At 38.5% G+C, this 230,686-nt stretch carries 215 protein-coding genes, 3 tRNA genes and 5 pseudogenes (2 of these 223 running past the window's edge); 104 read left to right on the forward strand and 119 right to left on the reverse strand.

Features of this window, described 5'->3' with window-relative positions; all coding sequences use genetic code 11:
• From prmA to ACN19N_RS10115, 8 genes are all read left to right on the forward strand, one after another.
• On the forward strand, positions 1–159 hold the end of the coding sequence (prmA, locus tag ACN19N_RS10080; protein ID WP_269230005.1) for a 50S ribosomal protein L11 methyltransferase. The gene continues 747 nt to the left of window position 1, outside the view; 159 of the gene's 906 nt are visible here — the last part of the coding sequence; its start codon lies off the left edge, out of view; it ends in the stop codon at positions 157–159.
• A 14-nt stretch (positions 160–173) separates the two neighbouring features.
• Positions 174–1,037: a DUF3426 domain-containing protein gene (locus ACN19N_RS10085; RefSeq protein ID WP_420001257.1), complete on the forward strand. Its 864-nt coding sequence runs from the start codon at positions 174–176 to the stop codon at positions 1,035–1,037.
• A gap of 375 nt (positions 1,038–1,412) precedes the next feature.
• Positions 1,413–1,682: a DNA-binding transcriptional regulator Fis gene (fis, locus tag ACN19N_RS10090; RefSeq protein ID WP_001086304.1), complete on the forward strand. Its 270-nt coding sequence runs from the start codon at positions 1,413–1,415 to the stop codon at positions 1,680–1,682.
• A gap of 81 nt (positions 1,683–1,763) precedes the next feature.
• Entirely contained in the window at positions 1,764–3,338 is a 1,575-nt protein-coding gene (gene purH / locus ACN19N_RS10095; RefSeq protein ID WP_420001258.1) for a bifunctional phosphoribosylaminoimidazolecarboxamide formyltransferase/IMP cyclohydrolase, read from the forward strand.
• 184 nt (positions 3,339–3,522) lie between these two features.
• Entirely contained in the window at positions 3,523–4,809 is a 1,287-nt protein-coding gene (gene purD, locus ACN19N_RS10100) for a phosphoribosylamine--glycine ligase (protein ID WP_269238202.1), read from the forward strand.
• A gap of 601 nt (positions 4,810–5,410) precedes the next feature.
• The gene (locus tag ACN19N_RS10105; protein WP_420001259.1) at positions 5,411–6,286 is read left to right on the forward strand and encodes a MetQ/NlpA family ABC transporter substrate-binding protein; all 876 of its coding nucleotides are present in this window, start codon (positions 5,411–5,413) and stop codon (positions 6,284–6,286) included.
• A gap of 69 nt (positions 6,287–6,355) precedes the next feature.
• The gene (locus ACN19N_RS10110) at positions 6,356–7,381 is read left to right on the forward strand and encodes a methionine ABC transporter ATP-binding protein (RefSeq protein WP_420001260.1); all 1,026 of its coding nucleotides are present in this window, start codon (positions 6,356–6,358) and stop codon (positions 7,379–7,381) included.
• Complete coding sequence (locus ACN19N_RS10115; protein WP_004661291.1) at positions 7,378–8,073, forward strand: methionine ABC transporter permease; 696 nt, start codon at positions 7,378–7,380, stop codon at positions 8,071–8,073. Before ACN19N_RS10110 ends, ACN19N_RS10115 begins: the two co-directional genes overlap by 4 nt.
• 57 nt (positions 8,074–8,130) lie before the next feature.
• Here the strand turns inward: ACN19N_RS10115 and ACN19N_RS10120 are convergent, their stop codons facing one another.
• On the reverse strand, positions 8,131–8,997 hold the full coding sequence (locus tag ACN19N_RS10120; RefSeq protein ID WP_420001261.1) for a histone deacetylase: 867 nt from the start codon (positions 8,995–8,997) through the stop codon (positions 8,131–8,133).
• Positions 8,991–9,977 (reverse strand): hypothetical protein, encoded by a 987-nt coding sequence (locus ACN19N_RS10125; protein ID WP_420001262.1) that lies wholly within the window; start codon positions 9,975–9,977, stop codon positions 8,991–8,993. Before ACN19N_RS10125 ends, ACN19N_RS10120 begins: the two co-directional genes overlap by 7 nt.
• Positions 9,978–10,348: 371 nt before the next feature.
• On the opposite strand from ACN19N_RS10125, the gene gloB reads away from it, so the two are divergent.
• From gloB to ACN19N_RS10165, 8 genes are all read left to right on the forward strand, one after another.
• A complete protein-coding gene (gene gloB, locus ACN19N_RS10130) occupies positions 10,349–11,080 on the forward strand; it encodes a hydroxyacylglutathione hydrolase (RefSeq protein WP_420001263.1) in 732 nt (243 codons plus the stop codon).
• A gap of 286 nt (positions 11,081–11,366) precedes the next feature.
• Complete coding sequence (locus tag ACN19N_RS10135) at positions 11,367–11,573, forward strand: hypothetical protein (protein ID WP_004661287.1); 207 nt, start codon at positions 11,367–11,369, stop codon at positions 11,571–11,573.
• 299 nt (positions 11,574–11,872) lie between these two features.
• Positions 11,873–13,255, forward strand: coding sequence for an adenosylhomocysteinase (gene ahcY / locus ACN19N_RS10140; RefSeq protein WP_005161071.1), 1,383 nt, complete (start codon positions 11,873–11,875; stop codon positions 13,253–13,255).
• 74 nt (positions 13,256–13,329) lie between these two features.
• Complete coding sequence (metF, locus tag ACN19N_RS10145; RefSeq protein ID WP_005161073.1) at positions 13,330–14,166, forward strand: methylenetetrahydrofolate reductase [NAD(P)H]; 837 nt, start codon at positions 13,330–13,332, stop codon at positions 14,164–14,166.
• A gap of 21 nt (positions 14,167–14,187) precedes the next feature.
• Complete coding sequence (locus ACN19N_RS10150) at positions 14,188–14,910, forward strand: 16S rRNA (uracil(1498)-N(3))-methyltransferase (RefSeq protein WP_420001264.1); 723 nt, start codon at positions 14,188–14,190, stop codon at positions 14,908–14,910.
• Positions 14,911–15,026: 116 nt separating this feature from the next.
• Positions 15,027–17,903 (forward strand): EAL domain-containing protein, encoded by a 2,877-nt coding sequence (locus ACN19N_RS10155; RefSeq protein WP_420002376.1) that lies wholly within the window; start codon positions 15,027–15,029, stop codon positions 17,901–17,903.
• 192 nt (positions 17,904–18,095) lie between these two features.
• A complete protein-coding gene (locus ACN19N_RS10160) occupies positions 18,096–20,366 on the forward strand; it encodes an NADP-dependent malic enzyme (RefSeq protein WP_420001265.1) in 2,271 nt (756 codons plus the stop codon).
• A gap of 97 nt (positions 20,367–20,463) precedes the next feature.
• Positions 20,464–21,690, forward strand: a complete 1,227-nt coding sequence (locus tag ACN19N_RS10165; protein WP_420001266.1) for a multifunctional CCA addition/repair protein — start codon at positions 20,464–20,466, stop codon at positions 21,688–21,690.
• A gap of 74 nt (positions 21,691–21,764) precedes the next feature.
• Here the strand turns inward: ACN19N_RS10165 and tsf are convergent, their stop codons facing one another.
• A complete protein-coding gene (gene tsf, locus ACN19N_RS10170) occupies positions 21,765–22,643 on the reverse strand; it encodes a translation elongation factor Ts (RefSeq protein ID WP_004661274.1) in 879 nt (292 codons plus the stop codon).
• 137 nt (positions 22,644–22,780) lie between these two features.
• Positions 22,781–23,533, reverse strand: a complete 753-nt coding sequence (gene rpsB, locus ACN19N_RS10175; RefSeq protein WP_004661273.1) for a 30S ribosomal protein S2 — start codon at positions 23,531–23,533, stop codon at positions 22,781–22,783.
• Between the two features lie 222 nt (positions 23,534–23,755).
• Between rpsB and map the strand changes: the two genes are divergently transcribed.
• From map to ACN19N_RS10195, 4 genes are all read left to right on the forward strand, one after another.
• A complete protein-coding gene (map, locus tag ACN19N_RS10180; RefSeq protein ID WP_004661270.1) occupies positions 23,756–24,580 on the forward strand; it encodes a type I methionyl aminopeptidase in 825 nt (274 codons plus the stop codon).
• Positions 24,581–24,775: 195 nt separating this feature from the next.
• Complete coding sequence (locus ACN19N_RS10185) at positions 24,776–25,831, forward strand: OmpW/AlkL family protein (RefSeq protein ID WP_269229989.1); 1,056 nt, start codon at positions 24,776–24,778, stop codon at positions 25,829–25,831.
• Positions 25,832–26,220: 389 nt separating this feature from the next.
• Positions 26,221–27,570, forward strand: a complete 1,350-nt coding sequence (locus tag ACN19N_RS10190; protein ID WP_241307293.1) for an MFS transporter — start codon at positions 26,221–26,223, stop codon at positions 27,568–27,570.
• Between the two features lie 90 nt (positions 27,571–27,660).
• Positions 27,661–28,875 carry an alginate export family protein gene (locus ACN19N_RS10195; RefSeq protein WP_420001267.1) on the forward strand — a complete coding sequence of 405 codons (1,215 nt, stop codon included), beginning with the start codon at positions 27,661–27,663 and terminating at the stop codon, positions 28,873–28,875.
• Positions 28,876–29,070: 195 nt separating this feature from the next.
• On the opposite strand, the gene ACN19N_RS10200 is transcribed toward ACN19N_RS10195, so the two are convergent.
• The gene (locus ACN19N_RS10200) at positions 29,071–30,255 is read right to left on the reverse strand and encodes a S1C family serine protease (protein WP_269229987.1); all 1,185 of its coding nucleotides are present in this window, start codon (positions 30,253–30,255) and stop codon (positions 29,071–29,073) included.
• A 195-nt stretch (positions 30,256–30,450) separates the two neighbouring features.
• Between ACN19N_RS10200 and ACN19N_RS10205 the strand changes: the two genes are divergently transcribed.
• The 5 genes from ACN19N_RS10205 (at position 30,451) to ACN19N_RS10225 (ending at position 32,927) form a co-directional block, all read left to right on the forward strand.
• Positions 30,451–31,209 (forward strand): Nif3-like dinuclear metal center hexameric protein, encoded by a 759-nt coding sequence (locus tag ACN19N_RS10205; RefSeq protein ID WP_420001268.1) that lies wholly within the window; start codon positions 30,451–30,453, stop codon positions 31,207–31,209.
• Positions 31,210–31,353: 144 nt separating this feature from the next.
• Complete coding sequence (locus ACN19N_RS10210) at positions 31,354–31,980, forward strand: superoxide dismutase (RefSeq protein ID WP_005202479.1); 627 nt, start codon at positions 31,354–31,356, stop codon at positions 31,978–31,980.
• Between the two features lie 146 nt (positions 31,981–32,126).
• A tRNA-Asn gene (locus ACN19N_RS10215) sits at positions 32,127–32,202 on the forward strand.
• A 9-nt stretch (positions 32,203–32,211) separates the two neighbouring features.
• Positions 32,212–32,287, forward strand: a tRNA-Asn gene (locus tag ACN19N_RS10220).
• Positions 32,288–32,372: 85 nt separating this feature from the next.
• Entirely contained in the window at positions 32,373–32,927 is a 555-nt protein-coding gene (locus tag ACN19N_RS10225) for a peroxiredoxin family protein (RefSeq protein ID WP_269229985.1), read from the forward strand.
• 45 nt (positions 32,928–32,972) lie between these two features.
• On the opposite strand, the gene ACN19N_RS10230 is transcribed toward ACN19N_RS10225, so the two are convergent.
• From ACN19N_RS10230 to ACN19N_RS10280, 11 genes are all read right to left on the reverse strand, one after another.
• Complete coding sequence (locus ACN19N_RS10230; RefSeq protein WP_269238214.1) at positions 32,973–33,620, reverse strand: tRNA-(ms[2]io[6]A)-hydroxylase; 648 nt, start codon at positions 33,618–33,620, stop codon at positions 32,973–32,975.
• Positions 33,621–33,624: 4 nt separating this feature from the next.
• A complete protein-coding gene (gene pdxJ / locus ACN19N_RS10235; RefSeq protein WP_269238215.1) occupies positions 33,625–34,353 on the reverse strand; it encodes a pyridoxine 5'-phosphate synthase in 729 nt (242 codons plus the stop codon).
• A 55-nt stretch (positions 34,354–34,408) separates the two neighbouring features.
• Positions 34,409–35,116 carry a DNA repair protein RecO gene (recO, locus tag ACN19N_RS10240; protein WP_269229982.1) on the reverse strand — a complete coding sequence of 236 codons (708 nt, stop codon included), beginning with the start codon at positions 35,114–35,116 and terminating at the stop codon, positions 34,409–34,411.
• 9 nt (positions 35,117–35,125) lie between these two features.
• The gene (locus ACN19N_RS10245; protein ID WP_269229981.1) at positions 35,126–35,323 is read right to left on the reverse strand and encodes an NF038104 family lipoprotein; all 198 of its coding nucleotides are present in this window, start codon (positions 35,321–35,323) and stop codon (positions 35,126–35,128) included.
• Between the two features lie 26 nt (positions 35,324–35,349).
• Positions 35,350–36,375, reverse strand: coding sequence for a GTPase Era (gene era, locus ACN19N_RS10250; RefSeq protein ID WP_269238216.1), 1,026 nt, complete (start codon positions 36,373–36,375; stop codon positions 35,350–35,352).
• 4 nt (positions 36,376–36,379) lie between these two features.
• Positions 36,380–37,075, reverse strand: coding sequence for a ribonuclease III (gene rnc, locus ACN19N_RS10255; RefSeq protein WP_249569875.1), 696 nt, complete (start codon positions 37,073–37,075; stop codon positions 36,380–36,382).
• Positions 37,044–37,421 carry a DUF4845 domain-containing protein gene (locus tag ACN19N_RS10260; protein WP_269238217.1) on the reverse strand — a complete coding sequence of 126 codons (378 nt, stop codon included), beginning with the start codon at positions 37,419–37,421 and terminating at the stop codon, positions 37,044–37,046. The genes rnc and ACN19N_RS10260 overlap by 32 nt, the downstream gene beginning before the upstream one ends.
• 25 nt (positions 37,422–37,446) lie before the next feature.
• A complete protein-coding gene (gene lepB, locus ACN19N_RS10265) occupies positions 37,447–38,310 on the reverse strand; it encodes a signal peptidase I (RefSeq protein ID WP_004661246.1) in 864 nt (287 codons plus the stop codon).
• Between the two features lie 69 nt (positions 38,311–38,379).
• Positions 38,380–40,197: a translation elongation factor 4 gene (gene lepA / locus ACN19N_RS10270; RefSeq protein WP_269229977.1), complete on the reverse strand. Its 1,818-nt coding sequence runs from the start codon at positions 40,195–40,197 to the stop codon at positions 38,380–38,382.
• A 157-nt stretch (positions 40,198–40,354) separates the two neighbouring features.
• Positions 40,355–40,804 carry an acyl-CoA thioesterase gene (locus tag ACN19N_RS10275; RefSeq protein ID WP_269238218.1) on the reverse strand — a complete coding sequence of 150 codons (450 nt, stop codon included), beginning with the start codon at positions 40,802–40,804 and terminating at the stop codon, positions 40,355–40,357.
• Between the two features lie 115 nt (positions 40,805–40,919).
• On the reverse strand, positions 40,920–42,296 hold the full coding sequence (locus ACN19N_RS10280) for a Do family serine endopeptidase (RefSeq protein ID WP_005215282.1): 1,377 nt from the start codon (positions 42,294–42,296) through the stop codon (positions 40,920–40,922).
• 372 nt (positions 42,297–42,668) lie between these two features.
• Between ACN19N_RS10280 and nadB the strand changes: the two genes are divergently transcribed.
• Positions 42,669–44,306: an L-aspartate oxidase gene (nadB, locus tag ACN19N_RS10285; RefSeq protein ID WP_269239694.1), complete on the forward strand. Its 1,638-nt coding sequence runs from the start codon at positions 42,669–42,671 to the stop codon at positions 44,304–44,306.
• Positions 44,307–44,354: 48 nt separating this feature from the next.
• On the opposite strand, the gene ACN19N_RS10290 is transcribed toward nadB, so the two are convergent.
• The 4 genes from ACN19N_RS10290 to pabC are packed head-to-tail and all read right to left on the reverse strand — an operon-like array spanning position 44,355 to position 47,136.
• On the reverse strand, positions 44,355–44,633 hold the full coding sequence (locus ACN19N_RS10290; protein WP_269229975.1) for a DUF7660 family protein: 279 nt from the start codon (positions 44,631–44,633) through the stop codon (positions 44,355–44,357).
• Between the two features lie 10 nt (positions 44,634–44,643).
• Positions 44,644–45,243 carry a dTMP kinase gene (gene tmk / locus ACN19N_RS10295; protein ID WP_269229974.1) on the reverse strand — a complete coding sequence of 200 codons (600 nt, stop codon included), beginning with the start codon at positions 45,241–45,243 and terminating at the stop codon, positions 44,644–44,646.
• Between the two features lie 8 nt (positions 45,244–45,251).
• Entirely contained in the window at positions 45,252–46,322 is a 1,071-nt protein-coding gene (gene mltG / locus ACN19N_RS10300) for an endolytic transglycosylase MltG (protein WP_420001269.1), read from the reverse strand.
• Between the two features lies 1 nt (position 46,323).
• The gene (gene pabC / locus ACN19N_RS10305) at positions 46,324–47,136 is read right to left on the reverse strand and encodes an aminodeoxychorismate lyase (protein WP_420002377.1); all 813 of its coding nucleotides are present in this window, start codon (positions 47,134–47,136) and stop codon (positions 46,324–46,326) included.
• Between the two features lie 404 nt (positions 47,137–47,540).
• Here pabC and ACN19N_RS10310 point away from each other — a divergent pair, with 404 nt between their 5' ends.
• From ACN19N_RS10310 to ACN19N_RS10335, 6 genes are all read left to right on the forward strand, one after another.
• Positions 47,541–48,548, forward strand: coding sequence for a sulfate ABC transporter substrate-binding protein (locus ACN19N_RS10310; RefSeq protein WP_420001270.1), 1,008 nt, complete (start codon positions 47,541–47,543; stop codon positions 48,546–48,548).
• A gap of 115 nt (positions 48,549–48,663) precedes the next feature.
• On the forward strand, positions 48,664–49,266 hold the full coding sequence (locus ACN19N_RS10315) for an RBBP9/YdeN family alpha/beta hydrolase (RefSeq protein ID WP_420001271.1): 603 nt from the start codon (positions 48,664–48,666) through the stop codon (positions 49,264–49,266).
• Positions 49,267–49,356: 90 nt separating this feature from the next.
• Positions 49,357–50,190: a sulfate ABC transporter permease subunit CysT gene (gene cysT, locus ACN19N_RS10320; RefSeq protein ID WP_005215272.1), complete on the forward strand. Its 834-nt coding sequence runs from the start codon at positions 49,357–49,359 to the stop codon at positions 50,188–50,190.
• Positions 50,187–51,071, forward strand: a complete 885-nt coding sequence (gene cysW / locus ACN19N_RS10325; RefSeq protein WP_420001272.1) for a sulfate ABC transporter permease subunit CysW — start codon at positions 50,187–50,189, stop codon at positions 51,069–51,071. The genes cysT and cysW overlap by 4 nt, the downstream gene beginning before the upstream one ends.
• Before the next feature lie 11 nt (positions 51,072–51,082).
• The gene (locus tag ACN19N_RS10330) at positions 51,083–52,153 is read left to right on the forward strand and encodes a sulfate/molybdate ABC transporter ATP-binding protein (protein WP_269238224.1); all 1,071 of its coding nucleotides are present in this window, start codon (positions 51,083–51,085) and stop codon (positions 52,151–52,153) included.
• A 65-nt stretch (positions 52,154–52,218) separates the two neighbouring features.
• Positions 52,219–53,142, forward strand: a complete 924-nt coding sequence (locus ACN19N_RS10335; RefSeq protein WP_293745508.1) for a CysB family HTH-type transcriptional regulator — start codon at positions 52,219–52,221, stop codon at positions 53,140–53,142.
• A 104-nt stretch (positions 53,143–53,246) separates the two neighbouring features.
• Here the strand turns inward: ACN19N_RS10335 and carO are convergent, their stop codons facing one another.
• A complete protein-coding gene (gene carO, locus ACN19N_RS10340) occupies positions 53,247–53,999 on the reverse strand; it encodes an ornithine uptake porin CarO (RefSeq protein ID WP_269229968.1) in 753 nt (250 codons plus the stop codon).
• Positions 54,000–54,288: 289 nt separating this feature from the next.
• Between carO and dapD the strand changes: the two genes are divergently transcribed.
• The 8 genes from dapD (at position 54,289) to ACN19N_RS10380 (ending at position 59,455) form a co-directional block, all read left to right on the forward strand.
• Complete coding sequence (gene dapD, locus ACN19N_RS10345; RefSeq protein ID WP_269229967.1) at positions 54,289–55,110, forward strand: 2,3,4,5-tetrahydropyridine-2,6-dicarboxylate N-succinyltransferase; 822 nt, start codon at positions 54,289–54,291, stop codon at positions 55,108–55,110.
• Between the two features lie 116 nt (positions 55,111–55,226).
• Entirely contained in the window at positions 55,227–55,937 is a 711-nt protein-coding gene (queE, locus tag ACN19N_RS10350) for a 7-carboxy-7-deazaguanine synthase QueE (protein ID WP_004661217.1), read from the forward strand.
• Positions 55,938–56,014: 77 nt separating this feature from the next.
• Positions 56,015–56,683, forward strand: coding sequence for a 7-cyano-7-deazaguanine synthase QueC (gene queC, locus ACN19N_RS10355; RefSeq protein ID WP_420002378.1), 669 nt, complete (start codon positions 56,015–56,017; stop codon positions 56,681–56,683).
• A gap of 29 nt (positions 56,684–56,712) precedes the next feature.
• Positions 56,713–57,129 carry a hypothetical protein gene (locus ACN19N_RS10360; RefSeq protein ID WP_420001273.1) on the forward strand — a complete coding sequence of 139 codons (417 nt, stop codon included), beginning with the start codon at positions 56,713–56,715 and terminating at the stop codon, positions 57,127–57,129.
• Between the two features lie 91 nt (positions 57,130–57,220).
• Positions 57,221–57,907 (forward strand): diphthine--ammonia ligase, encoded by a 687-nt coding sequence (locus tag ACN19N_RS10365; protein ID WP_269239697.1) that lies wholly within the window; start codon positions 57,221–57,223, stop codon positions 57,905–57,907.
• A gap of 19 nt (positions 57,908–57,926) precedes the next feature.
• On the forward strand, positions 57,927–58,391 hold the full coding sequence (locus ACN19N_RS10370) for a peroxiredoxin (RefSeq protein WP_269238227.1): 465 nt from the start codon (positions 57,927–57,929) through the stop codon (positions 58,389–58,391).
• 113 nt (positions 58,392–58,504) lie between these two features.
• The gene (locus ACN19N_RS10375) at positions 58,505–59,080 is read left to right on the forward strand and encodes a CAP domain-containing protein (protein ID WP_269238228.1); all 576 of its coding nucleotides are present in this window, start codon (positions 58,505–58,507) and stop codon (positions 59,078–59,080) included.
• Between the two features lie 12 nt (positions 59,081–59,092).
• Positions 59,093–59,455: a glyoxalase superfamily protein gene (locus tag ACN19N_RS10380; protein ID WP_269238229.1), complete on the forward strand. Its 363-nt coding sequence runs from the start codon at positions 59,093–59,095 to the stop codon at positions 59,453–59,455.
• Here the strand turns inward: ACN19N_RS10380 and ACN19N_RS10385 are convergent, their stop codons facing one another.
• The gene (locus tag ACN19N_RS10385; protein WP_420001274.1) at positions 59,456–59,836 is read right to left on the reverse strand and encodes a nuclear transport factor 2 family protein; all 381 of its coding nucleotides are present in this window, start codon (positions 59,834–59,836) and stop codon (positions 59,456–59,458) included.
• 20 nt (positions 59,837–59,856) lie between these two features.
• On the opposite strand from ACN19N_RS10385, the pseudogene ACN19N_RS10390 reads away from it, so the two are divergent.
• A pseudogene (locus tag ACN19N_RS10390) lies at positions 59,857–60,036 on the forward strand (LysR family transcriptional regulator); the annotation flags it as partial.
• Here ACN19N_RS10390 and ACN19N_RS10395 read toward each other — a convergent pair.
• A complete protein-coding gene (locus tag ACN19N_RS10395; protein ID WP_420002379.1) occupies positions 60,033–60,608 on the reverse strand; it encodes a nicotinate-nicotinamide nucleotide adenylyltransferase in 576 nt (191 codons plus the stop codon). The pseudogene ACN19N_RS10390 and the gene ACN19N_RS10395 sit on opposite strands and share 4 nt — an antisense overlap.
• Positions 60,609–60,715: 107 nt before the next feature.
• On the opposite strand from ACN19N_RS10395, the gene ACN19N_RS10400 reads away from it, so the two are divergent.
• Both ACN19N_RS10400 and ACN19N_RS10405 read left to right on the forward strand, forming a co-directional pair.
• A complete protein-coding gene (locus ACN19N_RS10400; RefSeq protein ID WP_241335303.1) occupies positions 60,716–61,516 on the forward strand; it encodes an enoyl-CoA hydratase-related protein in 801 nt (266 codons plus the stop codon).
• A 106-nt stretch (positions 61,517–61,622) separates the two neighbouring features.
• Positions 61,623–62,383: pseudogene (locus ACN19N_RS10405) on the forward strand (nitroreductase family protein).
• On the opposite strand, the gene ACN19N_RS10410 reads toward ACN19N_RS10405, so the two are convergent.
• Positions 62,384–62,698: an NGG1p interacting factor NIF3 gene (locus ACN19N_RS10410; RefSeq protein WP_269238231.1), complete on the reverse strand. Its 315-nt coding sequence runs from the start codon at positions 62,696–62,698 to the stop codon at positions 62,384–62,386.
• Between the two features lie 96 nt (positions 62,699–62,794).
• On the opposite strand from ACN19N_RS10410, the pseudogene ACN19N_RS10415 reads away from it, so the two are divergent.
• Positions 62,795–63,616, forward strand: a pseudogene (locus tag ACN19N_RS10415) (transposase); the annotation flags it as partial.
• Positions 63,617–63,662: 46 nt separating this feature from the next.
• On the opposite strand, the gene ACN19N_RS10420 reads toward ACN19N_RS10415, so the two are convergent.
• On the reverse strand, positions 63,663–64,223 hold the full coding sequence (locus tag ACN19N_RS10420; protein WP_269238232.1) for an SMI1/KNR4 family protein: 561 nt from the start codon (positions 64,221–64,223) through the stop codon (positions 63,663–63,665).
• 326 nt (positions 64,224–64,549) lie between these two features.
• Between ACN19N_RS10420 and ACN19N_RS10425 the strand changes: the two genes are divergently transcribed.
• The 3 genes from ACN19N_RS10425 to ACN19N_RS10435 all read left to right on the forward strand — a co-directional run bounded on the left by ACN19N_RS10425 (position 64,550) and on the right by ACN19N_RS10435 (position 66,265).
• A protein-coding gene (locus tag ACN19N_RS10425) for an IS3 family transposase (protein WP_420001275.1) occupies positions 64,550–65,709 on the forward strand; the annotation gives its coding sequence in 2 pieces (ribosomal slippage) (positions 64,550–64,784 and positions 64,784–65,709; 1,161 coding nt in all).
• Between the two features lie 105 nt (positions 65,710–65,814).
• On the forward strand, positions 65,815–66,087 hold the full coding sequence (locus tag ACN19N_RS10430; protein WP_420002380.1) for a transposase: 273 nt from the start codon (positions 65,815–65,817) through the stop codon (positions 66,085–66,087).
• Complete coding sequence (locus tag ACN19N_RS10435) at positions 66,056–66,265, forward strand: transposase (protein ID WP_420001276.1); 210 nt, start codon at positions 66,056–66,058, stop codon at positions 66,263–66,265. The genes ACN19N_RS10430 and ACN19N_RS10435 overlap by 32 nt, the downstream gene beginning before the upstream one ends.
• Positions 66,266–66,283: 18 nt before the next feature.
• Here ACN19N_RS10435 and ACN19N_RS10440 read toward each other — a convergent pair.
• The 3 genes and pseudogenes from ACN19N_RS10440 to ACN19N_RS10450 all read right to left on the reverse strand — a co-directional run.
• Positions 66,284–66,465 (reverse strand): annotated as a pseudogene (locus ACN19N_RS10440) (Bcr/CflA family drug resistance efflux transporter); the annotation flags it as partial.
• A 78-nt stretch (positions 66,466–66,543) separates the two neighbouring features.
• On the reverse strand, positions 66,544–70,374 hold the full coding sequence (gene purL, locus ACN19N_RS10445) for a phosphoribosylformylglycinamidine synthase (protein ID WP_420001277.1): 3,831 nt from the start codon (positions 70,372–70,374) through the stop codon (positions 66,544–66,546).
• Positions 70,375–70,776: 402 nt separating this feature from the next.
• Complete coding sequence (locus ACN19N_RS10450; RefSeq protein WP_269238235.1) at positions 70,777–70,998, reverse strand: hypothetical protein; 222 nt, start codon at positions 70,996–70,998, stop codon at positions 70,777–70,779.
• A gap of 362 nt (positions 70,999–71,360) precedes the next feature.
• Here ACN19N_RS10450 and ACN19N_RS10455 point away from each other — a divergent pair, with 362 nt between their 5' ends.
• The 12 genes from ACN19N_RS10455 (at position 71,361) to pal (ending at position 81,438) form a co-directional block, all read left to right on the forward strand.
• Positions 71,361–72,701 carry a deoxyguanosinetriphosphate triphosphohydrolase gene (locus ACN19N_RS10455; RefSeq protein ID WP_420001278.1) on the forward strand — a complete coding sequence of 447 codons (1,341 nt, stop codon included), beginning with the start codon at positions 71,361–71,363 and terminating at the stop codon, positions 72,699–72,701.
• A gap of 61 nt (positions 72,702–72,762) precedes the next feature.
• Positions 72,763–73,035, forward strand: coding sequence for a DUF1778 domain-containing protein (locus tag ACN19N_RS10460; RefSeq protein WP_269238237.1), 273 nt, complete (start codon positions 72,763–72,765; stop codon positions 73,033–73,035).
• A complete protein-coding gene (locus ACN19N_RS10465) occupies positions 73,032–73,529 on the forward strand; it encodes a GNAT family N-acetyltransferase (RefSeq protein WP_420001279.1) in 498 nt (165 codons plus the stop codon). The genes ACN19N_RS10460 and ACN19N_RS10465 overlap by 4 nt, the downstream gene beginning before the upstream one ends.
• 34 nt (positions 73,530–73,563) lie before the next feature.
• Positions 73,564–74,166: a Holliday junction branch migration protein RuvA gene (gene ruvA, locus ACN19N_RS10470; protein WP_420001280.1), complete on the forward strand. Its 603-nt coding sequence runs from the start codon at positions 73,564–73,566 to the stop codon at positions 74,164–74,166.
• An 18-nt stretch (positions 74,167–74,184) separates the two neighbouring features.
• Positions 74,185–75,180: a Holliday junction branch migration DNA helicase RuvB gene (gene ruvB / locus ACN19N_RS10475; RefSeq protein ID WP_420001281.1), complete on the forward strand. Its 996-nt coding sequence runs from the start codon at positions 74,185–74,187 to the stop codon at positions 75,178–75,180.
• Between the two features lie 152 nt (positions 75,181–75,332).
• On the forward strand, positions 75,333–76,229 hold the full coding sequence (locus tag ACN19N_RS10480; RefSeq protein ID WP_420001282.1) for a hypothetical protein: 897 nt from the start codon (positions 75,333–75,335) through the stop codon (positions 76,227–76,229).
• A gap of 164 nt (positions 76,230–76,393) precedes the next feature.
• Positions 76,394–76,801: a tol-pal system-associated acyl-CoA thioesterase gene (gene ybgC, locus ACN19N_RS10485; RefSeq protein ID WP_004661168.1), complete on the forward strand. Its 408-nt coding sequence runs from the start codon at positions 76,394–76,396 to the stop codon at positions 76,799–76,801.
• Between the two features lie 26 nt (positions 76,802–76,827).
• Entirely contained in the window at positions 76,828–77,526 is a 699-nt protein-coding gene (gene tolQ / locus ACN19N_RS10490; RefSeq protein WP_420001283.1) for a protein TolQ, read from the forward strand.
• Entirely contained in the window at positions 77,526–77,978 is a 453-nt protein-coding gene (gene tolR / locus ACN19N_RS10495) for a protein TolR (protein WP_420001284.1), read from the forward strand. Before tolQ ends, tolR begins: the two co-directional genes overlap by 1 nt.
• Before the next feature lie 3 nt (positions 77,979–77,981).
• On the forward strand, positions 77,982–79,466 hold the full coding sequence (tolA, locus tag ACN19N_RS10500) for a cell envelope integrity protein TolA (RefSeq protein ID WP_420001285.1): 1,485 nt from the start codon (positions 77,982–77,984) through the stop codon (positions 79,464–79,466).
• Between the two features lie 96 nt (positions 79,467–79,562).
• Complete coding sequence (gene tolB / locus ACN19N_RS10505; RefSeq protein WP_420001286.1) at positions 79,563–80,846, forward strand: Tol-Pal system beta propeller repeat protein TolB; 1,284 nt, start codon at positions 79,563–79,565, stop codon at positions 80,844–80,846.
• 22 nt (positions 80,847–80,868) lie between these two features.
• Positions 80,869–81,438, forward strand: a complete 570-nt coding sequence (pal, locus tag ACN19N_RS10510; protein ID WP_018677182.1) for a peptidoglycan-associated lipoprotein Pal — start codon at positions 80,869–80,871, stop codon at positions 81,436–81,438.
• A 66-nt stretch (positions 81,439–81,504) separates the two neighbouring features.
• Here the strand turns inward: pal and ACN19N_RS10515 are convergent, their stop codons facing one another.
• Positions 81,505–81,690: an NF038105 family protein gene (locus ACN19N_RS10515; RefSeq protein ID WP_018677181.1), complete on the reverse strand. Its 186-nt coding sequence runs from the start codon at positions 81,688–81,690 to the stop codon at positions 81,505–81,507.
• A gap of 177 nt (positions 81,691–81,867) precedes the next feature.
• Here ACN19N_RS10515 and ACN19N_RS10520 point away from each other — a divergent pair, with 177 nt between their 5' ends.
• The 5 genes from ACN19N_RS10520 to ACN19N_RS10540 all read left to right on the forward strand — a co-directional run bounded on the left by ACN19N_RS10520 (position 81,868) and on the right by ACN19N_RS10540 (position 85,386).
• Entirely contained in the window at positions 81,868–82,839 is a 972-nt protein-coding gene (locus tag ACN19N_RS10520; RefSeq protein ID WP_293745331.1) for a class 1 fructose-bisphosphatase, read from the forward strand.
• A 306-nt stretch (positions 82,840–83,145) separates the two neighbouring features.
• Entirely contained in the window at positions 83,146–83,922 is a 777-nt protein-coding gene (locus ACN19N_RS10525) for a TrmH family RNA methyltransferase (protein WP_241335284.1), read from the forward strand.
• Between the two features lie 157 nt (positions 83,923–84,079).
• Positions 84,080–84,691, forward strand: a complete 612-nt coding sequence (locus tag ACN19N_RS10530; protein WP_420002381.1) for an RNA polymerase sigma factor — start codon at positions 84,080–84,082, stop codon at positions 84,689–84,691.
• Positions 84,684–85,007 carry a hypothetical protein gene (locus ACN19N_RS10535; protein ID WP_420001287.1) on the forward strand — a complete coding sequence of 108 codons (324 nt, stop codon included), beginning with the start codon at positions 84,684–84,686 and terminating at the stop codon, positions 85,005–85,007. Before ACN19N_RS10530 ends, ACN19N_RS10535 begins: the two co-directional genes overlap by 8 nt.
• Positions 84,997–85,386 (forward strand): DUF3106 domain-containing protein, encoded by a 390-nt coding sequence (locus ACN19N_RS10540; protein WP_269229944.1) that lies wholly within the window; start codon positions 84,997–84,999, stop codon positions 85,384–85,386. The genes ACN19N_RS10535 and ACN19N_RS10540 overlap by 11 nt, the downstream gene beginning before the upstream one ends.
• Positions 85,387–85,481: 95 nt before the next feature.
• Here ACN19N_RS10540 and ACN19N_RS10545 read toward each other — a convergent pair whose 3' ends face one another.
• From ACN19N_RS10545 to cxpE, 4 genes are all read right to left on the reverse strand, one after another.
• A complete protein-coding gene (locus ACN19N_RS10545) occupies positions 85,482–87,968 on the reverse strand; it encodes a CSLREA domain-containing protein (RefSeq protein WP_269238245.1) in 2,487 nt (828 codons plus the stop codon).
• Between the two features lie 18 nt (positions 87,969–87,986).
• The gene (gene rbtA, locus ACN19N_RS10550) at positions 87,987–89,834 is read right to left on the reverse strand and encodes a rhombotarget A (protein ID WP_269238246.1); all 1,848 of its coding nucleotides are present in this window, start codon (positions 89,832–89,834) and stop codon (positions 87,987–87,989) included.
• A 116-nt stretch (positions 89,835–89,950) separates the two neighbouring features.
• Positions 89,951–90,646 (reverse strand): DnaA regulatory inactivator Hda, encoded by a 696-nt coding sequence (gene hda / locus ACN19N_RS10555; protein ID WP_004661138.1) that lies wholly within the window; start codon positions 90,644–90,646, stop codon positions 89,951–89,953.
• Positions 90,647–90,666: 20 nt separating this feature from the next.
• Entirely contained in the window at positions 90,667–91,860 is a 1,194-nt protein-coding gene (gene cxpE / locus ACN19N_RS10560; RefSeq protein ID WP_420001288.1) for a chloramphenicol efflux transporter CxpE, read from the reverse strand.
• Positions 91,861–91,994: 134 nt separating this feature from the next.
• Here cxpE and purM point away from each other — a divergent pair, with 134 nt between their 5' ends.
• The 3 genes from purM (at position 91,995) to ACN19N_RS10575 (ending at position 94,295) form a co-directional block, all read left to right on the forward strand.
• The gene (gene purM / locus ACN19N_RS10565; RefSeq protein ID WP_269238247.1) at positions 91,995–93,065 is read left to right on the forward strand and encodes a phosphoribosylformylglycinamidine cyclo-ligase; all 1,071 of its coding nucleotides are present in this window, start codon (positions 91,995–91,997) and stop codon (positions 93,063–93,065) included.
• Complete coding sequence (purN, locus tag ACN19N_RS10570) at positions 93,062–93,691, forward strand: phosphoribosylglycinamide formyltransferase (RefSeq protein WP_269230421.1); 630 nt, start codon at positions 93,062–93,064, stop codon at positions 93,689–93,691. Before purM ends, purN begins: the two co-directional genes overlap by 4 nt.
• 76 nt (positions 93,692–93,767) lie before the next feature.
• On the forward strand, positions 93,768–94,295 hold the full coding sequence (locus ACN19N_RS10575; protein WP_420001289.1) for a hypothetical protein: 528 nt from the start codon (positions 93,768–93,770) through the stop codon (positions 94,293–94,295).
• Positions 94,296–94,356: 61 nt separating this feature from the next.
• Here the strand turns inward: ACN19N_RS10575 and ACN19N_RS10580 are convergent, their stop codons facing one another.
• The gene (locus tag ACN19N_RS10580) at positions 94,357–95,151 is read right to left on the reverse strand and encodes an alpha/beta fold hydrolase (protein WP_420001290.1); all 795 of its coding nucleotides are present in this window, start codon (positions 95,149–95,151) and stop codon (positions 94,357–94,359) included.
• A gap of 188 nt (positions 95,152–95,339) precedes the next feature.
• Positions 95,340–96,362: a signal peptide peptidase SppA gene (gene sppA, locus ACN19N_RS10585; protein WP_293741571.1), complete on the reverse strand. Its 1,023-nt coding sequence runs from the start codon at positions 96,360–96,362 to the stop codon at positions 95,340–95,342.
• A gap of 138 nt (positions 96,363–96,500) precedes the next feature.
• Here sppA and ACN19N_RS10590 point away from each other — a divergent pair, with 138 nt between their 5' ends.
• Complete coding sequence (locus ACN19N_RS10590) at positions 96,501–97,451, forward strand: lysophospholipid acyltransferase family protein (protein WP_420001291.1); 951 nt, start codon at positions 96,501–96,503, stop codon at positions 97,449–97,451.
• A gap of 41 nt (positions 97,452–97,492) precedes the next feature.
• Here the strand turns inward: ACN19N_RS10590 and ACN19N_RS10595 are convergent, their stop codons facing one another.
• The 3 genes from ACN19N_RS10595 to ACN19N_RS10605 all read right to left on the reverse strand — a co-directional run bounded on the left by ACN19N_RS10595 (position 97,493) and on the right by ACN19N_RS10605 (position 101,921).
• Positions 97,493–99,919 carry a DNA internalization-related competence protein ComEC/Rec2 gene (locus ACN19N_RS10595; protein WP_420001292.1) on the reverse strand — a complete coding sequence of 809 codons (2,427 nt, stop codon included), beginning with the start codon at positions 99,917–99,919 and terminating at the stop codon, positions 97,493–97,495.
• A gap of 87 nt (positions 99,920–100,006) precedes the next feature.
• Positions 100,007–100,693: a lipoprotein-releasing ABC transporter ATP-binding protein LolD gene (gene lolD / locus ACN19N_RS10600; protein ID WP_269229935.1), complete on the reverse strand. Its 687-nt coding sequence runs from the start codon at positions 100,691–100,693 to the stop codon at positions 100,007–100,009.
• Positions 100,686–101,921 (reverse strand): lipoprotein-releasing ABC transporter permease subunit, encoded by a 1,236-nt coding sequence (locus tag ACN19N_RS10605; RefSeq protein WP_004661120.1) that lies wholly within the window; start codon positions 101,919–101,921, stop codon positions 100,686–100,688. The genes lolD and ACN19N_RS10605 overlap by 8 nt, the downstream gene beginning before the upstream one ends.
• 25 nt (positions 101,922–101,946) lie before the next feature.
• Between ACN19N_RS10605 and ACN19N_RS10610 the strand changes: the two genes are divergently transcribed.
• Positions 101,947–102,534, forward strand: a complete 588-nt coding sequence (locus tag ACN19N_RS10610) for a PilZ domain-containing protein (protein ID WP_293741579.1) — start codon at positions 101,947–101,949, stop codon at positions 102,532–102,534.
• A 17-nt stretch (positions 102,535–102,551) separates the two neighbouring features.
• Here the strand turns inward: ACN19N_RS10610 and ACN19N_RS10615 are convergent, their stop codons facing one another.
• Positions 102,552–103,445, reverse strand: a complete 894-nt coding sequence (locus ACN19N_RS10615; RefSeq protein ID WP_269229933.1) for a DMT family transporter — start codon at positions 103,443–103,445, stop codon at positions 102,552–102,554.
• Positions 103,446–103,452: 7 nt separating this feature from the next.
• On the reverse strand, positions 103,453–103,923 hold the full coding sequence (locus tag ACN19N_RS10620) for a YaiI/YqxD family protein (RefSeq protein WP_420001293.1): 471 nt from the start codon (positions 103,921–103,923) through the stop codon (positions 103,453–103,455).
• Between the two features lie 221 nt (positions 103,924–104,144).
• On the opposite strand from ACN19N_RS10620, the gene ACN19N_RS10625 reads away from it, so the two are divergent.
• Both ACN19N_RS10625 and ACN19N_RS10630 read left to right on the forward strand, forming a co-directional pair.
• Positions 104,145–105,083: a hypothetical protein gene (locus ACN19N_RS10625; RefSeq protein WP_420001294.1), complete on the forward strand. Its 939-nt coding sequence runs from the start codon at positions 104,145–104,147 to the stop codon at positions 105,081–105,083.
• A gap of 36 nt (positions 105,084–105,119) precedes the next feature.
• Entirely contained in the window at positions 105,120–105,263 is a 144-nt protein-coding gene (locus ACN19N_RS10630; RefSeq protein ID WP_018677158.1) for a hypothetical protein, read from the forward strand.
• A gap of 67 nt (positions 105,264–105,330) precedes the next feature.
• Here the strand turns inward: ACN19N_RS10630 and serC are convergent, their stop codons facing one another.
• Positions 105,331–106,410, reverse strand: a complete 1,080-nt coding sequence (serC, locus tag ACN19N_RS10635; RefSeq protein WP_420001295.1) for a 3-phosphoserine/phosphohydroxythreonine transaminase — start codon at positions 106,408–106,410, stop codon at positions 105,331–105,333.
• A gap of 325 nt (positions 106,411–106,735) precedes the next feature.
• Between serC and ACN19N_RS10640 the strand changes: the two genes are divergently transcribed.
• The 4 genes from ACN19N_RS10640 to ACN19N_RS10655 are packed head-to-tail and all read left to right on the forward strand — an operon-like array spanning position 106,736 to position 111,651.
• Positions 106,736–108,232: a TolC family protein gene (locus ACN19N_RS10640; protein WP_269229930.1), complete on the forward strand. Its 1,497-nt coding sequence runs from the start codon at positions 106,736–106,738 to the stop codon at positions 108,230–108,232.
• Positions 108,233–108,244: 12 nt separating this feature from the next.
• On the forward strand, positions 108,245–109,408 hold the full coding sequence (locus ACN19N_RS10645) for an HlyD family secretion protein (protein ID WP_269229929.1): 1,164 nt from the start codon (positions 108,245–108,247) through the stop codon (positions 109,406–109,408).
• Between the two features lie 3 nt (positions 109,409–109,411).
• Positions 109,412–110,542 carry an ABC transporter permease gene (locus tag ACN19N_RS10650; protein WP_269229928.1) on the forward strand — a complete coding sequence of 377 codons (1,131 nt, stop codon included), beginning with the start codon at positions 109,412–109,414 and terminating at the stop codon, positions 110,540–110,542.
• On the forward strand, positions 110,539–111,651 hold the full coding sequence (locus tag ACN19N_RS10655) for an ABC transporter permease (RefSeq protein WP_420001296.1): 1,113 nt from the start codon (positions 110,539–110,541) through the stop codon (positions 111,649–111,651). Before ACN19N_RS10650 ends, ACN19N_RS10655 begins: the two co-directional genes overlap by 4 nt.
• Positions 111,652–111,920: 269 nt before the next feature.
• Here the strand turns inward: ACN19N_RS10655 and ACN19N_RS10660 are convergent, their stop codons facing one another.
• The 8 genes from ACN19N_RS10660 to xerA all read right to left on the reverse strand — a co-directional run bounded on the left by ACN19N_RS10660 (position 111,921) and on the right by xerA (position 121,011).
• Positions 111,921–113,000 (reverse strand): putative phage abortive infection protein, encoded by a 1,080-nt coding sequence (locus ACN19N_RS10660; RefSeq protein WP_420001297.1) that lies wholly within the window; start codon positions 112,998–113,000, stop codon positions 111,921–111,923.
• 79 nt (positions 113,001–113,079) lie between these two features.
• Positions 113,080–115,809, reverse strand: a complete 2,730-nt coding sequence (gene gyrA / locus ACN19N_RS10665; protein WP_420001298.1) for a DNA gyrase subunit A — start codon at positions 115,807–115,809, stop codon at positions 113,080–113,082.
• 296 nt (positions 115,810–116,105) lie between these two features.
• Complete coding sequence (locus tag ACN19N_RS10670) at positions 116,106–116,621, reverse strand: DinB family protein (RefSeq protein WP_420002382.1); 516 nt, start codon at positions 116,619–116,621, stop codon at positions 116,106–116,108.
• A 76-nt stretch (positions 116,622–116,697) separates the two neighbouring features.
• A complete protein-coding gene (locus ACN19N_RS10675; protein WP_420001299.1) occupies positions 116,698–117,195 on the reverse strand; it encodes a DUF2147 domain-containing protein in 498 nt (165 codons plus the stop codon).
• 176 nt (positions 117,196–117,371) lie between these two features.
• Positions 117,372–118,307: an electron transfer flavoprotein subunit alpha/FixB family protein gene (locus ACN19N_RS10680; RefSeq protein ID WP_241335262.1), complete on the reverse strand. Its 936-nt coding sequence runs from the start codon at positions 118,305–118,307 to the stop codon at positions 117,372–117,374.
• A gap of 17 nt (positions 118,308–118,324) precedes the next feature.
• Positions 118,325–119,074, reverse strand: a complete 750-nt coding sequence (locus ACN19N_RS10685) for an electron transfer flavoprotein subunit beta/FixA family protein (protein ID WP_004661090.1) — start codon at positions 119,072–119,074, stop codon at positions 118,325–118,327.
• A gap of 472 nt (positions 119,075–119,546) precedes the next feature.
• The gene (locus ACN19N_RS10690) at positions 119,547–120,128 is read right to left on the reverse strand and encodes a phosphohydrolase (protein ID WP_269238257.1); all 582 of its coding nucleotides are present in this window, start codon (positions 120,126–120,128) and stop codon (positions 119,547–119,549) included.
• Positions 120,121–121,011, reverse strand: coding sequence for a site-specific tyrosine recombinase/integron integrase (gene xerA / locus ACN19N_RS10695; protein ID WP_269239703.1), 891 nt, complete (start codon positions 121,009–121,011; stop codon positions 120,121–120,123). The genes ACN19N_RS10690 and xerA overlap by 8 nt, the downstream gene beginning before the upstream one ends.
• 160 nt (positions 121,012–121,171) lie before the next feature.
• Between xerA and ACN19N_RS10700 the strand changes: the two genes are divergently transcribed.
• The gene (locus ACN19N_RS10700; protein ID WP_269238258.1) at positions 121,172–121,786 is read left to right on the forward strand and encodes a LysE family translocator; all 615 of its coding nucleotides are present in this window, start codon (positions 121,172–121,174) and stop codon (positions 121,784–121,786) included.
• Positions 121,787–121,839: 53 nt separating this feature from the next.
• On the opposite strand, the gene dapF is transcribed toward ACN19N_RS10700, so the two are convergent.
• The 5 genes from dapF to ACN19N_RS10725 all read right to left on the reverse strand — a co-directional run bounded on the left by dapF (position 121,840) and on the right by ACN19N_RS10725 (position 127,513).
• Positions 121,840–122,694, reverse strand: a complete 855-nt coding sequence (dapF, locus tag ACN19N_RS10705; protein WP_046739412.1) for a diaminopimelate epimerase — start codon at positions 122,692–122,694, stop codon at positions 121,840–121,842.
• Between the two features lie 6 nt (positions 122,695–122,700).
• On the reverse strand, positions 122,701–123,951 hold the full coding sequence (gene lysA / locus ACN19N_RS10710; protein ID WP_269238259.1) for a diaminopimelate decarboxylase: 1,251 nt from the start codon (positions 123,949–123,951) through the stop codon (positions 122,701–122,703).
• 22 nt (positions 123,952–123,973) lie between these two features.
• Positions 123,974–124,186 carry an LPS translocon maturation chaperone LptM gene (lptM, locus tag ACN19N_RS10715; protein WP_269238260.1) on the reverse strand — a complete coding sequence of 71 codons (213 nt, stop codon included), beginning with the start codon at positions 124,184–124,186 and terminating at the stop codon, positions 123,974–123,976.
• 118 nt (positions 124,187–124,304) lie between these two features.
• On the reverse strand, positions 124,305–125,717 hold the full coding sequence (locus ACN19N_RS10720; protein ID WP_269238261.1) for an amino acid permease: 1,413 nt from the start codon (positions 125,715–125,717) through the stop codon (positions 124,305–124,307).
• A 302-nt stretch (positions 125,718–126,019) separates the two neighbouring features.
• Positions 126,020–127,513 (reverse strand): alanine/glycine:cation symporter family protein, encoded by a 1,494-nt coding sequence (locus ACN19N_RS10725; protein ID WP_269229918.1) that lies wholly within the window; start codon positions 127,511–127,513, stop codon positions 126,020–126,022.
• Between the two features lie 350 nt (positions 127,514–127,863).
• Here ACN19N_RS10725 and radA point away from each other — a divergent pair, with 350 nt between their 5' ends.
• Positions 127,864–129,255: a DNA repair protein RadA gene (gene radA / locus ACN19N_RS10730; protein WP_269229917.1), complete on the forward strand. Its 1,392-nt coding sequence runs from the start codon at positions 127,864–127,866 to the stop codon at positions 129,253–129,255.
• 82 nt (positions 129,256–129,337) lie between these two features.
• Positions 129,338–130,318, forward strand: a complete 981-nt coding sequence (locus ACN19N_RS10735; protein WP_420001300.1) for a Tim44 domain-containing protein — start codon at positions 129,338–129,340, stop codon at positions 130,316–130,318.
• 508 nt (positions 130,319–130,826) lie between these two features.
• Here the strand turns inward: ACN19N_RS10735 and ACN19N_RS10740 are convergent.
• On the reverse strand, positions 130,827–132,455 hold the full coding sequence (locus ACN19N_RS10740) for an inorganic phosphate transporter (RefSeq protein ID WP_269229915.1): 1,629 nt from the start codon (positions 132,453–132,455) through the stop codon (positions 130,827–130,829).
• A gap of 438 nt (positions 132,456–132,893) precedes the next feature.
• On the opposite strand from ACN19N_RS10740, the gene metH reads away from it, so the two are divergent.
• Complete coding sequence (gene metH / locus ACN19N_RS10745) at positions 132,894–136,580, forward strand: methionine synthase (RefSeq protein WP_420001301.1); 3,687 nt, start codon at positions 132,894–132,896, stop codon at positions 136,578–136,580.
• Positions 136,581–136,796: 216 nt separating this feature from the next.
• Here metH and ACN19N_RS10750 read toward each other — a convergent pair whose 3' ends face one another.
• A complete protein-coding gene (locus tag ACN19N_RS10750; protein WP_420001302.1) occupies positions 136,797–137,843 on the reverse strand; it encodes a RelA/SpoT domain-containing protein in 1,047 nt (348 codons plus the stop codon).
• A 308-nt stretch (positions 137,844–138,151) separates the two neighbouring features.
• Positions 138,152–139,372, reverse strand: a complete 1,221-nt coding sequence (locus tag ACN19N_RS10755; protein ID WP_420001303.1) for an MFS transporter — start codon at positions 139,370–139,372, stop codon at positions 138,152–138,154.
• A 106-nt stretch (positions 139,373–139,478) separates the two neighbouring features.
• Here ACN19N_RS10755 and ACN19N_RS10760 point away from each other — a divergent pair, with 106 nt between their 5' ends.
• Positions 139,479–140,267: an AraC family transcriptional regulator gene (locus tag ACN19N_RS10760; protein WP_420001304.1), complete on the forward strand. Its 789-nt coding sequence runs from the start codon at positions 139,479–139,481 to the stop codon at positions 140,265–140,267.
• Here the strand turns inward: ACN19N_RS10760 and ACN19N_RS10765 are convergent.
• Positions 140,237–141,554: pseudogene (locus ACN19N_RS10765) on the reverse strand (glutaminase); the annotation flags it as partial. The gene ACN19N_RS10760 and the pseudogene ACN19N_RS10765 overlap by 31 nt on opposite strands.
• Positions 141,555–141,708: 154 nt before the next feature.
• Entirely contained in the window at positions 141,709–142,191 is a 483-nt protein-coding gene (gene def, locus ACN19N_RS10770; RefSeq protein WP_269229910.1) for a peptide deformylase, read from the reverse strand.
• Between the two features lie 131 nt (positions 142,192–142,322).
• On the opposite strand from def, the gene ACN19N_RS10775 reads away from it, so the two are divergent.
• Complete coding sequence (locus ACN19N_RS10775; RefSeq protein ID WP_269229909.1) at positions 142,323–142,526, forward strand: amino acid transport protein; 204 nt, start codon at positions 142,323–142,325, stop codon at positions 142,524–142,526.
• 43 nt (positions 142,527–142,569) lie between these two features.
• Here ACN19N_RS10775 and ACN19N_RS10780 read toward each other — a convergent pair whose 3' ends face one another.
• Positions 142,570–143,061 carry a DUF2505 family protein gene (locus tag ACN19N_RS10780; RefSeq protein WP_269229908.1) on the reverse strand — a complete coding sequence of 164 codons (492 nt, stop codon included), beginning with the start codon at positions 143,059–143,061 and terminating at the stop codon, positions 142,570–142,572.
• A gap of 109 nt (positions 143,062–143,170) precedes the next feature.
• Positions 143,171–143,461: a hypothetical protein gene (locus ACN19N_RS10785; protein WP_420001305.1), complete on the reverse strand. Its 291-nt coding sequence runs from the start codon at positions 143,459–143,461 to the stop codon at positions 143,171–143,173.
• Between the two features lie 213 nt (positions 143,462–143,674).
• Here ACN19N_RS10785 and ACN19N_RS10790 point away from each other — a divergent pair, with 213 nt between their 5' ends.
• The 3 genes from ACN19N_RS10790 (at position 143,675) to ACN19N_RS10800 (ending at position 146,108) form a co-directional block, all read left to right on the forward strand.
• Positions 143,675–144,115 (forward strand): universal stress protein, encoded by a 441-nt coding sequence (locus tag ACN19N_RS10790; protein WP_420001306.1) that lies wholly within the window; start codon positions 143,675–143,677, stop codon positions 144,113–144,115.
• A gap of 238 nt (positions 144,116–144,353) precedes the next feature.
• The gene (locus tag ACN19N_RS10795) at positions 144,354–145,595 is read left to right on the forward strand and encodes a transporter (RefSeq protein ID WP_420001307.1); all 1,242 of its coding nucleotides are present in this window, start codon (positions 144,354–144,356) and stop codon (positions 145,593–145,595) included.
• Between the two features lie 144 nt (positions 145,596–145,739).
• Positions 145,740–146,108 (forward strand): hypothetical protein, encoded by a 369-nt coding sequence (locus ACN19N_RS10800; RefSeq protein ID WP_269238271.1) that lies wholly within the window; start codon positions 145,740–145,742, stop codon positions 146,106–146,108.
• A gap of 22 nt (positions 146,109–146,130) precedes the next feature.
• On the opposite strand, the gene ACN19N_RS10805 is transcribed toward ACN19N_RS10800, so the two are convergent.
• From ACN19N_RS10805 to ACN19N_RS10815, 3 genes are all read right to left on the reverse strand, one after another.
• Positions 146,131–147,294, reverse strand: a complete 1,164-nt coding sequence (locus tag ACN19N_RS10805; RefSeq protein ID WP_420001308.1) for an alanine racemase — start codon at positions 147,292–147,294, stop codon at positions 146,131–146,133.
• Between the two features lie 244 nt (positions 147,295–147,538).
• A complete protein-coding gene (locus tag ACN19N_RS10810) occupies positions 147,539–148,825 on the reverse strand; it encodes a D-arabinono-1,4-lactone oxidase (RefSeq protein ID WP_420001309.1) in 1,287 nt (428 codons plus the stop codon).
• Positions 148,822–150,570 (reverse strand): neutral/alkaline non-lysosomal ceramidase N-terminal domain-containing protein, encoded by a 1,749-nt coding sequence (locus ACN19N_RS10815; protein ID WP_269238274.1) that lies wholly within the window; start codon positions 150,568–150,570, stop codon positions 148,822–148,824. The genes ACN19N_RS10810 and ACN19N_RS10815 overlap by 4 nt, the downstream gene beginning before the upstream one ends.
• Before the next feature lie 65 nt (positions 150,571–150,635).
• On the opposite strand from ACN19N_RS10815, the gene ACN19N_RS10820 reads away from it, so the two are divergent.
• Positions 150,636–151,727 (forward strand): AraC family transcriptional regulator, encoded by a 1,092-nt coding sequence (locus ACN19N_RS10820; protein WP_420001310.1) that lies wholly within the window; start codon positions 150,636–150,638, stop codon positions 151,725–151,727.
• 329 nt (positions 151,728–152,056) lie between these two features.
• Here the strand turns inward: ACN19N_RS10820 and tauD are convergent, their stop codons facing one another.
• The 4 genes from tauD to tauA are packed head-to-tail and all read right to left on the reverse strand — an operon-like array spanning position 152,057 to position 155,638.
• A complete protein-coding gene (gene tauD, locus ACN19N_RS10825; RefSeq protein ID WP_420001311.1) occupies positions 152,057–152,902 on the reverse strand; it encodes a taurine dioxygenase in 846 nt (281 codons plus the stop codon).
• Between the two features lie 16 nt (positions 152,903–152,918).
• A complete protein-coding gene (tauC, locus tag ACN19N_RS10830; RefSeq protein ID WP_269229898.1) occupies positions 152,919–153,800 on the reverse strand; it encodes a taurine ABC transporter permease TauC in 882 nt (293 codons plus the stop codon).
• On the reverse strand, positions 153,797–154,588 hold the full coding sequence (locus ACN19N_RS10835; protein ID WP_269229897.1) for a taurine ABC transporter ATP-binding protein: 792 nt from the start codon (positions 154,586–154,588) through the stop codon (positions 153,797–153,799). The genes tauC and ACN19N_RS10835 overlap by 4 nt, the downstream gene beginning before the upstream one ends.
• A 9-nt stretch (positions 154,589–154,597) precedes the next feature.
• On the reverse strand, positions 154,598–155,638 hold the full coding sequence (gene tauA, locus ACN19N_RS10840) for a taurine ABC transporter substrate-binding protein (protein ID WP_420001312.1): 1,041 nt from the start codon (positions 155,636–155,638) through the stop codon (positions 154,598–154,600).
• Between the two features lie 259 nt (positions 155,639–155,897).
• On the opposite strand from tauA, the gene chrA reads away from it, so the two are divergent.
• A complete protein-coding gene (gene chrA, locus ACN19N_RS10845) occupies positions 155,898–157,238 on the forward strand; it encodes a chromate efflux transporter (RefSeq protein WP_420001313.1) in 1,341 nt (446 codons plus the stop codon).
• Positions 157,239–157,285: 47 nt separating this feature from the next.
• On the opposite strand, the gene dmeF is transcribed toward chrA, so the two are convergent.
• Entirely contained in the window at positions 157,286–158,236 is a 951-nt protein-coding gene (gene dmeF, locus ACN19N_RS10850; protein WP_420001314.1) for a CDF family Co(II)/Ni(II) efflux transporter DmeF, read from the reverse strand.
• Between the two features lie 56 nt (positions 158,237–158,292).
• On the opposite strand from dmeF, the gene ACN19N_RS10855 reads away from it, so the two are divergent.
• A complete protein-coding gene (locus ACN19N_RS10855; RefSeq protein ID WP_420001315.1) occupies positions 158,293–158,559 on the forward strand; it encodes a metal/formaldehyde-sensitive transcriptional repressor in 267 nt (88 codons plus the stop codon).
• Here the strand turns inward: ACN19N_RS10855 and ACN19N_RS10860 are convergent.
• The 11 genes from ACN19N_RS10860 to ACN19N_RS10910 all read right to left on the reverse strand — a co-directional run bounded on the left by ACN19N_RS10860 (position 158,554) and on the right by ACN19N_RS10910 (position 167,066).
• Positions 158,554–159,171, reverse strand: a complete 618-nt coding sequence (locus ACN19N_RS10860; RefSeq protein ID WP_420001316.1) for an ATP-binding cassette domain-containing protein — start codon at positions 159,169–159,171, stop codon at positions 158,554–158,556. The two genes, ACN19N_RS10855 and ACN19N_RS10860, sit on opposite strands and share 6 nt — an antisense overlap.
• A 2-nt stretch (positions 159,172–159,173) precedes the next feature.
• The gene (gene modB, locus ACN19N_RS10865) at positions 159,174–159,857 is read right to left on the reverse strand and encodes a molybdate ABC transporter permease subunit (RefSeq protein WP_420001317.1); all 684 of its coding nucleotides are present in this window, start codon (positions 159,855–159,857) and stop codon (positions 159,174–159,176) included.
• A gap of 10 nt (positions 159,858–159,867) precedes the next feature.
• A complete protein-coding gene (gene modA, locus ACN19N_RS10870) occupies positions 159,868–160,626 on the reverse strand; it encodes a molybdate ABC transporter substrate-binding protein (RefSeq protein WP_420002383.1) in 759 nt (252 codons plus the stop codon).
• A 554-nt stretch (positions 160,627–161,180) separates the two neighbouring features.
• Positions 161,181–161,870, reverse strand: coding sequence for an SDR family NAD(P)-dependent oxidoreductase (locus ACN19N_RS10875; protein WP_420001318.1), 690 nt, complete (start codon positions 161,868–161,870; stop codon positions 161,181–161,183).
• 1 nt (position 161,871) lies between these two features.
• Positions 161,872–162,645 carry an SDR family NAD(P)-dependent oxidoreductase gene (locus tag ACN19N_RS10880; RefSeq protein WP_420001319.1) on the reverse strand — a complete coding sequence of 258 codons (774 nt, stop codon included), beginning with the start codon at positions 162,643–162,645 and terminating at the stop codon, positions 161,872–161,874.
• A complete protein-coding gene (locus ACN19N_RS10885; protein ID WP_420001320.1) occupies positions 162,642–163,325 on the reverse strand; it encodes a glutathione S-transferase family protein in 684 nt (227 codons plus the stop codon). The genes ACN19N_RS10880 and ACN19N_RS10885 overlap by 4 nt, the downstream gene beginning before the upstream one ends.
• A gap of 16 nt (positions 163,326–163,341) precedes the next feature.
• Positions 163,342–163,800, reverse strand: coding sequence for a DUF6632 domain-containing protein (locus ACN19N_RS10890; RefSeq protein ID WP_241335226.1), 459 nt, complete (start codon positions 163,798–163,800; stop codon positions 163,342–163,344).
• Positions 163,801–163,863: 63 nt separating this feature from the next.
• Positions 163,864–164,304, reverse strand: coding sequence for a PaaI family thioesterase (locus ACN19N_RS10895; RefSeq protein WP_269229890.1), 441 nt, complete (start codon positions 164,302–164,304; stop codon positions 163,864–163,866).
• 35 nt (positions 164,305–164,339) lie between these two features.
• Positions 164,340–165,251 carry an alpha/beta fold hydrolase gene (locus ACN19N_RS10900; protein ID WP_420001321.1) on the reverse strand — a complete coding sequence of 304 codons (912 nt, stop codon included), beginning with the start codon at positions 165,249–165,251 and terminating at the stop codon, positions 164,340–164,342.
• Positions 165,248–166,183, reverse strand: a complete 936-nt coding sequence (locus ACN19N_RS10905; protein WP_269238287.1) for a metal-dependent hydrolase — start codon at positions 166,181–166,183, stop codon at positions 165,248–165,250. Before ACN19N_RS10905 ends, ACN19N_RS10900 begins: the two co-directional genes overlap by 4 nt.
• A gap of 16 nt (positions 166,184–166,199) precedes the next feature.
• On the reverse strand, positions 166,200–167,066 hold the full coding sequence (locus ACN19N_RS10910; protein ID WP_269238288.1) for a metal-dependent hydrolase: 867 nt from the start codon (positions 167,064–167,066) through the stop codon (positions 166,200–166,202).
• A 166-nt stretch (positions 167,067–167,232) separates the two neighbouring features.
• Here ACN19N_RS10910 and ACN19N_RS10915 point away from each other — a divergent pair, with 166 nt between their 5' ends.
• From ACN19N_RS10915 to ACN19N_RS10925, 3 genes are all read left to right on the forward strand, one after another.
• Positions 167,233–167,691: a winged helix-turn-helix transcriptional regulator gene (locus ACN19N_RS10915; RefSeq protein WP_004661001.1), complete on the forward strand. Its 459-nt coding sequence runs from the start codon at positions 167,233–167,235 to the stop codon at positions 167,689–167,691.
• A gap of 145 nt (positions 167,692–167,836) precedes the next feature.
• Complete coding sequence (locus ACN19N_RS10920) at positions 167,837–169,366, forward strand: cryptochrome/photolyase family protein (protein WP_420001322.1); 1,530 nt, start codon at positions 167,837–167,839, stop codon at positions 169,364–169,366.
• A 2-nt stretch (positions 169,367–169,368) separates the two neighbouring features.
• Positions 169,369–169,530, forward strand: a complete 162-nt coding sequence (locus ACN19N_RS10925; RefSeq protein ID WP_293737967.1) for a DUF2256 domain-containing protein — start codon at positions 169,369–169,371, stop codon at positions 169,528–169,530.
• A gap of 24 nt (positions 169,531–169,554) precedes the next feature.
• On the opposite strand, the gene ACN19N_RS10930 is transcribed toward ACN19N_RS10925, so the two are convergent.
• The gene (locus ACN19N_RS10930) at positions 169,555–170,088 is read right to left on the reverse strand and encodes a lipocalin family protein (protein ID WP_420002384.1); all 534 of its coding nucleotides are present in this window, start codon (positions 170,086–170,088) and stop codon (positions 169,555–169,557) included.
• Positions 170,089–170,432: 344 nt separating this feature from the next.
• On the opposite strand from ACN19N_RS10930, the gene mdh reads away from it, so the two are divergent.
• Both mdh and ACN19N_RS10940 read left to right on the forward strand, forming a co-directional pair.
• Positions 170,433–171,605, forward strand: coding sequence for an iron-dependent methanol dehydrogenase (mdh, locus tag ACN19N_RS10935; protein WP_241335222.1), 1,173 nt, complete (start codon positions 170,433–170,435; stop codon positions 171,603–171,605).
• A gap of 518 nt (positions 171,606–172,123) precedes the next feature.
• Positions 172,124–173,500, forward strand: coding sequence for an amidohydrolase family protein (locus tag ACN19N_RS10940; protein WP_420001323.1), 1,377 nt, complete (start codon positions 172,124–172,126; stop codon positions 173,498–173,500).
• A 269-nt stretch (positions 173,501–173,769) separates the two neighbouring features.
• Here the strand turns inward: ACN19N_RS10940 and ACN19N_RS10945 are convergent, their stop codons facing one another.
• Positions 173,770–174,951: a transcriptional regulator gene (locus ACN19N_RS10945; protein ID WP_269238293.1), complete on the reverse strand. Its 1,182-nt coding sequence runs from the start codon at positions 174,949–174,951 to the stop codon at positions 173,770–173,772.
• Between the two features lie 142 nt (positions 174,952–175,093).
• Between ACN19N_RS10945 and ACN19N_RS10950 the strand changes: the two genes are divergently transcribed.
• Positions 175,094–176,605 (forward strand): aldehyde dehydrogenase family protein, encoded by a 1,512-nt coding sequence (locus ACN19N_RS10950; protein WP_420001324.1) that lies wholly within the window; start codon positions 175,094–175,096, stop codon positions 176,603–176,605.
• Between the two features lie 212 nt (positions 176,606–176,817).
• Here the strand turns inward: ACN19N_RS10950 and ACN19N_RS10955 are convergent, their stop codons facing one another.
• The 7 genes from ACN19N_RS10955 to ACN19N_RS10985 all read right to left on the reverse strand — a co-directional run bounded on the left by ACN19N_RS10955 (position 176,818) and on the right by ACN19N_RS10985 (position 185,862).
• Positions 176,818–178,212 (reverse strand): amino acid permease, encoded by a 1,395-nt coding sequence (locus tag ACN19N_RS10955; protein ID WP_420001325.1) that lies wholly within the window; start codon positions 178,210–178,212, stop codon positions 176,818–176,820.
• 172 nt (positions 178,213–178,384) lie between these two features.
• Positions 178,385–179,359, reverse strand: coding sequence for a succinylglutamate desuccinylase (gene astE, locus ACN19N_RS10960; protein WP_420001326.1), 975 nt, complete (start codon positions 179,357–179,359; stop codon positions 178,385–178,387).
• 34 nt (positions 179,360–179,393) lie between these two features.
• The gene (astB, locus tag ACN19N_RS10965) at positions 179,394–180,734 is read right to left on the reverse strand and encodes an N-succinylarginine dihydrolase (protein ID WP_004660985.1); all 1,341 of its coding nucleotides are present in this window, start codon (positions 180,732–180,734) and stop codon (positions 179,394–179,396) included.
• Between the two features lie 32 nt (positions 180,735–180,766).
• The gene (astD, locus tag ACN19N_RS10970; RefSeq protein WP_269229879.1) at positions 180,767–182,236 is read right to left on the reverse strand and encodes a succinylglutamate-semialdehyde dehydrogenase; all 1,470 of its coding nucleotides are present in this window, start codon (positions 182,234–182,236) and stop codon (positions 180,767–180,769) included.
• On the reverse strand, positions 182,236–183,279 hold the full coding sequence (astA, locus tag ACN19N_RS10975; protein WP_269229878.1) for an arginine N-succinyltransferase: 1,044 nt from the start codon (positions 183,277–183,279) through the stop codon (positions 182,236–182,238). Before astA ends, astD begins: the two co-directional genes overlap by 1 nt.
• A 22-nt stretch (positions 183,280–183,301) precedes the next feature.
• Positions 183,302–184,507, reverse strand: a complete 1,206-nt coding sequence (locus ACN19N_RS10980; RefSeq protein WP_420001327.1) for an aspartate aminotransferase family protein — start codon at positions 184,505–184,507, stop codon at positions 183,302–183,304.
• A gap of 80 nt (positions 184,508–184,587) precedes the next feature.
• Positions 184,588–185,862 (reverse strand): Glu/Leu/Phe/Val family dehydrogenase, encoded by a 1,275-nt coding sequence (locus ACN19N_RS10985; RefSeq protein ID WP_293737978.1) that lies wholly within the window; start codon positions 185,860–185,862, stop codon positions 184,588–184,590.
• Positions 185,863–186,088: 226 nt separating this feature from the next.
• On the opposite strand from ACN19N_RS10985, the gene ACN19N_RS10990 reads away from it, so the two are divergent.
• The gene (locus tag ACN19N_RS10990; RefSeq protein ID WP_269229875.1) at positions 186,089–186,511 is read left to right on the forward strand and encodes an Lrp/AsnC family transcriptional regulator; all 423 of its coding nucleotides are present in this window, start codon (positions 186,089–186,091) and stop codon (positions 186,509–186,511) included.
• An 82-nt stretch (positions 186,512–186,593) separates the two neighbouring features.
• Here ACN19N_RS10990 and ACN19N_RS10995 read toward each other — a convergent pair whose 3' ends face one another.
• The 13 genes from ACN19N_RS10995 to ACN19N_RS11055 all read right to left on the reverse strand — a co-directional run bounded on the left by ACN19N_RS10995 (position 186,594) and on the right by ACN19N_RS11055 (position 200,866).
• Positions 186,594–187,433 carry an SDR family NAD(P)-dependent oxidoreductase gene (locus ACN19N_RS10995; RefSeq protein ID WP_293737979.1) on the reverse strand — a complete coding sequence of 280 codons (840 nt, stop codon included), beginning with the start codon at positions 187,431–187,433 and terminating at the stop codon, positions 186,594–186,596.
• Between the two features lie 9 nt (positions 187,434–187,442).
• Positions 187,443–188,510 (reverse strand): amidohydrolase family protein, encoded by a 1,068-nt coding sequence (locus tag ACN19N_RS11000; protein ID WP_420001328.1) that lies wholly within the window; start codon positions 188,508–188,510, stop codon positions 187,443–187,445.
• Positions 188,511–188,809: 299 nt separating this feature from the next.
• On the reverse strand, positions 188,810–188,920 hold the full coding sequence (locus ACN19N_RS11005; RefSeq protein WP_087543379.1) for a hypothetical protein: 111 nt from the start codon (positions 188,918–188,920) through the stop codon (positions 188,810–188,812).
• 208 nt (positions 188,921–189,128) lie between these two features.
• Positions 189,129–190,829, reverse strand: coding sequence for an NAD-dependent malic enzyme (locus ACN19N_RS11010; protein ID WP_420001329.1), 1,701 nt, complete (start codon positions 190,827–190,829; stop codon positions 189,129–189,131).
• A gap of 292 nt (positions 190,830–191,121) precedes the next feature.
• Positions 191,122–191,508 (reverse strand): carboxymuconolactone decarboxylase family protein, encoded by a 387-nt coding sequence (locus tag ACN19N_RS11015; protein ID WP_420001330.1) that lies wholly within the window; start codon positions 191,506–191,508, stop codon positions 191,122–191,124.
• Complete coding sequence (locus tag ACN19N_RS11020) at positions 191,505–192,962, reverse strand: NAD-dependent succinate-semialdehyde dehydrogenase (RefSeq protein ID WP_269238303.1); 1,458 nt, start codon at positions 192,960–192,962, stop codon at positions 191,505–191,507. Before ACN19N_RS11020 ends, ACN19N_RS11015 begins: the two co-directional genes overlap by 4 nt.
• Before the next feature lie 147 nt (positions 192,963–193,109).
• Positions 193,110–194,279, reverse strand: coding sequence for a hypothetical protein (locus tag ACN19N_RS11025; RefSeq protein WP_269238304.1), 1,170 nt, complete (start codon positions 194,277–194,279; stop codon positions 193,110–193,112).
• A gap of 25 nt (positions 194,280–194,304) precedes the next feature.
• Positions 194,305–195,705 (reverse strand): purine-cytosine permease family protein, encoded by a 1,401-nt coding sequence (locus ACN19N_RS11030; protein WP_420001331.1) that lies wholly within the window; start codon positions 195,703–195,705, stop codon positions 194,305–194,307.
• Between the two features lie 315 nt (positions 195,706–196,020).
• Complete coding sequence (tgnC, locus tag ACN19N_RS11035; protein WP_420001332.1) at positions 196,021–197,490, reverse strand: (Z)-2-((N-methylformamido)methylene)-5-hydroxybutyrolactone dehydrogenase; 1,470 nt, start codon at positions 197,488–197,490, stop codon at positions 196,021–196,023.
• A 10-nt stretch (positions 197,491–197,500) separates the two neighbouring features.
• Complete coding sequence (gene tgnB, locus ACN19N_RS11040) at positions 197,501–198,538, reverse strand: flavin-dependent trigonelline monooxygenase oxygenase component (protein ID WP_269238307.1); 1,038 nt, start codon at positions 198,536–198,538, stop codon at positions 197,501–197,503.
• Between the two features lie 2 nt (positions 198,539–198,540).
• A complete protein-coding gene (gene tgnA / locus ACN19N_RS11045; protein ID WP_269238308.1) occupies positions 198,541–199,473 on the reverse strand; it encodes a flavin-dependent trigonelline monooxygenase reductase component in 933 nt (310 codons plus the stop codon).
• A 30-nt stretch (positions 199,474–199,503) separates the two neighbouring features.
• Positions 199,504–200,295, reverse strand: coding sequence for an alpha/beta fold hydrolase (locus ACN19N_RS11050; protein ID WP_420001333.1), 792 nt, complete (start codon positions 200,293–200,295; stop codon positions 199,504–199,506).
• Entirely contained in the window at positions 200,264–200,866 is a 603-nt protein-coding gene (locus tag ACN19N_RS11055) for an amino acid synthesis family protein (protein ID WP_004660959.1), read from the reverse strand. Before ACN19N_RS11055 ends, ACN19N_RS11050 begins: the two co-directional genes overlap by 32 nt.
• 153 nt (positions 200,867–201,019) lie before the next feature.
• Here ACN19N_RS11055 and ACN19N_RS11060 point away from each other — a divergent pair, with 153 nt between their 5' ends.
• Both ACN19N_RS11060 and ACN19N_RS11065 read left to right on the forward strand, forming a co-directional pair.
• Positions 201,020–201,682: a GntR family transcriptional regulator gene (locus tag ACN19N_RS11060; protein WP_004660958.1), complete on the forward strand. Its 663-nt coding sequence runs from the start codon at positions 201,020–201,022 to the stop codon at positions 201,680–201,682.
• 57 nt (positions 201,683–201,739) lie between these two features.
• On the forward strand, positions 201,740–202,027 hold the full coding sequence (locus ACN19N_RS11065; protein WP_050041607.1) for a DUF1330 domain-containing protein: 288 nt from the start codon (positions 201,740–201,742) through the stop codon (positions 202,025–202,027).
• Positions 202,028–202,102: 75 nt separating this feature from the next.
• Here ACN19N_RS11065 and nudC read toward each other — a convergent pair whose 3' ends face one another.
• The 3 genes from nudC to ACN19N_RS11080 form a co-directional block, all read right to left on the reverse strand.
• Positions 202,103–202,891, reverse strand: coding sequence for an NAD(+) diphosphatase (nudC, locus tag ACN19N_RS11070; protein ID WP_420001334.1), 789 nt, complete (start codon positions 202,889–202,891; stop codon positions 202,103–202,105).
• A gap of 97 nt (positions 202,892–202,988) precedes the next feature.
• Positions 202,989–203,201 (reverse strand): TIGR03643 family protein, encoded by a 213-nt coding sequence (locus ACN19N_RS11075; RefSeq protein WP_269230416.1) that lies wholly within the window; start codon positions 203,199–203,201, stop codon positions 202,989–202,991.
• Between the two features lie 860 nt (positions 203,202–204,061).
• Positions 204,062–204,757, reverse strand: a complete 696-nt coding sequence (locus tag ACN19N_RS11080) for an IS1 family transposase (RefSeq protein ID WP_269228301.1) — start codon at positions 204,755–204,757, stop codon at positions 204,062–204,064.
• A gap of 127 nt (positions 204,758–204,884) precedes the next feature.
• Between ACN19N_RS11080 and ACN19N_RS11085 the strand changes: the two genes are divergently transcribed.
• Positions 204,885–205,686, forward strand: a protein-coding gene (locus ACN19N_RS11085; protein WP_269228195.1) for an IS5 family transposase whose coding sequence is annotated in 2 segments (ribosomal slippage) — positions 204,885–205,148 and positions 205,150–205,686 — 801 coding nt in all. Because the reading frame shifts where the segments join, the coding sequence is not laid out codon by codon here.
• A 501-nt stretch (positions 205,687–206,187) separates the two neighbouring features.
• On the opposite strand, the gene ACN19N_RS11090 is transcribed toward ACN19N_RS11085, so the two are convergent.
• Positions 206,188–206,277, reverse strand: a tRNA-Ser gene (locus ACN19N_RS11090).
• Between the two features lie 96 nt (positions 206,278–206,373).
• The gene (greB, locus tag ACN19N_RS11095) at positions 206,374–206,862 is read right to left on the reverse strand and encodes a transcription elongation factor GreB (RefSeq protein ID WP_250748100.1); all 489 of its coding nucleotides are present in this window, start codon (positions 206,860–206,862) and stop codon (positions 206,374–206,376) included.
• Between the two features lie 371 nt (positions 206,863–207,233).
• Here greB and ACN19N_RS11100 point away from each other — a divergent pair, with 371 nt between their 5' ends.
• Entirely contained in the window at positions 207,234–208,343 is a 1,110-nt protein-coding gene (locus tag ACN19N_RS11100) for a transglycosylase SLT domain-containing protein (protein WP_050041577.1), read from the forward strand.
• 53 nt (positions 208,344–208,396) lie between these two features.
• Here the strand turns inward: ACN19N_RS11100 and ACN19N_RS11105 are convergent, their stop codons facing one another.
• Together ACN19N_RS11105 and ttcA are read right to left on the reverse strand one after the other, a co-directional pair.
• Complete coding sequence (locus tag ACN19N_RS11105; RefSeq protein WP_269229868.1) at positions 208,397–208,780, reverse strand: SCP2 sterol-binding domain-containing protein; 384 nt, start codon at positions 208,778–208,780, stop codon at positions 208,397–208,399.
• Positions 208,781–208,980: 200 nt separating this feature from the next.
• Positions 208,981–209,886: a tRNA 2-thiocytidine(32) synthetase TtcA gene (ttcA, locus tag ACN19N_RS11110; protein WP_004660841.1), complete on the reverse strand. Its 906-nt coding sequence runs from the start codon at positions 209,884–209,886 to the stop codon at positions 208,981–208,983.
• A 492-nt stretch (positions 209,887–210,378) separates the two neighbouring features.
• Between ttcA and ACN19N_RS11115 the strand changes: the two genes are divergently transcribed.
• Together ACN19N_RS11115 and htpX are read left to right on the forward strand one after the other, a co-directional pair.
• Positions 210,379–211,239 carry a lytic transglycosylase domain-containing protein gene (locus ACN19N_RS11115; protein ID WP_269229867.1) on the forward strand — a complete coding sequence of 287 codons (861 nt, stop codon included), beginning with the start codon at positions 210,379–210,381 and terminating at the stop codon, positions 211,237–211,239.
• Between the two features lie 214 nt (positions 211,240–211,453).
• Positions 211,454–212,359, forward strand: coding sequence for a protease HtpX (gene htpX / locus ACN19N_RS11120; protein WP_004660837.1), 906 nt, complete (start codon positions 211,454–211,456; stop codon positions 212,357–212,359).
• Positions 212,360–212,416: 57 nt separating this feature from the next.
• On the opposite strand, the gene ACN19N_RS11125 is transcribed toward htpX, so the two are convergent.
• From ACN19N_RS11125 to ACN19N_RS11135, 3 genes are all read right to left on the reverse strand, one after another.
• Entirely contained in the window at positions 212,417–213,010 is a 594-nt protein-coding gene (locus tag ACN19N_RS11125; RefSeq protein WP_269229865.1) for a DUF4112 domain-containing protein, read from the reverse strand.
• Between the two features lie 78 nt (positions 213,011–213,088).
• Positions 213,089–214,426 (reverse strand): magnesium transporter, encoded by a 1,338-nt coding sequence (gene mgtE / locus ACN19N_RS11130; RefSeq protein ID WP_269238315.1) that lies wholly within the window; start codon positions 214,424–214,426, stop codon positions 213,089–213,091.
• A gap of 292 nt (positions 214,427–214,718) precedes the next feature.
• The gene (locus tag ACN19N_RS11135; protein ID WP_420001335.1) at positions 214,719–217,826 is read right to left on the reverse strand and encodes a multidrug efflux RND transporter permease subunit; all 3,108 of its coding nucleotides are present in this window, start codon (positions 217,824–217,826) and stop codon (positions 214,719–214,721) included.
• A gap of 311 nt (positions 217,827–218,137) precedes the next feature.
• On the opposite strand from ACN19N_RS11135, the gene ACN19N_RS11140 reads away from it, so the two are divergent.
• Positions 218,138–219,751 carry a phosphoethanolamine transferase gene (locus tag ACN19N_RS11140; protein ID WP_293738008.1) on the forward strand — a complete coding sequence of 538 codons (1,614 nt, stop codon included), beginning with the start codon at positions 218,138–218,140 and terminating at the stop codon, positions 219,749–219,751.
• A gap of 165 nt (positions 219,752–219,916) precedes the next feature.
• Complete coding sequence (locus ACN19N_RS11145; RefSeq protein ID WP_269229861.1) at positions 219,917–221,059, forward strand: glycerophosphodiester phosphodiesterase; 1,143 nt, start codon at positions 219,917–219,919, stop codon at positions 221,057–221,059.
• A gap of 39 nt (positions 221,060–221,098) precedes the next feature.
• On the opposite strand, the gene pnuC is transcribed toward ACN19N_RS11145, so the two are convergent.
• The gene (gene pnuC, locus ACN19N_RS11150) at positions 221,099–221,674 is read right to left on the reverse strand and encodes a nicotinamide riboside transporter PnuC (protein WP_269238318.1); all 576 of its coding nucleotides are present in this window, start codon (positions 221,672–221,674) and stop codon (positions 221,099–221,101) included.
• A 430-nt stretch (positions 221,675–222,104) separates the two neighbouring features.
• Here pnuC and ACN19N_RS11155 point away from each other — a divergent pair, with 430 nt between their 5' ends.
• Together ACN19N_RS11155 and ACN19N_RS11160 are read left to right on the forward strand one after the other, a co-directional pair.
• Entirely contained in the window at positions 222,105–223,058 is a 954-nt protein-coding gene (locus tag ACN19N_RS11155; RefSeq protein ID WP_420001336.1) for a DMT family transporter, read from the forward strand.
• 121 nt (positions 223,059–223,179) lie between these two features.
• On the forward strand, positions 223,180–224,784 hold the full coding sequence (locus ACN19N_RS11160) for a CocE/NonD family hydrolase (RefSeq protein ID WP_420001337.1): 1,605 nt from the start codon (positions 223,180–223,182) through the stop codon (positions 224,782–224,784).
• A gap of 29 nt (positions 224,785–224,813) precedes the next feature.
• On the opposite strand, the gene ACN19N_RS11165 is transcribed toward ACN19N_RS11160, so the two are convergent.
• From ACN19N_RS11165 to rlmE, 6 genes are all read right to left on the reverse strand, one after another.
• Complete coding sequence (locus ACN19N_RS11165; RefSeq protein ID WP_420002385.1) at positions 224,814–225,128, reverse strand: DUF5713 family protein; 315 nt, start codon at positions 225,126–225,128, stop codon at positions 224,814–224,816.
• Positions 225,129–225,239: 111 nt separating this feature from the next.
• The gene (locus ACN19N_RS11170) at positions 225,240–226,859 is read right to left on the reverse strand and encodes a vWA domain-containing protein (RefSeq protein WP_420001338.1); all 1,620 of its coding nucleotides are present in this window, start codon (positions 226,857–226,859) and stop codon (positions 225,240–225,242) included.
• 119 nt (positions 226,860–226,978) lie between these two features.
• A complete protein-coding gene (folP, locus tag ACN19N_RS11175) occupies positions 226,979–227,833 on the reverse strand; it encodes a dihydropteroate synthase (protein WP_269229856.1) in 855 nt (284 codons plus the stop codon).
• 95 nt (positions 227,834–227,928) lie between these two features.
• Positions 227,929–228,234: a hypothetical protein gene (locus ACN19N_RS11180; RefSeq protein ID WP_420001339.1), complete on the reverse strand. Its 306-nt coding sequence runs from the start codon at positions 228,232–228,234 to the stop codon at positions 227,929–227,931.
• A 69-nt stretch (positions 228,235–228,303) separates the two neighbouring features.
• Positions 228,304–230,199 (reverse strand): ATP-dependent zinc metalloprotease FtsH, encoded by a 1,896-nt coding sequence (gene ftsH / locus ACN19N_RS11185; protein ID WP_269228462.1) that lies wholly within the window; start codon positions 230,197–230,199, stop codon positions 228,304–228,306.
• A gap of 136 nt (positions 230,200–230,335) precedes the next feature.
• A protein-coding gene (gene rlmE, locus ACN19N_RS11190; protein ID WP_269228463.1) for a 23S rRNA (uridine(2552)-2'-O)-methyltransferase RlmE crosses the window boundary here: on the reverse strand, positions 230,336–230,686 show its 3' portion. The gene runs 300 nt beyond the window's last position; 351 of the gene's 651 nt are visible here — the last part of the coding sequence; the start codon falls outside the window, past its right edge — the gene reads right to left on this strand; it ends in the stop codon at positions 230,336–230,338.

Consider the following 230,686-nt stretch of genomic DNA (forward strand, 5'->3'; position numbering starts at 1 on the left):
TTATTGAAAAATGAGGGTGAATTCGCACTTGCTGGTGTAATCGAAGAGCAAGTTGCTGATGTTTCTAGTGTTTACTCTGAATTTTTTGATGTATTACAGATCGAAAAACGTGAAGAGAACTGGTGTCGCATCTCAGGAAAACGTAAAACAACAATTTGAGAAATTTGTTCCTTATGAGTGAAAAACAAACCCGCTGCCCTAAATGCTCAACCGTGTATAAAGTAACCCTTTCACAACTTAGCGTTGCACAGGGCATGGTTTGTTGCCCAAAATGTATCATTAATTTTAATGCATTAACGAATCTAATCGATTCTGAAACGGCTGACACAAGCCCAACACCACCAAATCGTTCATTATTTTCTTCGATTCAACCCGATAGTTCTTTTGCTGAGAAGCAAATGCAAATTTTGAGTATTTTTGATCAGAAAATTGAGAACTCAAATATTGATTTATTGACTTATTTAAATAATTTAAATTACTTTAATACTGAACCCGTTACGGCATTGCCTAATTTGAACTTATCAGAAGATAACTTATTAATTGACCATGAACAAAATCATAAACAACATGGCTGGCTTTATTACACATTGTGGGGATTAGGCAATATTGCATTAATTCTAGTTTTTGCTTTTCAGATTTTATGGTTCAATCCAAAACTCATGCATGATAGTCCAGCATTGAATCGCATCTTTAACTATGCCTGCAATGTAGTAACGTGCAAAATAAAAAATGAACAATATAAGTTTCTTAGTTTTGAAAAAGTAAAAATTAAACGTGTAGGCAAAGATGAAACAAGCTTCACGGGTGTATTAGTAAACCGTCACAAAGATAGTCTTGTGATCCCCTCTATTAAAGTGATTCTAAAAGAAAATGGAGAAGTCATCACCGATATCACGCTAAAGCCACAAGATTATTTAGTGGATAGTTTAAAAAGCATCCAAAGAATCCCAACGAATAGCCCTTTTCGATTCGAATTTACAGTACCAAAGAGTAAAAAAAGCTTCGATGATTATAGTTTAGAAATTGTACAACCTTAAAAGCGTAAAAAAATGACAAAAAAATAAAAAAAAGTGCAGTTAATTTGCTCACTTTTTCGCAGACAGTGGTATGATACGCGCCACGAATGCTTAACCCACTTACTCCTCGTTATTTATAGACAATAAAATCGTTAAACGAACTGTGCTTCTAACACATAAGCGCATTGTTGGTTTTTTTGTTTTTGAAAGTAGGCTGTAACAAATATTTAACTATTGTTACGCTTATTTTTTACACAAATCGAGGATTTGTGGCAAGCTAATAGTCCCTTTGTTTTAGAGTCACTGTTTTAGGATCTAAAACAGGACTCAGTAATTTAGACCACATTTACATATCACTTTATCCAAGTGATATTTTGATTTTTCGGATTAACACGCATGAATAGCAAATCTCCTATTTTTACGGCTCAATCTGATGTCGCTCTTCGCATCCATGTAGATCGCGCAGTTCGTCATTATTTTGCACAATTGCAAGGTGAGCAACCATCTCAAGTTTATGACATGGTTTTAGCAGAAATGGAGAAACCTCTTTTATCTGTGGTCTTAGAATACACTCGTGGCAATCAAACGCGCGCTGCTGAGATTTTAGGCCTTAACCGCGGAACTTTACGTAAAAAGTTAAAAGCTCACGGTTTAATGAGTGAATAATTGATAAAGTGCTCACGTTCTCGTGGGCATTTTTTTTGCCTTTGTTTTTAATCTGTAGACTTCAAACTGTTGACTAGAATCATGACTATCAAACGTGCTTTAATCTCTGTTTCCGACAAAACTGGAATCGTTGAATTTGCTCAAAACCTTACTGGATTAGGGGTAGAAATCTTATCTACGGGCGGTACATACAAGTTGCTTAAAGACAACAATATCGCTGTAGTAGAAGTTTCTGAACATACAGGTTTTCCTGAAATGATGGATGGTCGTGTTAAGACACTACATCCAAAAATTCATGGTGGTATCTTGGCGCGTCGCGGTCTAGACGAAGCTGTGATGCAAGAACACAATATCGATGCAATTGATCTTGTCGTAGTAAACCTTTATCCATTTGCTGCAACAGTTGCTAAACCAAACTGCTCACTCGCTGATGCGATTGAAAACATCGACATTGGTGGTCCAACAATGGTGCGTGCAGCAGCGAAGAACCATGCTTCTGTGGGTATCATTGTAAATGCTTCTGACTATGATTTAGTCGTTGCTGAATTAAAAGATAATGGTGCACTTTCTTACGAGACTCGTTTCGACTTAGCGGTAAAAGCGTTTGAGCACACAGCACAATATGATGGCATGATTGCATCTTATCTTGGTGCTCGTGTTGGCAAAGCTGAGGGTGAAGCAGATTTATTCCCTCGTACGTTCAATACCCAACTGAATAAAGCTCAAGATTTGCGTTATGGTGAGAACCCTCATCAAAATGCAGCATTCTATGTTGAAGCAAATGCTAAAGAAGCATCAGTTTCAACTGCGAAACAATTACAAGGCAAAGAATTGTCTTATAACAATATTGCAGATACAGATGCGGCACTTGAGTGTGTTAAATCATTTGCAAAACCTGCTTGTGTCATCGTTAAACATGCAAACCCATGTGGTGTTGCAGTTTCATTAGATGGTATCCAAGCGGCTTATGATCTTGCTTATGCAACTGATCCTGAATCTGCGTTTGGTGGCATCATTGCATTCAACCGTGAATTAGATGTTGCAACTGCACAGGCCATTGTGGATCGACAATTTGTTGAAGTGATTATTGCACCAAGTATTGCTGAAGGCGTACTTGAAGTTACTGGCGCGAAAAAGAATGTACGCGTGTTAGTGTGTGGTGAACTTCCTGAAATCAATGCACGTACCGCTCAACTTGACTATAAACGCGTGAATGGTGGTTTGTTAGTTCAAGATCAAGACTTAGGTATGATCACCAAAGATGATCTTAAAGTAGTAACTAAACGCGCACCAACTGAACAAGAAATTGATGATCTTATCTTTGCTTGGAAAGTAGCAAAATATGTGAAATCAAATGCGATTGTTTATGCTAAAAATCGTCAAACGATTGGTGTAGGCGCAGGTCAAATGAGCCGCGTAAATTCTGCTCGTATTGCTGCAATCAAAGCTGAACATGCTGGCTTAGTGGTTGAAGGTGCGGTCATGGCATCTGATGCATTCTTCCCATTCCGTGATGGTATTGATAATGCGGCTAAAGCTGGCATTAAATGTATTATTCAACCGGGTGGTTCTATGCGCGATGAAGAAACAATTGCAGCCGCTGATGAAGCTGGTATTGCAATGGTGTTCACGGGTATGCGTCACTTCCGTCACTAAATAATTTGAGTCTCTAGCACAAATCCCCCTAAATCCCCCTTTATAAAAGGGGGACTTACTTTTTATCTAAACTAAAAAGCATGTTCCCCTCCTTCTCAAAGAGGGGTTTGAGGGAGATTCAAAGGGGACTTTTTTATTCTGAACAGGTATATTCTTAAATACGGAAAAAGGAAATAACTTAATAATGAATATTTTAGTTTTGGGTAGCGGTGGCCGTGAACATGCACTTGCATGGAAAATCGCACAAGATTCAAAGGTTACACAAGTTTTTGTTGCGCCAGGTAATGCAGGCACAGCAACCGAAGATAAGTGTCAAAACATTGACATCGATATTTTAAATAATCCTGCCATTATCGAATTTGCAAAAGCAAATGATGTGGCATTGGTGATTGTTGGTCCTGAAGCTCCTTTAGTGAATGGCGTAGTTGATGCAGCACGTGAAGCAGGTTTAAAAATCTGGGGACCGACTCAGTACGCTGCACAGCTTGAAGGTTCTAAAGCATTTGCTAAACATTTCTTAAAACGTCATAACATCCCAACAGCATTTTATGATGTATTTACTGAAGTTGATGCTGCAAAAGCTTATATCGAACAGCATGGCGCACCAATCGTGATCAAAGCGGATGGCTTAGCGGCAGGTAAAGGTGTAATCGTAGCAATGACCAACGAAGAAGCTTTTGCTGCGATAGACGATATGCTTGCAGGCAACAAGTTTGGTGACGCTGGTTCACGTGTTGTAATTGAACAATTTCTTGCAGGTGAAGAAGCAAGTTTCATTTGTATGATCGATGGCAACAACATCTTACCTATGGCAACTTCACAAGACCATAAACGTATTTTTGAAGGTGACCAAGGCCCAAATACTGGTGGTATGGGTGCTTACTCTCCTGCTCCAGTTGTTACACCAGAAGTATTTGAACGTGTAATGAATGAAGTCATGCGCCCTACAGTTGATGGTATGGCAGCTGATGGTCATGTTTACACAGGTTTCTTATATGCTGGTTTAATGATTGATGAACAAGGTCAACCACGCGTTATTGAATTTAACTGTCGTTTCGGTGATCCAGAAACACAACCGATTATGATGCGCTTAAAATCATCTTTAGTAGATTTGGTTGAAGCGGGTATTGCGGGCAATCTTCCAAAAGAAGCTGAGTGGGATGAACGTAAATCAATCGGTATTGTACTTGCAGCTGGAGGATACCCTGATACTGTACGTAAAGGTGATGTGATTTCTGGTATTGGACAATCTCCTGAAGATACTAAGATCTTCCATGCAGGTACGGCAACGACAGAAGATGGCCATATCATCACAGCTGGTGGTCGCGTTCTTTGTGTAACAGCATTAGGTGATACTGTACTTGAAGCACAGATCAATGCTTTAGAAGTATGTGGTCAAGTAACATTTACAGGTATGCAATATCGTAGCGATATTGGTTACCGTGCGATTGCACGTGAACAAGCTGAATAAGCCTTATCACGATGAAAGAAAGCCTTCTCTGGAAGGCTTTTTTATTCACAAATAGTGCATAAATCAAGCATCTATATTCATTATATAAATAACAAATTCAGAAAAATATATATCCAATTTAAAGTAAACCATTTGCTATCTGTATTCAGAAAAATTTATAAAACTATCATTCATTTATATTTACTTAGAACATAATTTTCCTTAAATAATCATACCGTTAGATTGTGAAGTATCTAGCACAACTACTATAACAAGATCTAAATTATTGGTATGATTGGTAAATTAATAGATGAATTGTTAACTATAGTTAAGATTCTTTTTAATCACTATCATATATTTAGAATATTAATTTTAAATTGTGACATTTCATCTACTTCAAGATTTAGCGTAAGAATAATTTGGTTGGCTCTTCTTCTTAATCTATTAGCACTAGAGTAGAACAGGAACAATCATCTATTTTTCAATGTTGTAAAACGTCTTAGATTCAAAATCTAAAATAATTTTGAATGATGATGCCAATTTACAACATACAAAACCATTGCGATTCCTGATGCTAGAGGAATGAAAATTTTCTCGGCATTGTTCCGACTAGGATTTATACATGAAAAAGCTGATTAGCCTTTTTTTAAGTGTATCGGTGTTATTACTTGCAGCATGCAGTAAACAGCCTGATACAGCATCTACTGAGCAAAAAGCGAATGCTGGTGGATTACAAACTGTTGTTATGGCATCTACTGGCTCAGATGCTGATATTTGGCGTTATATTGCAACTTTACCTGAAACCAAAGCCGCAGGTATTAAACTTGAAGTCAAAAACTTCACTGACTATGTTGCCATGAATACAGCTGTTGCTAATAAAGAAGTTGATATTAATGCCTTCCAATCTTACGCTTACCTTGTTGCTTTTAATGCGGCAAATAAAGATAAGATTGCACCTGTTTCAACGACTTATTTAGAACCGATGGGCATTTACTCAAGTAAAGTCAAAAAAGTTGAAGAATTTACTCAAGGTGCAACCATTGCAATCCCAAATGACGGTGCAAATGAATCACGTGCATTGTTACTTTTACAAAGCGCAGGTTTAATCAAATTAAAAGCTGACTTCGATCCTGTGAAAGGCACACCTGCTGACATTATCGAAAATAGTAAAAAAATCGTAATCAAGCCAATTCAAATGGCGACAGCTGTACGTGTAAAAGACGAAGTTGATGCGATTTTATTAGGTAATACCTTGGCTTTAGAAGGTGGTTTGAACGTTCTTAAAGATGCAATCTATTACGAACCAATTGATCAAAGTACTAAATTAAATGTCAATGTTTTAGCAACTGCTGAATCTCGTAAAGACGATGCAGTACTACAAAAAGTTGGTGCGCTTTATCATACAGAAGCTGTGAAAAAGTATGTGCAAGAACATTTTGCAGGTACAAAAGTTGATGTAAACAAACCGACAAGCTATCTCACTGAAGCAAAATCGTAATATAATATTTTCAATGAAACAGGCAAAGATATTTGCCTGTTTTTTCTTTTTTGCTTAGTACTGACGAACATGATCCAATTTAAAAACATTTCGAAACACTATCAATTGAAAGGTCAAACGATCAACGCACTGGATCAAATTAATTTAGAGATCCCAGAAGGCAGCATCTTCGGCATTATTGGTTATAGTGGTGCAGGTAAAAGTACGTTGATTCGTTTGATTAATTTGCTTGAACGCCCAACGCAGGGACAGGTAATTATCAATCAGAAAGACTTTACTGCAATGGATGCGCGTACGCTTCGTCAAGAACGTGCAAATATCGGCATGATCTTTCAACATTTCAATTTACTGCAAACTAAAACAGTATCTGAAAATATTGAAATGCCACTCAAATTATTGGGGCATGACAAAGCTGATCGTGAAAAGCGCCTAGCAGAGCTATTAGATTTCATCGATCTCAAGCATAAGAAAGATGCCTATCCTGATGAACTTTCAGGAGGACAAAAACAACGTGTAGGTATCGCCCGCGCGCTTGCAAACCACCCCAAAATTTTACTATGTGATGAAGCAACCTCTGCACTTGACCCTCAGACCACTCAATCCGTTTTAGCGCTATTAAAAAAGATTAATAAAGAACAGAAGATTACCATTGTGATGGTCACCCATGAAATGGATGTAATTGAGTCAGTCTGTGACTATGTTGCAGTCATGGAAGCAGGTCATGTGATTGAAACAGGCCCTACCCTCAATATTTTTAGTCAACCCCAGCATTCGACTACAAAGACTTTCATTCAAACTGTTTTACAACAACAGTTACCAATTAATATCCTCAATAACCTTGAACATAAGCATCACAATAGTATTTATAGTCTGCAATTCTTGGGGACGTCTGCTCAAGAAACAGTAATTCAAGCTGTGATTAAGCAATTTGATTTGAGCTTAAATATTCTTTTTGCCAACATGACTGAAATCAATGGTACGGTGATTGGACAGATGTTTATTCAACTTTTGGGTGATTCAGCGACTATTCAAGACGCTATTAAGTTTCTTGAGCAACAAGGCGTGAAAGTTGAACAATCAGGAGTGAGCCAATGAGAGATTTAATTGTACAATGGCTTACTGAAGCTTCCGCGCCGTTCTGGCACAGTTCCCTTTCAATTGATCAATTTGTCACGGCATTACAAGAAACCTTTCAAATGGTTTTTTTCTCATTGCTTTTTGGTTGTATTTGGGGATTGATTCAAGGTGTAACTTTAGTTGTCACTCGCACAGGTGGTATCTTACAAAACCGTGCAATCTATTATTTTCTCAACCCAATTGTAAATGCACTACGTTCTTTACCATTTATCATCTTACTTATTGCAGTCATTCCATTAACTAAACTATTAGTTGGAACTTCGATTGGTACTTGGGCTGCGATTGTTCCACTCACCATTTACGTAGGTCCGTATTTAGGGCGATTGATTGAAACTTCATTACTTGAAGTGAATGAGGGTATTATTGAATCAGCTCAAGCTATGGGTGCCTCACCTTGGCAGATCATTTTTAAATTTATTATCCCCGAAGCACGTAGCTCATTAATTTTGAATCTGACCACAGGAACGATTTCCTTAATTGGTGCAACTGCAATGGCTGGTGCAGTTGGTGCAGGAGGTATCGGTGATTTAGCTATTTCCTATGGTTATCAACGCTTTGATACTAGTGTTGTTATTTTAACCGTGATTGTGCTGCTAATTTTAGTTCAACTGGTTCAATCATTTGGTGATTGGTTAGCAAAATTACGCTAATCACAGCATAAGAGGAAGCTCTCATTTTGAGGGCTTTTTTTGTATCTTTCTACTATTTCAAGGAAAGTAAATTTCATTTGCAGCTTTGAATGTATTGACGTGCAAAGGCACTAAATCATCCAGTTCTTGATACCCACCCGCCAATACAAACAGTAATGGAATTTTCATTTTTTTTGCCATTTCAAAAACTAAGCGATCTCGCTCATATAACAACTCAGTGGTAAACCATTTTGAGCCATATTTATCTAGTTGGTGGCAGTCCATACCAGCTTGATAGATGATTAGATCTGCTTCCCAATGTGAAGCATATTGAAATGCTTCAAAAATTGCTTCGCGATACAAATCAAAATTACCCTGTTTAGGATGAATATAGCGAGTCAAACTACGTTCACCAGCCTTACAACCAAAACGAATTCCAAAAATACTAAAATTAATCAAATTGGTCATCCGATTGGTAAAGATTGCTGTACCATCGCCTCCATGTTGATCACAATCTAAAATAAAAATTCGCTTCTCAGGATTTTGTTTTGCGATCAATGCCAAACCATTAAAAGTACAATATGCTGCACCAGACTCATAACTCGCATGATGAAAACCTTGTGCAATATTTGCAGCAATCCCTTCTTTCAATGCGATCTCAGCTCCTAAAAGCTGCCCCGCTTGCACCGATAGAATGGCATCCCGTAATTGCTCATTCCAAGGTTTAAAACCCTGAATAGTAGCAAATGCAGATTCTCCCGATAAAAAGGCTTCCACATATTCTGGGTTATGTAGTTTTTTTAATATCTCAGTATCAATTAAACCTGGATCAATTAAATCAACCATTTGATGAGTTCGCAGCACATCAGCGACGGCTGTCAGTTTTTCCATACTGTTGGTATGTGTTCTTGCAAAATAGCGTGGTGAGTAACAAGCTTTTAGCATGGATGCCCTACATAAATTTGATCTTTTGCAATCTCAATCAGTTGACTTAGTTCCGTGGTATCAGGTCTAAATAATCCATTATCAACCTGTTGTTTAAAATGATACCCAAACGCACGCGCACGGTTTTTTGGCGAAACAACCAGTGTCGTTAATCGTAAAAACCAAAAACCATTCATTTGAGCAATTGGAATCACATAACCTTTATATTGTTTATTTTTATGTTTTTCCATTTGCTCAATGTCATAGTTTGCAGAAAACAGGCTACCTGCGGGTAAACGCACCCCATTCATCATCAATGGAACCAGACTGATACAAGAGTGATTATCCCCCATATTCAGTTTCTCCATCATGATGGGTAAACCTTTATCATCCACAAAAATATTAATTTCACCTTGTCGCAATAAACGATGATGTGCAATTCGCAAGAAAAATTTTTCTGCCATCGGACATGAGCCAACTTTGGGCTTTTCCTCGAGAGAATGACACTCAATCATTTCAATTTGATCAATTGTTTGTGGAAGAATAATATCTGCAAGTAATTGGCAAATTAAAATGCTTTCTTCAAGTTCTGCATATTGATGGATTTTTCTAAGTTTCGCTTGAAAATCAACTTCTTGTTGCAAATTCTGAGTGAATGTATCTTGTGAATTAGAACGTTCTAAATATTGTTGCACATCAATATTAATATCCAAATTACGCCAAGTTTCCAACACTAAACCATATGAAGAACTTTGATTTAAAATGTTTTTCAATACTTTAACCTCGTAGTCTTCAAAAATACGAAAATCTTGGAATCCCAACATATCACGTGGCTGTGAAACAAATTCAGCAATCACACGAGTGGCTTGAGTATAACCACAACCGCGACGTTCTGTTTGATGACTAAAATGCTCATTCAACATTTCTGTAAGTTTGGAAGACAAAGGATATAAATATTTTTTGAAGATAACAACAATTTCATGATCTACCAAATCAGTCATAATACTCTCACTGTATTCTTATGATTTATTTTTCATTTCATCTTTAAATGTGTTACTTCGTTAAATATTGTTAAATCTAATTTTTAAACTATGTTAGCTTTAATTAAGTATTTTCACAACACCAAAGATGAATATAAACCATTAATTTATCAAAATATTTATAATATTTATAGAAAAAGTATAACTTGTCAACCTGAAAAATACCTGATGATTGAAGCTGTCATAATATGCCCTAAAAAGTCAGCATTCTGTATCAATTCTTAGGTAATCTTTTGCACTCTTATACATTTACACTTAAACTAACTGTGATTTGATTATTCAAATACTCTATTCATCAATAACCACATAAATCAGAGATTTAGGATTCGGCCATGCATTATAAAATTCATGCAATTGACGTAAAAAATGCCTTAAAAAACTATATTTGGTTATTAGAAGATACTCGTACGCAAGAAGTCGTAGCAGTTGACCCTACAGAAGCAGCACTTGTTACCGATTTTTGCGAACAGCATCAACTTGAGTTGAAACAAATCTGGTTAACACATTGGCATCGAGATCATACTGATGGTGTACAAGGTCTATTGGCTGAGCAAAATTCACCCGTTTTCGGTCCACGTGATGAACTCAGTAAAATTTCGTTTATATCCAATCCACTGCAACATAATGACCATTTTCACTTTAATGATTTAAAAGTTGAAATTATTGCAACACCAGGGCATACACTAGGTCATATTGTTTATTTTATTGAAGAAATAGACACGCTTTTCTCTGGTGACACATTATTTGCAATGGGCTGTGGGCGCCTATTTGAGGGTTCTGCTGAACAAATGTACCACTCATTAAATCGCTTAGCTGCGTTGCCAATACAAACCAAAGTTTATTGTACACATGAATATACGCTTGCAAATGCAGAGTTTGCATTAACAATTGAACCTCAGAATGTTGCATTACAAGAACGCATAAAGGAAGTCAAAGCATTGAGAGATGCTGAACAAATTACTCTGCCAAGTACAATTGAATTAGAGCTTGAAACAAATCCGTTCTTGCGCATAGAAAGTGTCGAAGATTTCGCAAGGATCAGAGCGCTTAAAGATCAGTTCTAATTTTAAAGTTCTACTTTTTAAAGGCTAAACTTTAGTTTTTAAAAAGTAGAAAGTGAAATGATTTTTTACATTTATTTTAGATCAAAACCCAATGCGAGAAAAAACAATACAAGTAAATTAAATCAATTATTTAAATAATTTTATCAGATAAAATTTAAGTTTAATTTCAGTTTCAATCAATCTAACTTTACATGAGTTACATGAAGAAAAATAAATATATGCAATCCCCCTTTAAAAATTTTTAGGTCACCCTTATTAATAAATACAGGTTAAAAGGAGTTCTGGAATGAAAAACAGAGTTGTGAAAGCAAAAAATTTATTGGCTTTTCGTATTTGGTTAGAAAAATTAGGATATTCAGTAAAAAGTTTAGCCGACAATAAAGGTTTTACCTTTAGTTTTAAAAAAGAATACGGTTTGGTCACGTGTGACTTATCTGGAAATGCCTTAGCCATGCAGCTTGGCGAAGAGTTTGAAGATCATTTAAAAGCTTAATGCGATTCTTTTGTGCATACATAAGGATTTCAAAGGGATTTGGAATCCTTGTTCATTCATTCAAAAAATTTAATCACTTATCCCAATTTAATTCTTCATTTTATAGCCATCTCAAACAAAATAGCATTGGAACTAATGTCATTTCCAAGTATTATAATGCCCAGTCGAGGGATGCTGCGACGATTGATTAGCACTAAAAATCAATTTGCCAGGCTCGACGATCGGTTAGACGCTCGTGCTAACCAACAACGGCATCCGCGAACAGAATGATCCATACTATTTTTTTCTAGGAGATCCTGATGAACGCGGTTACTGCTTCATTTACAGATTATAAAGTCGCTGATATTTCTCTTGCTGACTACGGCCGTAAAGAAATCAAACTTGCTGAAGCAGAAATGCCAGCTTTAATTGGTTTACGTAAGCGTTATTCAGCAACTAAACCACTTGCTGGCGCAAAAATTTTGGGTTGTATTCATATGACAATCCAAACTGCAGTTTTAATCGAAACATTGGTTGAACTCGGTGCAGAAGTTCGTTGGACCTCTTGCAATATCTTCTCTACTCAAGATCACGCTGCTGCTGCTATCGCTGCTGCGGGTATTCCTGTGTTTGCTTGGAAAGGCGAAACTGAAGAAGAATACATGTGGTGTCTTGAACAACAAATCAATGTAAATGGCACACCTTGGGATGCCAACATGATTCTTGATGATGGTGGTGATTTAACGCTACTTGTTCACGAAAAATATCCTGAAGTGATTGCAAAAATCCATGGTGTAACAGAAGAAACAACAACAGGTGTTCAACGTCTGTATGAAATGTTACGTGATGGTACGTTAAAAGTTCCTGCAATCAACGTAAATGATTCCGTAACGAAATCTAAAAACGACAACAAATATGGTTGCCGCCATTCTCTAAATGATGCGATCAAACGTGGTACAGATATGTTGTTATCTGGTCGTCGTGCACTTGTAATCGGTTACGGTGACGTAGGTAAAGGTTCTGCACAATCACTTCGTCAAGAAGGTATGATTGTACGTGTCACTGAAATTGACCCAATCTGTGCAATGCAAGCATGTATGGACGGTTACGAAGTTGTATCTCCATACAAAAATGGTGTTCAAACAGGCAAGAAAGAAGACATCAACCTTGACCTTCTTCAAAACACTGACCTTATCGTAACGACAACAGGTAACTACCACGTTTGTGACGCTGCAATGCTTGATACATTAAAAGCAGGTGCTGTAGTGTGTAACATCGGTCACTTTGATACAGAGATCGACACTGCATATTTACGTGGTTACAAGTGGGTTGAAGTTAAACCTCAAGTTCACCAAGTGTATCGTTCAGAAAATGAAAATGATTACTTAATCCTTCTTTCTGAAGGGCGTTTAGTGAATCTTGGTAATGCAACAGGTCACCCATCACGTATTATGGATGGTTCTTTTGCTAATCAGGTATTGGGTCAAATGCACTTGTTCGCTGAGAAATTTGCTGATCTTCCTGAAGATCAAAAAGCTGCGAAAATCCGTGTAGAACTGATTCCTAAGAAATTAGATGAAGAAGTTGCTGCTGCAATGGTGCTTGGCTTTGGTGGTGTACTCACCCAGTTAACGCAAGTACAAGCAGATTACCTCGGTGTTCCTGTAGAAGGTCCATTCAAATCTGACGCTTATAAATACTAAGAAAATCAGGGCAGACGTTTACGGACTGCCCTTTTTTCTAAAATAATGTCTAAGCGATTAAAAAAGGATTTGAAATGACGAAACGTGTTCCTATTTCTTTTGAATTTTTCCCGCCAAAAACTGATGCTGGCGCTGAAAAGTTACGTATCGTTCACCAAGAACTACAGCGATTAAACCCAGAGTTTTTCTCCATTACTTATGGTGCTGGTGGTTCTACTCGTGAACGCACTTTAGCAGCCATTAATGATTTTAATGGCAAAGGTACGCCCGTCGCCCCTCACCTTTCTTGTATTGGCGATGATAAAGCGCGTATTGCTGAGCTCTTAGATTTATATAAATCACAAGGGATTGACCGCATCGTAGCATTGCGTGGTGATTTACCTTCAGGTCAAGTTGGTCTTGGCGAATTACCTTATGCTCAAGATCTTGTTCGCTTTATCCGTGAACATTCAGGTGATCATTTCCATATTGAAGTTGCTGCGTACCCTGAAATGCATCCGCAAGCTGATAGCTTTGATGGTGACATTCAACGTTTTGTTGAAAAAGTGAATGCAGGCGCGAATGCAGGTATTACCCAATTTTTCTTCAATCCAGATGCTTATTTCTATTTCATCGAACGTATTGCTAAAGCTGGTGTGGATATTCCCGTTGCGCCTGGCATCATGCCAATTACCAATGCAAGTAATTTGATTCGCTTTGCGGATGGAACTGGTGCAGAAATTCCGCGTTGGATTCGCAAACAACTTGCTGCTTATGGTGATGATAGCGAAAGTATTAAAGCCTTCGGCCATGAAGTGATTGTTAAACTTTGCGAACGTTTAATTGCTGGCGGAGCACCGACCTTACACTTTTATTCAATGAACCAAACAGAGCCAACTCGACAACTCGTTGTTGATCTTGGTTTAAACTAATTTGTACGAGCCTTACCCAGCATGAATCGTTTTTATATCGAAACAGAATTAAATACTGGCAATTCGATTGAATTAACAGAATCGGTATTTCATCACTGGGTACGGGTGCTTCGTGCAAAAGAGCTAGATCAAGCCATCTTTTTCAATGGAAAAGGTGGTGAATATATCGTAACACTTACTGAAATTAATAAGAAAAATGCTTTTGTTTCTATTGATCAATTCAACCCTATAGATCGAACAGCGCCTGCTAAAGTAATTTTAGGCCAAGTCATGAGCAAAGGCGATCGTATGGATTATGCGATTCAAAAAGCCACTGAACTTGGTGTCACAACTATTCAATTATTGACTAGTGAACGTTGCGAAATGCGGTTAAGATATGAACGTGATCAAAAGAAATTAGATCATTGGCAGTCAATTGCGATTGCTGCGTGTGAACAATGTGGAATGAACAAAGTTCCAAATGTACTAGCACCAATTAGTTTAACCGATTGGGTAAAATCGGCACAGCTACCACAATCACGTTTTGTGTTAGCGCCAAACAAAGGCCAAGAAAACGTAGTACTAAATAGCCAGCCTGATTTAGCCCTATTGATTGGTCCAGAAGGTGGTTTAAGTGAAGCAGAAATTGATGCTGCTAACCAAAATCATTTTCAAAACTGGTGTATTGGAGATCGTGTTTTAAGGACTGAAACCGCTCCAGTTGTAGCTTTATCAATTTTAAATTATCACTTTTCAACCAAATAAAGTATTTGCATTGCTTTCCATCTGGTTTAACGGTAATTTAAAATAAAATTATATCGTGCTTACAAAAAAATAATGATTGTACGCGTAGATAAATAATGAAAAGGACTATTCTTTGTATGCTCGGGGTTCATGAAAAAAATTTGCCACCATTTGTTGATACGGATCAAATTAACTATACGAATCATGTACGTCTATTTATATTGAGTGTGTTTTTCATTTCTCTCTTAGATTATGTTTTATTTGGATTTTTTTATTCTTTTAGTACAAATATTTTTACGACTTGGATGAGTATTTGCCTGAGCATTTTATTTTGCTTTTATTGTATTTGTCATTTTTCGATAAAACATTATTCATCTGTTAGGTTTGCACATAAGACACGTATCGCTTTTCAAATTATTTGCTTTTTCACAGGATCACTACTGGGTATCAGTACGATTATCATCAATTATTTTTTGATCAAAGATGTACCAAGTTCATCTGTTTCCCATATTTTAACTTTAACAGCACTACTACTCACCTCCTCACATATTATTGCCCTGACCTTTCTTACCCAGCATGTTAAATATTTCTTTTTATTTTTTATTCCAAGTATTACCCCATTAGTTTTTTCTCAAATTTTACATCGTGACCAAGAACATACGCTTTTTTATCTTGCTTGTTATTCATCTTTCTTTGCGACATTTTTATCTGCGCAAGCAACTTTTAAAATTCACCAACGCTTATACCAAGTTTTAGAAAAAAATAAACAATTGGTCGATGTAGCTGAACAACACAATCAATGGACCGAAGAACTTTGCCAACAATTACAACGTGAAGTGAATAAATCGAAAGATATTGAAGCTCAATTACAATTTAACAATCATTTATTAGAACAAAAAGTTCGCGAGCGTACTTTTGATTTAACAGAAATAAATAATAGTTTACAGGAACATCGTCAAAATTTGGCTTTTGCACATGAAACTGCGGGTATTCGACCTTGGGAATGGAATTTAGAAAATAACACTGTTGGGATTACCGATTCTCATCGTAAAGAAGTTACGCGTGATTCTGAGAATCACTATTCGTTGCTGCATAAAATTGTACATCCTGATGATCTTGAACGTGTTAAAAATACACTTTATAAACATCTATGTGGCCAAACTAAACGTTACGAAGAAACTTTCCGCATTAAACGACCGAGTGGTGAATGGGTTTGGATTCATGATGTTGGCCAAGTCATTTTAAGAAATCCTAAAGATGAGACCCCTCTACGCATGGTCGGTATTCATCGTGATATTAACCAAGAAAAGAAAGACCAAGAACGGCTAAAATTAGCAGCGAGTGTATTCGAACAGGCTTCAGAAGGTATCTTTGTTCTGGATGATAGCTTCCACTATCTTGAAGTTAATCCTAAATATGAACAATTAACGGGTTTAGATAAACAGTTCATATTAGAAAAACAACTTTTTGAGATTACTAAACAAAATAAACAGCATCATCATAATTTTCATCTTTCTATCCTTGCTACTTTGCAAGAAGAACATGAGTACGAAGGTGAGTTTCAGGAAACTTATCTTTCTGAAAAATCATGTTTCCTTTGGATCCATATGAACGCTGTAAAAGATGAATCAGATCGTGTGATTAATTATATCGGGATTGTCTCTGACCAAACTGAGCGTAAACATCAAGAGCAACGTTTATCATATTTAACCAATTATGACACCCTGACCGATCTACCTAATCGCTTCTATTATCACCAGCAACTGCATCAATATTTGGTTAATGAGGCTTCGATACAAAATTTAGCAGTTATCCGACTCAATATTGACCGTTTCCGTGCCTTGAATGAATTACTCAGCAATCAAGCGGGTAATGAACTTTTGAAGCAAGTGGCACAACGTTTGCGTATCAGTAATATTGATGCACTTTTAGTCTCACATTTAAGTGCAGACGATTTTGTAATCATTTATGAAATGTCACCGTTACATCCGCCAATTAATCAGTTATGCAGTAATATTGTTGAAGCTTTTAGCAAACCCTTTTATATCGCTAATCAAGAGTATGTGGTCAGTATTTCGATTGGAGTTGCGATTTACCCTGAACACGGTCGTCAAGTTGACAACTTAAATACCCATGCAGAGCAAGCCTTAACAGAAGCCAAACGCTTAGGTGGAAATACAATCCGCTATTATTCTAGTGAGCGAACTAACTTCGTCGTTAAACATACTGATTTAGAGCTTGATTTGAGAAAGGCGATTCAAAACAATGAACTCGTTGTATATTATCAGCCAAAGATCACTGCTCAGAATTGTCAAATTAATGGATTTGAAGCACTCATTCGTTGGAAACATCCAACGAAAGGTCTAATCATGCCCGATATTTTCATTCCTTTAGCAGAAAGTACCAGTCTAATTTCTGATATTGGACGATTTGTCTTGTATGAGGCAGCGAAACAGTTACAAGAATGGCAAAAACTAGGTTTTACGAACATCCACATTGCTGTAAACATTGTTGCTCAACAAATTTTGCGTGGTCAGTTATTGCATGATATTGATGCCGTACTCGATCAATACTCTATTACAGGTGAAAATTTAGAGTTAGAAATTACCGAGTCAGCATTTTTAGAAAATACTGAGAGTGTTAAAACAATTTTATGCGCATTGAAAGAACGTAATATTTCAATTGCACTGGATGACTTTGGCACAGGCTATTCTTCTCTTGCTTATTTAACTGAATATCCAATTGATATTTTAAAGATTGATCGTGCATTTATTTCGAAAATTGGTAATCCAAAACAAGATGCGATTGTTAATGCCATGATTGCCATGGGTAAAACAATTGGCTTAAAAGTTGTCGCTGAAGGCGTTGAAACAGAACAGCAATGTGAATATTTGAAACGACAAAACTGTGACATATTACAGGGTTACTTATTTGCCAAACCCTTAACTGCCGTACATGCAACTGAATACTTACAGCAACATATGCGTCTAGCAATTGCAAGATATTCCAGTTAAAACCATATTTTGAGCTTTTTGGCAGTTTAATTTACACCCAATATAAATTGTCAATAAGCCTATACGTTCAGTGAAAATAAGCTTTTTTGACTGGGCGAAAACATGAACTAGTGCTATATTCTTGTGCACTTATCTTAATATAATCATCAGCCATGTATATGCCTGATTATTATCGGAACAATCGAGACTCAGATGGACGATCAATCTTTAAAAGAAGCCGCTTTGTATTACCATGAATTTCCTACACCTGGAAAAATCAGCGTGACACCGAGTAAGCAACTCGTAAACCAACGAGACTTAGCGCTTGCGTATTCTCCTGGTGTTGCTGCTCCGTGTCTAGAAATTGAACGTGACCCTTCTGCTGCTGCAAAATATACAGCACGTGGAAATTTGGTTGCCGTCGTGAGTAATGGTACAGCCGTGCTTGGTTTAGGAAACATTGGTCCTCTTGCTTCTAAGCCTGTTATGGAAGGTAAAGGTGTTCTATTCAAGAAGTTTGCTGGTGTTGACGTATTTGATATTGAAATTGCGGAAAATGATCCAGACAAAATCGTTGATATTGTTGCTTCATTAGAACCAACTTTTGGTGGTATCAATCTAGAAGATATCAAAGCACCAGAATGTTTCTATATCGAGAAGAAACTTCGTGAACGCATGAAAATTCCTGTGTTCCATGATGACCAACATGGTACAAGTATTATCGTAGGTTCAGCGTTATTGAATGCTTTACAACTCGTTAATAAAAAAATTGATGAAATTAAAATCGTTGCATCAGGTGCTGGTGCTGCTGCATTGTCATGTTTAGATTTACTTTGTGCATTAGGCGTAAATAAATCGAATATTATTGTAGCTGATTCTCGTGGGCTTTTAACAACTTCACGTGAAGGACTTGATGAATCGAAAAAACGTTACATTCAAGATATTTCTGCGACTCAATTACATGAAGTAATGGCTGGCGCAGATATGTTCTTGGGTCTTTCTGCAGCGGGAATTTTAACCAAAGAAATGGTTAAAGAAATGGCTGAAAACCCAATTATTTTTGCACTTGCAAACCCAGACCCAGAAATCTTACCTGAACATGCGCACGAAGTTCGCCCAGATGTGATTATGGCAACTGGTCGTTCAGACTATCCAAACCAAGTAAACAATGCACTTTGTTTCCCATATATTTTCCGTGGTGCACTCGATGTCGGTGCTACAACGATCAACGAAGATATGAAAATTGCTTGTGTACATGCGATTGCACGTATGGCACATATTGAAGCAGATGCTGCGACTTACGGTGAAAAATCTGCATCATTTGGTCGTGAGTACTTGATTCCTCGTCCTTTAGATCAACGCTTGATTTTAGAAATCGCACCTGCGGTTGCTAAAGCTGCAATGGATTCTGGTGTTGCGACACGTCCAATTGAAGATTTCTCTGTATATCGTCAAAGACTTTCTGAGTTTGTATATAACTCAGCATTCTTAATGAAACCAATTTTCTCGCAAGCAAAAACTGACCCTAAACGTATTGCATATGCCGAAGGTGAAGATCAACGTGTATTACGTGCAGTTCAAATCGTAGTTGATGAAGGTTTAGCTAAGCCAGTCTTGATTGGTCGTACTGCTGTGATCGAAGACAACATCAAAAAGCTTGGTTTACGTTTACAACATGGCGTGAACATCGAGATTGTCGATCAAGAAAACAATCCTTTATATGATGATTTCTGGAAAGATTATCACCAGATTATGCAACGCAAAGGTGTAACTGTTGAATACGCACAACGTGAGGCACGTCGTCGTTCAACCTTAATCGCCGCATTGCTAGTTAAGTTTGGCAAAGCTGATGGTATGCTATGTGGTACTTATGCGAGCTACGATATCCATTTAGATTTCGTTAAAAACGTGATCGGTTTAAAAGATGGTCGTAGTACATTCTTTACACTCAATGCATTAATGCTTGAAGATCGCAACTTGTTTATTGCCGACACTTATGTAAATACCAATCCAACTGCTGAACAACTTGCAGAGATGACTATTTTAGCAGCCGAAGAAGTGCGTCGTTTTGGTATGACTCCTCGTGTCGCTTTACTGTCTCACTCAAGTTTTGGAAGCGATCAAGTTGATCCAAGTGCTCAGAAAATGCGTGAAGTTTATCGTTTACTTTCTGAACAAGTTCCAGAACTTGAAGTTGAAGGTGAAATGCATGGTGATGCTGCATTAGATGATAATATTCGTCATTTTGCATTCCCAAACTCACGCTTTAAAGGTTCAGCAAACTTGTTGATTATGCCGAATTTGGATTCTGCAAATATTTCATTCAACTTATTAAAAGCAACATCTGGTAATAATGTAACAATCGGCCCTATTCTTTTAGGTGCTGCAAAACCAGTACATATTTTAACACCGACTGCGACAACTCGCCGTTTAGTGAATATGACAGCTTTAACTGTTGCTGAAATTCAGCAAAGCCAAAACTGATACAATTTAAGCATAGCTTTTAACATTAAAAGCTATGCTTAGTGCTTGAGAAAACCTCTATTCTGTAGCATGATTGTGTGAAGAATAGAGGTTTTTTATGCAAGTTTATTTAGTAGGCGGTGCTGTTCGAGATCATTTACTCGGTCGCCCCTATCATGAAAAAGATTATGTTGTGGTTGGAGCAACACCTGAACAATTATTATCTGAAGGCTACCAACCCGTTGGAAAGGATTTTCCTGTATTTCTTCATCCAAAAACAAAAGAAGAATATGCACTAGCACGTACTGAAAGAAAATCAGGCATTGGCTATCACGGATTCCAATTTTTTACTGATACCACTGTTAAATTAGAAGAAGATTTAATTCGCCGTGACTTAACGATTAATGCAATGGCAATGGATGAAACTGGACAAGTTTATGATCCATATGGTGGTCAAAAAGATCTTGATCAGAAAATCCTACGCCATGTTTCAGATGCATTTACAGAAGATCCCTTACGTGTGCTACGTGTTGCTCGCTTCGCTGCTCGTTATGCCAGTTATGGATTTGAAATTGCAGAAGAAACTTTGCAATTAATGAAAAGGATTGCCAATTCAGGGGAACTGAATGCTTTAACACCTGAACGTGTATGGAAAGAGACTTCTCGTGCATTGATGGAAGATCATGCCGATATCTATTTTCAAACGTTAAGAGATTGTGATGCGCTAAAAGTACTGTTTCCTGAGATAGATGCGTTATTCGGTATTCCACAACGCCCAGAGTACCACCCTGAAATAGACTGCGGTATTCATACATTAATGTCGGTAAAACAAGCTTGTCAAGCCAACTATGGACTAGATGTACGTTTTGCTGTCTTGGTGCATGATTTAGGGAAAGCACTTACCCCAACTGAGGAATTACCACGGCATATCATGCATGAGGAACGTGGATTAGAACCCGTTACAAACGTTTGTGAACGCTTGAAAGTTCCCACATATCTTAAAAATTTAGCTTTGATTGTTTGCAAAGAACATCTGAAATGCCATCAAATCAAAAATTTGAAACCTGGTACTGTATGGCGTTTACTACAGCGCTTGGATGTTTTACGAAAACCAGAAAAAGTCATTGCTTTTGTGCAAGCTTGTGAATGTGATGCTAAAGGTCGATTAGGTTTAGAAGATCGCCCTTACCCACAAGCACAGTATATTTTGGATGCCATGGAGATTGTTCGGAATATTAGAGCACAGGATTTACCTGAACATATTCAAGGTGCAGAAATTGGTGAAATGCTGATTCAGTATCGAATTGAAGCCTTAGCAAAATTTAAAGCACAGTATGGCGAATAGTTTTAAAAAATTAACATAAATAAAAACCCAGTCGTAATGACTGGGTTTTTTAACTTTTACTGATTCAATATAAATTATTGAGCAGCAGCAGCTTGAGCAGCAGCAACTTCGTCAGCAAAGCTCATTTCAGCTTTCTTCTCAATACCTTCACCTACTTCGAAGCGAACGAATTGAGCTACAACAGTACCCGTTGCTTTTAATACGTCAGCAACTTTCTTGTCGTTGTCGATAACATACATTTGACGATCAAGCGCAACTTCGTTCAAGTATTTTTCAACTGAACCAGTCACCATTTTCTCAACGATGTTTGCAGGCTTACCAGATTCTAATGCTTTCGCTTCAGCAATTTCTTTCTCTTTAGCGATCAAGTCAGCAGAAACTGATTCAGCATTTACAGCAACTGGGTTGAACGCAGCAACGTGCATTGCAATACCTTTACCAGTGTCAGCATCACCTGTGTAAGAAACAACAACACCGATTTTTAAACCGTGCTTATAAACAGCCAAGTTTTCGCCTTCAACGATTTGAGCACGACGAACTTGAATGTTTTCACCAATTTTTTGAACAAGTGCAACACGAGCTTCTTCTACAGTTGCGCCATCTTCAAGCTTAAGTTCAGCAATTTTTGCAGCATCAGTTTCATTTGCAGCAAGTGCAGCAGCAGCAACTTTATCAGAGAAGTTTTTGAAGTTTTCGTCTTTAGCAACGAAGTCAGTTTGACAGTTAACTTCAACAAGAATTGCTTTATTACCGTTTTGGATGATAGTGATCGCACCATCAGCAGCAATGTTACCTGCTTTTTTAGCAGCTTTTGCTTGACCTGATTTACGAAGGTTATCAATCGCAAGTTCAATGTCACCGCCTGCTTCTGTTAATGCTTTTTTGCATTCCATCATTGCAAGACCAGTACGGTCACGTAATTCTTTTACCATGCTTGCAGTAATTGCAGTCATGTTGATCTCCTAAAATCGGTAGAAAATAAATCTGTTCAACAAAAACGGCCCAAAGAAACTCTGGACCGTTTGCAATCTCGACGCTTAATTTGCCACCATTACATGTCGCAAAAATGACAAGCTTGCGTCAAACCGCATTAAGCCTCAGAAGCGTCTTTTGCAGCGTCATCGCCTTTAGCTTGTGCATTCGCTTGTGATTGAGCATATTCTTTACCAGCAAGAATTGCATTTGCCATAGCTGATGCATATAAAGTTACTGCACGGATCGCATCGTCATTACCAGGAATAACATAATCAACGTTATCTGGGTTAGAGTTTGTATCAACGATACCGATTACAGGAATACCTAAGTTTTTCGCTTCTTTGATTGCAATCGCTTCGTGATCAACGTCGATTACAAATAATGCGTCAGGTAAACCACCCATGTTTTTAACGCCGCCTAAAGCACGTTCAAGTTTTTCCATCTCACGAGTACGCTCTAAAGCTTCACGTTTAGTAAGCTTAGCAAAAGTACCATCTTGAGATTGAGTTTGAAGATCTTTTAAACGGTTGATAGATTGGCGAAGTGTTTTCCAGTTCGTCAACATACCACCTAACCAACGGTGATCTACATAAGGTTGACCAGCACGTTGAGCTTGTTCACGGATGATGTTAGAAGCAGCACGTTTAGTACCAACGAACAATACTTTGTTCTTTTTGCTTGCAAGATTGTTAACAAAGTTCAAAGCATCATTTAACGCAGGAACAGTGTGCTCAAGGTTGATGATGTGAATTTTGTTACGCGCGCCGAAAATATATTGACGCATTTTTGGGTTCCAAAAACGAGTTTGGTGACCAAAGTGTGCGCCTGCTTGAAGAAGGTCGCGCATGCTTACGTTGTAATCTGCCATTTTCTTTACCTTAAAGTTTGGGTTAGGCCTCCATATATCCGCATTCTCCACCTATTGCTAGGCACCCAGAGTAATGTGTCGATATATGTGCGGATTTTTGATAACTATTCATCAATTTTTCGCACAACTTTTATAAGCAAAATTGTCACGAAAAGCATTTGATAAAATAGGCGGCTATTTATACCATAGACGCTTGTAAATTACCAAAAGTTTTTAGAGATCATGAACACGACTTATACAGCTCCTCGTCGATTAATCAAAACGCCCGAAGAAATTGAAAAGATGCGTGTTGCAGGAAAACTGGCGGCTGAAATTTTAGACATGATTAAGCCGTATATTAAAGCAGGCGTAAATACCCTAGAACTTGATACAATTTGTCGTAATCACATTGAAAATGTACAACAAGCAATTCCAGCATGTGTTGGCTATGGCGCTGCACCTGGTCGCCCAGCATTTCAACATTCGATTTGTACTTCGGTTAACCATGTCGTTTGTCATGGTATTCCCTCTGAAAGTAAAGTTTTAAAAAATGGTGATATTCTCAATATTGATGTAACAGTCATTAAAGATGGTTATCACGGCGATACCAACATGATGTATATCGTTGGTGGAGAGACTTCTATTCTTGCGAATCGTCTCTGCCAAGTTGCACAAGAAGCCATGTATCGTGGTATGGCTACGGTTAAACACGGCTCTTATCTTGGCGATATTGGACATGCAATCCAACAATATGTTGAGTCTGAACGTTTTAGTGTTGTCCGTGAATATTGTGGTCATGGTATTGGCAATGTCTTCCATGATGAACCACAAGTTTTACACTATGGTCAGAAAGGTACGGGTATGCGCTTAGAAGCAGGCATGACCTTTACCATTGAGCCAATGGTCAATGCAGGGGTTTGGCAAACAAAACTTTTAGGTGACAAATGGACTGTCGTTACTAAAGACCACAAGCTTTCAGCTCAGTATGAACATACCATTTTGGTAACAGAAACAGGCATCGAAGTACTTACTGCTCGCCCTGAAGAAGATTTATCTCGTTTTATGTAATTTATTTCGTTAAATAAAAGCTACTTCGGTAGCTTTTTTTCATATTCATAATTTCTTCATCAATTCATCTAAATCAAACAAAAGTCTTCATAAGCATAACAATTATAAATTTTAACTAAACAAACCATTTAGTAAAAATGGTTTATTTTAAGTGGAATAAAAAGTTCCTTATAAATCGGACATGGAGTCCTCACTATGAAAAAACACATCCTTTGTGTTGCTATAGGTATTGCTGCAACCCTACCCACTATGAGCTTTGCGGAGTCACCTTATTTTAGTTTAAAAGATGGTGATGGTTTCAAACGTTTCTCTCTTTCGGCTGGTTGGTTACATGCCATGCCACAAGGTTCTGCAAATCCTATTAATATCAATACGACTGTAGCTGAGGGAACACAATCTAAAGTAGGTGATGTGTCTAAACAAGCCGTACTAGATGCAGCAGTCAAAGATTCCAATCCAATCGTTTACGACGCGATTAATTTATGGCCAACCGATACTGTATCGGGTCTTGCAACAGGTACAGCTACCATTAAAGGATTATCCAACTGGCAAAGCCAAGGTACAGGTTTAGAAGCGGACAATGTAGATACCGTCGGTATTATGGCGAATTATCACTTTACTGATAATTTATCTCTAGAAATTAAGGCAGGAATTCCTCCAAAAGTTGATATTAAAGGAAAAGGTGACATATATGCACCATTGAGTGGATCAGCAAGTACTATTTTAGGTGATATTGACTTAAAACAGGATCTTCACATCACAGATCTGACCCAAGGAGGCAAAGCAGCAACTGCACGTGCTTGGCTACCTGCGGTAGAACTCCATTACCAGTTTGGTAAATCAGGCGTGAATAAATTCCGACCTTACGTTGGCGCAGGTGTGATGTATGCTTATTTTAATGATCTTAAAATGAACTCAGGCATAGAATCTGATTTAGTAAAAGCTGGCCACATGATCCAAAATATCCATGACGGCAAAGCAGGAGCTGCCTTAGATGGTAAGACATCATCAGCAGATCCTATTGTCAAATTGGAAGCGACTGATACTTTTGCTCCGATTGTCACAGTAGGCGCAACTTATGATTTCAATCCGAATTGGTTTGCCGTTGGATCAGTTTCTTATTCAAAAATGAATAATGAAGCAAAAATCTATGTGACTGACCGCAATACAGGTAAAGAGTTGATCCAAGCAAATACTAAAATTGATATAGATCCACTCATTACTTATTTAGGCGTTGGCTATCGTTTTTAGACAAAACTTTAAAAAAAACAGCTTCGGCTGTTTTTTTTATTTATCGCCACCTTTTAAATCATCATGCATAAAAAACATGCACCAATTGCAATCATTTTCGAAATAATGAAGAAACATGAATATCAATAAAGCATATGAGATTCATTGATAAATAGCATCCATCAATACAAATAATATTGTAAATATAATTATATATTAATAATTATAGAGTTAATTTTAAATTTTGATCAAATTTACTCCTTGGCACACTCCTTGCTAGTAGAAATCATCATGAATCAACGACGATTCATAAAAATTTGCTGGCGGCCAATGAAGTCCGTTCTGTTCGGTTTGTGTATGCAGAAATATTGCATAACAAAAATATATTTCGTTCAGTTCAGGGGAAGGTTATGTCTTCAAAAATGAATCTAAATGCGAAGAAAGCAACTGAAATAAAATTATTTAGCTTTTCAACGCCTGCCATGCGTGCTTTTCATATGACTTGGCTCGCATTCTTTGTATGTTTCTTCGCTTGGTTTGCTTGTGCACCATTAATGCCAGTCATCAAAGGTGAATTTAATCTAACCAAAGACCAAATCGCAAACATCAATATCGCTGCGGTTGCAATCACAATTCTGATCCGACTCATTGTTGGTCCATTATGTGATAAATATGGCCCTCGTAAAACGTATACTGCACTTTTAATTCTAGGTAGTATCCCTGTTTTCGGTGTTGCTGCTGCAAATACCTACGAATCTTTCCTATTCTTCCGTCTCTTAATCGGTGCAATTGGTGCGAGCTTTGTCATCACCCAATATCACACCAGTGTCATGTTTGCACCGAATGTCGTCGGCACAGCCAATGCTGCTTCTGCAGGTTGGGGAAATGCGGGGGGAGGTGCAACACAAGCAATCATGCCATTAATTCTCGGTGCAATTGTGATGTTTGGCGTTGAACAAGCAATGGGTTGGAGAATTGCGCTGCTTGTACCAGGCATTATGATGGTAATTGTTGGTGTACTTTATTGGAAACTTACACAAGACTGTCCTCAAGGTGATTTTAAAGAATTACGTGCGAATGGCGTAGAAGTTGGTAGTGGTAAGAAAGGTGGTGTTGCTATCTTGATGCAAGCTGCTCGTAACTATCGTGTTTGGATTCTATTTGTTTCTTACGCAGCATGTTTCGGTATTGAAATCTTCATTCATAACATTGCGGCAATGTACTATGTCGACCACTTCAACATGGGTTTAAAAGAAGCAGGTTTAACTGCGGGTATCTTTGGTCTACTTGCCTTATTCGCTCGTGCTTTAGGTGGAATTGTTTCAGATAAAGTTGCGATTTCAAAAGGTTTAGATGGTCGTACAAAAGTATTATTTATTCTTATCTTATGTGAAGGCTTGTTCCTCATTCTCTTCTCACAAATGAATACTGTAGCTCTTGCTATTATCAGTATGACTGTCTTCGCGCTATTCACGCATATGTCTTGCGGAGCAACTTATGCTTTAGTTCCTTTCATTGACCGTAATGCACTTGGTGGTGTGGCGGGCATTATTGGTGCTGGTGGTAATGTTGGTGCGGTTGCAGCAGGCTTCCTACTTAAAGGCTTACTAGATGTTCAAACTTGCCTCATGATTTTAGGTGGTCTTGTAACTGTGGCCGCTTTCGGTGTCATTCTCATCCGCTTCTCTGTAGAACATAAAACGAAAGAACAACAACTGTTTGACCAAGCTGTGCTTGAACGCAACTCTGTCACCTCTTAATCATCATTCACTTAGTGCGGGGAAACTTACCTTTCCCCTGCACAATATCTAAATTAAATCCAGAAATTATAATCTCTCAGGGGTCTCAATATGAAATTGAATCTTCTTAGCTTTGCTATGCTCAGCATTTTATCAACAGCTACATTTGCCGCAGATAACTTTCTAAGCCAAACTAAATTTTCTCTCGATAGTCGCCTGCGTTACGAATTGGTTGACCAAGATAACCAACTAAAAAATGCTGATGCTTGGACTTTGAGACTACGCCCTTCACTTGAAACTGGCTCTTGGAATGGCTTAAGTGCATTTGTACAAGGAGAAGGCACTGTCGAAATTAATGATCATTTCAATAGTACACGTAATGCTGAAACAAACTACAGTACAGTCCCTGATCCTCAAAACCTACAATTGAATCAAGCTTATTTAAAATATGCTTATAGTCCAAAGTTTGATTTAAGTATTGGTCGTCAAGCTATTAATTTAGATAATCAGCGCTTTGTAGGCTCCGTAGCTTGGCGTCAAAATGATCAAACCTTTGATGCGATTAGTTTAAATATTAAACCTTGCAAAGAGTTTGGTTTGTATTATGCCTATATTGATCAGGTCAATACTATTTTTGGTAGTGAAGATGCAAAACCTAAATTTGTAGCAGCCCAAGATGGTAAACAAAACAGTCAAATTCATTTAATTCAAACTAAAATGAATTACAACCCATTGTTAAACGCAACAATATATGGGTATTTGATGGATTTCGAGGATTTAAGTGCTTGGTCAAATCAAACCTATGGCTTACGCTTAACAGGTAAGAAAAACAATTTTAGATACGTTGCTGAATATGCCAAACAAAGTGAATATGCTGAGCAACCTATAAATTATGATGCAGATTATTATGCATTAGAATTAGGTTATAGCATCACGGATAAAGGCTCAGCACTGGGTGAAATCGCACTTGGCTATGAAGTGCTTGGTAGTGATGATGGAAAAATTGCATTTCAAACCCCATTGGCGACTAAACATAAGTTTAACGGATGGGCTGACTTATTCTTGACAACGCCTGTGAATGGTTTGACTGATTTGTACATTTCATCAAGTTTTAATGTATTTGGTAAAGGTAAATTAGGCACTGAACTACATCAATATCGTAGTGATGAAAAAAATATGGATTATGGTCAAGAATTCTCTATTTCTTATTCTCATGCTTTGCCTATTAAAGGTTTGTCTGCCCTAGCAAAATTCTCAGATTATCAAGCGGAAGAGTTTTCTGTAGATACTCAAAAGTTATGGCTGCAAATGGATTATAAATACTGATATTGAGTCGTTGTAATTTAATTATAAAAAAACTGTCATCAAATCATCAAATTTCGATGATGTAATGAAAAATAAAAAACTCCAAAATTTGCAAAAAGCTTGCTGATCGACCTTTATCAGCAAGCTTTTTTCTTTTCATAAATAAAAAGGCTACCTGTGTAGCCTTTCATATTCACATTAAATCATAAGATCATATTAGTCTTGAGGCTTAGGCAATGGGATATATTGCGACTGCGCATTTAGTTGGGTTTTTCTCTCTCCAACTTTTACTTGCATGCTCTGTTGCTTACCATCTCGTTCAATCACCAGATCAATTACACTTTGTGGTGCTTGCAGTGCAACATAGTTGATTAAATGTGAGGCTGAAGTAATTTGCTCATTATTGACTTGAATAATTTTATCGCCGCGTTTTACACCTGCCGCATCTGCTGGACCATCACGCAAGACATCAGCAACAACGACTCCAACAGGTTTCGCAGTCAATACGTCCTCATCCATCGTATTAGGAATTAAGCTAATACCTAACCAACCACGAACAACACGACCATCTTTCAAAATTGAATTTAATACTTGCTGACAAATTTTCGCTGGAATTGCAAAACCAATCCCTAATGAACCGCCTGATTGAGAGAAAATCGCAGTGTTTACGCCGATTAAATTCCCCGCAACATCAATTAATGCACCGCCTGAATTACCAGGATTAATCGCCGCATCAGTTTGAATAAAGTCTTCATAGGTATTGATACCTAAATCTGAACGACCTGTCGCCGAAATAATCCCTTGCGTAACTGTTTGTCCCACGCCAAATGGATTACCAATTGCAAGTACAACATCGCCAACTTCATTACCACTGAGTTTAAACGGTAGAACAGGAAGCTTGTCTAACTCAATTTTAATCACAGCTAAATCAGTATCAGGATCTGTACCAATGACTTTCGCTTCAGCACGACGACCATCATGCAATGCCACCACAATATGCTCTGCCTGAGCAATCACATGGTTATTCGTTAGAATATAACCATCTGCACGAACGATAACACCTGAACCTAAACTATTTTCATTTTGAGGCTGTTGAGGGGCTTGATTACCAAAAAATTCACGAAATACAGGATCACTCAACAAAGGATGATTCATCTGTTTCACTTTCTGAGTGGTAAAGATATTCACCACAGCAGGCGCAGCAACTTTTACGGCAGCACTATACGAAACAACACCACCTGTTCGAGTTGTATCAATCAGAGGTTCAACCTTTTCAGCAGGCATTTTGACGCCATCAGCAGCGACTGTTGGTTTCGGCTGATGTGATTTCTGCCAAGCCAGAAAACTAAATATAACAACAACGAGTAAAACCCAAGGTAACCATGTAAATGCACGGCGCACGTTTATTATCCTCTAGGCAAAATTATGTTATGGACAAGTTTATTTATTGAAGAAGAACAACAACTTTCAGTTATTGTAAAGTAAATTGATTTAAAGCAATGTAAAAGTTAAAAAAGTTTTGTCTAGCTTTAGTTACATTTAAAAATATGCTTTTATTAATCTGAATCTATAAATGTCATTCAGTTGAGGAATCGCATGGCAAATTTGCATGATATTGTGCAATGGTGTAATCAAACCCTAAAAGTTAGTGAGTTTAAAGATTACGCACCCAATGGCTTACAAATTGAAGGCACGCCTGAGGTAAATAAAATAGTCTGTGCTGTTACAGCCTCAGAAGATGCAATTAATGCAGCTATTGCGCAGCAAGCAGATGCCTTACTTGTCCATCATGGTTACTTTTGGAAAGGTGAAGCCTACCCTATTACAGGTATGCGTGGTAATCGAATCAAAAAATTAATTCAGAACAATATCTCTTTGATCGCCTACCATTTACCTTTAGATGCACACCCAGTACTCGGAAATAATGCAGCGATTGCTGATTTAATCGGTTTAAAAAACTTAGAAGCATTAGATTCATCTGAAAAATATCCGATTGGAAACATTGCTTATTTAGAGCATGCACTTAGACCTGAACAATTCAAAGCAAAGTTACAGGCTATTTTTGATTTTAATGTGATTCATTTGCCGAGTGAGAAAACTCAAATCCAAAAAGTAGGATTTTGCACAGGCGGCGCTCAAGATTTTATCAATAAAGCAGCAGAAAAAGATTGTGATGCTTATATTTCTGGCGAAGTCAGTGAGCGTACTTTTTATGAAGCCAAAGAATTAGGGGTTCATTATTTTGCCTGTGGTCATCATGCAACTGAACGATATGGCGTACAACGCCTTGCTCAAGCAATTACAAATCAGTTTGCTGTAGAAACTATCTATTTCGAACTAAATAATCCGATTTAATAGAATTGACGAATCCGATTTTATTTATCGTTTTTAATTGAACCTTTATTGTATATCGTTCTTTAAAAGACTGCCCTATTATCTTTGGAATCATTTACAATAGAGCCACTTAACGTAAAACCCAGCAATTGCAAGGATTGGAACATGACAACCATTACTTTACCTGCACTTCCGTATGGCTATGATGACTTAGCTCCGCATATTACTCGCGAAACTTTAGAATACCATCACGATAAACATCACAATACTTATGTTGTTAACTTAAACAACCTAATCAAAGGCACTGACCTTGAAGGTAAATCTTTAGAAGAAATCATCAAAGCTTCTGCTGGTGATGCTTCTAAAGCAGGTATCTTTAACAATGCTGCACAAGTATGGAACCACACATTCTACTGGAACAGCATGAAGCCAAATGGTGGTGGTAAACCAACTGGCGCAATCGCAGCTAAAATCGAAGAAGCTTTTGGTAGCTATGAAAAATTTGCTGAAGAATTTACTGCTGCTGCAACAACTCAATTTGGCTCAGGTTGGGCTTGGTTAGTTGCTGATGAAGTAAATGGTAAATTATCAATTACTAAAACTGCAAACGCAGATACTCCGCTTGCTCATGGTCAAGTTGCAGTATTAACAATCGACGTTTGGGAACATGCTTACTACATTGACTTCCGTAACTTACGTCCAAAGTACATCGCAACTTTCCTAGAAAGCCTAGTGAACTGGGACTATGCAAATGCAAAACTTGCTGGTCAACCAGCAGGTGTTGAGAAATAATTTTTATTTCTTGAATAAAAACTGCCCACTTCGGGCAGTTTTTTTATAATTAAAAATTAAAAAGCATATTTATCAAGCAAACGATTCATTTTATTTATTATTCTTATTGACGCATCTGAAATTCACCCCTAAAATGCGCATCAGATTCTCCAATAGCTCAGTCGGTAGAGCGACGGACTGTTAATCCGCAGGTCCCTGGTTCGAGCCCAGGTTGGAGAGCCAATCTACTATTCTTCCATAGCTCAGTCGGTAGAGCGACGGACTGTTAATCCGCAGGTCCCTGGTTCGAGCCCAGGTGGAAGAGCCAAGATTCTAAAAACCCATATCATTGATATGGGTTTTTTTTATATTAAACACAATGCATACCTTTAAAAATATATGGTCTTATCATAATGCGTCTTATATCGCCAGAAACTGCACCAAAATTTCAACTTATAGATAGCTATGGCAGAGTAGTTCGACTAGACTCAGGTAAACGCACTTTACTTGCATTTTTTCGTGATACAAACTGTCCTTTTTGTAATTTTAGAATTTTCCAATTAACACAACATTATAAAAAACTTTCGGATGAAGGCTTAGAAATCATTGCATTTTTTTCATCAACACATGAAGAAGTCAATGAATTTGTAAGAAAACGCCCTCGCCCTTTTACGATCGTCGCCGATCCTGAAAATATCGCCTATCAAGCTTATGGTATTGAACGATCAATGGCACGCTCTGCTTATAGCGTTTTTCGACATTTCGTCTCATGGGTTTTAGGCATCAAAATAATTGGGGCTGAGGGTTTAAAAAAGAATCTACAAAATCCAAGTGATATTATGCCAGCAGATTTTTTAATTGATGAGCAAGGTTATATTATTGAAACATATTACGGTTCTGATGCTAGCGACCACATTCCATTTGAAAATATTTATAAATTTTTAAATGCTGATCAGAACCCTAAGTAGTCTACAACACATCGTGTTTAATTGATTTATGCAAAAATGGCGTGTTTAGCGACTAGGCACACCGCTATGAAAACGGAAAGTATCATCTGGCGTTAAAATTAGATTCTTTTCCACTGCACGAATATGCTCAATCCGTTGCTGGATCGTCTCTTCTGGATCTTTAAGTTTCGCCGTTTTTGCAACATCTAAAGCTAAAGCCAAATAGTCCTCAAAATGACGAGATTCAGACTTAAGTAAGTAGCGGTAGTAACGCCCCAGCTCATCGTCTACAACAGGTGCCAGCGCATAGAAGCGTTCACACGAGCGTGCTTCGACAAATGCGCCAATAATCATAACATCAATCAATGCTTCAGGCTCATAGGTCCGGATTTCTTTACGCAATCCACCTGCATAGCGCCCTGCACTCAAACCCTTCCACTCTTGGCCACGTTTGTTCATGAATTCCAAAACCTGCTCATAATGCAGCATTTCTTCACGCACCAATTGCGCCAATTTCACTTGCAGATCTGTAAAAAAGCTATAGCGGAACATCAAATTCATGGCAGTACTTGCCGCTTTTTTCTCACAGTTAGCATGATCTTGCATTAATACATCAAGATTATTAACAGCTTCATCCAACCATGCTTGTGGAGTACTACAACCCAAAAACTCGATTACAGGCTGCATCAACTCATCATAATTTACACTACTCATCAACTTATCTCGCAGCAGCCTGAATCGCTGCTTTCATATCTGTTACTGCTTGAGCCAGACCAACGAATACACTATCAGCAATAATCGAATGACCAATGTTGAGTTCATAAATTTCTGGAATTGCTGCAATTGCTGCCACATTATCCAAATTCAAACCATGCCCAGCATTGACAACCAAACCTTTAGCTGCTGCATATTCAGCACCTTTGATAATACGAGCCAATTCAGCTTGTTGCTGCTCATCTGTCTCGGCATCAGCATAAGCACCCGTATGGATTTCAATGGTGGGTGCACCACATGCGACAGCTGCGTCAATTTGTGCCAAATCTGCATCGATAAACAAAGACACATCACTGCCAATCGCTTTCAGTGCTTCAGTTGCCGCCTTCACTTTTTCAAAATGCCCAATCACATCCAATCCACCTTCCGTGGTCACTTCTTGACGACGCTCAGGTACAAAGCAAACATGCTGAGGTTGAATCTCTTTGGCAAACGCAACCATTTCATCAGTTACCGCCAATTCCAAATTCATACGTGTTTTTAATAATGGACGCATACGACGTACATCATCATCTTGTATATGACGGCGATCTTCACGCAAATGTAAAGTAATCCCCTCAGCACCAGCCTGTTCACACAACAAAGCAGCCTGAACTGGATCAGGGTAAGTTGTACCACGTGCTTGTCTTAATGTCGCAACATGATCAATGTTTACACCTAAGATTGCAGCCATAAAAAATATCCTATCGGTTTAGCCCTGAATCATTATTTTCAATACATCAGGAATATCAAGTTTGTGTACTTTGAATCCAAAGTTGACGGCTTTTGAGCGGTCGATCACCCAACAAGGAGCTAATCATTTGACGGTATAGTTTACCCAATAATTGCAATTGTTCGTGAGAAAAATCCTGCCCATCTTCATAACTTTGCATTGAAGCAATCAACATACCATCAAGTGTTGAACGCGAGGCTTGTGAAACTGGCAGAAAGCCATCATTGAGCTGAAATTGATAATGCTGGTTGACCTGAATGTCTTGTTGACTCGCATCTGTTGAGAAATCAATAGCGTAGCCAAGTTCCACCAATAATACATGCTCAAATTGACGCAAAATCTGCCGAAGAAATACAGCAGCTTGTTCGTGTGTCGCCAATTGCTGTAATAGCACTAAAATCAACTGATATTGTTCAAATGTTTGCGGCATCATCTCTTCTAAGGGACATAGTCGCAATAGAATTTCATTTAAATAAAAACCGGCAAAAAATGCATCACCATGAAAAAATACAGGTTGATTCAGAATTTCCAGTTTTGTAAAGTTTTTTAGTTCAGATTTGCCTGTGGCTTGCAGACGAATAGGCTGATATTGCGGCGGTGGGGTCTGTCTTAGAATCCCATCCACCCGCCCATATTCTTGTGTAAATAAATGCACAATATGGCTTTTTTCACGATATTTACGATGATGAATCAAATAACCATGTAGGACTTCATTGCGCATCATAGTACGAGACTAGTCCTTCTTTTTCTCATCCTTTTCTTCATCATCGCCATCGGGAATCACTGCGCCAACAACCGCAGCAGTTCCTTTAACAACACCTTTAGTGGTCTTATAAGCAACTTTAACAGGTACAGTCACAAGCTTGTGAATACAGCCTTGTAACATGAATACACATGTCACAATCGCGAATATACGAATTGTTGTTTTCATACCTGTTTCCGTTATCTTAAATGCGATTAAATATCGCTATAACCCAAGCTTTTGAGTGCACGCTCATCATCAGACCAACCACCTTTGACTTTCACCCAAAGCGTTAGCATAATTTTTTGCTCAAACATTTTTTCCATGTCTGTACGTGCATCCATGCCAATGCTTTTCAACTTCGCACCCTTGTCGCCAATCACAATTGCTTTTTGCCCTTGGCGTTCTACAAAAATGGTCGCATCAATATATGTACATGGCGGCTTTAAACGACCTGTTTTTTCATTTACGGCTTCTTCTTCAGTTTTAAATGATTCAATTTGAACCGTTAAATCATATGGCAGTTCTTCACCTAACTGACGCATAATTTTCTCACGAATGATTTCACTCGCAAGGAAACGCTCAGAACGATCAGTAATCTGATCTAATGAATACAAAGGTGGTTGATACGGCAGATATTTTTCAATCGTGTCACGTAAATGATCTAAATTCGCACCACGCAATGCTGAAACTGGAACAATTTCAGCAAAATTCATGAGCTTGGCACGCTCTCGAATCAGCGGTAAAGCTTCATTTTTATTTTCGAAAGTATCTAGCTTATTGATCACGAGGATCACAGGCATCTCTGCATTTTTAAGCTTTTCCAAAACCAATTCATCGTTTTGAGTCCACTTTTGTGCATCAACCACAAATAAAACCAAGTTCACATCACGCAATGCAGAATGTGCGGCACGGTTCATCATCTTATTGATGGCACGTACTTCTTTCTTATGCATCCCAGGCGTATCTACAAATACCGCCTGTGATTTCTCACGTGAATCAATCCCCACGATCTTATGACGTGTGGTTTGTGGTTTACGTGAAGTAATCGATAGTTTTTGACCTAGGATATGATTCATCAAAGTTGACTTACCCACGTTTGGGCGACCAACAATTGCAACAAAACCGCTTTTAAAATCTGAAGGAATTGTTGTTCCTTGAGAACTAAAAAATTGATCAATTAGATTATTGCCATCTTGCTGTTCAGTTGCTTCTGGCTTATTTTCTTCTGAATGAGACATCAGGTTATTGCTCCAATAATTTTAAAATCTCTGCCGCTGCCGTTTGTTCGGCAAAACGACGACTTGAGCCCTCGCCTATAATTTTTGGCAATCCCGCTACATCACATTCCACTTTGAAATGTTGATTAGGGGCATCACCCTGAATATCTACAACCTCGTAAACTGGGAGAGGTTTTTTACGTGCTTGTAAATACTCTTGCAAACGTGATTTAGGGTCTTTCAGTTGATCTGTCGGTTCGATATGATCAAGATATGGCTCATACCATTTTAACACAATGCGTTCGAGCAAGTTGAGATCATTACTGTCTAAATAAATAGCACCAATAATGGCTTCAACCGTATCAGCCAAAATCGATTCACGGTGATGTCCACCTGATTTTAACTCGCCAGTGCTTAAAATTAATGACCGACTGAGTTGCAAATCATTTGCGATTTTTCCTAATGCTTCCTGTCGAACCAAAGTCGCACGCATTCGCGTTAAACGACCTTCATTTTCCAACGGATAGGTATTGTACAAATAATTTGCAACGATCATTCCTAATAATGCATCGCCTAGAAATTCTAGGCGTTCATAATTATGTTTATGGCTGACCGAGCGATGGGTCAAAGCCAGTTTTAACAATTCAAACTGTTTAAACTGGTAACCTATTCGACCTTGCAGCCGTGTATCATTGAGTTTGGTTTGCAGATTTTTGGTCAAAAGTCTTCTCAAAATTCATCACTAAACTAATATTCAGCATGAAAGGCTTCCGCACTTCATACTTTTTCATTACAACTAAATCATCTTTATAAGTAACTTCAGCAATATCCTTGAAATGTATATCACGAATATTATTCATCTCTAAACGTTGATCCATCTGAGTATAAAATTTACTTGGTGTAATATTTCCAGGACTTTCTTTCAACAAAGCTATTATCTGATTATCAATAATTTTGTCATCCCAATAGGCAGGCCAAATTGCAATGACTGCTTTAACGGTAATAGCAAAAAAAATCACTCCGAATAATATCGCGATATAGGATGCCCCTTGTTGAGATTTACGCATCTTTATACTTCCTATGTATTTTTATTTAGTTAATCTTACCATTACGATTGAAACTTGGCAGGTTAAAACCAGGTTCTTTATGCATCCAAACATAAAAAGCACGACCTGTTAAATTTGCTTCAGGGACAAATCCCCAAAAACGACTGTCCGCACTTTGATCTCGATTATCACCCATTGCAAAATACTGTCCTTTTGGCACAGTTACTTCCCAATCCTGCCCATTACTTTGAATAAAAACATTATTTTCTTTGGCAACAAATGGAACGAGTGCATCAGCTCCACGTAACTTTGCAAATTGAAATTGTTCTGCTAAAGGATTACGACCATCTAAATAACGAATTAAATGCTGGTGTTCACCTAATGTTTCTTTAAAGTAATAAACTGTAGGAGTTTCTAATTGATCTTTATCACGTTTAAATTCAGTTGCTACTTTAGCAATTTGCTTTCCGTTAATAATTAATTGACCAGCCTTAAACTGAATGTGATCGCCTGGCAAACCCACTACGCGCTTAATATAGCTAATGGTTGGTTGGGGTGGATAACGAAATACGATGACTTCACCACGTTTTGGCTCACCTACATCAATTACTTTTGCATTTACAATCGGTAAGCGCACACCATAATCAAATTTATTTACTAAAATAAAATCACCTGTTTCCAAGGTGGGCACCATAGAATCAGATGGAATATTAAATGGTTCATATAAGAAAGAACGAAGGATTAAGACTACTGCTAACACGGGCCAAAAATCATATGCCCACGTTATAACAAAATTTTCCTGATCACGCCCTTTATTTGCACGTTGTTTTAGTACAAATTTATCGAGTAGCCACACTAGAAAAAAAATCAGTGTAACTGGTACCAGAATCAAATTAAAATCAAAATCCACACGCCCTCTCCCGCAGCCTAGCTGCTCGTTTTGCAGCTAGGTAAATTTATTTACCTAGCCTCTCTCTTTTTATCTATCCACTTTCAATACAGCTAAGAACGCTTCCTGAGGAATTTCAACACTTCCTACTTGTTTCATACGTTTCTTACCTTCTTTTTGTTTCGCAAGAAGTTTCTTCTTACGCGAAACGTCACCACCATAACATTTTGCCAATACGTTCTTACGCATGGCTTTTACGGTAGAGCGTGCAATAATTTGTGCACCAATTGCTGCTTGAATTGCAACATCATACATTTGGCGTGGAATCAAATCTTTCATCTTCTCAACCAACGCAATACCACGATGACGCGCATCTTGACGGTGACAAATCATAGCTAAGGCATCGACCTTTTCACTATTAATTAACACGTCAACCTTAACTAATGATGAACTCTCAAAACGTACGAAGTTGTAATCTAAAGATGCAAAACCACGTGAACAAGATTTCAACTTATCAAAGAAATCCATGACCACTTCTGCCATAGGAATTTCAAAAGTGATTGAAACTTGATTACCCAAAAATTTCATATCTTTTTGAACACCACGACGTTCAATACACAAGGTCATGACATTACCTAAATATTCTTGTGGCACAAGAATATGACACTCTGCGATCGGTTCACGTAAATCTTCAACTGTTGAACCATCTGGCATTTTCGACGGGCTGTCGATATAAATGATGTCACCTTTTTTGGTGAGCGCTTCATAGATTACTGTCGGTGCAGAGCTAATCAAATCAAGATCATACTCACGCTCTAAACGCTCTTGTACGATTTCCATATGTAGCATGCCCAAGAATCCACAACGGAAACCGAAGCCTAAAGCATCTGAACTTTCTGGTTCAAAGAATAATGCTGAATCGTTAATTTGTAATTTTTGTAGTGCTTCACGGAATGGTTCGAAGTCACTTGAATCAATTGGGAAAAGACCCGCATAGACCTGTGGTTTAACCTTTTTAAAACCTGGTAAAATAGCAACATCTGGTGTGTTTGACAAAGTAATCGTGTCACCTACAGGCGCACCAAAAATATCTTTAATCCCAGCAATAACGAAGCCAACTTCACCAGCTTCCAAAATATCGGTTTCAGTATGTTTAGGGTTGAATACACCCACAGACGTTACAGGATGAGCTTGCCCTGTAGACTTCACCAACATTTTATCGCCCTTACGGATACGACCTTGCTTGATACGCACGAGAGAAACAACGCCAAGGTAATTATCAAACCATGAATCGATAATTAACGCTTGTAATGGCGCATCACGATCACCTTCTGGTGCAGGAATGACATCGACTAAACGCTCTAATACACCTTCAACACCTAAACCTGTTTTCGCTGAACACGTCGGTGCATCTGTTGCTTCAATCCCGATAATTTCTTCAATTTCGTGAATGACACGCTCAGGTTCAGCTTGAGGTAAATCAATCTTATTTAAGATCGGTAAAACTTCTAGACCTTGCTCGATCGCCGTATAGCAGTTCGCTACAGATTGTGCTTCAACACCTTGCGCGGCATCGACGACTAAAAGCGCACCTTCACATGCCGCCAAAGAACGTGACACTTCATAAGAAAAGTCGACGTGCCCTGGAGTATCAATAAAGTTTAATTGATACTCTTGACCATTTGGATGCGTGTAATACAAAGTAACGGATGCCGCTTTAATGGTAATCCCTCGCTCACGCTCAATCTCCATAGAGTCTAATACTTGAGCTTGCATCTCACGATCTTGTAAGCCACCGCACATTTGAATAAATCGATCTGCCAAGGTTGATTTACCATGGTCAATGTGAGCAATAATCGAGAAATTACGTATATTTTTGATATCTACGGATTTTTTAGCTTGCGCCATGGGTTACCTTAACAAAATAGAATGCTCGAAACTTATGACAAGTCATGAGCCAAAGCGGTTTAACAAAATTGTTGGGGATTATAGCAGAACAGCATTTCAAAGTATTCAAAATAATTACCCCATCAAAGCCTCTAGATGGTGATTTCAGCCCTTCGATTTACTCATATAAAGTTGAAAAATTCATCGGATTTAGATCCGATCCAATCGGTTGGTAGGCATGAGTAAAACTCGGTGACATACGCTTTGGACGACCTGTTGTAATTTCAATACACGCCCATTTGGTATTGCCTACGAATAAAATACTTTGATCCTTTGGGCGGTAAAATGCGTACTGACGAAAGGAATAGAGCGCATTAATATCATCTAACCATGTCCGCAAGATAACTTCTTCACCTTCAAGTGCTGCTTTCCGATACTGAACATGATGCTCTACCGCCACCATTGCATGTTTGAGTTCTAAATATTGAGCTAGACCTAAACCTAATCTTTCGATATGGGCTGCTGCGACATCTTGCATCCACTGAATATACATGACGTTATTGACATGACCTAAAACATCAATATGTTCAGGTTGTACAGTTATTCTCAAATCAAAAATAGTACTCATAAACCTACTTATTTCGTCAATCCAAGCTCAGTCGCATACACTAATCTAAACACTTATACATTACAAAATAAAAACCACCCTATTTCAGGGTGGTTTTAAAAAAACTAACAATAACTTAAGGCAAACGTAAACCTAAAATTGCACGCTGACCTTGGCGAATAATAGCTACTCGAGCAACACTATTTTTTGGTAGAGCTGCCATTGTTTTTACAAACATTTGACTATTTAAAATAGGTGTACCATTAACTTGAAGGATAACATCACCTGCAACAATGTTTGATAATGATGCCAAGCTACCGCGTTTAACATCCTGCACCAATATCCCACCACGGACATCCAATTTCGCTTGCTCTTCAGGCGTTAAATTACGAATGCTCATTCCTAGACCACTGGTTGGATTGTTTTTATCCTCAGCGGCTGGCGTATCATCTGGTGCAGTACCTAAAGTTGCTGAAATAGTGCGGACTTTATCGTCACGTAATACTTCTAATTGAACAGTCTGACTAGGTGCTACGCGATTTAATACATTTAACAAATCGCTAGTACGGGAAATAGAAGAACCATTAATTTTTAAAATCACATCACCCGATTTTAAACCTGCTTTTTCAGCAGGAGACTTTGGCGTAACTTGATTGATTAGTGAACCTTCTGGTTTTGGCAGTTTGTACGCTTCTGCAAGGTTGCGATCAATATCTTGCAACATCACACCAAGATAAGAACGAGTCACTTTACCATTGGTTTTCAGCTGTTGGACTACATCCATCGCGACATCAATCGGAATCGAGAATGACAAACCCATATAACCGCCAGTACCGCTAAAGATACGCGAGTTCACACCAACCACTTCACCACGTTGGTTAAATAACGGACCACCTGAGTTACCAGGGTTTAATGCAGCATCTGTTTGAATGAACGGTACTGACGTTTCACCACTCATATTTCGAGATTTAGCGCTCACAATCCCTGCTGAAGCAGAATAGTCAAAGCCAAAAGGCGAACCAATTGCTAAAACAGGCTCACCAACTTTTAACTGGTTTACATTACCAATTTTTAATTCTGGGAAATTTGCACCATTTACTTTAAGCACAGCAACATCAGTGCGCTCATCACTCCCCACCAAAGTTGCATCAAGTTCACGTCGATCGTTTAAAGTAATACTGATACGAGACGCATTTTCAATCACATGGTGGTTTGTAACGAGATAACCATCTTTACTAATAAAAAACGCACTACCGTATGCAGTTTTTTCTTGTGGCCCTTGTTGTTGAGGAATAATGACTTGATTACCAAAAAAACGTCGTAAAATTTCAGGCACTTGTTGCTGCAACAACTCTTCCTGAGTCATCTTTTTTACAACATTGACACTCACAACAGCAGGACTCACCTGCTCTACGAGATTCGAAAAATCTACTGGTGAGGCTGCGTTAACTTGTACAGCAGCAACCGTAAATACCGCAGCATACATTCCTTGTTGTAAATAGCGACTTTTCATGAAGTGAGAACCTACGTACTAATGATCTATAGAATATTAAGATTATGTTTGTATCATAACCCAACTGTAATCTTCGTAAAAATATGTTGATATTTTCAATGCATACAACGATGTAGCATATTGAAATGTGAATAAATTATGGAGAAAGTCTCCATGATTTATAAGCTTATTAACGTTTTATCGTGGGCAGCTTAATATTAGATTAAAATGATGTATTGAATACTTATCCTTGTTAGACTTTAAGGTGATTGACAATTCATATCAGTAAAAATTGTTTACATTCGCTAAAAAATCGTTCAATTCTAGGCAGATTGGCACTTGCCTTTTTTGTTAAAAAGCGTTGTCATTAGCGAACGTTTAAAACTGAAGCAGATCGACATGCCTGATTTAAAAACAATTCACCATTTTGACGTGATAATTGTGGGCAGTGGCGGTGCAGGTTTAAGTCTTGCACTCTCTTTACCGAGTCATTACAACATTGCCATTTTAGCAAAAGCTGAGCTCACAGAAGCCAGTACTTTTTATGCTCAAGGTGGTGTTGCTGCGGTCTTAGACGAGACTGATTCAATTCAACAACATATTAATGACACTATGATTGCAGGCGGACATCTTTGTGAGTTGGACGCCGTGAAACATACAGTCGAAGGTGGCAAGCCTTCTGTTGATTTCTTATTGAAGCAAGGTGTTCAATTCACTTTAGATGATGATGAGCAATTACACCTCACTCGTGAAGGTGGTCATTCACAACGCCGTATCATTCATTCTGCTGATGCAACAGGTAAAGCAATTTCAACCACGCTTGTTGAACGTGCTAAAGAACGAAAAAATATTACAATTTTTGAAAATTATATTGCGATTGACCTCATCACATTACATAAGCTTGGTCATCAAGACAAAAATAATCGTGCGATTGGTTTATATGCATTAAATGAAAAAACAGAACAAGTTCATACATTCTTAGCCCCTTTCACAGCTTTGGCCTGTGGTGGTGCAATGAAAGCTTATCTCTATACTTCTAACCCGGACATTGCAACCGGTGATGGTATCGCGATGGCTTATCGAGCTGGTTGTCGTGTTGCCAATATGGAATTTAACCAATTCCATCCAACTTGCTTATACCATCCCCAAGCTCGTTCCTTCTTGATTACAGAAGCCATGCGTGGTGAAGGTGCTTATTTACGTTTGCCTGATGGTGAACGTTTTATGTTACGTCTTGACGAACGTGCTGAACTTGCGCCACGTGATATTGTTGCACGTGCGATTGACTATGAAATCAAACGTCTTGGTATTCGCCATGTTTGGTTAGACATCACACATAAATCACCTGAATTTATCACTGAGCACTTCCCTACGCTTTACGCACGCTTACTCGAACTTGGCATTGATATTACCAAAGATATGATTCCTGTTGTTCCAGCAGCCCACTATACCTGTGGTGGTGTCGTTGTAAATGAGCATAGCCAAACTGACTTAGACGGTTTATATGCCATTGGTGAAACATCTTATACAGGTTTACACGGTGCAAACCGTATGGCGAGCAATTCACTTCTCGAATGTTTCGTGTATGGCATGAGTGCAGCAGAAGATATTCAAAGCAAGCATAATATTAGCTTTGAATTTCCAGATGTACCTTCTTGGGATGAATCCCAAGTGACTGATGCCGATGAAGATGTTGTCATCTTACAAAACTGGGATGAATTGCGTTCAACTATGTGGAACTATGTGGGTATTGTTCGCACCACTAAACGTTTACAACGTGCCTTACACCGCATCGAAATGCTGAAACGTGAAATTAACGAATACTATCAAGGCTACCGTGTCAGTAAAAACCTGATTGAGTTGCGTAACCTAGTTCTAGTTTCTGAAATGATTGTACGTTGTGCGATGGAGCGTAAGGAATCTCGTGGTTTGCATTACACGCTGGATTATCCAGAACTCTCAAACGAGATTCGCAAGACAGTGCTAACACCACCAAACTTTAAGGTGGAACAACCATTGGTGAATGAATGATAAAATTAAGGCTAAAGATGCTTACTTATACATCTTTAGCCTCCAAAATTATTCATAAATTCGAGCAGCCATAAGCATTTCTGCAAAGGTTTTCCAATCAGGTTGAGCTAAACGGTCAACCTGATCTGTATTTTTATAATATCCGTCCATATCTTCAGTCCATGAAGCTAAAGCATCAAGAAAATCAGACAGATTAATATTCTCCCAATTGTTTGGATCATCTATAAAGTTCTGACGTAATTTCTTAATAAAAATCGCGAGTTCAGTATGACTAGATATCGCATCAATTGCCTTATCTAAATGATAGCTATCATGATCTTTATTCATTAGAACTGGCCTATTTCAAATATTGCAAAGCATCTTCAAACACAACATCCGCATTCTGTGTTGCATCCAAACGCTTCATCCGTTCAGGTTCTGCTTGCCACAAAGTCTCATAACCCTCACGAACTTTAGCAAAGAAACTTAATTTCTCTTGCTCAAAACGATCCAATGCCCCACGCTCTCTCGCACGCGTCATGCCCAGCTCAATCGGGGCATCTAGCCAAAAGGTAATATTCGGCATTTTCGCCACAAAAGTTTGATTTAACAATTGCAACTTTTCCTGACTTAAACCACGTCCAGAACACTGATAAGCAAAGCTTGCATCAGTAAAACGATCACTTAAAACGATCTTACCTGCATTTAAAGCAGGGATAATGACTTGTTGTAAATGTTGCGCACGTGCTGCATAAATTAATAACAACTCAGTATCATGACTCATTTGTTCTTCGTGATTCACTGCTAATAATAAAGAGCGAATCTGTTCAGCTAACGGCGTTCCACCCGGTTCACGCGTCAAAACGACTTCTTTACCTTGCTGTTCAAAGTACTGATGAATTTTACGGATGAGTGTCGTCTTACCTACACCTTCCGTACCTTCAAAACTAATAAACATCATTCATCCTACTTTTGCTTTGCACGTAATGCAGTTAAATATTCTTGAACTGCACGATTATGATCTTCTAAAGAAGCTGTAAATTTATGCCCACCATTGCCTGTCGCAACAAAATAAATATTCTGAGCATCATCAGGATGCATCGCTGCTTCAATTGCTTTTTTACTTGGTAATGCAATCGGAGTAGGCGGCAAACCATTGATCGTATAAGTATTATAAGGTGTTGGCGTTCGTAAATCATTACGCGTGATATTCCCCTTATAATTATCCCCCATACCATAAATTACAGTTGGATCAGTTTGTAAGCGCATACCGATTTTTAAACGACGTACAAACACACCTGAAACTTGTTCTAGTTCGCTATCTAAACTGGTTTCTTTTTCAATAATCGAAGCCATGATTAAAGCTTGGTATTTATCGTTATATGGTAAGTTCGGTGCTTTTTTTGCCCAAGCTTCATCCAATGATTTCATTTGGCGGCGATATAAATCCGTTAAGATTTTTTTATCTGTTTCACCCTTAGCAAAGAAATAAGTATCTGGTGCAAATAAACCTTCAGGGTGTGAATAAGGAATATCTAAAGCGTTTAATAATTGGTCTTGTGGTAGATCTAAAATAGTCTTGCTAACATTCGGATCTTTCTTTAAATTTTGTAGTAATTGTTTAAATGTTGTCCCTTCAATCACCAAAATACGATTCATCTGTGCATTTTCAGCGTCAGACAACATATCAAGCACTTGACGAACACTCATCCCTTTATTGATTTCATACACACCAGCTTTCAAACTGTCATGAATCATAAATTTCTGATAAATCTTTAAAATAATAGGGAAATCGACTTTGTTTTCTTTGGCTAAATGATCAATAAATTTTGAGTAAGTATCACCCGAAGAGATGACTAAAACTTGTTTCTTCCCTTCGACTGGATAGTTCTTAAATAAGCTTGCCCAAAGCACACCGAATACGAGCAAAAGAAAGACGACGATTACAATCAATAAGGCTTTGATAGAAAATTTAGATTTTGGTTGAGCTTTTGGCTTTTTCTTTGTTTTGGCTGGGGTCGCAGGTGGCTTTGGCATATTAATCAATCTGGCTAAGTTTCAATGTTTCAAATAAATCAAGGTAGGGTTGCTGCTCAAAAGCCCGACCATTAAATCGAATAACTGCTTTCATCGGATGTAAAGCGTTGCAGAAAAATAGACTTTGAATACGTTCAATATCATTAATCTCTACACAACCTTGCTCACACTCAATGTTGTATTGTTGCATTCGAGACAAAATCTTGGCGCGCATGACGCCGTGGACGCCATTATAACGAAGTTCTGGTGTAATCCATCGATCATTTATACGAATAAAACAATTACTGCTCACCCCTTCTACAATATAACCTTGTACATCGGTTACCAATGCTTCAAGCCACCCCAGGTGGTCAGCTTCCTGCTTTAATAACACTTGTTCTAAACGGTTTAATGTTTTTAGACCCACTAAATGGGGCATGTTTAAACCTAGAGCATGGTTTAACACCCCACTCTCAATCCACTCTGGTTGAAAAACTTGCATGACTTTAGGGTAATACCAAACATAAACATCAGCAGCATGTAGCGGCAGACTGTATCCTCGATCTCCCTCGCCCCGACTAATCACGATTTTTAACGTGCCGTTTAGAGTAAAGTGCTGTTGTTGTAGCTGAGCCAGTGCATTGTCGATCAAGGATAAATCAGCATCAAGGCTTAAACGTTGGCAGGCTAATGTTAGGCGTGCAAAGTGAAGTTGTTTGAGTTCAAAACGATCTTGAAAAATTCGTGCAGTGGTAAAACAACCATCTCCATAATGGAAGGCTCGATCTAACAATGGGATCGAATCAATCAATTGTCCATTTTTATAACACTGCATGATCAAAAATTCAGTCTCAAACACATCGTCATCATACCTTGAAACATAATCTTCGGAAAAGCCAGATCACAGAAACCTAGCCAGATTTATCATGATTGAGAATCTGATGGTTTATAAACAACCCAAATAAGCAGAGGTATGCAAAACAACTTCCCCCAATCGACCTCAACTAATTTTTTAAATAAACATTCAAAACCAAATGCTTTTAACATAATGATTTTCTAGCTATAAACCAATCTATTATCAAAAAATCAGCATAACTTATCTCTTTTTTATATTTCTTTTTTATTCATATTAAATTCGATTTTAATTATTTTTTTTGCAAAAAAACTGACGTTATGCTGCATCCATATTCCAAACAATGATTGAAGGTTTGTTGATACAGACCAATTTAAGGGGTTCTCATGCGTTTATCTCAAATTAAAGTCGGTGTTATTGCCGCATTACTCTCAGTTTCTTCATTTGCAGCACAAGAATTTTTAAATGTGTCTTATGATCCAACTCGCGAACTGTATACAGATTTCAATAAACAGTTCGGCGCTTTTTGGAAACAGCGTACAGGACAGGATATTGAATTTAAACAATCTCATGGTGGTTCAGGCAAACAAGCTCGTGCAGTCATTGATGGTTTAAATGCTGATGTCGTAACACTAGCACTTGCTGCGGACATTGATGAAATTGCAGAAAATGCAAAATTGCTTCCAGCAGGTTGGCAGAAGAAATTACCAAATAACTCTACCCCTTACACCTCAACGATTGTTTTCCTTGTGCGTAAAGGCAATCCAAAACAAATCAAAGACTGGGGTGATTTAGTTAAACCAGGTGTAGAAATTATTACGCCAAACCCGAAAACATCGGGTGGCGCACGTTGGAACTATTTAGGTGCTTGGGCATGGGCAAAACACCAAAAAGGTGGTAACGATGCTAAGGCACAAGAATTTGTTCGCCAAATTTATAAACAAACCAAAGTACTTGATTCAGGTGCACGTGGCGCAACCACTACATTTGCTGAACGTGGTATTGGTGATGTGTTACTGGCTTGGGAAAATGAAGCTTTCCTCGCAGTACGTGAACAACCGGGTAAATTTGAGATCGTTACACCTTCGCTTTCAATTCTCGCTGAGCCACCCGTTGCAGTGGTAGAAAAGAATGCTGAGAAAAAAGGCAATTTACAAATCGCTCGTGGCTATTTGAACTACTTATATTCTCCAGCGGGTCAAGAAATTGCAGCACGTAACTTCTATCGTCCTCGCAACGCAGCTGTTTTAAAGAAATATAGCACCACATTTAAACCTCTTAAGCTTGTCACGATCGATAAAGAGTTTGGTGGTTGGACAAAAGTACAAAAAACTCATTTTGATAATGGCGGTATTTTCGATCAAATCGTCAAGATCAACAGCACAGGCAAATAGAATCCCTCCCAACCTCCCTTTTTTAAAGGGAGGAGCTTCATAAATCAAATGACATATTTAAGATTTATGAAGTCCCCTCCATTGGGGTTAGGTAGAGATTATCAGGAGAATAGACATGATTCATACCGTAATTGTTCCCGGTGTTGGCGGTAGCGAAGCACAGCATTGGCAGTCTTGGTTACAACAACAACTCGTGTCTAGCTCTCGCGTTCAACAGAAAAACTGGGATCGTCCAGTATTAAGTGAATGGGTTGCCCAATTTGTCAAAACCGTTGCAGCTGTTAAAGCACCAATACAAATTGTTGCTCATAGCTTTGGCTGTTTAACCAGTGTTGCTGCACTTGCAGAACATCCAGAATTAAGCGAAAAAGTAAAGAACTTAGTTTTGGTTGCACCTGCAAATCCTGCACGATTTGGCGAAGCGGGCTTTGCTCGTCACAGCTTGACTGATTACAAACAGTATTTCCATCAGCTCAATATTGATGTGCCAACCACTTTATTGATTAGTGAAAATGATCCTTGGTTAGCTTATGTCGACGCACTACAACTGGCACAAGCTTGGAAACTGACGCCCATCAATTTGGGGCAAGTAGGTCACATTAATGTGGCATCTGGATTTGGCCCTTTTCCAGACATCCTTAATTACATGTTGCCTGAAAAAAAACTGCAACCTGTAACTCGAATGAGTCAGGCAAATTTTAATTTGAAATTTGCCTGACTGGTCATTGAATTGGCGACTCTCCATATTTTTAGTTTTAGCGTTATTTATTTGCTTGCTTTAGCAAACATTTCTCTTTGAGGAAATATCATGTCGCAGCGTTCCCGAGTGCTGCCTGGGTTTGGTCTCTCTTTGGGCTTCACCCTCGCTTATGTGTCTTTTATCGTACTTATTCCTTTATCAGCTGTATTTATCAAATCTTTAGGGATTGGATGGGATGGATTATGGGAAATTTTAACGTCAGAACGAATTTTAAAATCGTTACAACTCAGCTTTAGTGCCGCATTGATTGCGTCTTTAGTCAATGTAATCTTTGGCATACTACTGGCTTGGTGCTTGGTTCGTTATAATTTTCCAGGTAAAAGAATTGTCGATGCTTTAGTCGACCTACCTTTTGCTTTGCCCACTGCTGTCGCAGGGATTGCATTAACTTCGTTATATGCGCCTACAGGTTGGATCGGTCAATATCTTGAACCTCTAGGAATTCAAGTGGCTTACACCCCGATTGGGATTACGCTTGCCTTAATCTTCATTGGTTTACCGTTTGTGGTACGTACCGTACAACCTGTTTTGAGCGACATTGAAACTGAATTAGAAGAAGCAGCTTCTGCACTTGGTGCAAATCGCTGGCAGACCATTACTAAAATCATTTTACCCATCCTATTCCCTGCACTATTAACAGGCTTTGCTTTGGCATTTGCTCGTGGTGTCGGTGAATATGGCTCCGTTATTTTTATTGCAGGCAACCAACCCTATAAGACTGAAATTGCCCCCCTCATGATCATCTCTCGTTTAGAAGAATATGATTATGCTGGAGCGACTACGATTGCTGTCGTGATGCTTGTTCTCTCTTTTGCCATCTTATTCTTAATTAATTTAGTACAAGCATGGGCGAGTCGTCGTACAGGGAGAACTGCACAATGAGTTTAAATACCAATAGCAATGCTTTAGCCGTGAAGTTGCAGTCTCGCGATTCAACCCGTGAACCAACATGGGTCCGTTATACCTTAATTAGTATTGCACTGATTTTCTTCCTAAGTTGCTTGATACTACCGCTCATTTTGGTTTTTGTTGAAGCATTTAAACAAGGTCTTTCAGTTTACATCAATGCCTTAACTGATTCTGACACCCTGTCAGCAGTCAAACTAACCTTATTGACAGCAGCGATTGCTGTGCCGATTAATGTGATTTTTGGTGTAGCGGCTGCTTGGGCTGTGGCTAAATTTCAATTCCGTGGTAAAGCCATCTTAACCACCATTATTGATATGCCATTCTCAGTCTCCCCTGTGATTGCAGGTTTAATGTTGGTTCTGATTTTTGGTTCACAAGGTTGGGTTGGCGGTTGGTTAATGGATCACGATATTAAAATACTGTATGCCGTACCTGCCATTGTTTTAGCCACAATTTTTATTACAGTTCCTTTTGTTGCTCGTGAATTAATTCCACTCATGGAAGCACAAGGGACCGAAGAAGAAGAAGCTGCGATTGTACTCGGTGCTTCAGGTTGGCAAACCTTTTGGAAAGTGACCCTACCAAATATTAAATGGGGTTTGATTTACGGCGTCATTCTATGTAATGCCCGTGCAATGGGTGAGTTTGGTGCGGTGTCTGTGGTTTCAGGACACATCCGTGGTGAAACCAATACCCTGCCGTTACACGTCGAGATTCTTTATAACGAATATACCTTTAGTGCTGCATTTGCTGTGTCTTCGTTACTGGCATTTTTAGCGATTATCACATTGATCTTGAAAACTTGGTTAGAAATACGCCAAGACCAAGCAAATGAACATCAACCGAATCACTAAGGAATGAACACATGAGTATTCAAGTTAAAAATATTGAAAAACACTTCGGTGCATTCCATGCACTCAAAAATATCTCTTTAGACTTTCCTGAAGGTGAATTAGTTGCTTTGCTTGGACCTTCAGGCTGTGGAAAAACAACATTATTACGCATCATTGCGGGTTTAGAATCTGCTGATCATGGTCAGGTTCTTCTTGAAGGTGAAGATGCGACCAATATTCATGTTCGTGAACGTCAAGTCGGTTTTGTATTTCAGCACTATGCCTTATTTCGCCATATGACTGTGTTTGATAATATTGCTTTTGGTTTACGCGTTCGCCCACGTGCAACTCGTCCATCAGAAGCCGAAATTAAAAAACGTGTCACGCGCTTATTAGATTTGGTTCAACTGGGTTTCTTAGCTGATCGTTACCCTGCTCAACTTTCAGGTGGACAACGTCAACGTATTGCACTGGCACGTGCCCTTGCCGTAGAACCACGTGTTTTATTACTTGATGAGCCTTTCGGTGCACTTGATGCCAAAGTTCGTAAAGAATTACGCCGTTGGTTACGAACTTTACATGATGAACTACATATCACATCTATTTTTGTTACACATGACCAAGAAGAGGCCTTAGAAGTTGCGGATCAAATCATCGTCATGAACAAAGGTGATGTTGAACAAATCGGTTCACCTCGTGAAGTGTATGAAAAACCTGCAACCCCCTTTGTTTTTGATTTCTTAGGTCAAGCAAATCGTTTTGAAGGTGAACATACAGGCGGTATTATCCGTATCGGTGATGATCGCATTCAATTACCGACATCATTGGAAGCACCGCAAGGAAAAGTGATTGCATTTGCACGACCAAATGAATTACATATTCATACCCGACCTCAAGAGAATACGATTGAGGCAACGTTTATACGTGAGGTCTGGATTGCGGGCAAAGTCATTGCGGAATTACAAGATCGCAGTGGGCGTACCATTGAGATTTTACTTAGTGTAGAAGAAGCAAATTTACATCAATTTAGACCAAATCAAACCGTCTGGATTAGTGCGGCTCAACTTCATTTATTTGCAGACCAAACGACTCAAGTTGCTTAGAATAATATCTTGAGGGCGGTTAAATAAATTTGATCGTTCCTCATCTTTTATGTGGAAAAATTATTATGAACTTTCAACAACTCAGAATTATTCGAGAAACTGTTCGCCAAAACTTTAATTTAACTGAAGCTTCTGCGGCACTTTATACCTCCCAATCTGGTGTCAGTAAACACATCAAAGATTTAGAAGATGAATTGGGTGTACAGCTCTTTGTACGCAAAGGTAAACGCTTATTAGGCTTAACTGAACCAGGTCAATCCTTATTAAGTATTGTGGAACGTATGTTGGTCGATGCTGACAATATTAAACGTCTAGCTGATGACTTTAATAAAGTTGATGAAGGTACATTAACGATTGCAACCACGCATACCCAAGCACGGTATGTTCTTCCACCGATTGTGAATCAATTTAAAAAATTATTCCCAAAAGTACATTTGGTTTTACAACAAGCGAGTCCTGTTGAAATCGCAGAAATGCTACTCCAAGGTGAAGCAGATATTGGTATCGCAACTGAATCTTTGACGACGGAAGAAAACTTAGCAAGCGTACCTTATTATGAATGGCATCATAGTATCATTACACCTAAAGACCACCCTTTGACTAAGTTAGATAAAATTAGTTTAGATGTATTAGCCGAATATCCATTAATCACTTATCACGGTGGTTTTACAGGACGTTCAAAAATTGATAAAGCCTTTGAAGATGCACATTTACATGCAGACATCGTAATGTCTGCCCTCGATGCCGATGTGATTAAAACCTATGTTGAATTGAATATGGGGGTCGGTATTGTCAATGATGTCGCCTATGACAATGATAAAGACTACCGTTTAGAACAACTCAAAACAGATATTTTTGGTGTGAACACGACATGGATTGCAGTACGTAAAGGGCATCTTTTACGTGGCTATGGTTATGAATTTATTTCTTTATGTTCTCCAAAAACAAACATAAAAGAACTTAAAAAAGTGGCTTATCCAGAAGAATAAATCAAACAAAATGAATGGCTTTACTATTGACCATTTATTTTGACCTTAAATCTGAGCATAAAAAAACGAGCTTTAAGCTCGTTTTTTTATGTAGAGTTGGTGGATTAGAACTTAAAGCTCACACCCACTTTAGCCACTGGCATCCACTCATATTTACTTTTGTTAGCAATTTTGTCTTGCTCATCAGCAACCGCCTGATCAATCGGCTTAGCTCCATTAACACCTTTTAAGTTGTAAGCATCAAGTTTTACATCAGGGTTACCTGTGTAGTAGGCACCAACCTCACCAAACAAACCAATATTTTTATACACTGGTGCATTCAAACCTAAACCGACATAAGGCGCGATGTTATTTTTATATGACATTTTGCCACGTACACCACCCTCTTGCCCAGCATTAACAACTTCATAATCATTGTTGTCAATTGTTAAAGTACGACCTGCTGATGTACGTTTTTGAAGATCATAATCATTATCGAGATAGCCAACACCTGCTGCTACATAAAGCGAACGAGCGAACGCATTTTGACTCGCACCCCATGGATAAAGTTCAGCATTCAAATATGTGTTGTTATTCTCCATATCAAGATCATATTTGGTGCCATCAATTTTGACATCATCAGACCATGAAATATCACCACCATTATAACCAAGACTTAAACCTACATAAGGATTAACACGGTAGGAAATTGCACCACCGTAACCTGTTGTACCGACCTCAGCACGAACTGAAACTGGATTTAAATAAGAAGGGAATGCATAAACCGATTCCTTCACAACTTGCTCATCAGCTGCAAATGTAGAACCTGCAATTACTGTTAAAACACTCGCTGCTAACACAACACGCAAAGCTTTCATTGATGTCTCCTCAAAAATGCTCTTATTAAATATAATTGTTTCTGTATACGCATCATAAAAGATCGACAGATAACTTTTTATACAGAAACTGATTACTTTTTGTTATTTTTTGATACAAATTAAGGATAATTGTATAATTAAAAATTATAGATAAAAAACAACACACTCCGAGTTTATTACAATCTTATTGCTTATATTTAAAACAATTTATTGTAACGACTTTTTTCAAAGATTCTTGTGTCAAATTAGTGTAAAATCTCGGAAATTTATTTTTGGAAGAATGAAGATCATGTCTCAGCTTTCTACAATCATCGAGCAAGCCTTTGAAGACCGTGCAAACTATAGTGCAGCAGATTGCCCTACTGAAATTCGTCAAGCTGTTGAACAAGCATTAACGGGTTTAGACAATGGTACACTTCGTGTCGCTGAAAAAATCGATGGTGAGTGGGTTGTTCACCAATGGCTAAAAAAAGCTGTTTTACTTTCATTCAAACTGAATGACAACCAGCCAATCGAAGCATGTGATCTACAGTTTTATGACAAGGTTGCAACAAAATATTCAGGTTGGACTGAAGAACAATTTAAAGCTGCTGGTGTACGTGTTGTACCACCTGCTGTTGCTCGTCGTGGTAGCTTCCAAGCGAAAAATGTCGTATTGATGCCATCGTATGTCAATATTGGTGCTTATGTAGATGAAGGTACCATGGTTGATACATGGGCAACTGTGGGTTCATGTGCTCAAATCGGTAAAAACGTTCATTTATCTGGTGGCGTTGGTATCGGTGGCGTACTCGAACCATTACAAGCAAATCCAACCATTATTGAAGACAACTGCTTCATCGGTGCTCGTTCAGAAATCGTTGAAGGTGTGATTGTTGAAGAAGGTTCTGTGATTTCAATGGGTGTCTTCATTGGTCAATCAACTAAAATCTTTGATCGTGAAACTGGTGAAATCCACTACGGTCGCGTACCAGCAGGTTCAGTCGTTGTTGCAGGTAGCCTTCCATCAAAATGTGGTACTTACAGCCTTTACGCTGCAATTATCGTGAAAAAAGTTGATGCGAAAACACGTGCAAAAACTAGCTTGAACGATTTATTACGCGCAGACTAATTTATAACGTTTCTCGGAGTCTCATCGCTCCTCGTCTCTACGATCAGCTATGGTCGTAGAGATTTTGTTTTTTATGTACTTGCTGCTTATGTAGCAACTGTTTGTGGTAACTATTTATGGCTTCCTTACGCTCTTCTGCAATTCCTGTGTCTGATCCTGCGGCTGGTTTACGTATTACCGAGATCTTCTATTCTTTGCAAGGCGAAGCGAATACTTTTGGTTTACCGACCGTTTTTATTCGTTTAACGGGTTGTCCTTTACGTTGTAGTTATTGTGATACGACTTATTCGTTTGAAGGTGGCGAACGTTTATCCCTTGAACAGATTATCGAAACAGCAAGCCAGCATAAAACACCTTATATCTGTGTGACAGGTGGCGAACCGCTTGCACAACCAAACTGTCTGATTTTATTACAACGTCTTTGTGATCTTGGATTTGAAGTTTCACTTGAAACCAGTGGTGCTTTAGATGTATCGAAAGTTGACCCTCGTGTTTCCAAAGTGTTGGATTTAAAAACACCAACGTCAAAAGAAGACCATCGTAATTTATATAGTAATCTTGACCATCTCACCCCACATGACCAGATTAAATTTGTGATTTGTAATCGTGCTGACTATGAGTGGTCAAAACAGCAACTTGAACAATTTCAGTTGCAAGATAAAGTAAGTACGGTATGGTTCTCACCAGCCTTTGCTATCGAAAAAGGTGCTGTCGGATTGCCTGCTTTGGCTCGCGATTTAGCACAGTGGATTTTAGATGACCATCTCCCTGTTCGCTTTCAATTACAGTTACATAAGCTGTTATGGAATGATGAATCTGGTCGTTAAAATACTAAACATATCCGTTCTGCAAAATAGATCGGCTTTTATCAAATTTATTTTTAGGTTGAATCATGGAAAATAATATGCGTTCTCGTGCCATCGTATTATTGTCTGGCGGCTTAGACTCAACAACGTGTCTTGCATGGGCACAAGCAAATTATGATTGTATTGCATTAAGCTTTATGTATGGGCAACGCTCAACGACCGAACTTGATGCAGCCAAAGCACTTGCACAACGTGCAGGTGTAGAACATCGTGTGATTAATATTGATTTAGGCAATTTAGGCGGCTCTGCGCTTACAGATCATAACATTGATGTACCTGAACAATTACAAGAAGGGATTCCTGTAACTTATGTTCCAGCGCGTAACACCATTTTCCTTTCATATGCCCTTGCAGCAGCAGAAGTTTTTGACGCTCAAGCCATTGTGATTGGTGTCAATGCTGTTGATTATTCAGGATATCCAGATTGTCGCCCAGAATTTATTGACGCTTTTGCCAATCTTGCACGTTTGGCAACAAAGGCAGGTGTGGAAGGAAAACCCCTTAAAATTGAAACACCTTTGTTACATTTATCCAAAGCGAATATTATACGCTTAGGTATCGAACATGGCGTAGACTATAGCCAAACAGTATCCTGCTATCAGGCAGATGCTCAAGGACGTGCCTGTGGCAAATGCGACAGTTGCCGTTTACGCCAACAAGGTTTCATCGAAGCAGGTATTACGGACCCTACACGCTATACTAAATAAACGATATAGGGCAATCATAGGTACAATATATGAAGTTTTTCAAATCAAATCTTATTCTTTCTACAATGATGTCAGCTGCGGCTTTATTTGCAACAGCAACGCACGCAGCAGATAATCCATTACAAGCTGCATATAAAAGTACCAATGTAAAAGCTGGTTTAATTAATGTTTGTAAAGACCAATCTGCGAAAGGCGGTAAATTAACAGCTGCAGAAGTTAGTAAATATTGCTCTTGTACTATTGAAGCTCAAGGTAAAGTAACCGAAGCACAAAAATGGGAAATGCAAAGTGCTGTCAATGCGAAGAAAAATCCCAACACACTTCCATTTGTACAACAGGGATATAAAGATGTACAAGCTTGCTTAGGTGCACCACTGGTCTCTAAGCTTGAAAAGTTAACTGAAGAAGCGATGAAAGCAGCTCAAAAACAAGCACCAAAGTCTTAACTTTGAGCTAAGCCCAAAAGCCTGCATTGATGCAGGCTTTTTTATCAGTTCTGTTAAAATTTCTTTTATCTTGAATAAGTTGAATTACACCATGCAGGATCAATGGAAGACCAATACCCATCAACGACAATGTATTGTTTCATTTAGTGGGGGGAAAGACAGTTCACTTGCCCTGTACCATACCATGCAAACAGGCAAAGCGACTGGATTGATTGTCATGTTGGAAGAACAAGGGCAACGCTCCCGTTCACACGCGATGCCACTCGATATTATTCAAGCACAAGCAGATGCGATTGGTTTACCTGTATTTATGACTTCTTCAAGTTGGGCTGATTACGAAAGTAAATTTATTGAGCTTTTACAACAAGCTAAACAACAAGGTGCAGAAGTACTGGTCACAGGCGATCTAGATATGCCTAAATATGGTTGTTGGCATGATCGTGTAACTCAACACGTTGGGCTTAAATTGGGTATGCCCCTTTGGTTACGTCCTCACCGTGAAGTAGTTGAGGAGTTTATTCGCTTAGGATTTCGCAGTATCGTCGTGACCGTTAATCTTAAACTAGGCATGAAAGTAGAAGATCTGGGTAAAATTCTCACTCTCGACTATATTCAAGAATTAGAAAATCGCGGGATAGACCCATGTGGAGAAGGTGGTGAATTTCATACTACTGTTATAGATGGGCCAATTTTTAACAAAGCAATTCCTGTAAGACACAGAGATATTGTTTATCATGAAGAATATGCTTTTTTACCACTTGAACTAGACCAACTTTAGTTTTATTGAAGGAATCGAAATGTCTGAGAATATTGAATTACCGAATCATACTTTTCCAACAACACAAGGTGAAGTGAATCTAGCTGAACTCACCAATGAATGGTTAGTACTCTATTTTTACCCAAAAGATTCAACACCAGGCTGTACGACTCAAGCGATCGGCTTTTCATGCTTAAAAGATCAATTTGAAGGATTACATTGTCAAATTTTTGGAGTGTCTAGAGATTCTGTCAAAGCACATCAAAATTTTACTGAAAAACAAGCACTCACAATTGATTTAATTAGTGATAAAGAAGAAGTGTTATGCAAACATTTTGATGTGATTAAAGAAAAAAATATGTATGGCAAACAAGTGATGGGCATCGAACGTTCAACTTTTATTTTTCACAACAAACAGTTAGTGAAAAGCTATCGAAAAGTCAAAGCTGCTGGGCATGCTGAACAAGTATTGGAAGATCTAAAAGCATTGCAAGGTACTTCATAATGTTGAGTAACAAAAAAGCGAGTATGGAACTCGCTTTTTTGTTATGGGTAAATTGCCCACTGCTTACACCTTAACGTATGATAAAAAGATTAAAATAATTAAAGATATTTACAATGAATTATCGCAGCCTAGTTTATTTGTTTCCTTTATTTTTTATACTCTCAGGTTGTAATGCTAATGCGCCACAAACCGCAATGACTGAAGAAAACTTAGTCTCTGTACCACAAATTCAAATCGAAACAACAGAAATCCATTGCCAAGATTTACAAAACCCTGCCTATCAGCAAGTGATTATCCATGCCATCAATGAAATTCGTCAGCATCCACGCCAATGTGGTCAGCAACATTTCGCTGCTGCTGCACCCTTAAGATGGAATCAGCACTTATATCAAAGTGCTTTTGCTCATGCCGAAGATATGGCAAGTCACAACATGCTTGGACATATCAGCAGCACTGGATTAGATTTAAAAGCACGTCTAAAACAATCTGAATTTAAAGGTCGAGGTGGCGGTGAAAATGTTGCAAGAGGACAAAAAAATTTAAATGAAGTGATGTCAGTATGGCTTACGAGCCCAGTACATTGTAGTAATCTAATGCATCCTAAATTTACAGACTACGCTATTGCCTGTACATCTGACCAATCCACCAAACAAAAGAGCTACTGGACGCAACAATTTGGTGTTCGCTAGCAAGGACGAATAATGCAATCTGGTTCAATCACCCCTATTTTCCGTATTTTTGATATTGAACTCGCACAATCATTTTATCTTGACTACTTAGGCTTTCAAATCGACTGGCAACACACATTTGGGGATAACTTCCCTGTTTATCTACAAATTTCCAAAGATGATTGCATCATCCACCTAACAGAACATTTTGGTGATGCGAGTCCACATAGCGCAATTCGTATTTACTGGGAAAATCTTACTTTGTTACATACTGAACTTGAGGCAAAGCACTATCAATTTGCTAAACCTCAAATCGAAAAAACAGACTGGGAAACATTAGAACTCAGTATGACTGATCCTTTTTCAAATCGACTGATCTTTTGGGAAGATGCTTAATCAATCCGCTAAAGTTTGATAATGGAAGACTTTAGAAATAATTTTCCATTCACCCTGTTTTTGTACCCATGTCAGTGCATCATAAAAATATTTAGGTTCAATCACACATTCAACATGTACCATCGCTAACTGATCATGAATCAAATTGATCGCAATAACCTTATCTTGTCTTAATTGGTTTTGAGATGCGGGTGAAATACGCTTTTCCACAATAGAGAAATAAGTATCCATATCTAACTTAAGCATAGGCTCATCCGTTGTATTGATATAAGTAGCATCGGAATGAAATACATTCTTCAATTTATCTACATCACAAAAGTACAGACCATCAAAGTACTTTTCGAGTTGCTGTTGAATCTCAGTTATCGAATTATTTTGCATTTTATGTACCTATTATTTGTCTATTACAAACCTATCGTTTTATTGTAGAAAAAGAGCTTAAAAATGGAGATTTTATTGAAGTCCTTACGGAATTTTCAGGTAGTTCACGCCCATTTTCTTTACTTTATCCATCAAAAAAACACGAATCATTCCATATTCGTGTTTTCATCGATTTTCTGACTAAAGAACTAAAATCTTAAAAACACTCATTTAAATTACTTTTATCACCCGCAAGATATTTACGCTGCAATTCCGAATAGACTTTTGTATTTTTAAATTCAGTCAGAAATTCAATCGTACCTTTTGGGAAAAATTCGGTTTGAATCTCCCCTCGATAATAGGCTTCACGCATCGGTGTGGCTGAAATAGAATCTCTTAGACTGTCTAGCTCCACCATTTCCCATTCTGGAAATAAAGCTAAATAATACGAAGATTCATCTTTGAAATGACCGATCAAACCTACTTTTGCATTTGGCTGAACCACTTGATTGACCAATGTTTTGACTTGTTTGACCCATTTTTCATCGTTATAAACATCAATCACATGCACAAAATGGATGCGCTTTTGATCCGCCTCAGAAAAATTGGACAGAATCATTTGCTCACGTTCAGTGGCTAAAAATGGATTTTTGATATTCCGTTCTGATTGCGCAGAACCCAATGCTAAGACTACATGTTGACTCTGTTGTAACGCAATTTCAATCGTTTGTAGATGCGCTAAATGAAAGGGCTGAAAGCGTCCAATAAAAACAAGATAGTCAAATGTGTACATAGGCGTAATTTCACTTTTTGTGAACTCATCAGTTGTGCCATTCAAGAAAATATGCGACATAATGAGGACACTTAAAAATCAATCTGGATTAAAGCAAGGATAGTACGATGACGCTTAGCTGTATTCAACAACCTCATCAACATTTGCAAGCAAATTTAGAAGATGGCGTACTCACCTTAGCCATTAACCGCTCAGAAGCAAAAAATGCACTTTATGGTGAACTTTACCTCTGGATCGCACAAGCTTTTGATGAAGCTGACGCGAGTAAAGATGTTCGTGTCGTCATTTTCCGTGGTGCAGAACAAGACTTTACTGCGGGTAATGACATGAAAGACTTCATGAGCTTCATCCAAAAGCCACATGAAGGCAAAGCAGGTGATCAACCACCATTTGTATTATTAAAAGCAGCAGCACGTTTTTCTAAGCCATTAATTATTGCGGTGAAAGGTGTTGCGATTGGTATCGGTGTGACCATCTTATTACATGCTGATATCGTATTTTCAGACAATACTGCCCTGTTCCAAATTCCATTCGTAAGCCTTGGTCTTTCTCCAGAAGGCGCTGCAAGTCGCTTACTGGTGAAACAAGCAGGCTATCAAAAAGCAGCTGAATTGTTATTCACAGCGAAAAAATTTGATGCAGAAACTGCTGTCAAAGCAAACTTAGTCAATGAAATTGTTGAAGACGTTTATGCAACAGCCCAAAAAACAGCTCAACACTTAGCAGCTTTACCACTCGCATCAATCAAGCAAACCAAAGCACTGATGAAACAAGATTTAGCTGAAATCATCGCTTGTGTAGATGATGAAGCTGAGATCTTTATGCAACGTGTACGCTCGCCTGAAATGATGGAAGCGGTACAAGCATTCATGCAAAAGCGCAAACCTGATTTTTCTCAGTTCAATTAATCAGGTCTTAACGCACTCATAAAAACCACTTAGTTTAAAAAACTAGGTGGTTTTTTTATTTTGCATCCCAATATGGATATAAACACTTAAGGAAAATACATCGCTCATGACAGATCAAACAAAAACCGAAAAGAATCGTTATTACGAAGCTGCCCCACAAGATATTGATGTGGCTAACTTTCGCAAAGTGATTGAAAGTCGCCGTTCCGTGCGTAAATTTACCGATAAAGCGATTCCAACTGAAATTTTAGATGATTGCTTAGATTTGGCATTACTTGCGCCCAACTCATCAAATTTACAGCCTTGGACTTTTTATGTGGTGCAAAATCCAAGCAAGAAAAAGCAACTGGTTAAAGCTTGCCTAGGGCAACTTGCGGCTAAAACCGCTGCTGAATTAATTGTATGTGTAGCACGTACAGATCGTATTGATGAAATGGCAAAACGAAATATTAGCGAATTTCCATTTCCTGAAGCTCCTGCGATGGTACAAAAATATTATCGTTTTATTCCATACAATTATAAAACAGGTTACTTTAATGCATTAGGTAACTTTAAAAAAGTTGCATTTAAGTAGTGCGTACCTTAGATAAACAATTACCTGTAACCGCTTTTAACCCTGCTGACACCCAACTTTGGGCGACAAAAACCACTGCATTAGCCTGTGAAAATCTAGTATTGGCTTTACGTGCCTATGGTTTTGACAGCTGTATGATGGAAGGCTTTGATGAACCTTTAGTTCGTAAAATTTTAAAATTAAATGGTCAACAGTATCCTGTCATGGTGATTGGTGCAGGTGAACGGGCTACAGATGGTGTGTTCTTCCCGCAATATCGTTTTGATCGTGATTTATTTATTCAAAAAGTATAATTATTCAATATCTAATATTTGAATAAACTCAAAGGCAGGCTCTTCATAAGGATGGCTTGCCTTTAATGCCTTTGCTACAGCACTAGCTTTATCTTCAGGCACAATGGTTTCTACACGCCACTCTTCAAGTTGCTCTAGTTCGTCTAATTGTCCTAAAAATGGATTTGCACCGTTAACTGGCTTAAATTGCCCTATTCCTTTCACTTGCCAAGCACAATGTTCATAATTACCAATACCACCAGCTCCTGCTTCAAACACAGCAAGTTTGGTTGACTCTAGATGAGAGTCTGGAACGTAATAAATAAGTTTAAGCACTTCAGTTTACTAACTTAGGACTTACGCATTGACAGAATAAAAAAATGATAAATAAGCTGTATAACATCAAAGTGATCAGACAAACCCGGTACGGTTCATAAACTTATTGTCAGTGTAGATGATACCGTATTAGATAAACCTTATAGTCAACATATGGATTTAGTTGGTTTTTTCTGGTCTGGTAAACATCATCGTTCAGTGAAAGGCATCAATCTCATTACACTGTATGCGACAGATTTGCAGGGTAAAAATGTGCCGATCAATTTTAGGCTCTATGATAAATCTGAAAATAAGACTAAAAATGGCTACTTTCTCGACATGTTGAATGATGTTCTTCAATGGGGCGCAGACATTTCTTATGTCACAGGCGATAGTTGGTATGCTTCAACTTCAAATCTAAAAACCATAAGAAATCATGGTATTCGATTTATGTTTGGTATCGACAGTAATCGAAAGGTATCCCTTGAAAAAGGGAATTGGCATCAGATTAGGCAACTACCTGCATTTGAAAATGGTCAAACAGTGTGGCTCAAAGACTTTGGATTTGTACAATTATTTAAGACTCAGCTCAAAGAACAGCAGAGGTTTTATATTGTTTATGCTCCTAATGAGTATTTAACATTAGATCGGTTTCAAGATTTACATGCAAGTCATTGGAAGATTGAGCAATATCACCGAGTCATTAAACAGGTATGTCATATTGAAAAATTTCAGGTTAGGCGAGTGAAGCTCATTCACAATCATATTTTTGCATCATTAATGGCTTATGTGCAGGTACAACAAATACAATGGAATGATATTTTTATGAATATTAATCAGTGGCAGAAGAGTTTATTTAGACCAATCATCAAGAGCTTCATTGATGGTTTTATTTTAGACAAGAATTATCTGCTGCCACAAAAGTTGGAAAATTTATAGTGCGTAAGTCCTATATAAATAAAACTTTTATTTCCAAACCGATGATTTAGTCTAACAATCTTCCCGTAATATATTGTTTATCCTGTTCAAAGTTGACCGATTTGTCTCCAAACCGCGCTTGTTTAGTCTCATATTCTACTAACCATTTTAAATATTCTAAAAGTGTAGATCCAGTACAACTAAATTCAGATTCTGGTTGTCCATCATCCCATAACCAAACATAATCATTTTTTAAAGCAGTCGCCAGATATGCAAACTGATTGCCTTCATTTTCATTTGTTAATGGGAAGAGTTTATTTTCAACTGCACTAATCCACCCATTAGGTTTATTTATTTCATCTTCATCATCTAAAACTTTTTGATAATCTGTATAAGCCTCCTTATTCCATGAATATCTGAACATAGATACAGTGCCCCACAACAAACCGCCTGAGCACCTTCCCATTTGCGATAAAAACTCTCGGAACTGCCCATGAATCTCTAGATTATAAATTTCAGCAATCTGATCAATTTCTTGCTCTGTATAGCCGTTAATATGTTCTGGATAAAAAGGCAAATGCGTATCTTCATGTCGACAACTTATCAACTCAGAAACAAAATCAACCATATATAAAAATCTCTAATTCTTTAATTATGCAATCTCTACTTTTTCTATTTTACACCCATCAAGTGCATTGCTCTCAACTATTCACATACTACTCTTATTCGAAATTATACCCAAAATACCTTGACCATCATCAACCACAACGCCCCGGCGATCTGCCTAAAAAAATGAGTGGTCATATTATCCAACATCTTATTCTTTAATTATAAACATCCTAGGACAATTTTAGCTATTGATCATCTTATTATCTTTTAACTGATCCTAGCCAAAATAATGGACAGCATGTCCCTCTAAAGATAACGTAACTTCAATCTTTGGAGATCCAAGAAATGGCTAAACGTTTTAGTCCGGAATTTAAACAGCAAGCAATTGATCATGCACTTTCAAACTCCCACGAGCCTATAGCTGCAATCGCCCATAAATTAGGTGTGGGTTATTCAACCTTAGATAAATGGATTCGTGAAGCCAATCCAGTAGGTTCAAGCAAACGTCAACTTTCTCCTGAACAACAGCGGATATTGGAATTAGAAAAAGAAGTCAAACAGCTCAAGGAAGCCAATGACATCTTAAAAAAAGCGCATGTGTACTTTCTGACAGATCATGCCAAGAAAAGTACACGGTAATTCAAGATATGGATGTGAATGAAGTCACTGTGTCTTCTGTCTGTAAATGCCTAGATGTCAGCACTTCAGGCTATTATGCCTGGCGAAAACGCCAGACCAATACAGCGCAGAAATACAATGATTTAAAAGTTGTATATTGGCAGCATCATGCGCGCTTGGGTGCACCGTCATTGGTACATGACATGCGTGATTTAGGTTATCGCATGAGCGAACGTACCGTTGGAAGGATGCTAAAAAAGCTTGGTTTACGTAGTAGGATTGCACGTAAATACAAGCATACGACTGATTCAAACCATCGTTTGTCTACAGCATCAAATTTGTTGGATCGCCAATTTACAGTTACTCAGCCTAATAAAGTTTGGACAACGGATATTACCTATATCCGAACTAAAGAAGGCTGGCTGTATTTATGTGTGATGCTAGATCTATTCAGCCGTCGTATTGTGGGTTGGCAAACCAGCCATCGAATAGACCGCCAATTGGTGTGTGATGCGTTTAATTATGCAATGGCTCGTCAGGGTTATCCAACGGGTGTCATGGTGCATTCGGATCAAGGTAGTCAGTACTGTAGTCGTGATTTTAGGGCGCTATTATTGACGAATAACTGTATTCAAAGCATGTCTAGACGAGGAAACTGTTGGGACAATGCAGTGACCGAAAGCTTCTTCCATACCCTGAAGGGGCATGTAGTACATGGCAGTGTATTTTCTACGAGAAAAGAGGCAAATGCTATCTTGTTTGAGTATATTGAAGTTTACTACAATCGAATCAGAAGGCATTCTGCAAATGGCTGGTTAAGTCCAGAAGCCTTTGAACAGAAATATTTCAAGAATTTAGAGGGATCGGTTGTCCATTATTTTGGCTAGGATCAGTATTACAATAAAAAAAAGACGCTAAGTCACCCAAAAGCTAACTCAGAACTTAGAGAAAGATTTATTGAACAAATAGAGTTATTAGAAAAAAGTCATCCTATTTTCTACCTTGATGAAAGTGGCTTCAAGTCACATGATCATAGACCTAATGGTTATTCGCAAAGAGGAAAACCATGCTTTGGACAATATAATTGGCAGTTAAAAAATCAGACCAATGCAATTGGAGCAATTCATCAACAGAAATTGTTTGCAGTAGGATTATTTGATTGCAAAATCAATGCTGATGTTTTTCATTTTTGGGTTGAGCGATTACTGATCCCTGAATTACCGAAGAATAGTAGTGTGGTTATGGATAATCCAACATTTTCATAAAAGAGCGGATACTCAGGCGTTATTGGAACAACAAGGGCATCAGATACTTTGGCTTCCTGCATACAGTCCTGATTTAAATCCTATAGAAAAGATGTGGGCATGGGTTAAACGCAAGCGTAAAGAGTGGTTGGTTGATTCAATTGATCAATTATTTCGGTTGTTTTTAACAAATGTATGAATAATTAAACGGTTTTACTATAGTCATACCTGTAAAAATACCAATAATGACCCGCTCTGCCTGATTGCTATTTTGTAGTCTAAAAACTTTTCCAATTTCACATTTAGAGCAGGCAATACTGCATCAATCGAAAAAGAAACTATTGACATCAAGAATGCAATTAATAAGGCAAACTCATAGAAATGGATTTTTGGTTTAATTTGTTATTTTCCATCAATATTCATTTTTATACTTTAATGAAATAAGCCACCTTACAGTGGCTTATTTTTTATTTGATATTAACCAATAAATTTACGTGCATTACGGAACATACGTAACCAAGCACCATCTTCCGCCCAATCTTCAGGCTTCCATGAATGCTGTAAAGCACGGAAGTTACGCTCTGGATGCGGCATCATCACTGTTGCCCGACCATCTTTAGATGTTTGACCTGTAATCGCTTCAGGTGAACCATTCGGGTTCAATGGATAGTGTTGAGTTGGATGACCCAAGCTATCTACATAACGCAAGATCACTTGATTTTCTGCATTTAAAGCAGCAATTTGCTGTTCAGTTACAACCAAACGACCTTCACCATGCGCAACTGCGATTGGTAAAATCGAACCTTGCATATCTTCAAGCAACACAGAAACAGACTTCTCAACACGAACGTTCACAGCACGCGCTTCAAATACTTCTGAGGTATTGCGGTGGAAACGGCCCCAATGTTCTGCACCTGGAATCAGTGGTGCAAGTTGCGACATCATTTGACAGCCGTTACATACGCCTAAGCTGAAAGTGCTCTCACGATGGAAGAACTGCTCAAACTGATCACGTAATTTCGGGTTGAACAATACTGATTTCGCCCAGCCGCCACCAGCACCCATCACGTCGCCGTATGAGAAGCCGCCACAAGCCACTAAACCTTCGAAGTCGCTTAAACTCACACGACCTGCAAGCAAATCACTCATGTGTACGTCGATGGTATTGAAACCAACTTTATCAAAGGCAGCGGCCATTTCAACATGACCATTGACACCTTGCTCACGCAAGATTGCCATATTAGGACGACGTGTATTGATAAACGGCGCTTCAACAGGTTCATTTAAATCATAAGTTGCTTGAGCAATTAAACCCTTGTGGTTTTTATCTGCAATTAAAGCAAATTCTTGATCAGCTGTTTCGACGTTATCACGTAAGCGTTGGATCTGATGCGATACTTCTGCCCATGCTTGTTGTAATTCAGCACGTTCTAAAGTCAAACCATTGACAGCCAATTGGTCAGTTGTATTGACACGGCCCACAACTGCAATGGCATCTTTCAGGCTAGATGCTGCAACTTCAACTTCTAACTGCGCCCAATCCGCCGCTGTGATTTGAAGTACAGCACCAATTTCTTCAGCGAATAAACTTTCAGTACTTTGATTTTCTAAAGCAACACCTAAGCGTGAAGCAAACATCATTTCCGCAACAGTCGCCAATAAACCGCCATCACCGATATCATGGTAAGCCTTGATTAGGCCACGATTGTTCCAGTCTTGAATCAAAGCAAAGAATGCTTTGAAGTCATCAAAACTATCCACATCAGGTGTAACAGAACCAATCGCTTTATATACTTGTGCAAGGATTGAACCACCTAAACGGAATTGACCTTTAGATAAATCAATACGTACAAGCACTGAGTCTTCTAAATTCTTAAGTTCAGGTGTTAAGGTTTTACGAACATCTAGAACTGGTGCAAATGCAGTGATTACCCCTGTCATTGGAGAAGTAACGGCTTTGTCTTCACCATCATTCCACGTAGTACGCATAGAAAGTGAATCCTTACCGACTGGAATTGCGATGCCTAACGCAGGACACATTTCCATACCAATCGCTTTCACACCTTCAAACAAGGCTTGATCTTCACCTTTTTGACCAGCAGCTGCCATCCAGTTTGCAGAAAGTTTGATATCACTGATTTGTTCAATGTTGGCACAGGCAATATTGGTAATTGCTTCGGCAACCGCTAAACGTGCAGATGCAGCAGGATTTAACAAAGCAACTGGTGGACGTTCACCCATTGCCATTGCTTCACCTGTGAAGCCTTGCAAGCTTGTCGTTGTTACTGCTGCATCCGCAACAGGCACTTGCCAACGACCAACCATTTGATCACGTGCAACCATACCGGTAATTGAACGGTCACCAATGGTGATCAAGAACGATTTAGACGCAACTGTTGGATTCTTCAATACGCGGAAAATCGCATCTTTTAAATCAACTTTTGCAGCATCAAAGTCGTTACCCGTACGCTCGATTGTTTCATAAGCACGTTGCATACGTGGCGTACCGCCCAAGATCACCTGCATTGGGATATCAACAGGTTTATTCTCAAACAAAGGGTCTTCAACAGTTAAGTGACGTGCTTCAGTCGCCTCACCCAATACTGCAAACGGACAACGCTCACGTGCACAAATTTCTTCAAATTGTTCTAAAGACTCTGGACGAATGGCAAGTACGTAACGTTCTTGCGCTTCATTTGACCAGATTTCCATGGGGCTCATACCTGGCTCTAATGATGGAATTTTACGCAGGTTAAGCACTGCACCTAACTCGTGATCATTCACAAGTTCTGGCATCGCATTTGACACACCACCCGCACCCACATCATGTACAGACACAATTGGGTTAAAGTCTTCTAAGCGCCAACACGTATCAATCACTTCTTGGCAACGGCGTTCCATTTCTGGGTTTTCACGTTGTACAGAAGCAAAGTCTAAACTCTCGCCCATTGTACCACTGTCTACAGAAGACGCTGCACCACCACCAAGACCGATTAACATGGCAGGGCCACCCAATACAATGAGCAAGTCACCCGGTTGGATCGCATCTTTTTCAACATGGTCAGGACGGATGTTACCGTAACCACCAGCAATCATGATTGGCTTATGGAAGCCTTTCACTTCACCATTGACATTTTGTTCAAAAGTACGGAAATAACCATTCAATGCAGGGCGACCGAATTCGTTGTTAAACGCAGCACCGCCGAGTGGACCTTCAATCATGATTTGTAATGGCGATGCCATACGTGAAGGTTTACCGTAATTATCTTCCCAAGGTTGTTCAAAACCAGGGATATTTAAGTTTGAAACCGTAAAGCCTGTTAGACCTGCTTTTGGTTTACCACCACGACCTGTTGCACCTTCATCACGGATTTCACCGCCCGAACCTGTTGCAGCACCTGCAAATGGAGCGATTGCAGTTGGATGGTTGTGTGTTTCAACTTTCATTAAAATATGAGCAGCTTGGCTCTTATATTTATAAACGAAATGACCATTTTCATCCGCTTTTGGATAAAAACGCATGGTGTCATAACCCACGATCACAGACGCGTTATCTTTATATGCTGATAACACATCCGTTGGTGATTCTTTATAGGTATTTTTAATCATTTGGAACAATGATAATGGCTGTTTTTCACCATCAATTGTCCATTCAGAACCAAAGATTTTATGACGACAGTGTTCAGAGTTTGCTTGTGCAAACATCATCAATTCGATGTCGTTTGGATTACGACCGAGTTTGGTAAATGCTGCAACTAAATAATCAATTTCTTCGTCAGAAAGTGCAAAACCAAATTCATTATTCGCTTTTACTAACGCTTCTTTACCTTGGCTCAAAATATCAATTGAGTTCAATGGCTTCGGCGCTGTTTCTAAGAATAAAGCTTTTGCATCATCAATCTGAGCAAAAACACTCTCTGTCATACGGTCATGTAATGCCAATTTCACTTCGTTCGAAATCTCTTTCACACCTTTCAGTGTAAATAACAGACCACGTTCTAAACGGTGAATTGGCGTATTACAGTTTTGGAAAATATCCGTTGCTTTAGATGACCACGGAGAAATTGTCCCCACACGTGGTGTCACTAAAATTTGGATTTCATCACTTGCAGCTTGGCGAAGTTCGAAAGATTGACCATCGTTTAAAAGTTGTAATGCCGATTGATGTTGCTGCTCGTTGAGCGCTTGATCAAACAAATAAACCCACTGGCTGTCAAAAGATTGAACAGAACTCATTGACGCTAAACGGTTTAAGAGTTGAGCTTTCTTAAAAGAAGAATGTGCTGATGCACCGGCCACGATAAACATGTTGACTTTGGCTCCACGGGCGGGTCTAACGAACCTACCACAATGTGACTTATGAGAGAGCGCATATTCTACTGTGAAAGCCTTCTTTCAGCTAGACATATCCATCTTAAAAATCAGTGTTTTCTATCTCAACTCACTTAATTTATTGTAGCTTTATAGGTTTTACGATATTCGTAACAATTCATTTAGTTTGATAAATTCCACTTTCAACTGAATAACAGTAAAGTGAGACAAACTGATTTATAAGTGAGTTGAACAAATTTTAGTGAGAATCATATCGTTAACTAGTTTGCCATTACGTCCTACATGATTTGTACCTTTTCAGCGTGAGGCAGATCAGCAAGCGTGCAACGAGGCACTTGAGAGCATAGATGGAATTACCTTGATATTTTAGCAACTAAATTAGCTAAGTTTAATAATCCTAACCCCCATCTCCTTAAGCCGCTTTATAACCGCAGCAGCTAGCTCATCATCACAAATTGGAAGATCAAACTCACGCCCCTCTGAATTGCGATAACATAACATTTCAGAAACAGGAGTCTGCTCAATAAAATAATTATCTAGGTTTTGACCTCTACCAAATAAAAAGTCTTCAACTATTATAACTAATGCGGTATTTTCCATATTTTCTTACTCCTATGGTTTCGGATACTTACCAAAACTAGGATAAAAATTGTGTTATCTGTATCTCTAGACCCAAAAAATTCGTGTTGGAGTTGGTTTAGCTTGACTATTAATTTTAACTCTAGGAGATATCGCGCGTTGATTGTCTCGTTCCACTCCTTGCGAAGTATACTTCTCAGGTTGAATCCCAAACTAGTTTACCTTTAACAAATTTATCATTTTCACTTCAACACATATATTTGCTACACAACAATCCTAACTCAGACGCAAAGTATTTTAAACGCCAAACCATGTCGCCCTGCACTAGTGCTTTAATCTTTTTTTTGGCATGATGAAAATGAACTCATAGTGAATAATGATGAATGGAACAAATGCGTTGGTTGGAATTGCTGTCTGCAATTCGTTTAGGCAGTAAAAAAAGCAGTACCGAATTGGCTCGAAGCCCCTTCCACAAAGATTATGACAGAATTATATTTTCCCAAAGTTTTCGTCAACTCAATAGAAAAACACAGGTTCATCCACTTACACAACATGACGGCATTCATACTCGACTGACTCATTCGCTAGAAGTTTCTTGTATTGGTCGTTCGCTAGGTATGCTTGCTGCTGAAAAAATCAAAGATGAATTACCAATGTGGATTTCACCAGCAGACGTTGGCGCAATCATTCAAGCTGCTTGCTTAGCGCATGATATTGGGAATCCACCTTTTGGTCATGCAGGTGAATATGCAATTCGTGAATGGTTTGATGATGCATCACATCGTGACTTTCTCAGCCAATTAACGCCCGAAGAATCCGCCGATGTTCGTCAATTCGAAGGCAATGCCCAAGGACTTCGCTTGCTTAGTCGGATTGACTATCACCCTGATGATGGTGGTATGCGTTTGACCTGTGCCACACTCGGTGCTTATTTAAAATACCCATGGTTATCTAAAACCATTGAAGAACAAGGCGATACACCCTCGCACCAAAGAGCAAAATTTGGTTGCTATCAATCTGAAAAAGAAATTTTAAAACAGTTAGCAGAGCAACTCGGTCTCATTCAGCTCGGTGACTATCATTATTGTCGTCATCCACTCACCTATTTATTAGAAGCTGCAGATGATATTTGCTACGCACTCATTGATTTAGAAGATGGCATTATTCTGAACATGTTGAACTATGCCGAAGTTGAGCCAATCTTTCTGAATCTAATTGCGGATTATGGTTATCCAGAAGAGTTGCATTTACCCCATACCACATGGCAGCAAAAAATCGCAGCTTTGCGTGGGCGTGTGATGAAGCGTTTAGTCGATGAAGTGACCACTGCATTTGCCAAACATCATTATGAAATTTTAACGGGTCAGCTTAAAGGCAGTCTTTTACAATATTGCTCACCCGATATTGAAATAGGCATTCAAACAGCGAAGAATCTTGCCAAAGATCGAATTTTTGAACATCCTCAAAAATCAGGTTTAGAAATTATCGCACACCAGAGTTTACAAACGATTTTGGATGCTTTTATCCCATTAACCATGCCACATAAGACCTTGAGCTTTAAAGAACAACGTTTGATGTCTATTTTGCAACATTCAGGCGTAAATCTGCAAAACAATCACTATAATAATATTATGCAAGTTCTAGATATTATTAGTAAGTTCTCAGACCACCAAGCCTATAGCTTGGCGCAAGAGTTACAGGGAAATAAAGTAGGTTTTTTTTAAATTAACAAATCACTATTCGTGTGCCATAATGGCACATAAAGTTCAATTTAGTAGGTGAATCATGTCAGCCTATCATCCCCGAATTACAGCTCGTGTTGATGAGCAAACACAAGCGTTATTGCTGCAAGCTGCCAATTTATTGGGTATGCCAAGTTTGAATGCATTTGTGCTCAGTGCCGCAATTGAAAAGGCGAAACAAGTTCTGATTCAAGAAAAAAGCTTACAACTCAATGAAAAAGATGCATTGGCATTAATAACAGCATTGGATCAACCTATTCAAGTTCATTCAAAACTCAAACAAGCGGCTCAACATTATCATCAAACACAAGAATGAATATTATTTTACTGGATAAACAACAGCATGATCGGCAACGTTTTGACTGCAAAAATCAGGTGTTGAATCAGTATTTAAATCAAATCGCTAGCCAAGAAGCACAAAAAGACAATGCCCGAACCTATGTCCTCATTGATCCCATCAACCCTGTATGGATTATGGGATTTTATACATTAACCATGACCTCATTAGACCTGTCATCGTTGCCACAAAACTTGCAAAAAAAACATGCTTTTGTGCATTCAGCAGGCTTAATTGCACGTTTGGCAGTGGATCATCGTTATCAGAAGCAAGGTCTAGGGGCAATTTTATTATTAGATGCCTTACACCGCCTATATCAAGCGAGTGCAATTGTGGCATTTCCACTGGTATTAGTTGATGCAAAAGATGGAATTGCTGAATTTTATCAACAATACGGATTTCAGGCATTGAGCCAATATCCAAACAAACTGTTTATGACAATGAAAGACATTGCTCATAACATTTCAACCTAATTTTTTAAATCATTTTACTTTAGAAGATAATTTCATGATCGGATGTTTAATTGGCGAAGTGTTTGCCCTAGAAGCCCCAACCGTATTGCTTAATGTAAACGGCGTTGGCTATGAAATAGATACGCCGCTTTCAACATTTTGCCAATTACAAAAAGGACAAAAAGTCACTTTATGGACACATTTGGTGGTTCGAGAAGATGCGCAACAACTGTATGGTTTTAATGATGCGCAAGAGAAAATTATTTTCCGTACTTTACTCAAGGTCAATGGTGTCGGCCCTAAAATGGCGCTCGGTATTCTTTCAACATTAAGCGTGGATATGCTCATCCATACTGTTGAACATGGTGATGTAAAAACACTGGTCAAAGTCCCGGGAGTTGGTACGAAAACAGCTGAACGCTTAATGATTGAACTACGTGATCGTTTTAAAGCATTTTCAACCACGACCGTTTCAAATAATACAGCGTCTGCTCAAATACAGTTCACTGGAAATTCTGCTGTTGCCGAAGCTGAAGCCGCTTTACAATCACTGGGCTACAAACCACTTGAAGCACAGAAATTGATTCAAGCCGTTAAAGCAGATTTTACCGAAGCAAGCGATATTATCCGAGCTGCGCTTAAATCATTGAATAAATAAAGATAGACTGAATTCATTATGCAAGACCGTTTAATCAGTGGTTCTGAAAAACCAGAAGATCATTTTGATCGTGCGATTCGCCCAACCTCTCTTGAAGACTATATTGGTCAGCCAGTGGTACGTGAGCAAATGGAAATCTTTATTGGTGCTGCACGAGGTCGGGGTGAAGCACTCGACCATACCTTGATTTTTGGTCCACCGGGCTTAGGTAAAACCACATTAGCGAATATTATCGCGCGCGAAATGGGCGGCAATTTAAAATCTACCTCAGGACCTGTGCTGGAACGAGCTGGTGATTTAGCGGCGATGCTGACTAATTTGGAAGAAGGCGACGTTCTCTTTATTGACGAAATCCATCGTCTATCCCCTGTCATTGAAGAGATCCTTTATCCAGCGATGGAAGACTATCAACTGGATATCATGATTGGTGAAGGTCCTGCTGCTCGTTCAATTAAATTAGATTTACCTGCATTTACCTTAGTTGCTGCAACAACTCGTGCAGGGCTACTCACCTCGCCTTTACGTGACCGTTTCGGCATCGTGCAACGTTTAGAATTCTATTCTGTTGAAGATTTAACCCATATTGTCACTCGTTCGGCAAATCTCATGGATGTTCCGATTACCAAAGAAGGCTCAACAGAAATTGCACGACGTGCACGTGGTACACCACGTATTGCCAATCGTTTATTACGTCGTGTTCGAGATTATGCGCAAGTGAAAGGCACAGGTGAAATCACCCAAGATATGGCGCAACGTGCATTGGACATGCTGAATGTCGATAAAGATGGTTTAGATACTTTAGACCGCCGTTATCTCAGTATGTTACTTGAGCGTTTTGAGGGTCGACCGACTGGTGTTGAAGCACTAGCAGCGGCAATGGCAGAAGACAGTGGAACGCTTGAAGATGTGATCGAACCTTATTTGATCCAACAAGGTTATGTGATGCGAACAGCACGTGGTCGTATTGCAACCAATATGGCGTATTTACAGTTTGGTATAACACCGCCTGAATAAAGACATTATAAAATGCGCTTTTATGGAAAAGTAACATAATATAAAATTTCTCATCTTAATATAAAATACATGTTTTCTTGCTATAATTATGTAGTTAAAAGAAATAAACTTCCATTTTAACTACATAAAATCTAATACATTAAGGTAAGAAAATGACGAATAAGATATTGGCTTCTGTTTTATGCTCTGGGGCATTATTATTAACAGCATGCGGTGGCGGAAGCAGCGACAGCACAAATAACCAAACAAAAAATGATAGTAAAGAAAAACTAGATTACAATAAATCAGAAACTATCGACATCATTAATGAACCTGTGGTAAATCTTTCCAATCAATCTGAAAATTTACTACTTAATATTGCAATACTTGCTGATGGAGCTTATGCGCGAGCCACTGCGATTGACTCTAAGTTACCCTGCATATCTGGCACAGCAACAGTGAATACAGACAATAGCGTAACGCTCAATAACTGTAAGCTCATGGCTGATAATACAGGAACGACGATCTCAGTTTCAGGTAATATCCAGTCTAATACTGCAAAATCTGGTACCTCAACCAAAAGTGAGCTTACCTTGACAAATATGAATATTGACACGGCAGATGAATCAATTTCAATCAATGGTAAATTAAAATATACATATACAATTATTAGTGACAACTTAACTCAAAGCTTATTTGAAACCAATCAAGCCACTTACAAGTTCATAGATAAAACAAATAACAACAGTATTTATCAATATACTCTAAACAATTATGCACTCACTTCAAATTTCAATGTATCTACTGGCAACATAGAAGATATAGCGAAAGGACAATTAAGTGGCGAAATTGGAGGTAAGGTTTTCTCTGTAAACTTTAACTCTAATTTTAAATTTTCAACAGAAAGTGATTTTTATGCTTTAAAGCCAAATGCTGCAAAAGTTGAAATCGTTGACCTCTATAATCAAAAAAATACCATATCAATTACTCAAACAATTGGTGGTCAAGCATTAGTGAGTGCTTATGCCAATGCAAAACTTGTACAAGGTTATCCAAAAACAGTTGATTGAAACGAGTTGTAATAATTTTTGTTCACCTTTTACTTTAAGCCCTAATCATTAGGGCTTAATTTTTCAATGATCTAGCAATATGTTATTTATTACTATTCCCATCCTCAGACTGACGCAATATCATTCCCTCAATTGCTTGCAGTATGCAGAAATAGGTTAAGGATATGGCTAATCATTTTGAATTTAATATTCGTGTATATATCGAAGATACAGATGCAGGCGGTATTGTTTACCATGCCAATCACATTCGTTTTATGGAACGCACGCGCACTGAATGGTTACGTGCAGCAGGCGTCGATCATTACTGGCATCAACAAGACTACAACTTCGTTGTACATCAAATTCAGGTGAAATATGTACGCCCAATATTAATGGATGACTTAATTACCGTTACAGCACGTGTTATTTCGTGTAAAGCCGCATCTTTTGTGTTGCAACAAAATATTTATCGTGGTGAAATCTTGCTGGCTTCAGGTGAGGTTACGTTGGCGTGTTTAAACAAAGAACTTATGCCGCGTAGACTTCCTGAGGAAATACGTGATCTGATTCAAAAAGAATTAGCACAGGACTAAAAATAAACTTTTCGGCACAGTGACTTATGGCAACTAATTTAGAATCTTCTCTACATATTTCTGACCTGATTTTACAAGCCAGTCCAGTCGTGCAATTGGTCATGCTAATCCTATTACTGGCATCAATTTTTAGCTGGTATTTGATTGCCAAATTACAGATGGGCTTTAAAAAAGCAAGTCAAAATGATGAGCATTTTCAAAAAATGTTCTGGTCAGGTGCCGAATTAAATACGCTCTATAACAACGCTCAGTTAAATTCCAAACGTAACGGCTTAGAAGACATCTTCTATCAGGGTTTGGGTGAGTTTTTTAAACTACAGAAACGCAAAGCAGATACCAATCAAACCATCGAAGGTACTGAACGTATTCTTCGTGTCGGTTTAAGTCGTGATCAAGGTGGTTTAGAACAAGGTTTGGGGGCACTTGCAAGTATCGGCTCTGTTGCGCCTTATATCGGCTTATTCGGTACGGTTTGGGGCATTATGAATGCCTTTATCGGTCTTGCCGCCGTTGATCAAGTTACATTGGCAACCGTAGCACCAGGTATTGCTGAAGCACTTATTGCAACAGCAATCGGTTTATTTGCAGCGATTCCTGCTGTGCTTGCTTTTAACCACTTCACTGCAAAAAGCGAATCAATTTATTCAGATCGTGCATTATTTGCCGAAGAAATGGTCGCTCTTTTACAGCGTCAAGCCATTGGATCGACACAGGAAGATGCATAATGGCGATTCAACGATCTGGGCGTTTTGAACGCATCAAAAAACCACTGAAAAGTGATATGAACGTTGTACCCTATATTGACGTCATGTTGGTACTTTTAGTCATTTTCATGGTCACTGCGCCTATGATTACCAGCGGTATCAAAGTTGATCTTCCCCAAGCCAATAATAATCCTATTGAATCGAAAGATATGCCTGCAATGGTAACGATTGGCAAAGATGGCAATATTTATTTGCAATACCAAGACCACGAAGATAGTGAGCCTCTTTCACTTGAACAGCTTGAAACTATTTTGAGTGATGCTCAAAAGCAAGCAGAACAAGAAAATAAACAACTCACTGTATTGGTCAATGGTGATAAATCTCGTCCTTATGGTGAAGTTGTTTCATTAATGGCAAGCCTACAAGAAACAGGTTTAACTCAAGTTGGTTTACTGACAGAGCCATTAAAATAAGTTATGAAAAAATTTCAAGAGCCACCTTTTAAACAAAATGCAATTGCGCTAGGTTTTACCCTTGGGGTACATGCAATTGCGATTGTTGGCTTGCTTTTCTTAGGTCTAAGTAAACCGCCTGAGCAACCTAAAAAACTGACCACAATTTTAGTTAAACCAGAAGATTTGCCACCGCCGATGGCTAAACCTGTAGAACAGGAAACAACAGCCGAAAATCAGGCTGAAGAAATACTCAGTCCAATCATTGATAATACTCAACCAGAAAACCTTCCAATCCCACCTGTTACACCTTCTGCACAACAACTCGCTGATGCTAAACAAAAAGCTGAGCAGCAAAAACAAGCTCAATTAGCAGAACAAAAACAGAAAGCTGAAGAAGCAGCAGCCCAAGCAAAACAAGCAGAAGAACGTCAAAAACAGGCAGAAGCTCAAGCCCAGAAACAACGTGCTGATGAGGAAGTAAAACGCAAAACAGAGCAAGCCACCAAAGACAAAGCTGCTGCTGATAAAGCTGCAAAAGACAAGGCTGCTGCTGATAAAGCTTCTAAAGACAAAGCCGCTGCCGATAAAGCTGCAAAAGACAAGGCCGCTGCCGATAAAGCTGCAAAAGACAAGGCTGCTACTGATAAAGCTGCAAAAGACAAGGCCGCTGCTGATAAAGCTTCTAAAGACAAAGCTGCTGCTGATAAAGCATCAAAGGACAAAGCTGCTGCTGATAAAGCAGCTAAAGACAAGGCCGCTGCCGATAAAGCCGCCAAAGACAAGGCTGCTGCTGATAAAGCAGCTAAAGACAAGGCCGCTGCTGATAAAGCTGCTAAAGACAAAGCCGCTGCGGATAAAGCTACTAAAGACAAAGCCGCTGCTGATAAAGCTGCTAAAGACAAAGCTGCTGCTGATAAAGCTTCTAAAGACAAAGCCGCTGCTGATAAAGCTTCTAAAGACAAAGCTGCTGCGGATAAAGCTGCTAAAGACAAAGCCGCTGCGGATAAAGCTGCTAAAGACAAAGCTGCTGCGGATAAAGCTGCTAAAGACAAAGCCGCTGCTGATAAAGCTGCTAAAGACAAAGCTGCTGCGGATAAAGCTGCTAAAGACAAAGCCGCTGCTGATAAAGCTGCTAAAGACAAAGCGGATGCCGAAAGAGCCGAAGCAGATGCAAAAGCGGCGGCTGCTAAAAAGGCAGAGCAAGAGGCAGCTCAAAAAAAAGCGGATGTTAAACGAATTGCAGACTCCACTAAAGCAGCGTTTAAAAGCAAAATTAGCAGAGCTTGGGAAGTACCTTTAGCTTCTCAAGGAAAATCAATTACAGTTAATATTTCACTTGATGCAAACGGGAATGTAATATCAGTTGTTGCGAATAGCAGCGATTCAGATTTAAAAGCGAGTGTAGAAGCCGCAGTAAAACAAGCATCCCCCCTACCAATGCCTGATGATCCAGATATTGTGAAGCAACTTCGTCGCGTCACAATTACATTCATTGCAAAACAGTAATGAATAGTTAACGTTACATGCTTTTAATAGAACAAAGCATGTAACTATGTTAAAAAATCAACAGCCACAAAAATACGAACACAAGTAATTGCAACTATGGATAAGACTCGTAAACACCTCATCTCTCTGGCAGTTTTTACTGCGATCAGTGCAATTGTTCCGACAGCAGCTTTTGCACAATTACACCTTGAAATTGCAAAAGCGCCTGAACAAGCGCCTAAAATTGCAATTATCCCTTTTACAAATGACAGCTCGCTTTACCCAATTATTGAGAATGACTTAAATCGTTCAGGTCGATTCACAAGCGCATCTCAAAACTTACCTGCAACTGCAAGCATCAACCAAATCCAAGCTGGTGATTGGCAAAATGCAGGTGTGCCCTATGTGGTAGTTGGTCAAATTAAAACCATCGATGCGAACACATTTGAAATCCATTACCAACTCTATGATGTACAAAAACAACAATATTTATTAAATGAAGTACTGACTGTACCAAGCTCTCGTGTTCGCCAAGCTGGGCATATGATCAGTGATGCGATTTACCAAGCTTTAACAGGTATTGCGGGTGATTTCAGCGGTCGTATTGCGTATGTATTACGTAATCCAGAAACCCCTGCTCAACGTTATACATTACAAATTGCCGATACTGATGGCGAACAACCTAAAACTGTACTGTCATCACGAGATCCAATCCTCTCCCCAACATGGACACCTGACGCTAAAAAAATTGCTTACGTCTCTTTCGAAACTAAACGTCCTGCAATTTATATTCAAGATTTAGCAACAGGTCAACGTGAGGTTTTGGCGAGCTTTAAAGGCTTAAATGGTGCACCAAGCTTCTCACCTGATGGACAATCCATGCTTTTCACTGCCTCTATGCATGGTAATCCTGAAATTTATCAGATGAATTTAAATACGCGCCAACTACAACGCATGACCAATGACTCAGCGATTGATACTGAAGCACGTTATGCACCTGATGGAAAATCATTTATTTTCACTTCAGATCGTGGCGGTTCTCCACAAATTTATCGCTATAGTTTTGATGATAGTTCAGTCAAACGTCTAACCTTCAAAGGTGCATTTAATGCACGGGGTACTTTAAGCGCTGATGGTAAAAAGATTGCTTTAGTTCATCGACCAAATGGCAGTAATTACAAAGTTGCATTACAAGATATTAATACAGGGATTACTAATATATTGACACCAACCAGTCTGGATGAGTCACCAAGTTTCTCTCCGAATGGACAAATGGTCGTTTATGCAACACGTGAAGGCAATCGTGGCTTACTGTCTATTATGTCTACAGATGGTCGTTTCCGTATGAATTTACCAAGCGAACAAGGTGAAGTCCGTGAACCTGCTTGGGCACCAAAATAAATTTGATCAATTGGAGAATCACATGAATATTAAATACCTGACACTTCCATTGTTGGCGGCGACAATTGCATTCACGGGTTGTGCAAGCCGTAAACCTGCTGCTGAAATCACAGCGGGCAATACAGCACCAAATACCTCAACCACGGTAAGCACTGACGGACTAAGTGAAGATGCTGCATTGAATGCACAAAACTTGGCTGGCGCTTCATCAAAAGGGGTAACTGCCGCGAACAAAGCATTTTTAGCGAAACGTGTTGTTCACTTTGATTACGATAGCAGCGATCTATCAAATGATGACTATCAAACACTTCAAGCACATGCTCAATTTCTCATTGCAAATGCCAATTCTCGTGTCGCATTAACAGGCCATACTGATGAACGTGGTACGCGTGAATACAATATGGCCTTGGGCGAGCGTCGTGCGAAAGCTGTTGAAAGTTATTTAATTACCAATGGTGTAAGCCCTCAGCAACTCGAAGCTGTGAGCTATGGTAAAGAAGCACCTGTAAATACAGGACATGATGAAGCGGCTTGGAAAGAGAATCGTCGTGTAGAAATTAACTACGAAGCCGTACCACCATTATTAAAATAATCATTTAGTATTTCAGTTTCCAATAAAAATGCTCACATAATGTGAGCATTTTTATTATCACTTTAATTATGATGAAGACTCAGGCTTCGGCTGAGGTTGCATCGACTCAATCATATCGTGTTTATTAAACTCTTTATATTCAGGCTTTGCTTCATACTCTTTCCAAGCATCTTGGACATTTTCTTTCGAAATCGTATCTAAGCTAATTGATTCGCTTGGCGTGGGGGTAGCTTCAAATTTTTTGGTTGACATCGTTCCTCTCCAAACTTCCTGTTTAGTATCCGACCAACATAGCATGTAATAGAATACTTGTAATCATAAAAGCAACATAAATAAAGTAAGATAATTTCTATTTTTGAGCGATCTCATCTAGAATAGCCACATTCTTTTTCTCAATTCTTTGACGCGGCTAAATCGGAGCGATTCAATATGTCAAACCTTACATTGTCCCAATATTTAGAACAACAAAATGGGAATTTGACACCAGAGTTGGCACAAGTCATCGAAACAATTGCTGCAACATGCCAAACGATTGACCAAGCACTACAAAAAGGTGCTTTGGCTGGCATCTTAGGTAGTGCTGGCAATGAAAATGTTCAGGGTGAAACCCAAAAGAAATTAGATGTTATTTCTAATGATTATCTTATTGATGCATTAAAAGCACATCCACAAGTAGGTGGATTAGCTTCTGAAGAGTTAGATGACTTCACACCTGCTCAAGAAAATGGCAAATATTTAGTGTTATTCGATCCACTCGATGGTTCGAGCAACATCGACATCAACATGTGTGTGGGTACAATTTTCTCAATCCTTCCTGCTCAAAATTCAGTGACTCAATCGGCTGACTTTATGCAAGCAGGTACAGAACAAGTCGCTGCTGGTTATGTGCTTTATGGCCCATCAACAATGCTCGCACTTACTGTTGGTGCTGGTGTTGCATTCTTTACATTTGATCCAACGTCTCAAGCATTTCTACTTACAACTGAACAAGTACAAGTTTCAGCAGATACACAAGAATTTGCCATCAACTCATCAAATCAACGTCATTGGGAAAACCCTGTAAAACGCTATATTGATGAACTTTTGGCTGGAAAGACTGCTGTCCGTGAAAAAGACTTTAACATGCGTTGGGTCGCATGTATGGTTGGTGATATCCACCGTATCTTATGTCGTGGTGGTATCTTCCTTTACCCTTATGATTTAAAAGATCCTAAAAAAGCAGGTCGTTTGCGCTTAATGTATGAAGCAAATCCAATGAGCATGTTAATTGAACAAGCTGGCGGTGCTTCTACGACAGGTCGTGTTCGTATTATGGAGATCCAACCAACAGAATTACACCAACGCGTTCCTGTTATTATTGGTTCTAAAAACGAAGTTGAACGCGTAACAAGCTATCATTAATCGGCTAAAATTTATTTTGAAGTTTTAATCGTTAGAAGCATCATTACTCATAACTTGAGTAAACCAAAGCAACTCAGGCTTTGGTAAAAATAAAGATGATTTAGGTTTTACTGAGCTTGCGCTACGTTATTCATAGCGCAAGTTTTGCTGAATTTCTCTAACAGAAAAATAGGCAAAACCCGTATCAAGTTGAAATATATCAACTGAAATATCAGACACAGTACCCCCTCAAACAAGATGAGAACTCGGCATAACACCTCATCGTCATCACATTAGTTAAAGTCTTATTTTATTGAGTATATTTTCATGGCAGTCATTTTTTTAGAATCAAAAGACAATGCGAAAATTAAACATTTGCGTGGATTAATTGAACTCAACAGCGCTCGAAAAAAACATCAACAAACCGTTCTAGAAGGCACACATCTCTGCTTAGCATGGCTACAACAACAGAAAAAACTTTTTTCTTTATTTACAACAGAACAAGCACTAGAACATGCTGATCTACAAAAAGTAATCGAATTGCACCAAGGCCATGTATTTGTGATTAGTGAAGTGCTCTATAAAGATTTGAGTACTTTAGGCACAACACTACCTTGTTTAGCGATTGTTGATCTCCCTAAAACATCATTAACAATTGATTTTAAAGCTGATACTTTAATCTTAGAAAATGTTCAAGACCCTGGAAATGTTGGTACGCTATTGCGTTCGGCTGCCGCAGCCAATATTAAACAGGTAATCTGTACACAAGGCTCTGCTTCACTTTGGTCACCACGAGTTCTCAGAGCAGGTATGGGCGCTCACTTTAGCCTACATTGTTTTGAAAACTTTCAATTAACAGATATTCTTCCTAAATTTCAAATCCCTGTGTTTGTTACAAGCTCACATCAGTCTACAAATTTATACACAAAGGATTTAACACAAACATGTGTCTGGATTTTAGGCAATGAAGGACAAGGTGCGAGCGATTATGCTTTAGAACATGCTCAAGCTGTTGCTATCCCCCAACCTGGTGGACAAGAGTCTCTCAATGTTGCGATTGCAGGTTCAATTTGCTTTTTTGAAATGGTTCGCCAACGTCAATAAAAACGTTAAATTATTTTAAATACGATTTTTTTAATGAAAAAATCCATTACACTCATAAAATAATTGCTTAAGTTGTCAACGCATCCACCATTTTCAACGTTATATGATTAATGAATTGAAATAATGGTGGGTATCCATGACAGGATTTTCCATCTCTATGGATTTAGCACCGAAACAGGCTCGAACTGAAAATGGTACTGATTGTAGTACTGTTGAACAACGTCTGCGTTTTTTTATGCAAGACGTTACAGGTCGTGCACTTGTGATGATGGAAAGTGCAACACAGGGACAGCAAGGCATTGCGATGGATTTGGTACAAGAAGCCTTTATCTCATTGCATAAATCATATTCAGATAAAAGTATTGAAGAATGGTATCCATTGTTTTATACCATTTTAAATAACAAATTACAGGATTGGAGGCGCAAAGAAGCGCGTCGAGCGACTCCTTTCTCATTATTCAAAAAAATTAGCTTAGACGATGATGATGAAATTATTGATGTCGTAGATGAGTCTACCCCCAATCCATTTGAATTTCTTAATCAAGAAGTCACAATGGATGAAATCCAAACAGCAATTAACCAATTACCAGTACGTCAACAACAAGCATTTATGTTAAGAGCGTGGGAAGGTTTTGATACGGCAACCACCGCTCAAATTATGAATTGCAGTGAAGGTAGTGTAAAAACCCATTATCATCGTGCAATCCAAGGGCTTAGAACTGCTTTAGTGCATTTAAATCCACATACGGGAGGGTCATCAAATGAATAAAGATGAGTTCACTAAATCAGTGACTTCCAAACTCGATCAACTAGCAAAAGAGCAACATCACAAAAAAATGTTAGTGATGAACCATGTTCTAGACACTTTTCAAAAGAAACCAACATCTTATTATAGTCTGTGGAAAATGGGAGGCTTTGCTTTAGCAGCAGCTCTTACTGGTATCGTTGTATTACCAAGCTCTCTACAACTGACCGATAAGCCACAAAGTCAGGTCGTCGTAAATCCAAAACTTTCACCACAAATGGTTGAAGATATGGAAATGTTGATGGTACTTGGTGAGGATAAAGTTCCACATGGCAGCTAAGAAAATAGCAATTGTTGTGTGTACACTCAGCTTACTTCAAACAAGTTTTGCTGGTTCTGAGCGTTTTTGGGTGTTCTCAAAATCAAATAAACCAACCGCAGAAGAAGCTTGGGATGATTTATCTCCAGAAGAACAACGTGTTCTCATTAAACGTTACCAAAGCCTAAAAGAAATTCCAACAGACCAAAGTTCTCAGCTACAACAACGAATGGAGTGGTTTACCCAGCTTCCAGAAGATGAAAAACAAAAAATGCGTGATGTTTGGCAAAAACTGGGAACTCAAGAGCGTAATACTTTGCGTAAACGTATGCAAAATGCCACTGCCGAAGAAAAAGTAAACATCCGTGAAGAATATTTAAGCAAATACTCTGAACACTAATTACTTTTAAATATTACTCTTTTGCTGTATGCATTTAATTTATAATTTGAAAGTATAAAAAAGAGCGCTTTTAAAGCGCTCTTTTTTATTCAATCTTACTTTTTATAACGACGATATGCTAGTAAACCCAACAAACTTAATGCAGAGAAGATACCCATACTCCCTCCGCCGCTTTTCGCAGGTCGAGTATCATCTGAGGTGGTTGCAGTGCTAATAACTTTCACGGTTGCTAAATTTGACAGTTTTGGTGTCTCATCATTATCATAAACTTGATAATTAAACGAATAATTAAATGGATTAAAAGTATTTACTTCTTGAATATAAATATTTCCGCCATAACACGTTTCTTTTTGATCCGGAGCAGGACATTTACCTTTACGATCAGCAGTAACTATTAGATTTTTTGTTGGGACATTCGATAATCTTATCGGTAATTCTACCCCATCTTCATTTATCCAAAAGTCTGACTTATTAGGCTTTGTTTCAGGACCTTTACCACCTGGACCTGTATCACCTGAATCATTAGCTAATTCTAAAAGATTCAATTTTGCGATTTCTTTTTGCTGATACTTTAATGTCACAGATGTATCTTTAGCTTCAGGTGCTTGATTCGTAAATGAGGCTTTAATTAAGCCTTTAGTCTGAATTGTATGATCAGCTTTATATTTGATGGTGTAACTACATAAAGCTTGCTCACCATCCTGTGTAATTGCATCATCTTTTCTATATACAATAATTTGTTGAATTTCAGGCACCCAACTACAAACTAAATTTTCGTCTTTGCGAAAATTTAGTTTCCCCTCAATAGTACTACCGACGCCTATTGTTTCCACCTCAATATCATACAATTCCGGACTAAAAAAATCTAATCGGTGACTTTCATCAGATAAAGCAACCTCATGTGGTAATGGAAGTTTAAATGATTGTAAATCGATATAAACAGCTCGATATTTAAAATTTTCTTTTTTATCGTAATATTCAACTAATTTTTTATATTGCGCTAAGCGATATTTATAGTAAGTAAGATATTCCTGATCATTCGGATTCTTAACTAGATTATCAAAATAATCATTTTGAGTCTTATAATCACTTATTAATTGACTTAACGATCCATTAGTAATGCTATTAATATCACCAGCTGTTAGTCGCATCAACTCTACGGAACCAATATCACAAGTATTTTTTGCATCAGGTTGATAAAATAATGCTCTATCAGCAAATCTAGCTAATCCACGTTGATCATAATCACTACAACCCGCAACACCCTCAGCAGTTACATTCACTAAATCTTTCTTATCAGTACCTGTTTGAGCTACCCTCTTCGGATAATAAATAGGTAAAAACGCTGTATACTGGGAAGCTGGAACTTGATGACTTAATATTGTATCCATAGGGATATTAGTTAAATCAATATTTGTCTTATTATCCTTTAAAATCAGATCTGGTAAAGCACATTTACCATTATTGGCCAACGGAAATGCATTATATATTGCACCTATCCCTACATTTTCCTCTTTTGCAGCGTCACCTAATAAATAACGACAAGAGTAAGCACCTTGATTATAAGCAAGAACATTAAAGAGTAGGGTTTTTAATCCAATTTTATCATATAAAAAAGTTGTAAATGCTTTATTTTCAACAATAGTATTGCTTGTTAATGATAATACACTACCATTACTTAATATACTTGAATCATTTTGATTTTCTGTTCCAGCTTTTGTATCACCCGTGAATTTTATTAAATTACCTTTACTAGAGTTAGCAATATTTTGAGCAATTGTATTTGCTTTTAATTCTGTTTTAGGCAATAGACCACAAAATTCAAACATACTTAATGAATTTTCTGATCCATTTTTTATCAAACTACTTGCTGTAAAACTAATATTCCGCTCTAAATAAGTATTATCACTCTTACAAGCCATTGCAATAACACTTCCTACGAAAGCATCATTACCCTCAAATAAACTATTAGAAATTGTAGCAGAAGCATTCAATCCAGCTAAATAAATTGCACCACCTGCGCCAGTAGATGCTTTAGAGTTTAAAATTCGAGTACTTTGTAAGGTGATATTTCCACCAGCATAGATAGCACCACCATTTCCCTGATTAGGTGCAATACCATTAGTAAGTATTAAATTTGTTAATGCTAAAGGATTTTTTCCACCCGTAGTATTAAAAATTCGAGAGTTTTCAGCTTTGATAGTAGTTTTAAGTTCAACTTGTGCAGGGTATTGATTCGCAACATCATTAATCAAAACATTCTTTTCATTCCAATTAGCTGGAGCTGCCCCCCAAATTCTCACCTCTGAATCAGGTATTAGTTCACTTTTTAATGTGTACTCACCGGCTTCTAATTGTATATCCTGCGTATTGGAATAAATATCGGCAACAACACAACCGTGTGCAGATACACGAGTTTTTGCAACTTTCAAGGCTTCTCTGATTGAACAAAGCGAATCTTCTTCATTATCATCATTAAAAGTAGTCACTTTAATTGGTGCTGTTGCACCATTTGTAGCAGCTAATAATGGCATAGCAGAAATAACCATCAATGCTAATAAGGTTTTCTTATAATTTTGCATCTCATCCATCATCCTTGATTATGATTTAAAACGTCTGAATCCAATCAAACCGAATATTATGAAAATCCATCCAAAGTCTATACTACCAACATTTACAGTTTTACTTTGAAAATTATTTGGTGGGTCTTGGACAATCGTCGTAGGAATATCAATATAGTAATTTGAAGGGTCATTAAGCCTAGTGATCGTAGTGATTACACGGATATTAAATTTATCTGCACCATGCCAATTACTATAGGGAACATAAACAATATTACCTTTTAAATCAATGGTCAATTTACCTTTAGACTTTGTTTCAGTTTGTTCAATTTCAAGACAGCCTGGTTGCCATGGTAACCCATTAGAATCTGTGTCTCTCTTAAAGATTATTTTACATGCATCAGGAGCAACCAACTCCCCATCCAACAAACTATTTGCAATACTGAACTTAGCGAGTTGACCATATAAAATATCTTGACCAGCAATTTCTACATCATTACGATTTACGACTAATTCAATTGCACCCAAATCGCATAATTCACTATAAATACTTCGTGCCTTACCTCGCTGATCTGAAGTTTCACAACTAATCGCTCCTTTATTTGTTCCATCACTAAAAATACGTCCTTTATTGATGATTAAAGACTCAGATAATGAATTATAAGAAGTCAATAGTCTTGGTTGAAAAAAACCTAGCATTTGATCTTTAGGAATTGCATATGGGCACAACAATCCTTTATCCTGAGGTAAATCACAATCTCCTTCCATTTGACTACCAGCAAGCAAATCAGTATTTAATAAAAAATTTGGTAGTCCAGCTGGAGCATTACGATCACAATCTATTTCTGTTAAATTACTTTGAATAACTGAAGAGTCATTAGTATCTGCAACACAGTTTTGATTATTTTTAGCTATGATACTGTTTGAAATAAATGCACTATTCTCTAATTTAGCTTGTGTTGTATCAGTGGCAGGGGTTGAAATCCATTTTGGAGCTTGCAAATATAATCCTGAATCATTATAGATCATCGTAATATTATTGATGACCATTCCACCTCGAATATTTGCTACATAACCTCCCTTATTATTAAAAATGGTGGAATTCCTAATTCCAAATGCTCTTAATGTTAAGGCGTTCGAAATCGCAGTATCACTATAAGCATTTTGAACATACAAAATGCTTCCATTTGCTTTAACCTCATTATTACGTATAACTGATTGTGTAATAATATAACGAGGAACTTCACTATAAATAACCCCACCTTGATCAGCCTTATTATCTTCAAAAATAGTATTATTTACACTAACAATTCCTGCAGTTTTTTTATCAGAAAGTAAACCTTTATTATATATAGCCCCCCCCAACTTTGCATTTCCGCCCATCAATCGAGAGTATTGAATTGTTAATATCTCTCGATTTGAAATCAAACCGCCTTCAATTACTTTTTGTGATGATCCTTTTAAATTTAATTCATTCAAGTTAACTACTAATGGGTCTTTTTCAACATCATTATCATCAACAATAAGTAAGCTTTCGGTACCTACCATTTTAATAGTAGCGTTATTTAAACCCTTTTTTGTATCATTAAAGCTTGTGCTAGCAGCGGTTTTAACTGTCATTGCGGCTTTAACTTCAAGTGTTTTACTCAAAGCATATTCTTTATCACGTTCTAGGATAATAATCGATGAAGCATCTTTATTACCGCAACCATGATAACCATTTTCAAATTCTTTTTGGGTACGATTATTTAAGAATGTTACAGCTTCACGTAATGAACAAACGGTATCATCTTTGTCTTCATCAACTAATGTTGTAACTTGAATATCCGCAGAATATACATGTCCAGTAATCGCAAATAAAGCGCAGGCAAGCGTCCGTTTGAGCATACCGTTCTCCTTCTATTTTTCATTTTTCTTAGTATTGCAAACTACAAATTTGCAACGACATTCCTTTGTGCGTACTTTGTCATAGCTGTCAAAATTACTCAAGAAATTTTATGCGATTAGTGATATTCATCAATCAGAGCAAAAATTTGCTTAATCGTTGTATTTGAGAGCTTTGTTTTCTCACCTTTCAACATCTTTTCAAGTTGGGCTAATGTCTGTAATAAAATAGAAGCTTGATGTGGCCCATTACTCAACAAATAATCAATAATTTGTTGGTCAAAATGAATTCCTCGCCTCGTCATAACAGAGTGTAATAAAGCCTGTCGATCCGTATATGAGCTTCCATTTGGTACTTTGACACTCACCGCTTGAGTCAGTCTCGACTGTAAGTCAGGTAATTCTAATTTTAATTCTATCGGCGCTACACGAGATGAAAAGACCAGTTGTCCCTCATGATTATTCATTAAATGAAAAACAGCTTTTTGCCAATGAGGTACACCACTAATTGCATCAATATCATCTAATGCCACTAAATCATAAAATTCTAATGAAGTAATCGCTTCAATGGGTGCATCTAATAATTCTAATAATGAGACTTTTATTGCTCGACGACCTAATTCTAAATATGAATCACAAATTGCAGAGAGTAAATGACTTTTACCTGTACCAGCACCACCATAAACATAAAAGCGATTTACCAGCCCAGTATGTAACTGTCGTATCGCATCAACTACATGACCCCACCCTGGCCCCGAGAAATCGCTAATTCGCGCATCGAGCTGTGGTTCTATATCTAGTTGTAGTTGACGCATATCGTTAATTTGTTCCTCAATTACTTTAGATCATTTGAATGTGAAGTTTCGCTATCTTGAGAGTTTTTAATCTCAATATCAAGTTCTACATCACCAGCATCAACATTTATACGTTGAATTTCACCATGTGGAATACTGACCTCTATTGGAGATCCGTAAAACCGGCTTTTTTCGTAATTATCTCTTGCGTGTTTAAGTAACACGACGATAACAGCCGCTACAGGCAAAGCAATCAGCATCCCTAAAAAACCACCCAGTTGAGCACCAGCTAGTACCGCAAATACAACGGCAACAGGAGATAGACCAATTTTGTCACCAAGTAAGAAAGGCTGCAAAATATATCCTTCGACCATTTGCCCAATCATAAATACAATACCCACTAAAAGTAACTGCATCCAATCAAGACCAAACTGGAATAATGAAGCAATCACGGCCGCGATAATACCAACACCAAAGCCTAGATAAGGGATAATACTGGCCAAACCAGCAATCATTCCAATAATTAAACCAACTTCCAAACCAATAATTTGCAGGCCAACGGCATACACTATTCCTAATAGCAGCATTACGAGGAACTGACCTTTAACAAACGCTCCAAGCACACTATGACATTCACGAACAATCACTAAGGTTGATTCTTCATATGGACGAGGTATTAAACGACGCATACTTTGCAACATTCTTTCCCAATCAAGTAAGAAATAGAATGAAATGATAGGAATCAAAATAAATACGCCACCTAATTGAATAAAATTCAAACCAGATTGTGCTAAACGTAAAGCCATGACTTGAATACTATCTGCACTGTAATTCGTTTGAATGTATTCCATAATTGCTTTAGAAATCTGTTCTGTATCCAACTCCATTGGGACAACATTAAAAGTATGGGATACCCAAGGTAGAAATGTCGCATTTACCCAATGTATACCTGCTGGAATACTATCTCGCGCATAGATTAATTGCTTCCAAACCAATGGGACAAGGAACCATAAAACAACTGTTAAGGTTACGCCAATCCCAACAAAGACGAGACTGATCGCCAACCAACGAGGTAATTTAATTTTTACAATGACATCTACAAGGGGACTAAAGAGATAGGCAATAAAAAAAGCGCCAACAAATGGTAATACAACTGGTTTTAATAGATACAACACCCAAAGTAGTAATGCGAGTCCTGCGAGGATAAAGATACGACGTAGTACCTGATCTTGCATAAAATCTAGCCTTTTTTCGTGTAATCGTTATAAATGGGAAAAAAATTTAATTAAAGATAGCATTTTCGAGCATAAATAACATAAGAGTTTCGTATATTCAGGTTATAATCTGCCGCCAATGCGGAGACTTCACTATGAGCAACTCAACTTCTACCCCAAATACTGGTTTAAGCTATAAAGATGCGGGCGTCGACATTGAAGCGGGCGACGCACTGGTCGATCGTATCAAATCAGTCGCAAAACGCACTACTCGTCCTGAAGTAATGGGCGGTCTTGGTGGTTTCGGTGCACTATGCAAAATTCCAAAAGGCTATGAAGAACCTGTATTGGTTTCTGGTACAGATGGTGTAGGTACAAAATTACGTTTAGCGTTAAACCTAAATCGCCATGACACAATTGGTCAAGACCTTGTGGCAATGTGTGTAAACGATTTACTCGTTTGTGGTGCTGAACCATTATTTTTCCTAGACTACTATGCAACAGGTCATTTGAATGTTGATGTTGCAGCAAATGTAGTAACGGGTATTGGTAAAGGTTGTGAACTTGCTGGCTGTGCACTTGTTGGTGGTGAAACTGCTGAAATGCCAGGTATGTATGAAGGCGAAGATTACGATCTTGCTGGTTTCGCTGTTGGTGTAGTTGAGCATAGTAAAATTATTGATGGCACTAAAGTAAAATCTGGTGATGTACTGATCGGTGTTGCATCAAGTGGTGCTCACTCTAATGGTTACTCATTACTACGTAAAATTTTAGATGTTAAGAACGTTGATTTAACTCAAATCGTTGATGGTCGCCCACTTGCCGATGTCGCAATGGAACCAACACGCATTTATGTAAAACCTGTTTTAGAACTTTGCAAACAAGTTGATGTGCATGCCATGGCTCATATCACTGGCGGCGGTTTACCAGGTAACTTACCTCGCGTTCTTCCAAATGGTGCGCAAGCTGTCATTGATGAATCAAGCTGGGAATGGTCTGAATTATTCCAGTTGTTACAACGTGAAGGTAATGTAGAACGCTTTGAAATGTATCGTACATTTAACTGTGGCGTTGGTATGGTAATCGCTGTTGATGCGAGCGAAGCTGATAAAGCAATCGACCTATTAAATACTCTAGGCGAAAAAGCATGGAAAATTGGTCATATCCAAGAAAATGCTGAATCAGTTGAAGGCGCAGACGAAAAAATTCGCGTGATCTTTGCATAATGAGAATTGCTGTACTTGTCTCAGGCAATGGTAGCAACTTACAAGCCCTGATAGATGCAAATCTATCGGGGCAAATCATTGGTGTACTCTCAAATAAAGCTAATGCCTATGCATTACAACGTGCTGAGAAAGCCAATATTGCAACCGCTGTTATTTCACATAAAGATTATCCAAATCGAGAAAGCTTTGACGATGCGATGCATCAGCAATTGCTTGCTTGGGAAATTGACTTAGTTATCCTTGCAGGTTTTATGCGTATTTTAACACCAAACTTTGTCAGCAAATGGCAAGGTAAAATGTTAAATATCCATCCCTCTCTCCTCCCTGTTTATAAAGGGATTAATACACATCAACGCGTATTAAATACTGGAGATCGCCTGCATGGTTGCACCGTTCATTTTGTCACTGCTGAACTTGATGCTGGACAAAGTATTGCGCAATCTGCAATTCAAGTAAGTTTGCATGATACTGTAGACAGCCTAGCGCAACGTGTACATAAGTTGGAACATTTTATCTACCCTCAAGTTGCAGAGTGGTTATGTAACGGTCAACTCACTTGGACAAACGGTCAAGCCTATTTCAATAAAAAACCTTTAGAACGACCAATTCAATTTGCTCAATTCTAAAAATAAAACGCATCTTCGGATGCGTTTTTTGAAAAATATAATTCTTAATTTTTAAATAATTAGATTCAAACCTAAAATGAGCACATCTGAATTTGTACTGAAAAATCATCTACATATAAAGCTTTGGACTCAAAGCTCTCCGATTTTACCTTTCACAGATATCCCACCGTCGTCTTCCTATCGCAAATACACAATTGTCCTCGAATTGTTTCAACCTCGTGGCGGAAGATTTCTCTATGGTTTACTGGGTGCAGAAGTGAATATAAATTTAGAAAATCGAGAAATTATCCTAGATTTAACAAACCGTAATTTAGAAAATCGTCTTTTTCAATCTGATTTTCTAAATGAACTTGATGAAGCAAAATATGGTTTGCCAATTGAATACGCTACAGAATTACAAAAATTTATATTAGAAATATCCAACCAGATGAAATTTAATGATTTATATAAAATAAACTTTTGTTTTGCTGCTCATAGTGATATTGGATCTAATATCAAAATTTTCAAATTTTTAGCATTATTAATCCTTCAATATATACAAAATAGTGAATTAACTTTAGATGATCTAAATCAAACACAAAAATTCTTAGATCAAAGCATATAAAACCCAAAGTATGTATTTAAGATAGATCGAAAATACATACTTTCTTATCGGCATGTTGCATTTAGAAATTAATCAAACTTCTAATTTTTTCCACAGTTTCAATCGGATGCTCTAATGGGAACATGTGTCCACCATTAACAACTGAAAAAGGAATACCCAATTTCCGTTTAGCAACTTGAGGAAGTTTTTCTTTTAAGAACACACTATCACGACCAACAACCAAATGAACAGGTACTCTAGGTTTTGGCATAGGTAACCACCACATCGAAGGTGTGGTTCTAAACATCGCAACTTCATCCACTTTCGGAATAGTTAAAGTCACTCCACCCTTCAGTGGATCATGAGTCAAAGCATGCTGAATATAAGCTTGGAAGCAATCTGCATCAAAATGTTGATAGAATCCTCTTGAACTCAACAGCTCTGCGGCTTGTTCACGAGACTCCCAATGATCACGGCGACGTACCGATAGACCTGCTGGTGTGATTTTATCGACCAATTTAGGCTTAAACACTTTAGCAAGATGAAAAGCAAAAGAAGCTTTACCAATAATAAATGGTGGATCAAGCATGATCACTTGAGAAAATAATTCAGGACGACGATAAGCCGCCATCAATGTCAATACAGAACCTAATGAATGCCCTAAACCAATGACTTTTCGACCTTGTGATTGCTGCACAATACTATCAATAATTTGATCAACTAAATGCCGCCACCCATGCGTAATTGGATAACGTTTATCAGTGCCAATCTCTGCAACATAAATAATGTCATATTGATCTTTTAACTGCTCAAATAGCTTCTGATAAACTTTAGAAGGAACACCATTGGCATGTGCAAAATGAATCAAAGGTTTCATAAGCTTGTCTTTTAATTTATGTGTTGATGGGTCGATTATCTCGCGCTGCAAATGCTTTGCAATTTAAAAGGGAGAACTGTCCAGTTACGTTTAAAATAAAAAAGGCTGTGAATGATCACAGCCTGAGTATGAACAATATATTTTTCAATAAAGCCAAGCTTTAATCGAAATACACGACTATCTATACATTATTGTATTTTTGCGTTTTGTTGGGTTTCCAATTGTGCTGTAAGAGAACTGCTAATCCCCTCACCAATTTTCGTACCCATACGCCCTAAAATAGACTCTAATGGATTACGTTGAACGGTATAATCCACTTTCTGATCTACTTTAAGATCACGCATCAACGTAGTAATACTACCACTACGATCTGCAATCCCAAGTGCAATCGCTTGCTCACCTGTCCAAAATAAACCAGAGAAAATTGCAGGATCATTCGATTTCAAACGTTTACCACGACCTTCTTTGACTGCATTAATAAAGTGTGTATGCACATTATCTAAAACCGCTTGTACATGTGCTTGCTGTGCAGGATTGATTGGTTTCGTCATGCTCAGAATATCTTTATTATTCCCAGAAGTTAAAGTACGGTCTTCAACACCTAGTTTTTGTGCTAAACCACTCAAACCATAATTCGGCATAATCACACCAATTGAACCAACCAAACTTGATGGATTGACAACAATCTCATCTGCCGCAGAAGCAATATAGTAAGCACCTGATGCACCCATATCACCAATCACAGCATAGACTTTTTTATCTGGATGTTGTTTTTTAAGGTAGCGAATCTCTTGCCAAATCTCATCAGATTGCACTGGTGAACCACCAGGAGAGTTAATATTTAGAACAACAGCTTTGCTTCCATTCGCCTCAAATGCACGATTTAATGCCTTATTGGTATCTTCGCTATTGACTGTAGATTGACTGCTTGACGAGTCAATTGTTCCAACAATATCAACAACAGCTAAATGGTCACTGCTAACATCCGTGGTTGATTTCTCTGCTGAGGTCGAACACCCTTTAGTCATTGCAATCAATACGATAAGTAAATATGCAAAACCTAAGCATTTAAAAAAGATGCTCCAACGGCGGCTACGACGTTGTTCTTCGACAGAAGCCAAAACAGCTTTTTCTAAAATCTGCCATTCTTTGCCTGTCACATTATTGCTATTTGTAGGTTCATTTTGTGGTTTTGGTGGCCAATCGGACATAAGATTCCAATCCAATGTATTGTAAAGTGAATTTATTATATACGCTGATTTATAGAAAACTGTTTAAATAACTTGTTTTAACTTATAATTATTTTATACGTTATACTCTCCTCTTGTAATTTTTTTAATGTTTGATATATGGCACACCCCAAATCAACAAATAGTAATTACCGTCTCATACAATTCCTGAGTCATCAACCACTTCAATTAGGTCGTTTTATCGCACGCTTTGTTGCGTTATTGCTCAATAGCTTCCAGCTTTCTAAACTCTCAAAAAGTATACAATTGAATTTACAGATCGTATTCCCTGAAGCATCTCAACAAGAAATAAATCAATTAAAAAAACAAGCAATTAAAAATGAACTAACCTCTTATTTTGAATTTGTGAGCATTTGGGGAGCTTCAAATGAGAAAAATATTCGGCGCATTTACAAAATTCATAATGAGCATTATTTTCACGAAGCCCTCGCAGAGAAAAAAGGACTTGTCCTGATTATGCCTCATTTGGGTACTTGGGAAGTGATGAATGCATGGCTATCTAAACATACTCAGATGACCATCCTTTATAAGCCTGTGAAAAATCCTGATGCTGATCGTTTTGTTCGTGATGCACGTAGCCGTAATCAAGCGAATTTAGTACCCACTGATGAAAGTGGAGTTCGTCAGATTTTTAAAGCATTAAAACAAGGTGGTACAACTGTTATTTTACCTGATCACACCCCTGATCACGGTGGTGAAATGATTAAGTATTTTGGTATTCCATTGGCATCGAGTAGTTTAAGCGCAAAGTTAATACAAAAAACAAAAGCACGAACTTTATTCCTTTATGCCTTGAGGAATGACCAAGGTGGATTCGACATGCATATCGAGCGTATCAATCCTCAAATTTATGAAGGTAATGCCGAAGATGGTACGCTTATTATTCATCAAACTTTGGAAAATTTAATCCAACGCCTTCCAATGCATTATCACTGGAGTTATAAACGATTCAGTGCAAACCCTAGCCTACACAAAATTTATGATATTGATGTCAACGAAGCTTTAGCAAAAGTTGCTGAAGTTCGTAAGCAAGAAAATATTCAGCTTTAATCCTATAAATATTGTGATATGAAAATATTACAATATTTAAGTTATTTTCTTTCCAACCATTTAATTTGTTGTCTTTGCTGCCTTAGCTCAACCTGACCATTTTCAAAAACAAAACGAATTGTCCCTGCTTCAGCCGTAGTTAACAATGGAATGTGTAGTGCCTGTAGACGATTTTTCAACTCTTGACTGGGATGACCATAACGATTATCAAACCCTGCCGAGGCAATCGCAAGCTTAGGTTTTAAAGTCGCTAAAAAATCATAAGCAGAACTATGTTTACTCCCGTGATGTCCCAAGATCAAAACATCTACTTTTAAATCGGGATATTGTTGCATTAATTTATATTCAGCCTCCCAACCTGCATCTCCCATGATTAAGAAGTTTTGATAAGGCTGGGCATTTAAAAACTGCAAATACACCACACAGGAATACTCATTTTGCTGATCCTTTGCATGAGTAAGCTCATCTGATTTAGGGGATAGAATTTCAACTTTTAGATTTTGATAGGACCAATGCTGACCTTGCTGACAAAATGAGAAATTATTTTTGAACTGCATTTTTTGGTCATATTCATTTGACTGTACTTGAGATATTTCAAAGTTTTTTTGAATAATAGGAAAAGCACCACTATGGTCTTGATCAAGATGAGATAAGATTAAATGGTCGATATGGCGTACACCTTGTTGCCGTATAAATGGAATAACAACCCGCTCTCCTAAACTAAATTTATTTTCATTGTAAGAGCCTCCTGTATCAATCATAAAGATTTGTTCGGGATGTTGTAAAAATACAGCTTGCCCTTGTCCAACATCTAAAATATTTAAAACCGTAGGTTGAGTCTTTACACCTATACATATAGGTAAAAAACAAATTAATGCCCAAGCTTTAGGAATCGTCCCCCTCGGCATAAATAAAATAAGCATACCAAGGGTTAGAGATACCATCATTAAGGGTGTATAACTTACCCCATATAAATGCGGTGCAATATGTTGCAAGATGTCTAAAATTGACATCAATATAGATAATAAAAAATCATTAATTTGAAATAAAAACTGTCCTAATTCAGGAATGATGAGCCAAATACATGCAGCCAAAATATCCAATGGCACAACGACGCCACCAAGTAAAGGAATTGCAATTAAGTTACTTATAGGTGCAATCCAAGAAACTTGCTGAAAGAAAATCAAGACTAATGGTAATAAGGCGATAAAGATCTTAGATTGCGATTCAACCAAAACTTTAGCAGCTAAAAATATTTTTTGAGTCCACGTAATAGGCTGATCTTGCGGTAATTGTGCAATGGTTTGATAAACTCTAAGTAGAATAAAACACGCACCATATGACAGCCAAAAACCAGCGGATAGAATACTAAAAGGATCAAAAAGTAATAATATACTGGCACTATAGATCAATAAGCTAAATGGGCGAATCGATTGACGAAAGAAGAGAAAAATACTTGCAAGCAAAGCAGTCAATAAAGTTCTGATTGCTGGAATCTCAAAACCAACAAATGCCACATACACCAGAACACTGAGTAAAAATGGCAATAATAATAAAATTTGTCTAGGCTGCCATAAGTATAAATGTGGACAGTAATGCTGTATGAGACGTTGTATCAACCAAGACAACATTAATGCAAAAATCAACACATGTGGACCAGAAATCGCTAACAAATGCGAAATTCCAAGCTGTTGAAATTGTTGTTTCAATGTATTGGATAACAGGCTTTCATCACCTGTTAGCAAGGCTAAAAGTAAACCTTTGTGCTGAAGCTTAGATGCTTGTAACATTTGCCGAAATTCTAAACGTTTCATCTCAACGCTTAATAAAAATTTAGCAGAAAAGCTTTGCTGTTGCTTTAAGTGACCTTGATAACCCAAACGGTAAATTTCATCAAAGCTTAAAGGTTGAATAAATTGCACTGAAAATGCAGACATTATATTTTGCTGCAAAAACCATTTTTCCTGATCAAATGCACCCACAACAGCATAACTATGCGCTGGTTTAATTTGACCATGAACTCGATAATAATGACCTAACTTTAAGCTTTGCTTCTGATTAAACTGATATTTGTCTTGTTTTAAATAAAGTAACCAGTTAACAGGTTGCTTATGTCGATTAAGTACTTCAGCAATTTGTTTATGACCATCATCACTCAATTCATCTATGCTTTTAATATAAACAATTGCTTCATAGGATTGTGATTGAAACTCTTTTAATTGCAGTCTTTGTTCTAATGCGGAATCTGCAAAATGATATCCTGTTGTAAACAATCCCCAGCTTGCACTGAGTAAAATAAGTGCTTTATAAAAAGGTCGATAAAAATAGGATTCTTTCTTGTATATGCAAAAGCTAAAGATCAGGATTGCAATAGCCAACCAAATCCACCATGTCAGCTCGATAAAATCAAGATGAAATCCCATGACTGCAATACCAGCAATCCAGCCCAATAAAATAATTTTTAACATGTAATTTTTTAATTAAGTTTTTGATTTTTCTGAACGCAAAATTAAAGCCCGTTTTCAGGGCTTTAACAAGAGATTAAAGAAAATAAATTATTTTGGATCAATCCATAAACCATCTTGCATATGCAAAATCGAATCTGCTGATTGAGCCAATTGCTCATCATGAGTCACGATTAACATCGCCATATTCAGCTCTTTTTTGAGATCAGTCAGCAATTCAAAAATACTCAATGCTGTTTTACGATCTAAATTACCAGTTGGTTCATCTGCTAATACAACTGCAGGTTTCGTCACTAATGCACGCGCCAAAGCCACACGTTGACGCTCACCGCCCGATAATTCACCGGGTTTATGATCTAAACGATGCGATAAACCGACACGATCAAGTAGATATTCTGCTTGTCTTTTAACATCCTTATAACTACTTTCACTACGTAGCATCAAAGGCATGGCTACATTTTCTAAAGCAGAAAACTCAGGCAACAAATGGTGAAATTGATAAACGAAACCTAAATATTGATTACGCTTATAACCACGCTCTGCTTCGCCTAAATTATCAAAACGCTGCCCTTGTAAAAAAACTTGACCTTGCGAAGGTTGCTCTAGACCACCAAGCGCATGTAATAACGTACTTTTACCTGAACCACTAGAACCGACAATGGAAACAAATTCGCCTGCTTTTACTTGAAGTGATAAACCTTTAATCACTTCAACTTTGCTTTTACCATCATCAAAATGCTTATAAATATCTTTGGCTTCTAAGACGATCTTACTCATAACGTAATGCCTCAGCAGGTTGAACTTTGGCTGCACGTAATGCAGGATAAATTGTCGCCAAAAAGCTCATCAATAATGAAACAGTAACAATTACCGTAACATCTTGCCATCTGAGATATGAAGGCAGATAGTGAACAAAATAGGCATCAAACAAGTTCAAACCTAGAGCAGTATTGAACCAAGAAATAATATCACTAATGGTCAATGCTAAAGTTACACCTAACACTGTTCCTGCAATCGTTCCAATGACACCAATCACTGTGCCTTGTACCATAAAAATTTTAGTGATCATGGACGGTGAAGCACCTAGAGTTCGCAGAATCGCAATATCAGATTTTTTATCTGTTACGACCATCACTAAAGATGAAACGATATTAAATGCAGCAACCACAATAATCAGAACAAGAAGTAAACCCACTAAGGTTTTTTCCATCTGAATCGCATTGAAAAGATTACCGTGCGTATACGTCCAATTCGATGCGTAGAAATTACTTGGTAGTTGTTTCACGATATCATCTGCAACCGATGGTGCAGCGAAAATATCATCTAACTTTAACCGCACACCTTGTGCACCATCAGGTAAACGCAAAAGTGTTGATGCATCATTTAAGGCGATATAACCCACCATCGAATCAACTTCTGCACCTACACTAAAAATCCCAACCACTTTAAAACGTTTAAAGCGTGGCACAACACCTGCTGGTGATGGTGTAGCTTCTGGCAGAACTAAGGTGACATTGTCATTTAAACCAAGACCAAGTGCATCGGTCATATCCTTGCCTAGAACAATACCAAACTCGCCTTTCTTCAAAGCATTTAAATCACCTGAGACCATATGGTTTTGGATAATTGAAACCTTCTTTTCATATTCAGGTTCAATTCCTGTCACCATAATCCCAGCAACTTGCCCCTGCGCTGTCAACATCCCTTGTAATTGGGTAAAAGGTGCAACGCCAGTAACATGTGGATGATGCTCAACTCTTTTTACAAGCTCAGGCCAATCTGTTAAAATTTGAGTAGAAGAAACTGTTGCTTGTGGAACCATCCCTAGAACACGATTTTTTAATTCACGATCAAATCCATTCATAACAGAAAGTACTGTAATAAGGACAGCAACGCCAAGGGTTAAACCGATCATGGAAACCAAGGCAATAAAAGAAATAAAATGATTACTTCGCCGAGCACGAGTGTATCTCAACCCTATATACAGCGAAATTGGCTTAAACATACCATCTAGTCCGAGGTGATTTATTATGGAAAATTCACAACATCAGCTTGTTGAGGACAACTCTGAACGTCGAGTGATGTCTCGTATTGATGCTGTGTTAAGAATCAACTATCAAGTCATTCCTGACGACGTTGCGCTGAATGATCCTTATGATTCTCACTTTGTATTGCCACGCTATTTTCTACTACTTGCTGAATTAGATCAATTTGATCATGCATTTCGCTACGAATTAGAACAATTAAATGAAAAAGATCAACAAATTGCTCGCATATTATCCCTTTTCAATCAAAAACTGAATCTGATTACTGGGTCTTTTTACGACAATATCGTGCAATCCCTACTACCAGTACCTGAACAAGTTAACTTTTCCGAGAATGGCTTGAGCTTCTTCAGCTCACAATATCTTAATGAAGGAACCTACATTCATATTACGTTGAGTCATCCTGAAAACTACTTTCATATCGCAGCAACTGCTCAAGTTGCTTACAGCTCAGCAGATGAACAAGGTAAATTCCGTATTGGTGCTTATTTCATTACCCTTAATCCACAAGATCGTGCCAAATTAGCGGAAAGTATTCAAGAATCACAACAAACTGAGAGCAATCCAAATTAAATATGAAAACGTCGTTTTCATATTTTCAAACGGCGATAGGTATTAAAATCTTTATAAAAATAAACACACAAACCTAATAGAATGATGCTTGCCCCAACAAAAACCTGTGCAGACAACTGTTCATGATTGAGGTAAGCACCTATGAGTATTGCCAACATTGGGGTCATCACCGTCGTCAGTGACAAGGTGGTGGCTTTCAAATTTTGTACCAACTTAAAATAACAAAACATCGCAATTAATGAAGCCATTACAACAGTATAAGTCAATGCTAACAATGATTTTGTCGAAGGAAAATGCGTTGGTGCATGTTGCCAAATCCAAGGGAGTAATAATATGGCTAAGATTGTTGAAACCAAAATTGAACCAGTTGCTTGAGCCATCGGTTGGACATCAGCATTGATTTTTTTCACCAGAAAAATAGAAAGCGAATATGCAAAAACACTCATCAGCATGAAAACAATACCTATCGGCTGCACATGCTTTTGACTTCCACTCAGACAAATCATCGCTAATCCAATAATTGAGGTTCCCATCCCCAACCACTGCAAACTCGCTAACTTTTGTTGAAAACCAAATCTTCCAATCAGCCCAGCCATGATCGGAGCTAAGCCAAACATCAATGCAATCAACCCAGAACTTAAATAAGGTGTTGCAGCATAAGTAAAAATTTGGGAACCGATCAAGCTTAAAGAACCTGCGATATAACTCAATAACGCGACTCTATGTCTTGGAAATTCGATTTTTAACAGTAGCAATACAAGCACTGCCAAAGGCAAAGCGATAAAGAAGCGTAAAACCAATGCCCACATTGGGTGTAGATCGGCCACACTCCACACAATTGCTAAAGGTGTGGTCGCCCAAATAAACACAAGCAAACCATAAGTGAGCATTAAATTAATACGTGATGGCATATTCAGCTCAAGAAGCAGTTTTGCGCTTTTGTTTGAAAATCGTTTGATCTAAAGAACTCGAAAACTCACGTTTATCTCGTTCTGAAATAGGCGGTGGTCCTCCTGTTTGGACACCTGCTCCACGCAAAGTATCCATAAAGTCACGTAAATGCAGACGTGCTTTGACATTTGCTGTCGTATAGACTTCACCCCGAGGATGAATTGCGATTCCACCTTTTTCAATCACTTGTGCAGCAAGTGGAATATCTTGTGTAATGACAATATCATTTTCATGCATACGCTCAATGATTTCTTTGTCTGCTTGATCTGCCCCACTCATTACCTGAATCGAATTAATCCGTAGAGATGGCGTAATCCCAACATTCTGATTAGCGACAAAGGTAACTTCTAACTGATAACGATCAGACGCACGTAAAATCACTTCACGTAAAATTTTAGGTAAAGCATCCGCATCTACCCATAATTTAAATGGCAGCACGTTGGCACAAGCTCATAAAAATAAAAATATAGTGTAGCAGATTACGGTAAAAGTAGAGTTAGCATCATTCGACTAATTGCTGTTATCCATTTGATTGATTAGATTTGAGATCAAAAACAGAAATTTGAATTAATTTTTAATGAATTACATATCCAGACTTGAAAAATGGATGTTACCCTCGATTTAATAGAATAAGTTCAATCTTTTTAGCATCATGCTTTATGAAAAATCAAAACAGTCCAGAAACCATTAAAATTCAAGATAAAAATTTCGGTAATCATGTTGAGCATTGGAACTTACTGACAGATACACCTGAAACTGATGTTCCCAAATGGTTAGGATTGGCACTTGATGCACCTGTCATGCCGATGGGCCTATGTGAAGATGAACAAGAGATGGATCAAGCATTTTGGTTGATTCAGGGACCCAGTGGTCAAGCAATATCTATTAATCAAATTATTGCGGTTGAAAATCAAAAACCACGCGCATTAAAAACAGCCTTCCCAAGTTTTGAAAGCCCATATAAATATGAGGCAAATATTGAGCGTATTATTACCTGTAATTCGGCTACCCAAGCCGTATTACGTCTAAGCTTAAATAAAAATACGGTTATTTACGCATTTGATAATTTATTCAGTGTGAATAATGCTCAATATGATCAAAATCAAACTTATCAAGTTCAATTTAATGCTTGGGCATATGAATTAGAAACTGTTGCTGAAAATGAGAAAATCATTGTTGATGACCCTGCATCGATTAAACATCATCGTGCTTTAAATGCTATTTTGGCTGAACATAATGGTGTTGCACCAGAAAACTTACAAGAGCTGATTAACGACTGGCAACCACAAACACCTGAAGATCACGAACCTGTAACCGTTGATTTTTCTAAAATGGTGGCATATTTGTATGGTGAAACATTAGGTCAAGAAGATGAAGCTTGGTTCCAAGGTAATATCGTTGGCAAAACAACCATGCAATTTATGCAAGATGAATATACACTGTATGATGTGACCTTAGTTTTAGAAGATGATTTACCTGCAATTTTAATTCGAATTGCAACAAAAAATGATTTGTATAAAAACTTTAACATTGGCGAATATATTCGCGGCAACCTATGGATTCAGGCGAATATTTATGCTAAAACTGGTATAAAGTGACAAAAAATCACATAAATTGCATTTCTAGGCGTTCTAATGAAAATTATACCAGAACAAACGACCACCAGTCTGCTTCATGCAAGTGATCACGGGCTTAAACTTGATGTTGGCGCATTTTGCTTTTTTTTGTTAGGTATGTTTCTAGCTGCGCTCATTTTTCATCATATTGGCTTATTCTGATTATTAGACCAAGATTATATGTATAAAAAAGCTCTCAATGATGAGAGCTTTTTTTATACTTTATTGCTTAACCATGACGTTTCGCGAACTCATCCATAAAGTTAACTAATGCCTGTACACCTTCTAATGGTACAGCATTGTAAATACTGGCACGCATACCACCCACAGAGCGATGACCTGCTAAGTTAAGTAAATGGCTTTGCTCAGCTTCTTTTAAGAAAAGTTTCTCAAGTGCTTCATCTGCAAGCGTGAATGGCACATTCATCATTGAACGATTTGGAATCGCGATTGGGTTATTATAAAAATTACTAGAATCAATATAACCATAGAGTAATTTTGCTTTTTCTTGGTTGACTTGATACATGGCATCTACACCACCCTGTTCAAGTAACCATTCAAATACGAGACCTGATAAGTACCATGCATAAGTCGCAGGTGTATTCACCATTGAATCATTCTTGGCTTGGTCTGAATATTTCAAGATACTTGGAATTTCAGGTTTTGCTTGATCTAATAAATCATCACGCACAATAACGATTGTTAAACCTGCTGGGCCAATATTCTTTTGTGCTCCAGCATAAATTAAACCAAATTTGCTGACATCTAATGGCGCAGACAAAATGCTTGAAGAAAAGTCACATACCAACGGCGTATTAACGTCTGGTACACCTGCAAATTGTAGACCACCAATTGTTTCATTATCCGCATAGTGCACATAAGCAGCATCATTTGAAAGATTCCAAATGCTTTGCTCAGTAATGGCATGTTTTCCATCAATGAACGTACCCGCTTCAATTACATTGATATCTCCATAACGTTTTGCTTCTTTCAACGCTTTTTCAGACCAAATACCAGTATGAATATAATCAGCTTTCGCATTCTTGCCGAGCAAGTTTAAAGGAATTGCTGAAAATTGAAGCGATGCTCCACCTTGTAAGAACAATACTTTATAGTTCTCAGGAATGTTCATGAGCTTACGCAAATCCGCTTCAGCTTTTTCCGCGACAGCAACATAGTCACTACTACGATGACTCATTTCCATGATCGACAAACCTTTACCTTGCCAATCCAACATTTCTTGTTGAGCTTTCTCTAAAACGGCAGTAGGTAATGCAGCAGGACCAGCGCAGAAATTATAAGCACGCATGAGTTTTCCCTTGTCAAAGTGAAACAAATTGAAATGGGGATTTAATCATAGATTAGCGAAGGTTGCAGCAGCTTATCGAGTAAATATTTAAATTTTAGTGCAAAAAACATATAAATTTTTTAATCTGCTTTTGATTATTTTGATGCATTTTATTCACTGATCACAGTTTAAATCCCATTCTTCTTTATAGATTAAAAACTCTATTTTTTACAAATTCAATACACCAATTGAAGTGATATAACTATTTAATTAAAAACATAATATTTCAATTTTATAAAAATAATTTAGACTATCCGAGGATATTATTAAATTGCGACATGCTCTTATGTTGAAACGACATGATCGACCGAGCCTTCAGCTCAAACGGTTTCCAAAACAGCTCAGCCTATGTATGAGCCTGATTAGTTGTACCCTATTTTCATTACCATCATTTGCTCAGACCTTCAGTTATAGCCAAGCTGAACAATATGTCGTGCAAAATGCTTATAGTTCTCAAGCGCAACAAGCCTTACAGCAAGCATCGCAATTAGAAATGGAAGCTGTTAAAAATTTAGGCTTACCAAGAATTGATTTAAATGCTCGAGCCTATGCATTTCATAGTGAAACGAGCGTGCCTCTTGAATCAAGTAAACGTCGTTTAGAAAACTCATTAACAAATGGTTTTGATGAAAAATTATCTCAATGGCAAAATGTATTACCTCCCGAAGCCATCGATCAGGTCAGCCAAGGTTTTGATCAAGTTGTTAGCGATGGTTTAAATAAAGTTCCAAATAACTTAGATGTCACTGTTGAAGATCATGATGTTCGTACTTCAGTTTCAATGGTTATGCCGCTATATACAGGTGGAAAAATTAATAGCGCTAAACAAATCGCCACCATTCAAGCAAAACGCTCAAATATTAGTGAAAAACAACAGCAAGATACACAACGTTTCGAAATGATTCAGGCTTATTTCAATGTGCAATTACAACAACAATTAGCCAAGTCAGCACTATTTAATTTGAATGCCATGCAAGAACATTATAACAATGCGCTAAAACTTGAAAAACAAGGTTTTATTAACAAGGGACAGCGTATGCAATTTGAAGTTGCACGCAATAATGCTGAACGTACTTACCAAAATGCACAGTCTAATTTAAAAGCGAGCGAATTTAGTTTACAGAATCTATTACAAACCAAAGAAAGTGTCAGTCTAAGCACCCCACTTTTTGTGAATTTAACTCAGAATCATTCTTTGGATAAATTGCTTGCAAATTATGATCAGAACTCAAGTTTGATTAAAAAACTACAAATAGATACTGAATTAGCCAATGAAAATGTGAAAGTTCAACAAGCCTCTAAAAAACCAAGTGTTTTTGCTTTTGGAGAATACGGCTTAGATAGCAAAGAAAATTGGATTGTTGGTGTGATGGCAAAATACAATTTATTCTCAGGTATAGACAATAATAAAAATATCCGTGCAGCAGAGCTCAAAAAATATGCAGCAGAGCTTATGACTGAACGGACAAAACAAGAAGTCGAAAATGTACTGTATAAATCCTATAGTGAATTAAGTTCTTCGCAAAATAGTCATCAATTACTCTCGCAGAATACCAAAGCAGCACAAGAGAATTTACGCATTCAACAACTCTCATTTAAAGAAGGTATGGGCACTGCAACGCAAGTGATTGATGCACAAAATGCTTTGAGTGCTTTAAAAACTGAAATGGCACTTAACTCATATAAATATATTTTATCTTTAGCTACCTTATTACAAAGCTATGGTTCTATTGATGAATTTAAGCTTTACGTTAATCAACCACGTACTGACTATATCCGCTAATTGGAGAAATTTATGAGCCAGAATCCATCATCATCCAATTCAGAACGTGATACAGATCAAGTCAACCAAACAACAGATGCTCAAACAAAAGAAGCAGCATCTGAGCCTGTTTCTCTAATTGAACATACAGAAAAAGTAGAAGCTGAAACAGCACCTTTGGATAAAAAAATTCCACCGAATAAATCATCTAAAAATGGAAAATTCAAACTTATTGGGTTAATTATCCTTATTTTATTATTCGGTTTAATTGCATATGGTCTATGGAAAGCTTATCAACCTCAGACCATTGAATTACAAGGTCGTGTTGAAGCAGAAACAGTACATATCAGCACCAAAGTTCCAAGCCGTATTGAAGAATTTTACGTCACTGATGGACAACCCGTCAAAAAAGGACAAGCTTTGGTTCGTTTTGTTAGTCCAGAGTTAGAGGCAAAGAAAGAGCAAGCACAAGCAGCTTTACAAAGTGCCACAGCATTTCATTCAACCGTATATCGTGGTGCTCAGCAAGAGAATATCGAAACCTTATACGCCAACTGGCAAGCAATGAAAACCCAAGCTGATTTGGCAGCAACCACTTATAAACGTGGTGAAAATTTATTTCAACAAGGTGTCATTTCTCGTCAACGCCGTGATGAAATGTTAGCCGCCCAAACTTCGGCACGTGAAACTGCAGAAGCAGCTTATCAACAATACGCACGCGCTCAACGAGGCAGTACGGAGCAACAAAAATCAACTGCTGATGCACAAGTGGCTATGGCTCAAGCAGCGGTTAAAGAAGCCAATGCTTTAACCGAAGAAACCAAACTATATTCACCGACTGATGGCACTGTTTCTAAAACTTACGGCAAACCAACTGAGTTGGTCGCAACAGGCATCCCTGTAGTAAGCATTCTTGAAGACCATGATTTATGGGTAAGTTTGAATGTCCGTGAAGACATGTATAGCTCAATTTATAAAACTAAAACTCTGGAAGGTTTTATTCCTGCACTCAACCGTAAAGCAAATTTTAAAGTGAAAAAAATTGATGCCGAAGGTGATTTTGCAACGATTAAGACAACAAGACAAACTGGCGGTTATGATATTCGTAGTTTCAAATTTCATTTAGTATCAGAACAAACCATTCCAGACCTAAAAGTCGGTATGAGTGTTTTATTTAACATTGCAGAGGCAAAATAACCGATGTTTGCAGTAATGCTTCGGGAATTGCGCTATTTAAAACGCCATAAAGCTGATTTTTTTATGGCGATCATTGCCCCTTTGTTGGTGATTCTTCTTTTTGGCAATATGTTTGCATCGGGTAAAGCTGAGCATTTACCTATCGTTGTGATTGATCAAGATCAAAGTGAAATGAGCCGTAAAGTCATTCATGCACTGAGTATCAATCATACTTTACAAGTAAAAACCATCACCACTAGCAAAGATGAAGCCGAACAGCTTATTAATAAAACTGAAGCATGGGGATTCGTTTTAATCCCCGATGGCGCAGAACAAAGATTAGTACAAGCACAAGATGCACAAATTAGTATTGCCTACAATCAATCTTTTTTTAGTATTGGGAATACCATTTCTTCTGCGATGTTGATGAGTACATTAAACGGTATGGCAGATTATATGGGAGAGAGTTACTTATCAAATGTAATCCCCTACTTGGATGTTCCGACTCCTCATATCAAAATTTCTACACTATATAATCCTAATATGAGCTATGAACTGTTCCTTGAGCCGTTCATGGTACCCGCAGTTTTGCATTTACTGCTTTGCTGTTGTGTGGCTTTTGCGATCGGACAGGAATTTAAAAGGAAAACCTTAACTGAATGGGTAAATTCAAAACAAATTATTTCTAGCCTGTTGGGCAAAATTTTGGTCTATGTCTTTATTTTTTGTGCGTGGACATGGTGCTGGATGTTTTGGTTAGCGCATATTCGTGGCTACTTTATTGCAGGTTCACTCAGCCTGATTTTGCTTGCACAATTTTTACTTTATTTTTCTTATGCTGTCATCAGTAGCACAGTGGTTTTAGCCACCAAAGATCTACCTAAAACCTTTGGTTTTATTGCACTTTATGGCGGATCATCACCAAGCTTTTCAGGAATTACCCTACCCCTGAATAATGCTCCAGCATTTACTCAATTTTGGTCAATGATTATTCCGTATACGCCTTATGCGAAACTACAAACAGAGCAATGGGTGATTGGTAGTGATATTTCCGTATCTCTCATTCCTTTTGGCATTTTAGTTATTTTCTCTGCTCTTTATCTAGGTTTAAGTATTCGTTTATTGAAGAAAAATATTCAGGAGCAAAATCAATGAAATCATTTTGCTTCTATTACATCCAAACGTTTAAAAATATTGTTGCAAATAGTTCTGTATTTACCACATTGATTGCAGCTGTAATCATGTATAGTTTTTTTTACCCTACTGCTTATAAAGCTCAGTCGGCAGCAGATATACCAATTGTGATTGTTGACCAAGAGCAAAGTATTTTAACTTCAAAAATTATTAGTCAAGCTGCTAATAGTCCACATATTCGAATCACAACAGTTACCGATGACTTCTTAGAGGCTGAGAAACTCGTAAAAAATCAAAAAGCTGAAGGTATTCTATTATTACCAGACAATCTAACCAATAGCTTAAAACGTGGTGAAATGGGCGGAATCGGACTTTACCTCAGTACAGCCTATTTCATTCGAACCAAAGAAGTGGGAATTGGTCTAGCGACTTCAATTGAAGCGAGTTTACAAGAATATTTAGAAAAATTTGGGCATGCTTCTTCATTCCCCCCTGAGATTTCAATTCATCAAATTCCTTTATTTAATACATTATCTGGCTATGGCAGCTATATTTTTCCTGCTGTGTCCAGTCTTATCATTCATCAAACCATATTACTTGGGCTTGCCATGTTGATTGCCAGTTATCGAGAAAAAGGTTGGGTGGCGAAGCGATCAGAATTTTTTGCGATTTTTGCCGCAATATTAACCATCGGATGTTTAGGCTGTCTCTATTTATTTGGCTTTACATTTTGGTTATATGAATATCCGCATGGGGGTAATTTTGGGGGAATGCTATTCGCTGTTCCGATTTATGTGAGTTGTATTATTGGTTTAGCGATGCTAGTTGGTTCTCTGGTCGATATGCCCGAACGTGTTGGACATTTGATTGTTGTGACCTCTGTGCCTCTATTTTTGTTAACAGGTACAGCTTGGGCACATTCCGCTATGCCTGAATGGATGCAATGGTTGGCATGGTTACTTCCTTCTACGCACGGCGTGCAAATGTTTGTGCAATTAAATCAAATGGGTGTCGCAACATCTATTGTTGTTCCTAAACTTATTTATCTTGCGACGGTAGCTGCAATTTTACTGGCACTTTCTTATTATCGGTTGGTGATGATGGAGCCAATAAAAAAGGAAGCTGATTAGCTTCCTTTTTTATTGATTTCAGAAATTTAAGTTAAAAAACTAAAATATTTATTAAATAATACGCTCTAATTTAATTTTTTCATAGAATTTAAAATTACTATAAAATTCAGAATCCAAATAACGTTTATCAAAAAATTCAACATAAATCTCATATTTATTTTCGTAAAGATTAAATTCAATTTTAAATTCTGTTGTTTCTAATATAGAAAAAATCTTCTTTTCATAAAAACTCAAAACAACATCCCTAAAATCAAATTTAAAAACTTCTTTCAAACTTGATATTTTTTTACAATATTTATTTCAGGAAAACGATTTTTACTTAAATTAAAATCCAGAATAATTTTAAAGTCATCAAATTCTGAAGAAAAAGTTAATGGTTGCATATATATTAGTTTCATAAAAAACTGATACTTACTTTTAACTGGACTTTTTCTATTAATGATCGAATAATACCAAACATCTTGAACGTTATCGAGATAAATACTTTTCCCAAAAGCCTGTTTTTTATAATTTTTTAAACAGATTAATAAATCAAAGTTTAATTCGTAATTTTTACCAGTAAAATCATGAAAATCCATATGTTCTAAAAGAGAAAACTTTTCCAAAAGAGAATAAAATTCATGAAAATCATCACCAAAACCATCACAATTACAATTCAGCATCAAAAGCTGCAATAAAGGATTATCCAGTGATGCACGAATAATATTACTATATTTTTTCTTTTCATCATCTGTTAAATTTTTAATATCATTAATTTGTTTTAAAACTTGATATAGTATAATAAAATATCTTCTTAATTCATAGATATTTCTTAAACCCACTTGTTTATATTCTAATTTATAATTTGATTCAAAAATTTCATAAAATTCAAACAGCTTATTTTTTTCAATAAAATTAGTATTCAATAAATTTAATTCAGACAACAATGTAGTAAATAACATATCAAATTGTTGTATTTTTTGAGTTTTTTCTATTTCATTTTGTGCTTTAGCTGATATTTCCAACTGTTTATTACTATTCTTTAATTCTTCTCTACTTAATTTTAAATCTATTCTATTTTGCTCAAGGGCTATTTCATTTTGTTGAATAGCTCTTTTTGTCTCTTTTAATATTTCTTGATTCTGTAAAAGTTGTTTATTCTGATAAAGTAAAGTTACTATTAGAGCTGAAAAACTAAGAAATGCGAATACTGGATTTAATAAACCACCAATATAATCTCCAAAAGCCCCCCAAGCTGCCGTGTCATTTGTAATATACTTAAATGTAGTGAAATACATAAAAAGTAAAAATGAAATAAATATTAGTATACTTATAAAAACTGGTATCAATATATTCTCAATTTTCTTCATTTACTCTATCTTCAAATTCTAATTTCTATACAATGTAAAAAAGGAAGCTCATAAGCTTCCTTTTTTATCACCTCAATAATTACGCTTCTGGCGTATCATCTTTTGGTTCTACTGTCGCTTCTTCAGAAGTTACAGCCTCAACCTCTGTATTTTCCGTTTCTTCTGTAACGTCTAACTCTTCGTCATCTTCTACAGCTTCAATCGAAACCACACCGACTAAGATTTCAGCATCGCTTAAGCGAATTAAACGAACGCCTTGTGCATTACGACCTGTGGTTGCAACTTCAGCAGCACGCGTACGCACTAATGTACCACCATCAGAAATCAACATCAGTTCTTTGCTTTCATCAATTGATACCGCACCAACTAACTCACCATTACGTTCGCTAGTTTTGATTGCAATCACGCCCTTACCACCACGTTTCTTGGTTGGGAAGTCATCCACTGGTGTACGTTTACCATAACCGTTTGCACAAGCACACAGTACTTCACCCGTTTCAGGTACAACCACAAGTGAAACAATGCGACTGACAACAGTTGAATCTGATGAATCATCATTATCATCGCTGTCATCATTTTCAACATCAGCATCTTCAACGTCGATCGTACTGCTTGCCAATTTGACCCGCATACCACGAACACCTTTGGCCGTACGTCCCATCGCACGAACATCTGTTTCAGCAAAACGAATTGCCTTCCCTTCGTTCGAGAACAACATGATCTGCTGATTACCGTCAGTGATTGCAACGCCGATTAAAGTATCTTCTTCGTTCAACTCAATCGCACGTAAACCATTTGAACGAACATTGCTAAATTGTGCTAATTCAACACGTTTAACCGTACCTGATGCCGTTGCCATGAATACATAGTGATTTTCAGGGAATTCAGTCAATGGCAAGATTGCCGTCACAGTCTCATTCGCATCCAATGGAAGCAAATTAATAATTGGACGACCTTTCGCACCACGTGAAGCCTGCGGAACTTCAAACACTCTTAAGCGATACACTTTACCAACATTGGTAAAACATAAAACTGTTGCATGGTTGGATGCCACAATTAAATGTTGAATAATATCATCATCTTTCATCGAGGTTGCAGACTTACCACGACCGCCACGACGTTGTGCTTGATAGTCAGAAAGTGGTTGAGTTTTCGCATAACCTGTTTGAGAAACAGTCAGTACCACTTGTTCTTCTGGGATCAAATCTTCACGGCAGAAATCAACGCCTGATTCAACAATTTCAGTACGACGCCCGTCACCATATTGCTGCAAGATCAAAGCAAGTTCTTCACGAATCACATTCATCAATAGATTAAAATCATTGAGAATTGCTGTTAATTCAGCAATTTGACCTAAGATTTCAGAATATTCTGCATGTAATTTATCTTGTTCTAAACCTGTTAAACGGTGTAAACGTAATTCTAAAATTGCTGCCACTTGCGTTGGTGACAAGCGATAAATCTCACCTGACAAACCAAATGGGCGAGTTGGGTCTTCGCCTTCAATTTCATCTGGACGAACAGAGATTGCACCTGCTTTTTCAAGCAATGCGACCACACCGCCGCCTGCCCACTCACCTGCTTGTAAACGCTCACGTGCTTCAGCGGGGTTAGCAGAAGTTTTAATGGTTTCAATAATGGCATCAATATTTGCCAAAGCAACCGTTAAACCCTCTAAGATATGTCCACGTTCACGTGCTTTGCGCAATTCAAACATGGTACGACGCGTCACAACTTCTTGGCGATGACGAATAAATGCCGCAATAATATCTTTTAGGTTCATCAACTTTGGTTGACCATTGTCTAGACAAACCATGTTGATACTGAACGAGTTTTGAAGTTGGGTATGCAAGAATAAATTATTCACTGCAACTTCTGCATTCTCACCTCGTTTCAAGTCGATTGCGATACGCATACCATCTTTATCAGACTCATCACGAAGCTCAGAAATACCTTCTAATTTCTTCTCTTTGACTAACTCAGCAATACGCTCAATGGTTTTTGCCTTGTTAACTTGGTAAGGAATCTCAGTAAAGACAATCGTAGTACGACCCGTTTTTTGATCTTCTTCGAAGTGATATTTACCACGAATATGCAAACGGCCTTTACCCGTGCGGTAAGCATCCACAATCCCTGATTTACCGTAAATAATACCGCCTGTCGGGAAATCTGGCCCCGTAATATGCTCCATCAAACCTTCAATAGAGATATTTGGGTTATTGGCGTAGGCTAAACATGCATTCACCACTTCTGTCATGTTATGCGGCGCCATATTGGTCGCCATACCTACCGCAATACCTGTCGTACCATTAATCAAAAGATTTGGAATACGTGTTGGCATCACTTGAGGAATACGCTCAGAACCGTCGTAGTTATCTTCCCAATCAACAGTATCTTTTTCTAAGTCTGCTAAGATTTCATGGGTCAACTTTTGCATACGCACTTCAGTATAACGCATCGCTGCTGCGCTATCCCCATCGACCGAACCGAAGTTACCTTGACCATCAACCAACATGTAACGCAAGCTAAAATTCTGCGCCATACGAACGATTGTTTCATATACTGCGATGTCACCATGAGGGTGATATTTACCGATCACGTCCCCGACAACACGAGCAGACTTTTTGTATGCTTTGTTATAATCATTGCCCAATTCATGCATTGCAAACAACACACGACGGTGAACAGGTTTAAGACCGTCTCTCACATCTGGTAATGCACGAGATACAATTACGCTCATCGCGTAATCTAGATATGAATGCTTGAGTTCGTCCTCAATGGCAATCGGTCTAATTTCCGATACGCTCATGCATACTCCTTGTTTACAAGTAGATGGCTCTACTTGTTTTTATGTATTCAATCTTGCAAAAATTTAGCTCAGAAACTTGAACTAAAATTAAAAAATATAGCGAAAAATTATAGCATAAAGCACTTATTAACAGGGAGTTTGCTAATCTGAAAATAGCATTTTTTTACAATAAAAAATTTATTAGAATTAATAAGTTAAAAATCTAGTTTTCCATTTTTTAGTGAATAGAATAAAAGGTTATTTTTTAATCAAAATAATGGCATTTTTAATAAAATATTCAATCCAGTTTTTTTAAATCAGCGGTATAAATAGGCATATTCTCTTTGAAAGAAAATTAAGTCTAGCTCCAAGGACTTTGCTGTTAGCTCAAAGATCATGCTGTGCATTTGACCTCGATGATGCGTTTGATGGTTAAATAGGTGTGCCAATATTTCAATCAAAGGCTCAGTATAAACTTGACCTCGACGGACATAAGTAATCATTTGATGGAATGAAACTTCATCATGTTCATGGATAAAATTAATCAGACGTTGATCATGTTCAATTCGAGCATTCTCTAATTGGGCAAGTTGATTATAAAGAATCTCATCCAAAGTATACGTTGATGCAAGAACGCCTTTGATACGCTCAAACCAAAGTATATCTCCTACCAATACATGATTTGCCGTTTGCATAAGGGATTTAAAATAAGCTTTACAATCTTGATTTAATTGCTCCTCTGTTAAGCTGATGAGCGTAGAAAATAACTTTTGGTTTGCCCACTGATTATAAAGAACCAGCATCTGAAAATAGGTCTTAAAAGTATAATTCATCGGTAATACTCTCATTTATTTGTTCCTATTTTTAACATAAAAACGCTCCTTTCGGAGCGTTTGAGACCTGTAAGAATTAAGGTGATTTAACCTCGACATCCATAGGTGCAACAGTACGCACCCATACAGAGCTCCTCCCAAATAGCGAAACGCCTTTAAATGCTCGCACTCGGAGCAAACGGCCATTATTGGTCACTTCCCCCTTACCCTGATAAGTACGACCGCTCAAAACCTCTAACAAAGTCGCATTATTATATTTGTTTGGGTTTTTGGGATCTTTGGTCACACCAGAAACAATCTCCATTCCTAGAATAGGCTTATTCGTATTTGGCGCAGCACATTTCACACAATGCGTTAAGATCACACCGCTAACGTTGGGGTAACGATGAACAATCGTTCCAGAATAAGTTCCATCAATTTTCTTTTTAAATTCAATGATAGATAAAGGTTCACCCGTACGGTCATCAATACTTTTCCAATACCCTTCGATCGAATCAGCTGCATAAACAGTTGTACTCGCCAAAACTGTCCAAAACACCCACAAAACCCATTGAGATAACGAGTTTATTTTCATTTTGCATCTCCCTATATTTTGCAAAATTATTTTTTTAATTGAAGCAAACTTTTTTTACTTTCTGATTACTTAGGTCTGATCGTTGCTGTTTTACAACAAATAATGATTTTTTCTAATCTCTCGACCATAAAAAACCCCTGTTTGCACAAGGGTTTTTTCAAACTTAATTCAGAGAATTAAAGTTTAGATACCAATTCTGGTACAACAGTGTTCAAATCACCAACTAACCAGTAGTCAGCAACGCTGTTGATTGGCGCTTCTTCGTCTTTGTTGATTGCAACAATAACTTTAGAATCTTTCATACCCGCTAAGTGCTGAATCGCACCAGAGATACCGATTGCTAAATAAAGATCAGGCGCAACGATTTTACCAGTTTGACCAACTTGGAAGTCGTTTGGTACAAAGCCTGCATCTACAGCAGCACGTGAAGCACCTTGAGCAGCACCAAGCTTGTCAGCTAATGGGTCAAGTACTTTGTGATAGTTTTCACCAGAACCTACACCACGACCACCAGAAACAACGATACGCGCAGCAGTTAATTCTGGACGATCAAGTTTCACGATTTCTTCGCTTACAAACGTAGAAATACCAGCATCTTTCGCTTCAGCAACAGCTTCAACCGCAGCAGAACCGCCTTCAGCAGCTACAGCATCAAATGCTGTACCACGAACTGTACCAACGATAATTGCTTCGTCAGATTGAACAGTTGCGATTGCGTTACCTGCATAGATAGGACGCTTGAAAGTATTTGCAGATTCAACAGCAATGATGTCTGAAATCATGCTTACGTCAAGAAGTGCAGCAACACGTGGAAGAATGTTCTTACCCGTTGTTGTAGATGCAGCTAATACGTATTTGTAACCGCCTTTCGCGATGTCAGCAACTAAACCGGCAACGTTTTCAGCCAATTGGTTCGCATAAGCAGCATTGTCAGCAAGTAATACTTTGCTTACACCAGCAACTTTAGCAGCAGCATCAGCAACTGCTTGAGCGCCAGAACCAGCTACTAATACAGTAATATCACCACCGATTTTTTGAGCTGCCGCAACAACGTTTAAAGTTGCACCGTTAAGTGACTGGTTGTTGTGATCAGCGATAACTAAAATACTCATGATTTTATCCTTCTGTATTAGATCACTTTCGCTTCATTTTTCAATTTTTCAACAAGTTCGTCTACAGACTTAACTTGTACGCCAGCTTTACGTTCAGCAGGTGCTTCAACTTTAACTGTTTTAAGTTTAGTACCAGTTGCAACGCCATAGTCAGCAGGAGACTTAGTATCAAGCGGTTTTTTACGCGCTTTCATGATGTTTGGAAGAGCAGCATAACGTGGCTCATTCAAACGTAAGTCAGTGGTGATGATTGCTGGAAGACCAAGCTCAACAGTTTGTAAACCGCCATCAACTTCACGAGTAACTTGTACTTTACCGCCGTCAACTTTAACTTCAGATGCAAAAGTACCTTGACCAGCACCAAGTAAAGCACCAAGCATTTGACCTACTTGGTTAGAGTCATCATCAATTGCTTGTTTACCAAGAAGAATAAGTTCTGGTTTTTCAGCATCAACAACGCCTTTTAAAATTTTAGCAACTTCTAAAGCGCCAATTTCATCAGCAGTTTCAACTAAGATACCACGGTCAGCGCCTAAAGCCATTGCAGAACGAATTTGTTCTTGCGCGTCTTTAGAACCCACTGAAACAACAACGATTTCTGAAATCGTTCCTTTTTCTTTTAAGCGAACCGCTTCTTCCACTGCGATTTCACAGAATGGGTTAATTGACATCTTAACGTTAGTAAGGTCAACCCCAGTATTGTCCGGCTTAACACGAACTTTAACGTTGGCATCAACCACACGTTTTACAGCGACAAGAGCCTTCATGTAATCCTCGGCTGTTCTAAGCAAGTAAATGTAGTGAAGAGCATTCTAACTCTTCGATCGAAACTTTTTAGGTGCCCTATCTTGCAATGTATTTGGCATTTCGGTCAAGTCACAATTTTCGCTATGACTGGAAAAAAGATGAAATGCTCAGTTCACTAATTTTGATGAGTTATTCAGCATATAAATATTGTTATACTTTCAGCACTTATATTAGGCTTTGATTTAGCTAATATTTTATATAATTCAACCACCTAAATTGGCTATATAAAAACACGTACAAAAGATCTGTAACCGATCATTTCTGATAAATCTTAATCCAATTTACATTTTGCAAAAACTTGGCAATAAAGTAAGAATGTCTGTTCAATAAATTGCAACTACAAATAAAAAAAACAGTCGGTTATTAAACATTCAACTTTGCAACATCATGTATCTTTTATGATCTAATTTTACTCAAAAAAGAATACCGCAATTACCATTTAAACATTGGCAATGGACTCCAAGGCTTATGCAAAAAACGTTTAAACCCAAGAAACATTAAATTCTTATGAAAACCACAATTCGGATATTGTTGCATTAAATATTTAAAAGTTTGAAAGGGAATATTTGAACGCAATAATCCTAATGAAAAATCGGCATAATCAGCCTTTCTAAAATGTTCAACTAAGGGATATTCATCACATTCGGTAGCTGTTAGCTTGTGATGCTCCGTAATCATTAAAGCTAGTTCATTTTGCCAATCAGATAATTGATTGATTTCAAGATATTGCCTCATCTGCTGAACAGAGGGTTGAATGTAATCAATCGTTTTTGCTGTCCGAATACCAATATCATGAAAAGCAACAGCAATCGCAATTTTGTCACGGGTTTGTTGGCAATCATCTTGGGCTAGGATTAAACAGCAAACAGCCACACGCTTACAATGATTCAAATAACCTTGATAGTCTGCACCTATTATTGTTTGATATTGAAATAAAATCTTCTCAATATAATTCGCACATTGAATAAATACTTCATTATCCAACGATAAAGCTGTTTCTTGTTGTTCACTCATTTTTTTGTGCTCGCGGATGGGCTTGATCATAGACTTTTGCTAATTGATCAAAATCAACATGGGTATAAATTTGGGTCGTTGATAAATTACTGTGTCCTAACATCTCCTGCACTGAGCGTAAATCACCGCTTGCTGAAAGCATATGGCTGGCAAAACAATGGCGTAATAAATGCGGATGTACATCGACATTAACATCTGCTCTTTGTGCTTGCAATTTAACGCGATTTTCAATTTGACGAGGTTGTAATGTATTTCCTCGTTGTGAGATAAATACCGCCGAATCTGCTGCAAAACTGCCTTGCCATATCCGATAAATTTTAAGCCATTCAATCAAACTTGCTTTTGCTTTGCTTCCAAACGGCACAACTCTCGTTTTATTGCCTTTACCCGTTATACGCAACAATTGTCGATTAAAATCAATATCCTTAATCTTTAACCCTTGTAATTCGGCTAAGCGCAATCCACTGGAATAAAGAAGTTCAAGCATTGCTTTATCACGTAGCCATAATTGTTGTTCGATCGGCTTCTCCGGCGCTGCCTGATCTAGAATCTGATTCACTGTTTCAATATCAATCATCCCTGGCAAAGGACGCGGCTGGCGCTTTAATCGAAAGTCTTCAGATGGATTTTGTTGTAGATACTGACCTTGCTCAGCCCACTTCATAAACTGACGAATTGATGTTAAATGGCGTTGCAGACTACTCGAACTCAATTGATCTTGCTCAACTCGTGTAGCCAAGTATTCCCTCAAATCAGATGCTTCGACATCTTCCAATCGTAGCTTTTTGTATTCACAAAACTTTAAAAAATCGGTTAAATCACGTTGATATGCTGCAATCGTATGCTCCGATTGATTTTGAATAATGCGTTCTTTTAACCACATGGAAAGAAGTTTTGTAGGAGTTTCCAAATTTCTCTCCATCTTGGAATATCGACCAACTTATATTTTAACAAATTTTCTTCTGATTTATCTTTAAACAAATCTCGAAGTATATATAGCTGTGTAATACAATATATTTCAAGTTTTCTGTAGTGCCATCATCATGTCAATGTTGCTTACCCCCTATCTAATCGCAATTACACTTCTTACGATTACTCCTGGTCTGGATACAACACTCATCATCCGTACCGCAACACTTGAAGGCAAAACGAAAGCATTTCAAGCAGCTTTAGGAATTAATCTAGGTTGTATTGTGTGGGGAGTGATCGTGGCCTGTGGCTTAGGTGCATTGTTGATGACTTCGGATCTTGCTTTTAATGCTTTGAAATGGATAGGGGCAATTTACCTAACATGGTTAGGACTTAATCTTATTTTAAAACCTCGTAGCCAACTTGCGAGTTTAAATAATTCAGCAGTGACAACGCAAAATTGGTTTATGAAAGGTTTTTGGGGAAATTTACTCAATCCCAAAGTCGGTATTTTCTATATTTCTTTTTTGCCACAGTTTATTCCACAGTCTGCATCTCCAGTCATTTGGACCATGAGTCTTGTGATGATACATGTAGTAATCGGATTAATCTGGTCAATTTTTCTAATTGCTGCGATGCAGTCCATTTCCGCTTATTTAAAGCAACCTAAATTTATTCGATACATGGATCGTATCACAGGCAGTATTTTTATCTTGTTTGCACTCAAACTCGCCTTTAGTAAAAGATAGATTATAAAAAAGCGCGTTCCAATCAACGCGCTTTTTTCTTAAACCTTAGATCATCAGCCTTGGAAATATCGTAAATCCAAACGCGCATCGTAGACATGCGTGGTTGGACCTGTCATCCACACCACATCACCTTCACGCCATGCAATATGTAACTTACCACCTGCAAGCTGAACTTCAACTTCATTGGCAAGTAAACCACGGCGCATACCACTGACCGCTGCTGCACAAGCTCCTGTACCACAAGCTAAAGTCTCGCCAACACCACGCTCAAACACACGTAACCGAATATGCTTTTCATCAATGATCTGCATAAATCCAGCATTCACGCGTGAAGGAAAACGTGTATGTGATTCTACTTGTGGGCCAATACGCTCAACATCAGCAGTTAATACATCAGGTACGATAGTCACAGCATGAGGATTACCCATGTTCACAACATCAATATTGATACTTTGATTGTCTGCAAGTTCTAGTGCGTATAAGCCTTCAATATCTTCATGTTCTTGGGTAAGAAATGGAATTTCTTCTGGAAGAAATTTTGGTGGTCCCATATTTACACGGACCCACCCATTGGCACCCAATTCAGGCTCAACAATACCCGCTTTAGTTTGTACGCGAATTTTAGTTTTGGTCGTCAGTTGACGCTCATGTACAAAGCGAGCAAAACAACGTACACCATTACCACATTGTTCTACTTCTGAACCATCAGCATTAAAAATTCGATATTTAAAATCAACATCAGGAAAATCAGGTGGTTCAACAATCAGAAGTTGATCAAAACCCACACCAAAATGACGATCGGCTAAACGTTGAATGGTTAAAGTATCTAAATAAGCTCGCTGCGTGATCAGGTCAACGACCATAAAATCATTGCCCAAACCATGCATTTTGGTAAATTCTAAATACATCTCAATTTACTCCTCAGGCAATAAACGTTCTTTTTCCCAAAGTGATTCTATGGTTTCACGTTCACGAATTAAATAGGCTTGATCACCACTGACCATAACTTCGGCAGCACGACCACGGGTGTTGTAGTTCGAGCTCATTACAAAACCGTAGGCACCTGCACCTAATACAGCAAGGACATCATTTTCTTGAAGTGCTAAATTACGCTCTTTACCCAAGAAATCACCTGTTTCACAGATTGCACCAACCAAATCCCAAGTTTTAACTTCAACATCAGGATTTGGATTCACAGATTGGATATCCATCCATGCTTCATATAAAGCGGGGCGAATTAAGTCATTCATCGCTGCATCAATGATGGCAAAGTTACGGTGATTGGTTGGTTTTAATAAATCAACTTTGGTTAATAAAGCACCCGCATTAGCTGAAATACTACGCCCTGGCTCCATATACACTTTCAAGCCCAATTTTTCTAAAGCTGGACGCATGGCATTGGCATATTCAGCAACACTTGGAGGAGTTTCGTCTTTATAACGAACACCTAAACCACCACCAATATCAATATGTTTGAGGTTGATACCCAAGCCTTTCAACTGCTCAATCATGACAATGACACGATCCAAAGCATCAACGAAAGGTTTGGTTTCTGTCAATTGCGAACCAATATGACAGTCAATTCCAACGATCTCTAGGTTGGGTAATGAAGCGGCATATTGATACGTTTCATTCACCGTATCACTTGGAATACCAAACTTGTTTTCTTTCAGACCTGTTGAGATATAGGGATGAGTTTTCGCATCCACATCTGGGTTTACACGTAATGAAATCGGTGCTTTTTTGCCTAATTTTGCTGCTACTTTTTGAATGCGATCAAGTTCAGCATAAGATTCAACATTGAAACACGCAATGCCGACAGTTAATGCTTTTTCAATATCTGCTTCTGATTTACCTAAACCAGAGAACACAATTTTTGATGGCTCACCACCTGCTGCAAGTACACGAGCGAGTTCACCACCCGTCACAATATCAAAACCTGCACCAAGTTTTGCCAAGACATTTAAAACAGCGATATTTGAGTTTGACTTCACCGCAAAACAGATTTGATGATCAATAAAATCAAAGGCACGATGCATATCTAAATAATGCTTCTCAAATGTAGATTTTGAGTAAACATATAAAGGCGTGCCAAATTGCTGTGCGAGCTGATCTAATGAACATTGCTCAGCATGCAATACTCCATTAATGCGAGTGAAACTCATGAAGATGTCCTTATTTACAAACTTAAGGTGAGGTGGTCGGTGATGATGTAACTTGGCGTTCTGACTTTAGATCAGATGAAGCTTCTGCTTTGGATGCTTCATTTTTATAAAGCAGGTATTTTGCACGCTTATCGTGATCCTGATTAGAGGGTAATTGCAACATGCCTGACTGACCACATGCAGTGAGTACCACACTACTCAGTAATAAACCGATCGAACAAATGACTTGACGCATCTGAGCACCTAACTTTTACAATTCGGAGCAGTATAGCGTGATCAACCCACAGGCTAAAGTCTAAACATAAAAAAACGCCAACTTATGCTGGCGTTTTTTTCATTCAAACTCGTCTAGCTTATTTCTTTTTCGCAAAGAAATAACCAATTGCCAAAATAACAAACCAGATTGGGCTGACTTTAAGTGACTCTAAAGTGGTTTCGTCCAAAGCAAGGAAATAAATCGTTGCAAGGAAAAATGCAATGACCGCCCAACAAGTAAACACACCACCAGGAAGTTTAAAAGTTGATTCTGCATGTAACTCAGGACGGTTTTTACGGTAGTTAATATAACTCCACATAATCACAATCCAGACACAAATAAACAGGATCGTTGATAATGTGGTCGCCAAGGTAAACGCGGTAACTTCATCATTGGTTCCTGTTTTTACTTTATAAACAAATTGTACAAATGCACCAATAAAGATACAGATCGAAGAAAAGATTAATGCTTTTGCAGGAACTGCCGATTTAGAAAGTTTTCCAAATAATTTTGGTGCTTGCTTATCCGTTGATAAACCAAACAACATACGACTGGTTGAAAATACACCACTATTCATTGATGACATCACTGAAGATAACACCACCAAATTCATAATAATCGCCGCAGAAGCAATACCCGCTTGTGAGAAGATGTTTACGAATGGGCTGACTTTAGGGTTGATTTGATCCCAAGGTGTTACACACATCACCACAAACAATGCCAATACATAGAAAATAATGATACGAATTGGAATTGAGTTAATCGCTTTCGGTAAGTTACGTTTTGGATCTTGTGTTTCAGCAGCAGTTGTACCGACCAGCTCTACACCGACAAAAGCAAAAATTGCAATTTGGAAACCTGCGAGGAAACCATCTAACCCTTTAGGGAACATACCACCATGTGTCCACAAGTTGCTAATACTCGCCGTTGTACCAACAGCATTAGTGAACCCCGTAAAGATCATCCATAAACCAACCGCAATTAAAACAATAATTGCTGTGATTTTAACCATTGAAAACCAGAATTCCATTTCACCGAATAGTTTTACAGTGACAAGGTTTAATCCCAGTACAAATAGAATCGCAACACTACTAATCAACAATCCGCCCAATGGAGTAAATGACTCACCCCCATTGAAAAATTCAAGATAGTAAATAATGGCTGATAAATCAGCGATACCAATCGTGACCCAACATAGCCAATATGTCCATCCAACAAAATAACCCGCCCAAGGACCGATTAAATCAGTGGATAAATCAATAAAAGATTTATAGTGTAAATTGGATAGAAGTAATTCGCCTAAGGCACGCATGACGAAAAACACCATGATACCGATCAAGCCATAAATGAATAAAATAGATGGTCCAGCTAAACTAATGGTTTTGCCTGACCCCATGAACAATCCCGTTCCGATTGCTCCACCAATTGCAATCAGTTGAAGATGTCGATTAGAGAGACTACGGTGGAGTCCGCCTTGATCGGTTGCTTCACTCAGATTTTGATTCGACATTTTACAAAAAATCTCCAGTATTGTTGTCCGTTAACCTGAAATCGAATCAAAACAATCTGCACCATTATTAGGCATCTTTTTTTAACACACGTTTTTGAAACGCTTTCAGTTCAACAACTTCTGCCTGTATTACTCAATATTTCAAGTGAAATAAAAATTGTATCGGATGATACGCACTAGAATAGGACAATACAATCAAGTCGCTTACAGATACTGTGACTTATTAGGTTTAAAAAAATAAGCAGCGGTAATCGCTGCTTATTTTTATTGAAATATAAAGTTATATTTCGACTACTTAATACTTATTTTTGTTTGTTTTTAATACGTTCTTCCCAGAAGGTTGCATTACGAATGCCGAGCTTAACAGGATCAAAGGTAAACTCTTTAACGCCTGCTTTTTGTTGCTCTTCATAATCTCTCAACGCTTTAATCGTTGGTTTCCAAATGAAGTAAGTGACAATAATACCAATGATATTAATCCAAGCCATTAAACCTACACCGATATCTCCAATTCCCCAAATATAACCTGTTGCACTGATTACGCCATATGAAACAGAAAGAATGATGAAGCATTTGGTGATAAATAATAAAGATGGAGTTTTAGTAATATAACTTAAATAAGTAATATTGGTTTCAGCGATATAGTAATACGCAACAATCGTTGTAAATGCGAAGAAGAATACAGCTAATGCAACAAAGATTTGTCCAAAACCACCAAATACTGTACTTACTGCCATCTGTGTAAATGCAGGAGAGCCAATTTCAGCCGTTGCGGCAACATTTTGTACAATAAATTGACCAGCTTCTAGAGTACCTTGAACATTGTACATTCCAGTAATAAGGATCATAAATGCAGTAGCAGAGCAAACAAATAAAGTATCGATATAAATTGAGAATGCTTGTACTAAACCTTGTTGAGCAGGATGCTCTACCTCAGCTGCGGCAGCGGCATGTGGTCCTGTACCCTGACCTGCTTCGTTAGAATACACTCCACGTTTTACTCCCCAACCAATTGCAGCACCAAGACCTGCCATAGGAGAAAAGGCATCAGCGAAAATTAAGGAAATCACACCAGGTAACTTATCAATATTGATAAAGACAATAATTAATGCCATTACAATATAGCCAGCCGCCATAAACGGCACTACAAATTCAGCGAATTTTGCAATACGTTTGATACCACCAAAAATGATGACTGTAAGTAATGTTACAATCACAATTAAAGCGAGTAGTTTATAGGTACCGACATTTCCAAAAACAATTGCACCTTCACCTGTGATTTGTGTGAAAGCATTACCTACTGCATTTGCTTGAATACCGGGTAAAAACAAACCACATGAAATGATCGCGGCAATCGCAAATAAAATACCCAACCAACGCTGACCTAGACCTTTATCAAAATAAAAAGCGGGTCCACCACGATATTGTCCTTGATATTCAACTTTATAAATTTGACCTAAAGTTGATTCAACATAAGCAGTACTCGCTCCTAAAAATGCAACAAGCCACATCCAGAAGACCGCACCTGGTCCACCAAAACCAATTGCTGCTGCTACACCTGCAATATTACCTACACCAACACGACCTGAGAGTGAAACAGCGAGTGCTTGAAACGAAGAAATACCTTGTGCTGATGAGCCTCCTTTAATGAGTAGCCCTATCATATCTTTGATCTGACGAACTTGAACAAACCTTGTTACGACGGAGAAAAATAAACCTGCACCTAAACATAAATAGATCAGAGCTTTGCTCCAAATAATACTATTTATCCAATCAACAATTTCTGCTGCACTCATAAACACCAACCTTTTGTATAATTTAAAAATATATCAATTGATACATTTTCATTTGTCTGAGCATAAGCAATATTTATGCCATTGAATATAATTCTTATGACAACAAATGAGCAAATGTTCAAAGACCTTCCGTGGAAAAAGTGAATTTAAAGAATTTTCGACTCAAAAACCTACTATATCTTACTTGTAAAAGTCTTAGATCGTGTTATTTTCTGAGCACTTCCCTTTAACCAGTCAATTACGAAAACACCGTTTAATCTTAATTCCTTATCAAGAAAATGAACGATATTGATCTTTTCCGTAATTACTCTACTTTTTAACTAATTTATCGCAAATTTTCAATTTTATATATGGCAAAAATTAAAACTGTTTATCGATGTGAACAATGTGGTGCAGATCATTCTAAATGGGCTGGTCAATGTTCTGAGTGTGGCGAATGGAATAGTCTAGTAGAAGTTCGACTGGAACCAACAGTTAGTCATAGAGCTCAGCCTAAAATGGGCGGTGGTTATGCTGGTCAAAGTGCTAATATCACAACCCTTAATCAAATCTCAGTTTCACATGAAACTCGTCTACAGACAGGTATTAGCGAATTCGATCGTGTACTCGGTGGCGGTTTGGTTACAGGCTCTGTTGTACTGATTGGTGGTGATCCAGGTATTGGTAAATCAACAATTTTATTGCAAACCGCAACTCACATGGCTAGTAAGAAAAGTTCAGCTCTTTATGTCACAGGCGAAGAATCACTTTCACAAGTTGCCTTACGTGCTCAACGTTTAGATCTGCCCACAGACCAACTCAGAGTTATGGCAGAGACTTGTGTCGAGCGTATATGTGAAGTATTGGCACACGAACGTCCTGCTATTGCAATTCTTGACTCAATTCAAACCCTATATACAGAAACTCTGCAATCTGCGCCTGGTGGTGTTTCACAAATTCGTGAGTCTGCTGCCCTCTTGACTCGGTTTGCAAAGAATAGCGGTACTGCTTTATTCCTTGTAGGTCATGTCACCAAAGAAGGTGCATTAGCTGGTCCACGAGTTTTAGAACATATGGTGGATTGTGTACTTTACTTTGAGGGGCAATCTGACTCACGTTATCGCATGATCCGTGCTGTAAAGAACCGTTTTGGTGCAGTGAATGAACTGGGTGTCTTTGCCATGACAGACAAAGGACTTCGAGAAGTTGCCAATCCATCTGCAATTTTTCTCAGTCGTTATGATGAAGCGATTCCCGGTTCAATTGTCATGATCAGCCGTGAAGGTACTCGCCCATTGTTAGTCGAAGTACAAGCTCTAGTCGATGATGCACATGGTCAACCTCGTCGCGTTGCATTAGGTCTAGAGCAAAACCGTTTGAATATGCTCCTTGCAGTGATGCATCGTCATGGTGGTGTGCAAACATCTGGACAAGATGTTTATGTCAATGTAGTGGGTGGTTTAAAGATTACCGAGACTGGCTCTGATCTTGCGGTTTTATTGGCTTGTGCATCAAGTTTAAGAGGTAAAGCCCTGCCACAACAATTGGCAGTTTTTGGTGAGGTTGGACTGTCTGGTGAGATTCGCCCTGTACCGAATGGTCAAGAAAGATTAAAAGAAGCGACCAAGCATGGCTTTAAATATGTCATTTTACCAAGAGCTAATGCACCGCAAAAATCTATTGATGGCGTTCAAATCATTGCCGTTGCACGCTTACATGAGGCTCTCACTGAAGCAATGCAATTGAGTGACGAGTTGACATAAAAAAACATATTTTTATAGTTGAAATTACAGGTGAATGCCTGCATAAATACACTTACAAATAGGATTTAAATAGGAATTTTCGATGCAAGTACACCAGCGTGGCTTGATGGCAGCTCTTTTAATGGCAACATTGGTTGCTGCACCACTTGCAGAAGCAAAACGTGCAGGTGGTGGAAAAAGCCACGGTATGAGCAGATCTAGTTCATCTAGCCAATCTTATCAACCATCACGTCAAGCTGCTCCTGCTCAACAACAAACTGCACCTCAAAAATCAGGTCCTGGTGTTGGTTCAATGGTTGCAGCTGGTGTAGCAGGTGCAGCGGTAGGTGCAGTTGCAGCGAATGCTTTAGCTGATGATAAACCACATAACCCAACTGCCACTGATCAGCAAACAGCGAATGCTCAAGCCGCACAACAAGCCCAAGAGCAAGAGAAAAAAGGTGGAGTCCCAACTTGGATTTGGTTATTACTGATCGCAGGCGGTGCTTTCTTTATTTTCCGTAAATTCAGCGGTAAACAAAAAGTAGCTGCAAACAATCCTTATGCGCCAAATAATAACGGTCAAAATAATTTTGGTCGCCAAAATACAGCGCCTGCAGGTGACAATACCAATATTTTTGGTCAATCTGTCGGTGGCGGTACGGCTGCTCCTCAAGCACAATTTGGTGGTGCATCAATGAGTAATGGCAATCAGTTACCAGATGGTACTGAACCTGCTGCGTTCTTACGTGTAGCTCGTCAGCGTTTTAATCATATTCAATCAGTGAATAGTGCCAGTAATATTGAAGAAATTCGTCGTTATTTAACGCCTGAACTTTATTCATCTATGTACAGTGACATTATGGCCAACCAAGACCAAGATGTTGCAGAATTTAGTAATCTAAACGCAATGGTTGTAGATAGGGCTACTGAAAATGGTCAGTACGTTGTTAGCGTACGTTTTACTGGAACAGTGAGCGAAGATTTAAATAGCTTGCCACAACCTTTCACCGAAATTTGGCATTTTGTTAAGCCTGCTGGTTCGCAACAAGATTGGGTTGTTGCGGGTATTCAACAAGCTTAATTGAATTGAACATCATGTAATACATGCAAAGAGCTGTTTCGACAGCTCTTTTTTTATCGATGTTTAGAGATAGAAATAAAAAAAGCCACTCTCTATTTTGGAGAATGGCGGAGTGTAAACCCTAATTTCGATTGCCTATATTTTTAAATAGATTTAAACAGGCAGTTAAGTAAACTGTATATCTCGGTTATCTTAGCGGATAATCAAGAATAAAAATATTCCTCGTTTGGGGAATAAAACTTTTTTTGTAATAGGTTCACGTAGATCTTCTTCGCTTATTTAGGAACAATCATTACTTCAGGCATTCAGGCATTCAGGCATTCAGGCATTCAGGCATTCAGGCATTCAGGCATTCAGGCATTCAGGCATTCAAATTAGAACAAATCTATTTGAGTTAGAGCCTAATATTCTTGGTTTGTATCCGTATCTATCGCTATCTTATGACCCATAAAAAAGCTTTGCCGAGGCAAAGCTTTTTAAAATGATTTTAGCTTTAAAACAAATCAAATCATGATACAAACTGTAAGAACAACCAGTATAAGCCACCAGATAAACAAATCGTTGCTGGCAATGTAAATATCCATGCTGAAAGAATGGTTTTCACTGTAGCAAAATTTAAACCAGATCTGTTTGCCACCATCGTACCCGCAACAGCACTGTTTAGAACGTGAGTTGTTGAAACTGGCATACCTAAACCATCAGCAGCAGCAATCGTTGTCATTGCAACAAGTTCAGCAGACATCCCTTGACCATAAGTCATATGATTCTTACCAATACGTTCGCCCACTGTAACCACAATACGCTTCCACCCCACCATCGTACCTAAGCCAAGCGCAAGTGCCACCGCAACTTTAACCCAATTCGGAATATATTGTAGGAATGAATCAAGATTACTACGGTATTCTTTTACCACTTTGGCTTGGTCTTTATCCATTTCTGGCAAAGCTTTCGCTTTATCTAATCGCTTGAAAGTAGTCGTACTCAAATACATATCATTGCGAATTTCACTGACCGCAGCTTCTGGGATCGCTTTAAGATCGCCATAATTTGCAACACGTGTACCTAGGTGCGCTGTCATACTTGCCAATGCAGGTACAACTTCAGCCGTTTGCTCTTTGGTTTGAATATATTTGGTCAATACAGCACGCGCTTTCTCATCTGAAAACTCATTCTGATTTACATTTAAAACAGTTGCTGTTTGAGTTGAAAGTTGCTCAAATGATTGTAAATGCTCAGCATCTAAACTCTTGTTCAATGAGTAAGCTAAAGGAACTAGACCAATCAAAATCAACATGATCAAGCCCATACCTTTTTGACCATCATTTGAACCATGTGCAAAACTTACACCAGTACAAGTGAAAATCAAGATCGCACGAATTAATGGTGGCGGTGGTTTATTGCCTTCAGGTGGTTGGAAAAGTTCAAGTTGACGCTTGAAAATTGTTTTCACCAACAAAAATACGATTGCAGCAAATGCAAAACCGATTAATGGAGAAAATAATAAAGCTTTACCAACTTTGATCACTTGATCCATATCAATACCACTTGCTGTACCTGTTGAGGCATTTAACAAGTGATTCATGATCCCTACACCTAAAATCGAACCGATTAAGGTATGTGAACTTGAGGCTGGAATACCAAGAAACCACGTTCCTAGATTCCAAAGAATCGCAGCAATCAGCAGTGCGAAAACCATCGCAAAACCTGCTCCACTGCCAACATTCATAATCAGTTCAACAGGAAGTAAAGCAATAATACCGTACGCAACTGCGCCACTCGCTACCATAACCCCAAGGAAGTTACAGAAACCAGCCCACATCACTGCAACGGGTGCAGGTAATGCATTGGTATAGATGACCGTTGCAACCGCATTGGCGGTATCATGGAAACCATTGACAAATTCAAAGCCTAAAGCAATGAAAAGTGCCGTAGATAGAAGAATAACTGAATATAAACTCAAAGGTGGTACATGCGCTAAGTCAGCACTCACCTGAAAACCAATATAAATAAGTGTTGCAATAATAATTGTTAAAAACACCGGCATAAAAAATTTCGGTGTTGGTACATGTACATTCGTCGATTTTGCCGTAGAACTGGCAAGCGGTGAATCCGAAACAGGAGGAAGATTAGAATTCATGTAGACGGTAAGAGGATAATAAAATCCTCTGTATTGTTTAATTAAATTATGACAATTATATGACAAAGGACTGTCATATGAAGCCAAATTTTCATATTTTTCTTACATTTTTTTGTATTTTTCAAAGAAAAAATCATCTAAATATTCATTTAAACCGTATAAAAACAATACTTTAAGTCAAAAAAATTTTACTCAGAACTATTTGTCTGATTTTGCAACAAACACAACGAAATATAAAACTTAGTTGTCATATTTCAAAATACATGTCGTCTTCTTAGGCATTATTCACCGAAATTATTGCAATTTCATGAAAGTTTTATGACATTTTCCATTTGAACCAATGAATCACCTCAAGCTAATGCTGAAAATACGCGCTTTTTCTGCGCTTCTGTTACAATGCCCCTGCTTTTTTATATTGATTATCTACTGGGGTTCCTTATGTCCACGCTTGCCACCCTAAAATCACTTCTTGCTCAACGCATTCTCATTATTGACGGTGCAATGGGAACGATGATCCAGCGCCATAAATTAGAAGAAGAAGATTATCGTGGTGAACGTTTTGCAGACTGGGCATCAGACCTAAAAGGCAATAACGACTTATTGGTTTTAACCCAACCCCAAATTATTCAAGGGATTCATGAAGCCTATTTAGATGCTGGTGCAGATATTATTGAAACCAACAGCTTTAATGGCACACGCGTTTCAATGTCTGACTATCACATGGAAGACCTCGTTCCAGAGATCAACCGTGAAGCAGCACGTCTAGCACGTGCGGCATGTGACAAATATTCAACCCCAGATAAACCACGCTTCGTTGCAGGTGTACTTGGCCCAACCTCGCGTACTTGTTCCATTTCACCCAATGTAAATGATCCTGCGTTCCGTAACATTACTTTTGATGAACTCAAAGAAAACTATATCGAAGCCACTCATGCCTTGATCGAAGGCGGTGCAGACATCATCTTGATTGAAACTGTGTTCGATACCTTGAACTGTAAAGCGGCGATCTTTGCAGTAAAAGAAGTATTTAAGCAACTTGGTCATGAACTTCCGTTAATGATCTCAGGCACGATTACCGATGCATCAGGTCGTACTTTAACAGGTCAAACCGCTGAAGCGTTCTGGAACTCGGTTCGCCACGGTGATTTACTCTCAATTGGTTTTAACTGTGCCTTGGGTGCGGATGCCATGCGTCCGCACGTGAAAACCATTGCGGATGTTGCTGATACTTTTGTCTCTGCCCATCCAAACGCGGGGTTACCAAATGCTTTTGGTGAATATGATGAAACACCAGAACAAACAGCAGCGTTCATCAAAGAATTTGCAGAAAGTGGTTTAATCAATATTACAGGTGGTTGCTGTGGTACCACGCCTGATCATATCCGTGCCATTTACAATGCGGTTAAAGATATAAAACCACGTCAGATTCCTGAAACAAAGCCTGCATGTCGTTTAAGTGGTTTAGAACCATTTAATATTTATGATGATTCATTGTTCGTCAATGTCGGTGAACGTACCAACGTCACGGGTTCAAAAAAATTCCTACGTCTCATCCGTGAAGAAAAATTTGCCGAAGCTTTAGAAGTAGCTCAGCAACAAGTGGAAGCTGGTGCACAGATCATCGATATCAACATGGATGAAGGAATGCTCGATTCGCAAAATGCGATGGTACATTTCTTAAATCTTGTGGCATCTGAGCCAGATATTTCTCGTGTACCGATCATGATTGACTCATCGAAATGGGAAATCATTGAAGCAGGCTTAAAATGTGTACAAGGTAAGCCTGTCGTGAACTCGATTTCCTTAAAAGAAGGTTATGATGAGTTTGTCGAAAAGGCTCGTCTATGCCGTCAGTACGGTGCTGCGATTATTGTCATGGCATTTGATGAAACAGGTCAGGCAGATACGGCTGCACGCAAACGTGAAATCTGTAAACGTTCTTATGATGTTTTGGTCAATGAGGTGGGCTTCCCTGCCGAAGATATTATTTTTGACCCGAACGTGTTTGCAGTCGCAACAGGGATTGAAGAACATAATAACTATGGCGTCGATTTTATTGAAGCCACAGGTTGGATCAAACAGAACCTACCGCATGCCATGATTTCAGGCGGTGTATCCAACGTATCCTTCTCATTCCGTGGTAATGAGCCTGTGCGTGAAGCGATTCACTCGGTATTCCTTTACCATGCCATCAAACAAGGCATGACCATGGGGATCGTGAACGCTGGTCAAATGGCGATTTATGACGATATTCCAAAAGAACTCAAAGATGCGGTTGAAGATGTTGTACTGAACCAAAACCAAGGTGAATCAGGTCAAAACGCCACAGAGAAACTGCTTGAAGTGGCAGAAAAATTCCGTGGTCATAGCGGTGCGCAACGTGAAGCTGAAAATCTTGAATGGCGCAATCAATCTGTTGAAAAGCGTCTTGAATATGCCTTAGTCAAAGGTATTACGACTTTTATTGATGAAGATACCGAAGAAGCCCGTTTAAAAGCCAAGCGTCCTCTTGATGTGATTGAAGGCGCATTGATGGATGGAATGAACGTGGTTGGCGACCTATTCGGTTCAGGTAAAATGTTTCTACCTCAAGTCGTGAAATCTGCACGTGTAATGAAGCAAGCTGTCGCTTGGCTGAATCCGTACATCGAAGCTGAAAAAACAGGAAGCCAGTCTAAAGGTCGTGTTCTCATGGCGACTGTAAAAGGTGACGTACACGATATTGGTAAAAATATTGTAGGCGTGGTCTTGGGCTGTAATGGTTATGACATTGTTGACCTTGGTGTGATGGTACCTGCGGAAAAAATCCTGCAAACCGCGATTGATGAGAAATGTGACATCATCGGTTTGTCTGGTTTGATCACCCCATCTTTGGATGAAATGGTGTTTGTTGCCAAAGAAATGCAACGTAAAGGCTTTAACATTCCTTTATTAATTGGTGGTGCAACCACTTCGAAAGCACACACTGCGGTGAAGATTGATCCACAATATTCAAATGATGCGGTGATCTATGTGGCCGATGCTTCACGTGCAGTGGGTGTTGCAACTACCCTGCTCTCGAAAGAAATGCGTGGCAACTTTATTGCAGAACATCGTGCTGAATATGCCAAGATTCGTGAGCGTTTAGCCAATAAGCAACCAAAAGCAGCCAAACTCAGCTATGCCGAATCGATTGAAAATGGCTTTAAAGTGGATGACAACTATGTGCCACCGATTCCAAATAGTTTAGGGACGCAAGTCATTACCAATTATCCATTGGCAACACTAGTTGAATATTTTGACTGGACACCATTCTTTATCTCTTGGAGCTTGGCAGGTAAATTCCCGAAAATCCTGACAGATGAAGTTGTTGGTGAAGCAGCCACTGATTTGTATAACCAAGCGCAAGCGATGCTGAAAGACATTATCGAGAATAATCGTTTTGATGCCCGTGCTGTATTTGGTCTATACCCTGCACAACGTACAGGCGCAGATACCGTCAGCGTGTTTGATGAAACGGGTCAAAAAGTTACGCATACTTTTGAACATATTCGTCAGCAATCTGACAAAGTCACAGGCAAACCAAATTTATCTTTAGCTGACTTTATTAGTACCTCGAAAGACAATACTGACTATCTCGGTGGTTTCACTGTATCGATCTTCGGTGCAGAGGAGTTGGCGAATGAATATAAAGCCAAAGGCGATGATTATTCAGCAATCTTGATTCAGTCTTTGGCCGATCGTTTTGCTGAAGCATTTGCCGAGCATTTGCATGAGCGTATTCGTAAAGAGTTCTGGGGCTATAAAGCCGATGAGACTTTGGGCAATGAAGAATTAATCAAAGAGAAGTATGTCGGTATTCGTCCTGCACCTGGTTACCCTGCTTGTCCTGAGCATTCTGAAAAAGCAGTGCTGTTTGACTGGTTAGGTTCGGAGGCGAAGATCGGTACGAAGTTGACTGAACACTTTGCGATGATGCCACCTTCTTCTGTCAGTGGTTTCTATTATTCGCATCCTGAAAGTGAATATTTTAACGTGGGCAAGATTTCTCAAGATCAGCTTGAGGATTATGCGAAACGTAAAGGTTGGACACTGGATGTAGCGAAGCGTTGGTTAGCGCCGAATTTAGATGATTCTATTTCTTAAAAATCACTGTAAGTCCCTCATTTATAAATGGGGGACTTTTCCCACAAATTTGAACCTAGAATTGAATTTGGGATACTTATTTCTTCGAAGAAGAACACTTCATCTAATGTTATTTAACTAGCTTTATTCCTAGCTTGATTAGTATAATAACCAACAAATGCTGCTTGTTTTATTAAAGATATATAACTCCAAAATACCTTTGAATCAGCAAAATAGTTAGGATAAGCTTCTCGTATCCCCCCCCACGGCATTAGAGGATACCAAAGCGACTACCCAACTTTTATTCTCAGCAAGAGTAGTTTCATACAGACTATACTTATTTGAAGCTTCAGCATATTCTGATTTCTCAAAATATTCCGTATCTAAATTTCCAGTTAAAACATTCAATCTCAATAATACATATCCTTGTTTTGCCTTACCTTGCAAAATAACTTTATCAATAGAATGTAATGATTGGGCATAATCTTGAAATAATTCTTCAATACTATAATTAGATCCAGCTAATGGTTGGGTAACAAAATTGTGGATTTTAACTGCTTCATCCATAATTTTGACATTATCTTTATGTTTAACAAAATCTATATATTCTTTAATTAGTATATTTTGACTGTTAGTTTTAAACCCTCTTAAATTTTCAATTATTTCAAACTGATTACTTACTAATTTAAAAAATAGATGCCATTCAGGTTTACCTTGATTTAATTTCAAATTTTGATGAGTAAATAAATCAATTATTTCTAGACTAGTAGCCCAACAATGCTGTAGTTGTGTCCTTAATTGAACTTCTATGTTTTTATCTTCACCCACATTGTTCTTAAATCTTCCAATAATATGAATACTTCTGTATCCATCTTCTTTTGGTTCTTTAATATAATTTTTAAATTTCAAACTACCTATTTCACTTAAAAAAATATTCTCTTTACATAATAAATTAAACAGTTGATTAACTTTACCATTATTAGCTAATACAACACGTATCCCACCTATATCTTGCATATTCTTAAGACTCATTTTGTTAAATCTTTTTAATTTTTTTATTATTGATTCTGTCCTTTTTATTCTCTTTGCAATAAAGGCTTTGTTATCGGCTTTCTCAACTTTTACTTTTAAAAATTTCTCTGCTTCATCTAATGCAGAAATATGACTATCACGCCAATCAGTTAATACAGTCATAGTTTGATGCAATAAATCAGCATCAGAATTTATTTCATAGCTAATTAAATCAAATCCCGCTTTTTCAACTTGTTTTTTTGTATATCTCATTAAAAGGTAAATCTCGTATTAATTTTATTGCATTATAATTAACAATAACTTAAATGCGAAGATACCTTCTAGAAAATTTACAATCAAGGATTTTTCTCTTTTTAAAGCTGAGAGACTACACTCCGCAAATGAGAATCTGACTTCAAAATAATCTCAACAATTTGATATATCTGCTTTACCACAGCATTAATCTCAGTCAAAATCTGAAGATTACCAAATCTCAGTGTCAGAAGTCCGAGTTCATTCAAAACATTTCAAATAAAAAATCTCTCAATTCTTCAGAACTGAGAGACCTAAATATAAATGAACTATTTAGCTTTGGTATTTGGCAAAAAGACCGTTGCAAAACCAAGTAAGGGTAAAAGAGAACATAAACCAAATACCCATTCGATTCCGTTCACATCAGCTAAATGTCCAAGCCCTGCTGCTGCAATACCACTTACACTAAACATCAAGCCAAACATTAAACCTGAAATCATCCCCACACGCCCCGGAACAGCTTCCTGAGCATAAACTACCATTGCAGCAAAAGCAGACGACAACACTAAACCTGTGATCACTGACAAAACAGTTGTCCAAAACAAGTTGGCATACGGCATCATTAGAGCAAATGGCGCCATCCCAACAAAAGACACCCAAATTACCGCTTTACGCCCAATTCGATCGCCAATCGGCCCACCTGCAAAAGTACCCAAAGCGACCGCTGCCAAAAATACAAACAAATGTAATTGAGCCGTTTGAAGACTAATGTGAAACTTATGAATCAAATAAAAAGTAAAATAGTTACTAATACTCGCGATATAAGTAAATTTAGCGAACATCAATACACTAATCGTAGTTAGAGCAATGATTAATTGGCGGCCATGCAACTTGGTTTGTGTTTGATTGACCTTGGCAGAAAATGAGTTTTTTGCATGGCTAATCGTCCAGCGACTTACTCCAAACAAGACCCAAATCGCTAATAGTGAAAATACCACCAACCATGCAACTGCATGTTGTCCAAAAGGTACAATAATTAAAGCAGCCAACAAAGGTCCAATTGCAGTGCCTGTATTACCGCCAACCTGAAAGGTCGATTGAGCTGTACCAAAACGTCCACCCGATGCCATTCTCGCCACACGCGAAGCTTCAGGATGAAAGGTTGCAGAACCTACACCAATCAATGCAGATGCCAGTAACAATATGGTAAAACTTGGAGAAAATGCGAGTAGTAAAATACCGCATAATGTGACCATCATTCCTAATGGTAAAAGATATGGTTTTGGATGTTTATCAGTATACAGTCCAATCCAAGGCTGAAGCAGTGAACCCGTAATCTGATACACAAAGGAAATCAGCCCGACTTGCGCAAAACTGAGTGCAAAGTTTGCTTTAAGCATAGGATAAATAGCGGGTAAAACTGCTTGAATTAAATCATTAAGTAAGTGTGCAAAAGCCACTGCACCAACGATCTTCATGATCATACCTTGCGGTTGCTCATTTGTAGCAGTATTTGCAATACCATCATTCAACTGTATTGAAGACGTCATATCCGAAAAACTCCAATATCTTTAGATAAGACGCTTATTGCAATTTGTCGTTTATAAGGCTATCTTCCAATAATCATCGTATAAATGACAAATTTTAGCTTAGATTATGCATGAATCTCTTATTCAGTCTGATCAATCTGAATTGGTCATTGGATTGTCGTCTGAACATACTTATCGTGAGATTACACCCACACATACCCATACTAGAGCACAATTTTTATATGCTTCAACGGGAAATATTCAGGTTTTCACACCTAATAATGTCTGGTTGGTTCCGCCGATGTGTGCGTTATGGATTCCAGCAAATGTTGAACACAGTGTCATTTCACTTAGTCACGTTAAGCTGAATACTGCACTCGTTGAAGTGAATGCTGCGGCATTAATGGGACAAAATTGTTTTATTATTCGCGTCAGTAATTTGTTGCATGAATTGTTGATTCGACTTAATCAAATCACACAAGTAAATGCGCCAAACCTTATTTCATCTCAGGATATTTCAGAAGCTTTACAAATTCTAATTTTTGAAGAAATTCATAGTGCCAATCTAATTCCCATTCAAATCCCTTGGCCCAAAGACAAACGTTTATTAAAAATCTGTCAAGCACTGTTACATTCACCGAAGCATTGCAAAGATTTGACTCATTGGGCTGATGAGATTGGGGCAAGTTCAAGAACCTTAATGCGTATGTTTCAAAAAGAAACAGGACTGTCTTATCGCGCATGGATTCAGCAAATGCATATTGCTCATGCACTGAGTAAGATTTCCAATGGCGAGTCAATCTCACAGATTTCCGAAGCACTTGGCTATAACAATCCAAGTGCATTTAGTGCGATGTTTAAACGACATTTAGGTAAAACACCACAGCAATTTCGAGGCAATAAAATAGATAAATAACTTTTCCTTTTATAATTCTTTGTGTTTTTCAATTAAATCCTCTAGATTTTGATAAACATGCAACACCCGATCTTTATGCGTTCGTGCATGATCCAAACGCTGTTCGGGGTCAACCAAAAGCAAGGTATGACCATCATCAATTAAACGATCAATCCCCTCTAAAAACATCCGTTTACCTACATCATGAATCAGTGAAATCTGGCTCAAATCAATCACGATTGTATTCTTATTCACAGGTTCACACTGCAAAGTCCGTAACAACATTTCCGCTTCAGTAAATTTCAATACACCGCGCAGCACATACACACTTAATGACGCATTTTTCCCTGTCAGATAATGGCTTTGTACAATGGTTTGTGCCGAAGATGTGCCTTCCATCAAATGTAAGCCCATGTCACGTGATAACCGTTCTAAAATATCAATACCACGAACACTATTACCGTGTTCATCTAACTTTGGTGAAAAAGCTGCAATACTGACCTGCCCCGGCAATACACCCAATATCCCACCTGCCACACCACTTTTGGCTGGGATACCAACCGTCGTGAGCCAATCACCAGCGGCATCATACATGCCGCAACTCATCATCACACTGAGGACTTGGCGTACCACTACACGATTCAATAATCGTTTACCTGTTTTAGGATCAACCCCACCATTGGCAAGAACACTCCCCATCCGTACAAGATCTTTCACCGTGACCAAAATCGAACATTGGCGAATATAACCATTCACAATATCCACTGGGTCAGTTTCTAAAATCCCGACGGTTCGCAACATATATCCTATCGAAAGATTTCGATAGGCAGTTTTTACCTCGGACTGATAGACAGCTTCATCAAAACGTAGTTCACGCCCAGCCAGTTCGCTCATAAACTCACGTAGAATTTCTGCGCCTTGTAGCCCTTCTTTGATTGGAATCAATGAATGTGTGGTGATTGCACCTGAGTTAATCATTGGGTTTTTTGGACGACGATCGTTCCCAAGTGAAATCTCATTGAATGCTTCGCCAGAAGGTTCAACACCTACTTTGTCTAATACTGCATCTATTCCAAGCTTTTGTCGCACATACGCATATGTAAAAGGTTTAGACATGGATTGAATCGTAAACTCGATCTCATCATCGCCCACCGAATAGATTTCACCATCTACAGTAGACAACGCCAAAGCCAACCGATTGGGATTGGCATTGGCTAACTCAGGAATATAATCGGCTAGACGACCGCTATTATCAGTATCACAGGCATCAATTACGTGTGCCAAATAATCAGGAAGTGGCGTTTTCATGGTTGTCTGCCTTTAAAGATTTAAAGTGTTCATATCAATTAAATTTTATAATACAGAGTACTGATAATATTCAAATTATAGCTTTTGTAATTTTTTTAATGTCTCAAGCAATTGCCAAGGCTCACCATATATTTTTAATGTCTAACCAATAAACCTAACTCACTCGTTCTACAAACAGTATCCCATCCAAATGATCCACCTCATGCTGAACAATTCGTGCGGGGAAACCCTCAAAATCCGTTTCAATCACTTCACCTTGCAAAGTGTAATAACGCACTTTTATTGCCTGAGCACGTTCAACCTGCCCACGCTCATTTGGTACGCTCAAACAACCTTCTTCACCCAAACAGGTACTTTGAGAAAACTCTAATATTTCAGGATTGACCATTACTACGGCATCCATTTCAGGTGCATCGGGATAACGTGGATTTGATCGCGAAGCAACGATGATCACACGTTTGGAAATATAAACTTGTGGCGCTGCAATTCCGACACCATTGCGCTCAAGCATGGTACAGTGCATTGCTGAAGCTAATTGCATTAACCATTCACTATTAAATTCACTTGCCGCGACAGGAGCAGCTTGAAGTTCTAAAACACTCTCACCCCGTTGTGCTACAGGTAAAATCACACTCATTAGATGACCTTATTATTTTTGACCAGATAGTGAATTACATACTATTTGATATTAGGTTGAGCTTCTATAATTTTCATTTAAGAATCTTGCCATAGTATATGCGCAATAAAAATAAGGTATGGCAAAACACAATGAACGCAACCCAACTTTTTCTAGGTGTTATCTTCGGGTCGATTGGCTTAGGCTATTTTATGTATGGCAAAAAACAAAAGATGACCGTGCCTTTAGTTTGTGGTTTAGTTCTGATGATTTACCCATACTTTATCGAGAGTACAGCGTTGCTAAGTGTCATTGGCGTGATTCTTTCAATCCTGCCCTATTTTCTGCGTTTCTAAAATAAAAAACTCCCCTTACGGAGAGTTTTCAATCTATTCAGAATTATAGGTTTTTCTTTAATTCTTCTTCTACAATTTCAATCTCTAGTTGGCTAAATTTACGAATTTCGCCTTCTGCATGCTTTTCAAGCATACCACCAATCAAAGGTACTTTAACTTTAACAGTCCAAGTCAGTGCAATGTCTACTTTTTCACTGTTTCCTGTCACCTTGCGTTCAGCTTTTGCTTCTAAAGGTAAGTTTGCGCCTAGCTCTACCGTTGATGTTAAATTTTTCAAATCGGTAATATCAGAACGTTTTAAACGAAATGCATTTTTTAATAATTTTTTAGCCACATCTGGGATATTTACATCAAGATTATATTCACGACGTAAGGTATAAATATCACCCTTTACAGCCGATTCAATAATTTCTAAGTTTTCACCTGGAATACGTTTACACACTGCTTCATGCAATGAAGTCATAGCAACTAATCTTGAAAAATCTTCAATTGAAACGCCATGAATTGTTTCATTTACCGTAAATTGATGTGCCATTTTTTAAATTTCCGTTTAGTTTTAATTAAGGTTTTATCATCGCAGAAAATTATATCATTCTCATTTCAATCACAGAATCTGAACACGTAAAAATTAATGACTGATCGGATTAATAATTTTTATTGTAATGATGTCTTATACCTAATTTTACCGTTACTCGTTCCATTCGGCTGATATAGAGATAGTGATTGCCATATTCGATGACTGCATAAAACTGCTCTGCACCATCATCCAATCCTGTGGCTGACCATGTTGTCCCTTGTGGAAATTCATCCAACCATACGGCTTTATAAAAATCTGAAACCGAATCAAATGCCAAATAAGCTTCTGGATCAGCCATAATTTTGGCAGCGACTTGATCAAATTTTTGTTGTTTGAATGCTTCTAAACTGAGTAACACGGATGTTCCTATGCCTATAAATATGAAGAAAAATTACAAAAATACAGAGATTCTCTTAGACCCATATTTTGCTGAGGGATTTCCTATATTTCTAGATTATTTTCAGCGTTATCATAGGTTTTAGATGATCGTCCCATTTGCTAGACAGAGTTCAATATGTTATCAACTTCTTATACTTTTATCTTTTACAACGATAAACTATAAGGAGTAAATATGTCTTATCAAAATATTTTAGTCGCGGTTGATGATTCTCCAATTTCTTATGCAGCAGTTGAACATACACTGTCTTTAGCAAAATTATCAGGGGCAAAAGTAACTGTACTCAGCGTGGTGGCTGTTGATCCATATGTCGGTGTTGATTTTTATCAAGTTGCACCAGCCATTACTGATCATTTTATGCAGGCTGAAGCGCATGCTAAAACCCAACTACAAGATATTGCTCAATCTTTCATTCGCGATGGAATTGAGGTTCAAACCAAAATTCAGCATGGTGCAGCGACTGAAGGAATTATTTTTGTCGCTGATGAAGTCGGTGCGGATCTGATTATTATGGGTTCACATGGTCGTACAGGTGTAAAACGCTTATTACTGGGTAGTGTAGCGCGTGCTGTTTTAACTGAATCCCATATTCCTGTGTTGATTGTGAAACAATAACGATTTGCTTGAATTGAAAAAACCTTGTGTCTCGATACAAGGTTTTTTATTGCCTAAAATTTATTGATATGACCGCCTTGCCCCCCATATTGATGATCTCCAACCCTATTCCATATATTTAAAAGATGTTTCACTCAAACTAAGGCATTGCATTCACTTTCCAATGAAAGCGAGAAGATGACCGTCAATAAAAACAGCATGTTTAAGAATAAGACACGGTTTTACAAGGATGATCAATATGAAACTCAACCCACTGGTGATTGCTCTGTGTGGAATGTGCATGAGTACATTTAACCACGCAGCAGCACTGGATCAATCGGGACAATCCATTCTTCCTTTTCTGGAAAATGGCAATTATGTCGAGATCAATGCCACAGCTGTTGATGCTGACATTTCAGGAAAAATTCGTAATCGTCCAGAACTGGTCAATGATCCGAACAATCTTAACTCCGGCAATATGGGCAATAGCTTTCAATATTATAGTGCCGCACTCAAGCTGCAACTGACTGATCGAATCAGCTTTGGTCTGCTCTACGACCAGCCTTTTGGTGCCGACATTAGCTATCCGATGCAATCGAATAATACCTTTTCGGACAATAAATTTACCCAGCAAGGTACATCGGTCAATGTTGATACTGAAAGCATTAGTATGATTTTGGGTGTCAATCCTTTTAGCAATTTTCAAGTCTATGGCGGTGCTGTCTATCAATCGGTCAAAGGTGATGTGGCACTTCGTGGCAACTCCTATGGCGAAGCCTTTAATGGCTATGATGCGAAATTTAAACAAAACCATGCTGTGGGCTGGCTGGCAGGTCTGAGTTATCAAATCCCAGATATTGCCTTGAAAGTAGCCGTGACCTATCGCTCTAAAATCGACCACGATATGCAAGTGACTGAAACTATGTTTGGTCAGCCTTTGGAAGTTACCGCAGCAAGTAAAACCAGCATTAGCACACCACAATCCGTCAATATTGATTTTCAAACAGGTGTCTATAAAGACACGCTCGCCTATGCCAATTTCCGTTGGGTCAATTGGAAAGAATTCCATATTCGTCCGACTCAGTTTGGTGCGATGACTGAATATCTGACGACCTTAATCAGTGGAGGAGCTTATACAGGTGGATTTGATCTAGACAGTTATCAAAAAGATCAATGGGCTACGACTTTGGGTCTCGGACATCAATTTACTGAACAATGGAGCGCATCTACTGAAGTGAGTTGGGACTCAGGTACAAGCAATCCTGCATCGACTTTAAATCCGACTAAAGGCGCTTGGGGCGTTGGCTTAGGTGTTCAGTTCAACCCTGCACCGAATTATTTTATTGCAGGTGGAATGAAATACTTCTGGTTAGGTGATGCGATTGCGGAAGATGGCACGTATTACATCCCAGTTGAAGGTGTTAAGTCGATCGCAGAACAAGCTGATTTTAAAAATAACAGCGCAATCGCCTACGGTCTAAAAATTGGCTATCGTTTTTAATGATTCGACTTAATCAATATGTTGTCTTGTAGCAACACTTTCCACTGTTCCGACTCAACGATTTCCTTGCATCAAAGAAACTGATTAAATTAGCATCTCGACCATGTTATTTTTACAGTTGATTTGATCGCTAGGAAAAATTCAATGAAAAAAATGTCTCTTATATTTTCTTTGCTGGCATATAACCTAGTTCATCCTTTAACCGCCTTTGCCAATTCAACCGAACCCAAAGAAACGATGGATATTTTTATTGGCACATTAACTGTTCAGGATAAAAAAGCCATTTTAACGCGATGCGATCTTACTCAGAATGAATATGTATTGAAAGATGCCGATTGGTCGAAGCAAAAGGCAGTATCAAGTTTTCTCTCCAAAGCCACGACACTCAAACAGCCGATTTATGCAGAAGTGATTGCGGCTTATAAAAGCGAAAAAGATACCAATATTCTATTGGTCGATTCCATTGAAAATTTGACTGAAGCGAAAAGCTGTCATTTGAGTGATTTATTTTAAAGTTCAGCTGCTCAACAGCCTTTCATTCACGGAAAGTTTGCCATGTCTCAAAAACATGTTGCTGATATAGTTTTAATTCTGAGAATTGAGGAATAATCGCTTCACTCTGCGTCGGTCTTAAAAACACAAAATCATCGACTTGAATATTACAATCCTTCGGTACATTCACCAACTCCTGATTACTACTTCGTCCATACAAAGCATGAGTATGTGCTTGATCAGGATAGATATAATCAGCAAGCCAATAGCCACCATAAATAAACAGTGCCTTATACTTATGTGGCAATTTATCCAATAAAGACATTGATGGTAGCTGGGTAAAAGGTAAAACTTTTAAGACTGGCGATGCAATCCATAAAGCAGGCTGTAAAGCCTTTAAAAAATCACTGTCAAAATCACTTGGTTTTAATAGCATTGAACCAAAAGACAAGTCATTGCAGACACTTTCAGTGGTATGAAAGCTAAAGGTTGGACTGCCACCACCATTAAAACAAAGCTCATCCCTCCACAACGTTGGGAACTGCTGTTTAATTAGCTTTTGGTAATCGGCATAGGTCTGCTGCGAGCTTTGATAAGCCAATTCAGGCTTTCTAATGATGGCTGGAATTTTAGTGACATGCGCATCATAGCCCATCAAACCAGAAAGCTTTAAATACTGGGGGTGCTGTTGAATCAACTTTAAAATTTCCGTCAATTGCTGTGCGGACTGTACTCCTCCTCGATGCAAACCAACATCAATTTCAATATTCACATCCAAGCACAGAGAATAGAGCTGAGCAATCTCAAGATATTGTTGTAAGCGTTGCTTGGTATCAATCAGCCACTGAATTTTGGCATTCGACCACTCTGCATGCTGATCAAAAAAATGACGTACAGCTTGAGCGGGCATCGGCTTACCCAACAAAATATCGGCTTCGGCAAAATTTTCTAAGATCGAAACAAGATGCGGTTGATGAAATACCATAAAGCGTTGTGTATTGATCTGTTCAGATAGCAACTTGAGCAAGTCTAGGCTCGCTAAAGATTTCACCACCAAACGGGCTTTTAAATGTGGTGCATGTGACAAGCGCAGTTGCACATGTTGGATATTTTGTTTTAACGCAGCCGCATCCACAATAAGTTGCGGAATCGCAATACCCTGTTTTTTGAGATCGAGATTGAGTTGTTTAAAATAATGATCCAACATGGCTATACCTTTTTTATTTAATCCTGATCCTAAAAAACCATCTTATACAACGGAATGTCGTCTACAAGCTGTAGCAAGCCAAAGCAACTAAAGCTTTGGCAAAGGCAAGCGTTTAAATACATCTTAGAAGCTTCAAACGTTTCTCAGGCCAAAATCAAAGTAAGTCTAGCTGAAAGCTTAACCCTTAATTGGATGAGAACTCGATATGATTCCGTTAAATACTTTTAACTCATAAAAAATCTATTTAACCTAAAAACAGCTTTTCCAGATAGGGGTTTAAAAACTTGGCTTCTGGGTCAAGCTGCTGACGCAACGCCATAAAATCATCCCACTTTGGATATAAAGCCCGAAGCTGTGTGCTGGCCATATGATGCATTTTACCCCAGTGCGGACGACCCTGATATTTTTGCAAGATTGGCTCAACCACATCAAAAATCAATCGTGGGTCTTGCTTATGATATTGATGCACTGAAATCGAAATCGAGTCCTGCTGATAAAAAGGACTGAGCCAAATATCATCACCCTTCACAAAGCGAAATTCGAGCGGAAAAAAGGTGGCGACTTTATACGTTCTTAAGGCATGCAATACTTCGTCTAAACAAGCAAGCCCTTGATCAACAGGAATCTGATATTCCATTTCATTAAATTTAGTATTTCGTGGTGTCGGAAAGATCTTGCTCGACCAATCGACATAGGTGGTCGGTTTGACAAAGATTCCCAAAAGTTTTTGTAAATAAGGATTCAGTGAAGGAAAGTTTTTGGTCAACTCAGAACATAAAGTCAGTAAAGTATCATCCGATGGAAAGTTCTCTTTGCGTGGCAAAACCTCGTCATCGGTCTCATCCAAGGTTTTCAGCATCAACTGCTTTTCATGGGAAAACACAAAGCACTCGATATGTCGATGCTGATGCTTCCATTGCTGAATATGCTGCTTCATGTCTTCTACAGGACAAAGTTGAATATGTTCTTTGAGTTTATAGCGTGGGCGATTTTGCATAGTGATCTTGGTTAAGATTCCCAAGCTACCCAAAGAAACCCGCCCTGCGGCAAAGATTTCAGGGTTCTCTGTGCGACTACATTTTAAAATTTCACCTGAAGCTGTCAATAACTCGAAAGCTTCCACATAGGCCGAAATACAATGCAGATCTGCCCCAGTCCCATGTGTGCCTGTGGAGACAGCCCCTGCAAGACTTTGCTGATCAATGTCCCCCTGATTCATCAAAGCCTGATTGATGGATTGCTGCTGTAAATGCTGATCTAAATCGTATAATCGTGTACCCGCATAAATATTGCTCTGACATCGTTCAAGATCAGTCGATGCAATGCCTGCAATATGATCTAAAGATACTAAGGTCGCATCGGTACACACCAACGGCGTAAAGGAATGCCCTGCACCGACTACCCGTATTTTTTGTTGTGCTTTAACAATGGACTGTAGCTGTTGCACATTGGCTGGTTGTAAAATCTGTTGTGGCTTGGCTTTTTGAAAGCCTGACCAGTTCGTCCAGATGCCTTGTGTTAAATTACTCATACCGCCTCTCCTTGGCTAACGGCAGTTTTTAAATTGCCATGATTAGTGCGTTTTGCGAGTTCGTTTTCTGGAATCGGCTGTGGTCGTGTTATTTCATCGTAATGACGTTTAGTTTTTTCTAATAATAATTGTTCTGCTAATTCTTTGAATTTGCTCTGACAAGCTGCCAATGTCCATTGACCAAATAAGGTATGCCCACCCTCATAAGCTTGCTGTTGGTATTCTTCATAGGTCGTGACATAACCCATATAATCATTACAGTACGATGCTAACCAAACGCTTTCAATTGAAGCATGTACGGCAAGTGTCTGTTTAACGGTGTCGACCACTCTTCGCCCTGCGATGGTGGTAAATTCTCCCGGACAGCAAATCAAAGCCAATTGACCTAATCGTACAATCTGTAAGGGAACTACACTTGGGACTAAAGGACTGTGCTGAATTGCACCAGCTTTGACTTGTCGGTTCATTTCTGCAATCAACGGATCAAGAATACTCGGCGGAAAACCAATCGGCTGACCTAGAATTTTTTTAGTACCCGCTTCCAGTAAGATCTGTTTTGGTCCTTGAGAGGCATACAGCTGTTGATATTCTGCAAAATCAGCTGCTTTGGGATGCTTAGTTTTTTGTTTGCGAAATTGATCGGCTAAAAACTGCATCCCTTTAATTAAAACTTTTGGCGCACCTAAACCATCGACAGGTGTTCCTGCAAAAAAAGCCGTACCATGGCAAGGCTGACTGGTCTTTGCATGCTTTTGACCCGCTGCAAACTCATCTGGAATCTCAATATTACTCAGGTCTACATAGGACATAACGGCATCAATCTTGCCTTCGACTTTCTGCAAATTTTTAGGAATATTTGATTGTAAGGCTGTCAAAGCCAATTCACTTTGATAACGCCCATTTTGTTGCGCGTATTGATATTCCTGTTCGCCTTTAATCTTATTGCGAATCTTGAGCTGATCTTTGCCATGAAAATGCGGTGATACATCGCCTGCGGTGGCTTGGGCAAAAATCGTGACTGGATTTTGAATCCCTTGCTCAATTAAAGCTTGTTCCGAAAATGCGGCTGCATAACCTTTATTATCACCATCATAGGCGTTTAAAGAATTTCCCAAACAGGTTGCATGTACCCCAAATAAGGAAATCAAGGACTGTAGATGTTGCTCACGATAGAAACCAATCAGCTGCATTTCTCGGTTCAAGGCTAAATGCGTTTCAGCTTCGGTACGTGGTTGAACTTCTGGATTCCGATTATAGGCTTTGATTGAACGATTCCATGCGACAGGTGTCTGTTCTGGAAAATGTTGAACCTCCAAGAAAATCTCGGTGTCTTGTTCAGAAACAATCGCATTTTGAATACTCTGTACAAGTGCCTCTACAATGGCATTTAAATGTTCAGGCACAAAACCCGGTGTCGGCATGTTGTATAAAGCTTCATGCCCACAACCGCCAGGCCCAGAATGGGTATGGGTTGCCATAAGGACCAATTGATTTTCATCAAATGGTGAATCTAGAATTTTTGTGAGTCGCGCTACTGTTTGGCTACGCATCGCATGGGTAATACAACCTACGTCCAGACAACAGATCAGAAGTCGATTGCCGTGTTGATCGACAATGCTCACACTACGTGCAAATAAAGCTGTGCGCTGCTCATAGGCACGATGAGACCATTGCCCATAACCAAACATGGCATAACCTTTCGGTGTTATTTTAATTTGCTGCTTATCCCAACCCACCTGATACATTGGTGCTTTCCTTTTTCAATTCTTTTTCTAACTGTGTTAAAGCATGTTGAAAGTTAATCAAAATTATGCGATACCCAACAGGGTTAAAGACACTTTTCTTTGGGGGGCAAAACGGACTTATGCCTATACGTAGCAGCGATAAAAATGATCAACAGCAATTTATTCCACCCACCATTCTGGCGAGCCTGATCCATTATGCAGAGCAGCAACAGTGGGATTATGCTGCATGGTTTCAGAATTCAGGTTTAGATATTGCACAAATACAGCAAACCCAAGGTGTGGTTCGTTTTAGCCAACTCTGTGATGTTGTTCGTCAAGCCATGACAGCTTATCAACAACCTAACCTAGGCTTAAAACTTGGCAGTAGCGAAGGTCTGATTTCGATGGGGATTTTGGGCTTTGCCATGCAATCCTGTAAAACCGTTGCAGATGCTTTAGACATTGCGCTGCGCTACCATCGGATTTCTGGCAGTGTCTTGAATATTAACTTTTCCATCCACGCTGATTTGTGTGAGCTGGAAGTCACTGAACCCTATCCCTGCAATGAACTGAAAGCCTTTTTCTATGATGAATTATTTAGCAGCATCATTACCTGTTTAAATGCAATGCTAGGTGATCATGAGGATGTCATCAGCCTTGAACTCAGCTATTTCCCAAGCGAATATCAACAACAATATAGCCATATCTTTGGTTGCCCGATACAATTTAACCGTGATAAAAATATCATGCGTTTTAGCACTAGCCTGTTGCAGCGCAGCTTAAAAAATTACAGCCCTGCCAACTACGCAACTGCTATCCAAATCTGTGAGCAGGCCTTAAAAGAAATCGACCAGCTCAATCAAGTCGGCTATGTACATTTACTCGATCATTTGATTGAACAACATTTACCTGAACGTTTCGAGATGCTGCAAGCTGCGGAACATTTACGTATCAGCGAACGGCATTTAAGACGGCAATTATTATTAGAAGGGCTGAGTTTTCAACAAATTCGGCAAAATGTGTTGGAGCGTAAAGCTAAGCAATTACTGGAACAGAACCTATCCATAAGTGAGATTAGCCTGCAATTAGGTTTTAGCGAATTACGTGAATTTCGACGTGCCTTTAAACGTTGGACGGGACAAGCGCCTTCGATCTATAAACAAGAGGCTCATTTCTAATTAAATAACACTTTGAAAATTTTGGATTAATTAGTGCTATCTACCATTTTATATAGAACTTTTCTCAGGAATCACTGGTGCTACAGGTCATCCCCAACCTGCGTGAGATTAATCAGATGCTATTTCTGCGATTAATTTAAAGAGATACCGAAAGAAGACAGGTTTTGTGGATGACAATGGTTTTGGTTACTTTTGCCGAAACAAAAGTAACTCCAGCTGAAGGCTTATCCAAGAATAAGATGAGATCTCTATAAGATTCCACAAAGACGATCGAACCGTAAAATAAAAAAGCTCAGGATTTACCCAAGCTTTCTAATCTAAATAAAGCCTTAACTTGCCGCTTGATAAAACGGCACATCACCATTAATCGTGGCACGATGCATAATTCGATGCGCATCACCATAATCAAATAAAGCCTTATGCTGCGTACAACGATTGTCCCAAATTGCCACATCACCTGCCTGCCACTGCCAACGCAAATGGAACTGCTGATTGGTGGCATGCGCAAATAAATACTGTAGCAATTCAGCACTTTCAGTCTCATCCAGCTCATTAATACGCGTGGTAAATCCTTCACTCACGAACAAAATCGGCTGACCCGTTACTGGATGCGTTCTCACTACAGGATGAACAACAGGAGGATTGCGCTTAAAGGTTTCTTCCAGTTTTTTACGCTCAACATCGTTATGCGCGAAACGCTCAATCGGGAAAGACTGACGAATGTCATGTGTTGCGGTTAAGCCTTTTAACTTTTGCTGTAAACCTTGATCCAATGCAGCAAATGCAGCTGCGCCACTCGACCAAAGCGTATCACCACCGACAGGTGGAATCTTGATGGCTTGTAATACACAACCCAATGGCGGTTTCTGGCTGAAAGTCACATCGGTGTGCCAAAGCTCATTGTCACGTAAGTCTTGTTTCCAACTGTCCAATACAATAATTTCAGGCACATTATCGATAGATGGATAGATGGGATGAATATGCAAAGAACCAAAACTACGTGCCAACTCAGCTTGGGCCTGAGGTGCAAGCTGCTGATTGCGGAAGAAAATCACATGATGATCCAGCAAAGCCTGTTGAATTTGTTGCGTAGTATTTTCATCAGCCGTGTTTAAGTCAACATCGTGAATAATTGCACCGATTGTTGGTTTAATAACTTCAATATTTAAGGTCATCTTCTACTACTCACACTTATAACTGTTGGCCATACCAAGGAGATAATTGCTTCTGTAACCAACGCAAAAACAATTCAAAACTAACCGCGACGATCGCAATCACAATAATGCCCAGCACCACGGTATCGGTGATCAGGAACTGTGCTGCAGACTGCACCATAAAACCAATACCTCGATCTGCTGCAACTAATTCCGACGCCACTAAAGTTGACCAGCCCACACCTAAACCAATACGAATACCCGTCAAAATATGCGGTAAGGCTGTCGGCAGAATCACATGCCAAAACACTTGTGATTGGCTTGCTCCTAAAGATAAGGCGGCACGTTCACGATTGAGCTGATGGCTGAGTACACCATGGGTGCTACTGATAATCACAGGTGCAAGAATCGAAAAGAAAATTAAAAGCACTTTGGTGGTTTCACCAATCCCAAACCAGATCACCAATAGTGGCAAATAGGCCAAGGGTGGAATTGGACGCAATAGCTCAACCAAAGGATCCAGTACTGCACGCACCCATTTGTTCAGCCCCATCCATAAACCTAAAGGCACACCAATGGCAATCGCGGCAACTAAAGCCAACAAAACACGAGAAATACTTGCTGCCAAATGTTGCCATAAGGTAGCTTTCATAAAACCTTGCTGGCTGACTTCAAGGAACTTCTGCCATACCGCTTGTGGGCTTGGCAAAAATAAACTCGGAACAATTTTTAATGCCGTGATCAAATACCAAATTACCAATACGCTCAAAACACTGGAAAGACTGAGTGCTAAACTACGATGATGAATAAAGAAAGCACCAATTGGACTAAAAATAGAACCCGACTGTGCTTGGTTTATCGATTGTAGTTCCTCGACCTTACTCACCTCATAGGCTGTATTCTTTGCTTGCCCTGTCATACAACCACCTCATGCCCTACCTGTTTCTGCACACGCAGGCGTTCAAACAATTGCTCGCGTAATTGAATAAATTTAGGATCAGATTTAATTGCACGGATCGATTCACCTTGCTTATAACGGTCAGCGAAATCCAGTTTTAAAGTTTCGACAATCTTACCTGGACGAGCCGTCATCAACACCAATTGATTACTCAGCAATAGTGCTTCTTCAATGTCATGGGTAATCAGGAAAAAGGATTTATTTTGCTCAATCCATAAATCCAAAACCAACTGCTGCATAGTTTCACGGGTAAAAGCATCAAGCGCAGCAAAAGGTTCATCCAGCAAAATGAATGCCGCATGGCTGATCAGGGCACGTGCAATACCAACGCGCTGTTTCATACCACCTGACAATTCCCAAATATTGGCTTTAGCTACATGACTCAAGCCAACAATTTTAAGAATTGCATCGACTTGCTGTTGAATGTCTTGCGCTTTCAAACCTTTGAGCTGCAAAGCAAAACCGATATTTTCAGAGACATTTAACCAAGGTAATAGCGCATGATCCTGAAATACCACCGCACGGCGTGCATCTGGCGCAGTCACCACTTCATGATCCAGTGTAATCTGCCCCGAACTTGGCTTTTGAAAACCCGCCAAAATATTCAGTAATGTTGTTTTACCACAACCAGACTCCCCCAAAATCACAGTCAAAGTGCCTTCTTCAACCTTCAGATTGATATCTTGTAATACAGGCACGGTCTGTTTTGGAAAGGTTAAATGAAGATGCTCGGCAGCTAATACGCTCATTTAGATCTCCTATGGCTGTAAGAATTGGGTTGTGACATTACCTTGATAATCAGGTTTTACTTGATCCACCTTGCCTTGGCTTTTGAGGAAAGTTGCTGTGTCGAAAATATTTTTGGCGAACTCACCCGCTAAAGTCGCGTGTTGTTGCTGACCATTCAGATAAATATTGCCTGACAACAGTAAGGGAATATCTTTCACATCAGAGCCTGTCAGCTGAGCAATTTTCTGGATATTGTCCGCATTTTGTTCAAATGCTTTTGGATCCTGCTGATACGCTTCAACTTGTTTCAAACTGGTTTTTACAAATGCTTTTAAGAACTCTGGATTTTTTTCAGCGAAGTCTTTACGAACCACCCATAAATCATAGGTTGGTGCGCCCCACTCGCCGACTTGTTTCGAATCTGTTAATACATGACCACTGGCTTTGACTTTGCTGAGTGCTGGTTCCCAAACATAAGTCGCATCAATATCACCACGCTCCCAAGCTGCTGTGATTTCAGGCGGACGTAAGTTAATAATCTTGACTTGGTTATCCGCAATATTCCAATGCTTGAGCGCTGACAATAAGCTGTAATGCGTGGTTGAAACGAATGGTACGGCAATGGTTTTACCAATCAAATCTTGAGGGGTTTTAATGCCTGATTTGTTACTCACCACCAATGCCTCTGAACCGCCTAATTTAGCCGTCACAAGAAAGACTTCAATTGGTAAATCACGACTTGCAGCAGCAGCCAGAGGACTAGAACCAATATTGCCGATCACCACATCACCCGAAGCTAATGCATTGACCACATCTGAACCTGCATCAAATTTGCGCCATTGAATTGCTTGATTACTATCACGTTCATAATCACCATTGGCTTGTGCAACCTTGGTTGGATCCACACCAGTTTGATAGGCAATCACCACTGCCTTGTTGCTTTTAGACTGAACAGGTGCAGCATCTTTTTGATTTTGATAGACAATAAAAGCAACAATCGCCACAAGGACGATCGTTGTAACAATTAGCGGCTTAGAGTTCTTGATGCCCATAATTAGATGATCTTTCAACAATATAGGCTTATGGTATGCGGCATGCTTTATGATTAAAAATAAGAAAAAGTGCGTTATTTATATTTTTTATCGATATAAACACTTTATTTTTATTATTTTGCAATCAGAAAAATTTATTAAAAGTCATTAATTTGAATTATTAAAGCAATTAAATATATAAAGAAATGAATTGGATTCATTTAGAATCGACAACTTCTTATGGTGTGCAATACAACTCGCGATATTCAGAAAATAAACGCTCTATCTGAGAATAATTATGCAGCAATCTGACCCAATAAAAGCTCTGGACTCTATCCCTTTTTGGCAAGCTTTTTTATTTTGGCTGAAATTAGGCTTTATTAGTTTTGGGGGGCCAGCAGGTCAAATTGCAGTGATGCACCAAGAATTGGTTGAAAAAAAGCGCTGGATTTCTGAAAAAAGATTCTTACATGCACTCAACTATTGCATGCTTTTACCTGGCCCTGAAGCACAACAACTCGCCATTTATATTGGTTGGTTGATGCATCGAACCGTAGGTGGCTTAGTTGCAGGTATTCTATTTGTTCTACCTTCTTTATTTATTCTGATTGCCCTGTCATGGATTTATGTTCAGTTTGGTGACGTGCCGATTATTGCTGGATTATTTTATGGCATCAAACCTGCGGTCACGGCGATTGTGTTTCATGCAACCTATCGCATTGGCAGTCGTTCACTCAAAAATAATTTCTTATATTTGATTGCCGCTGCTGCTTTTATCGCAATCTTCTTCAATGTTCCCTTTCCATTGATTGTATTGAGTGCTGCGATACTGGGCTATTTGCTGAGTAAAAAGCAACCGCATTTATTTGCAACTCAAAGCGCCCATCAAAGCAAGCAAAAACATTATGGTGCAGCCCTCATTGACGATGATACACCACCTCCCGCTCATGCTGTTTTCCGTTGGACTCAACTGACTAAAATCCTCGTTATTGCAGCATTATTATGGTGTATCCCAATCATCAGTTTAACCCTAAGCTTAGGATGGGAACATGCTTATACCCAAATGGCATGGTTCTTTACCAAAGCTGCATTACTGACATTTGGTGGAGCTTATGCCGTATTACCCTATGTTTATCAAGGTGCGGTGAATCACTATGCATGGCTCAGTCCAACCCAAATGATTGATGGATTAGCATTGGGTGAAAGTACCCCAGGCCCACTGATTATGGTGGTTGCATTCGTTGGGTTTTTAGGGGGCTTTAACCATGCCTTATTAGGTGCAGATCATCTGTTCTTGGCGGGTGCACTCGGTGCTGTCATTGTTACATGGTTTACTTTTTTATTTTCCTTTGTGTTCATTCTCGCAGGTGCTCCGATTATTGAATCCACTCATAATGAACTTAAATTTACTGCACCACTTACGGCAATTACCGCTGCTGTCGTGGGGGTTATTCTCAATCTGGCACTGTTCTTTAGTTATCATGTGTTATGGCCACAGGGTTTCGATCACGCTTTTAATTATGAAGCGGCAATCATCACAATTGCTGCAATGATTGCGCTGTTTAAATTCCAAATAAATGTGCTCTATGTGATTTTCGCTTCTGCACTTTGTGGTTTAGTTCTATACCTATTTGTATAAAAATCCTCACTAGAGTTGATGCATAAATCAACTCTAGTCATTCCAATCTATTGAATATGATGAATTTCCACCGATGCATGCACAATTTCCTCATGAATTGCCAATGCAGCTTTGACTTGATCAGGATTAAGATCAGACATCGTTGTTTCTAATCCAAGAATACAAGAAAATTTGCCTCTTCCAACCTTCCAAACATGTAAATCTGTAATCTCAACTTGTGGAAATTCAGCAATCACCTCTTTAATTTCTTGCACCACAGGATGCCCCATTTCAGCATCGATTAATGTTGTTCCTGTTTCTTGCATAAGTCCCCAAGACCATTTCGCAACCAATAATGCGCCAATAATTCCAAGCAAGGCATCTAAAAAATTCCAGCTAAAATATTTCGCAGCAAATAAAGCAATAATCGCAAGCACGGAAGTCACTGCATCCGCAACCACATGTAGAAATGCGGCTTTTTGATTTAAATCATGATGATGGTGATCATGTGGGTGATGATGATCGTCGTGATGGTGCTCATATGAATGGTGATGATGGTGTTCATGCCCACCCTCATGTAACAACCATGCACAAATCAGGTTGACGATCAGCCCAATGATTGCAATCGGAATGGCTTCATTGAAATGAATCGTGACAGGATTAAATAGTCGTTCGATGGACTGAATCCCCATCAATAAAGCAACGACCATCAGCAAAATCGCGCTGCTATACCCTGCGAGTATTTCTATTTTCCATGTCCCAAAACTAAAGCGTGGGTCATCGGCATAATGACGTGCCATTCGATAAGCAAAATAAGCTAGACCTAAAGCCAGCATATGCGAACTCATATGCCAACCATCAGCGAGCAATGCCATTGAGTTAAACAACCATCCCCCTAAGATTTCAAACACCATCATGATCGCGGTCAAGATTGTAGCGATGAGAATTCTTTTTTGTGCTAAAGGATTTCCTTGATCAAACTGATGAGAATGACGGCGTTCTAGGTTAGTATGCTGCATTTGTTTTAGCTTTAAAATATACTCCCCCCTAGTATATATTTTTTTGGAAAAAAAGTATGTCTCATCTACACCATGACAAGAAAATCTTAAATCGCGTGAAACGGATTCAAGGACAAATGACGGCGGTAGAAAAGTCCTTATTAAATCCTGAAAGTTCATGTATAGACGTATTACAGCAAGTTGCTGCGGTCAAAGGCGCAGTCAATGGTTTAATGAATCAACTGATGGAATTGCACTTGAAAGAGCATGTATTAAAAGATGTTGATCATGTCAATGATGAGGAAGTACAGAAATTTCTGGCTTTATTACAGCGCTATTTATAAATACCAGATCTCATGGGTGAGCTGCTCAATCTCAGATTTATCATGGCTGACATATAACATTGGAATGCCTAATTCCTGTTTGACTCTTTGAAAAAAAGGAATGATCTCTGCTTTATGTGCTGCATCCAATGCAGAAAGTGGCTCATCTAATAACAACAATTGTGGCGAATACAGCAGTGCTCGTCCCAATGCGACACGCTGTTTTTCCCCGCCAGATAGCTTGATGGGCATTCGCTCAATCAGATGTTCTAACTTGAGTAACTCAATAATATAGTCCGCTTCAAACTGACGTTGTTGCGGTTGAATATGCTTAAATCCAAACAATAGATTCTGCTTGACGTTTTTATGCGGGAATAACTGCGCATCCTGAAAGACAAGACCAATACGACGTTGTTGTGTACTCAGATTAATTTTCTGTGCCTGATCAAACCATGTTTGATTTTTAATTTTGATCCAACCTGCTTGCGGCGTAACTAAACCTGCAATGCTATGTAAGATCGTAGTTTTGCCTGAACCAGAAGCTCCAAATAAACCAATCACGGACTGATCAGACTGAAAGCGTTGATCAAGATCAAATTGCCCTTGTTTGAGCTGGATATAACAATCAATCATCGTTAATGCCCACACTTATTTTTTTGATAACGATTGAACCATTGCGCAAACCACAACGCAAAAAACGCCACAGACAAAGACAAGATAATCAATCGCCATACTGCTGCTTCAGTATCAGGCTGCTGCATCAGACTATACATCGCTAAAGGCAGTGTCCGTGTTTCACTGGCAATATTGCCGACAAAAGTAATGGTTGCACCAAACTCACCCAAGCTTCGGCAAAAACATAAAATGCTCCCCACCAAAATACCACTACTGGCAAGAGGTAATGTCACCTGCATAAATGCCCCGAAGGAAGATGCACCTAAGGTTTTTGCAGCCATTTCTAAACGCTGGTCGACCAGTTCAATGGAGAGTCGAATGGATTGTACCAATAAGGGAAAGCCCATCACCGCAGAAGACAACACAGCCCCTTTCCAATTAAAAGCAAACTCTAGACCCAAGGGTGCAAGGTATTGCCCCAAAAGTCCTCGATTGCCAAATAACTGCAATAGCAAATAACCTGGTACGACGGGAGGTAAAACCAAAGGTAAAAACACCACCGTTTCAAACAGAGATTTTCCCCAGAACTCTTTTCGAGCCAAAACCCAAGCAATCAAAATAGCAGGAATCAAACTAAAGATAAGACAGGTTGCTGCCACTTTACATGACAGCTTAAGTACATCGAGTTCTTCAGGAGTCAGCATGATGATTCAGTTACTTGAGTACGCTAAAACCATATTTTTTAAATACTGTCTTTGCCTGACTACTTTGTAAAAATTTATAGAATTTCATCGACTCAGCATTCTTCTTGACGAGGCCCAACGGATAAATAATCGGTGAATGCGTATTCTCAGGGAATATACCTGCGACGACCACATCTTTACTAATTGCAGCATCGGTTGCATACACAATACCCACCTGACATTCACCACGCGCTACAAAATTCAAAGCAGCTCGCACATCTTCTGTTTCCACCAAACGTGACTCAAGTTTATCCCACCATCCTAATGATGTAAGCGCTTGCTTTGCATACTTACCCACGGGCACACTTTTGGTATCGCCCGTACAGAGTTTACCTTGAATCACTTTATTCGGATCAACGTTTTTATCCATTTTTAATTTAATTGGGCGGTCTTTCGGGGTAATCACTACTAGATGATTACCCAGTAAATTCACGCGATCACTTGCTGAAACAAGCTGCTTATTCTGTAAATAATCCATCCATTGCACATCGGCTGAAATAAATACATCAGCTGGTGCACCTGCTTCAATCTGCTTAGCTAGCATTGAAGAACCCGCATACGAAGTCTTTACTTTAACTTTATTTTTTTGTTCGTAGATTGCATCTAATTCATTCACCGCATTGGTCAAACTTGCTGCGGCATAGACCGTTACAGACTCATTCGCAAAAACATTGCTACTAGAAAATACGCTACAACCAAAGATAGAACATAAAACACGGATCACTTTCATATTGATCGACATGCCACTTTTCCTCATAAATCGATATATTTTTAAAAACATATTGAAAGATAAAAATATGCTAAAAATAACAGAGATTAGGGCTTTGCTATTCTTAATGGTGTTATGAATCAAAATAAAATCTCGCAGCATGATGAAATTCCATTTCACCTAATGTGAGTTCATACCAGTTTGCTACAGAAATTAAAAAAACAGCTCAATCTAGTGCAACCCAAATTATGAAGCCTTTTCCCCTTTTGCAAAGATCGCATTTTAAAGATTCTAATTTTATTGAAATCAGAACGATAAAATATACTTCATACTTAACGATATATTCTCAAAAATATAGCGATAAGCAAAAGATTTCACTCCAAAAACACAAAAAATATCGTGAAATATGTTTCAGGAACGAATCAGACGAAAAATACTTTCTATATATTTCTAGAGTGTGGACATAGATATTTTTCAATCAGCATCAGGCAATAGCTATGCCAAAAAAATTAGATGATTAATGTAACTCACATAGAAACTGGCTGCTTTTCATTTATCATCACCTGCAACATGGACTAAATATTAATACTAAGTTCCTGACTCCAAGTCGACTCAGGTTGTTGATGAATATGCCAACAAAGATTTTGAACTGATGTCATCAATGCCTTATTTTGGCTATCCCAATCAGGCAGCATACAGTACGCAATATGAATCCCTTTCGGATGAAACTCTCTCGCCAACGATTGTGATAATGCTCGAACACCTGCAAACATGCTTTGACTCAGAAGATCGACATGTGCTGCCATCGTCGGTTGCCCTCCAAGAAAAATCAATGTCCCACCTTGCTGACGAAGCATCTGCTTGATCATGATTTGTGAAACACTGACGGCACTTAGTCCCGTATTTTGCCACTGCTGTTCAATCTGTTGAGTGAAGTCAGTTTCTTTTTGAGGATATGGATGAAAGCTAGGCTGAAATATACATAGTTCAATCTGATGTGCTTGCCATCGAATATGCTGCATCAAATCTTTTAAAGCCGCCTGATTGATTAAGTTCAAAGAGACAAACGTCAATTCAGAATTTTGAGATTCAATCTTTACCGATTTTTGCTTGGCATCATGTAAGACCTGATAAACATGTATTGCTTTATGCTTCTGCTGTTCGATACAAACTTGGCTAAGTGAATGGATGTCATCACCTATTAGGACAAAACAAGCTTGCTGTTTTGACTGCCGTTGAAACAATCGTGTGAATATTTTTTTCATCTTAGAATCGCTCCTGATACGGACGTAGATCCAATTCATGTGTCCACAAATCACTACTTTGTTGAAACAGCATCCAATAATTTTCAGCAATTGCTTCGATATTTAAACCACCCGTTCCACGCGTCAACCGAGCCAAACGCCCTAAGCCAAATAAAGCCTTATTGACACGATCACCATCGACCATGCCATCAACCACCACATGCGCCACATGAATATTTTGCGATTTATAGCATTGTGCAAGATTCAAAGCATATGATCTTAATGCTGACTTCCCCATGGTAAAAGCTGCGAAAAATGGTTTTCCTCGCATTGAGGCACTTGCTCCAGTAAAGATCAACGTGCCCTTTTGTTGCTGTTCAAAAATCTTTAGGCTACTTTGCGATACCCAATAGGCAGATAAAAAAGTAGAACGCCACATTTGCGTAAAAAACTGAAGCGACGTTTTTAGGAAAATTGAAGGAACATTACCACCGACATTATGAATCACTGCTGCAATCTGTTCATCTGAATGATTGATCGAGTCAAACAAAATCTGAATTTGGACAGGGTCTTCCGCATCTAAAGATTTCGCGATTGCCGTTCCACCATGTAATCGAATTTCAGCAGCGACATCTTCAACTTTTTGCAAAGTACGCCCGACCACATAGACTTTTAAACCTGCTTGTGCGAAACGTCGTGCCACTGCCGCACCAATGCCTTGCTGAGCGCCTACACCAATCACCACTGCACATGGTGTCGGATTGGTTAGTTTTAAGCTGTTACTTGGCACACTCATAATTGGACAATCCATTGTGCAATATGTGAATAGCTCTTAATTTTAGCACCCCATACTTTACTCGTCCGCACAATTTCCAAAAGCTGTGAACCAACTGCAATATCAGCTAGTGTTTGCACATCCCCAACGAGCCAACCTGTATTGCTTAAAACCAATTCGATGCGTTCTAAATGTCGTATAAACTCAGCTTCAATATCTGCTTTTGCCATACGTCCTGTACCTTGCATTTTTAGTTGCAAACTCAGCGCTGATTTTAGTAACGGTTTCATCAAAATAACTTCATGCTTAGGACGACCTTCAGCACTCATTGCCACAGCATGATTGAATGCTTCAGCATCACTCACGCGGAAATGAATTTCATAAAAATATAGCAGCTCATCCGCCCAATCTTCCCAAAGTTCAACATAGGCTTTTTGCAAAGGATCTACTGGATATAAACGAGGTAATTCAGGATAAGTCTCATCCAAATAACGAGCGATACGCGTACTGTCTTGAATCCGTTGACCATTAATATCCAATACAGGTACTTTACCGACTTTGCTCAACATCGGCACTTTCGCACCTAGAACCCCATTATAATTGACGGTTTCATAGGCAATGCCTTTGAACTTCAACATTCGAGCAACTTTTTGGCAGAACGGTGAAATTTCCCACTGATGTAAAACAACTGAATTTTTCATTCTTTTTTCCTGTCAATTATTGTGTTTCTTGCAAAATACTTCGGCGAGTCGGAAGCCAAAATACGATAAATAACACCAATATGCTCCAACCTAAAAGCAAATCGCCCAATAGATGTATTTTTTCATTCGGCATGACCAATGCCATTGCTGTCATTAATCCGAAATGACCAATATTTGCGATTGCGGTAAAATCCAAGAATGCGATATTTTTCTCAGGAAACTTGGCAATCTTGAGTAGAAACCATCCCCAAACAACATAAATAATCGAGATCATGGCTTCATAGTGTTCAGCATGTGGTTCTACACCGCCCCATCGAATTAAACGTAAAATCAGTCTTCCGACCTCATTTTTTAATAAATGATCAGTCCAACCAAATAGTATGGCGAATAAAGCAATACCAAAAAAAGAAATAAAACCCAATCCCATTAAAGTCATTACTTTATTGAAATGACGAGCGTAAAAATTGGTTTGCATCTTTCATCTCCAACAATTTATTTTAGTTTCGATTCAGAACCTACATACTGCCTAATACATTGATTAAGTACGGATCACCATATTGGTTGCTGTGGCATGGGCATATAATTTTCCTTCCTCATCACGCAGATAACCTTCAGAAATCACCAAATTGCGTCCAACATTAATCACTTTTCCTTCAGCAATGAGTTTTTTATTAAATGGCATTGGACGGCACATTTTGATGGCTAAATCCGTCGTACCATAACCCTCACCTGCTGCTAGCACAGTATGCGTTGCACAACCCGTCACCGAATCCAATACTGTTGCAGCAAAACCACCATGTACGCCCCCTAAAGGATTGGTATGTCGTTCATCTGCAATCGCAATAAATACAATCCGCCCATATTCAACTTCAGCAACACCCTCCATACCCATTGTTTTAGCAATTCCTGGTGGCGGCACTAAACCTTGTTGAAATGCCTGCATGATTTCTAAACCCGTCATTTGATTTGGAGTTTTCATCTGTTTGATCTCATTTTCTATGTGAAATAAAGTGTTTAAGCAATTTGCTTTGATCTACGCTGTGAAATGGATTGCACAAATTGCTGAATCTTTTCTGCAATCGGCTGTGGTTGACTTAGAATTCCCCAATGCCCTGCGCTCACTTTGGCATAGCGAATATCCTCAACCCACTCCTGCATCCCTTGACTCAACGATAAGGGTACAAACGGATCTTGATTCATCAACAACATCTGCACAGGAATGGTGGTACGACGACGTGAAGGATTTAAAAGTGGTTTTACTAAATTCTGACGATATAGCCCCAAACCGCTCTTTGCATTTCTCAGTTGTGTTGGGCTTGCTTCGACTGTGGTATTTTCTAAATAACCCACAAGCGTTGACCACAATTTATCTAAGCCTAAATGCCATGTCAGTTCTGGCAATATCGGCATCTGAAACATCGCCATATAGCCAGATGCGGTTATGCGCTTAGCGACATTAAAATAGCCTTGAAAATTTCGTCGAGCCAATTGACGCTGAAACCACCAACCCACATGATCCGCACTCGGTGCTAATGCGGTATAAGACGCAATTTGAGGCTTTAAACGATCCCCTAATACGGCTTCCCAAGCTTGTAAAGCACCCCAATCATGACCAACTAAATGAACAGCTTGATCTGGACTCATTGCTTGAATGACTTGGGATAAGTCTTGTACTAAATAATCAAATGCATAGCCTTGCGTGGTTTCAGGAATATCAGATAATCCTGTGCCTCTTACATCATAAGCAACCACATTGAAATCAACGGCTAAACGTTCGGCAACCAACTGCCAGACATCGGCAGCGTCAGGATAACCATGTACCAATACGATTGTTTCTCGATCCGCATCTAAACGCCCCCAATGATAAGCAGCTAAACAGATATTGCCTGAAAGCACATAATGCTTGGTTTTTTCAAAATGATTCATGACTGCACCTGTGTCAAAGTCTCTGCTTTTTGCTGATGAGCAAGTACACCCGCAGATTGAGCCAAATAGCTTTGCGCAAGCTCGGTTGAAGCTTCGTAGAACGGATGATAATTGGGTTTAAAGAACCGTAAACTGGTGGTAAAAAACCATACAGGACCGGGCATATAACCATTTAAATCCGAACGATGCCAAGCCTTCCAAAACGCAGGTCGCCATAAGCTTTTTTGCTGCTTCGGAATCAATGGATCATCTTGTGCAAGCTGAACCGTACCCGCTGCCATCAGGTAAGTAAAAATAGGTGCTGTCACTGCCATCACCGCAATACGCAATAGATAATTTCCAGAAATGTGCTGATAAACATCGTAAGCCACCGTGCGATGTTCAACTTCTTCGGCGCTATGCCAAGTGAATAAATCACTGACCACAGGATCACTCCCACGAGCTTCCCATTCGGAACGAGTCAAAACATATTCACCAATTGCGGAGGTAAAATGTTCTGCAGCAGCCACAAGCCCAACACGTGCATTCAGCCAAGGTCTTTGCCATGATTTCGGTAACTTAAACCCTAAAGGTTTGTCCGCTAATACATGATCAAACAGATTGACGACACGTTTATATTGCTGTTCTACATCAACGCCATAACGAACTAAATATGCGTCAATTGAGCTTTTATGTGCTTGAGAATGAATGGCTTCTTGTCGGATAAAAATTTTCGTATCTTCTCTTAGTTTTTCATCTTCAATCAATGGCAATGCTTTATTGAACATGCGGCAGAAAAAATACTCGCCACGAACCAAGGTAAAACTAAAATGATTAACACCATGACTGGCTAATGGATCTTGTGGAATCCAATGTAAGGGTGAATCATTCCATTCAAATTTCACTTGTCGAGGAATCATCGCCCAACTTGCTTTTGATGCTTGTGATTGCATGGTTTATTCCTCAAAGTTAAGCAGGTAAATGATTTTCGACTTGGGATAATCCAATTTTTACTTTGGTTTTTGCGACGATTTCAGACTCATCGCTGTCATTGGGATGAAAATTAAAACGGTAATAATCTAAAAATTTAGGAATGAAAACTTTATATTTTTCTCTGCCATGTTGTGCAAATTTAAGCCATGATTTTAAGTTTAATAATTGTTGATCACGCTTCAAAAGCACCACTTGATATGCCGTCGACATGACGGTAATCATGGCTAAACTAAAGGTAAAAATAGCAACTCGCGGAATATAAGCAGCCAATCCTTTGCCATATAAATATTCATACATATCATAGGCAACTGCTTTATGTTCTGTTTCCTCAACGCTGTGCCATAACCATAAATTACGGATGGTTTCATCGGTCATGAGTTCATTCACATCTTTCATCATTTCCACCACAAGAACGGCGGTGTAATGCTCCAAACCTACGGTAACCAATAAATTCCATTTTTTGGGAAAGGTTCGCTCAATCGCTTTCAGAATAATCCCTGTGGTTTTTTCTAATGATTCAGGATCTAAACCATACTGCTGCGCACTTCGATGAAATGCATGATGTTCTTTGGAATGCATGGCTTCCTGACCAATAAATGCACCAATATCACGATCTAACTGTTCATTATTTTTAATTCGATCTCGTAAGGCACGAACTGATCGCACAAAATAAGACTCTCCTTCTGGAAACAATGTAGACAAACCCGTGAAATAATGGGTAAACGCTGGCTCATTATTACACCAATACTTGGGCATATCCTGAAACTCATAATCCATACGACGTACTGGGAATGATGCAGGTGTTTTTTGCTTTGATTTTTCTTTCAACACTGACATAGACATAACTCACCTCAAGAATTCATCTTAAAATAGTAAGTTCCAAAAAGGAACTTATGCGAACAAAATAACTATGCTAAAATAGCTTGTCAATAAAGTAGATGTGATGGTGGCTAAAGTTGTCCTAAAATGACAGCTTGCTTCCTCTAAAGACAAACCGATGGTGTAAGCAATGAAATGGCATGAACTCGGCGAAATGAACTGTCCAATTGCAAGGACATTATCCATTTTTGGTGATCGTTGGACCTTGTTAATTATTCGTAATGCTTTTATGGCAACACGACGTTTTGATGACTTCCAAAAACAGTTGGGTATCACGCGACACTTGCTTACTGAGCGTATTAACCGCTTGGTTGAAAACAAGATTTTTGAAAAAGTGCTTTACCACGAAGCTCCCAAACGCTATGAATACAAACTGACAGAAAAAGGGTTAGCGCTTTATCCCATTATTGTTTCAATGAGTGTTTGGGGGAATTTATGGCAGAATGAAGATAAACAATTCCCAGAACTTCGCTACTTACACAAAAGCTGTGGCAATGTCATTCAACCAACGCTGAGCTGTAATTGTTGCGGTCAAAAATTAGATGCACGTTTGATGTCACCTGTTTATTTCACTGAGAATATTTCATAGTCTATATTCAAGTTTAGCTGTTGATTTAAATGCCCATATTGCTTAATTTAAAAGCTCTCAATCCAATACAATTAAAAAGAATTGCAGTATTCACAAGAACTTTACAACCGAAAAACTATATTCAAATTTTTAAGCGTGAAAGCTTATGCGCTATGGTTTAATTTTAGGTGATCAACTTTCTGAAGAAATCGCTACATTAAAACGACTTGATAAGCATGAAGATGTGATTTTAATGGCAGAACTGGTTGAAGAAACCACCTACGTAAAACATCATCCTCAGAAAATTGCACTCATTTTTAGTGCAATGCGGCATTTCGCCAAACATCTTAAACAACAAGGATGGACTGTTCGTTATCAAGTTTTTGACCGTTCAAAAATAACAAACAATTTTCTTCAATTTCTTAAATCTCAATTAGATAAACAAGATGCAAAAGGTTTAGTCATAACCGAATGTGGAGAATACCGCTTACAATATCAAATCGAAAATAGTTGGGAAAAAGAACTCAACATTCCCGTACAAATCCTTATAGACGATCGTTTTTTCTCTTCGATTCAAGCTTTTAAACAATGGAGTTCAACTACCAAAGTCCTACGGATGGAGTTTTTCTACCGAAAGTTAAGACAGCAAACAGGCTATTTGATGCAAGCGGATAAACCAATTGGAGGAAAATGGAATTTTGATAGTGATAATCGTCAAAAGTGGAATGGAACGCCCACTATCTCTCCTGCTTTATATTTTACTCGTGACCAGATTGATTTAGATGTGATCGCTTTAGTTAAAGCAGAGTTTCAAGATCATATTGGTCAAATTGATCATTTCAACTGGGCAACTACACGCCAACAAGCTCTTCAAGCCCTTGACCATTTTATCCAACATCAATTATTCCATTTTGGTCAATATCAAGATGCTATGGTCAACCAACAAGATTATATGTTCCATAGCCTCCTTTCTCCCTACCTAAACTGTGGATTACTGTCACCCAAAGAAGTTTGTGATGCTGCTGAATCAGCTTATTACAATAACCAAATTCCGTTGAACGCTGCTGAGGGTTTTATTCGACAAATACTAGGTTGGCGTGAATTTATTCGCGGCGTTTATTGGCTGTGCATGCCGAATTATCGTGATCTCAATAAATTAAATGCTGAAAGAGACTTGCCCAGCTATTTTTGGACTGCAGAAACAAAAATGCAATGTATGCATGAATGTTTAAGAAACTCTTTGGAAAATGCTTATGCTCACCATATTCAACGCTTGATGGTGATTGGTAATTTCACATTATTGAATGGCATCTCACCCAAGCAAGTCAATGAATGGTATTTGAGTGTCTATGCTGATGCATTTGAATGGGTACAACTTCCAAATACTCATGGAATGGTTTTATTTGCAGATGCTGGTCTTGTTGCAAGTAAACCTTATGCAGCATCAGGTAATTACATTCATAAAATGTCTAATTACTGTCAACACTGCCATTACAATGTAAAAACCAAAACTGATCATGATAGTTGCCCATTCAACAGTTTATATTGGGACTTTCTACATCGAAATCGAGTCTTTTTTAGTTCAAATCCGCGGATGACAATGATGTATAAGCAATGGGATAAATTAGAATTATCTGAACAAAATCGTATTTTAAAACGTGCCTCCCATCTTCAAAATCAAATCGAAGAACTCTAAAAATGCATAAAAAAATACATTTACCCGAGAAAGTTTGTCTAAATTGCCACCTCACATTTTCTTGGCGTAAAAAATGGGAAAGATGTTGGAATGAAGTTCAATATTGCTCTAAAAAATGTAAATCACAAGCTAAAACTAATAGTAAAAATCAGGTATCAAACTGAGATACCTGATTAAATGTCAAAAGATTATGGTGTCCGATGAGGAGTTTTGATGAGCTTGGATAAGTCGTAACCTTGTTGTTTAGCTGTTTCAAGGTATGAATTATAAGTAGCGTCATCAATTGTTGGTGTCTTAGAAAGAAGCCATAAATATTTCGTCGATGGCCCACCTACCAATGCAACTTTATATTCAGGATCTACGCGTAAAACCCAATAATCGCCTTTCGTAAATGGCAGCCAACGTAAACCTTTAGGTAAGAAACTAACTTTCAATTTACTATTCCCACTATTAGCAGGATAAGCCACACCTTGTGAACTATCCATTTGCCCTGTTTTAGTTCTACAGCTATTTAAAACCCCAATGGTTTTATCAGGATTAAGTGTATACACAGCAGTCGTATCACTTAGACAGTGTCGTTGAAAATACATTGGCAAATGAGCGATCTCGTACCATTTTCCAGCATATTGATTCACATCAATTTTATCAACAGCAGAGGGTTTTTCAGCATTTGCTTGCATTGGTATTACAACAGCAGTCATTGCAGCAGACAATATTGTCATGCCCAATAAAGTTTTAGCTTTCATTTTATCCTCTTGATTTTATCAAAATTAACTAAACAATTTATAGAGATAAAACCGTGAATAAAATGTGAGATTTACTCTTTATTACATTAAAAAACAATTATTTAACAACATCAATATTCAGTAAAAATACAGATATTTAATTTTCTAATATGCATCGATTGCGCTGAGATAAAAATTTATATTATTTCATTTAAACAGTCTGGGACATTTCTTGGTAGGTTTTTGGTAGGTAGGAAAAATTTTTAAGCCTTGCATACTGAGCCTACAGTGATGAGATCACTGAATAACAAACAATGGAATATGGAAGAAGGAATCGCTCCATGGCTTTTAAAAATATTGCAGATCAAACTAACGGTTTTTACATCCCTTGTGTATCTCTCTTTGGACCAGGCTGTGCAAAAGAAATCGGTGCGAAAGCACAGAATCTTGGTGCAAAAAAAGCACTGATCGTAACTGATCAAGGCTTATTTAAATTTGGTGTCGCAGACACAATCGCACAATTTTTAAAAGATGCAGGCGTTGACAGCCACATTTTCCCAGGCGCAGAACCCAACCCCACTGACATCAATGTACATAATGGTGTAGAAGCCTATAACGACAATAGCTGTGATTTTATTGTCTCTTTAGGTGGTGGTTCCTCACACGATTGTGCAAAAGGGATTGGGCTTGTTACAGCAGGTGGTGGTCATATCCGTGACTATGAAGGTATTGATAAAAGTACAGTACCAATGACCCCACTTATTGCGATTAATACCACTGCGGGTACTGCATCAGAAATGACTCGTTTCTGTATTATTACCAATACAGATACGCATGTGAAAATGGCAATTGTAGACTGGCGTTGTACTCCGCTCATCGCAATTGATGACCCTAAACTGATGGTGGCCAAACCTGCTGGTTTAACCGCTGCAACAGGAATGGATGCACTTACACATGCTGTTGAAGCTTATGTATCGACTGCGGCAAACCCGATTACTGATGCCTGTGCAGAAAAAGCGATTACCATGATTAGTCAATGGTTACGCCCTGCTGTCGCAAATGGTGAAAATATTGAAGCACGCGATGCGATGAGCTATGCACAATACCTTGCAGGTATGGCATTCAATAATGCATCTCTAGGCTATGTACATGCCATGGCTCACCAATTAGGCGGATTCTACAACCTACCGCATGGCGTATGTAATGCTGTACTCCTGCCTCATGTTTGTGAATTCAATTTAATTGCTTGCCAAGACCGTTATGCAAAAATTGCGGTGCTTATGGGTGTCAACACAGATGGACTCACCGAGACTGAAGCAGCATATGCAGCAATTAATGCGATTCGTGAACTTTCATCATCTATCAGCATTCCATCTGGTTTAACTGAACTTGGTGTGAAAACTGAAGACCTTGCAATTATGGCAGAGAATGCTCAAAAAGATGCATGTATGCTGACCAACCCTCGTAAAGCAACACATGCTCAAGTTGTTGAAATTTTTAAAGCAGCATTGTAATTATTCAAGCTTTCCCCGAAAAGTAAGCCGAATCTCTCCGACCGTCGGCTTACTTGATTTTGGGAATATCCCTGAAAAGGTATTCCCTTTTTTTTAACCAGCCCCACCAATATTTTAACCATTAGATATTTACATCGCTTTTATTCACAAAGTTTAGTTGACTTGCAAACTTAATCTCATCGCTCTCAAACGTTTAATCCAATACGTAAAAATGCTGCACACATAAACAAAAATTCACTGCTTTTAGTTTCTCTCGCTAGACTGAATATGAGAATGTCTAGTTTTGAAATAGGTCTTGATGCTATTGAAAAATACACATTTAGAAAAATACTTGTGCTCTAAACGCAAACACTCAAATGTAAGTACTATAATTGCTATCTAATAACGCTTAGCCATACTTTTAGAGCCTCATAATTAAGTGATTTGACTCCAACAATATCAATTATCTGCACACTATTTATTCACAACAAGCAGTATGCTAAGGTGATATCACTAATCATTAAAAACAGTAGAATCAAATGAATAGAATAGTAATTTTTGATAAATTCAATGACCTAAAAAAAATCGCTGCACTCATGTTTCTTGCCCTGATGAGTAGCAGTACTACTTTTGCACAAGACGCCAAAACGGTGGTGTTATTAAATAACGTTAATATATTTAATGGTAAAGATAATAAAATTATAAAGGGCAATGTACTCATCGAAGGTAATTTAATCAAAAAAATTAGCGCTGATGCCATCATGACAAATCGCAGTGGACTGACCAAAATCATAGATGCCAAAGGCAAATACTTAATCCCTGGCTTAATTGATAACCATGCACACCTGATGTTCGACAGTATTCCTCAACAACAAGCATTACTCTCTGATTTTGCATTTATCAATTTATTCGCAGCAAAATCAGCCGAGAAACAATTATTAAGAGGTTTCACGACTGTTCGTGATTTGGGCGGCGGTGCGCTTTCTTTGGCAAAAGCGATAGATAACAATTTAGTCAATGGGCCAAGAGTCTTCGCAAGTGGTGCTTTTATTTCCCAAACGGGCGGTCATGGTGATTTTGGTTTCCCAACCGATGTTCCTCGCAAAATTGGAGAACTGTCTTATCAAGAACGGAATGGTATGGCAGCGATTGCAGATGGCGCAGATCAAGTCTTAATTCGTTCTAGAGAGCAACTACGACAAGGTGCAACCCAGCTCAAACTCATGGCAGGTGGAGGCGTTGCTTCCAACTATGACCCACTCGATGTATCTCAGTATACTGAAGTAGAGTTTAAAGCCGCTGTCGATGCAGCAGCTAATTGGGGAACTTATGTAACAGTGCATGCTTACACTCCCCATGCAGTGAAAACGGCAATTGATGCAGGGGTAAAATCTATCGAACATGGTCAATTACTCGATGATAAAACAGCAAAATTAATGGCAGAAAAAGGCGTTTGGTGGAGCCTACAACCTTTTCTAGATGATGAAGAAGCAATCCCTTTTCCTGAAGGCTCTGCCAATCGAAAAAAACAGCTAGAAATGACCCAAGGGACAGATAATGCGTATAATTTAGCAAAAAAATATCATGTGAAATTGGCTTGGGGTACAGATTGCTTGTTTGACCCATCTTTAGCAGCAAAACAAGGCAAACAACTGGCTAAAATGACAAGATGGTTCTCACCATACCAAGTGTTAAAAATGGCAACCTACGATAATGCTCAACTGCTCTATTTAAGCGGCAAAAGAAATCCTTATCAGGATGGAAAACTTGGTGAGATATCTGAAGGTGCGTATGCAGATCTCATCTTGGTAGAGGGTAATCCATTGGATAATATCAATTTAGTGGCTGATCCAGAAACCAATTTCAAGATCATTATGAAAGATGGAAAAATCTATAAAAACACATTAGAAAACTAAGTGTAGTTCATATTCACTGTAAAAATAGCGAGACTGCACCAATCATTCTCGCTATTTTTTTCTTAATATTCAGCATAGAAATGAAAAGATAGCATCTGCTTTATACCGTTATTTCAAATAAAAAATTAAGCATAAAAAGTACTGACATTTTGCCAGTTATTACGTTATCAGCATAAAAGTTGACTCATGATATTTTCATGCCGCATAACAGGTTACAAGCTTTTCCAATGACATCAATCATGAAAACATATGGAATTAAAAAACTATCCCTAGGATATATCTCTAAATTTATTTAAAGATTGATGTGCAGGATGGTCTAAGGGTAACAACTCAATTAAGCGTTCAACGGCGTCAATTGCTTCAGGAAAATGAGCAACATGTTTTAGCAATACATCAATTTCTTTGGTTTTAAAAATCATATCACTGAGACGTGATTCAAGACAATCTCGCCATGCGCACAGGAAAGGACTTTCTGTTTTTGATAGGAAAATACCCTTATACAATTGTAGTGCTGATGCAATGTAACCTGAATCGAGTGCCTGCTCGACATATAAGAAATCAGCCTCTACATTTGCCAGTAAACGATAAGGTCGTGAACCCAACATTCCGCCTAAAATATCACGTAATTGCGACATTTCAGCTTTCAAAGTTCCAACACTCACCTTACGTTCGCCATATAAAGCTTGATGCAAGTTTTCCAGATTCAAGCCATTTGGACAAAGTGCCAAGATTGCCAATATTTCGATCTGGCGTGGTGTTAGAACTAAAGATTTATTATTAAACATGACCTGCGGTGAAGTGAAAGCGCGAATATATAAACGCTGACGTTGCTGTTCAATCAGAGCAGTTTGAATAATAGATGCACAACGCTCAGCAGCCAATACACCGAGCGTATTGTGATTTTTCCAAGTTGTAGATAAATCCACGACACCTAACACTTGTTTGGAATATGGGTCAATCACTGGTGCAGCATAACAAACCCAGTCATGTACAGACTCCATATAATGCTCATTTGAAAACACACAACTAGATTGTTGAGTCTTTAAAGACAGCGCTAAGGCATTCGTCCCAACCTCTTCTTCTGCCCATTGACCGCCTGCAATAAAATGTACCTTTTCAGCGGCGCTTTGCATCTGCGTGCTCGATGCGGTCCAAATAATTGTACTCCCAACATCTCCAACGGCGATGACCATAGATGACTGTGCCGCAATATGACTGAGATCATTTGAACAAGCCTCTAATGCTAAATCTAAAGTCGTTTTTGCTTTCTTATGTTGTGCCAATAAAGGAGCTGCCAAGCGCTCCTTTGGAATAGCAGAAGATGCTGAGCGTTGCCAAGAACTGGCAATACTTTGTCCTAACATTTCAGCACTTTGCGGCGACAAACTATTGTGTCGCTTAAGTTGATCAATTGATGTTCGTTGTTGTAATAGGTCTCGTTTTGTAAACATTTGTGTATCCCTTACTAATGACCACGGTTTCCAACCTTTCTCCAACCTTCCCAGTTATATCCTAATCAAATAGCGTACAAAAGTACCTTATACCAAAGCTGTAGATGCTTAACAGATCAATTATAAGCAAAGGAATATATATATGCGTTATGTCGATCCTAATCAACCTGATTCAAAGGTTCAATTCAAAGCTCAATATGAGAACTTTATTGGCGGTCAATGGGTAGCACCTATAAAAGGAGAATACTTCGATAATGTCTCTCCTGTCGATGGCAAAGTATTTACAAAAATACCGCGTTCGTCAGCTGAAGATATCGAACTGGCATTAGATGCAGCACACAAAGCAAAAGCTGAGTGGAACAAAAGTTCACCAACCGTACGTTCAAATATTTTACTTAAAATCGCAGATAGACTAGAACAGAATCTAGAATATCTTGCAGTTGCAGAAACTTGGGATAATGGTAAACCTGTTCGAGAAACACTTGCTGCTGATATTCCATTGGCAATTGACCACTTCCGCTATTTTGCAGGCTGTATTCGCGCACAAGAAGGTGGCATTTCAGAAATCGATGAAGATACGATTGCTTACCATTTCCACGAGCCTTTAGGCGTTGTTGGTCAAATTATTCCGTGGAACTTTCCAATCCTTATGGCAGCATGGAAGCTTGCTCCAGCACTTGCCGCAGGTAACTGTATTGTCTTAAAACCAGCAGAACAAACACCTGTAGGCATTCTACTCGTTTTAGAGTTAATCCAAGATATTTTACCTGCTGGTGTATTAAACGTTGTGAATGGCTATGGTGCCGAAGTAGGTCGTCCACTTGCCACTAGTCCTCGTATTGCCAAAATTGCATTTACAGGTTCAACCCAAGTTGGGCAGTTAATCATGCAATATGCCACTGAAAACATTATTCCAGTGACTTTAGAATTAGGTGGAAAATCTCCAAATATCTTCTTTGAAGATGTGATGGATCAAGAGGATGATTTTCTTGATAAAGCACTTGAAGGCTTTGCAATGTTCGCACTCAACCAAGGCGAAGTTTGTACCTGTCCATCTCGTGCATTGGTTCAAGAAAGTATTGCGGATAAGTTCTTAGAAAAAGCCATTGAGCGTGTGAAACGTATCAAAGTTGGACATCCACTTGATACTGAAACAATGGTTGGTGCGCAAGCTTCACAAGAACAACAGGAAAAAATCCTACGTTGTATTAACACGGGTCGAGAAGAAGGTGCTGAACTTCTTACGGGTGGTGGTGCTAGACAAGAAGTAGGTGAAGGTTTCTATATCGAACCAACTGTCTTCAAAGGACACAACGCGATGCAGATCTTCCAAGAAGAAATTTTTGGACCAGTTCTATCTGTAACAACTTTCAAAGATTTTGATGAAGCCATCAAAATCGCAAACGACACCATCTATGGTTTAGGTGCTGGGGTTTGGGCTCGTTCTGCACATACTTCATACCGCGCTGGTCGAGCAGTTGAAGCAGGCCGTGTTTGGACAAACTGTTACCACATCTATCCTGCCCATGCTGCATTTGGTGGTTATAAAAAATCAGGCGTTGGTCGTGAAAACCACAGAATGATGTTAGATCACTATCAACAAACCAAAAATTTATTGGTGAGTTATTCAACCAAACCTGCTGGATTCTTCTAAAATATGAGTAGCGATTTTACCTATAAGTAAATATCCTAAATCAAATGAAAAGAGCAAGTACTACGGCACTTGCTCTTTTTTTGTCATCTCTATTTGAAGTTTTTTATATTTTATAAACAGCCAAATGATCATTTCCTAAAGTAAAAAAGACGAATCTCAACTCAAAGATTCTGAGTAAGGATTCGTCTTTTATGAAATATTAAATTGTACAGTTAAGCTTTGTTTTTATAAAACATATAGTAGCTTACATAGCAGGCAATCATAAATAAAACACAGCAGACAAAACCTACTTGCATTGAAGGGTCTGCCACCATACTAATACAAGTAATGACACAGAATACTCCACCTAGAATTGGTGTGAGTGGGAACAATGGTGCAGCAAATTTAAGGTCTTTGACAGTTTTACCTGATTTGATCCATTGTCTACGGAAGTTAAATTGGCTCACACAAATTGAGATCCAAACCACAACCATGGTAAAAGCAGCAACACCTAGTAAATTTTTGAAAATGGTTTCAGGCGCAAATTGTTCAGATAATAAACCAGGAATTGCACCAAACATCGTGACAATAATGGCAATAATTGGCGTACCTGAACGTGTCAATTTAGCAAACACTTTAGGAAGTTGATTCTGCGCTGACAATGACCACATCATTCGAGAAGCAGCAAATAAGCCTGAGTTGGCAGCCGATAAAAGTGCAGTAATAATCACAAAACGAATAATATCTTCTGCATATGGAATACCGATGTAATTAAATACCGTCACAAATGGACTATTACTTACGCCTTCTGCATTGAGTCCTGCCATTTCATAAGGCAGTAATGCACAAATCACCACAATCGTACCAACAAAGAAAATCAATAAACGCCAAATTGCAGCATTAATTGCTTTCGGTACAGTTTTAGCAGGGTCTTCTGCTTCCCCTGCGGCAACCCCAATCAGTTCTGTACCAGAGAATGCAAAATTAACGATCAGCATTGTGGCAAAAATTGGGTAAATACCATTTGGGAACCAACCATGCTCGGTCAATTTACTAAACAGCGGTGCTGACTCATGACCATGATAGGAGATCAAGCCAAAAATAGCGGCTAGGCCCAATGCAATAAAACAGATAATGGTGAGAACTTTAACCAAAGATAGCCAAAATTCCGACTCGGCAAATAACCGAGTGGAACTCACATTCAGCGTAAAGACCAGTGCTGCAAATAATAAGGTCCATGTCCACATGGATATGGAAGGAAACCACTCCTGCATGAGTAAAGCAGCAGCTGTGAATTCAGTACCTAATGTTGCAGTCCACGTCAACCAATACAACCATGTGATCATATAGCCCGTGCCTGGCCCAATATAGGTTCTGGCATATTCACCAAATGAACCCGAAACTGGCATCTGTACTGCCAATTCACCTAAACACAGCATGACCATGTAGGCAATGATACCACCAAGCAGGTAAGAGAGAATCGCACCAACGGGACCTGCCTGTGAAATCACATCACCTGAGCCTAAAAATAAGCCCGTTCCAATTGCACCACCTAATGAAATCATCACCAAATGACGTTTCGTCATGGCACGTTTTAGGGGCTTACCCACTTCCATATTGTTACTCATACACGATCACTCCAACTATCTTTTTATGACAACCTGTCCTTGCTTTCCACTTCATAAAAATGAATATCCAATGGATATTTTTTCCGATCTTTTGTTTTCTACTGAACATCCATATTCAAACTCCGTTTCAGTTCATTCCTTGTTTACATCTCATATAACCGTTCGATGTATCCTATTTAATTTCCTTTAAAACCAGTCCAGCTCTCAAGCCAATCTTCACATTTGGATTTGGAAATAAAACCCAAACTTGCTGATTATCCACGACATAATTGCCTGCTTGCTGAGTTGCAATCAACTCACCTTTCTGAAAGGTTGAGAAATTAGGTGCATCAGCACTTAATTGCAATTGGAAATCGTCACTCTGCTTTAGAACTGAGTCCACCACCTTAAATTGGCGAATAGTTGGCTTCTGTCTACATGGCAAAGCCTGCTCTGAAAGTACCGCACGTAAAACCTGATCTGTACTCGCAAATTCAGCTAAATCATTTTGACCAAAAGGCTTAGCTTTGCCTAACTCCAAGGTACTACTCGCTGCCTGAAAGCGTTCAGCAGTAAAATGAGTAAAGGTTTTTCCAACCGCATTGTGATAGACCAAAGCATCGAGATCCGCAGCATTTAAGCTTTGGATCAGGAAGTCATCATAGGGCTGTGTTTGATAGGGAAATAATGCAAATACAGGCAGTAATGAAGCACGAATAGCAGTATGTAAATCGTAATGATAACGCTGTGCTTCAGCACCACTTTGCTCAAAAAATTGGGCTGTTCGCTGTTCCAATTGAGCTGCACGTTCAGTTTCAGCATCTTGGCGTAAATGCTGATAAGCACCACAGAACATCCGATTCACATCATTTTCAAGATAACGTACACCTTTACGAATCGCTTCAGGATTACCTAAAACAAATAGTACACGCACCGCTAATTTTAAATGCTCAGCAAATAGGTCATTAATGATGTGAGACAATAATTCAATCGGTGCTGTTTCATTACCATGAATTCCAGCAGAAAGCACCATGGTTTTTCTATACGCTGTTTTAGGTGTACATTGCAGTAACCCTTCACCTAGCCATTGCCATGTAAACTCAACTGTTTCACCCTGCAGTTGCTCGGGTGTCTGTTGCGCTAAAGTCAACGCGAGTAGATCAACCATGTACTTTCATCCTTAAAAGCCTTTCTTTGCTGTTTTATCTTTGGAAGTGATAAACCGAGCCTAAATTTAAAATTTTGGTAAGTTCATCTAGCGCAGTACGGCTCTCAATCAATAGACTTGGATCAGCCAAATCATCCTGCGTTAACTCATCACGGTAATGCTGATCCACCCACTGATTCAATGTTTTGAACAAAGCATCATTCATAAACAAGTTCGGATTGACTGCATTCAGCTCAGCTTCATTTACAGCAACACGTAATCTTAAACATGCAGGCCCGCCGCCATTGCGCATACTTTCACGCAGATCAAATACTTTAATGTCGTCAATTGGTGTTCCCATTTGAATCATGTCATTTAAGTAACTCCAAACGGCTGAGTTCTGACGAGATTCTTCTGGTACAACAATGCTCATGCCACCATCAGCACGGGTTAAAATTTGACTGTTGAATAAATAAGTTGAAACTGCATCTTCAACCTTCACTCGACTTTCAGGGACTTCAATCGAAATAAAATCTTGCTCAATTTCAGCCATCTTGTGACGAATTTCATCTAAGGCTGCAGATTGATTTAAAAATGCATGTTGGTGATGGAACAACACCTGTTGGTTACTCACGGCGATCACATCATTATGAAATACGCCTTGATCAATCACGTCAGGATTTTGCTGAATAAATACAGTACGCTTTGCATCTAAACGATGTAAACGCGCAATCGCTTCACTCGCCTCACGCGTTTGACGTGCAGGGAATTTTTGTGGTGCAACCGTACCACCAAGTTGTTGTTGACCGTAAACAAAAACTTGCACGCCAGCCTGATCATAAGCACCGCCTAGACGATTATGATTGGCTGCACCTTCATCGCCAAATAAAGCAGCTTCTGGCAATGCTTCGTGATGCGCGAAATAGACATCATTCTTGAACATCGCTTGAAGAATACGAGTCGTTGTATGATGCTCAATTGATCGATGGAACTTATTATTTAGGTTTGCAGCAGTAAAATGCATCCGCCCGTCAGCACTGTCAGCCGATGGCGATACCGTACACGAGTTCGCGGTCCACATCGATGAAGCTGAACTCAATGATGATAATAAAGCAGGTGCCGTACGCATGGCTTGAGCAATTACATCAATATCACTACCTGTAAAGCCTAAACGACGCAATGTTGGCACATGCGGACGCTCTTGTGGTGCAAACACGCCTTGTTTAAGCCCTAAGTCTGCAAGGGCTTTCATTTTTTTCAAGCCTTGTTTTGCAGCAAGCTTAGGATTTGATGCGTTATTACGGTTTTTAGTTGAAGCCACATTACCAAATGATAAGCCCGCATAATGATGCGTAGGACCAACTAAACCATCAAAATTGATTTCATAACCAGACATTTTATTCTCCATGTGTCCCGATGCGATCCGTCTTAGAGCACAATGCCCGGTGATAATTTTGCAGGAAGCGTCACGTTATCACTTTCCAATGATGCCATTGGCCAAGCACTATAATCTGCTGCATAAAAGGCACTCGCTCGGTGATTACCAGAAGCGCCTACTCCACCAAATGGTGCTGCACTTGAAGCACCAGTCAATGGTTTATTCCAATTCACAATACCCGCACGTGCTTCAACTAACACACGATCAAATAAATCGCGATCAGGTGAAACCAAACCAACCGCCAAACCAAAGCGAGTGTTATTGGCGATGCTTAATGCTTCATCAAAAGTGTTGTAGCGATAAATCGTCGTCAATGGACCGAAGTATTCATCATCAGGAATACCATCGACCTGTGTTAAATCTAAAATACCTGCGGTCAACAATGAACTGTCTGCTTGTGGACGTGTCATTTCTAATAATGGTTTTGCGCCTAAAGCAATCAGTTTAGTTTGTGCTACTAACATTTGTTCAGCAGCACGAGAAGAAATCACACCACCCATAAATGGTTGTGGTTCAGCATTCCACTCACCAACAACTAGATTCTTCGCGACTTCCACAAAACGTTGAATGAAGGCATCACCATTCGCACCCTGCTTGACAATGATTCGGCGTGCACAAGTACAACGTTGTCCTGCCGAAACAAAAGCGGATTGAATAGCTAAATTCACGACCGCATCAATATTGCTTGCTTCATCAATAATGAGGGCATTATTGCCACCCATTTCCAAAGCAAGGATTTTTTCAGGTGTGCCCGCCATTTGCTTATGCAAGTGATAACCTGTATTCGCACTACCTGTGAACAACAAACCATCAATTTGTTCAGCCGCAGCAAGTGCCTCACCTGTACTACGCCCACCTTGTACGATATTCAATACGCCATTCGGCAAACCTGCTTGCTGCCATAACTTTGCCGTTTCTTCCGCAGTCCAAGGGGTGAGTTCACTTGGTTTAAACACTACGGTATTACCTGCAATCAATGCAGGAACAATATGACCATTTGGCAAATGGCCTGGGAAGTTATATGGACCAAATACAGCCAAAACACCATGTGGACGATGACGTAGTGAAGCAATACCATCTGGCATCCTAGTTTCACTGAAACCCGTACGTTGATCATAAGCACGAATTGAAATCGCGACTTTGCCAACCATCGATTGCACTTCGGTCAATGTTTCCCAAAGTGGTTTACTGGTTTCTTGGCTAATCACTTGAGCCAATTCATTTTTATTCTGCTCAAGTAGACTCGCAAAACGTTCAATAATTGCGATACGATCTTCTAAAGGCATACGTGCCCAAGCAGGAAATGCCTGACGAGCAGCAAGACATGCCTGCTCAACATCAGCTTGGCTGGCTTCATGACCTGCCCAAATTTGCTGATTGTTAACCGGGTTGGTTTTACTGAATGCGGTTCCTTGTCCTTGGATCCAAGCACCATTAATTAATAATGCACCTTGTGACATTAGTTCTTCTCCATTTTTTCTAATGCTAAAACACGTACTTGATCGTGTTCAGCAATATTCAGTGCTTGTGCTTGTGCTGCTGTCATCTGCAAAGTGTCACTTTCAGTGATTTTGTTATTGATCAACAACACGCAATAATCTTGGTATTGGTCATTCGCAACCAAAAAATGAGTTTCTGTCGTTTCAACTTGCTCAGTGATTTTAACGTTGAGCAAACGACTCTCTTTGACTGCACGTAGTTCAGCGATATTGGCTTCCAGTGTTGGCCCTGCATCAAAAATATCCACATAACCTTGATATTTAAGCCCTTCTGACATCAACACTTTTGCCGCAGGCAATGTGTGTGGATGTACTTCAGCAATCACAGCACGCGCTTCTGAGGTCAACAAATCAACGTAGACTGGAAATCTCGGCATGAGTTCTGCAATAAACGCTTTTTGTCCTACACCACTTAAATAATCCGCAGCTGCAAAATCCATATTGAAAAATAGATAACCGAGCGAATCCCAAAATGGTGATTGTCCATTTTGATCCGAGAAACCACGCATTTCAGCAATCAATCTTTCTTCAAAAAAAGAACGGAAGGCAGCAATAAACAGAAAACGTACTTTTGATAAAAATTTACCATTTTGGTTTTTGCGGTATTCAGGATCAAGGAACAAAGTGCAGAGTTCACTGCAACCAGTATGATCATTACTTAAAAAAAGAGTATCTAAAGTCTTATACACATTTAAGGCTTTAGAGGCATGCACCTGTTTTGCTACACGGAAGTTGTAAAATGGTTCTTTTAAACCAACTGCAACTTCAATCGCACTCACACCCACAATTTTGTGAATACTGGTATCTTCTAAAACAAACAAATAACTTGCCTCACACTTTTCGGTTAAACCCGCTAAAGTGTGAGTCGTACGTGTAATACGTTCAGCTAAAATTTCTTTGTTTTCTGGTAGGGAGGTCAAGCCAATGCCCGACTCTCCTGCTCTTTGCGCTAAACGATAAATATCATCTAAGTCCCGATGCGCTGCATGTCTAACAATCATCATGGTTAGATGCTCACAACAAGATTTAGAGGCGTGCTAAGGCACGAGCAAAACGATTTAAACCTTCGTCAATATCTTCCATTGGAATAATGAGTGAAGGAGTAAAGCGTACGACATCAGTACCTGCAACCAACGCCAACAAGCCTTCTTCACCCGCTAAGGTCACGATATTTTTTGCTTTGCCTGCATATTCATCTTTCAGTACGCAACCAATTAATAGACCTTGACCGCGGATTTCTTTGAATAAACCATATTCAGCATTGATTTTATTCAAAGCATCGATGAAATATTGATGACGTTCTTTAACGCCGTCTAAAACTTCTGGTGTATTGATAAATTCAAACACCGCACCAGCCACTGCACAAGCCAATGGATTACCACCATAAGTCGTACCGTGATCACCCACCGCATACATGTTGGCATAATGATCTGTAGTAATCATTGCACCAATTGGGAAACCACCACCTAAGGCTTTTGCCGTCGTTAAAATATCTGGAGTTACGCCAGTATTCATATAGGCATACAATGAGCCTGTACGACCAACGCCTGTTTGTACTTCATCAAAAATCAGCACAGCGCCTTTCTCATCGCACAACGCACGTAAGCCTTTCAAAAATTCGATGTCGGCTGGTAACACACCACCTTCACCTTGGATCGGTTCTACGATCACCGCACAGGTATTTTCAGTAATAATAGCTTTAGCAGCATCTAAATCATTAAATGCCGTATGCTCGATTCCACCCGGTAAAGGTGCAAAATCTTGAGAATATTTAGGTTGTCCACCTGCTGTTACGGTAAACAAAGTTCGACCGTGGAATGCATTTTTAAATGCAACAATATGATTTTTATTTGGATTACCACTGACTAAACCGACTTTACGTGCCAGTTTTAATGCTGCTTCGTTCGCTTCTGCACCAGAGTTACAGAAAAACACTTTGTCAGCGAATGTACTTTCAACCAATTGTTTTGCAAGGCGTAATACTGGCTCATTGGTATAACCATTACCAATATGCCAAAGTTTTTGAGCTTGTTCTGTTAAAGCATTCACCGCAACTGGATGTGCATGACCTAAAGCATTAACCGCAATACCACCTGCAAAATCAATATATTCTTTATCGTTTTGATCCCAAATACGAGAACCTTCGCCACGAACCAAAATGAAATTTGCTGGAGCAAAAACAGGCACCATCCAATCATTAAAATTGCTACGTGTAATTGCGACATCGCTCATTTTACTTACTCACTTCCTGTTTGGATATTCAGGCTTGTTGAACACTCAACAAGCCCTTTGCTTTAACTGTATGAATGGTTTTAACCAGGGAAAATACCGCGTTCTTTACGCGCTTTAAGGATACGTTCACACGCTAAAATATAAGCTGCAGTACGTAAGCTACATTCTTTCTGCGCTGCGGTATTCCACACATCACCCATTGCCTGAATCATTAATTTATCAAGACGCTCATTAATTTCATCTTCGCTCCAGAAATAACTCGCCATATCTTGAACCCACTCAAAATAACTGACCGTTACACCACCTGCGTTACAAATTACGTCAGGAACTACAGTAATGTTACGGCTAACGAATACATCATCTGCTTCTGGATAAGTTGGTCCGTTTGCACCTTCAAGCACAATTTTCGCTTTGAGTTTTTGTGCACGTTCAACCGTAATCTGACCTTCCAATGCTGCTGGAATCAGAATATCCATATCGACATCCCAGAATTCTTCATCCGAGATCACGGTGGCTTCAGCAAAACCTTTCACGCCACCCTGTTCAGCAACATGCTTTTGTAATGCTTTTACGTTAAAACCTTCAGAATTAAAAATTGTGCCTGTGTGATCTTGCACAGCAACAATTTTTGCACCTGCCTGATTAAACAAATAAGCAGCTTCATTACCTACGTTACCAAAACCTTGAACCGCAACTTTGCTACCTTCGATAGGTAATTTGATACGCTCTGCAACTTGCATACCTGTAACAAATACGCCACGACCTGTTGCACGAACACGGCCGAGTGAACCACCTAAATGCACAGGTTTTCCAGTTACAACACCAGTAACCGTATGACCTTTAATACTTGAATAAGTATCCATCATCCAACCCATGATATTGGCATTAGTACCAACATCAGGTGCAGGAATATCAATTTGTGGGCCGATAATTGGGCTAATTTCACTAGTAAAACGACGAGTTAAACGCTCTAATTCACGTGTTGAAAGTTCTTTAGGGTTAACACGAATACCACCTTTTGCGCCACCAAATGGGAGATTAAGCACCGCAGTTTTAATGGTCATCCATGCTGATAACGCCATGACCTCATTCAATTCAACATCTTGGTGATAACGAATACCACCCTTACCAGGACCACGAGAGAGATTGTGCTGTACGCGATAGCCTTCAAAATGACGAATTGTGCCATCATCCATCACGATTGGCACATCAACAATTAGCGTACGTTTTGGTCTTTTCAGTGTGTTGACAAAGTTGCTGAGGTCGGCATCCAAATAAGGTGCTACACGATCTACTTGAGTGAGAAAGGTTTGCCAAGCACTACCATTTTGAGCCGCATATGATAAAGACATCATCTTTTCCTTAATTAATCAATTGTCCCTGTTATCTACAGATTCCCTTACTGCAAAGGTTTCCGCTCACCCCATCGTTCCGTGTCAACATAGATCTCTTGATTCATTCGAAAAAAATGTTTGGGGCTTCGTATATTGATTATTATTAAGAATCAAATTGATTCACAAAATTCTTTATAATGATTAAAATGAATTAATTTTTATCAATTTGCTAATAGTAAGTATCAAAATGAACAATATTGATCATATTCTCTTAGGTTTACTCAAAGATAATGCTCGGATCTCAATTACAGATCTGGCTGCAAAAACACGTGTATCAAGAGCAACGGTACAAAAGCGAATTGAATATATGGAATCGACGGGCATCATCACGGGATATACTGTACGCTTCCGCCCTAATGTGGAGAAAAATATTATTCGGGCGTGGATGAATATCATGGTTGAGGGAACCAAAGCGCAAGCGGTTATTCGTGAATTACGCTTAGAATCGGCGGTTGAACGTCTGCATACTACAAACGGGAAATGGGATATTTTGGTTGAATTACAGTCCGACAGTTTAGAAAATTTTGACAAGGCACTCGAACGAATTCGAAATATTTCAGGTATTTACAATAGTGAAACCAGCATTTTACTTTCTACATATAAAACATAATGATAGATGATAATTCACCTTGAAATGAATTAACTAGGATGCTCACACAAATTAAATGAGCATCCTTAGATTGAAGAATAATTTAGTTTTTTTTCAAAGTTTTTTTGGTTAGAAAATCTAATGCTTGAGAATAATGCGTTGGTGTAATCCGCTGAATCAAATCTAAAATCTTGGCATCATTGCCAATTAATACTCGAGCTTTATCCTGTTTGACCGCCTCTAAAATGATTTTTGCAGCTTCTTCAGGTGGAGTTTTCAAAACTTTATTAAATGATCGACTAGCCTTTGCCGGATTCATACCCAAAGAACGGATACTGTCACTCATACGAGCACTATTAGCGATATTGGTTCGTATACCACCGGGATGAACACAGGTTGCACTCACCCCTTTATTTTGCATATTTAATTCTTGACGTAATGATTCAGTAAAACCACGCACTGCAAACTTTGTTGCGTTATAAGCACTTTGAGAAGGTTGCGCAGTGAGTCCAAATAAACTAGAAATATTAATAATATGCCCTTCACCACTTTGCTTTAAATAAGGCAAAAACTCTTTTGTGCCGTAGACAACACCCCAAAAATTAATATTAAAAATCCATTCCATTTCTTCATAGCTCATCCCTTCTACGGTACTTGCTAATGCAACGCCAGCATTGTTAAAAATCAAATTGATTTTGCCATGATCTTTGAAACTATTCTCCGCCCATTCACGTACAGCTTGCTGATGAGAAACATCTAGTTTGGTTAAAGTGACTTTCACAGGATACTGTTTTACTAAAGATAATGTTTCAGCTAAACCTTGATCATTCACATCACTTAAAGCTAAATCAGCGCCTTGCTGTGCTAATAAAATTGCAAGTTGTTGACCGATTCCAGAACCTGCACCCGTAATTGCAGCAACCTTTTGATTAAAACTTTTCATATGATGACTCTAATTTAATTGATAAAAATTGGCAGCGTTTTGTCTAAAAATGGAATACATCGCTTGATCACCATAAGGTGTAATCATTTCAATATAAGCTTGGATCAAATCACTTAGCGTTGCATTTGCTTTATCCATAGGAAAATTTGAAGCAAAAATGATTCGATCTGGACCAAATACCTGTATTGCATGCTGAATCAATGGTGTTAATAAATTCACCATTTCATAGACGGTTGCAGTACGGTATTGTTGATAAAATCGGTGTCCCAACACGGGCATCATCAGTCCAGAAATCTTGGCATAAACATTTTTTTGCTCAGCCAAAACTGCCAAATCATGCTGCCATTGCTGGAAAATTGCGGCACGTTGTGAAGGTGTTTGACCAGTTTTTTTGCCAATAGCACCAAAAAGCCCTGCGGGTGTTGCCAAATGATCAACGACTATAGCTGTTTGAGGAAATTGTTTCGCTAATTTTGTAAGTTCTGAAATTTGTGTTGAATAAGTCCACGCATCAAAAGATAAATCCATTTTGGCAAGTTGTTCAAAGCCTTTAAGGAATTTTTTAGACTGATATAAATGTGCTTGATCACACCAACGATAAATACCAGAATCCTCATGCCAAGAAGCCATTTTACGAATACCTCTAAATAGAGGGCTGGCATCTTGATGCGCTTTTAAAATCTGTTTAAATTTTCGATCTCGCGGGTCAGCAGTGGCAATAATTGCACCTAGCTTTAAATTTTGGTCTTTAAAATTTAATTGTTGAATCCATTTGGTTTCTTCGACAACACCAAAGCCTTTATGATGATGCCAATTTGCTTCGACATGTACTACGCTTTCAATCGCATGATGTCCCATATCTTCATGATAATTTTGAGGGAGATAAGGACTCAACGCATATTCAGTTAATCCTAGTGTGTCTAAAAGTGGTTTCGCTTTAACGAATCGCACAACTTTATCCATCACACGGGGATAATTCCCTAAAGCTTTAACCAACAAGGCAGCAGAATGTGGAGTATGGTATGGATCCCATTGATGGATATGCGGATCTATAATTGCAAAATCGAGTTTTTTCATTCCGATACTCTTTCTTATTTCAAAAGATGAACATGTGATGATCATCGTCCCAAATCATCATTTATTTAATTTTTAAAATACGGCTTATTTTTAGAGTACAGAACAAAAATCTATGAATAAAATGATTTATTCTAATGAGCAGCTATGAATATTATTCATTATTTTGAATGGCTGGATGAATATAACCCAAGCAGCATCCAGTAGATGTTGATCATTGTAGCGAAACAGACTCGCAGGCTTAAATTTGCTATATTAAATGAATAGCTGAACAATCCTATAAATCAGGCTTGAAGCTGATTTTAAAGAAAATATTCCCAAATAATATAGCCTAAACCAAAACCGATAAAAGCATAGAGTGTGATAATAAAAAACACAAAACTCGCATTATTTTTCTTTTTTAAAAAACTCATATTTAGCCCATTCATATCAACCTCGTTATACTTTGAATGAATACAGATGATAAAGGTAGATACAGATTTTATAAAAAAAATATAACAGATAGTTTTATGAGAGTAATAATAAGCTAAAAACCTGAAAGATCATTCAAGATCAGTCAGGTTTTGTCCTAGATTACAAAAGTACATTTACGTTTCAGCAATCAGACTAAATCTGGTTCAATCAAAAAGTAACTCGGCGATAATTTCGATATTCAGGTGTCCAAAAATTATCTTCAATCACATTTTTCAGCACATCATTGCTCATGGGTACTGCTAATCCATCTGCCATAGCAGCTTTTGCAACTTTAAAAGCAATGAATTTGGAGACTTGATGAATGTCATTAATATTTGGCAATAGATCTGCAGCTGCATTTTTTAAACGCGGTGAGCAATCTGCCAATGCTGTGCTTGCAGCCATCAACATTGCATCACTAATATGATTTGCACCACATGCAATCACACCCAAGCCTATTCCTGGGAAAATATAAGAATTATTACACTGAGCAATCGTATAAGTTTTACCTTGGAAATATACTGGTGCAAAAGGACTACCTGTCGCAACGATTGCAGCACCTTGCGTCCATTCAATAATATCTTTTGGCTGAGCTTCTACTTGAGAAGTCGGGTTAGATAATGGCAAAACAATCGGATGTTTATAATATTTAGCTAAAGTTTTAATCACTTCTTCACTAAATAAACCTGCTTGCCCTGATACACCAATCAGAATACTTGGTTTAGCATTTTTTACGACATCAAGTAGCGCAATCTCTTGTCCTGAATATTCCCATTCTGAAATTGCATTCACAGGTGTTGCGAGTTTTTGTTGAAAGTCGAGTAAATTGGGCTGTTGATCAGTCATTAAACCGAAGCGATCAACCATGAAAATACGTGAACGGGCTTCATGATCGCTCAAACCTTCATCCATCATTTGTCTAACGATATGCTCAGCAATACCACATCCTGCTGAACCAGCACCAACAAAAGTAATGGTTTGATCTTTGAGTTGTTTACCAAGTGCTCTAGATGCAGCAATTAGACTGGCAACTGTAACTGCTGCAGTTCCTTGAATGTCATCATTAAAGCAGCAAATTTTATCTCGATATTGAGTCAATAATGGCATTGCATTAATTTGGGCAAAATCTTCAAACTGTATCAACACATTCGGCCAACGTTCACGCACAGCAGAAATAATCTGTTCGACAAATTGGTAATATTGCTCCCCTCTGATTCGAGGTTGCTTCAATCCCATGTAAATTGGATCGTTGAGTAATTCTTGATTATTTGTACCAACATCTATCGTAATCGGTAACGTATAAGCAGGACTGATACCTCCACATGCGGTATATAGAGATAATTTTCCAATTGGAATTCCCATACCACCAATACCCTGATCACCTAAACCAAGAATACGCTCACCATCGGTAATGACAATCACTTTGACATTTTTCTTATTCACATTATGAATAATCTGATCAATGTATTGGCGTTCGCCATAGGAGATAAAAATTCCGCGATGGCGGCGATAAATATCCGAGAAACGCTGACATGCTTCCCCTACTGTTGGGGTATAAATAATCGGTAGCATTTCATCTAAATGCTGACTCAATAAATTATAAAAAAGTGTTTCATTTGTGTCTTGAATATTTCTTAAATAAATATGCTTATTCAAGTTATTGTCAAATGACAAGTACTGCTGATAAGAGCGTTGCGTTTGTTCTTCGATGTTTTCGATATTGTTAGGTATCAGTCCATGCAAGTTAAACTGCTCACGCTCTTCAGTCGAAAAAGCTGAACCTTTATTCAAGAGTGGAAGTTCTAAAAGAGCGTTCCCAGCATAGGGAATATATAAAGGTTTCTGGGTTTTACTAGGATTTGCGGGCATACCTTACTCTTTCGATGATCTATCAAATATCAAATTTTCTTTGCTCAAGATGGAATTAAAATCACCTTAAACGAAGTGCATAATTTACACCAATAGACACCTAAAGCTGCATATATCTCAGTATATAAAAGGTGATTGGTTATTTAGAAAATAAATACTCTGTTTAAATTATATCCATCCTGATCGTAACAATCGCAACAATTGGTATGTCACCTTAAGAGCGAAGGGCCAAAATGAAATCACTTAAGCAAACATCACCAGCATGCTGTGTAATGTTTGCTCAATCGTTTAATTAGTTATTTTCTTGTTCATATTCCTGAATCGCTTCTTTAGCAATTCGGAAACTATCTACGGCTGCCGGTACACCACAATAAATTGCGACTTGTAACAGCACTTCACGAATTTTTTCTTTAGGTACGCCATTTCGTAGAGCACCTTTGACATGAAGCTTTAATTCATGTGGACTATTAAGCGCAGAAATCATGGCAAGATTGATTAAGCTTCGCTCAGGCTTGCTCAATTCCTCTCGGCCCCAAACTGCACCCCAACAATACTCTGTGACTAACTCTTGTAAAGGTAAACTAAAATCATCGGCATTGTTGATCGAGTTATTCACATAAGCTTCGCCTAATACTTGTTTACGAATGGCTAAGCCTTTTTCAAATTTTTCATTACTCATGCATTCAATCCCCCAAATAAGGTGTATTTGATTTCTAGATAATCTTCGATCCCGTATTTTGAACCTTCACGACCTAAGCCCGACTGTTTGATTCCACCAAATGGTGCGACTTCATTGGAAATTAAGCCCTTATTGATTCCAACCATACCGTATTCAAGCAGCTCACTCATACGCCAAGCGCGTCCTAAATCTTTGGTGTAGCAATACGCCGCCAAACCAAACTCAGTCGCATTTGCCATTTGAATAGCTTGCTGTTCAGTTTCAAACTTAAATACAGCAGCCAATGGACCAAATGTTTCTTGAGTCGCTACATCCATCTCGGCGGTGACATCAGCAATGATCGTAGGTTGATAAAATAATTCACCTGCACTATGACGTTTACCACCAGCAACCAAACGACCTGCTTTGGCTAAGGCATCCGCAACATGGGCTTCAACCTTTTTCACTGCATTAGCATTAATTAATGGACCAATTTCACTCCCAACATCCAAACCATTGCCGATTGCAAAAGCATTGATCTTTTCACTTAATGCAGCAATGAATTTTTCGTAAATTCCTTCTTGAACAAGAAAGCGATTCACACAAACACAGGTTTGTCCTGCATTGCGATATTTAGCAATTAATGCCCCTTCAATTGCAGCATCCAAATCTGCATCATCAAAGACAATAAATGGTGCATTACCACCCAATTCTAGTGAAACTTTTTTCAAAGTTTGCGCTGAACGTTGATACAGTAATTTTCCAACAGGTGTCGAGCCTGTAAAAGTAAATTTCCGCACATCATCACTTTGAAAGATTGCATCGCCAATCGTGACCGCATCACCTGTAATGACAGTAAAAATCTCAGCAGGCACACCCGCTTGAATCGCTAAATCGACCAAAGCCAATGCCGTAAATGGGGTTTCTGGCGCAGGTTTAACGATACAAGGACAACCCGCAGCCAAAGCAGGTGCAACTTTACGAGTAATCATTGCCGCAGGGAAATTCCACGGCGTGATTGCTGCAACAACACCAATCGGTTGCTTGCTCACGATAATCCGTGCATCTGGATAAGGGCTGGGAACAATATCACCATAAACACGTTTTGCTTCTTCAGCAAACCATTCAACAAAGCTAGCAGCATATAAAATTTCACCTCTCGCTTCTGCTAAAGGTTTTCCTTGTTCACTCGTCAAAATAAATGCAAGTTGATCTGCATTTTCAACCATCAAATCGAACCATTTTTTTAAAATCGTTGAACGATCTTTGGCTGTTTTATTTTTCCATGCAGCCCAACCTGCAACTGCTACGTGAATTGCGCGTTCGGCTTCTGCCTTGCCCATATTCGGTACAGTACCAATCACTTCTTGTGTTGCAGGGTTATAAATATCAGAAGTTTGTTGATTATCGGCATCACACCATTGTCCAGCAACAAAGGCTTGTTGATGAAATAATGGCAATTGATTAAGTTGCATACTGATTATCCTATTTAGACTTCGGCATTAATACACAGAACATTTTACAAAACAGTATCAATGTTCTGGTATTAACTAAACCTGTATTATGGCATACCAAATAAATCTTGAAAAAAATTTTCGGTTGCCCGAATGTTATAGCTGATTTTAGAAGTAATAGAATAGCGTTAAGTTGAGTAACTTATTCCATTTACCATCATCCCCAACCGCCAGTGATTTTTCAGTACCACCAATGAAGGGATCATTTTGACTCATAATGTATTCTGCGACCAAAGAAATCTGTTTATGGTCGATTGAAACACCAAGGATATTACGGATTGAATCTTGAGAACCAACCAAATCCTTATTGTATCGACTGTGCATAAAATACGGCGTGATATTGCCAATTTGCTTAACATCTTTAAAAGTGTAGCCAAGATCAGCTGTATAGTAAGTCGCTTTGTTTGCAACATAATATTCGCTGTCATATGAACCCATCAAAGATGAAGTTGCATCAACGACGTCTTTATTACTGACATCATTTTTACCGCCTGTTAAGGTCAGACCTAGATTGCCATAATTGATTTTGCTAAATAATGCCCACGCATTACGTCGACCCGTTTGAGATGTGGTTTTATTGTCAATCTCTGAAGTCCAATATGAAGCACCGACCTGTGTAGTTAAACCTTTTACACCCAGATTAATATCTTGGGTAATACGTCCAACCCACATGTTTTTCTCTTCGATATCGCTTTTCGTAATGTCATCAGAACTTACATAGTTCGCACTATAGCGACCAGACTCTTTGGTTGTCCCTTGATAGTGTCCACCATCAATCGCAAAATATCCGAGATCAAATTTAGTCGCAGTTGGCAATTCAAAGTGATAGCTCAAACCTAAGTTATGCACATCTTCTAGCCCTGTTGTGGTATTGATACTGCCATATAGACTATTGTTCCAAAAACGTCCTGGACCAAATGGAACAGCTTGCATCCCTGCTATGACCTGATCAGTCTCATTTAAATGATAACCTGCATACGCATCAATTAAAGTTGAAAAATCGCAAAGTGTATCGTACTGATAACAACGATATTCAGCATGCCCAAATAGTTTGCCACGCTCATAATCGAGTTTTAATTGTGCAGCACTAAAACGAAGCTGATGCTCTGAAACAGGTTCACCATAATCTTTGTCTTGATAATTGGCACGTACGTAACCAGAAATCGTTAACTTGCCTGAGTCCGCATTGCTGTCACCAAAACTAATTCCAGCATAACTCGGTGTAATGATCGTGGTTAACGCCGTTGCAAACGCGAATTGTAAATAACTTTTTTTCATGTCGAAGATTCCTTTCTGACCACGTTTAATGTTGTGCTTTTACATTGAGTTCTGGACTATTACATTTGATCTTTTCAAGATTGAAGACGTAGTACACAACGGAACTCACCACCAATCCAATTACCCAAGAGATATCTACATCCTGAATGACGTTTGCGAATGGGCCTGTAAAAAAGGCATTGGTGAGGAAAGGAATTTGTATCACGATTCCAATGAAATAGGCCGTTAAAGCTTTGGCGTTAAACTTGCCGTAGATACCACCGTCTTGTGCAAAGATCGACTGAATGTCATAAGATTTCTTATTAATCACATAGAAATCCAATAGGTTAATCGATACCCAAGGCACTAAGATAAACAGTAAGGCAAAAATGACGTTTAGGAAGAAGCTAATAAAGTTGCTTGATGCCCAAAGTGCTGTAAATGTTGCAATAATTAAAACAATAATTGATAGAACAATACGAATATTTTTACTCGGTATCCATTGACCTGCAAAGGTTTGAATTGAAGTAATACACGATAAAACCGCACCATATAAATTCATGGCATTGTGACCTATGATATTACAAAGGAATAAAACCATCAGGATCGAACCGAAAACACCTGTACCCGATTTCACCGCTTCCATCGCATCGGTACCAGAACCAATACTCACCGCCACTGTACCAAATGCCATCGCAAAGATCGTTCCAAGCGAAGCGCCCAAGTAAGTAAAGATAAATGGTTTAAAAATCCCAATCGACTTAGGTAAATAACGTGAATAGTCGGAGGTGTAAGGTGAAAAACTAATTTGCCAAACGGCACATAAACCAAACATGGCAAACCAACCTTTTAGGTTAAATGAGCCTTTGGCAAGTATTTCAGCATTAATTTGTGGCAACATAATCAACAAGCCAATCAGCAATGAGCCGCCCATTAACCATGTGCCAATTTTATTAAAATTATGGATTAGATGATAACCCACTACCCCAATGGTCGTTGCTGCAATTGCACCAATCACGGTTGCTGTTGGCACAGGAATCGCGGGGATAACCGTATGTAAGGTTTTACCTGACAAAATAATGTTGGAAATAAAGAAACCGAGATAAATCAATGTTGTAAATAACACGACCAGTAAGGCACCATAACGCCCAAACTGTGCGCGACTTTGAATCATCTGCGGAATACCCACTTGTGGCCCTTGCGCAGAGGTCAACGCTAAAATGGCAGCACCAAAAAAATGGCCACAACAAATTGCCACTAATGCGCTCATCAGACTGAGGTTAAACGTTAACATCGACATTGCACCAGTAATTACAGCTAAGGGTGCAATATTGGTACAAAACCAGAGCGTGAATAGATCACGTACTTTTCCGTGGCGTTGAGATGGATCAACATAATCAATTGAATTGCTTTCAATGGCGAAAGCACTATTTTCATTTTGGCTCATATCCTTAATCTCTCTTTGAGGACTTCATTTTCCTCAATATCAAATATTTGTGAGAGTAAACTTAGGTTTCACAACCTGCCTAATCAGCGCCATATCCAGATGACCTGACCTATATTTCTCTTGTTTTACAGCGCAATCACATCAATTTTGGGTGATGAAATGACAAAAAAAGATCAAGCGAACCTTGTTGATGCTGTTTAAGCCCAACTAAAACGATCTTACTTATGCCGTGATCAGATTTATGTGATTTTGAAATTCAGCTTATTCATATTTTTTCATCCTTGAAATTTAAATCCTAATGACTGTTGTAATGCATTAACGCATCACAAAAGGATCATCAATCGGTTGATCAGATGTACGTAACCACACCGTTTTGGTGGTGGTATAGTCCAACACCGCATCTGAGCCAGCTTCACGACCATGTCCTGATAGACCATGACCACCAAAAGGTGCAAGTGGAGAAACCGCACGATAGGTATTCAACCAAACAATCCCTGAACGAATTGCTTTGGTCATCCGATGCGCGCGGCTTAAATTGTTGGTAAACACACCAGCTGCGAGCCCATAAGGCGTACTGTTGGCTTTTTGAATCGCGTCTGCTTCAGTACTAAAACTCACTACAGACAAGACAGGACCAAATAACTCGGTCATGACGCAATCAGCTTGTGGTACATCACTACAATCTAAAATTGTGGGTGGATAGTAATAACCTGCTCTTTCAAGCGTTTTCCCACCTGCCAATAATTTCGCACCTTGCTGAATCGAGCGAGCAACGACTTGCTCAATTTTTTCACGTTGGCGTAAGGTGCACAAAGGACCATATTCCGTTGCCATATCATCAGGCAAACCAATCTTGATACTTTGAACACGCTCAACCAAACGTTGAACAAATTCATCTTTGATACTGTCTTCTACCAGCAACCGTGAACCAGCAACACAGCTTTGACCTGTTGCTGCAAAAATAGCTGCGACTTGTGCATTTACTGCGCTCTGTAAATCAGCATCTGCAAATACAATAAAAGGAGATTTTCCACCTAACTCTAATGAGACTTTGGCAAGGTTCTCAGCAGAGTTGCGCACAATATGGCGTGCTGTTTCTGGACCACCAGTAAATGCCACATGAGCCACGTCTGGATGACTACTTAAAACTGCACCACATTCAGGGCCAAAACCTGTAATAACATTCACCACACCTGCTGGAAATCCTGCTTCGTGCACCAAACGCGCAAAAGCAAGTAAAGGGGCTGGTCCCTCTTCAGAGGCTTTCAGAACAATACTGCAACCTGCCGCCAATGCTGGACCAACTTTAACCGCAGACAAAAATAATTGGCTATTCCACGGAACAATCGCAGCAATGACACCCACAGGTTCACGGATCATCCATGCTTGCATATCTGGTTTATCAATCGGTAGATAGCTCCCTTCGAGCTTGTCTGCAATCCCTGCATAGTAACGATAATATTCCGCCACATAAGCAATTTGGCTTGACGTCTCACGAATGATCTTGCCTGTATCACTGGTTTCATATTGAGCCAGTTGCGGTGCAGCTTTTTCGATTAAATCAGCAAGTTTATATAACAACTTTCCACGCTGTGAGGCAGTTAAACCTGCCCAAGCTGTATCTTGCAGAGCCTGAGATGCCGCAGCAACTGCACGATTGACTTCATCTGTACGTGCTTCAGGCATTTGCGCCCAAACTTGCCCTGTCGCAGGATTGATGCTGTCAAATTGTGCAGCACCATCCTCGAATTGACCATTGATATACAACTGGAATTGAGAAGTCATGTCTTCTCTCCTATGCAAATGCAGGCATCACTTCGTTGATCATACGTTGTAACGATGCTTTTTTACGCTCAAAGCTCATTCCTGTATCGATCCAGAATGAATATTCGTTATAACCCATTGCTTCATAAGCTTTTAAGCGATCAATCACTTCTTGCGCCTGACCAATCACATTATTTTTACGCATGGCTTCTGGCGTATAAAATGGATGAGCTGCAATTTCTTCATCACTCAATGGTGCGATTAGACCTTGCGTAATTTCACGCTCATTTTTAAACCATGCGCCAAAATAGTTATAGAATGTATTGATTTCATCTGCTGCTAATTGAGCATCTTCTTCACTATCAGCCACATAGGTATGACGCAATAACATAATTTCAGGACGAGGAATATCAGCAAACTTTTCACACGCTGTATTGAAATGTCCCATCAACTTTTCGACTTCTTCATCACCAAAATGTAATGGTGTGACTTGTACATTACAGCCGTTCTGCACCGCAAATTCATGGCTATTTGGATCGCGTGCTGCTACCCAAATCGGTGGATACGGTTGTTGTAATGGTTGAGGTGCAGAAGTGGTTTTTGGGAACTGCCAAAACTCACCATTATGCTCATAATCGCCTTTCCACAGGTTTTTAATCGCGGGGATCATTTCACGTAAACGCTGACCCGCACTCCATGCATCCATACCAGGCACCATACGCTCATATTCAAATGAGTAAGCACCACGTGCAATCCCAATATCTAAACGACCATTGGTGATAATATCCGTCATAGCAGCTTCACCTGCCAATTTAATTGGATGCCAGAATGGCGCAACGACAGTTCCTGTACCCAAACGTACATTTTTGGTTTTATTCGCAATATCAACCAAGTTAATGAATGGATTAGGTGCAATCGTGAAATTCATCGCATGATGTTCACCGGTCCAAATCGCATGCATACCGCCTTGATCGGCAATTTGGCAAAGTTCAATCATTTCATCATAGAGCTGCTTCTGCGTTTGTTGATCAGAAACACGTTCCATGTGTACAAATAATGAAAAACGCATAGTTAAACTTCCTCTTTAACAATTTGACGAACCGTACCGCTAATTTGATTACCGTAATAGACACCATAAGTTTTAAGATGATTTTCTTTACGATAACGCATCAACATACTTTCTAAAGCGCTATCCACAAAAGTCAGTTGTTCTAAATCATTTAAATTAACAAATTGACCTTTGGTTGCATGTGCGATCGGGGTATTACATAAAAATGCAATATATTGCTGCTGGGTGGTCACATCATCATAGACAGAATAGATAAAGCTTGGTGAGGCTTCTGGCTGATAAGCTGCAAAGATTTTTTCCAGTGCTTTTTCTGCACCGTCTTTTTCAACCATCAAATGTGGCAATGTCCACTTTTGATCCTGTGTCTGTTCAAGCAAGATCTGATTTTCATGTCCAATCAATGCCATCATCATCACTTTCATACTCGAAATCACATCCGTAGATGATTTGGCAGGTGTAAAATAAGCTCCACGGTAATACCCTAAACCAGCAAAGCCTGCTGAGCCAAAATCTTCAACTCTACCAATTAAAATCGCATGATCACCTGCATCTACAACTTGATACGTCGTGCAATCAAACCAAGCACTGACTTGATCTATGACAGGGTTATGAGATGCGCTCTTGGTCCATGCTAAATTTTCAAATCGATCATCACTTGGGCGAGCAAAAGTATTCGAAATATCCTTTTGTTCTTCTGCCAAAATATTAATTGCAAAATGTGAAGCATTGGCAAAGTTATTATAATTGCTTGATGTCTTGGCAATGCTGACCAGCAGCAAAGCTGGGTCCAAAGACACCGAAGCAAAAGAGTTCGCAGTAAAGCCCAATGGTGTTCCATCATCTTTACAGGTGGTTACGACGGTTACGCCAGTCATAAATGAGCCAAAGGCATCACGTAATTCGCGTATTTTATTAACACTATCCATTTCACTCATTGTCATATTCCTTCATCAATGTGTGGCAATTTAGACTTGGGTTTCTAACCACGCCTGCATTGCAATATTTACTTGGTCTGGTGCAGTCAAATTCACCATATGACGCTCATTTTCAATCACAATAGCGGTGCCATTTCTCGCTTGGCTTGCCATTTGTACTGCCATTTCTGCTGTTGAATTTGGATCATCAGTTCCAGTTAAAACCAGTGCAGGACACTGAATTTTGCTCCAGTCATCTGCGTAAATTAGATCGCCATGTGCAAATGCCGCATACGCTGTGGTATATCCAGACAAGTCCACATTTTCCAACCAAGACTTGACTTTTCCAGCCGCAATTTGTTCTGCTTCACTGTTACCAAACCAGCGTTGTAGTGGTGTTTCAACGTCAATATGACCTGTTTTTAACTCTTCTGCACGATTCACAACAGCATCACGAGCTTGGCTTGTCCGCTTGTATACACCGTTCAACACCGCCATTCGTTTGACTAAATCAGGACGAGTTGCGCTTACTCCTGTCGTAATCAATGAACCCATCGAATGACCTGCCAAATTCACTGCACCTAAATTCAATGCTGTAATAAATTCGATCGCCCAATCAACAAATGCTTTTAAAGGTGCATCATCCGCAAGTTTTGTACTTTTTCCATGACCCGGCATATCCACCGAAATCACACGATAATCTTTCGAGAAATATTCGATTTGTGGATACCAAGCGGCTGCTTGCATACCTACACCATGGATGAGAACCAAAGGCTCTCCTTCTCCTTGCTCAAAATAATGAGCAATCCGATTATTTGACAGCTGCAGGGTTTTTGAGATCATGACCTAACTCTTCCAAATCTTGATAACGATCGCCAATACGATGATGTGGACGTCCACCTGTCGCTGCACCAATTACAATCACAATTTCATCGGCAGCAGGTGCATCTGGAATTGCAAATTGAAGAGTCAAATAATGAGAACGGCGGCCTTCATCATTTTTATCCATCATTGGAACAAGAATCGAAGCATTCGCTGGACCACGCGTATTATTAAAAGCGAGATAAGACTTAGCCCCGACCGCATTACGATATGTATTTCCAAAATGTAAGGTATGGATGAGGGCTGATGCATGCTCTAGCTCACCATTCAAACCTACGACCGCACTTTTACCAAATGCTTCTACCGCTTCACCTGAACCGACTTCATCAAGAATCAGTTGAGTTAAATGTTCACTTAGAATCGGAGCAATACGGCGAATCTCAGGTGTTAGGTTTTCGACATAACCCTGACCAGCCCATGGGTTTTTGATCACAGCAGCAGCAGCCACCATTTTTAGCGGTTTTGTTGCTTCTTTATCGCCATCGACATAAGTCGTTTCAACATGAAGAACTGTTTTACGGATTAGATTCATGGCATTTCCTTGCGTGTGAATTTATTTTTGCATTCGTATTATGGTATACCATAATACATAATGAAAAAAAAGCAAGAGTTTGGTATGCTAATTTTCGGCTAGAAACATGTAACAAAATTTTGACTTATTAAAATCAGGAAAGATTAATCATCTATGAATCTTAAAATTGAAAATCCACCTGTGACTTTACGTGAGCTTTGTTTGAATAAAGTACGTAACGCGATCATTACAGGCTATTTCCCTTCTGGAAAAAGATTAGTCGAAAGAAGCTTGTGCGAAGAATTAGGAGTAAGTCGCTCTGTTGTACGTGAAGTCATTCGTTATTTAGAAGCAGAAGGTTTAGTTGAAATTCTGCCAAATAAAGGCCCAATTGTTTCATTATTGGATTGGGAAATTGCATCGCAAATTTATGAAATTCGACTATTACTCGAACAAAGTGCCGTTGCAGATTGCACCCAAAACCTAACTGCTCAAACAACAGAAACGCTGAAAGTATTATTGATTGAACTTGAGCAAGCCTTTGCAGCAGATGACATTAATTTAATTATTTCTACCTCTTCAAAACTTTACGAAACTATTTTTACCACCGCAAAACATCATATTGCTTGGGAAGTAGTACAACGTTTGAATGGTCGGATTAGTCGTCTTCGTGCAATGACCATGAAATCGACGAAGCGAGAAATTTCTGGCTATCAACGTATTAAAAATATGTGTGAAGCAATTTATCTGCACCAAGATCCTGAAAAAGCAAAACAAGCCGTGGCTGAACATATTGCTGAAGCTGCTGCAGTTGCAAAAAATATTTTGAATGCTTAGTGCCTCAATCTGTAACTAAAATGGTTTTTTTAATTTAGAAATAAAAAGGATAAGGAAATGTCTGCTTACTGGATTGCACATGTCACCATTCACGATATGGAACAGTACAAAGAATATATGGCATTAGCTCCCTTAGCATTTGAAAAATATGGTGCTAAATTCCTTGCTAGAGGGGGAAAATCAATCTGTATGGAAGGTATACAGTTTCAACGCCATGTGATTATTGAATTCTCTGATTTGGCAACTGCACAAGCTTGTTATGATTCTGAAGAATATACTAAAGCAAGGCTTGCTCGTGAAAATTGTGCCGAAGTCATGATTAGTATTGTTGAAAGTCTAGATTGATCAAAGAAGAGGCAGCCGAGACCACTGCTGTCCCACAAATATCACAAGAAGAACCTCAATTGAGGTTCTTCTTGCTTATTCCACTTTTTGCCAACACACATCACTCGTATCATCGGCGACTGCTGTACCATGAATGATATGCATGATCATGGCATAGGCGATGCTGCCTTTAAATGGGATTTCTGGAAGTTGATCAAATTTAAAAAATTGAGCATCACTAAGCTCATCTTGCTGTAATTCAATTTCGCCCGCTTGATAATCTGCTTTAAATGCAACCATCAAATTGCTTGGAAATGGCCAAGGCTGACTTGCCAAATATTTTATATTTTTAATATGTAGGCCTACTTCCTCAAGTGTCTCACGTCGAACGGCATCTTCTAATGTTTCCCCTACCTCAACAAAACCAGCGATCAAACTATACATTTGCGTTTTATTTCGTGCATTTTTTGCGAGTAGAATTTCATTATCCCCACGTGTAATAATCGTAATGACACATGGATTCACTTTTGGATATTGTGTATAGCCACAACTTGAACAAACCATCGCAAACTGCTCAATGCTCTGGGTGGTTTTAGTTCCACATCGACCACAAAACTGATGATTACGTCGCCATTCAAGTAATTGTATAGCTCGACTTGCTTGCTCAAATTGCATCTTATTCCAAAACTGTACTAATTGACGAATCGGTACAAAATCGAATCCTTCAGGAATAGTTTCATTTTCACATAAATCTCGAGCAATCACTTTATGATCACTTGATAACGCCAGATCGTTATGCAATCTTTCGACTTGAGGAAGTTGGAAATCTTGATCCACTAAAAGCTGCTGTTGTTGAAAAATATAAGCAATTGATAAATTAGACATTACTTTACCTTAGTGATATGCAATTGATCTATATAAATAAAATCTATACTGTAGAATTAGTTATGAACGAAAACTTCTAATTTGTCACTGATCTTATTCAATGATGCTTGTATTGGCGTGTACAATAACCACGAGACACTTCAGGTGAACGTAACTGCAAATGTTTTGTCTTACGTCCACTTACTCTCTTCCGCCAAAGCTTAAAGCTATTGGTTTGTAAATGAAGCCGCATAAGTCGGATTACAGCTGATTCATTCAAACCATATTCACGTGAGATCGCTTCAAATGGGGTTCTGTCTTCCCAAGCCATTTCAATAATTCTAGATATATCACCATCGAGATATTGAGCTGTCTGAATCACAAAATCATCCTTACTTTTTAGAATTAAACTCAAAAATTCATGCAATAGATGACTATCAATCATCTGTTATCAGAATTTAAATATTTGGATGATATTAAGATGTTATAGATGAAAAATTTGTGATTTTTTAAGATGAAGTATTATAAGAAAATGATCTAAACAAGGGAGAAATTTAATCTCCCTTAAAACATAAGTGATTGATCTACAATTTTATATAATTCATTTTATACGATAGCGGTCTTTCTAGGATGTAAACTTGCTTAGGCTACTCAGAGATCAAAATTTTTTGACTTAAACAAACCATCGTAAACGGAACAGAATATTTACAGTATTGGATAATTAAAGTTAAGCAGATTAAAAAAAAGCCACATCTGGAAATGTGGCGAAAGGTGTAACTATACTTGTACGGCTTTACCGTATTTTTAAGTTAACTGAATTAGCTTAAATCAAACTGAATTTATCAAACTCAAGAAAGTTCTCTGGTCAGTAATGATCATATTAAGTAATAAGACATCTACGTTTTATATAGGATGCAATGGGGTTAAATTAGAGCAGAAAAAGAAGACACGGGTTACTAAGCCAAGAAAGCACTCGTCATCTTGGTCGGCCATTCAGACAGTACAATTCAGTACTAGTCTCACGAATTAGTTTTAAAATTTACTGTGAGATTAATGTCCTAGGCTGTGACATAAAACTACTACAGCAAGCAGCGAAACGATTACATCAAAAATTTGTCTACCACATTCATCACATTGGTTTAGATAAAATTTGGTGGTGTTTCAAAATGTATGCTGATCATTTTAACATCACTATACAAAACTGTGGTTAATGTAAAAGAATCCAAGATTAAAAGCTTTTACATGATTCAATACCTTCTTCGAAAAACAGCATGTTCTTCTTACTGCTCGCCTTATGCGGTGTCTTAATCGGCAGTTGTTTCCTTCTATCCCGACTGTATAATATTTCCCTTCTTGGTCCGGCTTAAAAATTTTGATGAAACTTTCCCAATGATCACTCGATATACAATCATAAGTAATACCCAGTTCTTCTAAACGGTTTTTTAGCCTTTGTGCTGTATGAGCATCTCTTCCTCCCCATACAAAAGCCACTATTTCTCCGCTACTTCTATCATAGACGTACTGTAGCCAATGCTTATCTTTCTTGTTGCCTACAAATGTCCAAAATTCATCAACTTCCAAGCATTTATAATGAGTTCTTTGAGGAATTATTTCATGATTTGATTGTGTAAGCGTTTTAAGTATCTTGCCAATACTAAACCTCGTAATCTTTGCAATATCCCGAATGCCACAACATCGCACAAGCATAAGCAAAATCAATTTGACCGCTTTTGAATGACAGCCTAAATACGTCAAATTATGGTCACCCACAAACTGCCTATTACATTCTTTACAACGATAGTTTTGCTTACCATCGTATTTAATGCCATTCTTCTTTATACTTGTACTCTGGCATCGAGGACAATGAAGTTCTATTTCGATTTTCACACATTTAAATATAGCTGAATTGTTCCTCCTTGCCTCCTTTTCTTATGAGCATACTTTTTAGAACCTATCCAATATTAATTTCATTCTTTTTTGGCAATTGGAAAAATAATTTGTTAAATTCTCCCCCATGAGAAAACCATATCCCAGCGACATTAGTCGAGAAGCCTTTAAAGAAATTGAACCGTTACTATTGAGCGGAAGAAAACAAACACGTCCAAGAGTCGTTGATGTCTATGAAGTGTTTTGCGCCTTGCTCTATATTCTAAAAAGTGGATGTCAATGGAGTATGCTTCCTCGAGACTTTCCACCTAAAAGCACTGTGCATTATTACTTCTCGATTTGGAATAGAAAACCATCAGAAACTGAACCTAGCATACTTGAGCAGGCTTTAAAAAAATGTGGTTGGCGAGGCCCGTATCAACAATGGACGGAAAGAACAAACGAGCTTTATCATCATTGATTCACAAAGTGTAAAAAACACAGATACCGCACGTAATAAAGGCTATGACGCTGGTAAAAGAGTTTCAGGGATTAAAAGACATATCATTGTTGATACTCAAGGTCTGCCTCATGGAATATTTATTACGACAGCAGATAAAACAGATCGTCAAGGTGCATTAGATGCCATAACTTTACATAGAGACACCTTACAAAATGTAGAGGTTGTACTTGTTGATGGTGGTTATACAGGCGAACCCTTTTCTTTGGCTGTTAATGATTTAATCAGAGCGCGAGTTGAAGTTGCTAAACGAAGTGAATTACATAAATTTGCAGTCATACCACAACGCTGGGTTGTGGAAAGATCATTTGCTTGGTTAGAAAAATGTAGAAGGCTTTGGAAAAACTGTGAAAAGCACCTAAATACGAGCCTGCAGTTCATTAATTTAGCCTTTTTAAGGCTACTTTTGCATAGAAAATATTCTGGATAGGTTCTTAGAACACCACCTAAAATTTTATGTATTCAAAGAACAATGACAGACCAATGTTAGGTCAATATTCTTGTTTAAGCTAAACCAAATGCAGAAATTAACTTCAATATTGATTTAAGTCAATTTCGCGATAGATACGAAAAGGATTCAATTCAACTTATCACCATTGCCAATGACCTGCTTGATAAACGCTTTGAACCATTCGCTAAAAGCAACAATCGTACTGATATCAATTTCAAGGAATGGAAAAGATTTTTTAAACATATGCTCTATCCTTTGAATCATTACTACTATGAATCAGAGCATATAAAACCATCATTTACCACAACTTTGCTATAAGTTGAAAACAATTACTAAATCAAGTTTCTAGTCAACCAACGGAATTTCAAACTTGGGAATATCAAATGTAATTAAATCCAAAGTTTGATGAGGTATAGGTTGAGGGGTAAAACCACAGATAAAAAATAAGCCCTTGTAATAACAAGGGCTTATTTCAATATTTGGCGGAAGCGGTGAGATTCGAACTCACGGAGGACTCACACCCTCGTCGGTTTTCAAGACCGGTGCATTAAACCGCTCTGCCACGCTTCCAATGGCGGCCATCATATAAATAAAAATTAGAATTGGCAAATCTTTTATTCAAAATAATCAATCAAATGCTCAAAATAAAATCAAAACAGTAAAAATTTAAACATTTTTAGATTTTTCATAGCAAATTGAGTTGATATACCACACTTTTTTTCCTAATGGAGTAATGACTTCCACCTCATCATCCACCTCTTTGCTCAATAATGCACGTGCCATTGGAGACTCAATCGAAATATGCTGGGGATGATGATCATAAATTTCATCTATCCCAACAATCCGTAATTTTTTTTGTTCTCCATCATCATTTTCAATCTCAACCCATGCCCCAAAATAAACTTTGCCCTCTTGCTCAGGCATATAATCGACAATTTTTAATTCTTCTAGACGTTTTCCTAAATACCGGACACGACGATCTATTTTTCTGAGTATTTGTTTATTGTATTGATAATCTGCATTTTCTGAACGATCCCCCAAACTTGCAGCCCAATTTACTTTTTTAGTAATTTCTGGTCGTTCGTCATGCCATAGTCTTTTCAACTCGGCAACCAATAAATCATGTCCAGTTCGCGTAATTAAGTTCGATTTCATGGGTTCAAATACGTTAAAACAACATTCTATTTACAAGTTTTTGCATTGTATTCCTTATTTTAGCATGACAACAGTGTATAAATTTTATTCTTTTTCAAATCATGCATTTGTGAGGTATTTCTCATTTTTTTATTGATCAAAATTTGACAATCCTTTTTTCGGCGCTTAATATGCGCCCCTAAGTTGATTTTGTTTGTTTTTTGTACACCTTGTGAATGATGTGTAACATGAACATCATTTCTCCCATTAATCCTATGTCATTTTGAATGGCGTCATGACTTGCCCACCCTTATTGAATTTATCAACTTTTAAAAGTTAAAGCTTTGTTTTGCTGAACTTTTTGGGCATAAATTACCTGTAGCGGAGACAACATGCACAGTAATTCAAGTTCTGGGTCGAGGCCTAGCCTTAACTCTTTATCTTCTAAACTTTCATTTCAAACGATGGTATTAGGAATTGCAATCCTTCCATTTAATAGTTTGAACGCAGAAAAATCACATCAATATAATACAGTTGTAACAACCAATACATTAACGGTAGTTGCTGTTGAAAACCCAACAACTGTATTTAAAGACGGGCAATTTTTGCATGGTTTTGGCTACGATTTAGCACGAAATTATGCCCAGAGTTTAAATGTCAAACTCGATTTTAAAACGGTTCCTGATAATGCAACTGCATTAAAATGGATTGCTCAAGGTAAAGCTAATCTTGCTATGACAACTGCAAATTTAGCGGCCATTGAAAGTAAACAACTTGTCTCTTTTTCTGCAAGTTGTGGTGATCAAGCTACTTTAAGTAAAAATGGATTAAATCCTCAGCTCAATTGGGTACTTAAGCAAGCTGATGATCCGTTAACGCTCACTGCAAGTGGATTTGTTTGTCAAAGCAAGCAGCTTGGTACAACCCAACAACTTGCTTCCTTTTATAATCGCAATGTGGTTAAACCTGAAGCATGGTCTACGATTCAAAAAGACCTGAATCAGCGTTTGCCAATTTATAAAGCAAGCTTTAAACAAAGTGCGTCTAAGTATAATTTAGATTGGCATTTGCTCGCTGCAATTGGCTATCAAGAGTCTTATCTTAAACCCACATCGGTTTCTCCCACTGGTGTACGCGGTTTGATGATGTTGACCAATAGCACCGCTCAAGCAATGGGTGTGAGCAACCGATCTGATCCAATACAAAGTATTCAAGGTGGTGCGAAATATTTTGATCTGATGCTAGATCAGTTTTCGAATGTCCCTTATCCAGACCGTAATTGGTATGCTTTGGTCGCCTATAACATGGGACCAGGTGCAGTCAATCAGATTCAAAACCGAATCAAAACCCAAGGAAAGAACCCAAATCAATGGGTAAATTTATATGATTATTTACAGCGTAACCAAGCGCGAAATGGTCGATATAAACAAGCAGTTCAATATGTAACACGTATTCGAACTTACTTAGAACATTTAAAGACCAACAGTCGTATTGATGTCTAAGTTGAAAATAAAAAAAGCTTACCTCTCGGTAAGCTTTTTTATGAGAAAAGGACTTAAGCAGTTTGCTCAAGTACTTTCTTGAATAAATCTTTTTGTTCTTGGCTTGGCTTCGCTGTTTGTAAAGCCATAAGTTGAGACATATCGCCTTGTACTTTGATCTTACCAGTCATAAACGCTTGCATCGCAGCAGCCATATCAAACTCTAAGAATACTTTACGTAATGTTTCAGCATCCATGTTTAAAGTTGTTTTAGCATTTGCAGACAAACCTTTTTGGATTTTACCAGCATCTAAAGCCAATTCGGTATTACCATCTGCATCTGTTACAACTAAATTAATCGCTAAATTCGCAAGTGTTGGTGGTAAATTTAAATCACCCGCTTCAGCAGTAAGTTTTTCAACAGTTGCAAACCAATCATCAGTTAAAAATGCAGCCATGATTATTCCTCAAATATATTTGTTCAATTTCTTGTGTCATCTATCCAGATAACATTAAATGAAGCAATTTGCTTGTGCCCTGTTATAGCACGTAATTTTTATTTTAGGCTATGGCTTTTTGTACGAAGAATTCACTTTTTCGCTCTTTTTTATAAAAAAAAAGACACTTAAATAAGTGCCTTTTCAAAAAGTTTTACATTTTATTCAGCAGCAAAACTCAAGTTCACTACATCAAGACGATTTTTCATCTCTTCAGGGTCTTTCATATCAAATTCACGTTGCCCATCTAAGGCTTCGAAATCAAACAATTCACGGTCAGCCAATTGTGAAGGCGATACATTCTGTAAGGCGCCAAAGATGCTATGTAAACGTTTTGGATGTTGTTTATCCCATTCACGTAGCATGTCATTAATAATTGCACGTTGTAAATTTTCTTGTGAACCACATAAGTTACATGGAATGATTGGGAACTTTCGTAGATCAGCATATTTAATAATGTCTTTTTCTTCGACATAAGCCAAAGGACGAATCAAGATATTCTTTTTATCTGAAGAAAGAAGTTTTGGTGGCATTGCTTTTAAGCTACCGCCATGGAATAAATTTAAAAAGAAAGTTGCCATAATGTCATCGCGGTGATGACCTAATGCAACTTTGGTTGCACCGATTTCTTGTGCGAAGCCATATAACGAACCACGGCGTAGGCGTGAACATACCGCACAGTAGGTTTTACCTTCAGGCGTTAGGCGTTTAGTTATCGTATAAGTGTCTTTTTCAAGAATGTAATATGGAATGTTATTTTCTTCCATATAACGTGGTAAAACATCTTCTGGGAACCCTGGTTGTTTTTGATCAAGATTCACAGCCACAACATCAAAGTTAATCGGCGCGATACGTTTAAACTGCAATAAAATATCAAGCAACGTGTAACTGTCTTTACCACCAGACACACAGACCATGACTTTGTCGCCATCTTCGATCATGTTGTAATCACGAATTGCATGCCCTACTTGACGACGAAGCTTTTTCAACAGGCGATAATATGCCGAACTCGTCGGAAGCTCAGGCTTAAAATTAAATCCTTGGTTGGACTCCACTGGCGCGTACATAGACGTGATTTACTCATAAACAAAAATACCGCGAGATTTTATCCGATTCCGAAAAGATGCGCACCTAAAGAATTTTTCAATTTCGTGCAATCGTCATATTTAAGTTTCATACTGGTAAAATTCTGACCGAATTATGTCAAAACGGTCTGGATTGCTTACATTTCAAACTTTTCCACAGTTTTCCACAAAAGCTGTGGATAAAATTGTGGATTTCTTCACTATTGACAAAGTATTTTTATGTGAGAACAAGGCTTACAATCAAATTGATCATTTTTTAACCAATGATTTTTATTCAATAAAAACAATGCTTTAAATATGTCAAGACTTAGATTTTAAAAAAAATAATTTAATTTTTTTTGCTGAACATTCGCACAAATCGACTTGCTTTTTGTAAGACAGTGGAAATAAAAAAATTGTAGCTAAAGTTTTTTTTATGCTTTTTTTTGTTACACTGCTGTGAAGAACTCATGCTCATCTTTTGTGAATATTATAATGATGGACAAAACAAAATATATTTTCGTCCTTTTTTTGGGGACAATCGGTTTTTTAAATACGACAGTATCTAGTTATGCTGGTCAAACCATTTATCAATTTAAAGATGATAATGGTACAACTTTACTGACCAATAAAAAGAAAGCTGAATACAATCACCTAAAAGTGATTAAAGCGACCTATTATCCTGATAGCAATATTCATAGCTATAGTAACTGGGGGGCAAGTGAAGCCTCTGTTCTACCAAGTTATAGTCGTAATAAAAATGCTTTTGATCAGATGATCCGTCAAGCATCGCAACAGCATGGCGTTTCAGAAGGTCTGATTAAAGCCGTTATGCATACTGAGTCAGGTTTTAATATTAATGCGCGATCCCCTGTCGGTGCTCAAGGATTAATGCAACTGATGCCTGCAACTGCACGTCGTTTTAATGTGAGTAATGCTTACGACCCTCAACAAAATATTTTTGGTGGTGCGAGATATCTAAGTTGGTTGTTAAAACGTTTTAATGGCAATACGCAACTTGCTATTGCTGCTTATAACGCTGGTGAAGGCAATATTGATAAATACGGTGGAATACCGCCATTTCGTGAAACACAAGATTATGTCCGTCGTGTCACAAGTCGTTTTCAAAATCTCTATTCATCAGGTCTAAGTTCAACTTCGAGTTCTAATAATGCAAACACTCAAGTGATTGCTCAATCGGCAAATTATACATCTTCAAATTCAGAAGCTATGTCCGCACCTAAACAATATAGCCGTCAAATTATCACATTGGCCGATGGTACTTTTACAGATGCACCAGCCACATATACCACAGCCAATGCAACTGCCTCTGCACGAATCCGAGTAAGTGATTAAACAAAGAAATCACTTATTCTCACATCATGATTTTATTTGTTTTTTTCAAATAAATTAGTCGTTTTCTTCTTCTTAAAACACTTCTATTGTTTTATTAGCTTAATGTATCTACGCTCATTTTTTGCTTGAATTTTTAGGGTTCGCCCTGCATATTAGCGTTATGATTTATAATTTGTAAATCAGATCAGTTTTTATTTATAAGAGGATTTTCTCAATGATGCGGATTGGTTTGTTCTTGCTGACCAACCTCGCGGTACTGGTTGTAGCTGGCATTATCTTGTCACTCTTCGGTGTCGGTAGTTACCATGGCGCGGGTGGCTTGAATCTAGGCAACCTTTTAGTCGTCTGTTTTGTCTTTGGTATGGTGGGTTCTTTAATTTCCTTATTCATGTCGAAGTGGATGGCGAAAAAAACCACTGGAACTGAATTAATTGACCCAAATGCTCCTCGTAGTCAAGCAGAAGCTTGGTTACTACAAGAAGTGGCACAACTTTCTCAACGTGCAGGTATTAAAATGCCTGAAGTGGGTATTTTCCCTTCTTACCAATCCAATGCATTTGCGACAGGTTGGAATAAAAATGATGCTTTAGTCTCTGTTTCGACAGGCTTACTTGAGCGTATGAACAAAGATGAACTTCGTGCTGTACTTGCGCACGAAATCGGTCACGTTGCCAACGGCGACATGGTGACCCTTGCATTGATTCAAGGTGTAGTGAACGCCTTTGTGATGTTCTTTGCACGTATTGCAGGTGACTTTATTGACCGTAATGTGTTCGGTCGTGAAGATGGTGAAGCACCTGGTCTTGCTTATTTTGCCATTACGATTGTACTCGACATCGTATTTGGTATTTTGGCCTCTGCGATTGTAATGTGGTTCTCTCGTCAACGTGAATATCGCGCAGACGAAGCTGGTGCACGTTTAGCAGGCAAACAAGCAATGATTTCTGCTCTACTTCGTTTACAAGCAGAGTCAGAAATGCCAGATCAAATGCCAAAAGAAATGAAAGCATTTGCAATTGCGGAAGGTAAGGAACAAGGCTTTAGCTTAGCGGCTTTATTCCAAACTCACCCAACCATTGAACAACGTGTTGCCGCTTTACAGCAATTAAATGTTCAATAATCAGTATCAGATAAATGATAAAGCCTCCGTTATGGAGGCTTTATTTTTGCTTAAAATCTAGTGTGTTTGAAAAGATTGATAAAACTGCCACAGATAACTAAAACCTGCCCAAACTGCAACAAGCAATAAAATTAGTACGGCAATACCCAATAAATCTGGGATACGTAACCAAATCCAACTTACGATCGGATTACGCCAGAAAGCTGAAGTTTTCTGCTTTTGTTCTAGGGATTCATGCAAGAATGGATGCACCACATGAATATCACTGTGCACTTGGTATTCCTCACGGATATGGTCATGTACGATTTCCAGTGTCTTGCGACTTGGACGAATAAATACGTCAAATAAGGTACCGACAATCGGTACAAAACCGACCAACATATCCATAATCGCCAGTTTGACCACCCCCTTCAGTTTATGCTGTGGTACACCGACCTCCCTCGCCTTTTTAAATGCATACAGGGTTAGAATAAAACCTGCGATATCACCTGCAAATGGAATGGTGCTCAGTGCAGCATCGGCTCCAACACCTTGTTTGGTGAACGGAATCCGAACCAAACTGTCCATGGTATTGGCAAATTTTGCTAAATCACGTTCAACAGCAATCGCTTGCTGCTGAGTTAATTTTTTTTGTTCTATTGGAGCAGTCATTCACTCAACCTAAAAACCATGTTTATGCTTGAGAATAAAGCAGATTTTCCGTTTTGTCGGTACAATTATTATTACCAATCAGAATAAAATCATTGAGGCGATAAATAAATACACCAATACTCCAGTTGCATCACAAATTGAAGTGACCAAGGGTGCCGAAGCACTGGCAGGGTCAAGTCCAGCCTTATTTAAAATAAATGGTAAGCTCATACCAATCAGACAACCCATGAGTACGATTCCCATCATACTCAGCGCCAAAACTAAAGCTACCATCTCATCGCCACGGAAATAACCCAGCAATGACACGGCAACCGCCATAGTTCCCCCTAAACATAAAGCGACCAAACTTTCCCGTCCGAGCAGATGGAACCAGTCTTTAAATTGCACATCACCTGTCGCTAAAGCACGCACCATAAGGGTCGATGATTGCGAACCAGCATTGCCTCCACTTCCCACCAATAATGGCAAAAAGAAAACCAATACCAGATTTTTCGCAATTACATCTTCATAGTGGGCAATACCAATCCCTGACAACAAGCTACCAAACACCAAGAAAACCAGCCAAAAAACACGCTTCTGATAAAGCTGCAAAATGGGTGCTGACTTAATACTAAGTTTAGATGATGCATTGACCGCACCAACTTTTAAGAAGTCTTCGGTGGCCTCTTCGCTGGCCACGTCCATCGCATCATCATAGGTCACAATTCCGACCATCATGTTTTGATGATCGATAATCGGCAGTGCTAATAAATCATAACGTGCAATGGTTTTTGCCACTTCATCTTGGTCTGTATCCACATAAGCGGTTAAGACATTGGTTTCCATGAGCTCATTAATATTTTGCTCTTCAGGCGCAAGTATCAGTTGCTTTAAAGATAAAACCCCGAGAATTTTGCGTGCTTCATCCAATACATAAGCGAAATAAATCATTTCGGTATCAGGAGCTTCGAGACGCAGCATTTTAATCGCATCATTGACCGTCATATTCGGTTTTAAAGTCGCATATTCCGAGCTCATGATTGAGCCTGCCGTTCCCTCTAAATAGGAAGATAGTTGACGTATATCTTCGCGTTCTGCTTGTGCCAAAGCAGGCAACAACGCATTTTGTTGTTCTTGATCCAAACATTTGAACACGTCCGCACGTTTATCCGAGGACATTTCGCCAATAATTTCAGCCAAAATATTTCTGGGCATGGCTTGGGCGAGTTTGACTTGTTCACTGGGAGGAAGATAGGAAAAGACATAGGCACGATCAGATAAATGTGTGAGCAGCAATTGACTTTGTTCAGCAGAAAGCTGTGTTAATACATCTGCAATATCGATGGCTTGAAAGGTTTTAACTGATGCAAGTGCAAGATCAATATGATTATTTTTGAGTGCGTCGCTTAATAAATATAAAAAGTTATTGTAGCTCATTTCTGCCTCTTCACTACAAATCATCTGCAATGAAAGGCCAAACGCAGCAAATTATTTTACTGTCGAATAAGAAGCTTCATTCAGATTTTGATGAATATAAAAATGTGTAATTTGGATTAAACTACAACTCTGCGTGTCCATTTAGGGCATTAAACCTAGTTAAACCGTTTATACGGCAGAGCCATACTACAAATATTTTTTTATATTCTCAACTTACACAACAAAAATGAACAATTCATGTCTTAAATGAATCCATGAATAATTCATTTCTATTGCTTGGCTTTCATTATTTTTATTTAAAAATTTCAATTTCTTCTTTAGGTTTAAAGATATTAGCAACAAGTACAAACATAAATGGAATAAATATCAGTACCAACACTGTCCCGAATATCACACCACCTAAAACACTGATACCAATTTCCTGACGGCTTACAGCCCCTGCTCCAAATGCAAAAACCAGTGGAATAACTCCCGCGCCAAATGCAAAAGACGTCATTAGAATAGGACGCAAACGCAGCCCTGCACCTTGTAGTGCTGCTTGAATGGCATTTTTTCCTTGTGTTTGTGCCATCGCTGCAAATTCAACAATCAAAATTGCATTTTTACAGGATAAGCCAATTGTTGTAAGTAAAGCGATCTGAAAGTAAACATCATTTGGTAAACCAAAAATATGGGCAAAAATAATACTACCGCCAATCCCTAAAGGAATTGCGGTCATCACAGCCATAGGAATACGCAGACTTTCATACAACGCGGCTAAACATAGAAAAATAAATGCAATAGAAATTAAATATAGCCAAATTGCTTGATTAGTCGATTGCTGCTCTTGATAAGAAAGCCCAGTCCATAGCAAACCTAAGCCCTCTTGTTGGCCCACCAACTGTTCAATATCTTTCATGGCTTGGCCTGAAGATTGACCACTGACAACGTTAGCTTGTAATTGCAAAGCACTGTATCCCATATAGCGTTGCACAATGCTTGGTGTCCCTCCCCATGATGTCGTTGAAAATGAACTAAAAGGAACCATTTGATTTTGATTATTACGTACTGACCAACTATATAAGTCTTCAGGCTTAGAACGAAATGGTGCATCACCTTGTAAAATAACTTGTTTAATTCGACCACGGTCAATAAAGTCATTCACATATGTCCCACCCCATGCGGTCGACAAAGTACTATTAATTTCATTTAGATTTAAACCATTTGCCATCGCTTGCTTATGGTCAATCTTCACATTCAAAGTAGCTTTACTATCAGTGGATTGTTTATCTAAGTTTTCAAAACTTGAATATTTTTGTCCCAACTGTTGCAGCTGTTTAAAACTTTGATCGAGGAATTGTTCACCTTGCCCATTGATATCCTGAATCCATAAATCCATTCCATCTGTTGCGCCTAATCCATTTACAGAAGCAGGCAATGTCACATTAATCTGTGCATCGGGAAATTGGCTAAAATATTTAAGTGCTCTCTTGCGAATAGCTTCAGCAGAGTTTTTCTTCCCAGTACGGTTGTCCCAATGATTTAATGAAACAAAGCCTTGTCCAAGATTTTGCCCCGTTCCAGAATTATTTCGTCCGTAACGAATAAGCACTAAATTGACATTTGCTTTTTCATTCTGAAGAAAATACTGACGAATTGCCTCACCGACCTCCTGGCTTTTTGAAAGTGGCGCACTATCCACTAATTTAAATTGAACACTTAATATCCCTTGGTCTTCTTTTGGTAAAAAACTACTTTGCAGACTGCTATAGAACAAAGCAAATACGGCAATTAATGCAATAAAAATCACAGATACAGAGATTTTATAACGAAGCATGCTTTGCACTAGAGATAAATACTTATTTTTAAGTGTGTCTATCCCGTTATTGAACCGAATCGCCCATGACTTAGGTTGATGGTTTGGCTTTAAAATCAAAGCACATAAAGCGGGTGTAAGCACCAAGGCGACTACTAAAGATAAGACCATCGCAGCAACCAAAGTGATTGAAAACTGACGATAGATAACCCCAATTGAACCAGCAAAGAAAGACATTGGAATAAAAACGGCTGTTAACACCATGGTAATTCCAATCAATGCACCGCTAATTTCTTGCATAGATTCAACGGCTGCTTGTTTGGGTGAAAAATGCTGCTCATGCATAAGCCGTTCAACATTTTCTACTACAACAATTGCATCATCAACCAACAAACCAATCGCAAGCACCAATGCAAAAAGAGTTAAGGTATTAATACTAAATCCAAGTAATTCAAGTACCGCAAAAGTCCCTAAAATCACGATCGGTACAGTAATACTTGGAATAAGCGTCGCACGCCAACTTTGAAGAAAAAGAAACATGACTAAAATAACTAAACCAATTGCTTCGACAAGTGTTTTAATCACCTCTTTAATAGATTCTTGTACAAAGGGAGTATTATCTCTTGGATAAACGATCTTATACCCTGTTGGAAGCTTGCTAGAGAGTTCATCTAAAGTTTGATGAATAAGTTTAGATGTTTGAATTGCGTTGGCACCCGAAGATAAAGAAATGCCAAGACCTGCAGCTGGATAACCATTGATCGTATTAAAAGATTGATAATTTTCTGCCCCTAATTCAATTCGAGCAATATCTTTTAATTGAACAAAACTTCCAGATACATCTGATTTCACAATAATTTGTTCAAAATCTTGAATCGTCTTTAAGCGAGAACCTGCTGTTACTTTTGCATTCAAGTATTGACCTTGAACAACAGGCAAATCTCCGATCGCACCTGCTGCAACCTGTGTATTTTGTGTAGTAATCGCGGTAACGACATCATTTGGAATTAAATTATATTGAGTCAATTTATTTGGATCTAGCCAAATTCGCATTGCATACTGCGATCCAAAAACATCTGTTTCACCGACGCCATCAATCCGATTTAAATTATCAAGGACATGCGTAGATAGATAATCAGACAACGCAATATTATTTGCTTGCCCAGTACTGTCATACAGTCCAATCACCATAAAGGTATCACCCAAGGACTTAGTGACATTTACTCCCTGCCGTTGTACCGCATCTGGGAGACGGCGTATCACGCCACTAATTTTATTTTGTACTTGAACCTGTGCTGTATCGGGATTTGTGCCATTTTCAAAACTAATCGTAATACGGCTACGACCAGCTGCATCGCTGGTTGAACTAAAGTACAGTAAATGGTCGAGCCCTTGGATTTGTTGCTCTAAAACTTGAGTTACACTTTGTTCAACTGTTTTGGCATCAGCGCCACTATAGTTAGTCGATACTGTAATTTTCGGTGGAGCAATATCAGGATAACGTTCAACTGGCAAATTCAGAATTGCGAGTATTCCTAATGCCATAACAATAATGGCAAGCACACCTGCGAAAATTGGACGCTCAATAAAAAATTTAGATAGCATGGCTGCTCATTCCATCGTGGAAACAGTCAATCTTTTCAAAAAGATAGGAAAATAGAGGCTCTTTCAATCTACGATCATTACCGAGGTTTCAAGGAAACACCATCCTTATTAACATATCATTGCAAAAAGCGAAAATTACGGAGAAATAATGGATTTTTTTATTGATCATCAGCATATTTCATCGAAAAAAAATGGGATCAAAAATTTAATTTACTATTCAATCAAATACTTCTTAATTTTAGATTGACACTCCACTTACTTAAACCGATAGTAGCACGCTCCCTGTTGCTCCCTTATTTTTCTAGGCATATATGAAGGCCAGTTTTAAACGTTTTAATATTCTGCTCCTAATTCTATTGCCTGCATTAATTACTGGGGGGATACTCAGTATTGCTGGTAATTTGTCTGATGGTCTAAGACTGGGATTTCTTTCTTTGCCAGGTGTAGGTTTAATTTGGCTTGCCATTAAAACACAAAAAAAATATTGGTATGGACTTACAGTTTTATGGTGGTTTGCGACTTGGCTTGATGTACTACTACGTTCGAGTACGTGGTTTTTATTTAATAGTGATAATGAAGCCTATTTTATTATTGAAGCAATTGCTAATACCAGTCAGCAGGAAACGCGGGAATTCATACAACTACACTTAAGCACAATCTTAAGTGTGATTTTTAGCCTACTTTGCTTGCTAATTATTTACAGTATTTCTACTTTCAAACTGATTAAAGCTCACCATCTTGATCAAATGTGGCAGAGTCGAATTTATCGTAGTTGTATCGTTTTACTTGTTTTATTAACAATAACAAGCTATTTAATGAAGCCATCACGTAAAGTTCATCCCATCATTTTTTGGTCAGACTATCAAACAAAACTTCAGGATTTTAAAAATAGAATTAAGCAACATCAAAATGTACACCGACAATGGGACATCAGTGCAAAACAAAATTTAACTCTGACAAAAAAACAGGTTGAGAAACAAACACATGTATTAGTTCTTTCAGAGAGTTTAACAAGTCTAAATTTAGGTGTTTGTGGTTATCAACGTGAGACGACTCCAGAATTAGCAAAAAAACTGGATGAGTTAAAAATCTTTTGTAATGCATTTTCACCTTCTCCTTCAACGATTAATGCACTACGTGTTTTATTGACTGAAAGTCCTGCATCTGCACATGATCAATATTCTTCAGAAAGCGTTTTAGCTTACGCTCGAGCAGCGGGCTATAAAATTTATTGGTTAAGCAATCAAGACGATAGTTATTTATCTTCATTATTTGGTTCTTATGCAGATAAGGCTGTTTATAAAAATACACGATCAGGAAGAAGTAGTAATTCATTAGATGAAAAGCTTATTCCCGTTTATCAACAAGCTCTTGCAGATCCAGATCCTAAAAAACTGATTATTCTTCATTTGATTGGTGCACATCCAAATTACCAAGAACGTTACCCATTAGCGTTTAATAAATTTACTGGAGACAGTAATGATGCTGTCGAACTCGACCTCAAGAATCGCAATATTGATCCTTGGGTTCGTTCACTACGCAATGATTATGATAATGCAGTGTTATATGAAGACTCCTTGCTTGCCAGATTTTTAGATGATCTAAAGGCTGATAATAATTCTGACTTTAGATCTTTTATGGTCGTTTCAGATCACGGAAATGAAGTTGGTCATGAAATTGACTATGCTGGTCACAGCCCAAATACAAAAGCAGGATACCAAGTTCCTGTGATTATGTGGTATGACAATATGCAAGTCACGGGTGTCAATAAAGACAAAATGCTCAATACAGCAGAACTCGATAACAATTTAATGCACATCATGGGACTTAAAAATAAAACTGCTTCACCGCAATCTTATTGGTTAGATCGTGATTATCGTTTTACGCCTGAAGTAAATTGGCCTTATTGGAAACAGAAGTCATAATCTTCCTCCATACCCCGCTTTATCAAAGCCTGAAATGAGATATTGAATTTCAAACATTCAGTTGAAAAAATTCATTATTTTCATAAAACGATCACTTAACTGTCATCCACTTGACAAATTTCCACGACAAACTAACGACTTTAATAAAAACATTTGAGCGTCATAATGTTAAAAAAAGCAGTTGTTTGTCTTAGCCTCATCAGCCTTGTGGGTTGTAATGATGACAATAATGATCAAAACAGTAGCACTCAATCGAGTTATCAATTACCGAAAATTTTGGTCATCGGACATCGTGGCGCAAGCGCACTTCGACCAGAACATACACTTGCATCCTATCAAAAAGCCATTGATGATGGTGCTGATTTTATTGAACCAGATTTGGTATCAAGCAAAGATGGCATATTGATTGCTCGCCATGAAAATGAGATCAGCGGCACAACCAATGTTGCAACGCTTCCTCAGTTTGCAGACCGTAAAAAAACCAAGACCATTGATGGCGTGAGTTTAACAGGTTGGTTTACTGAAGATTTTACTTTGGCCGAGCTAAAACAGCTCAAAGCACGTGAGCGTATTCCCCAGTATCGTGCTGCCAATACGCAATATAATGATCAATTTGAAATCCCGACACTCGATGAAATCATTGATTTAGCTGCAAAGCATTATCAAAAAACGGGCAAAATTATTGGTCTTTATCCAGAAACCAAACACCCGACCTATTTCCAAAAACAAAATTTGGCAATGGAAGATACTTTGTTAAAAACCTTATCCAAATACCAATATAGCCGGGATATTGCCCCTATTTATTTACAGTCTTTTGAAGTTGGAAATTTAAAATATTTAAAAAACCAACTCGATTTACATAAGAGTGTTAAGCATGCACAATTGATTCAGCTCTATGATTCGCCTGAAGCAAGACCAGCAGATTATGTTGCACAAAACAATCCTAAAACCTATGCAGATCTAGCAACGGCACAAGGCCTCAAAGATGTTTCGACCTACGCCAATGGTGTGGGTCCATGGAAAGTCTATGTCTTTAAAGATGCCGCAATGACACAGACCACCTCTTTTATCGCAGATGCCCATAAAGTCAATTTAAAAGTACATCCTTATACCTTCCGCCCTGAAAATAATTTCCTACCAGACAGCTTAAAATGTAGTAAGGATACGTCCAAAGCAGCCGAGCGTTGTGAGACAGGTTCAATCAAGGAAATGCAACTTTACTTCAAGGCTGGCGTAGATGGTGTATTCACGGATGACCCTGCGCTAGGTCGTCAAGCGGTACAAAGTTATCTCAGTACCTCTAAATAATCCAAGACTCCTAAATAAAGGCAGTTTGACTGCCTTTATTTATGTTTGAGACATCAACTGTTTCTGCTTAACTTGCTCCCATTGCCACCAACCATAAGCTGCTAACAAAACAAAAGCAGCATACAAACCTGCAGTTAAAAATAATTCTTTATAGATAAACATACCGACATAGACAATATCGACAAATACCCAAAGTACCCACGTTGCGATATGTTTACGACTCGTCCAATAGGTTGCCAATAAACTAAATGCAGCAAGTTGCGCATCTAGGATCGGTACAGCAGCATCGGTAAAATGTTTAAGTGTTAAACCAAATAATAATCCACCAATTGCTGCTAAACACATTTGCATCAATACCGTTTTGGCTGCAATTGGTTCGATCCGAATCTCATGGTCTTGGCGTTTACCTTTCAGCCAATAATAAAAACCATAGAAATTAATCAGCATAAATAAGAATTGTAAAATCGTTTCGCCGTATAATTTAAAGGTGAAAAAAAGGTAAGCATATAAAATAAATGCCAAAAAATTAAACCACCAACACCACATATTCCGTTTTATCGTGAGTGCAACACCGATCACACTAATAATAACGGCAATAATTTCTAAAGAAGACAAGAGCAAACTACTTTGAAAATCCGAATGACAACATTATGGAAATATTCTTTATTTAAGCAAGCCAAAAAATCTTGATCTGATGCGCTTCTATTCGCCATATTTTTAAAGCTTTAAAGCCAAAGGCTATTTTTCACTCAAGCCTTATGCTATAAAAATGTAAAGCTTATTTTAAAATTTCTCACATGTTGATTCGCAAGGTTTCACCCACTCGTCTTATTCACATTAAGGATTGCATTCCCGCCAATCCAATGTGGCGACGTGTCTGCATTTTTATGCACGGTGACTTTGCATATCTCTTTCATCCGATGACAATTTAACAAGCTCATCATTTGAAAAGTACAGGTCGCCTCAAGAGCGACCTTTTTTATTGCCTTCATTTTTAATTACTCAAATACAGCGTTGCAATCACAACGACAACAGGAGCATTTCCATGACACAGTTTCAGCAAAAGAATTTTATACAAACGACACAGATTCAACCGACTGTAGCCCCTACTCACCCTCGCCTAGCTACAGTCGGTCAATTTATTGCAGTTGTGCTGATCTGGTCATTTACACCATTAGCAGCCGTCTGGACTGTGCATGAAATTCATTGGGCTTGGGGTTTATTTCTTCGATTCAGCCTCGCCATTCCACTTGCGTTGCTTTGTCTGTTTTATTTCAGACTTAAACTTATCTTGAACTTTAAAGCCATGATGAGTTATGCGGCGGGTGCGCTTGGATTATTTGGTTCAATGGCTTTTTGCTATATGGGTGCAAGTAAAGTCTCATCAGGAATGATCTCGATTATTTATGGAACGGCACCTTTATGGTCTGGCTTGATTGCGGTTTTTATTTTAAAACGTGAGCATTTTCTAAAACGCCAATGGTATGGGCTAATAATTGCCATTTTAGGCTTATCTCTCACGCTGGGCATAGGTTCTGATCACATTCAAATGGATATCATTGGTGTTAGCTATGAAATTATTGCCGTCTTACTTTATGTGATCTCCATGTTTCTCGTTGCAAAAATTGGTGCGGAGATTCACCCAATTATTCAAACGACAGGATCAACGCTAATTTCATGGTTTGGCTATCTGTGTTTATTACCCTTCTTTATCGCTCAAGCACCAGTACAGTTTCCAAGTCTACAAGTCAGTCTTGCTTTGTTGTATAGCGCAGGATTTTCATCAGTTTTGGCGATGATTTTTTATTTCAATCTGATTCAAAAACTCAACCCAACCACAGTCATGTTAATTACAATTATCACCCCCGTATTGGCAAGTGTATGGGGCATATTTTTCAATCATGAACCACTGAACTCACACTTAATTTTAGGTTTAATTTTCTTGTGTGCAGGGTTATTCTTATATGCTTATCGCTCCAACTCACGTCAGATAAAATAGAATAAAACTGGTAGGTCGGTAAAATGACCTATCCTTTTATAGTCTCGGCGAGTTTGACACAGTAAACTACACACCATCCAGTTAGAATTTCCCACAGATTTGCTCAAGGATGAAAGAATCTATGCGTTCAAATATTTTATGGCTTTGCTTTGGCATTTTTTTGCTATTACAAGGTTGTGTCAATGCGACAATTCAACCTCAAAAAATTCAATCGCAACCAACAGAATTAAAACAACGTTATTTTCAAGCAAAAACAATCACATCCGATGGAACAATCATTGCCTTTACAGTGTATCAACCTCATTTAAAAGCAGGACAAATAGCTCCTTTGCTGCTACATACCCATGGTTTTGGTTTATCTCGCATGAAACGACCTGAACTCAGTCTGTACGGTTTTTTACTTCCGACTGGTCAAGTAGCCAAAACAGCGTGGAAAAATGGCTATTGGGTAATCAGTTATGATCAACGTGGTCATGGAAATAGTCAGGGTAAAATCCGCTTAACCGATCCCGAAAAAGAAGCTCAAGATGTGATTAGCATTATGAACTGGGCTGAAAAAAACTTACCACAACTGGCACAAAATCAAAATGGTGTTCGTACAGGCATGATTGGCGAATCTTATGCAGGCGGTGTGCAATATATTGCTTCTGCTTTAGACCCTCGCTTACAAGCAATTGTACCAATCACAACTTGGTACGATATCGTTGATAGCCTTGTACCCAATGGCGTTCCAAAAGGAGATTGGCTAAGTTTCTTAAATTTGATTGGGGATTGGTGGAATTGGAACAAATTTGATCCAGAACTTAAACAAGCTTATCAAGATACCCAACAAGGTCAGTTGAAACAATCAACTTATGATTTTCTAAAGACACATCAAGCCAGTTGGTTTTGTGAAAATGCTCAAGCGCCAAAAGCAGATGCGCTCATTATCCAAGGCTTTAGAGATGTATTATTTCCTTTTAATGAAGGCGTTAAAGCGGCTCAATGTATTCAGAAATCGCAGCATGAAGTCCATTTAATCGGCGTACAAGGCGGACATTTACAACCATTTGCACAGCGTTCCCCATTGGGTGATACTCCTTTTTGGTATATTGGGAAATCTGTTGCCTGTGGGAATCAAAAGCAATATAAATTACAAGACACGATCATGGGATGGTTTGATCAAAAACTCAAAGACCAAACTGCAACAATTGATTTACCAGAATTATGTGTCGACAAAAGTCCGGTCTATAAGTTCAAAGATTTGGATGCAACGACACATTACACGTTAAATAAAACTTGGATTGAACCTCAGAATTCGCAAGCTGTGTTTGTTCCGATCCATACAATAACTGAATTGGCACATCTCACAGGTACACCACAACTCACTTTAAAGATCGAAACGCCAAATAATAAAGTAGAACCAACACTATTTATTTCTATGGCCATTAAATCTGGAAAAACGGGTAAATATGCTATTTTAAATGATCAAACAAGAGCATTAAATCCAAGCAAAAAACATACTTTTGATCAAGTTATTTCTAATAAAAATTCAGCATCGAAAGGAAATCAAACTATTGAATTACCTAGTATTAATGGACGTTTAAATAAAGGCGATACTTTAGGCTTACTGATTCAGACCGAAAGTATTTATTATCAAAAAATTAAACAACCTAAAATTGAAGCATGGATTTCAGGTCAAATTACTTTACCTAAATTTTGGAGTGATATTTCAAATAAGGAATAATTATAATTTCTAAACATCGAGAGTGAATTTTACCACTCTCGATTTGCAATCAATTGTTCCATTTCAATCTCAAAATAACCTGCTTCTTGCACAATCATCATCATAGCTTCAGCAATGAAATCCGCAGCCGTATCATCTAAACTTGAATCTAAGTCTTCAAACTGGGGTTTCATCTCATTAATTGCGATCATTGTATGATGAGCAAAATGATATATTTCTGCTTCAGTTAAACCTGAACGACTCACTTTTTTGGAAAAGTGTTTAACCTGTTGTTTAACTTCGGCAACGAGAATATCAGGATAATATTCATCATCAAACATGGGGAGAAGGAGATCTTCGAACATAAATAAAATAATATGCCAATAAAACGCCATGCTTATAACATAATCTCATACAAATCACGATATTTAGACATAAAAAAAGCGATCTTTCCGACCGCTTTTTAAAAAGATAATTTAGTCTTTTTTAGCGCTTAAACTTCTTGCGATCTTGGCAAGCTCTATAAATTCCTCACGCATTTGGTAAGGATCTGGTTTTGCAGATTGCTGAGCTAACTGAATAATTTGATCCCAGCCCATAGCAGCATTGTATTGCCCACCTTTTAGCTGCTGGGCATAGGAAGCCACTGCAATGGCAAAACGCGTATCGCTATTGGCTTGAGCAAGCGTTTTACTTTCAGCTTTTACAGCTTGGTTTAAAAGAATGCTCTTCTCTTGATTTGGCAATTTATAGCGCAAATTTACAAACGCATATTCAGATTTTTTCGCTGCATCTGTTTTTGTCGATGCCTGATAACGTGAATCATTCAGCCAGCCTTGTTGTCCAACTGGAACGATTTCATAAATTGCTGTTACGTTATGCCCTGCTCCAATATCACCTGCATCAACTTTATCGTTATTAAAATCTTCCTGTTTCAACATACGGTTTTCATAGCCGACTAAGCGATATTCTTTTACCGTAGCAGGATTAAACTCCACCTGAATTTTGACATCCTGAGCAACCGTTGCAAGTGTCGATGAAAGCTGTCGTTCTACGACTTTTTTTGCTTCATTTTTATTATCGATATAGCTGTAATTTCCATCACCTGCATCCGCCAATTGTTCCATGAGCTGTTCATTGTAGTTTCCAGTACCAAAACCTAATGTTGTGAGGGAAATACCACTTTTACGTTTTTCAGCGACCATGCCTTTTAAAGTACTAAAGTCAGTAATACCAACATTAAAATCACCATCTGTCGCCAGTAAAATGCGGTTAATACCATTTTTCACAAAGGCTTTTTCTGCTTGCTTATAAGCCAGTTGAATCGCTTGTTCGCCTGCCGTTGCGCCACTTGCTTGTAATGTATTAATCACTGCTAGAATCTTATCTTTTTCATTACCTGCTGTCGGTTCTAATACCAATTTTTCGCCGCTCGCATAAGTAATGATGGTGACTTTATCTTGAGGTCGGAGTTGCTCAGTGAGTAAACGCAAAGTTTGTTTAACTAATAGAAGTTTATCTGCTGCATCCATACTGCCTGAAACATCAACCAAAAATACCAGATTGGCAGGCGGTAATTGTTTGGTGCTTAAATCTTTGGCTTGAATCCCAATTTTGATCAGTTTGGCATTTTCTTTCCACGGCGAGTCGACAGTTTCAGTACGGACTGAAAATGGATGTACATTATTTGGCTGCGGATACTGATAATCAAAATAATTAATCATTTCCTCAGCACGAACGGCGTCAACAGGTGGTAAACGTCCATCATTCAAGAAACGGCGTGTATTGGTATAACTACCTGTATCTACATCAATACTAAAGGTTGAAACTGCTTGATCTGCAACCCGATAAATAGGATTGACCTCATTCTTTTGATATTTTTCAGTATTCTGTTCTAGTCGCACTCTTTCTGGACTAGGCATTACTGCCATGTAAGCAGCAGGAGCAATCATCTTTCGAGTACTATCCGCTGCCATATTAGACATGACCAAAGACGCAGGAGCGACTACATGGCTACGTTCCTTTACTGGATTACCACAGGCGATCATCATGGAGGTTAGCAAGGTTAAAGTCAGTATTTTTGTAGATTGATGCATATTAAAATCCCCCAATTTTTATGTCTTTTAAATGAATGACAAGATTGAAGTGATTGTATGCAAAAAGATAAAGATACATCGTATTGGAATGTATCTTTATCTTCATTATTTCTCTGTAATTACTGAGCTAAACGCATCGCATTCCAAATTTTTATCGCATCATTAGTGGCTTTAACATCATGCACTCGAACAATACTAGCGCCTTGCTGAATACTCAGTAGATGCCCCATTACACTTCCAACGGCACGTTCCTGCGCAGGTACACCGTTTAGAGCTTCTCCAATAAAACGCTTACGCGACAACCCTGACAAGATCGGATACCCCATCCGATTCAGTTTCCAAAACTCATTCAGCAATTGAAAATTCTGTTGTGCATTCTTGGCAAAACCGAAACCTGGGTCGATAATAATATTTTCTTTGCTTACCCCGACCGCAATTGCTTGATTAAGCCGCTGCTGTAATTCATGAATCACATCTTCAGTCACATCCTGATATTGATCCAACTGATTCATATTGGTCGGTTCACCACGCATATGCATCAACACCACAGGAATATTTAATTCAGCCGCCGTTTCTAAAGCTTGTGGACGAGTTAAAGCACGAACATCATTCCAGATATGCGCACCTGCTTGCACGGCAGCTCGAATCACCTCAGGCTGACTGGTATCAATCGACATGATTACATCATAATTGGATAATGCTTCAACCACAGGAATGACACGCTGAATTTCTTCTTCTAGCTCTACAGGCGATGCATTTGGACGTGTAGATTCTCCACCAATATCAATAATCTTTGCCCCATCTTCAATCATTTGTAAGGCATGTTGAACTGCCTTATCTTTTTGATGGTGCTTTCCGCCATCACTAAATGAGTCAGGTGTTACATTAAGAATACCCATAATCTGTGGCTGGGATAAATCCAATGTAAAACGACCACACTGTAACTGACATTGTGGTAATGGCATCAACTGCATCAAGCTTCTCCATTTCTAATAACCTATATTTTAGCAATGATCAGTTGATCTAGGTGTTTCTTTATTTTCAATCTTTTTTGTCTGCTCAATTTTCATTATAGATTTTCAAAAATGAAAAAAAATTCATCCAAAAATTGATAATCCATATCAAGAATGAGTTTGTAATAACCTAGCTGTTTAGTTTCTTTCTGAAAAACATCAAGTTTGCAAATAAATATAGATTGAGAATAATCCTTATTTACTTCTTGTAAAATAGATTCTGTTTGGAATTGAAGTGACTTAAAGTCACATAATATATCTAGATCACTCAAAGTATTTTTTTGAAAAATTTTTTCTAAATATTTATAAGCCAAATTTTCAACTTTCAAAAATAATGCTGACGATCTTTCAACTCTGGCCATTTTAATTCACTCTTTTTATTAGGTCATAAAAAAGAGCCGCTCTTTAGCGACTCTCTTTAATTTCAACCATTAACCCATTGCTGGTAATGGTGGCGGTGTAGATGGACCATCTTTAGGAGGTTCAAATGCAGCCACTGGATTTTCAGCAATATAAACTTTGGGTGGTTGAGGCTCACGACCTTCCATAATGTCACGGATTTGGTCGCGATCAATGGTTTCCCAATCCATCAACGCTTTCACCATTGCATGTGCGATATCCTTATTATTTTCCAAGATATCACGAGCAACTTTATATTGTTCATCCAAGATACGACGTACTTCTTCATCAACTTTTTGCTGAGTTGCTTCAGAAATCGTACGGCTACCCACATTACCGAAGAAACCACTTTGGTTTTCGTCTTCATAAACCATGACACCAAGGCGATCTGACATACCGTACTTGGTTACCATTGCACGTGCCATTTTGGTTGCACGTTCAAAGTCGTTAGATGCACCTGTCGACATTTGGTTAATGAACACTTCTTCTGCAATACGACCACCAAACAGGATAGAAAGTTCATTCAACATCTTATCTTTATAGTGGCTAGTTTGGTCTTGCTCAGGCAACTGCCAAGTTACACCTAATGCCCAACCACGTGGCATAATTGTTACTTTATGCACTGGGTCTGTACCAGGTAAAATTTCAGCGACAATGGCATGTCCAGCTTCATGGTAAGCCGTCGCACGACGTTCTTCTTCACGAATCACCATCGATTTACGTTCTGGCCCCATGTATATCTTGTCTTTTGCATCTTCAAAGTCATGCATATCAACCGTGTTTTTATTACGGCGAGCAGCAAACAACGCAGCTTCGTTGACTAAGTTCGCAAGTTGCGCACCTGAGAATCCTGGAGTACCACGCGCAAGGACTTTAACATCTACACCTGTAACCGAAGGAAGTTTCTTCAAATGAACATTTAAAATCTGCTCACGACCACGGATGTCTGGTAAACCAACCATCACTTGGCGGTCAAAACGGCCTGGACGAAGTAATGCTTTATCAAGTACATCAACACGGTTAGTTGCTGCAATGACGATCACACCTTCATTACCTTCAAAACCATCCATCTCAACAAGCATTTGGTTTAGGGTTTGTTCACGCTCATCATGACCACCACCAGTGCCTGAACCACGATGACGACCAACAGCATCAATCTCATCGATGAAAATGATACAAGGTGCATGACGTTTAGCCTGTTCAAACATGTCACGAACACGTGAAGCACCGACACCAACAAACATTTCAACGAAGTCAGAACCTGAGATACTAAAGAATGGAACTTTAGCTTCACCAGCGATTGCTTTAGCCAATAATGTTTTACCAGTACCTGGAGGACCAACCATCAATACACCACGAGGAATGGTTGCACCAAGACGTTTGAACTTAGAAGGATCTTTCAAGAAGTCAACTATTTCAACTACTTCTTGCTTGGCTTCATCACAACCTGCAACATCAGTAAACGTAATCTTAATCTGATCTTCAGATAACATTTTCGCTTTTGACTTACCAAAACTCATTGGGCTGTTTTTACCACCAGCGCCCCCACCCATATTACGCATAAAGAACATGAATAATAAGATGATCAGTAATACAGGGAAGCTTGCAATGAGAAGTTGCATCAAAATGCCTTGACGTTGTGGCGCAGTACCTTCAACGACTACATTCTGTTTATTCAAGCTTGGAAGCAATTCAGTGTCTTCTACTTGTGGACGAACCGTTTCAAAAGAAGAACCATTGGTTTTTTCACCACTAATGTTTAAACCGTCAATTGTGACTTGTTTAATTTGCCCAGCATTTACCGCTGCAACGAAATCAGAATATTTCATCGCTGCAGGCTTATTGCGGTCACTGACGTTGCTAAAAATCAAAATCAGAACACCGAGTATGATGAGCCACAATACGGCATTCTTGAAGTAATCGCTCAAGGCTTTATTCCCATATCAATCTAATTTGATCATACCTAATCTTGGCTGACCTTCACAAAAACAGCAATGAATTTGCGTTGCAAAAAACTTAAAAGGTACAAAATGCACAATTTTTAACAACTTGGCAAGTACACTTTTATTGCAATGCCTTTTTACGACCTTGACCAATCAAAAAAACTTCTTTTGATCGAGCACGAGATGCCGCAGGTTTGGCTGTTTTTAATACATCAAAACTATCGACCACTTGTTTTCTAAACTCATCAAATCCTGAGCCTTGGAACACCTTAACAATAAACTGTCCATTTGGGCCTAAAACTTTTTGAGCAAAATCTAATGCCAACTCACATAAGTAAATCTGGCGTGGTTGATCGACAGCCCTATTACCTGATGTATTGGGGGCCATATCTGAAATTACAACGTCTACTTGACGCCCATTTAAAATATTTAACAATTTTTCGAAAACTTCTTCTTCTCGGAAGTCGCCTTG

This window comes from Acinetobacter sp. LF10, from assembly GCF_048585715.1.
In the GTDB taxonomy this organism is placed as follows: Bacteria; Pseudomonadota; Gammaproteobacteria; order Pseudomonadales; family Moraxellaceae; genus Acinetobacter.

What these genes read in the sequence shown, in the direction of transcription:
- ACN19N_RS10085 (WP_420001257.1), top strand. Translation starts at nt 174, where the DNA reads ATGAGTGAAAAACAAACCCGCTGCCCTAAATGCTCAACCGTGTATAAA.
- fis (WP_001086304.1), top strand. Translation starts at nt 1,413, where the DNA reads ATGAATAGCAAATCTCCTATTTTTACGGCTCAATCTGATGTCGCTCTT.
- purH (WP_420001258.1), top strand. Translation starts at nt 1,764, where the DNA reads ATGACTATCAAACGTGCTTTAATCTCTGTTTCCGACAAAACTGGAATC.
- purD (WP_269238202.1), top strand. Translation starts at nt 3,523, where the DNA reads ATGAATATTTTAGTTTTGGGTAGCGGTGGCCGTGAACATGCACTTGCA.
- ACN19N_RS10105 (WP_420001259.1), top strand. Translation starts at nt 5,411, where the DNA reads ATGAAAAAGCTGATTAGCCTTTTTTTAAGTGTATCGGTGTTATTACTT.
- ACN19N_RS10110 (WP_420001260.1), top strand. Translation starts at nt 6,356, where the DNA reads ATGATCCAATTTAAAAACATTTCGAAACACTATCAATTGAAAGGTCAA.
- ACN19N_RS10115 (WP_004661291.1), top strand. Translation starts at nt 7,378, where the DNA reads ATGAGAGATTTAATTGTACAATGGCTTACTGAAGCTTCCGCGCCGTTC.
- ACN19N_RS10120 (WP_420001261.1), bottom strand. Translation starts at nt 8,997, where the DNA reads ATGCTAAAAGCTTGTTACTCACCACGCTATTTTGCAAGAACACATACC.
- ACN19N_RS10125 (WP_420001262.1), bottom strand. Translation starts at nt 9,977, where the DNA reads ATGACTGATTTGGTAGATCATGAAATTGTTGTTATCTTCAAAAAATAT.
- gloB (WP_420001263.1), top strand. Translation starts at nt 10,349, where the DNA reads ATGCATTATAAAATTCATGCAATTGACGTAAAAAATGCCTTAAAAAAC.
- ACN19N_RS10135 (WP_004661287.1), top strand. Translation starts at nt 11,367, where the DNA reads ATGAAAAACAGAGTTGTGAAAGCAAAAAATTTATTGGCTTTTCGTATT.
- ahcY (WP_005161071.1), top strand. Translation starts at nt 11,873, where the DNA reads ATGAACGCGGTTACTGCTTCATTTACAGATTATAAAGTCGCTGATATT.
- metF (WP_005161073.1), top strand. Translation starts at nt 13,330, where the DNA reads ATGACGAAACGTGTTCCTATTTCTTTTGAATTTTTCCCGCCAAAAACT.
- ACN19N_RS10150 (WP_420001264.1), top strand. Translation starts at nt 14,188, where the DNA reads ATGAATCGTTTTTATATCGAAACAGAATTAAATACTGGCAATTCGATT.
- ACN19N_RS10155 (WP_420002376.1), top strand. Translation starts at nt 15,027, where the DNA reads ATGCTCGGGGTTCATGAAAAAAATTTGCCACCATTTGTTGATACGGAT.
- ACN19N_RS10160 (WP_420001265.1), top strand. Translation starts at nt 18,096, where the DNA reads ATGGACGATCAATCTTTAAAAGAAGCCGCTTTGTATTACCATGAATTT.
- ACN19N_RS10165 (WP_420001266.1), top strand. Translation starts at nt 20,464, where the DNA reads ATGCAAGTTTATTTAGTAGGCGGTGCTGTTCGAGATCATTTACTCGGT.
- tsf (WP_004661274.1), bottom strand. Translation starts at nt 22,643, where the DNA reads ATGACTGCAATTACTGCAAGCATGGTAAAAGAATTACGTGACCGTACT.
- rpsB (WP_004661273.1), bottom strand. Translation starts at nt 23,533, where the DNA reads ATGGCAGATTACAACGTAAGCATGCGCGACCTTCTTCAAGCAGGCGCA.
- map (WP_004661270.1), top strand. Translation starts at nt 23,756, where the DNA reads ATGAACACGACTTATACAGCTCCTCGTCGATTAATCAAAACGCCCGAA.
- ACN19N_RS10185 (WP_269229989.1), top strand. Translation starts at nt 24,776, where the DNA reads ATGAAAAAACACATCCTTTGTGTTGCTATAGGTATTGCTGCAACCCTA.
- ACN19N_RS10190 (WP_241307293.1), top strand. Translation starts at nt 26,221, where the DNA reads ATGTCTTCAAAAATGAATCTAAATGCGAAGAAAGCAACTGAAATAAAA.
- ACN19N_RS10195 (WP_420001267.1), top strand. Translation starts at nt 27,661, where the DNA reads ATGAAATTGAATCTTCTTAGCTTTGCTATGCTCAGCATTTTATCAACA.
- ACN19N_RS10205 (WP_420001268.1), top strand. Translation starts at nt 30,451, where the DNA reads ATGGCAAATTTGCATGATATTGTGCAATGGTGTAATCAAACCCTAAAA.
- ACN19N_RS10210 (WP_005202479.1), top strand. Translation starts at nt 31,354, where the DNA reads ATGACAACCATTACTTTACCTGCACTTCCGTATGGCTATGATGACTTA.
- ACN19N_RS10225 (WP_269229985.1), top strand. Translation starts at nt 32,373, where the DNA reads ATGCGTCTTATATCGCCAGAAACTGCACCAAAATTTCAACTTATAGAT.
- ACN19N_RS10230 (WP_269238214.1), bottom strand. Translation starts at nt 33,620, where the DNA reads ATGAGTAGTGTAAATTATGATGAGTTGATGCAGCCTGTAATCGAGTTT.
- pdxJ (WP_269238215.1), bottom strand. Translation starts at nt 34,353, where the DNA reads ATGGCTGCAATCTTAGGTGTAAACATTGATCATGTTGCGACATTAAGA.
- recO (WP_269229982.1), bottom strand. Translation starts at nt 35,116, where the DNA reads ATGATGCGCAATGAAGTCCTACATGGTTATTTGATTCATCATCGTAAA.
- ACN19N_RS10245 (WP_269229981.1), bottom strand. Translation starts at nt 35,323, where the DNA reads ATGAAAACAACAATTCGTATATTCGCGATTGTGACATGTGTATTCATG.
- era (WP_269238216.1), bottom strand. Translation starts at nt 36,375, where the DNA reads ATGTCTCATTCAGAAGAAAATAAGCCAGAAGCAACTGAACAGCAAGAT.
- ACN19N_RS10260 (WP_269238217.1), bottom strand. Translation starts at nt 37,421, where the DNA reads ATGCGTAAATCTCAACAAGGGGCATCCTATATCGCGATATTATTCGGA.
- lepA (WP_269229977.1), bottom strand. Translation starts at nt 40,197, where the DNA reads ATGGCGCAAGCTAAAAAATCCGTAGATATCAAAAATATACGTAATTTC.
- ACN19N_RS10275 (WP_269238218.1), bottom strand. Translation starts at nt 40,804, where the DNA reads ATGAGTACTATTTTTGATTTGAGAATAACTGTACAACCTGAACATATT.
- ACN19N_RS10280 (WP_005215282.1), bottom strand. Translation starts at nt 42,296, where the DNA reads ATGAAAAGTCGCTATTTACAACAAGGAATGTATGCTGCGGTATTTACG.
- ACN19N_RS10290 (WP_269229975.1), bottom strand. Translation starts at nt 44,633, where the DNA reads ATGAATAAAGATCATGATAGCTATCATTTAGATAAGGCAATTGATGCG.
- tmk (WP_269229974.1), bottom strand. Translation starts at nt 45,243, where the DNA reads ATGTTTATTAGTTTTGAAGGTACGGAAGGTGTAGGTAAGACGACACTC.
- mltG (WP_420001269.1), bottom strand. Translation starts at nt 46,322, where the DNA reads ATGCCAAAGCCACCTGCGACCCCAGCCAAAACAAAGAAAAAGCCAAAA.
- pabC (WP_420002377.1), bottom strand. Translation starts at nt 47,136, where the DNA reads ATGCAGTGTTATAAAAATGGACAATTGATTGATTCGATCCCATTGTTA.
- ACN19N_RS10310 (WP_420001270.1), top strand. Translation starts at nt 47,541, where the DNA reads ATGCGTTTATCTCAAATTAAAGTCGGTGTTATTGCCGCATTACTCTCA.
- ACN19N_RS10315 (WP_420001271.1), top strand. Translation starts at nt 48,664, where the DNA reads ATGATTCATACCGTAATTGTTCCCGGTGTTGGCGGTAGCGAAGCACAG.
- cysT (WP_005215272.1), top strand. Translation starts at nt 49,357, where the DNA reads ATGTCGCAGCGTTCCCGAGTGCTGCCTGGGTTTGGTCTCTCTTTGGGC.
- cysW (WP_420001272.1), top strand. Translation starts at nt 50,187, where the DNA reads ATGAGTTTAAATACCAATAGCAATGCTTTAGCCGTGAAGTTGCAGTCT.
- ACN19N_RS10330 (WP_269238224.1), top strand. Translation starts at nt 51,083, where the DNA reads ATGAGTATTCAAGTTAAAAATATTGAAAAACACTTCGGTGCATTCCAT.
- ACN19N_RS10335 (WP_293745508.1), top strand. Translation starts at nt 52,219, where the DNA reads ATGAACTTTCAACAACTCAGAATTATTCGAGAAACTGTTCGCCAAAAC.
- carO (WP_269229968.1), bottom strand. Translation starts at nt 53,999, where the DNA reads ATGAAAGCTTTGCGTGTTGTGTTAGCAGCGAGTGTTTTAACAGTAATT.
- dapD (WP_269229967.1), top strand. Translation starts at nt 54,289, where the DNA reads ATGTCTCAGCTTTCTACAATCATCGAGCAAGCCTTTGAAGACCGTGCA.
- queE (WP_004661217.1), top strand. Translation starts at nt 55,227, where the DNA reads ATGGCTTCCTTACGCTCTTCTGCAATTCCTGTGTCTGATCCTGCGGCT.
- queC (WP_420002378.1), top strand. Translation starts at nt 56,015, where the DNA reads ATGCGTTCTCGTGCCATCGTATTATTGTCTGGCGGCTTAGACTCAACA.
- ACN19N_RS10360 (WP_420001273.1), top strand. Translation starts at nt 56,713, where the DNA reads ATGAAGTTTTTCAAATCAAATCTTATTCTTTCTACAATGATGTCAGCT.
- ACN19N_RS10365 (WP_269239697.1), top strand. Translation starts at nt 57,221, where the DNA reads ATGCAGGATCAATGGAAGACCAATACCCATCAACGACAATGTATTGTT.
- ACN19N_RS10370 (WP_269238227.1), top strand. Translation starts at nt 57,927, where the DNA reads ATGTCTGAGAATATTGAATTACCGAATCATACTTTTCCAACAACACAA.
- ACN19N_RS10375 (WP_269238228.1), top strand. Translation starts at nt 58,505, where the DNA reads ATGAATTATCGCAGCCTAGTTTATTTGTTTCCTTTATTTTTTATACTC.
- ACN19N_RS10380 (WP_269238229.1), top strand. Translation starts at nt 59,093, where the DNA reads ATGCAATCTGGTTCAATCACCCCTATTTTCCGTATTTTTGATATTGAA.
- ACN19N_RS10385 (WP_420001274.1), bottom strand. Translation starts at nt 59,836, where the DNA reads ATGCAAAATAATTCGATAACTGAGATTCAACAGCAACTCGAAAAGTAC.
- ACN19N_RS10395 (WP_420002379.1), bottom strand. Translation starts at nt 60,608, where the DNA reads ATGTACACATTTGACTATCTTGTTTTTATTGGACGCTTTCAGCCCTTT.
- ACN19N_RS10400 (WP_241335303.1), top strand. Translation starts at nt 60,716, where the DNA reads ATGACGCTTAGCTGTATTCAACAACCTCATCAACATTTGCAAGCAAAT.
- ACN19N_RS10420 (WP_269238232.1), bottom strand. Translation starts at nt 64,223, where the DNA reads ATGGTTGATTTTGTTTCTGAGTTGATAAGTTGTCGACATGAAGATACG.
- purL (WP_420001277.1), bottom strand. Translation starts at nt 70,374, where the DNA reads ATGTTTATCGTGGCCGGTGCATCAGCACATTCTTCTTTTAAGAAAGCT.
- ACN19N_RS10450 (WP_269238235.1), bottom strand. Translation starts at nt 70,998, where the DNA reads ATGGAAAATACCGCATTAGTTATAATAGTTGAAGACTTTTTATTTGGT.
- ACN19N_RS10455 (WP_420001278.1), top strand. Translation starts at nt 71,361, where the DNA reads ATGGAACAAATGCGTTGGTTGGAATTGCTGTCTGCAATTCGTTTAGGC.
- ACN19N_RS10460 (WP_269238237.1), top strand. Translation starts at nt 72,763, where the DNA reads ATGTCAGCCTATCATCCCCGAATTACAGCTCGTGTTGATGAGCAAACA.
- ACN19N_RS10465 (WP_420001279.1), top strand. Translation starts at nt 73,032, where the DNA reads ATGAATATTATTTTACTGGATAAACAACAGCATGATCGGCAACGTTTT.
- ruvA (WP_420001280.1), top strand. Translation starts at nt 73,564, where the DNA reads ATGATCGGATGTTTAATTGGCGAAGTGTTTGCCCTAGAAGCCCCAACC.
- ruvB (WP_420001281.1), top strand. Translation starts at nt 74,185, where the DNA reads ATGCAAGACCGTTTAATCAGTGGTTCTGAAAAACCAGAAGATCATTTT.
- ACN19N_RS10480 (WP_420001282.1), top strand. Translation starts at nt 75,333, where the DNA reads ATGACGAATAAGATATTGGCTTCTGTTTTATGCTCTGGGGCATTATTA.
- ybgC (WP_004661168.1), top strand. Translation starts at nt 76,394, where the DNA reads ATGGCTAATCATTTTGAATTTAATATTCGTGTATATATCGAAGATACA.
- tolQ (WP_420001283.1), top strand. Translation starts at nt 76,828, where the DNA reads ATGGCAACTAATTTAGAATCTTCTCTACATATTTCTGACCTGATTTTA.
- tolR (WP_420001284.1), top strand. Translation starts at nt 77,526, where the DNA reads ATGGCGATTCAACGATCTGGGCGTTTTGAACGCATCAAAAAACCACTG.
- tolA (WP_420001285.1), top strand. Translation starts at nt 77,982, where the DNA reads ATGAAAAAATTTCAAGAGCCACCTTTTAAACAAAATGCAATTGCGCTA.
- tolB (WP_420001286.1), top strand. Translation starts at nt 79,563, where the DNA reads ATGGATAAGACTCGTAAACACCTCATCTCTCTGGCAGTTTTTACTGCG.
- pal (WP_018677182.1), top strand. Translation starts at nt 80,869, where the DNA reads ATGAATATTAAATACCTGACACTTCCATTGTTGGCGGCGACAATTGCA.
- ACN19N_RS10515 (WP_018677181.1), bottom strand. Translation starts at nt 81,690, where the DNA reads ATGTCAACCAAAAAATTTGAAGCTACCCCCACGCCAAGCGAATCAATT.
- ACN19N_RS10520 (WP_293745331.1), top strand. Translation starts at nt 81,868, where the DNA reads ATGTCAAACCTTACATTGTCCCAATATTTAGAACAACAAAATGGGAAT.
- ACN19N_RS10525 (WP_241335284.1), top strand. Translation starts at nt 83,146, where the DNA reads ATGGCAGTCATTTTTTTAGAATCAAAAGACAATGCGAAAATTAAACAT.
- ACN19N_RS10530 (WP_420002381.1), top strand. Translation starts at nt 84,080, where the DNA reads ATGGATTTAGCACCGAAACAGGCTCGAACTGAAAATGGTACTGATTGT.
- ACN19N_RS10535 (WP_420001287.1), top strand. Translation starts at nt 84,684, where the DNA reads ATGAATAAAGATGAGTTCACTAAATCAGTGACTTCCAAACTCGATCAA.
- ACN19N_RS10540 (WP_269229944.1), top strand. Translation starts at nt 84,997, where the DNA reads ATGGCAGCTAAGAAAATAGCAATTGTTGTGTGTACACTCAGCTTACTT.
- ACN19N_RS10545 (WP_269238245.1), bottom strand. Translation starts at nt 87,968, where the DNA reads ATGCAAAATTATAAGAAAACCTTATTAGCATTGATGGTTATTTCTGCT.
- rbtA (WP_269238246.1), bottom strand. Translation starts at nt 89,834, where the DNA reads ATGCTCAAACGGACGCTTGCCTGCGCTTTATTTGCGATTACTGGACAT.
- hda (WP_004661138.1), bottom strand. Translation starts at nt 90,646, where the DNA reads ATGCGTCAACTACAACTAGATATAGAACCACAGCTCGATGCGCGAATT.
- cxpE (WP_420001288.1), bottom strand. Translation starts at nt 91,860, where the DNA reads ATGCAAGATCAGGTACTACGTCGTATCTTTATCCTCGCAGGACTCGCA.
- purM (WP_269238247.1), top strand. Translation starts at nt 91,995, where the DNA reads ATGAGCAACTCAACTTCTACCCCAAATACTGGTTTAAGCTATAAAGAT.
- ACN19N_RS10575 (WP_420001289.1), top strand. Translation starts at nt 93,768, where the DNA reads ATGAGCACATCTGAATTTGTACTGAAAAATCATCTACATATAAAGCTT.
- ACN19N_RS10580 (WP_420001290.1), bottom strand. Translation starts at nt 95,151, where the DNA reads ATGAAACCTTTGATTCATTTTGCACATGCCAATGGTGTTCCTTCTAAA.
- sppA (WP_293741571.1), bottom strand. Translation starts at nt 96,362, where the DNA reads ATGTCCGATTGGCCACCAAAACCACAAAATGAACCTACAAATAGCAAT.
- ACN19N_RS10590 (WP_420001291.1), top strand. Translation starts at nt 96,501, where the DNA reads ATGGCACACCCCAAATCAACAAATAGTAATTACCGTCTCATACAATTC.
- ACN19N_RS10595 (WP_420001292.1), bottom strand. Translation starts at nt 99,919, where the DNA reads ATGTTAAAAATTATTTTATTGGGCTGGATTGCTGGTATTGCAGTCATG.
- lolD (WP_269229935.1), bottom strand. Translation starts at nt 100,693, where the DNA reads ATGAGTAAGATCGTCTTAGAAGCCAAAGATATTTATAAGCATTTTGAT.
- ACN19N_RS10605 (WP_004661120.1), bottom strand. Translation starts at nt 101,921, where the DNA reads ATGTTTAAGCCAATTTCGCTGTATATAGGGTTGAGATACACTCGTGCT.
- ACN19N_RS10610 (WP_293741579.1), top strand. Translation starts at nt 101,947, where the DNA reads ATGGAAAATTCACAACATCAGCTTGTTGAGGACAACTCTGAACGTCGA.
- ACN19N_RS10615 (WP_269229933.1), bottom strand. Translation starts at nt 103,445, where the DNA reads ATGCCATCACGTATTAATTTAATGCTCACTTATGGTTTGCTTGTGTTT.
- ACN19N_RS10625 (WP_420001294.1), top strand. Translation starts at nt 104,145, where the DNA reads ATGAAAAATCAAAACAGTCCAGAAACCATTAAAATTCAAGATAAAAAT.
- ACN19N_RS10630 (WP_018677158.1), top strand. Translation starts at nt 105,120, where the DNA reads ATGAAAATTATACCAGAACAAACGACCACCAGTCTGCTTCATGCAAGT.
- serC (WP_420001295.1), bottom strand. Translation starts at nt 106,410, where the DNA reads ATGCGTGCTTATAATTTCTGCGCTGGTCCTGCTGCATTACCTACTGCC.
- ACN19N_RS10640 (WP_269229930.1), top strand. Translation starts at nt 106,736, where the DNA reads ATGTTGAAACGACATGATCGACCGAGCCTTCAGCTCAAACGGTTTCCA.
- ACN19N_RS10645 (WP_269229929.1), top strand. Translation starts at nt 108,245, where the DNA reads ATGAGCCAGAATCCATCATCATCCAATTCAGAACGTGATACAGATCAA.
- ACN19N_RS10650 (WP_269229928.1), top strand. Translation starts at nt 109,412, where the DNA reads ATGTTTGCAGTAATGCTTCGGGAATTGCGCTATTTAAAACGCCATAAA.
- ACN19N_RS10655 (WP_420001296.1), top strand. Translation starts at nt 110,539, where the DNA reads ATGAAATCATTTTGCTTCTATTACATCCAAACGTTTAAAAATATTGTT.
- ACN19N_RS10660 (WP_420001297.1), bottom strand. Translation starts at nt 113,000, where the DNA reads ATGAAGAAAATTGAGAATATATTGATACCAGTTTTTATAAGTATACTA.
- gyrA (WP_420001298.1), bottom strand. Translation starts at nt 115,809, where the DNA reads ATGAGCGTATCGGAAATTAGACCGATTGCCATTGAGGACGAACTCAAG.
- ACN19N_RS10670 (WP_420002382.1), bottom strand. Translation starts at nt 116,621, where the DNA reads ATGAATTATACTTTTAAGACCTATTTTCAGATGCTGGTTCTTTATAAT.
- ACN19N_RS10675 (WP_420001299.1), bottom strand. Translation starts at nt 117,195, where the DNA reads ATGAAAATAAACTCGTTATCTCAATGGGTTTTGTGGGTGTTTTGGACA.
- ACN19N_RS10680 (WP_241335262.1), bottom strand. Translation starts at nt 118,307, where the DNA reads ATGAGTATTTTAGTTATCGCTGATCACAACAACCAGTCACTTAACGGT.
- ACN19N_RS10685 (WP_004661090.1), bottom strand. Translation starts at nt 119,074, where the DNA reads ATGAAGGCTCTTGTCGCTGTAAAACGTGTGGTTGATGCCAACGTTAAA.
- ACN19N_RS10690 (WP_269238257.1), bottom strand. Translation starts at nt 120,128, where the DNA reads ATGAGTGAACAACAAGAAACAGCTTTATCGTTGGATAATGAAGTATTT.
- xerA (WP_269239703.1), bottom strand. Translation starts at nt 121,011, where the DNA reads ATGTGGTTAAAAGAACGCATTATTCAAAATCAATCGGAGCATACGATT.
- ACN19N_RS10700 (WP_269238258.1), top strand. Translation starts at nt 121,172, where the DNA reads ATGTCAATGTTGCTTACCCCCTATCTAATCGCAATTACACTTCTTACG.
- dapF (WP_046739412.1), bottom strand. Translation starts at nt 122,694, where the DNA reads ATGTATTTAGAATTTACCAAAATGCATGGTTTGGGCAATGATTTTATG.
- lysA (WP_269238259.1), bottom strand. Translation starts at nt 123,951, where the DNA reads ATGAGTTTCACTCGCATTAATGGAGTATTGCATGCTGAGCAATGTTCA.
- lptM (WP_269238260.1), bottom strand. Translation starts at nt 124,186, where the DNA reads ATGCGTCAAGTCATTTGTTCGATCGGTTTATTACTGAGTAGTGTGGTA.
- ACN19N_RS10720 (WP_269238261.1), bottom strand. Translation starts at nt 125,717, where the DNA reads ATGTCGAATCAAAATCTGAGTGAAGCAACCGATCAAGGCGGACTCCAC.
- ACN19N_RS10725 (WP_269229918.1), bottom strand. Translation starts at nt 127,513, where the DNA reads ATGAGTGCAGCAGAAATTGTTGATTGGATAAATAGTATTATTTGGAGC.
- radA (WP_269229917.1), top strand. Translation starts at nt 127,864, where the DNA reads ATGGCAAAAATTAAAACTGTTTATCGATGTGAACAATGTGGTGCAGAT.
- ACN19N_RS10735 (WP_420001300.1), top strand. Translation starts at nt 129,338, where the DNA reads ATGCAAGTACACCAGCGTGGCTTGATGGCAGCTCTTTTAATGGCAACA.
- ACN19N_RS10740 (WP_269229915.1), bottom strand. Translation starts at nt 132,455, where the DNA reads ATGAATTCTAATCTTCCTCCTGTTTCGGATTCACCGCTTGCCAGTTCT.
- metH (WP_420001301.1), top strand. Translation starts at nt 132,894, where the DNA reads ATGTCCACGCTTGCCACCCTAAAATCACTTCTTGCTCAACGCATTCTC.
- ACN19N_RS10750 (WP_420001302.1), bottom strand. Translation starts at nt 137,843, where the DNA reads ATGAGATATACAAAAAAACAAGTTGAAAAAGCGGGATTTGATTTAATT.
- ACN19N_RS10755 (WP_420001303.1), bottom strand. Translation starts at nt 139,372, where the DNA reads ATGACGTCTTCAATACAGTTGAATGATGGTATTGCAAATACTGCTACA.
- ACN19N_RS10760 (WP_420001304.1), top strand. Translation starts at nt 139,479, where the DNA reads ATGCATGAATCTCTTATTCAGTCTGATCAATCTGAATTGGTCATTGGA.
- def (WP_269229910.1), bottom strand. Translation starts at nt 142,191, where the DNA reads ATGAGTGTGATTTTACCTGTAGCACAACGGGGTGAGAGTGTTTTAGAA.
- ACN19N_RS10775 (WP_269229909.1), top strand. Translation starts at nt 142,323, where the DNA reads ATGAACGCAACCCAACTTTTTCTAGGTGTTATCTTCGGGTCGATTGGC.
- ACN19N_RS10780 (WP_269229908.1), bottom strand. Translation starts at nt 143,061, where the DNA reads ATGGCACATCAATTTACGGTAAATGAAACAATTCATGGCGTTTCAATT.
- ACN19N_RS10790 (WP_420001306.1), top strand. Translation starts at nt 143,675, where the DNA reads ATGTCTTATCAAAATATTTTAGTCGCGGTTGATGATTCTCCAATTTCT.
- ACN19N_RS10795 (WP_420001307.1), top strand. Translation starts at nt 144,354, where the DNA reads ATGAAACTCAACCCACTGGTGATTGCTCTGTGTGGAATGTGCATGAGT.
- ACN19N_RS10800 (WP_269238271.1), top strand. Translation starts at nt 145,740, where the DNA reads ATGAAAAAAATGTCTCTTATATTTTCTTTGCTGGCATATAACCTAGTT.
- ACN19N_RS10805 (WP_420001308.1), bottom strand. Translation starts at nt 147,294, where the DNA reads ATGTTGGATCATTATTTTAAACAACTCAATCTCGATCTCAAAAAACAG.
- ACN19N_RS10810 (WP_420001309.1), bottom strand. Translation starts at nt 148,825, where the DNA reads ATGAGTAATTTAACACAAGGCATCTGGACGAACTGGTCAGGCTTTCAA.
- ACN19N_RS10815 (WP_269238274.1), bottom strand. Translation starts at nt 150,570, where the DNA reads ATGTATCAGGTGGGTTGGGATAAGCAGCAAATTAAAATAACACCGAAA.
- ACN19N_RS10820 (WP_420001310.1), top strand. Translation starts at nt 150,636, where the DNA reads ATGCGATACCCAACAGGGTTAAAGACACTTTTCTTTGGGGGGCAAAAC.
- tauD (WP_420001311.1), bottom strand. Translation starts at nt 152,902, where the DNA reads ATGACCTTAAATATTGAAGTTATTAAACCAACAATCGGTGCAATTATT.
- tauC (WP_269229898.1), bottom strand. Translation starts at nt 153,800, where the DNA reads ATGACAGGGCAAGCAAAGAATACAGCCTATGAGGTGAGTAAGGTCGAG.
- ACN19N_RS10835 (WP_269229897.1), bottom strand. Translation starts at nt 154,588, where the DNA reads ATGAGCGTATTAGCTGCCGAGCATCTTCATTTAACCTTTCCAAAACAG.
- chrA (WP_420001313.1), top strand. Translation starts at nt 155,898, where the DNA reads ATGCAGCAATCTGACCCAATAAAAGCTCTGGACTCTATCCCTTTTTGG.
- dmeF (WP_420001314.1), bottom strand. Translation starts at nt 158,236, where the DNA reads ATGCAGCATACTAACCTAGAACGCCGTCATTCTCATCAGTTTGATCAA.
- ACN19N_RS10855 (WP_420001315.1), top strand. Translation starts at nt 158,293, where the DNA reads ATGTCTCATCTACACCATGACAAGAAAATCTTAAATCGCGTGAAACGG.
- ACN19N_RS10860 (WP_420001316.1), bottom strand. Translation starts at nt 159,171, where the DNA reads ATGATTGATTGTTATATCCAGCTCAAACAAGGGCAATTTGATCTTGAT.
- modB (WP_420001317.1), bottom strand. Translation starts at nt 159,857, where the DNA reads ATGCTGACTCCTGAAGAACTCGATGTACTTAAGCTGTCATGTAAAGTG.
- modA (WP_420002383.1), bottom strand. Translation starts at nt 160,626, where the DNA reads ATGAAAGTGATCCGTGTTTTATGTTCTATCTTTGGTTGTAGCGTATTT.
- ACN19N_RS10875 (WP_420001318.1), bottom strand. Translation starts at nt 161,870, where the DNA reads ATGAAAAAAATATTCACACGATTGTTTCAACGGCAGTCAAAACAGCAA.
- ACN19N_RS10880 (WP_420001319.1), bottom strand. Translation starts at nt 162,645, where the DNA reads ATGAGTGTGCCAAGTAACAGCTTAAAACTAACCAATCCGACACCATGT.
- ACN19N_RS10885 (WP_420001320.1), bottom strand. Translation starts at nt 163,325, where the DNA reads ATGAAAAATTCAGTTGTTTTACATCAGTGGGAAATTTCACCGTTCTGC.
- ACN19N_RS10890 (WP_241335226.1), bottom strand. Translation starts at nt 163,800, where the DNA reads ATGCAAACCAATTTTTACGCTCGTCATTTCAATAAAGTAATGACTTTA.
- ACN19N_RS10895 (WP_269229890.1), bottom strand. Translation starts at nt 164,304, where the DNA reads ATGAAAACTCCAAATCAAATGACGGGTTTAGAAATCATGCAGGCATTT.
- ACN19N_RS10900 (WP_420001321.1), bottom strand. Translation starts at nt 165,251, where the DNA reads ATGAATCATTTTGAAAAAACCAAGCATTATGTGCTTTCAGGCAATATC.
- ACN19N_RS10905 (WP_269238287.1), bottom strand. Translation starts at nt 166,183, where the DNA reads ATGCAATCACAAGCATCAAAAGCAAGTTGGGCGATGATTCCTCGACAA.
- ACN19N_RS10910 (WP_269238288.1), bottom strand. Translation starts at nt 167,066, where the DNA reads ATGTCTATGTCAGTGTTGAAAGAAAAATCAAAGCAAAAAACACCTGCA.
- ACN19N_RS10915 (WP_004661001.1), top strand. Translation starts at nt 167,233, where the DNA reads ATGAAATGGCATGAACTCGGCGAAATGAACTGTCCAATTGCAAGGACA.
- ACN19N_RS10920 (WP_420001322.1), top strand. Translation starts at nt 167,837, where the DNA reads ATGCGCTATGGTTTAATTTTAGGTGATCAACTTTCTGAAGAAATCGCT.
- ACN19N_RS10925 (WP_293737967.1), top strand. Translation starts at nt 169,369, where the DNA reads ATGCATAAAAAAATACATTTACCCGAGAAAGTTTGTCTAAATTGCCAC.
- ACN19N_RS10930 (WP_420002384.1), bottom strand. Translation starts at nt 170,088, where the DNA reads ATGACAATATTGTCTGCTGCAATGACTGCTGTTGTAATACCAATGCAA.
- mdh (WP_241335222.1), top strand. Translation starts at nt 170,433, where the DNA reads ATGGCTTTTAAAAATATTGCAGATCAAACTAACGGTTTTTACATCCCT.
- ACN19N_RS10940 (WP_420001323.1), top strand. Translation starts at nt 172,124, where the DNA reads ATGAATAGAATAGTAATTTTTGATAAATTCAATGACCTAAAAAAAATC.
- ACN19N_RS10945 (WP_269238293.1), bottom strand. Translation starts at nt 174,951, where the DNA reads ATGTTTACAAAACGAGACCTATTACAACAACGAACATCAATTGATCAA.
- ACN19N_RS10950 (WP_420001324.1), top strand. Translation starts at nt 175,094, where the DNA reads ATGCGTTATGTCGATCCTAATCAACCTGATTCAAAGGTTCAATTCAAA.
- ACN19N_RS10955 (WP_420001325.1), bottom strand. Translation starts at nt 178,212, where the DNA reads ATGAGTAACAATATGGAAGTGGGTAAGCCCCTAAAACGTGCCATGACG.
- astE (WP_420001326.1), bottom strand. Translation starts at nt 179,359, where the DNA reads ATGGTTGATCTACTCGCGTTGACTTTAGCGCAACAGACACCCGAGCAA.
- astB (WP_004660985.1), bottom strand. Translation starts at nt 180,734, where the DNA reads ATGTCTGGTTATGAAATCAATTTTGATGGTTTAGTTGGTCCTACGCAT.
- astD (WP_269229879.1), bottom strand. Translation starts at nt 182,236, where the DNA reads ATGTCACAAGGTGCATTATTAATTAATGGTGCTTGGATCCAAGGACAA.
- astA (WP_269229878.1), bottom strand. Translation starts at nt 183,279, where the DNA reads ATGATGATTGTTAGACATGCAGCGCATCGGGACTTAGATGATATTTAT.
- ACN19N_RS10980 (WP_420001327.1), bottom strand. Translation starts at nt 184,507, where the DNA reads ATGAGCGATGTCGCAATTACACGTAGCAATTTTAATGATTGGATGGTG.
- ACN19N_RS10985 (WP_293737978.1), bottom strand. Translation starts at nt 185,862, where the DNA reads ATGATGTCTTTATCATATGCGGCTCAAAATGGTAGTGCTTGGCAAACC.
- ACN19N_RS10990 (WP_269229875.1), top strand. Translation starts at nt 186,089, where the DNA reads ATGAACAATATTGATCATATTCTCTTAGGTTTACTCAAAGATAATGCT.
- ACN19N_RS10995 (WP_293737979.1), bottom strand. Translation starts at nt 187,433, where the DNA reads ATGAAAAGTTTTAATCAAAAGGTTGCTGCAATTACGGGTGCAGGTTCT.
- ACN19N_RS11000 (WP_420001328.1), bottom strand. Translation starts at nt 188,510, where the DNA reads ATGAAAAAACTCGATTTTGCAATTATAGATCCGCATATCCATCAATGG.
- ACN19N_RS11005 (WP_087543379.1), bottom strand. Translation starts at nt 188,920, where the DNA reads ATGAGTTTTTTAAAAAAGAAAAATAATGCGAGTTTTGTGTTTTTTATT.
- ACN19N_RS11010 (WP_420001329.1), bottom strand. Translation starts at nt 190,829, where the DNA reads ATGCCCGCAAATCCTAGTAAAACCCAGAAACCTTTATATATTCCCTAT.
- ACN19N_RS11015 (WP_420001330.1), bottom strand. Translation starts at nt 191,508, where the DNA reads ATGAGTAATGAAAAATTTGAAAAAGGCTTAGCCATTCGTAAACAAGTA.
- ACN19N_RS11020 (WP_269238303.1), bottom strand. Translation starts at nt 192,962, where the DNA reads ATGCAACTTAATCAATTGCCATTATTTCATCAACAAGCCTTTGTTGCT.
- ACN19N_RS11025 (WP_269238304.1), bottom strand. Translation starts at nt 194,279, where the DNA reads ATGAAAAAAAGTTATTTACAATTCGCGTTTGCAACGGCGTTAACCACG.
- ACN19N_RS11030 (WP_420001331.1), bottom strand. Translation starts at nt 195,705, where the DNA reads ATGAGCCAAAATGAAAATAGTGCTTTCGCCATTGAAAGCAATTCAATT.
- tgnC (WP_420001332.1), bottom strand. Translation starts at nt 197,490, where the DNA reads ATGACTTCTCAATTCCAGTTGTATATCAATGGTCAATTCGAGGATGGT.
- tgnB (WP_269238307.1), bottom strand. Translation starts at nt 198,538, where the DNA reads ATGCGTTTTTCATTATTTGTACACATGGAACGTGTTTCTGATCAACAA.
- tgnA (WP_269238308.1), bottom strand. Translation starts at nt 199,473, where the DNA reads ATGAGTGAAATGGATAGTGTTAATAAAATACGCGAATTACGTGATGCC.
- ACN19N_RS11050 (WP_420001333.1), bottom strand. Translation starts at nt 200,295, where the DNA reads ATGATCTCAAAAACCCTGCAGCTGTCAAATAATCGGATTGCTCATTAT.
- ACN19N_RS11055 (WP_004660959.1), bottom strand. Translation starts at nt 200,866, where the DNA reads ATGAATCTAATCCGTAAAACAGTTCTTCATGTTGAAACGACTTATGTC.
- ACN19N_RS11060 (WP_004660958.1), top strand. Translation starts at nt 201,020, where the DNA reads ATGAATCTTAAAATTGAAAATCCACCTGTGACTTTACGTGAGCTTTGT.
- ACN19N_RS11065 (WP_050041607.1), top strand. Translation starts at nt 201,740, where the DNA reads ATGTCTGCTTACTGGATTGCACATGTCACCATTCACGATATGGAACAG.
- nudC (WP_420001334.1), bottom strand. Translation starts at nt 202,891, where the DNA reads ATGTCTAATTTATCAATTGCTTATATTTTTCAACAACAGCAGCTTTTA.
- ACN19N_RS11075 (WP_269230416.1), bottom strand. Translation starts at nt 203,201, where the DNA reads ATGGCTTGGGAAGACAGAACCCCATTTGAAGCGATCTCACGTGAATAT.
- greB (WP_250748100.1), bottom strand. Translation starts at nt 206,862, where the DNA reads ATGAAATCGAACTTAATTACGCGAACTGGACATGATTTATTGGTTGCC.
- ACN19N_RS11100 (WP_050041577.1), top strand. Translation starts at nt 207,234, where the DNA reads ATGCACAGTAATTCAAGTTCTGGGTCGAGGCCTAGCCTTAACTCTTTA.
- ACN19N_RS11105 (WP_269229868.1), bottom strand. Translation starts at nt 208,780, where the DNA reads ATGGCTGCATTTTTAACTGATGATTGGTTTGCAACTGTTGAAAAACTT.
- ttcA (WP_004660841.1), bottom strand. Translation starts at nt 209,886, where the DNA reads ATGTACGCGCCAGTGGAGTCCAACCAAGGATTTAATTTTAAGCCTGAG.
- ACN19N_RS11115 (WP_269229867.1), top strand. Translation starts at nt 210,379, where the DNA reads ATGATGGACAAAACAAAATATATTTTCGTCCTTTTTTTGGGGACAATC.
- htpX (WP_004660837.1), top strand. Translation starts at nt 211,454, where the DNA reads ATGATGCGGATTGGTTTGTTCTTGCTGACCAACCTCGCGGTACTGGTT.
- ACN19N_RS11125 (WP_269229865.1), bottom strand. Translation starts at nt 213,010, where the DNA reads ATGACTGCTCCAATAGAACAAAAAAAATTAACTCAGCAGCAAGCGATT.
- mgtE (WP_269238315.1), bottom strand. Translation starts at nt 214,426, where the DNA reads ATGAGCTACAATAACTTTTTATATTTATTAAGCGACGCACTCAAAAAT.
- ACN19N_RS11135 (WP_420001335.1), bottom strand. Translation starts at nt 217,826, where the DNA reads ATGCTATCTAAATTTTTTATTGAGCGTCCAATTTTCGCAGGTGTGCTT.
- ACN19N_RS11140 (WP_293738008.1), top strand. Translation starts at nt 218,138, where the DNA reads ATGAAGGCCAGTTTTAAACGTTTTAATATTCTGCTCCTAATTCTATTG.
- ACN19N_RS11145 (WP_269229861.1), top strand. Translation starts at nt 219,917, where the DNA reads ATGTTAAAAAAAGCAGTTGTTTGTCTTAGCCTCATCAGCCTTGTGGGT.
- ACN19N_RS11155 (WP_420001336.1), top strand. Translation starts at nt 222,105, where the DNA reads ATGACACAGTTTCAGCAAAAGAATTTTATACAAACGACACAGATTCAA.
- ACN19N_RS11160 (WP_420001337.1), top strand. Translation starts at nt 223,180, where the DNA reads ATGCGTTCAAATATTTTATGGCTTTGCTTTGGCATTTTTTTGCTATTA.
- ACN19N_RS11165 (WP_420002385.1), bottom strand. Translation starts at nt 225,128, where the DNA reads ATGTTCGAAGATCTCCTTCTCCCCATGTTTGATGATGAATATTATCCT.
- ACN19N_RS11170 (WP_420001338.1), bottom strand. Translation starts at nt 226,859, where the DNA reads ATGCATCAATCTACAAAAATACTGACTTTAACCTTGCTAACCTCCATG.
- folP (WP_269229856.1), bottom strand. Translation starts at nt 227,833, where the DNA reads ATGCAGTTGATGCCATTACCACAATGTCAGTTACAGTGTGGTCGTTTT.
- ACN19N_RS11180 (WP_420001339.1), bottom strand. Translation starts at nt 228,234, where the DNA reads ATGGCCAGAGTTGAAAGATCGTCAGCATTATTTTTGAAAGTTGAAAAT.